Annotated in this window: 212 protein-coding genes, 2 tRNA genes and 1 pseudogene (1 of these 215 cut by a window edge); 100 read left to right on the forward strand and 115 right to left on the reverse strand. The window is 42.0% G+C overall.

What is annotated here, in order from left to right; all coding sequences use genetic code 11:
* Positions 1-221: 221 nt before the first annotated feature.
* Positions 222-1,391, forward strand: a complete 1,170-nt coding sequence (locus tag ABFY09_RS00005) for an MFS transporter (RefSeq protein ID WP_347982240.1) — start codon at positions 222-224, stop codon at positions 1,389-1,391.
* A gap of 120 nt (positions 1,392-1,511) precedes the next feature.
* Here the strand turns inward: ABFY09_RS00005 and ABFY09_RS00010 are convergent, their stop codons facing one another.
* From ABFY09_RS00010 to ABFY09_RS00045, 8 genes are all read right to left on the reverse strand, one after another.
* Positions 1,512-3,479, reverse strand: coding sequence for a methyl-accepting chemotaxis protein (locus tag ABFY09_RS00010; RefSeq protein ID WP_347982241.1), 1,968 nt, complete (start codon positions 3,477-3,479; stop codon positions 1,512-1,514).
* Between the two features lie 121 nt (positions 3,480-3,600).
* Positions 3,601-3,834, reverse strand: a complete 234-nt coding sequence (locus ABFY09_RS00015) for a hypothetical protein (protein WP_347982242.1) — start codon at positions 3,832-3,834, stop codon at positions 3,601-3,603.
* Positions 3,835-3,867: 33 nt separating this feature from the next.
* Positions 3,868-4,650: an electron transfer flavoprotein subunit beta gene (locus ABFY09_RS00020; RefSeq protein ID WP_347982243.1), complete on the reverse strand. Its 783-nt coding sequence runs from the start codon at positions 4,648-4,650 to the stop codon at positions 3,868-3,870.
* Positions 4,640-5,938, reverse strand: a complete 1,299-nt coding sequence (locus ABFY09_RS00025) for an electron transfer flavoprotein subunit alpha/FixB family protein (protein ID WP_347982244.1) — start codon at positions 5,936-5,938, stop codon at positions 4,640-4,642. Before ABFY09_RS00025 ends, ABFY09_RS00020 begins: the two co-directional genes overlap by 11 nt.
* Positions 5,938-7,896, reverse strand: a complete 1,959-nt coding sequence (locus ABFY09_RS00030) for a (Fe-S)-binding protein (protein WP_347982245.1) — start codon at positions 7,894-7,896, stop codon at positions 5,938-5,940. The genes ABFY09_RS00025 and ABFY09_RS00030 overlap by 1 nt, the downstream gene beginning before the upstream one ends.
* A 165-nt stretch (positions 7,897-8,061) precedes the next feature.
* Positions 8,062-10,125, reverse strand: a complete 2,064-nt coding sequence (locus ABFY09_RS00035) for an NADH:flavin oxidoreductase (protein ID WP_347982246.1) — start codon at positions 10,123-10,125, stop codon at positions 8,062-8,064.
* Positions 10,126-10,218: 93 nt separating this feature from the next.
* Complete coding sequence (locus ABFY09_RS00040) at positions 10,219-10,764, reverse strand: DUF5943 domain-containing protein (RefSeq protein ID WP_347982247.1); 546 nt, start codon at positions 10,762-10,764, stop codon at positions 10,219-10,221.
* A gap of 162 nt (positions 10,765-10,926) precedes the next feature.
* Positions 10,927-11,904 carry a dipeptidase gene (locus ABFY09_RS00045; RefSeq protein WP_347982248.1) on the reverse strand — a complete coding sequence of 326 codons (978 nt, stop codon included), beginning with the start codon at positions 11,902-11,904 and terminating at the stop codon, positions 10,927-10,929.
* Positions 11,905-12,136: 232 nt separating this feature from the next.
* Between ABFY09_RS00045 and fabG the strand changes: the two genes are divergently transcribed.
* Positions 12,137-12,901: a 3-oxoacyl-ACP reductase FabG gene (gene fabG / locus ABFY09_RS00050; protein WP_347982249.1), complete on the forward strand. Its 765-nt coding sequence runs from the start codon at positions 12,137-12,139 to the stop codon at positions 12,899-12,901.
* An 82-nt stretch (positions 12,902-12,983) separates the two neighbouring features.
* On the opposite strand, the gene ABFY09_RS00055 is transcribed toward fabG, so the two are convergent.
* Positions 12,984-13,679, reverse strand: a complete 696-nt coding sequence (locus tag ABFY09_RS00055; RefSeq protein WP_347982250.1) for a VC0807 family protein — start codon at positions 13,677-13,679, stop codon at positions 12,984-12,986.
* A 175-nt stretch (positions 13,680-13,854) separates the two neighbouring features.
* A complete protein-coding gene (locus ABFY09_RS00060) occupies positions 13,855-14,127 on the reverse strand; it encodes a hypothetical protein (RefSeq protein ID WP_347982251.1) in 273 nt (90 codons plus the stop codon).
* A 460-nt stretch (positions 14,128-14,587) separates the two neighbouring features.
* Between ABFY09_RS00060 and ABFY09_RS00065 the strand changes: the two genes are divergently transcribed.
* Positions 14,588-15,376: an outer membrane protein OmpK gene (locus ABFY09_RS00065; protein ID WP_347982252.1), complete on the forward strand. Its 789-nt coding sequence runs from the start codon at positions 14,588-14,590 to the stop codon at positions 15,374-15,376.
* Positions 15,377-15,424: 48 nt separating this feature from the next.
* Here the strand turns inward: ABFY09_RS00065 and ABFY09_RS00070 are convergent, their stop codons facing one another.
* Positions 15,425-16,258, reverse strand: a complete 834-nt coding sequence (locus ABFY09_RS00070; RefSeq protein WP_347982253.1) for an AraC family transcriptional regulator — start codon at positions 16,256-16,258, stop codon at positions 15,425-15,427.
* A 120-nt stretch (positions 16,259-16,378) separates the two neighbouring features.
* On the opposite strand from ABFY09_RS00070, the gene ABFY09_RS00075 reads away from it, so the two are divergent.
* On the forward strand, positions 16,379-16,864 hold the full coding sequence (locus ABFY09_RS00075) for a YHS domain-containing (seleno)protein (protein WP_347982254.1): 486 nt from the start codon (positions 16,379-16,381) through the stop codon (positions 16,862-16,864).
* 144 nt (positions 16,865-17,008) lie between these two features.
* Here ABFY09_RS00075 and ABFY09_RS00080 read toward each other — a convergent pair whose 3' ends face one another.
* The 8 genes from ABFY09_RS00080 to ABFY09_RS00115 all read right to left on the reverse strand — a co-directional run bounded on the left by ABFY09_RS00080 (position 17,009) and on the right by ABFY09_RS00115 (position 22,766).
* The gene (locus tag ABFY09_RS00080) at positions 17,009-17,734 is read right to left on the reverse strand and encodes a type 1 glutamine amidotransferase (protein ID WP_347982255.1); all 726 of its coding nucleotides are present in this window, start codon (positions 17,732-17,734) and stop codon (positions 17,009-17,011) included.
* Between the two features lie 151 nt (positions 17,735-17,885).
* Entirely contained in the window at positions 17,886-18,743 is an 858-nt protein-coding gene (locus tag ABFY09_RS00085) for a D-amino acid aminotransferase (RefSeq protein ID WP_347982256.1), read from the reverse strand.
* A 58-nt stretch (positions 18,744-18,801) separates the two neighbouring features.
* Positions 18,802-19,641: a DUF4392 domain-containing protein gene (locus ABFY09_RS00090; protein ID WP_347982257.1), complete on the reverse strand. Its 840-nt coding sequence runs from the start codon at positions 19,639-19,641 to the stop codon at positions 18,802-18,804.
* A gap of 34 nt (positions 19,642-19,675) precedes the next feature.
* Complete coding sequence (locus ABFY09_RS00095) at positions 19,676-20,671, reverse strand: biotin-dependent carboxyltransferase family protein (RefSeq protein WP_347982258.1); 996 nt, start codon at positions 20,669-20,671, stop codon at positions 19,676-19,678.
* Positions 20,668-21,366: a 5-oxoprolinase subunit PxpB gene (gene pxpB / locus ABFY09_RS00100; RefSeq protein ID WP_347982259.1), complete on the reverse strand. Its 699-nt coding sequence runs from the start codon at positions 21,364-21,366 to the stop codon at positions 20,668-20,670. Before pxpB ends, ABFY09_RS00095 begins: the two co-directional genes overlap by 4 nt.
* A 72-nt stretch (positions 21,367-21,438) precedes the next feature.
* On the reverse strand, positions 21,439-21,624 hold the full coding sequence (locus ABFY09_RS00105; RefSeq protein ID WP_347982260.1) for a LamB/YcsF family protein: 186 nt from the start codon (positions 21,622-21,624) through the stop codon (positions 21,439-21,441).
* 67 nt (positions 21,625-21,691) lie between these two features.
* Entirely contained in the window at positions 21,692-21,859 is a 168-nt protein-coding gene (locus tag ABFY09_RS00110) for a LamB/YcsF family protein (RefSeq protein WP_347982261.1), read from the reverse strand.
* A 100-nt stretch (positions 21,860-21,959) separates the two neighbouring features.
* Positions 21,960-22,766: a putative hydro-lyase gene (locus ABFY09_RS00115; RefSeq protein WP_347982262.1), complete on the reverse strand. Its 807-nt coding sequence runs from the start codon at positions 22,764-22,766 to the stop codon at positions 21,960-21,962.
* 550 nt (positions 22,767-23,316) lie between these two features.
* On the opposite strand from ABFY09_RS00115, the gene ABFY09_RS00120 reads away from it, so the two are divergent.
* Positions 23,317-24,192, forward strand: a complete 876-nt coding sequence (locus ABFY09_RS00120; RefSeq protein WP_347982263.1) for an MYG1 family protein — start codon at positions 23,317-23,319, stop codon at positions 24,190-24,192.
* A 122-nt stretch (positions 24,193-24,314) separates the two neighbouring features.
* Here the strand turns inward: ABFY09_RS00120 and ABFY09_RS00125 are convergent, their stop codons facing one another.
* Complete coding sequence (locus ABFY09_RS00125) at positions 24,315-25,235, reverse strand: SDR family oxidoreductase (RefSeq protein WP_347982264.1); 921 nt, start codon at positions 25,233-25,235, stop codon at positions 24,315-24,317.
* 345 nt (positions 25,236-25,580) lie between these two features.
* Between ABFY09_RS00125 and ABFY09_RS00130 the strand changes: the two genes are divergently transcribed.
* From ABFY09_RS00130 to ABFY09_RS00145, 4 genes are all read left to right on the forward strand, one after another.
* Positions 25,581-25,952, forward strand: coding sequence for a MarR family winged helix-turn-helix transcriptional regulator (locus ABFY09_RS00130; RefSeq protein ID WP_347982265.1), 372 nt, complete (start codon positions 25,581-25,583; stop codon positions 25,950-25,952).
* A gap of 246 nt (positions 25,953-26,198) precedes the next feature.
* Positions 26,199-26,753, forward strand: a complete 555-nt coding sequence (locus tag ABFY09_RS00135; RefSeq protein WP_347982266.1) for a ricin-type beta-trefoil lectin domain protein — start codon at positions 26,199-26,201, stop codon at positions 26,751-26,753.
* Positions 26,754-26,986: 233 nt separating this feature from the next.
* Positions 26,987-28,102: an FAD-dependent oxidoreductase gene (locus ABFY09_RS00140; RefSeq protein WP_347982267.1), complete on the forward strand. Its 1,116-nt coding sequence runs from the start codon at positions 26,987-26,989 to the stop codon at positions 28,100-28,102.
* Positions 28,103-28,387: 285 nt separating this feature from the next.
* Positions 28,388-28,864: a nuclear transport factor 2 family protein gene (locus ABFY09_RS00145; protein ID WP_347982268.1), complete on the forward strand. Its 477-nt coding sequence runs from the start codon at positions 28,388-28,390 to the stop codon at positions 28,862-28,864.
* Positions 28,865-28,929: 65 nt separating this feature from the next.
* Here ABFY09_RS00145 and ABFY09_RS00150 read toward each other — a convergent pair whose 3' ends face one another.
* Complete coding sequence (locus tag ABFY09_RS00150; protein WP_347982269.1) at positions 28,930-30,759, reverse strand: methyl-accepting chemotaxis protein; 1,830 nt, start codon at positions 30,757-30,759, stop codon at positions 28,930-28,932.
* A 779-nt stretch (positions 30,760-31,538) separates the two neighbouring features.
* Positions 31,539-33,020: a carboxypeptidase M32 gene (locus ABFY09_RS00155; RefSeq protein WP_347982270.1), complete on the reverse strand. Its 1,482-nt coding sequence runs from the start codon at positions 33,018-33,020 to the stop codon at positions 31,539-31,541.
* A 241-nt stretch (positions 33,021-33,261) separates the two neighbouring features.
* Here ABFY09_RS00155 and trpB point away from each other — a divergent pair, with 241 nt between their 5' ends.
* Both trpB and trpA read left to right on the forward strand, forming a co-directional pair.
* Positions 33,262-34,524: a tryptophan synthase subunit beta gene (trpB, locus tag ABFY09_RS00160; RefSeq protein ID WP_347982271.1), complete on the forward strand. Its 1,263-nt coding sequence runs from the start codon at positions 33,262-33,264 to the stop codon at positions 34,522-34,524.
* 2 nt (positions 34,525-34,526) lie between these two features.
* The gene (gene trpA / locus ABFY09_RS00165; RefSeq protein ID WP_347982272.1) at positions 34,527-35,315 is read left to right on the forward strand and encodes a tryptophan synthase subunit alpha; all 789 of its coding nucleotides are present in this window, start codon (positions 34,527-34,529) and stop codon (positions 35,313-35,315) included.
* A gap of 200 nt (positions 35,316-35,515) precedes the next feature.
* Here the strand turns inward: trpA and ABFY09_RS00170 are convergent, their stop codons facing one another.
* Positions 35,516-35,641, reverse strand: coding sequence for a hypothetical protein (locus ABFY09_RS00170; protein WP_347982273.1), 126 nt, complete (start codon positions 35,639-35,641; stop codon positions 35,516-35,518).
* A 209-nt stretch (positions 35,642-35,850) separates the two neighbouring features.
* Between ABFY09_RS00170 and zntR the strand changes: the two genes are divergently transcribed.
* Together zntR and ABFY09_RS00180 are read left to right on the forward strand one after the other, a co-directional pair.
* On the forward strand, positions 35,851-36,258 hold the full coding sequence (gene zntR, locus ABFY09_RS00175) for a Zn(2+)-responsive transcriptional regulator (protein WP_347982274.1): 408 nt from the start codon (positions 35,851-35,853) through the stop codon (positions 36,256-36,258).
* 14 nt (positions 36,259-36,272) lie between these two features.
* Positions 36,273-37,529: an SO_0444 family Cu/Zn efflux transporter gene (locus ABFY09_RS00180; RefSeq protein WP_347982275.1), complete on the forward strand. Its 1,257-nt coding sequence runs from the start codon at positions 36,273-36,275 to the stop codon at positions 37,527-37,529.
* Between the two features lie 33 nt (positions 37,530-37,562).
* Here the strand turns inward: ABFY09_RS00180 and purU are convergent, their stop codons facing one another.
* The 5 genes from purU to ABFY09_RS00205 form a co-directional block, all read right to left on the reverse strand.
* On the reverse strand, positions 37,563-38,426 hold the full coding sequence (purU, locus tag ABFY09_RS00185) for a formyltetrahydrofolate deformylase (RefSeq protein ID WP_347982276.1): 864 nt from the start codon (positions 38,424-38,426) through the stop codon (positions 37,563-37,565).
* Between the two features lie 104 nt (positions 38,427-38,530).
* Positions 38,531-39,205: a sarcosine oxidase subunit gamma family protein gene (locus ABFY09_RS00190; protein WP_347982277.1), complete on the reverse strand. Its 675-nt coding sequence runs from the start codon at positions 39,203-39,205 to the stop codon at positions 38,531-38,533.
* On the reverse strand, positions 39,198-42,215 hold the full coding sequence (locus tag ABFY09_RS00195) for a sarcosine oxidase subunit alpha family protein (RefSeq protein ID WP_347982278.1): 3,018 nt from the start codon (positions 42,213-42,215) through the stop codon (positions 39,198-39,200). The genes ABFY09_RS00190 and ABFY09_RS00195 overlap by 8 nt, the downstream gene beginning before the upstream one ends.
* Positions 42,212-42,532, reverse strand: coding sequence for a sarcosine oxidase subunit delta (locus tag ABFY09_RS00200; protein WP_347982279.1), 321 nt, complete (start codon positions 42,530-42,532; stop codon positions 42,212-42,214). The genes ABFY09_RS00195 and ABFY09_RS00200 overlap by 4 nt, the downstream gene beginning before the upstream one ends.
* Positions 42,533-42,544: 12 nt before the next feature.
* The gene (locus ABFY09_RS00205; RefSeq protein ID WP_347982280.1) at positions 42,545-43,798 is read right to left on the reverse strand and encodes a sarcosine oxidase subunit beta family protein; all 1,254 of its coding nucleotides are present in this window, start codon (positions 43,796-43,798) and stop codon (positions 42,545-42,547) included.
* Between the two features lie 420 nt (positions 43,799-44,218).
* On the opposite strand from ABFY09_RS00205, the gene ABFY09_RS00210 reads away from it, so the two are divergent.
* Positions 44,219-44,437: a TauD/TfdA family dioxygenase gene (locus ABFY09_RS00210; protein ID WP_347982547.1), complete on the forward strand. Its 219-nt coding sequence runs from the start codon at positions 44,219-44,221 to the stop codon at positions 44,435-44,437.
* A gap of 8 nt (positions 44,438-44,445) precedes the next feature.
* On the opposite strand, the gene ABFY09_RS00215 is transcribed toward ABFY09_RS00210, so the two are convergent.
* Complete coding sequence (locus ABFY09_RS00215) at positions 44,446-45,342, reverse strand: LysR substrate-binding domain-containing protein (protein ID WP_347982281.1); 897 nt, start codon at positions 45,340-45,342, stop codon at positions 44,446-44,448.
* An 81-nt stretch (positions 45,343-45,423) separates the two neighbouring features.
* Between ABFY09_RS00215 and ABFY09_RS00220 the strand changes: the two genes are divergently transcribed.
* Positions 45,424-46,077 (forward strand): LysE family translocator, encoded by a 654-nt coding sequence (locus ABFY09_RS00220; RefSeq protein ID WP_347982282.1) that lies wholly within the window; start codon positions 45,424-45,426, stop codon positions 46,075-46,077.
* A gap of 147 nt (positions 46,078-46,224) precedes the next feature.
* Here ABFY09_RS00220 and ABFY09_RS00225 read toward each other — a convergent pair whose 3' ends face one another.
* A complete protein-coding gene (locus ABFY09_RS00225; RefSeq protein WP_347982283.1) occupies positions 46,225-47,181 on the reverse strand; it encodes an ornithine cyclodeaminase family protein in 957 nt (318 codons plus the stop codon).
* 534 nt (positions 47,182-47,715) lie between these two features.
* On the opposite strand from ABFY09_RS00225, the gene dctP reads away from it, so the two are divergent.
* The 4 genes from dctP (at position 47,716) to ABFY09_RS00245 (ending at position 51,538) form a co-directional block, all read left to right on the forward strand.
* Positions 47,716-48,777, forward strand: a complete 1,062-nt coding sequence (gene dctP / locus ABFY09_RS00230) for a TRAP transporter substrate-binding protein DctP (RefSeq protein ID WP_347982284.1) — start codon at positions 47,716-47,718, stop codon at positions 48,775-48,777.
* A gap of 78 nt (positions 48,778-48,855) precedes the next feature.
* Positions 48,856-49,365 (forward strand): TRAP transporter small permease subunit, encoded by a 510-nt coding sequence (locus ABFY09_RS00235; protein WP_347982285.1) that lies wholly within the window; start codon positions 48,856-48,858, stop codon positions 49,363-49,365.
* Positions 49,362-50,684 carry a TRAP transporter large permease subunit gene (locus ABFY09_RS00240; RefSeq protein ID WP_347982286.1) on the forward strand — a complete coding sequence of 441 codons (1,323 nt, stop codon included), beginning with the start codon at positions 49,362-49,364 and terminating at the stop codon, positions 50,682-50,684. The genes ABFY09_RS00235 and ABFY09_RS00240 overlap by 4 nt, the downstream gene beginning before the upstream one ends.
* A gap of 122 nt (positions 50,685-50,806) precedes the next feature.
* The gene (locus ABFY09_RS00245) at positions 50,807-51,538 is read left to right on the forward strand and encodes an AraC family transcriptional regulator (RefSeq protein ID WP_347982287.1); all 732 of its coding nucleotides are present in this window, start codon (positions 50,807-50,809) and stop codon (positions 51,536-51,538) included.
* 56 nt (positions 51,539-51,594) lie between these two features.
* On the opposite strand, the gene ABFY09_RS00250 is transcribed toward ABFY09_RS00245, so the two are convergent.
* Positions 51,595-52,200, reverse strand: coding sequence for a methylamine utilization protein (locus tag ABFY09_RS00250; protein ID WP_347982288.1), 606 nt, complete (start codon positions 52,198-52,200; stop codon positions 51,595-51,597).
* Positions 52,201-52,345: 145 nt separating this feature from the next.
* Here ABFY09_RS00250 and ABFY09_RS00255 point away from each other — a divergent pair, with 145 nt between their 5' ends.
* Positions 52,346-53,071, forward strand: coding sequence for an AraC family transcriptional regulator (locus tag ABFY09_RS00255; protein WP_347982289.1), 726 nt, complete (start codon positions 52,346-52,348; stop codon positions 53,069-53,071).
* A gap of 6 nt (positions 53,072-53,077) precedes the next feature.
* Here the strand turns inward: ABFY09_RS00255 and ABFY09_RS00260 are convergent, their stop codons facing one another.
* From ABFY09_RS00260 to ABFY09_RS00285, 6 genes are all read right to left on the reverse strand, one after another.
* The gene (locus ABFY09_RS00260) at positions 53,078-54,160 is read right to left on the reverse strand and encodes an ABC transporter substrate-binding protein (RefSeq protein ID WP_347982290.1); all 1,083 of its coding nucleotides are present in this window, start codon (positions 54,158-54,160) and stop codon (positions 53,078-53,080) included.
* Entirely contained in the window at positions 54,157-55,617 is a 1,461-nt protein-coding gene (locus tag ABFY09_RS00265) for a sensor histidine kinase (protein ID WP_347982291.1), read from the reverse strand. The genes ABFY09_RS00260 and ABFY09_RS00265 overlap by 4 nt, the downstream gene beginning before the upstream one ends.
* Positions 55,580-56,263: a response regulator transcription factor gene (locus tag ABFY09_RS00270; protein WP_347982292.1), complete on the reverse strand. Its 684-nt coding sequence runs from the start codon at positions 56,261-56,263 to the stop codon at positions 55,580-55,582. The genes ABFY09_RS00265 and ABFY09_RS00270 overlap by 38 nt, the downstream gene beginning before the upstream one ends.
* Before the next feature lie 111 nt (positions 56,264-56,374).
* Positions 56,375-57,898, reverse strand: coding sequence for a tripartite tricarboxylate transporter permease (locus tag ABFY09_RS00275; protein WP_347982293.1), 1,524 nt, complete (start codon positions 57,896-57,898; stop codon positions 56,375-56,377).
* A gap of 1 nt (position 57,899) precedes the next feature.
* Positions 57,900-58,340 carry a tripartite tricarboxylate transporter TctB family protein gene (locus tag ABFY09_RS00280; RefSeq protein WP_317004454.1) on the reverse strand — a complete coding sequence of 147 codons (441 nt, stop codon included), beginning with the start codon at positions 58,338-58,340 and terminating at the stop codon, positions 57,900-57,902.
* Positions 58,341-58,432: 92 nt separating this feature from the next.
* Positions 58,433-59,425: a tripartite tricarboxylate transporter substrate-binding protein gene (locus tag ABFY09_RS00285; RefSeq protein ID WP_347982294.1), complete on the reverse strand. Its 993-nt coding sequence runs from the start codon at positions 59,423-59,425 to the stop codon at positions 58,433-58,435.
* Positions 59,426-59,776: 351 nt separating this feature from the next.
* Between ABFY09_RS00285 and ABFY09_RS00290 the strand changes: the two genes are divergently transcribed.
* Positions 59,777-60,709, forward strand: a complete 933-nt coding sequence (locus tag ABFY09_RS00290; RefSeq protein ID WP_347982295.1) for an EamA family transporter — start codon at positions 59,777-59,779, stop codon at positions 60,707-60,709.
* Positions 60,710-60,729: 20 nt separating this feature from the next.
* On the opposite strand, the gene ABFY09_RS00295 is transcribed toward ABFY09_RS00290, so the two are convergent.
* Entirely contained in the window at positions 60,730-61,962 is a 1,233-nt protein-coding gene (locus tag ABFY09_RS00295; RefSeq protein ID WP_347982296.1) for an alanine--glyoxylate aminotransferase family protein, read from the reverse strand.
* A gap of 301 nt (positions 61,963-62,263) precedes the next feature.
* Between ABFY09_RS00295 and ABFY09_RS00300 the strand changes: the two genes are divergently transcribed.
* Both ABFY09_RS00300 and ABFY09_RS00305 read left to right on the forward strand, forming a co-directional pair.
* On the forward strand, positions 62,264-62,701 hold the full coding sequence (locus tag ABFY09_RS00300; protein ID WP_347982297.1) for a DUF3010 family protein: 438 nt from the start codon (positions 62,264-62,266) through the stop codon (positions 62,699-62,701).
* A gap of 181 nt (positions 62,702-62,882) precedes the next feature.
* Entirely contained in the window at positions 62,883-63,935 is a 1,053-nt protein-coding gene (locus ABFY09_RS00305; protein ID WP_347982298.1) for a GGDEF domain-containing protein, read from the forward strand.
* A 30-nt stretch (positions 63,936-63,965) separates the two neighbouring features.
* On the opposite strand, the gene ABFY09_RS00310 is transcribed toward ABFY09_RS00305, so the two are convergent.
* Both ABFY09_RS00310 and ABFY09_RS00315 read right to left on the reverse strand, forming a co-directional pair.
* Positions 63,966-65,756 (reverse strand): ABC transporter transmembrane domain-containing protein, encoded by a 1,791-nt coding sequence (locus ABFY09_RS00310; RefSeq protein WP_347982299.1) that lies wholly within the window; start codon positions 65,754-65,756, stop codon positions 63,966-63,968.
* 79 nt (positions 65,757-65,835) lie between these two features.
* Entirely contained in the window at positions 65,836-68,112 is a 2,277-nt protein-coding gene (locus tag ABFY09_RS00315) for an EAL domain-containing protein (RefSeq protein ID WP_347982300.1), read from the reverse strand.
* Positions 68,113-68,601: 489 nt separating this feature from the next.
* On the opposite strand from ABFY09_RS00315, the gene ABFY09_RS00320 reads away from it, so the two are divergent.
* Positions 68,602-69,243, forward strand: a complete 642-nt coding sequence (locus tag ABFY09_RS00320) for a LysE family translocator (RefSeq protein WP_347982301.1) — start codon at positions 68,602-68,604, stop codon at positions 69,241-69,243.
* 7 nt (positions 69,244-69,250) lie between these two features.
* Here ABFY09_RS00320 and ABFY09_RS00325 read toward each other — a convergent pair whose 3' ends face one another.
* Complete coding sequence (locus ABFY09_RS00325; RefSeq protein ID WP_347982302.1) at positions 69,251-69,724, reverse strand: YHS domain-containing (seleno)protein; 474 nt, start codon at positions 69,722-69,724, stop codon at positions 69,251-69,253.
* Between the two features lie 200 nt (positions 69,725-69,924).
* Positions 69,925-70,812 (reverse strand): DMT family transporter, encoded by an 888-nt coding sequence (locus ABFY09_RS00330; RefSeq protein ID WP_347982303.1) that lies wholly within the window; start codon positions 70,810-70,812, stop codon positions 69,925-69,927.
* Between the two features lie 140 nt (positions 70,813-70,952).
* Here ABFY09_RS00330 and ABFY09_RS00335 point away from each other — a divergent pair, with 140 nt between their 5' ends.
* The 3 genes from ABFY09_RS00335 to ABFY09_RS00345 all read left to right on the forward strand — a co-directional run bounded on the left by ABFY09_RS00335 (position 70,953) and on the right by ABFY09_RS00345 (position 74,906).
* Positions 70,953-71,774: an HAD-IIB family hydrolase gene (locus ABFY09_RS00335; protein ID WP_347982304.1), complete on the forward strand. Its 822-nt coding sequence runs from the start codon at positions 70,953-70,955 to the stop codon at positions 71,772-71,774.
* 62 nt (positions 71,775-71,836) lie between these two features.
* A complete protein-coding gene (locus ABFY09_RS00340; RefSeq protein ID WP_347982305.1) occupies positions 71,837-73,063 on the forward strand; it encodes a glycosyl transferase in 1,227 nt (408 codons plus the stop codon).
* An 85-nt stretch (positions 73,064-73,148) separates the two neighbouring features.
* The gene (locus ABFY09_RS00345; RefSeq protein WP_347982306.1) at positions 73,149-74,906 is read left to right on the forward strand and encodes an alpha-amylase family glycosyl hydrolase; all 1,758 of its coding nucleotides are present in this window, start codon (positions 73,149-73,151) and stop codon (positions 74,904-74,906) included.
* A gap of 134 nt (positions 74,907-75,040) precedes the next feature.
* Here the strand turns inward: ABFY09_RS00345 and ABFY09_RS00350 are convergent, their stop codons facing one another.
* Together ABFY09_RS00350 and ABFY09_RS00355 are read right to left on the reverse strand one after the other, a co-directional pair.
* Positions 75,041-75,370: an SMR family transporter gene (locus tag ABFY09_RS00350; protein WP_347982307.1), complete on the reverse strand. Its 330-nt coding sequence runs from the start codon at positions 75,368-75,370 to the stop codon at positions 75,041-75,043.
* Positions 75,371-75,412: 42 nt separating this feature from the next.
* Complete coding sequence (locus ABFY09_RS00355) at positions 75,413-77,275, reverse strand: ABC transporter ATP-binding protein (protein WP_347982308.1); 1,863 nt, start codon at positions 77,273-77,275, stop codon at positions 75,413-75,415.
* Between the two features lie 284 nt (positions 77,276-77,559).
* Between ABFY09_RS00355 and ABFY09_RS00360 the strand changes: the two genes are divergently transcribed.
* From ABFY09_RS00360 to ABFY09_RS00375, 4 genes are all read left to right on the forward strand, one after another.
* Positions 77,560-78,753 carry a Bcr/CflA family multidrug efflux MFS transporter gene (locus tag ABFY09_RS00360; RefSeq protein ID WP_347982309.1) on the forward strand — a complete coding sequence of 398 codons (1,194 nt, stop codon included), beginning with the start codon at positions 77,560-77,562 and terminating at the stop codon, positions 78,751-78,753.
* A 33-nt stretch (positions 78,754-78,786) separates the two neighbouring features.
* Positions 78,787-79,137 (forward strand): HopJ type III effector protein, encoded by a 351-nt coding sequence (locus ABFY09_RS00365; protein ID WP_317004482.1) that lies wholly within the window; start codon positions 78,787-78,789, stop codon positions 79,135-79,137.
* A 106-nt stretch (positions 79,138-79,243) separates the two neighbouring features.
* Entirely contained in the window at positions 79,244-80,065 is an 822-nt protein-coding gene (locus ABFY09_RS00370) for an HAD family hydrolase (RefSeq protein WP_347982310.1), read from the forward strand.
* 139 nt (positions 80,066-80,204) lie between these two features.
* Positions 80,205-80,366, forward strand: a complete 162-nt coding sequence (locus ABFY09_RS00375; RefSeq protein ID WP_317004484.1) for a hypothetical protein — start codon at positions 80,205-80,207, stop codon at positions 80,364-80,366.
* A gap of 73 nt (positions 80,367-80,439) precedes the next feature.
* Here ABFY09_RS00375 and ABFY09_RS00380 read toward each other — a convergent pair whose 3' ends face one another.
* Positions 80,440-81,936, reverse strand: coding sequence for a TyrR/PhhR family helix-turn-helix DNA-binding protein (locus tag ABFY09_RS00380; RefSeq protein WP_347982311.1), 1,497 nt, complete (start codon positions 81,934-81,936; stop codon positions 80,440-80,442).
* 48 nt (positions 81,937-81,984) lie between these two features.
* Complete coding sequence (locus tag ABFY09_RS00385; RefSeq protein ID WP_347982312.1) at positions 81,985-83,184, reverse strand: ROK family protein; 1,200 nt, start codon at positions 83,182-83,184, stop codon at positions 81,985-81,987.
* A 188-nt stretch (positions 83,185-83,372) separates the two neighbouring features.
* Between ABFY09_RS00385 and ABFY09_RS00390 the strand changes: the two genes are divergently transcribed.
* Both ABFY09_RS00390 and ABFY09_RS00395 read left to right on the forward strand, forming a co-directional pair.
* Positions 83,373-84,554, forward strand: coding sequence for an AGE family epimerase/isomerase (locus ABFY09_RS00390; protein ID WP_347982313.1), 1,182 nt, complete (start codon positions 83,373-83,375; stop codon positions 84,552-84,554).
* Between the two features lie 90 nt (positions 84,555-84,644).
* Entirely contained in the window at positions 84,645-85,598 is a 954-nt protein-coding gene (locus ABFY09_RS00395; protein ID WP_347982314.1) for a LysR family transcriptional regulator, read from the forward strand.
* Between the two features lie 109 nt (positions 85,599-85,707).
* Here the strand turns inward: ABFY09_RS00395 and can are convergent, their stop codons facing one another.
* The 5 genes from can to ABFY09_RS00420 all read right to left on the reverse strand — a co-directional run bounded on the left by can (position 85,708) and on the right by ABFY09_RS00420 (position 90,613).
* On the reverse strand, positions 85,708-86,340 hold the full coding sequence (gene can, locus ABFY09_RS00400) for a carbonate dehydratase (protein WP_347982315.1): 633 nt from the start codon (positions 86,338-86,340) through the stop codon (positions 85,708-85,710).
* A 3-nt stretch (positions 86,341-86,343) separates the two neighbouring features.
* Positions 86,344-87,189: a putative RNA methyltransferase gene (locus tag ABFY09_RS00405; RefSeq protein ID WP_347982316.1), complete on the reverse strand. Its 846-nt coding sequence runs from the start codon at positions 87,187-87,189 to the stop codon at positions 86,344-86,346.
* 142 nt (positions 87,190-87,331) lie between these two features.
* Positions 87,332-89,371: an EAL domain-containing protein gene (locus ABFY09_RS00410; RefSeq protein WP_347982317.1), complete on the reverse strand. Its 2,040-nt coding sequence runs from the start codon at positions 89,369-89,371 to the stop codon at positions 87,332-87,334.
* Between the two features lie 52 nt (positions 89,372-89,423).
* Entirely contained in the window at positions 89,424-90,275 is an 852-nt protein-coding gene (locus ABFY09_RS00415) for a DUF1853 family protein (protein WP_347982318.1), read from the reverse strand.
* Complete coding sequence (locus ABFY09_RS00420) at positions 90,272-90,613, reverse strand: YqcC family protein (RefSeq protein WP_347982319.1); 342 nt, start codon at positions 90,611-90,613, stop codon at positions 90,272-90,274. The genes ABFY09_RS00415 and ABFY09_RS00420 overlap by 4 nt, the downstream gene beginning before the upstream one ends.
* Positions 90,614-90,712: 99 nt before the next feature.
* Between ABFY09_RS00420 and ABFY09_RS00425 the strand changes: the two genes are divergently transcribed.
* Positions 90,713-91,783: a DUF3549 family protein gene (locus tag ABFY09_RS00425; RefSeq protein ID WP_347982320.1), complete on the forward strand. Its 1,071-nt coding sequence runs from the start codon at positions 90,713-90,715 to the stop codon at positions 91,781-91,783.
* A gap of 108 nt (positions 91,784-91,891) precedes the next feature.
* Here ABFY09_RS00425 and ABFY09_RS00430 read toward each other — a convergent pair whose 3' ends face one another.
* From ABFY09_RS00430 to ABFY09_RS00445, 4 genes are all read right to left on the reverse strand, one after another.
* The gene (locus ABFY09_RS00430; RefSeq protein ID WP_347982321.1) at positions 91,892-92,143 is read right to left on the reverse strand and encodes a formyltetrahydrofolate deformylase; all 252 of its coding nucleotides are present in this window, start codon (positions 92,141-92,143) and stop codon (positions 91,892-91,894) included.
* A gap of 191 nt (positions 92,144-92,334) precedes the next feature.
* Positions 92,335-94,509: a bifunctional 23S rRNA (guanine(2069)-N(7))-methyltransferase RlmK/23S rRNA (guanine(2445)-N(2))-methyltransferase RlmL gene (gene rlmKL / locus ABFY09_RS00435; protein ID WP_347982322.1), complete on the reverse strand. Its 2,175-nt coding sequence runs from the start codon at positions 94,507-94,509 to the stop codon at positions 92,335-92,337.
* Between the two features lie 121 nt (positions 94,510-94,630).
* Entirely contained in the window at positions 94,631-95,671 is a 1,041-nt protein-coding gene (locus tag ABFY09_RS00440) for a quinone-dependent dihydroorotate dehydrogenase (RefSeq protein ID WP_347982323.1), read from the reverse strand.
* A 30-nt stretch (positions 95,672-95,701) separates the two neighbouring features.
* Positions 95,702-95,923 (reverse strand): DUF2835 domain-containing protein, encoded by a 222-nt coding sequence (locus ABFY09_RS00445; RefSeq protein ID WP_347982324.1) that lies wholly within the window; start codon positions 95,921-95,923, stop codon positions 95,702-95,704.
* A gap of 129 nt (positions 95,924-96,052) precedes the next feature.
* On the opposite strand from ABFY09_RS00445, the gene ABFY09_RS00450 reads away from it, so the two are divergent.
* Genes ABFY09_RS00450 through ABFY09_RS00480 form a run of 7 tightly spaced genes read left to right on the forward strand, consistent with a single transcriptional unit; the run spans position 96,053 to position 103,931 of the window.
* Positions 96,053-97,021: a MoxR family ATPase gene (locus tag ABFY09_RS00450; RefSeq protein WP_347982325.1), complete on the forward strand. Its 969-nt coding sequence runs from the start codon at positions 96,053-96,055 to the stop codon at positions 97,019-97,021.
* Between the two features lie 4 nt (positions 97,022-97,025).
* Positions 97,026-97,937, forward strand: a complete 912-nt coding sequence (locus ABFY09_RS00455; protein ID WP_347982326.1) for a DUF58 domain-containing protein — start codon at positions 97,026-97,028, stop codon at positions 97,935-97,937.
* Positions 97,937-98,419 carry a DUF4381 domain-containing protein gene (locus tag ABFY09_RS00460; protein ID WP_347982327.1) on the forward strand — a complete coding sequence of 161 codons (483 nt, stop codon included), beginning with the start codon at positions 97,937-97,939 and terminating at the stop codon, positions 98,417-98,419. The genes ABFY09_RS00455 and ABFY09_RS00460 overlap by 1 nt, the downstream gene beginning before the upstream one ends.
* Positions 98,412-99,410, forward strand: coding sequence for a VWA domain-containing protein (locus tag ABFY09_RS00465; protein WP_347982328.1), 999 nt, complete (start codon positions 98,412-98,414; stop codon positions 99,408-99,410). The genes ABFY09_RS00460 and ABFY09_RS00465 overlap by 8 nt, the downstream gene beginning before the upstream one ends.
* Positions 99,407-101,164 (forward strand): VWA domain-containing protein, encoded by a 1,758-nt coding sequence (locus tag ABFY09_RS00470; RefSeq protein WP_347982329.1) that lies wholly within the window; start codon positions 99,407-99,409, stop codon positions 101,162-101,164. Before ABFY09_RS00465 ends, ABFY09_RS00470 begins: the two co-directional genes overlap by 4 nt.
* Complete coding sequence (locus tag ABFY09_RS00475) at positions 101,158-102,984, forward strand: BatD family protein (protein ID WP_347982330.1); 1,827 nt, start codon at positions 101,158-101,160, stop codon at positions 102,982-102,984. Before ABFY09_RS00470 ends, ABFY09_RS00475 begins: the two co-directional genes overlap by 7 nt.
* A 29-nt stretch (positions 102,985-103,013) precedes the next feature.
* On the forward strand, positions 103,014-103,931 hold the full coding sequence (locus ABFY09_RS00480) for a Dyp-type peroxidase (RefSeq protein ID WP_347982331.1): 918 nt from the start codon (positions 103,014-103,016) through the stop codon (positions 103,929-103,931).
* 103 nt (positions 103,932-104,034) lie between these two features.
* Here ABFY09_RS00480 and ABFY09_RS00485 read toward each other — a convergent pair whose 3' ends face one another.
* The 8 genes from ABFY09_RS00485 to ABFY09_RS00520 all read right to left on the reverse strand — a co-directional run bounded on the left by ABFY09_RS00485 (position 104,035) and on the right by ABFY09_RS00520 (position 112,555).
* Positions 104,035-105,858 carry a SurA N-terminal domain-containing protein gene (locus tag ABFY09_RS00485; RefSeq protein ID WP_347982332.1) on the reverse strand — a complete coding sequence of 608 codons (1,824 nt, stop codon included), beginning with the start codon at positions 105,856-105,858 and terminating at the stop codon, positions 104,035-104,037.
* A gap of 76 nt (positions 105,859-105,934) precedes the next feature.
* Positions 105,935-106,011: transfer RNA gene (locus tag ABFY09_RS00490), tRNA-Asp, on the reverse strand.
* Between the two features lie 7 nt (positions 106,012-106,018).
* Complete coding sequence (locus ABFY09_RS00495) at positions 106,019-106,291, reverse strand: HU family DNA-binding protein (RefSeq protein WP_036163501.1); 273 nt, start codon at positions 106,289-106,291, stop codon at positions 106,019-106,021.
* Positions 106,292-106,418: 127 nt separating this feature from the next.
* Entirely contained in the window at positions 106,419-108,812 is a 2,394-nt protein-coding gene (lon, locus tag ABFY09_RS00500) for an endopeptidase La (protein WP_347982333.1), read from the reverse strand.
* Between the two features lie 216 nt (positions 108,813-109,028).
* Complete coding sequence (gene clpX, locus ABFY09_RS00505; RefSeq protein WP_347982334.1) at positions 109,029-110,312, reverse strand: ATP-dependent protease ATP-binding subunit ClpX; 1,284 nt, start codon at positions 110,310-110,312, stop codon at positions 109,029-109,031.
* Between the two features lie 14 nt (positions 110,313-110,326).
* Positions 110,327-110,959, reverse strand: a complete 633-nt coding sequence (clpP, locus tag ABFY09_RS00510; RefSeq protein WP_347982335.1) for an ATP-dependent Clp endopeptidase proteolytic subunit ClpP — start codon at positions 110,957-110,959, stop codon at positions 110,327-110,329.
* 75 nt (positions 110,960-111,034) lie between these two features.
* Positions 111,035-112,360, reverse strand: a complete 1,326-nt coding sequence (tig, locus tag ABFY09_RS00515) for a trigger factor (protein ID WP_347982336.1) — start codon at positions 112,358-112,360, stop codon at positions 111,035-111,037.
* Positions 112,361-112,478: 118 nt separating this feature from the next.
* Positions 112,479-112,555 (reverse strand) — tRNA-Arg (locus tag ABFY09_RS00520).
* A 327-nt stretch (positions 112,556-112,882) separates the two neighbouring features.
* Between ABFY09_RS00520 and ABFY09_RS00525 the strand changes: the two genes are divergently transcribed.
* Together ABFY09_RS00525 and ABFY09_RS00530 are read left to right on the forward strand one after the other, a co-directional pair.
* Positions 112,883-113,707 carry a YihY family inner membrane protein gene (locus ABFY09_RS00525; RefSeq protein ID WP_347982337.1) on the forward strand — a complete coding sequence of 275 codons (825 nt, stop codon included), beginning with the start codon at positions 112,883-112,885 and terminating at the stop codon, positions 113,705-113,707.
* 53 nt (positions 113,708-113,760) lie between these two features.
* Positions 113,761-114,312 (forward strand): hypoxanthine-guanine phosphoribosyltransferase, encoded by a 552-nt coding sequence (locus ABFY09_RS00530; RefSeq protein ID WP_347982338.1) that lies wholly within the window; start codon positions 113,761-113,763, stop codon positions 114,310-114,312.
* Positions 114,313-114,397: 85 nt separating this feature from the next.
* Here ABFY09_RS00530 and sthA read toward each other — a convergent pair whose 3' ends face one another.
* The 9 genes from sthA to ABFY09_RS00575 form a co-directional block, all read right to left on the reverse strand.
* Complete coding sequence (gene sthA / locus ABFY09_RS00535) at positions 114,398-115,792, reverse strand: Si-specific NAD(P)(+) transhydrogenase (protein ID WP_347982339.1); 1,395 nt, start codon at positions 115,790-115,792, stop codon at positions 114,398-114,400.
* A 20-nt stretch (positions 115,793-115,812) separates the two neighbouring features.
* The gene (nqrM, locus tag ABFY09_RS00540) at positions 115,813-116,046 is read right to left on the reverse strand and encodes a (Na+)-NQR maturation NqrM (RefSeq protein WP_317004397.1); all 234 of its coding nucleotides are present in this window, start codon (positions 116,044-116,046) and stop codon (positions 115,813-115,815) included.
* Between the two features lie 28 nt (positions 116,047-116,074).
* Positions 116,075-117,088 carry an FAD:protein FMN transferase gene (locus ABFY09_RS00545; RefSeq protein ID WP_347982340.1) on the reverse strand — a complete coding sequence of 338 codons (1,014 nt, stop codon included), beginning with the start codon at positions 117,086-117,088 and terminating at the stop codon, positions 116,075-116,077.
* Positions 117,089-117,152: 64 nt separating this feature from the next.
* Positions 117,153-118,379 carry an NADH:ubiquinone reductase (Na(+)-transporting) subunit F gene (gene nqrF, locus ABFY09_RS00550; protein WP_347982341.1) on the reverse strand — a complete coding sequence of 409 codons (1,227 nt, stop codon included), beginning with the start codon at positions 118,377-118,379 and terminating at the stop codon, positions 117,153-117,155.
* A 42-nt stretch (positions 118,380-118,421) separates the two neighbouring features.
* Positions 118,422-119,030 carry an NADH:ubiquinone reductase (Na(+)-transporting) subunit E gene (nqrE, locus tag ABFY09_RS00555; RefSeq protein WP_191594952.1) on the reverse strand — a complete coding sequence of 203 codons (609 nt, stop codon included), beginning with the start codon at positions 119,028-119,030 and terminating at the stop codon, positions 118,422-118,424.
* A complete protein-coding gene (locus tag ABFY09_RS00560) occupies positions 119,031-119,693 on the reverse strand; it encodes an NADH:ubiquinone reductase (Na(+)-transporting) subunit D (protein ID WP_347982342.1) in 663 nt (220 codons plus the stop codon). It abuts the gene before it with no gap.
* Positions 119,693-120,493, reverse strand: a complete 801-nt coding sequence (locus ABFY09_RS00565; RefSeq protein ID WP_347982343.1) for a Na(+)-translocating NADH-quinone reductase subunit C — start codon at positions 120,491-120,493, stop codon at positions 119,693-119,695. The genes ABFY09_RS00560 and ABFY09_RS00565 overlap by 1 nt, the downstream gene beginning before the upstream one ends.
* On the reverse strand, positions 120,486-121,682 hold the full coding sequence (locus ABFY09_RS00570) for an NADH:ubiquinone reductase (Na(+)-transporting) subunit B (protein ID WP_347982344.1): 1,197 nt from the start codon (positions 121,680-121,682) through the stop codon (positions 120,486-120,488). Before ABFY09_RS00570 ends, ABFY09_RS00565 begins: the two co-directional genes overlap by 8 nt.
* A gap of 3 nt (positions 121,683-121,685) precedes the next feature.
* Entirely contained in the window at positions 121,686-123,023 is a 1,338-nt protein-coding gene (locus ABFY09_RS00575) for a Na(+)-translocating NADH-quinone reductase subunit A (protein WP_347982345.1), read from the reverse strand.
* A 444-nt stretch (positions 123,024-123,467) separates the two neighbouring features.
* On the opposite strand from ABFY09_RS00575, the gene folX reads away from it, so the two are divergent.
* Genes folX through ABFY09_RS00590 form a run of 3 tightly spaced genes read left to right on the forward strand, consistent with a single transcriptional unit; the run spans position 123,468 to position 128,069 of the window.
* Positions 123,468-123,836 (forward strand): dihydroneopterin triphosphate 2'-epimerase, encoded by a 369-nt coding sequence (gene folX, locus ABFY09_RS00580; RefSeq protein ID WP_347982548.1) that lies wholly within the window; start codon positions 123,468-123,470, stop codon positions 123,834-123,836.
* A gap of 1 nt (position 123,837) precedes the next feature.
* Positions 123,838-127,251: a transcription-repair coupling factor gene (mfd, locus tag ABFY09_RS00585; protein ID WP_347982346.1), complete on the forward strand. Its 3,414-nt coding sequence runs from the start codon at positions 123,838-123,840 to the stop codon at positions 127,249-127,251.
* Positions 127,248-128,069 (forward strand): hypothetical protein, encoded by an 822-nt coding sequence (locus tag ABFY09_RS00590; protein WP_347982347.1) that lies wholly within the window; start codon positions 127,248-127,250, stop codon positions 128,067-128,069. The genes mfd and ABFY09_RS00590 overlap by 4 nt, the downstream gene beginning before the upstream one ends.
* Positions 128,070-128,156: 87 nt before the next feature.
* On the opposite strand, the gene sohB is transcribed toward ABFY09_RS00590, so the two are convergent.
* Entirely contained in the window at positions 128,157-129,200 is a 1,044-nt protein-coding gene (gene sohB / locus ABFY09_RS00595; protein ID WP_347982348.1) for a protease SohB, read from the reverse strand.
* A gap of 165 nt (positions 129,201-129,365) precedes the next feature.
* Here sohB and nhaB point away from each other — a divergent pair, with 165 nt between their 5' ends.
* The 4 genes from nhaB (at position 129,366) to ABFY09_RS00615 (ending at position 135,033) form a co-directional block, all read left to right on the forward strand.
* A complete protein-coding gene (gene nhaB, locus ABFY09_RS00600) occupies positions 129,366-130,868 on the forward strand; it encodes a sodium/proton antiporter NhaB (RefSeq protein ID WP_347982349.1) in 1,503 nt (500 codons plus the stop codon).
* Positions 130,869-131,027: 159 nt separating this feature from the next.
* Positions 131,028-132,641, forward strand: coding sequence for an NAD(P)/FAD-dependent oxidoreductase (locus ABFY09_RS00605; RefSeq protein WP_347982350.1), 1,614 nt, complete (start codon positions 131,028-131,030; stop codon positions 132,639-132,641).
* Between the two features lie 196 nt (positions 132,642-132,837).
* Positions 132,838-133,302, forward strand: a complete 465-nt coding sequence (locus ABFY09_RS00610) for an Lrp/AsnC family transcriptional regulator (RefSeq protein WP_347982351.1) — start codon at positions 132,838-132,840, stop codon at positions 133,300-133,302.
* Between the two features lie 48 nt (positions 133,303-133,350).
* On the forward strand, positions 133,351-135,033 hold the full coding sequence (locus tag ABFY09_RS00615; protein WP_347982352.1) for an aminotransferase class V-fold PLP-dependent enzyme: 1,683 nt from the start codon (positions 133,351-133,353) through the stop codon (positions 135,031-135,033).
* Between the two features lie 89 nt (positions 135,034-135,122).
* On the opposite strand, the gene ABFY09_RS00620 is transcribed toward ABFY09_RS00615, so the two are convergent.
* The 3 genes and pseudogenes from ABFY09_RS00620 to ABFY09_RS00630 form a co-directional block, all read right to left on the reverse strand.
* Positions 135,123-135,572: a GNAT family N-acetyltransferase gene (locus ABFY09_RS00620; RefSeq protein ID WP_347982353.1), complete on the reverse strand. Its 450-nt coding sequence runs from the start codon at positions 135,570-135,572 to the stop codon at positions 135,123-135,125.
* On the reverse strand, positions 135,566-136,006 hold the full coding sequence (locus ABFY09_RS00625) for a VOC family protein (RefSeq protein WP_347982549.1): 441 nt from the start codon (positions 136,004-136,006) through the stop codon (positions 135,566-135,568). Before ABFY09_RS00625 ends, ABFY09_RS00620 begins: the two co-directional genes overlap by 7 nt.
* A gap of 6 nt (positions 136,007-136,012) precedes the next feature.
* Positions 136,013-136,204: pseudogene (locus ABFY09_RS00630) on the reverse strand (DUF6500 family protein); the annotation flags it as partial.
* Between the two features lie 156 nt (positions 136,205-136,360).
* On the opposite strand from ABFY09_RS00630, the gene ABFY09_RS00635 reads away from it, so the two are divergent.
* The 4 genes from ABFY09_RS00635 (at position 136,361) to ABFY09_RS00650 (ending at position 139,565) form a co-directional block, all read left to right on the forward strand.
* A complete protein-coding gene (locus ABFY09_RS00635) occupies positions 136,361-136,621 on the forward strand; it encodes a DUF4212 domain-containing protein (RefSeq protein ID WP_347982354.1) in 261 nt (86 codons plus the stop codon).
* Between the two features lie 5 nt (positions 136,622-136,626).
* Positions 136,627-138,393, forward strand: a complete 1,767-nt coding sequence (locus ABFY09_RS00640) for a sodium:solute symporter family protein (protein WP_347982355.1) — start codon at positions 136,627-136,629, stop codon at positions 138,391-138,393.
* 154 nt (positions 138,394-138,547) lie between these two features.
* The gene (locus tag ABFY09_RS00645; protein ID WP_347982356.1) at positions 138,548-139,084 is read left to right on the forward strand and encodes a hypothetical protein; all 537 of its coding nucleotides are present in this window, start codon (positions 138,548-138,550) and stop codon (positions 139,082-139,084) included.
* Positions 139,085-139,361: 277 nt separating this feature from the next.
* Positions 139,362-139,565, forward strand: a complete 204-nt coding sequence (locus ABFY09_RS00650) for a hypothetical protein (RefSeq protein ID WP_347982357.1) — start codon at positions 139,362-139,364, stop codon at positions 139,563-139,565.
* A 112-nt stretch (positions 139,566-139,677) separates the two neighbouring features.
* Here ABFY09_RS00650 and ABFY09_RS00655 read toward each other — a convergent pair whose 3' ends face one another.
* A complete protein-coding gene (locus ABFY09_RS00655) occupies positions 139,678-140,199 on the reverse strand; it encodes an Mpo1-like protein (protein WP_347982358.1) in 522 nt (173 codons plus the stop codon).
* A 141-nt stretch (positions 140,200-140,340) separates the two neighbouring features.
* Here ABFY09_RS00655 and ABFY09_RS00660 point away from each other — a divergent pair, with 141 nt between their 5' ends.
* Entirely contained in the window at positions 140,341-140,814 is a 474-nt protein-coding gene (locus ABFY09_RS00660) for a GNAT family N-acetyltransferase (RefSeq protein ID WP_347982359.1), read from the forward strand.
* Between the two features lie 75 nt (positions 140,815-140,889).
* Here ABFY09_RS00660 and ABFY09_RS00665 read toward each other — a convergent pair whose 3' ends face one another.
* From ABFY09_RS00665 to ABFY09_RS00675, 3 genes are all read right to left on the reverse strand, one after another.
* Positions 140,890-141,780 (reverse strand): polysaccharide lyase family 7 protein, encoded by an 891-nt coding sequence (locus tag ABFY09_RS00665; RefSeq protein ID WP_347982360.1) that lies wholly within the window; start codon positions 141,778-141,780, stop codon positions 140,890-140,892.
* Positions 141,781-141,819: 39 nt separating this feature from the next.
* On the reverse strand, positions 141,820-142,671 hold the full coding sequence (locus ABFY09_RS00670; RefSeq protein WP_347982361.1) for a histone deacetylase: 852 nt from the start codon (positions 142,669-142,671) through the stop codon (positions 141,820-141,822).
* 99 nt (positions 142,672-142,770) lie between these two features.
* Positions 142,771-143,871, reverse strand: coding sequence for an HD domain-containing phosphohydrolase (locus tag ABFY09_RS00675; protein WP_347982362.1), 1,101 nt, complete (start codon positions 143,869-143,871; stop codon positions 142,771-142,773).
* A 301-nt stretch (positions 143,872-144,172) separates the two neighbouring features.
* Between ABFY09_RS00675 and ABFY09_RS00680 the strand changes: the two genes are divergently transcribed.
* A complete protein-coding gene (locus tag ABFY09_RS00680) occupies positions 144,173-144,397 on the forward strand; it encodes a hypothetical protein (protein WP_347982363.1) in 225 nt (74 codons plus the stop codon).
* 4 nt (positions 144,398-144,401) lie between these two features.
* Here ABFY09_RS00680 and ABFY09_RS00685 read toward each other — a convergent pair whose 3' ends face one another.
* Positions 144,402-145,103: a hypothetical protein gene (locus tag ABFY09_RS00685; RefSeq protein ID WP_347982364.1), complete on the reverse strand. Its 702-nt coding sequence runs from the start codon at positions 145,101-145,103 to the stop codon at positions 144,402-144,404.
* Between the two features lie 204 nt (positions 145,104-145,307).
* Here ABFY09_RS00685 and miaB point away from each other — a divergent pair, with 204 nt between their 5' ends.
* From miaB to lnt, 5 genes are read left to right on the forward strand one after another with little or no spacing between them, the layout of a single operon-like run.
* Entirely contained in the window at positions 145,308-146,663 is a 1,356-nt protein-coding gene (miaB, locus tag ABFY09_RS00690) for a tRNA (N6-isopentenyl adenosine(37)-C2)-methylthiotransferase MiaB (RefSeq protein ID WP_347982365.1), read from the forward strand.
* A 45-nt stretch (positions 146,664-146,708) separates the two neighbouring features.
* Positions 146,709-147,770: a PhoH family protein gene (locus tag ABFY09_RS00695; protein WP_347982366.1), complete on the forward strand. Its 1,062-nt coding sequence runs from the start codon at positions 146,709-146,711 to the stop codon at positions 147,768-147,770.
* Complete coding sequence (ybeY, locus tag ABFY09_RS00700) at positions 147,770-148,234, forward strand: rRNA maturation RNase YbeY (RefSeq protein WP_347982367.1); 465 nt, start codon at positions 147,770-147,772, stop codon at positions 148,232-148,234. The genes ABFY09_RS00695 and ybeY overlap by 1 nt, the downstream gene beginning before the upstream one ends.
* Positions 148,235-148,246: 12 nt before the next feature.
* Entirely contained in the window at positions 148,247-149,113 is an 867-nt protein-coding gene (locus ABFY09_RS00705; RefSeq protein WP_347982368.1) for a transporter associated domain-containing protein, read from the forward strand.
* 1 nt (position 149,114) lies between these two features.
* Positions 149,115-150,686 (forward strand): apolipoprotein N-acyltransferase, encoded by a 1,572-nt coding sequence (gene lnt / locus ABFY09_RS00710; RefSeq protein ID WP_347982369.1) that lies wholly within the window; start codon positions 149,115-149,117, stop codon positions 150,684-150,686.
* 43 nt (positions 150,687-150,729) lie between these two features.
* Here the strand turns inward: lnt and ABFY09_RS00715 are convergent, their stop codons facing one another.
* Positions 150,730-151,158, reverse strand: a complete 429-nt coding sequence (locus tag ABFY09_RS00715; RefSeq protein ID WP_347982370.1) for a hypothetical protein — start codon at positions 151,156-151,158, stop codon at positions 150,730-150,732.
* 177 nt (positions 151,159-151,335) lie between these two features.
* Here ABFY09_RS00715 and leuS point away from each other — a divergent pair, with 177 nt between their 5' ends.
* From leuS to ABFY09_RS00745, 6 genes are all read left to right on the forward strand, one after another.
* Positions 151,336-153,783: a leucine--tRNA ligase gene (gene leuS, locus ABFY09_RS00720; RefSeq protein WP_347982371.1), complete on the forward strand. Its 2,448-nt coding sequence runs from the start codon at positions 151,336-151,338 to the stop codon at positions 153,781-153,783.
* A gap of 66 nt (positions 153,784-153,849) precedes the next feature.
* Entirely contained in the window at positions 153,850-154,365 is a 516-nt protein-coding gene (locus ABFY09_RS00725; RefSeq protein ID WP_347982372.1) for a hypothetical protein, read from the forward strand.
* Between the two features lie 24 nt (positions 154,366-154,389).
* Positions 154,390-155,421, forward strand: a complete 1,032-nt coding sequence (gene holA / locus ABFY09_RS00730) for a DNA polymerase III subunit delta (RefSeq protein WP_347982373.1) — start codon at positions 154,390-154,392, stop codon at positions 155,419-155,421.
* Positions 155,422-155,457: 36 nt separating this feature from the next.
* Entirely contained in the window at positions 155,458-156,114 is a 657-nt protein-coding gene (locus ABFY09_RS00735; RefSeq protein ID WP_347982374.1) for a putative 2OG-Fe(II) oxygenase, read from the forward strand.
* A 191-nt stretch (positions 156,115-156,305) separates the two neighbouring features.
* Positions 156,306-156,914: a flavin reductase family protein gene (locus ABFY09_RS00740; protein WP_347982375.1), complete on the forward strand. Its 609-nt coding sequence runs from the start codon at positions 156,306-156,308 to the stop codon at positions 156,912-156,914.
* 27 nt (positions 156,915-156,941) lie between these two features.
* Positions 156,942-159,557, forward strand: a complete 2,616-nt coding sequence (locus ABFY09_RS00745; protein ID WP_347982376.1) for a cyclic nucleotide-binding domain-containing protein — start codon at positions 156,942-156,944, stop codon at positions 159,555-159,557.
* A gap of 87 nt (positions 159,558-159,644) precedes the next feature.
* Here the strand turns inward: ABFY09_RS00745 and ABFY09_RS00750 are convergent, their stop codons facing one another.
* Positions 159,645-160,256 carry a LysE family translocator gene (locus ABFY09_RS00750; protein WP_347982377.1) on the reverse strand — a complete coding sequence of 204 codons (612 nt, stop codon included), beginning with the start codon at positions 160,254-160,256 and terminating at the stop codon, positions 159,645-159,647.
* 166 nt (positions 160,257-160,422) lie between these two features.
* Positions 160,423-162,387, reverse strand: a complete 1,965-nt coding sequence (locus tag ABFY09_RS00755; protein WP_347982378.1) for a polysaccharide lyase family 7 protein — start codon at positions 162,385-162,387, stop codon at positions 160,423-160,425.
* Positions 162,388-162,771: 384 nt separating this feature from the next.
* Between ABFY09_RS00755 and dapA the strand changes: the two genes are divergently transcribed.
* Positions 162,772-163,644 carry a 4-hydroxy-tetrahydrodipicolinate synthase gene (gene dapA / locus ABFY09_RS00760; protein WP_347982379.1) on the forward strand — a complete coding sequence of 291 codons (873 nt, stop codon included), beginning with the start codon at positions 162,772-162,774 and terminating at the stop codon, positions 163,642-163,644.
* A 68-nt stretch (positions 163,645-163,712) separates the two neighbouring features.
* Here the strand turns inward: dapA and ABFY09_RS00765 are convergent, their stop codons facing one another.
* On the reverse strand, positions 163,713-164,369 hold the full coding sequence (locus ABFY09_RS00765) for an SPOR domain-containing protein (protein WP_347982380.1): 657 nt from the start codon (positions 164,367-164,369) through the stop codon (positions 163,713-163,715).
* 72 nt (positions 164,370-164,441) lie between these two features.
* Entirely contained in the window at positions 164,442-164,870 is a 429-nt protein-coding gene (locus ABFY09_RS00770; RefSeq protein ID WP_347982381.1) for a YqaA family protein, read from the reverse strand.
* A 182-nt stretch (positions 164,871-165,052) separates the two neighbouring features.
* Here ABFY09_RS00770 and ABFY09_RS00775 point away from each other — a divergent pair, with 182 nt between their 5' ends.
* Positions 165,053-166,672: a methyl-accepting chemotaxis protein gene (locus tag ABFY09_RS00775; protein ID WP_347982382.1), complete on the forward strand. Its 1,620-nt coding sequence runs from the start codon at positions 165,053-165,055 to the stop codon at positions 166,670-166,672.
* On the opposite strand, the gene ABFY09_RS00780 is transcribed toward ABFY09_RS00775, so the two are convergent.
* The gene (locus ABFY09_RS00780) at positions 166,640-167,158 is read right to left on the reverse strand and encodes a hypothetical protein (protein WP_347982383.1); all 519 of its coding nucleotides are present in this window, start codon (positions 167,156-167,158) and stop codon (positions 166,640-166,642) included. The two genes, ABFY09_RS00775 and ABFY09_RS00780, sit on opposite strands and share 33 nt — an antisense overlap.
* Before the next feature lie 105 nt (positions 167,159-167,263).
* Positions 167,264-167,401 (reverse strand): hypothetical protein, encoded by a 138-nt coding sequence (locus tag ABFY09_RS00785; RefSeq protein WP_347982384.1) that lies wholly within the window; start codon positions 167,399-167,401, stop codon positions 167,264-167,266.
* 488 nt (positions 167,402-167,889) lie between these two features.
* Between ABFY09_RS00785 and ABFY09_RS00790 the strand changes: the two genes are divergently transcribed.
* From ABFY09_RS00790 to ABFY09_RS00800, 3 genes are all read left to right on the forward strand, one after another.
* Positions 167,890-169,158, forward strand: coding sequence for a response regulator (locus ABFY09_RS00790; RefSeq protein ID WP_347982385.1), 1,269 nt, complete (start codon positions 167,890-167,892; stop codon positions 169,156-169,158).
* A 118-nt stretch (positions 169,159-169,276) separates the two neighbouring features.
* Positions 169,277-170,296, forward strand: a complete 1,020-nt coding sequence (locus ABFY09_RS00795; RefSeq protein ID WP_347982386.1) for a serine/threonine protein kinase — start codon at positions 169,277-169,279, stop codon at positions 170,294-170,296.
* A gap of 5 nt (positions 170,297-170,301) precedes the next feature.
* A complete protein-coding gene (locus tag ABFY09_RS00800) occupies positions 170,302-172,287 on the forward strand; it encodes a RecQ family ATP-dependent DNA helicase (protein ID WP_347982387.1) in 1,986 nt (661 codons plus the stop codon).
* Here ABFY09_RS00800 and ABFY09_RS00805 read toward each other — a convergent pair.
* From ABFY09_RS00805 to ABFY09_RS00820, 4 genes are all read right to left on the reverse strand, one after another.
* Complete coding sequence (locus tag ABFY09_RS00805; protein ID WP_347982388.1) at positions 172,265-172,708, reverse strand: VOC family protein; 444 nt, start codon at positions 172,706-172,708, stop codon at positions 172,265-172,267. The genes ABFY09_RS00800 and ABFY09_RS00805 overlap by 23 nt on opposite strands.
* A gap of 89 nt (positions 172,709-172,797) precedes the next feature.
* Positions 172,798-173,094 (reverse strand): GIY-YIG nuclease family protein, encoded by a 297-nt coding sequence (locus tag ABFY09_RS00810; RefSeq protein WP_347982389.1) that lies wholly within the window; start codon positions 173,092-173,094, stop codon positions 172,798-172,800.
* Positions 173,095-173,098: 4 nt separating this feature from the next.
* Positions 173,099-173,710, reverse strand: coding sequence for a LysE family translocator (locus tag ABFY09_RS00815; RefSeq protein WP_347982390.1), 612 nt, complete (start codon positions 173,708-173,710; stop codon positions 173,099-173,101).
* On the reverse strand, positions 173,707-173,913 hold the full coding sequence (locus tag ABFY09_RS00820; RefSeq protein ID WP_347982391.1) for a hypothetical protein: 207 nt from the start codon (positions 173,911-173,913) through the stop codon (positions 173,707-173,709). Before ABFY09_RS00820 ends, ABFY09_RS00815 begins: the two co-directional genes overlap by 4 nt.
* Positions 173,914-174,156: 243 nt before the next feature.
* On the opposite strand from ABFY09_RS00820, the gene ABFY09_RS00825 reads away from it, so the two are divergent.
* On the forward strand, positions 174,157-175,599 hold the full coding sequence (locus ABFY09_RS00825; protein WP_347982392.1) for a PLP-dependent aminotransferase family protein: 1,443 nt from the start codon (positions 174,157-174,159) through the stop codon (positions 175,597-175,599).
* Between the two features lie 41 nt (positions 175,600-175,640).
* Here the strand turns inward: ABFY09_RS00825 and ABFY09_RS00830 are convergent, their stop codons facing one another.
* From ABFY09_RS00830 to ABFY09_RS00860, 7 genes are all read right to left on the reverse strand, one after another.
* Positions 175,641-176,462 (reverse strand): ABC transporter ATP-binding protein, encoded by an 822-nt coding sequence (locus ABFY09_RS00830; RefSeq protein WP_347982393.1) that lies wholly within the window; start codon positions 176,460-176,462, stop codon positions 175,641-175,643.
* A gap of 41 nt (positions 176,463-176,503) precedes the next feature.
* Complete coding sequence (locus ABFY09_RS00835) at positions 176,504-177,568, reverse strand: iron ABC transporter permease (RefSeq protein WP_347982394.1); 1,065 nt, start codon at positions 177,566-177,568, stop codon at positions 176,504-176,506.
* The gene (locus ABFY09_RS00840; protein WP_347982395.1) at positions 177,565-178,584 is read right to left on the reverse strand and encodes an iron ABC transporter permease; all 1,020 of its coding nucleotides are present in this window, start codon (positions 178,582-178,584) and stop codon (positions 177,565-177,567) included. Before ABFY09_RS00840 ends, ABFY09_RS00835 begins: the two co-directional genes overlap by 4 nt.
* 5 nt (positions 178,585-178,589) lie before the next feature.
* Positions 178,590-179,522 (reverse strand): iron-siderophore ABC transporter substrate-binding protein, encoded by a 933-nt coding sequence (locus tag ABFY09_RS00845; RefSeq protein ID WP_347982396.1) that lies wholly within the window; start codon positions 179,520-179,522, stop codon positions 178,590-178,592.
* Positions 179,523-179,842: 320 nt separating this feature from the next.
* Complete coding sequence (locus ABFY09_RS00850) at positions 179,843-182,077, reverse strand: TRAP transporter permease (RefSeq protein WP_347982397.1); 2,235 nt, start codon at positions 182,075-182,077, stop codon at positions 179,843-179,845.
* A 6-nt stretch (positions 182,078-182,083) separates the two neighbouring features.
* The gene (locus ABFY09_RS00855; RefSeq protein ID WP_347982398.1) at positions 182,084-182,584 is read right to left on the reverse strand and encodes a DUF1850 domain-containing protein; all 501 of its coding nucleotides are present in this window, start codon (positions 182,582-182,584) and stop codon (positions 182,084-182,086) included.
* Complete coding sequence (locus ABFY09_RS00860; RefSeq protein WP_347982399.1) at positions 182,562-183,530, reverse strand: TAXI family TRAP transporter solute-binding subunit; 969 nt, start codon at positions 183,528-183,530, stop codon at positions 182,562-182,564. The genes ABFY09_RS00855 and ABFY09_RS00860 overlap by 23 nt, the downstream gene beginning before the upstream one ends.
* 734 nt (positions 183,531-184,264) lie before the next feature.
* On the opposite strand from ABFY09_RS00860, the gene ABFY09_RS00865 reads away from it, so the two are divergent.
* The 3 genes from ABFY09_RS00865 to ABFY09_RS00875 are packed head-to-tail and all read left to right on the forward strand — an operon-like array spanning position 184,265 to position 190,127.
* Positions 184,265-185,656 (forward strand): TolC family protein, encoded by a 1,392-nt coding sequence (locus ABFY09_RS00865; protein WP_347982400.1) that lies wholly within the window; start codon positions 184,265-184,267, stop codon positions 185,654-185,656.
* A complete protein-coding gene (locus ABFY09_RS00870) occupies positions 185,653-186,855 on the forward strand; it encodes an efflux RND transporter periplasmic adaptor subunit (protein ID WP_347982401.1) in 1,203 nt (400 codons plus the stop codon). The genes ABFY09_RS00865 and ABFY09_RS00870 overlap by 4 nt, the downstream gene beginning before the upstream one ends.
* Entirely contained in the window at positions 186,852-190,127 is a 3,276-nt protein-coding gene (locus ABFY09_RS00875; RefSeq protein ID WP_347982402.1) for an efflux RND transporter permease subunit, read from the forward strand. The genes ABFY09_RS00870 and ABFY09_RS00875 overlap by 4 nt, the downstream gene beginning before the upstream one ends.
* Before the next feature lie 119 nt (positions 190,128-190,246).
* Here ABFY09_RS00875 and ABFY09_RS00880 read toward each other — a convergent pair whose 3' ends face one another.
* Complete coding sequence (locus tag ABFY09_RS00880) at positions 190,247-191,110, reverse strand: oxaloacetate decarboxylase (RefSeq protein WP_347982403.1); 864 nt, start codon at positions 191,108-191,110, stop codon at positions 190,247-190,249.
* A 185-nt stretch (positions 191,111-191,295) separates the two neighbouring features.
* On the opposite strand from ABFY09_RS00880, the gene ABFY09_RS00885 reads away from it, so the two are divergent.
* On the forward strand, positions 191,296-191,463 hold the full coding sequence (locus ABFY09_RS00885) for a hypothetical protein (protein ID WP_347982404.1): 168 nt from the start codon (positions 191,296-191,298) through the stop codon (positions 191,461-191,463).
* On the opposite strand, the gene ABFY09_RS00890 is transcribed toward ABFY09_RS00885, so the two are convergent.
* The 5 genes from ABFY09_RS00890 to ABFY09_RS00910 all read right to left on the reverse strand — a co-directional run bounded on the left by ABFY09_RS00890 (position 191,458) and on the right by ABFY09_RS00910 (position 195,176).
* The gene (locus ABFY09_RS00890) at positions 191,458-192,555 is read right to left on the reverse strand and encodes an NAD(P)-dependent oxidoreductase (RefSeq protein WP_347982405.1); all 1,098 of its coding nucleotides are present in this window, start codon (positions 192,553-192,555) and stop codon (positions 191,458-191,460) included. The two genes, ABFY09_RS00885 and ABFY09_RS00890, sit on opposite strands and share 6 nt — an antisense overlap.
* Before the next feature lie 336 nt (positions 192,556-192,891).
* Complete coding sequence (locus tag ABFY09_RS00895; RefSeq protein WP_347982406.1) at positions 192,892-193,713, reverse strand: M23 family metallopeptidase; 822 nt, start codon at positions 193,711-193,713, stop codon at positions 192,892-192,894.
* Between the two features lie 173 nt (positions 193,714-193,886).
* Complete coding sequence (locus ABFY09_RS00900) at positions 193,887-194,411, reverse strand: NUDIX hydrolase (protein WP_347982407.1); 525 nt, start codon at positions 194,409-194,411, stop codon at positions 193,887-193,889.
* An 85-nt stretch (positions 194,412-194,496) separates the two neighbouring features.
* On the reverse strand, positions 194,497-194,895 hold the full coding sequence (locus ABFY09_RS00905) for a hypothetical protein (protein WP_347982408.1): 399 nt from the start codon (positions 194,893-194,895) through the stop codon (positions 194,497-194,499).
* Positions 194,896-195,005: 110 nt separating this feature from the next.
* Complete coding sequence (locus ABFY09_RS00910) at positions 195,006-195,176, reverse strand: DUF2867 domain-containing protein (protein WP_347982409.1); 171 nt, start codon at positions 195,174-195,176, stop codon at positions 195,006-195,008.
* Between the two features lie 338 nt (positions 195,177-195,514).
* Here ABFY09_RS00910 and ABFY09_RS00915 point away from each other — a divergent pair, with 338 nt between their 5' ends.
* Complete coding sequence (locus tag ABFY09_RS00915) at positions 195,515-196,519, forward strand: hypothetical protein (protein WP_347982410.1); 1,005 nt, start codon at positions 195,515-195,517, stop codon at positions 196,517-196,519.
* A gap of 137 nt (positions 196,520-196,656) precedes the next feature.
* On the opposite strand, the gene dcd is transcribed toward ABFY09_RS00915, so the two are convergent.
* Together dcd and apbC are read right to left on the reverse strand one after the other, a co-directional pair.
* Complete coding sequence (gene dcd / locus ABFY09_RS00920; protein ID WP_347982411.1) at positions 196,657-197,244, reverse strand: dCTP deaminase; 588 nt, start codon at positions 197,242-197,244, stop codon at positions 196,657-196,659.
* A gap of 50 nt (positions 197,245-197,294) precedes the next feature.
* The gene (apbC, locus tag ABFY09_RS00925) at positions 197,295-198,389 is read right to left on the reverse strand and encodes an iron-sulfur cluster carrier protein ApbC (protein ID WP_347982412.1); all 1,095 of its coding nucleotides are present in this window, start codon (positions 198,387-198,389) and stop codon (positions 197,295-197,297) included.
* Between the two features lie 245 nt (positions 198,390-198,634).
* Between apbC and metG the strand changes: the two genes are divergently transcribed.
* From metG to ABFY09_RS00975, 10 genes are all read left to right on the forward strand, one after another.
* Entirely contained in the window at positions 198,635-200,686 is a 2,052-nt protein-coding gene (gene metG / locus ABFY09_RS00930) for a methionine--tRNA ligase (RefSeq protein ID WP_347982413.1), read from the forward strand.
* Between the two features lie 297 nt (positions 200,687-200,983).
* Positions 200,984-201,565: an electron transport complex subunit RsxA gene (rsxA, locus tag ABFY09_RS00935; protein WP_347982414.1), complete on the forward strand. Its 582-nt coding sequence runs from the start codon at positions 200,984-200,986 to the stop codon at positions 201,563-201,565.
* Positions 201,566-201,573: 8 nt separating this feature from the next.
* On the forward strand, positions 201,574-202,170 hold the full coding sequence (gene rsxB, locus ABFY09_RS00940) for an electron transport complex subunit RsxB (RefSeq protein WP_347982415.1): 597 nt from the start codon (positions 201,574-201,576) through the stop codon (positions 202,168-202,170).
* Entirely contained in the window at positions 202,170-205,286 is a 3,117-nt protein-coding gene (gene rsxC, locus ABFY09_RS00945) for an electron transport complex subunit RsxC (protein WP_347982416.1), read from the forward strand. Before rsxB ends, rsxC begins: the two co-directional genes overlap by 1 nt.
* Entirely contained in the window at positions 205,287-206,345 is a 1,059-nt protein-coding gene (gene rsxD / locus ABFY09_RS00950; protein WP_347982417.1) for an electron transport complex subunit RsxD, read from the forward strand.
* Positions 206,345-206,962: an electron transport complex subunit RsxG gene (gene rsxG, locus ABFY09_RS00955; RefSeq protein WP_347982418.1), complete on the forward strand. Its 618-nt coding sequence runs from the start codon at positions 206,345-206,347 to the stop codon at positions 206,960-206,962. Before rsxD ends, rsxG begins: the two co-directional genes overlap by 1 nt.
* A 9-nt stretch (positions 206,963-206,971) precedes the next feature.
* Positions 206,972-207,730 (forward strand): electron transport complex subunit E, encoded by a 759-nt coding sequence (locus ABFY09_RS00960; protein WP_347982419.1) that lies wholly within the window; start codon positions 206,972-206,974, stop codon positions 207,728-207,730.
* 29 nt (positions 207,731-207,759) lie between these two features.
* Positions 207,760-208,395 (forward strand): endonuclease III, encoded by a 636-nt coding sequence (gene nth, locus ABFY09_RS00965; protein WP_347982420.1) that lies wholly within the window; start codon positions 207,760-207,762, stop codon positions 208,393-208,395.
* 153 nt (positions 208,396-208,548) lie between these two features.
* The gene (locus ABFY09_RS00970; RefSeq protein WP_347982421.1) at positions 208,549-209,886 is read left to right on the forward strand and encodes an aspartate aminotransferase family protein; all 1,338 of its coding nucleotides are present in this window, start codon (positions 208,549-208,551) and stop codon (positions 209,884-209,886) included.
* 226 nt (positions 209,887-210,112) lie between these two features.
* The gene (locus tag ABFY09_RS00975) at positions 210,113-210,439 is read left to right on the forward strand and encodes a hypothetical protein (protein ID WP_347982422.1); all 327 of its coding nucleotides are present in this window, start codon (positions 210,113-210,115) and stop codon (positions 210,437-210,439) included.
* Positions 210,440-210,519: 80 nt separating this feature from the next.
* Here ABFY09_RS00975 and ABFY09_RS00980 read toward each other — a convergent pair whose 3' ends face one another.
* The 5 genes from ABFY09_RS00980 to ABFY09_RS01000 form a co-directional block, all read right to left on the reverse strand.
* Entirely contained in the window at positions 210,520-210,789 is a 270-nt protein-coding gene (locus tag ABFY09_RS00980; RefSeq protein WP_347982423.1) for an RNA-binding protein, read from the reverse strand.
* A 124-nt stretch (positions 210,790-210,913) separates the two neighbouring features.
* Complete coding sequence (locus tag ABFY09_RS00985; protein ID WP_347982424.1) at positions 210,914-211,855, reverse strand: nucleoside hydrolase; 942 nt, start codon at positions 211,853-211,855, stop codon at positions 210,914-210,916.
* Between the two features lie 55 nt (positions 211,856-211,910).
* Complete coding sequence (locus ABFY09_RS00990; protein WP_347982425.1) at positions 211,911-212,804, reverse strand: ribokinase; 894 nt, start codon at positions 212,802-212,804, stop codon at positions 211,911-211,913.
* 199 nt (positions 212,805-213,003) lie between these two features.
* Entirely contained in the window at positions 213,004-214,236 is a 1,233-nt protein-coding gene (locus ABFY09_RS00995) for an argininosuccinate synthase (protein WP_347982426.1), read from the reverse strand.
* A 191-nt stretch (positions 214,237-214,427) separates the two neighbouring features.
* Positions 214,428-215,315, reverse strand: a complete 888-nt coding sequence (locus ABFY09_RS01000; RefSeq protein ID WP_347982427.1) for an OmpA family protein — start codon at positions 215,313-215,315, stop codon at positions 214,428-214,430.
* Positions 215,316-215,410: 95 nt separating this feature from the next.
* On the opposite strand from ABFY09_RS01000, the gene rnt reads away from it, so the two are divergent.
* From rnt to ABFY09_RS01015, 3 genes are all read left to right on the forward strand, one after another.
* Positions 215,411-216,079: a ribonuclease T gene (gene rnt / locus ABFY09_RS01005; protein WP_347982428.1), complete on the forward strand. Its 669-nt coding sequence runs from the start codon at positions 215,411-215,413 to the stop codon at positions 216,077-216,079.
* 74 nt (positions 216,080-216,153) lie between these two features.
* Positions 216,154-216,564 carry a YbaN family protein gene (locus tag ABFY09_RS01010; protein ID WP_347982429.1) on the forward strand — a complete coding sequence of 137 codons (411 nt, stop codon included), beginning with the start codon at positions 216,154-216,156 and terminating at the stop codon, positions 216,562-216,564.
* An 85-nt stretch (positions 216,565-216,649) separates the two neighbouring features.
* Positions 216,650-219,400, forward strand: a complete 2,751-nt coding sequence (locus ABFY09_RS01015; RefSeq protein ID WP_347982430.1) for a DUF748 domain-containing protein — start codon at positions 216,650-216,652, stop codon at positions 219,398-219,400.
* Positions 219,401-219,802: 402 nt separating this feature from the next.
* On the opposite strand, the gene ABFY09_RS01020 is transcribed toward ABFY09_RS01015, so the two are convergent.
* Positions 219,803-220,054, reverse strand: a complete 252-nt coding sequence (locus ABFY09_RS01020; RefSeq protein WP_347982431.1) for a hypothetical protein — start codon at positions 220,052-220,054, stop codon at positions 219,803-219,805.
* Positions 220,055-220,119: 65 nt separating this feature from the next.
* Here ABFY09_RS01020 and ABFY09_RS01025 point away from each other — a divergent pair, with 65 nt between their 5' ends.
* The 4 genes from ABFY09_RS01025 to pdxH are packed head-to-tail and all read left to right on the forward strand — an operon-like array spanning position 220,120 to position 224,096.
* Entirely contained in the window at positions 220,120-222,417 is a 2,298-nt protein-coding gene (locus tag ABFY09_RS01025; protein ID WP_347982432.1) for a 7TM diverse intracellular signaling domain-containing protein, read from the forward strand.
* 44 nt (positions 222,418-222,461) lie between these two features.
* The gene (locus ABFY09_RS01030) at positions 222,462-222,803 is read left to right on the forward strand and encodes a histidine triad nucleotide-binding protein (protein WP_317004594.1); all 342 of its coding nucleotides are present in this window, start codon (positions 222,462-222,464) and stop codon (positions 222,801-222,803) included.
* Between the two features lie 16 nt (positions 222,804-222,819).
* The gene (gene coq7 / locus ABFY09_RS01035; RefSeq protein ID WP_347982433.1) at positions 222,820-223,452 is read left to right on the forward strand and encodes a 2-polyprenyl-3-methyl-6-methoxy-1,4-benzoquinone monooxygenase; all 633 of its coding nucleotides are present in this window, start codon (positions 222,820-222,822) and stop codon (positions 223,450-223,452) included.
* 2 nt (positions 223,453-223,454) lie between these two features.
* Complete coding sequence (pdxH, locus tag ABFY09_RS01040) at positions 223,455-224,096, forward strand: pyridoxamine 5'-phosphate oxidase (RefSeq protein WP_347982434.1); 642 nt, start codon at positions 223,455-223,457, stop codon at positions 224,094-224,096.
* A gap of 47 nt (positions 224,097-224,143) precedes the next feature.
* On the opposite strand, the gene ABFY09_RS01045 is transcribed toward pdxH, so the two are convergent.
* Entirely contained in the window at positions 224,144-224,701 is a 558-nt protein-coding gene (locus ABFY09_RS01045) for an alpha-ketoglutarate-dependent dioxygenase AlkB (protein WP_347982435.1), read from the reverse strand.
* Here ABFY09_RS01045 and ABFY09_RS01050 point away from each other — a divergent pair.
* From ABFY09_RS01050 to yfaE, 4 genes are all read left to right on the forward strand, one after another.
* Positions 224,683-225,450: a heparan-alpha-glucosaminide N-acetyltransferase gene (locus ABFY09_RS01050; protein WP_347982436.1), complete on the forward strand. Its 768-nt coding sequence runs from the start codon at positions 224,683-224,685 to the stop codon at positions 225,448-225,450. The genes ABFY09_RS01045 and ABFY09_RS01050 overlap by 19 nt on opposite strands.
* A 313-nt stretch (positions 225,451-225,763) precedes the next feature.
* Positions 225,764-228,028: a class 1a ribonucleoside-diphosphate reductase subunit alpha gene (gene nrdA / locus ABFY09_RS01055; protein WP_347982437.1), complete on the forward strand. Its 2,265-nt coding sequence runs from the start codon at positions 225,764-225,766 to the stop codon at positions 228,026-228,028.
* 153 nt (positions 228,029-228,181) lie between these two features.
* Positions 228,182-229,315, forward strand: coding sequence for a class Ia ribonucleoside-diphosphate reductase subunit beta (gene nrdB / locus ABFY09_RS01060; protein WP_347982438.1), 1,134 nt, complete (start codon positions 228,182-228,184; stop codon positions 229,313-229,315).
* On the forward strand, positions 229,299-229,598 hold the full coding sequence (gene yfaE / locus ABFY09_RS01065) for a class I ribonucleotide reductase maintenance protein YfaE (protein WP_347982439.1): 300 nt from the start codon (positions 229,299-229,301) through the stop codon (positions 229,596-229,598). Before nrdB ends, yfaE begins: the two co-directional genes overlap by 17 nt.
* Before the next feature lie 22 nt (positions 229,599-229,620).
* On the opposite strand, the gene ABFY09_RS01070 is transcribed toward yfaE, so the two are convergent.
* Positions 229,621-230,226 (reverse strand): CDP-alcohol phosphatidyltransferase family protein, encoded by a 606-nt coding sequence (locus ABFY09_RS01070; RefSeq protein ID WP_347982440.1) that lies wholly within the window; start codon positions 230,224-230,226, stop codon positions 229,621-229,623.
* Positions 230,227-230,313: 87 nt separating this feature from the next.
* On the opposite strand from ABFY09_RS01070, the gene ABFY09_RS01075 reads away from it, so the two are divergent.
* Positions 230,314-230,686, forward strand: partial view of an alpha/beta fold hydrolase gene (locus ABFY09_RS01075; RefSeq protein ID WP_347982441.1) — the start only. It continues 407 nt past the right edge of the window; only the first 373 of its 780 coding nucleotides appear in the window; it begins with the start codon at positions 230,314-230,316; its stop codon lies beyond the right edge, outside the window.

The following is a 230,686-nucleotide window of genomic DNA, read 5'->3' on the forward strand; positions in this document are numbered from 1 at the left end:
CTTGCTAAAACAACTTATGGGAGCTCCAACAGCAACAAGAACATGGCATCTAACCTGACCGACTTAGCACTAACACTAGACAAATCGGTAGATGTGTTTAAATTGTAAGTTCATGTTAGACAAATAAACATCTCTTAATTAAGACGCTCTAAAGTAATAAAAAGCGCCACGGATATGAAAACGGTGGCGCTTTTTTATCTCAGAAATCAAAGGATCAACCGATGTTAAGTTTCACTGTTTGGGGATTATCTTTAGGACAAGCGCTATTAGTGACAGGCAACATTTTACTGGTTTCTGTGACAGCATTAATCGGCAACAAAATCAGTCCATCGCCAGACTTCGCAACCGTTCCAGTCGCTCTGCAATTTATCGGTTTAATGGGAGCCACCTTACCTGCGGCTTTGTTAGTTCGATTATTAGGCCGTAAAAAAGTCTTTCTAATTGGCAATGTTATTGGTTTATGTGGCGCAGCCCTAGCCTATCACGCCTTAGATAACAGCGACTTTTGGTTGTTCTGCTTTTCTACATTCTTACTTGGTGTCGCCATAGGCATTGGCCAGCAATATCGCTTCGCTGCGGTTGAAAATAGCCCTGAAGGCAAGGGTCCACAAGCCATCAGTTTAATCATGGGAGGTGGCGTTTTAGCCGCTGTACTCGGCCCTAATCTTGCCGTTTGGTCTGAACACATAGTGTCAGGGACTCAATACATTGGCGCTTTTGCCGCTTTATTTATGCTTTATGTGATAACAACTATTTTGATTGTCGCATTGCCATTAAAACCAGCAAGCCTTGAAGAACAAACTGGAACACCACGCTCTTACCGAGAGTTACTAAACCAACCTTTACTTATTGCTTCTATTACATCCGGTGCTATTGGCTATGCTGTGATGGTGTTGATCATGACGGCGACACCACTAGCGATGCATGGACATGGGTTTCATTTTGGACACACAGCAAGCGTCATTCAATGGCATGTGCTGGGTATGTTCGCACCATCATTTTTCACTGGTCATTTGATTAAAAAGTTCGGTACTAGCCATATTATCCAGACAGGTTGCCTGTTACTGATTGCTTGTATTTTATTAAACCAGTTTGGCACTTCTTATTGGTATTTTTGGACCGCATTAGTCTTCTTAGGAATAGGCTGGAACTTTACTTTTATTGGCGCAACTAACCTACTCACGCAAACCTATCAACCAGCTGATAAAGCAAAAACACAAGGTTTAAACGACTTTTTGGTCTTTGGCTCTTCAGCCGTAGCCAGTATTCTTGCAGGTTATTGGCAGAGTTTATTTGGGTGGGAAACACTGAATCTATTAATGCTACCGGCGATTTTCATCGCTATGCTTGCCGTTTACTTCAGTATGAAACAGTCAAGAGAAACAGCTTAATAGGTGTCTAGTAAAGTCTGGGAAGTCCATTTTTCTAATAAACCAATAACATGAAAAAGGCCCTAATAATTATCATTAGGGCCTTTTTTAGAGTACGTTTAAATCCATTATCCGATCAGATTACTCGGTACGAAAACGCACCACCATAGAATGCAGTTCTTTACTAAGGTGATCTTGTTTCTCACAAAGACTGGCAACGTCACCAGAAATAGAAGATACATTGTGAGCTGACTCACTAATATTAATAATATTACTATTAATGTCTTCAGTAACAGCTCGCTGCTCTTCCGCCGATGCGGCTGTTTGCATCGTCATATCTCGCATTTGTTTTACAACATCTTCGATCTGTACAAAAGACTCTAACGCTTGGTTCGACAAACTAATCGCATTCTCAGATTCAGACAAACTCGCCATCATAGAGTCCGATGCTTCTTTTGTTTTATTAGACAACAGTCCTAGGATACTCGTAATTTGTTCTGTCGACTCCTGAGTACGACCAGCTAATGTTCGTACTTCGTCAGCTACGACGGCAAAGCCTCGACCTTGTTCCCCCGCCCTCGCCGCTTCAATGGCCGCGTTTAATGCAAGAAGATTGGTCTGTTCAGCAATGCCTTGGATCGTTGAAAGAATCTGATTAATGTTGTCTGTTTCTTTTTCTAGCTCTTTAATCATTCCATTGGATTCAGCTAAACGCTCGCCGAGACTATTAACACCTTCTGAACTATTCTGAATAAGCTTTTTACCAGCAATGGTTGTCTCTAACCCTTTCTCAGAAAACTCTGCAGACTGCGCACAACTTTCAGCACCTTCGCTTGCGGCAAGCACCATTTGTCGACCGGCTTCCGAAATAAGTTCCAGTGATTTCAATTGCTCTACTGTGGACTCAGCCACTTCATTAGCCTTTGCAGCTGTTTCTGCTGCAATATGATCAATCTCTACACTCGAATTTTTAATACCTAATATTAACTTGCATGTAGATTCGACAAATTGATTAAACCAATTTGCAAGTGTCCCAGTTTCATCATTAGTATTAATTTCGATTTTTGACGTTAAATCCCCTTCACCTTCAGCCAAAACCTGTAAATGAGAAGAGACATTTTCAATAGGGGTAATTAATGCTTTCGCCATGAAATACACAATAATAGAAAAAGCAATAAGCAGTAACACACAAACAATGATTGTCGTTTTAATCAATTCATTTGTGCTGGCATAAATTTCCTCTGCTGGCATTAAGCCCACAAACTTCCATTGTAAATTAGGAGAGGTATAAACATTTGCGTAATAATCTATACCATCAAGATGAAAATGGGCCATACCATCCGATGTATTCGCTATTACTTGGTAAGCTTCGCCTTCGACCTCATTAATCTTCTTAAAGTTATTATCTTCATGTAATGGATCAGCCAGAATAGTACCGGTGTTTTCAATCACCATGACGCTGCCAGTATTACCAAGTTTGGTATTTCTCGCCATCTCGGTTAACGTTTTAATAGACACATCTATCGACACCATACCGCCAATTTCATTACCCTTTTGATAGGTACTTATAACAGACAAATAAGCCGCATCATCAGGTTCCCAATAATAGGCATCATTGACGATAATTTCGCCAGGCTTTTTCAAAGAGTTCATGTACCAACTTTGTGTATTTGTATAAAACTCTGCGTACTCGTATGTTCCTGGCCATTCTAAATAGCCACCATCAAGATCTCCCATATAAACATAGACATAATGGGAATGATTCTTTCCAAGCCCTTCGAACATCTTAAAAATTTCTTCTTCACGGCCGCCGTTTTGTTTTGCAACAACACTTGGTGCCTTACCTTCTTTACTTGTATAAGTTGTCAGAGGGCGTGCATCTATAGCAGTAATCGCATCGCTTTTGGATATGTAACCAACCACATTTTTTATATCTGAAATAAACTGATCATAAGTACTTTCAACAGCACTCAAAGTCTGGCTACTATTTTGGGAAAAATCTTTTAATGCACTTTTTGAAGAAAGAAAAGCGGTTATAGAACTAACCGTTAACACAGGTAATACTATTGCAATAGAGAATCCAATCAGCAATTTTGTTTTAATTTTCATTAAAATACATCCATTATATCAATTACATCATATTTAATTTCTTGTAGCGAAATTACTATCTTACTTTGAACCTAAAATTAGGTATAACGATAATTTAAAATAATAAAACCTCTATATAAATCTATACAGTTATAGCATCTATAACTGAACGAACTTCTGGCAGAATAGGTACTCCTGTACGGGTTATTTCTTTAAATAGTTCAATAACAAAAGAATGCTGCTCGGGAAAATCTTGTAACCAATTCTGTAATACAAGCTGAACTTCGGATATAGGCATTTTCTCTGTGACTGGCACATTAACATTTCTTAACTTCTCAATGAAATCCACTTCATCGATTAAATCTACAATCATCATAAATAATGCTCTCTTGTCTTAATATAAGCGCCTTTATCGAATGACTTTTTCTTCTAATAAAAGATCAAAAATCGCCTGAGCTTTTTCGGCTGGCGTTCCTTCTTTTAAGACTTTACCACCGCCACCTGCTGGCTTTGCTGTGGCCGCTTTAAAACGGTCTGCCGCGGTTTTCGCTTTTACAACCTTCATTCGCTTAGGACGAGGTTTCGCAGGCGTGACTTGCCAATTCAGTACTGAATCATCGACAGTTGATTCATTTGAAATCACTTCAATTTTTGCACGCAACCCAGGCCCATAAGCCGTTTGACGAGGCGCAGACGCCGCATTATCAACCGTGGCAATAAAAGGCAAAGCAACCTGTACAGCACGACGTTGACCACGAGGCAAAGCCAATAATACATCGGCGACACCTTCTTTAATATCAACAATGTCCGCAATACGAGAAACGATCGGCCACCCTAATTTTTCCGCAAGCAAATAAGGCAGCATGCCCGATGACTCACCAGACTCAGCACGCACACCAGTTAACACAACACCAGCTTCATGCTCGTGCAAAAAATTAGCCAAACTAGGCAAAGCATCTACATTTTCTTGCTGCTCTAGAACCGTCAAGGAAGGCAGCCCCATTCCAGCGTATTGGCGTAATACAGAATCATCATTCTGAGCACTGCCAGCGTGCACAAGGTGTAAATCACGCCCCACTAAGGATAATCCTAATTCAACCGCACGAGCATCTTGTTCTGCCCGACGAGCACGCCCCGATTGAGGATGACGACCAATAGACAGAAGGGAAAACACTTTTATATCAGGCAACATGATTCTCCTCCTTCTGCAAAACGTCATCGGCTGAAATGCCATTGCGCTCATTCGTCAGTTTTATTAATTCTTGTAGCACTTCTTCACTGTCTGCAATCACGGCCAAATCGGCTCTTTTAACCATGTCACAACCCGCATCGGTATTAATCGCAACAATCTTGTCGCATTGACCGATGCCTTGCATGTGTTGAATCGCCCCCGAAATGCCCACCGCCAAATACACACGCGCTGTAACCCAAGTACCAGAAGCTCCCACCTGTCGGGCACGAGGCATAAAGCCATCGTCTACTGCCACACGGCTAGCGCCTTCTGTCGCACCCAGCGCCGCTGCGCATTGGTGAAACTGCTCCCAATTATGGATACCATTACCCGCTGATAAAATGAACTCGGCTTCTGCCAAAGGCACCGCATTGGGGTCAACCGCCATCAAGCCATTGTCAATCAATAAACTCGGCCCTTGAGCGTCTTTCGTCATGTCTAGATCAAGCGGTAACACTTCATGGCGAGTTTCGTCTATAGCATTGCCACACTCCTCTAACACCATCAATATACGCGGCGTTTCTCGGGTAATATCCGTACTGGATGACGCACCACGGCACACGGTTTGTGTTGTCGATACTTGCCATGCTTGAGTCGCTGGGCGCTCACCAAGACGTGCGGCCAAGCGTGACGCTAAGTCGGTTCCGCCAGCAATCGAATCAGGGAACAACCAATGTCGCGGCTGATAAGTTTCTTCCACTTTTAATAAAGCAGACAGCCTTTCTTCTGGCGCAAAACCGTCGTAATCAACATCAGATAAATGCAACAAGCGATCCACACCTGCCAAATCAAATTGTGTTTCTTTGCTTTCTCCAAAACACACAACCACAACCGCTGTAGACGCTTGAGAACCTTCCTCTGCAATAAGCTCATGGGCCAAACCAATGATGTCTTTATCATGAGCGGTCAGTCGTCCACCAGTCATATCTGGCACGACAACAATATAAGCGGATGGATCAATAACTTGATGCAAAGGCAGCACGACTTCTTGTGCCGCGCCGGATGAGCGTTTTTGGTTATTTAAAGCACCACTAATAGAACCATTACGAGCAGCACGATCAATGCGCTTAATACCATTCGGGCCAATAAAACCAATGGCATGCGGATTCTTACGAATCAATCCAGACGGGCCACGCACTTCGCCACTGTTCGCCGATACCACAGAATCATGCAAAGGATGTAAACGATTACGCGCAATCCATTCGGCTCTCGGGTCACGACGCATAATCTGAGAAAAAGAATCCGTCATTAATGCACCTCCTCAACCAACTGGCCGACTAAGATTTCGGCAATGTCTTTCACCACTGGACGAGGCTCTACAACACCTTCCAGCATGGCTGTACATTGCTGACAACCAACGGCAACCATTTCTGCACCTGTGCTGACCACATCTTCCATGCGCATATCCGCAATACGTCTTTCGCCAGGAATATCGGTAATAGGTGCACCGCCACCTCCACCGCAACAACGAGAGCGGTAACCCGAACGCTCCATTTCTTCTATTTCAATGCCCAATGACGCCAATAATTCCCGTGGCGCTTCGTATTCGCCGTTGTATCGACCAAGGTAACAAGGGTCGTGATACGTCACTTTCCCCCCTTTGAAACCATCTACTTTCAAGCGACCCGCTTTAATTAACTGATTCAAAAACGTTGTGTGATGAAGTACTTCAACGCCTTCCAACGCATCTGAGCCAAAATCCCCATATTCATTTTTCAAACAATGGAATGCATGAGGGTCGGTTGTCACAATAGTAGTAAATTCGTATTGCGCCAGAGTGGCCAAGTTACGTTTGGCTAAGCTTTGGAAAGTGGCATCGTCACCAAGGCGTCTCGCTACGTCACCACTGTCACGCTCTTCATCCCCAAGAATCGCCACATCCACATTAGCGGCTTTTAATAATGTAACGAAGGAACGTAAAATCCGCTGACTGCGCATATCAAAGGCACCATCAGACACCCAGAAAAGCACCTCGGCCTTTTTCACGTCTTTCATCAGATTCAAATTTTGGTCTGCTGCCCAGTGCGTTCGGCTAGCTGGCGAGTAACCATTTGGGTTGTCTGTGGCAATAATATTGTCGAGTATTTCCGCGCCTTTATTGGGTGTTTTCCCTTTTTCTAAGGTCAGAAAACGACGCATATCGACGATGGCATCCACATGCTCAATCATCATTGGGCATTCTTCCACACAAGCCCGACAAGTCGTACAAGACCACAAGGTTTCTGGGTCGATTAACCCTTCGGTAATAATCTGATCTGGGCCACCACTTGCATTACCGACTTCCACATTCGGATATGGACTACCCGCGTACTTTGCATCCGTTCCACCCGCAAAACCCACCACCATATCTTGAATCAGCTTCTTTGGGTTTAATGGTTGACCTGCCGCAAAAGCCGGACACATGGCTTCACAACGACCACACTGAACACAAGCATCAAAGCCCAATAACTGGTTCCATTTAAAATCAGAAGGTTTCGCCACGCCATGCACTTCGCCTTCTTGTAGCTCTTTACCAAGCTTTGCCGCTTTTAAACCAGTAGAACGACCACCGCCAAAACGTTCAGGTCGGCGGTGAAAAGCCAGATGCAACGCACCAGCAAAAGCGTGCTTCATCGGCCCGCCCCATGTCATGCCAAACAGCATTTCACTCAGGCTCATCAACACCAAGGCAGACAAGATAAGCGTCAAAAACCATTGCCCCATAACACCTAATGTAAAGCTCTCAGGCAGCTCTCCAATAACAGGAAGAACCCCAGCAGCAGGCAAGGTTAAAACAAAAAAGGTAACAGAGAAGATCAGTAGATTTTTTGGCAACCGCATCCACGGGCCTTTTGACAAACGAGAAGGAGGATTTCGTCGGCGCTTAAAGACGAACAAAGCACCACAAAACATCATGCTCAAAGCCCCTAACAGCATCCAAGAAAGCACTTTGCTTTCAACGCCAATTAAATGAACTAAGATCACCAATGCCATAGCCAAAACAAAACCGCCGCCTGTGGCAACGTGAGTACGCGACATGTATTTGTCACGTTCAACCACATGATGCAAATCGTGCAGATAACGCTTCGGCATCGCCAACAAGCCTGCGATCATATCGACTTTTTCAGCTTGTCCCGCGCGCCACATATTCATACGACGTACAGCACCGATTCCCGCCAGCACCAGAAGCGTTAAAATAAGAGTCGGAAGTAACCAATCAAGAATCATTTTTCACCCTCAACATTGGGCATATTTAGCACAAAAAATATCATTAACGATGAGATGAGCGATTTAAAGACAAGGCAAAATGAACGAGAAAGCAGAGTTTATAAGTATAAATGAGCATTTCGAGTTCATTTTTAACACAGTATTTACGAGCTCAACCATCGTTTCCTATAGATCCTTACAGAGGCGAAGAGCATCATACATAGCCGCATGAATATTGCGCTGAGAAACACAATCTCCCAAGCGCCACAAAATCATGCCTTTGCTGTCACCACTCAAAACGGGTTGAGGCTTAATATCAAATAACGCTTCGTTATCAATTTGGCCTTTATTCACTGAGCTTTCTTTCAGTGCGTAATACAGCTCATCATTGGCTTTTGTACCATTCTCGACAACAATCTGATCCACCACACGTTCTTCTTGTTGCGCTGTGTATTCGTTTTCTAACACAGCGACCAACTTGTCCCCTTCGCGATAGACTTTTTCCAGTAGCATATCCGACGTCATGATGACTTCTTTTTCATAAAGTGAACGGTAATAGGTTGGGAAAGTGGTACCGCCAATGCCAACGCCCGGCTTAATGTCGTCTGTCACCAATTCCACTAATGAGCCTTTAGAAGCCAAATAATCCGCTGCCGACATACCAGAAAATTCACAGATAGTGTCGTAGATTAAAACGTTTTTACCCGCTTCCACCTTGTCACTCAGAATATCCCACGTTGATACCACTAAACCTTCTTCCGCACCCCATTCTGGGTTTTGATCTAAGAATGGACGACCGCCTGTGGTCAAAATACATACATCTGGATTCAGTTCTTTTACCAAATCTTCATCCGCTGCGGTGTTCAAACGAACCTCAACACCTAAACGCTCTACTTCCATGATCAACCAACGGGATATACCTGCAATCTGATCTCGTTGTGGCGCTTTTGCTGCCAAGGTAATTTGACCACCAAGCTCTGGCGTTTTTTCAATAAGGGTGACTTTATGGCCGCGCTCCGCCGCCACTCGTGCCGCTTCCAGACCACCAGGCCCACCGCCGACAACTACCACATTGCGAATCACGCCAGTCGTTTTCTCAATGATATGTGGCAAGCCCATGTATTCACGCGATGTTGCTGTATTTTGGACACACAACACGTCTAAACCTTGATACTGACGATCAATACAATAGTTCGCGCCAACACACTGGCGAATCTGATCCACTTGATCCATTTTGATCTTGGCAATAAAGTGCGGATCCGCAATATGCGCTCGGGTCATACCAACAAAATCCACATAACCCGCTTCAATGATGCGTTTCGCTTGATTTGGATCTTTAATGTTTTGCGCGTGTATCACAGGCACATTCACTACTTCTTTAATGCCTGCCGCCAAATGTAAGAAAGGCTCTGGTGGGTAACTCATGTTTGGAATCACGTTCGCCAAGGTATTGTGCGTATCGCAACCAGAACCCACCACACCAAAATAATCCACCATGCCTGTGGCATCGTAATATTGTGCAATTTTTTTCATGTCATCATGGTTCAAACCATCTGGATGAAATTCATCTCCAGTGATACGCATTCCCACAACAAAATCAGGGCCGACCTCTTCTCGCACCGCTTTCAGCACTTCCATGCCGAATTTCATACGACCTTCAAAGGTTCCACCCCATTCGTCAGTACGTTTGTTCACTCGTGGCGACCAAAACTGATCAATCATGTGTTGGTGTACAGCGGACAATTCGACACCATCCAAACCACCTTCTTTAGCACGACGAGCCGCTTGCACGAAATCACCAATCACGCGCCAAATTTCTTCTACTTCGATCACTTTACAAGTCGCGCGATGCACAGGTTCACGAATACCAGAAGGCGACATTAAGTTCGGCCAGTTTTCACCGTCCCAACGGGAACGACGTCCCATGTGTGTAATTTGAATCATGATCTTGCCGCCGTGTTTATGTACCGCGTCAGCAAGATTTTGGAAATGAGGAATAATGCGATCCGTGGATAAATTCACCGAACTCCACCAACTTTGCGGGCTGTCGATAGACACCACACTGGAGCCACCACAAATAGACAAACCACAGCCGCCTTTGGACTTTTCTTCGTAATACTTAATGTAACGGTCGGTCGTCATGCCACCATCAGTTGCATACACTTCAGCGTGAGCCGTACTGACTATTCGATTTCGGATGGTAAGTTTGTTGATTTTAAGAGGCTCGAATAGAACATCATATTGGGACATAAAAAGAACTCCCGCTTAACTGGAAAACGTAAAAATGAAGAAAACGCCCTGCCTTGCCCGCACAGCGTGTATTAACTAGCTAAAAAGTAAAAACTAAAGAGGAAGAACCTCAAAATAACCAACATCATGCCCTTCTTCCGCACCACTTTGTGTTTGCATGGCTTTGGTTCTTAAAGACGACCCTTGGCTTTCCAAGATCTGATCCAACGCACCAGCAAACCAGCCAGTGAACATATAATCGACTTTGCGGTTTACTTTTTTACCGTGGACCTTTTCGTAGTGATAAACAAAGGCGGAATTCTCTAAACGAACTTTGGCTGTACCTTTTTCTACATCCAGTTCTTCTGTGATGAAAAATCCCCAACCACGCTGAGATAAACGTTTCAGATAGTGGTTCCAAATATCCTCGCCATAAATACCATGGCATTCTGACTCTTGTTCACACCAGAAATACGCTGACTTATAACCGGCTTTGTACAAAATTTCGGCATAACGCTCTGCACCAATCTCGTCTTCAATCCCCATGTGATTGTTAACAAAAAAATGACGAGGCACGTACAGCATTGGCAACGCATCGGTATTCCAAACACCGGTTTCATCGTCTACTAGAATTGGCATTTCTGGCGCATGAAAACCCATAAATCATTCCTTAAATTCCAAATTTTTTTAAAGTAAATACAATTCTGAGACGCAATGAGCAAAGACTTCCCGAGGCAAAAGCAAACGAAAGAGCGGAGTTTATAAATCATAAATGAGCATCTTGAGTTTGCTTTTAACAACGGTTAGTCGAGCGCAATCGTCTCAGGCACCCCAAATTTCTTTTAAAAGATTGACCCAGTTTTTCCCCATAATTTTCTCCACCTGACGCTCACTAAAACCATGCTTCAACAAGGCTTCCGTCAAGTTAGGGAAATCCCCTACTGTACGCATACCAAGAGGATTGATGATTTCGCCAAAACGAGTTAAACGACGTGCGTAACCTTTGTCGTGAGTTAGGTATTCAAAGAAATCTTGACCGTGACCTTGAGTAAAGTCTGTGCCAATGCCAATCGCGTCTTCACCGACAATGTTGTAAATGTATTGAATGGCTTCTACATAATCATCAACCGTAGCGTTGATGCCAGCTTTTAGGAAAGGTGCGAACATGGTCACACCAACAAAACCGCCTTTATCAGCAATAAACTTAAGCTCTTCATCGGTACGGTTTCTAGGATGTTCTTTCAGGCCTGCTGGTAAGCAGTGAGAGTAAGCAACAGGTTGTTTAGACGCTAGAATCACTTCTTTTGCGGTATTTGGGCCAACGTGAGATAAGTCACACAACATGCCAACACGGTTCATTTCTGCGACAATTTCATGACCAAACCCAGACAAACCGCCATCGCGTTCATAACAGCCAGTGCCGACAAGATTTTGCGTGTTGTAGCACATTTGTACTATGCCCACGCCCAAGTCTTTAAATACTTGTACATGGCCAATTTGGTCTTCAAACGCATGGGCATTTTGAAAGCCCATCATGACACCCGTTTTGCCTTCATCTTTGGCGCGCTGAATGTCTTTTGTTGTGTAGACTTTTAACAATAGATCACTGTTCGCTTCAATCAGCTGATTCATTTCAATGACATTTTTCACTGTACCTTTAAAGTCTTCCCAAAATGATACAGTGCAATTCGCGGCGGTTAACTTGCCTTTCGCCATGTCTTCAAATAATTCTCTATTCCACTTGGCACAAATTAAACCGTCAATAATAATGGATTTGTCGTGAAGATCTGCTGCGTTCATTGCTCTTCCTTACCAAATAAATCGGTGCTTTAAGTAAATAACGATTGATGAACCCAGTGTAATTTTTCACGAAAGGAGGAAGCAGGCTGTAAACGACGAGACAATTACCAAAAGCGACTCGACTTGAAAACTTATGTCGTATTAATGCAAGATGAACATAGACAGTGTTTTTCACTCTGTTTTCACATCACACTTTGTTAATCGAGTTCTCATTTTATTGGTTTGGAAGAATATGAATAATAAATTAACCGGAAAAAATGTTCTCATCACCGCAGGTGCCCAAGGCATCGGCGAGGCCATCACAAAACACTTTATCGATAGTGGCTCAAACGTCGCTATTCACTATTTTTCAAGTGCTGAAACAGCGAATCAGTTAATCGCATACGCACAAAGCAAAGGGCACAAAGCCATTGCGATCAGTGGAGATTTAACCAATGAAGCCGATGCTAATATCTTGGCCGAAAAAACAGTCGAAGCGCTTGGCAGTCTAGACATACTGATCAACAATGCTGGATCTTTAGTAGCTAGAAAGTCTCTTAATGATATGAAAGCCGAGTTTTGGCATAAAGTGATGGACATCAACATGACATCCATGATGTTTGTAACTCGTGCTGCGTCGCCTTATCTGGCTAAGCAAGAAAACAGCAGCATAGTGAATCTAGCATCACTTGCTGGCCGTAAAGGCGGCCATCCTGGCTCTCTCGCCTACTCAACAAGCAAAGGCGCTATTTTAACCTTCACCAGAGCACTCTCTGCTGAATTAGGCCCTCAAGGCACTCGTGTTAACGCGGTTGCTCCAGGATTAATTCTTGGTACGTCTTTCCACAATATGCATACAACTAAAGAATCTGCGGATGAAACCATTAAAGGTATTCCGATCCAACGAGCAGGCAACGCGGAGGATGTTGCCAGAGCCGTGGCGTACTTGGCTTCTGAATATGATGGTTTTATCACTGGTGCCACACTGGACATCAATGGTGGCGTTTTTAACATGTAGTCTTTTTTTATTCGCTCTGAAAATAAGAAAGCCAAATCCTAAGATTTGGCTTTCTTATTTTACTTTCTCGCTTCAAAGACGATTATTTCTTAACCAGCAAGTCTTCTAATTTCAATCCTGTTGCCTTATGAATGCTGCGCCACAGGTAATAAAAAATCGCCATCATCATGATCATGGAAGGAATGGCAATCATTGGATAACTGTACAACGTCATTTGCCCTAACTCTTCGTTAAAAGCTTCTGTTCCTGCTGGGCTGGTTACAATCCACTTAGCCAACACGTAATTCATAGTCGCCGAGAAAGCAAACGAGCCTGCGATAAAATAAGTCGCATTCATCAATTTCTTCTCGAACATTTTTGTGCTGCCATGTTCCTCTAGCTTTTGCTTGATAGTTTCTGTATCCATAACAGACGCATTAAACAACAAGGCACGAATTAAAGGATAAGGTGTAAAAGTAGACACCAATACAGCAATACCAATGATAGCTGGAACCGCTGCTTCTTTTATCGCTAACCACTGATTATCTAACTCAAACAGACCGATACTGCCCGTCATCAAAACACTCACCAAACCCAGTAAAGCAATAAAGTTAAATTTCTTATACTTCACTAACTCGAAAATCCCCCAACCAAGAGGAAACGCCAACGCGGCAATCAAACCACCACTTACGCCTAACGAATCTTCGCCACTCAACTTCATCAAAATAAGGGATGGCAAAATAACACTGACAATAAGATCCACCATCGGACGTGGCTTATGTGTAGGAGAGCTGCTCATAATTTTAAAATTCCAACTTAAGTTCAAACACGATTCAAAATATTAATGGCGACTATCATAAATGAAAAATCATCACGGCAGTACATAGACACTTTCAAAAAATGAGAAATGCCAAGGAAATTTAGAGAAAATATGGAATAACCAAATGATAAAAATCGTCCTGAGGAAGCAGAGTCTACTCAATGAGAAAGTAACGGATGATTCCATAGATATATAAAACAGAAAAAATAATATTGATGTACTTAAGCTGGCGCTCCGTGTGTAGCCAAGCGCAATAAACCCAGATCAAACAAAAAGGCAAACTGATAAACATGGTGTAAGGATACCAATCTTGCACTGTTGCAATCGTACTCATCACTCCCAATACCAAGGCGAACCACTTCAGATTTTGCTCCTGCTTAGCAAGCATTTTGCCAATATCCTGTGTTAGATAGGATTTCAATCTCACATACATTCCTTTTCCCCTTCTTAGCTTAGTATTTCCCTATAATATTAATCTATCAAAGTCAACTTAAAAATAGATAAAAATTATTAAAAACATGACATCACACTCTAAATTATCTAGCAAATAATCACCACTATTCACCAATAAAAGGTCACATTAGGAATGCTGTGGTTTAAATTCAACCCACCAAAAATCACATTTTTAAGTGCACCAATAACTAGCACTAAAATATCAAACTTTGATATGAAAACTTATTTCTAACCAAAAGGTTATGTTTTAAAAGAGTTTTCTAAAAGTGCCAAATAAACGCACAAAATCATCGAAACACCCATTTTTTGTGCATTAAAATTTAATTTTAGGAATTTAACATTTTCGATTGCTACAAAAAAAAAAGCATGTAATATCAAAAAGCTGACCAAACGGTCATACATAATTTATTACAAATATCAAAGGGGAAATACCAGTGAAAAAGGCTATTTTAGGTCTATCAAGCATGCTGCTAGCTGGCAGCGCATTAGCGGCGGATTATTCGGATGATATCCACAAAAACGATTACTCATGGAGTCAATTTAATTTGATGTACGCTGTTGATGAGCTACCTGGCGAATCAACACACGATTACTTAGAGATGGAATTTGGTGGACGCTCAGGTATTGTTGACTTATACGGCTATGTTGATATTTTCAATCTTGCTTCAAGTGAAGACAGCGACAAAGCGAACAGTGATAAAATCTTCCTTAAATTAGCTCCTCGTTTCTCATTAGACGCTATCACTGGTAGTGACTTGTCTTTCGGTGCGGTTCAAGAGCTTTACATCTCTACTATCTTAAGCTTAGATGGCGGCCAAAATGGCACAAATAACACTTTCGTTGGTTTAGGTGCTGATGTGAACGTGCCTTGGCTAGGTAAAGTAGGCATGAACCTTTATGCTTTGCATGATCAAAGCTTTGGTTCTCGTGATGGCTTAAATGGCTACCAATTCTCTATGAACTGGTTCAAACCATTCACATTCTTTGAAAACGGTTCATTCCTGTCTTACCAAGGTTACATTGATTACCAATTCGGTATGGACAGTGAGTATGTATCAGCAACCTCTGGTGGTGCTACTTTCCAAGGCCTTTACTGGCATTCAGATCAATACTCTGTTGGTTATGGTTTAAAGCTATATCAAGACGTTTACGGTATCGAAGACTCTGAAGGGTTCAAATCTTCTGGTGCATCTCATTACTTTGCTGTGACATACAAGTTCTAAGCACTACATAAAGCATAATAAAAAAGAGCCAAATGGCTCTTTTTTATTTCAAAGATCACCATGAAACTGCTTTACCCATTCCCTTGGTGACAAGCCTGTTTTCTTACGAAATACTCTAGCTAATACTGAACCATGCTCATACCCAACTTGATTCGCCACAAAACCCACGGACTTTTCTTTTACCAATAATTGTTGCGCCAATGAAATGCGTAAATCCGTTAAGAAGTCATTCGGCGTTTGCCCAACGGTATCACGGAAGACTTGAGCAAATTTAGAACGAGACATGGCCGCGCCTTGCGCCATCATACCCAAAGTCCAAGCCTCTTCAGGCATTTCTTGCAACTTTACTAAGACAGGTGCCAAAGCAGGATGACTCAATCCGGCCAACATGCCTTCAATCACCACACCATCTTGAGATAAAGTACGCAGCATTTGGATCAACAAAATATCGCACAGTTTTCCCAACATACTTTTTTGTCCTAAACCACCAGATGACACTTCAGAAAAAATCCATTCAACCGTATTCGCTATAGGCGTGTTATCAAGCGTCAAACACACTAACTTTGGCAAACTAGAAACCAACTGTTGTTGCTCTAATGCTGAAAAGTGAATCGCAGCACACACCAGTTCCGCTTGGTCTGTTTCAGAAGAGATAATGCGATGTGTAGTAGAGAAAGGTAAAAGAATAACAGCTGGACGATCAAACACCACTTTACGGCCTTCTGCGTCGATCACAGTCAATGTCCCAGACCGAAGGTAATGTATGTGTCCACCATTGTGCTCTTGATCATGGCCTAGGTTTTTATCGCCACAAAAGCCACCGCTAAAAATCACTTCAGACTGAAGAGAAAAACGCTCTAATATATTGTCAAATTTGCTCACACATTCACACTTTCATCAGGTTGGACGATTGGTTTCAACTTTTGGACATTTGGATGCCTTATCCCTCAAGAGAAACCCTAAACTGGTTTCATTCTTTCAACATGACATAAGGTTCAAACAATGAAACTGACTAATCTAATCAAAACTCTATTAGCAAGCGCAACCATCTTAGTGAGCGCTTCCTCATTTTCTGCAGATATCGACATGAATGCAGACAAGCACAACGTGTCTATCAAAGGCTACGATACGGTCGCTTACTTCACGGAAGGCAAAGCGGTACGTGGTAATTCCCATTTCACAGCAACCTATAAAAATACCACATTCCATTTTTCATCAGCTGAAAATAGAGACCTATTTAATTCAGATAAAGACAAGTACGCGCCACAATACGGCGGCTTCTGCGCAATGGGTGTTGCGATGAATCAAAAGTTCGATGTGGACCCACAAGCATGGAAAATCGTAGACGATAAGTTGTATTTAAATTACAACAAAGATATTCAGAAAGCATGGTTAAAAGACGTACCAGGCAACTTGAAAACAGCTGAGCAAAACTGGCCTGAACTAAAAGGCCTAACACCTGAAGAAGCACAAGCAAAAAACGGTTAATTCTTCTTAATAAAATGCAAGAGCAATAAAATCCACAAAGCCAGTACTTAGCATGCTGGCTTTTTTGGCAGCGTGTCAAAACAGAATCGAAAATATAAGGTTCTTAGTGAGCTCATGAACACTATCTAGTACTTTTCAAAGAGATCAGAGCGATGTCCAAAAGTTTTTAATAAATTGTCTAAAATCCGCCGTATCATCTTCTTCTAATAAGCTTTCACGCCCAGCCCTGGCAACATCAAAGCCTACAGTTTCTTCAAGCATATGACATAAACCAAGAATATATTGAGGCGACATTTCTGGGTGGCCCTGTGTCGTTAAAATTTGATTCTTATATTGAGTCACAAAATACGGTGTGAAATCGCTTTTCGCGCAAACCTCAAAACCTTCTGGTAACACATCCACCTGATCTTGATGAAAGACTAATAAGTTTAACGCTTGGCCTTTATGCCAACCTATTTTATTGACCGGTGGATGGCACCATTCATTTTGATAATGCCCAATGCCCCAGCCTTTTTCTGATTTAGAGACAGAACCACCTAATGCACAAGCAATCGCTTGATGGCCAAAACATACTCCAAGGAGTTTTTTATTTGCTGCAACTATCTCACGAATACAAGAGAAAAGAGGCTCAATCCAAGGTAAATCTTCATACACACCTGCTTTACTACCAGACACAATAAACCCATCGAACTGTTCCACTTTAGGGAAGCTCTGCTCAATATCTCCATGCTCATTGGTGCTTAAATAAATCGGAAAAACCGTCAGTTCGTCGTTTTCATTAATTACCTCAAGAAACATATTTCGATAACCTCCAAACTCACTTAACAGCTCAGAGTTGGATTCATCACACAGTAGCAATGCTATTTTCATTCTTTTCCTTTAGTTATTGAGCTGTGAAGAATTGCGTTTTTTATCCCAAAAAAATTGGCTAACAAATGTTAGCCAATTTTATGCTCTACAGGTATTAGAAAATACTAAATTTAAAAAGCAAAAACTTTAAACAGCATTTTCTCCTATCAGATTAGTACTCAAATTTATGTGCCGTGTAGAGTTTGAAAGCCGCTTCCCACACTTTACCAACACTGCCGTTACCAACTGTTTTACCATCTATTGTTGTCACTGGTGCTAATTCTTTACTTGAGCTAGTTACCCAAACTTCATCAGCGTTAAATACTTCTTCCATCGTGATATCGCGTACTTCAAATGGAATTGAGCCATCCTTTTCTAAAATATCTAGAATTAACTTACGTGTGATACCAGGCAAGATCTGATTATCTAAAACAGGTGTGATAACAACGCCATCTTTCACGATAAACGCATTAGAAGAGCTGGCTTCCGTTAGAATATTGTCAGCATTATAAAGTAGAATCTCATCATTGCCGCCTTCATAACCTTCTTGGAAATGCATAACATTGCCTAACAAGGCCGTCGATTTTATTTGGCAACGCTTCCAACGCATATCTTGAGTTGTGCCAACAGAGAAACCTTTTGCTTTACTCGCGTCAGCTTCCACAGGTGCTTTGATCGCAGTTGTCATGGCGAAAATCGTTGGTTCAACGTTTTCTGGGTAAGCATGATAACGTTTTACATCAGCACCACGGCTCACTTGCAGGTACACACCAAGGTTGCCATTACCATTTTTAGCAAGCAATGTTTGGATAATCTCTTTCCATTCTTCTAACGTTCTTGTGCTTTTAATACCAATGGCCGCCAAGCCATCAAACATACGCTGCATGTGAGGCTCTAAACCTACCGTTTTACCATCGTAAGATGGAATCACTTCATAAATGCCATCACCAAAAAGAAAACCACGATCAAGTGGTGAAATTTTCGCGTCTTCAATTGGCATGAAAGTGCCATTCAAATAAACAATGCTCATTGTTGTCTCCGTATCAATAATCAAGGCACCTACTTATCGTTGTGTAAGTGCCATAAAGTTAAAAGCCCGACAAGCGGCGCAATTCTAAAATTAAAGCGTCTCCGACTTCGACGTCTTGACCATCTTCTGTTAGTTGGTTAAGGCGAGTAACGCCATCCACACTGCCTAAACTGGACAGATAACGCAGAATATCTAATGGGTTTATTTCAGCTAATAAATCCGTATTAGCTAATCGACCTATCATAGCGATCAAACCATAAGCGCCCCAGTTGGACACATCTGCCACCAATAATTCATCGCACTTTGTCGTGGCTGCAACGATATCTAACGATTTAAGTGCTTCTGTAACATTCCCCATGCCGATTTCATTGCCACCGTCGCCAATAGCGATCGTTGGACAAGTAGCCTGATTCATAAAACTGTCAAAACAGGCAGATCGAGCACTGATATTTTCGCCACGCATATTGTAATAGTGACCATCTTCCGCTTGACCTGGGCGCTCGATAGAAAACACAACCTTAGGTTGCAACTCATCAAGTACAGCTTGCGCTTCCTGATCTTGCTTATCGTGTTTACCAAGCTGAATATCAATCACTCGATACTCATTTTTGATGGCCTTTGACAAAGGTGCACCACAAACAATATAAGGCGTTGAGCCAACTTTCTCTAACGTTTTATAAAGTGCTATCGCACCCAGCGGGCCGTCTGTTTCAAACGTATCTGTGACAGGAAAACCAGTACCAATAAGTACCACGCCCTTTGCGTCAAACAGGGTTTGCGCGGCTCGTAAGCAGTAACCTTCTTCCAAAGCTGGTCGCACATTGGCCATACCGCGTAAATTGCGTGCTACCAAAGCTTCTTCCAAATGAATACTCATTGTCTCAAGTGAGTTCGACATTTCTATTTCCTATTATGGATAAATTGAGCCATTACTAATCAAGACTCGATAACTGTATTTGCGATTCCTTGTATTGCGCTAATAAATTAATAGCGTGTGCGTCTTCAATGCTTACCGCTTCAAAAAGCACTTTATTCCCTTGCGTCATTTGCGCCAATCGAGCCGTATCTCGTGCCATCACAGAACCCAGTTTTGGATAGCCACCAATAGTTTGTCGATCATTCAACAAGATAATAGGTTGGCCATCTGGCGGTAACTGAATGGCTCCATGACAAATTCCTTCCGATAACATATTACTGATCGTTGAGCGACATTCGGGGCCAGTTAAGCGATATCCCATACGATCCATACGCTCACTCACCGTGTATTCGCTGCTAAAGAAATGCGCTTTATCAACCCGACTAAAACTGTCAGCTTGATAACCCAGCACCACTCTTAACGGCATCATATTGTGCGTTTTTTCACTTGTGCTGTTCTGTGGATATAGAGGTCGGCTAGCCATTGGCATCATCAACATTGGCTGAGCTTCAAAAGGTGCTAACTCAAGGCTTGCCCCTTTACTTAATGCTTCACCATTTAGTCCGCCCATTTTTTCTCGAACTACCGTGGCACAGCTGCCAAATTGTGGCTCAACTTGTAAACCACCTTGTACAGCAATATAAATACGGCAACCAGCGCGAGCAAAGCCTAATTTTAATACATCACCAGCTGCCACAGTCAACGTTTGCCATTGCTCAACGGCCTGATTATTGAGCTTTACATCGACCTCGGCACCCGTTATCGCAATTTGAGTCGCTTGAGAAAACTCAGCAACAAAACCACCGATGCTCACCTCAATTGCGCTCGCGTTGTCGTCATTACTACACAACCTATTTGCCCAACGAAAGGCGAATGGGTCCATTGGGCCACCAACCGTTAAACCGATTCGATGTTGACCAAGACGGCCGCCGTCTTGCACTAAAGCTAATACACCAGGCTTGGTAACAATCAAACCCGATTTTGTTTCTGAAGAAAGGTTATCAGTACTCATAAAACACCTCCCATAGAAATAAACTCAGCTTTGGAAATGGCTTCAAACTTCACTTTATTACCTGTCGCTAATGGCATACTCGGCGTTTTCAATGGCTCAAACATAGGCACAGGACATAAACCAATTAAATTCCAGCCTCCCGGTGAAACAGATGGGTACACTGCTGTTTGTCTATCTGCAATAGCTACCGCACCTTTGGGAACAGCTTTGCGAGGTGTTGGTTTTCGAGGGGCTGCAATACGCTCATCCACTTGACCTAAAAAGGCAAAGCCTGGAGCAAACCCAATCGCATACACTTGATAAAGCCCTGCTTGGTGAATGGCAATGACTTCGTCTGTTGTTAATTGCGCATTTCTAGCAAGTTCTTCCAAATCTGGTGCCGCTTCTACACCGTAATAAATAGGCAAAGTAATAATCGGGGCATTGCCCTCTTCTGCAGTATTATTTGCCTGTTGTGCAGCTTCTATATGAGAGATAATTGTCTGCAAATATTGTTTCAGCGAGTAATAGTTGTAACGGTTGTGATCATAAATAATCAACAACGAAGCATAAGATGGAACGAGGTCAATAATACCATCGTCAACCAAAGCTTCTAATGCTTGTGTCATCGCGTAAATTTGCGCACTGGACGCATCGCTAACTTCGTCAGAAAAATACAAAATTAATGCATTTTCGCCGGCTACTTCTATCTTCATTTTTTATCCTGTCACCATTGCTTTGATTACTTCAATCGCATGAATACCAGCTTCGTTATCAGCATAAACACACTAAGTATTAACCTCTACTGCCAGCTTCATACCACTGACAGTAGTTACTGTGCCTTTTACTACTAATTGTTTCACTCGCTCCAGCATTTTCTCTTTCGTATGCACAACGCCTTCTTTGGAACGAGCCAGCAAACGGCCATCGTCGTCATAGCAGCAATCAGCAAAAGCTAGCGTAATACCTAACAACGAGTCCTACCCTCTGAGGCTGACATTTGATATTGGACAAGACTTTGAATTTCTTGCGCTGAGCATTTTATGCTACGACGACCAAATCTGGGCATGCAGGGTGAGTATCGACTTCCACACCATATTGGGCCGCTAATGCTAGAGTTGTTGTCATCCACAACGGATCTCCAGCATGAAAACCACAAGCAATATTCGCCTGATCAATATGAGGCATTGCTTCGATGTCTAAGCCCATTTTCTAAGAGTCAAAGCTGTTCCCGAGATGGCAATTTAGTTTCATTACGACACATCTCGAATTTGTTACAAAATCATTAGCTCTATTGAGTTATAGCAACTTAAAGTACAGCCAATTGGCTATTGCGCAAATCCGTCACTAGCATACAACCTGGACTATGAGTAATACACAAAGGCGGCTTAGCTTGCTCAAGTGCGACTTGAGGTGTAACACCACAAGCCCAAAACACAGGAACCTCACCTTCTTTAATCGTTACTGCATCACCAAAATCTGGCTGATTAATATCGTTAATACCAATGTCAGCAGGATCACCAAAATGCAAAGGTGCACCATGCACAGAAGGGAAACGCGTGCATATTTGAATGGCACGAATTGCGTCTTTCGGCTTCATTGGACGCATACTTACTACCGTTGTACCTGAAAATGGTCCAGCAGAACGACATTCAATATTAGTGCGATACATAGGCACATTCACATTTTCAGTGATATTTCGTATTTCCAATCCATCCGCTACCAAAGCCTCTTCAAAAGAGAAAGAGCAACCTAAAACAAAAGTTACTAAATCATCTTGCCAAACATCGCGAATGTCTGTGACTTCATCAACGACTTCACCATTACGGAAGACTTTATAACTTGGCACATCAGTACGAATATCAACGTCGTGGCCAACAGAAGGCAATAGAAAATCGCCTGGATTGTCAGACATTCCAACAATAGGGCATGGCTTAGGATTCATTTGGCAAAACTTTAAAAAATCGTCTGCCCAGCTTTTTGGCAAAATCACAATATTACCCTGCACAAAACCAGAAGATACACCAGATGTGTTGATTTTCCACTCGCCAGAACGAATCAGCGCTCTGACTTCTTCTGGTGCCATTGCTTGCACTGCTTTTTCATGAACAGACATAAATACCTCTTACAAATACGATTTTTCCGAATTAAACCATCAAAGCCCTAAATCTGCTACAAATAGAACACAGGATAGTTTTAAAAACCTAAAAATAACAATTTTACAAAATAATCATCTTAAAAAGACATACTATTAAGCTATAAAAACTAAAGAAAAAAAATTAAAATAGGATATTCAAAAAGCGATTTTCTGTCGCTCTGCACTTTCACTGCAATACTTCTGCCAAGCCTCTTAATCATCCCTGCTTTTCTCTTAATTCAGCATTGAACATCAAGCACTCTTGGACACCCAAAGACCACAAATAGCGCCACTAACATAAATCAAACGGGCGCTTCATAAGAACAGAAAACGAACAATAAAGGCATAACAGGAAAAAACGACATTCTTTAATTTATATAATGTGCCCTGATACTGGACAAAGCCCCCCTCTCTATCTTGAAAGTTATTGAAATGAACTGTGTTACCTACTGATAAAACCCCGTAAAATCCCTACTATTGGTACATGTGTGCTGTTAAGTAAAATGACAACAAGATAAGAGACTGTAGAATGACTGAGCAAGTTAAAGTAATCGCAACGCACAATGGAAATTTTCACGCAGACGACGTATTTGCTGTCGCGGCCCTTAAACACATTTTACCTTCCATAAAATTAATCCGCACACGTGACTTAAACGTCATCGCCAAAGCAGACATAGTGTTAGACGTAGGTGGAATATACGATCCAGAAACAGACCGTTTCGATCATCACCAAAAAGGTGGCGCAGGCACACGAGAAAACGGCATTCCCTTTTCGTCCTTTGGATTAATCTGGCAAAAATACGGAGTGAAAATTTGCTCAGGCAACAAAGAAATCGCCGACTCATTAGATAAAAACCTGGTATCCGTTATCGATGCGATCGACTGCGGGCACGTAGAAGGTGTTCAAACTGGTATCAGCCTTAGCCAAACTATTTCCATGTTTAACCCAACATGGCAGGAAGAAAACAGCTTTGATGAGTGTTTTAACGAAGCTGTTGACTACGCATCACGCCTATTAACAAGGTTTATTGCAGCGGCCAGCGGAGGCATAAACGCAAAAGAAATCGTCGCTAATGCCATAGAAAAAGCCGCAGACCCAAGAGTGATTGTGTTAGAGCAATACACGCCGTGGAAAACCACCGTGCTTAGATTGTCAAAAAATGCTTTATTCGTCGTTTACCCATCCGAAACAGGACAATGGCGTATTCAAACCGTACCGGTTGAACTAGGCTCATTTGAAGACCGTAAAAAACTACCTGCACCTTGGGCTGGATTGTCAGACAAAGAACTGCAAGATGTCACAGGATTAAGCGACGCCATGTTTTGTCACAACGGCTTATTTATCGCAGGCTGTGCCTCATTTGAAAACACCATAAAAATGGCAAAAATGGCGCTGGAGTATTAGAAGAATTTAAAATAAAAAAGACCGATTTGATCATCATGCGATTAGGAGCACTTGATAGTATAGGTCTTTTTCATTTATTAGAATTAGGAGCCATGCTTGTTCACATAGAAATAAACAAGCATTTACCCTAGACCAGTACACGCCGCAGATACTTGCCAGAACTTCTTTTGTAGATCGGCTTTTTTTGCACGTTTATGTGGATTAATCTGTTTTTTCTTATAAAAATATTTCCCTGACACACCTTCAACTTCAGGAGATGTACAAAGATAAATAGACGTGCTCGCACCCTGCTCTGGTTTTTTTAAGTTTTTAACTATTTTCCTCCTAATCATCCCAATAACCCCTTTCGAATCAGGCCATATATTGCTTGCTACTCCTCCAGGATGTAACGCATTCACGGTCACTTTATGATCCCTTAAACGCTCGGCCAACTCTTGAGTAAAATAAATGTTCGCTAACTTTGAATCTGCGTAAGTGATAAGCCCACGATAAGGTCGTCGCTCTTTAATCGTATTCCCAGAAAATTTAATCTTTCCCTTCATATGAGCTTTAGAAGAAACATTAACAACTCGTGCTCCAGGAGTCTTTATAAGTACATCTAACAAGAGGTTTGTTAACAAGAAAGGTCCCAAATGATTAACACACATTGTCAACTCGAAACCATCAACTGACTTCCGCTTATCAAGACAAACAACTCCCGCATTATTAAGCAAAACATCTAGGCGATTGTGCTTTTGATTAAACTGACTCACAAAGTGTCGAATAGACTCAAAGCTCGATAAATCTAAGGGGATAAAAGACAGTTGAGCATTTGGAACCGATGCTTTAATTTCTTCCATGACATCGAATACTGACTTTTCATTACCGTAGGCGATTTCCCTGCACGCCATGACAACATGCGCCCCCATTCTACACAACTCAATTGCTGAATATTTTCCAATCCCAGAATTTGAACCAGTAACAATGACAGTTTTATTCAACATCAGCATATTAAACTTCTTCCTCAAGAATCCATTTGAATCACCTATTGGGTAATTCAACACCTAATATTCCTCGAGTGATAACGAAGAAGTATTAACAAAAATAACCTAACAATTATCAATGATAATCCATTGATGTCCAACAATGCTTTCAAGATATTTTATTGCTCTAATTGTGCATAAGATTTTAATAACGCTAATCCCAAAAAAACAACGGCCCATACAAACTCTGCCTGTCGAGTTCAACCAGTTAAGCGGTCGTAAAAAGCCACCTCCTTCTAAAATTCACTTCACAATTATTTTTTACAAGTTAAAAAAACACATGTTAGTATGCTAACTATGAATATAGAGAATCACCCATACAAATTTCATCTTTTACTTCATTCCGCAGATTTGGTGGAAACGTACTTGCGTTCTCAATTACAGCCATTTGGCTTACTGCCAAAACAAGCGCGTGTTATTAAAGCCTTGAACAGAATGCACTCGGTATCGCAAATTGATCTTGCTAGAGAATTTGGAATAACAGCCGCTAGCATGAGCACAATGACCGCTCGTTTAATCGCATTAGGCTTTATAGAGTGTGAAAAAGACCCTATAAATACGAAAAGAAATTTACTAAGTCTAACAGCCAAAGGTACGGCAGTACTTGATGATATAAACCATGCTTGGCTAAGTGTTGATACTTATATTGAAGAAATAATTGGTCGTGACCCTCAGCAAGAACTAGCAAAGCTAACCCTATTACTCAGAGATTCCCTAGGCGGAAAATCACCTTGCTGATAATACTAAATGGCTATATGAATCTATAACTACTCAAGGGTTCATTTGAAAGTCATAGGTGATTATTTGCTATACCAATAAGGTGATCAAAAAGAATCTTAGTTTGCCGAAAAAGAGCAAACTTAGTGTGTTAATGAAATGACATTTAAATAAATTCTCTCTTTATTTAAATGTTCCTTAGTGAAATGTTTGTTGAGCTGATTTCATCTCAACAAACGTAAAATTTAATTTGAAATGGAGCATAAAATGAAACACGTATTTCCTTCCGTAACAGTCGCTTTAATGGCTTTCTTAGCAGTATTTGCAATTCAAGCCAACGCTAAAGCACCTGTTTTAAAAGCGGGTTCACCTATTATTTATTTAGCTGACAATCTGGATGAAGACCAACAACTAGGTTGGTGTATTGATACAGTTGGGGCAGGATTTAATGAGAAAATGCACGCACATAGCTGTAAAACAGAAACAGAAAATAAAACAGATCCAAGAGCAAATGACATCAAATTCGCTTACAACGATGTGACAGGTCAAATTGAATCAAAGATATTTGAAAACAAATGTATGGACTTTAGTGAGCCTACAAGTAAAAAAACACCATTCGGATTACTTGATTGCTCATCTAGTGAGACTCAAAAATTCTCATTTGACGAAATGAAAGGTCAAATTAGCTTATCATCTGATCCATTATTGTGTGTTGCTGTTGCACAAACAAGTAAAAAAGCGGGGCCATTCATGTCTCGTGATCTAATTACTGAGAAATGTGATGCTGTAGATAGCGTTTACCTAACTTGGAAAACGAAATAACACTAGGCTACATCATAATAAGAGGCATTATCTTAAGCATAAGAAATGCCTCTTATGCATTCAAATAAAATAGTTTCTCAACCTGCGATTAAATATCTAAATCTCATAACTTTCTAGTAACTCGCCTTACACACTATCTTTAATAACCTTTTTATTCAGACGCATGATTCAGACACAAACTAACAAATGCTTTATAATTTATCCTCATCACACACCTTAGAATGAACATAAATATGAATAACAAAAAAGTCGCCATTATTGGTGGTGGGCTAAGTGGCCTTTACGCTGCTTACTTACTAGAAAAACATGGCATCACTGATTATGTTTTATTGGAAGCTCGCACTCAGTTAGGCGGTCGAATTAATAGCGTGGCGGTCGATCCAAATTCAAATATTGATACGATTGATCTTGGCCCTACTTGGTTCTGGCCAGATTTCCAGAGACAACTAGACCACCTAATAACAGAACTCAATTTAACCCGTTTTACCCAATACGATATTGGTAATATGCTGATAGAACGTTCACAGCATGAAGCACCTATCGCCACAAAAGGTTTTATGGCCTATCCAGAATCGGTCCGTCTATCTGGTGGAATGATGGCTCTTATTAACAAGCTTAAATCACACTTAAAAAACCAGCATATTATGCTAGGTAAAGTTGTACGTAAGATTCAAAATCTAGACGGCGATATCACGATTCACTACCAAGAAAGCCAAGACAAAAATACAACAAAGACAGACTCAGTAACAGTGCAACACGTCTTATTAGCACTGCCTCCACGAGTGATTGAAAACACCATCGAATTTACACCATCACTCCCAACCGTATTAACAAACCAATGGCGTAATACTGCGACATGGATGGCAGCACACGCAAAGTATGTTGCTGTGTACGATAAACCGTTTTGGCGTGATGATGGGCTTTCTGGCAGCGCTCAAAGTAGACTTGGTCCAATGGTAGAAATCCACGATGCGTCTATGCCAAATGGCAGTGCAGCCTTATTTGGCTTTCTCGGTGTGCCAGCAACTGTTCGACAACAAGTTACTCACGATGAATTAAAAAGCCATTGCTTAAATCAATTAACGCGACTGTTTGGTGAGCAAGCAACTAATCCAAAGCTAACGGTATTAAAAGACTGGGCACAAGATCAATATACAGCGACACAACTTGATTTTAATAACATCAATGAACATGGCAGAGCACCTGAAACGACGGCCAATAGCGGCTCATGGGCAGGAAAAATAATCGGTGTGGGAAGTGAATGGTCAGCTCAATTCCCAGGCTATGTTGCTGGAGCAATTGAAGCGGCCAGTGAAGGTGTAAAAGCCTATATCAAACAATCAAGTTAGAAATACTTACACTATAAAGCTGCAATAAGGTATGAGATGCAAGTGCCCAACAATGCAGACCGAAAAGTTATTTTACATTTGCTGCTAACAAGCTAGCTCATTTCCCCTTTTCACCCGATTATTTGAATCCAAGAAACAATCAAAGTACAAACGCTCTTAAAATAAACGCAGAAGTAAAAACAAAAATGAGAACTTTATACATATACATGTGGTCTCTCTATTAGTGTTTCTTTCATAAGCGCACACTAAGTAAAGAAAAATTTGATTAATTATGAGGGTATTTTTATGAGTCAAGAAGCTCCGCGTCACCCACTCCCACCTTTCTCCAAGGAAAGCGCCACAGAAAAAGTACGTCTAGCAGAAGATGGATGGAATGGTCGAAACCCAGCAAAAGTGGCACTGGCTTACACCGCCGACAGTCAATGGCGAAATCGGGCTGAATTCCCCAAAGGCCGTGAAGAAATTGAAGCTTTCTTAACTCGAAAATGGACAAAAGAACTGGATTACAGACTCATTAAAGAACTCTGGGCCTATGACAATAATCGCATCGCTGTTCGCTACGCCTATGAATATCATGATGACAGCGGCAACTGGTTCCGTGCTTATGGTAATGAAAACTGGGAATTCGACGAGAACGGCTATATGGCAAACCGCCACGCCTCAATCAATGAACAACCTATCCGCGAAGAAGATAGAAAGTTTCATTGGCCTCTAGGACGTCGTCCTGATGATCACCCAAGCCTGAGCGACTTTGGTTTTTAATAAATTGTCAGCGATTCAATAATTGGAGAGAGGGCTCTCTCCAATTATTGATACTATTTTATGCTTTAAACAATAAAACGATTCAAAATATTGTTCTGTTCAACTGCTCTTGCACTTTGCTCACTCATCGCATCACGGTTACTCAGTGCATTCTGAGTTACTTCCTCCGAAATATCTCTGATTCTCTGAGTATTTGTATTAATTTCCTCAGAAACCAAACTTTGTTCTTCGGCTGCCGATGCTATTTGCATATTCATGTCTGTAATCTGCTGTATCGCATTTTTAATTTGAGTCAAAGATTGGTCGGCCTCTTGAGCTTTCGATACCGTATCTTTGGCAGCATCTTTACTGCTAGACATTGCTTGAGCAACAGAGTTTGCACCTGCCTGTAACTGCTCAATCATATTCTTGATTTCCGTTGTCGATACTTGAGTACGCTGTGCCAGCATTCTCACCTCATCAGCTACGACAGCAAAGCCTCGACCATGTTCACCCGCTCTTGCCGCTTCAATCGCCGCATTTAAAGCCAATAAATTTGTCTGATCAGCAATGTCGTTAATCACTTGTAGTACAGACTCAATGCTGTCCGTCGAATCTTTTAAAGCTTCAACTTGAGTAACGGCATCATCAATACTAATTGATAAATTATTAATAAACTCTTTTGTATGGTTTACGACAAGAGAACCTTGTTGAGAAGACTCATCCGCTTCCTTAGCCGTTTTCGCCGCACTCTGAGCATTCTTTGCCATATCAACCGATGTCATTGACATTTCATGCATTGCGGTCGCTAACTGTTCAAGTTCTTCTACCTGACTCGATAACGCTTGAGTTGATTGCTCTGTACTTTGTGTCGTTTCAGCGGCGCTGTTAAGAATATCTTCACCAATCTCTCTAAGAGATTTAACCTCACCTTGTAGGTTCCCAGTAAAAGTATTAAAGCCTTTTGCTAATCCAGCAAACTCAGGGTCTGTTTGAGTATTAAGACGCTTAGTTAAGTCGCCTTTACCTGATGCAATATCTTGAATAGCCGTATTAATTAAACCAATTGGTTTCATCAATTTCGTAATTAATACAAGGAATATAGCAATACTTGCTACAAGCGCTACAATTGAATAAATAATGGCATTGTTTTTGGTTTCTGTTATCGCTCCAAACGCAATAGTATGATCCAAAACGGAACTCACATACCAATCTTGATTTGCAATCTTAAAGAAATTAAATCCAAACTCTATCCCATCAATATATTTAATCTGTAATTTCTCTTCGACTTTAATATCCGAATGATAGCTATTGAAATTATGACCATTTTTTTCTGTATCAGGGTGAGCAATGATAATGCCATCTTTTGAAACAAGCTGAATATAACCTGCACCAAACATTTTCACTTTGTTAGTAACAGCAGCAAGCATTTCAAGATCTATATTAAAAAATATTGCCCCTAAAAATTCTCCATTTTTTCTTAGCGGTGCTGCAATCGAAATAATAGTTTTGTTTGATTTAGAATCCAGATATGGCGTTGTAACAAACACGCCCTGATTTTGTTTTGCTTCTTGATACCAAGGAAGGCTTCTAACATCTTCATTAGCAGAAGAAGATTGATTACTAATAAGTTTCCCATCAGCTTCGAGACCGCCACCAGCTAATAAAAATGAATTCTTGACTACTATAGAGTTAACGGCATTTGAAATATTCTCACTGGTAATATCTGACTCTATTTGATCATTAATATATTCAGCAAGTTGCACTTTCCCTCGCATCTCACCTTCAATACTACTAGTCACATTACCTATGATGTCATTAAGACTTTGGTCAATCGTTGAAAAAATATTGGATTTGACCGTTAAGAATTGCTTAATAGAAAGCAAACTGACGGTTAATAGAATTAATACAGCCACTGCTGCCGCTAACTTATATGTGAATTTCATTTCTATTATTCTCCCGAATATAATAAAAAATTATAAGGTTATACTAATCCATCAGTAGAGTACGACCTTATCAAAAATATACAAGAAATTACAGTTTTATATATAGTAAAATTACCCTAGATCAAATCTTCATAATTTACACGTGAATTCAACCCCGAAGTGCACCACTCCCTAAATTGCGCTGCACTTCGTAGTTCATCGAATACGACCGCAGGTTATCTATAGCTAAGATACTTCTTTGGTCTCAGATTTAGCGATCTTTGTACCTTTGCAATATCTTCATCAGTCACTGTCCTAAGATCGGCTCCCTTAGGGATATATTGCATCAGCAAACCGTTAAAATGTTCATTTAAGCCACGCGCTCAAGAAGCGTAGGGATTCGCAAAATACACATCAGCCTTCAGTTTTTGGGTAATGTTTCCATGGGTACAAAACTTTGTTCCATTATCTGCGGTAATCGTATGCACGTAACGGCGGTAGGGCCAACAACTCGACAGACGTCTTCAGTACTTTTCCTGGACACTTTACGGATTAAGTACATCTTACTCTTCTACTCAACTAAGCTAACAATAGCTCATGGTAATACTCTAATTGTTTAGCGACGTTAGAATACCACTTAACAACAAAGATCTTGGAAATTATCAAATGGTACTTCTGAGAAAGCTCGAACCTTCGACTTTCGTATCTGAAGAGTAATATTTTTGGTCAGAACGCAAGCCAAGCGATGAAACCCTCAGAGCCCTATTAAGCTACAAATAACGTGTTTCTAAATGCTTTCTAAAATGTGCAGCATTGAGTGTTTCACCTGTCGCACGTTTTATCAGTTCATCTGTGGTATGAAGTGAGGCTTGTGACCAAATGTTTTCGCTGAGCCATTGAAAGATTGGGCTTAGGTCGCCGCTTTGGATGGCTGCTTCTATGTCCACTGTATTTTTCATGGTGGCTTTGTATTGGGCGGCGTACATGGCACCAAGTGTGTAAGATGGGAAGTAGCCAAAGGCGCCATCTGTCCAATGGATATCTTGCATGCAGCCGTTTTTGTAGTTGTCTTTGGTTGTAATACCAAGAGACGCTTTCATTTTCTCATCCCAGATTTCTGGCACGTCTGTGTGTTCGATAACGCCGTTGATTAGATCACGCTCTATTTCATAACGCAGGATCACGTGAGCCGGATACGTCAGCTCATCGGCATCAACTCGAATAAAGCTTTTATCCACTCGTGTGTAGAGTTTGTAGAGGTTGTCTTCGTCAAACACTGGGTCTTTGTGAGCGTTAAAAGCATCACCTGACAAACGAGATAAATGAGTGATGAATTCTTTGCTGCGGCCAACTTGCATCTCAAAGAATAAGGATTGAGATTCATGGACTCCCATGGAGCGAGCTTCGCCGACAGGCAATCCAGAAAACGCTTTGGGTAAACCTTGCTCGTAACGAGCGTGGCCAGTTTCGTGAACGATGCCCATCAAAGCTTGTACAAAATCGCTTTTATCATAACGAGTTGTGATACGTACATCGGATGGCACACCACCACAAAATGGATGCACACTTTGATCAAGGCGGCCGTGGTTGAAATCAAATTTTAATAATTTCATGATTTCTAAACCCAATGACTTTTGCGCCGCTGTTGGATAAGTACCAGATGGCATTATGATGGATTCTGCTCTTTGTTTTTCCAATGCTTTTTCGATGAGCTCTGGTAACCATGTTTTTACATCTGAAAATAAAACATCAAGCGACGCCGTCGTCGTGCCCGGTTCAAATTTATCGAGCATAGCATCGTAAGAAGTCAGGCCAAGCGCTTCGCCTCGAATAGCCGCTTCTTCACGAGACAAGGCAACCACTTCTTGCCAGTTTTTCGCAAAGCCTGTCCAGTCATTTTCTTGACGTTGTGAGCGCCATGCGTGCTCACATTTTGAGCCTGCTTTAGATTGCGCTTGAACTAAGTCTTCAGGCAAAAGCGTGGCTTGTAACCATTGGCGTTTCATTTCTCGCAAGCTGGCGGTTTGTTCAGTGGTTAGGGTTTCATTTTCCGCTTTATCGAACCATTCACCGAGTTGTGGTTGAGTTGATAAACGGTGTACATGAACAGAGAGCTCCGCCATGGCGTTTGAGCGAGCTTCATTGCCGCCTTTTGGCATGTTCGCAGCAGCGTCCCAACCCAGCATAGCTTGAGCATGATTAAAGTGGTTGATAGTTTGGTAATGGGAAGTAAGTTGTTCGTAATGTGACATAAAATTCGGCTCTACTTGTTCGAGGTTGTTATTTAAAACAATTATCAAGATTTTATTACATCCCTCTTTAATGGAACAGACCAAGCAAGATAAAGGTGGGCTTATAATTACTAAATGCAATGGTAAAGAAATTTAACCCCCTCCTATTGACGCGAGCTTTCATCTCAATTAACTTTACCACACCGTTTAGTTAATAATTTAAACAAAAATGGCACTTCGTCCATTCCAGTAGGAGTCTTTCATGAAAAGCAATAATGGTTATTACGGAGAATTTGGCGGCAGCTACATTCCCGAAATACTCTACCCTAGCCAACAACAAATTCTTCATGCTTTTGAAGAAGCGAGAAATGACCCAGAATTTATTGCAGAACTGAAAGACACTTGGCAGAACTATTCTGGCCGCCCTACGCCGTTAACCTTTTGCAAGAACTTAACGGAGCATTTTGGTGGCGCTCAGATTTACCTAAAACGCGAAGATTTAAACCAGTCTGGCGCGCACAAAATGAACAACGTGATTGGCCAAGCTTTATTGGTTAAACGCATGGGAAAAAAGCGCGTTATTGCAGAAACAGGCGCAGGCCAACACGGTGTTGCAACGGCTTTGATCGCCGCGCGTCTTGGCTTGGAATGTACCATTTACATGGGCGCGAAAGATGTAAAACGCCAATATCCAAACGTTTTCTGGATGAAGCAACTTGGCGCAACCGTTATTTCTGTGGCCGAAGGCTCACAAACACTGCGTGACGCCCTCGACGAAGCCTTACGCGACTGGTCTTCTAGCCATGAGGAAAGCCATTATTTGATCGGTACAACCTGTGGTTGTGCGCCTTTCCCTGAAATGGTGGCCTTCTTTCAATCCGTCATTGGAGAAGAAGTAAAAGAGCAAAGCCAAGCGCAATTTGGACAATACCCAGATCGTTTGTACGCTTGCGTAGGTGGCGGCTCTAATGCTGCAGGAATTTTCCTACCCTTTTTAGATGAAGAAAAAGTGGAAATGGTCGGCGTAGAAGCCGGTGGGAAAGGTTTAGAACTAGGCCAACATTCCATTCGTTTGTCCCACGGTTTAGGCACGAAAGGGATCGCACAGGGTTTTGCGACTATGTTTTTACAAGATGCAAATGGTCAGTTGCAAGACACACATTCCATCGCAGCAGGTTTGGATTATGTGGGTGTTTCGCCAATTATTGCGCACCTTGCACAAGAAGGCCGTATTCAAATGAAGTACGCCATGGACGATGAAGTCGTTGATGCTTGCTCATTATTGTTACGTAAAGAAGGCATTATTCCTGCGCTTGAATCCTCTCATGCATTGGCTGGTGCTTTTAAAGACGCACCAAACTTACCGAAAGAGAGCCGCATTGTTATTAACCTTTCTGGTCGTGGTGACAAAGACATTTTCAATGTGGCAAAAGCCATGAACGATGAAACCTTCCCTGAATTCTTGGAAGATTATTTGGCTGACTACAAAGAACACCTAAACCACTCAGATAAAGGAGAAGCCTAAGCATGAGTCAATTAGCAAACTACATCAGCAAAAAGCGCCAGCAAAAGCCAATCCTATCCATGACACATGTGGTGTATGGTTATCCATCTATTCAAGAAAGCCTTGATTGGATGGCGACCTTATTAGCAGCGGGGGCAGACTTCATCGAAGTTCAGTTTCCATTCTCGGACCCAGTTGCCGATGGCCCAACCATAGTGGCGGCTTGTCACGGTGCACTGCATGAGCAAAATCCAAGCGTCGAGCAATGCCTCACAGACATTGGCAAACTCAGCTGTGATTTTCCAGAAAGTCGCATTGTACTGATGAGCTATCTCAACCCTATGTACCATTTTGGTTTGGAAAAATTAGTCACTCGTTGCGCTGAAGAGAACATTCTAGGTTTGATTTTACCCGATCTGCCTTATGAGCAAGCAGCCGATTTACGTGCTTACTGCGCCAAAAAAGGCATTGATCCAGTTTGGCTTGTCACGCCAGTTACGCCAAAAGATCGACTCGCATTTTTGGCCAGCGAAGCCAGTGGGTTCCTGTATTGTGTAGCGCGTTCTGGCGTGACTGGGAATTCCAACCACAATGGAGAGAAGCAGCAATCATTAGATGAATATCTAGCAGAAATTGCTCAACATGCTAACGCTCCAATGGGCGTCGGTTTTGGTATTCGTGAGCGATCTCATGTTGAAGCCCTTATCGAAAAAGCCGATGTGGCAATCATTGGGTCGGCTTTATTGGATGCCTATAACCAAGGCGGAAAAGAAGCAGGGTTGGAATTATTCAATCGCTTATTCAATGAATAATAAGTCTGTTTAATACCATACTGGAAAAAAGCAGATAAAGACTTTATCTGCTTTTTTTTACGCTAAATAATTGTCTAAGCGTTTCTGCAACGTCCTCCGGCACGAATAACACTTCAACTGCTCATCGAACAAAATGATGCCAAACACAATATAAAGTGGCGCCAAGGTAAATCATCAAGGCGCATAAAGGCAGCAATAGGTTATTCACCTAACAAGGTAATAAGAAGTAGATCAATAATGGTGACAGACTGCATTAAAAGCGCATTGCAAGTCATCGGCCACGCCAAAGGGGCATTCTGAACAAGAGTTTTTCTAGAAAATTTCATAGGTCTACGCGTTATTATTTTTTAGAAAGATACAAAAAATGTTACAAAGCGTAATATAGCCCGAAAGCTTAAAAGCCTAACTTTATTCTTATATATCATGATGATTTCGATTTTTATGCATTAGATGCTTGACCTTGGATATTACTTCAAGGTTTATACTTAACCACATTGATACAAGACAGTTAGAAACTCAAATCACGGGAGTGACTATGTACAAAGTAGGCGAACTCGCAACTCTGTTTAACATCAGCGCAGATACCCTTAGGTTTTATGAGAAGAATGGCATTTTAAAAGCCTCAGACCGCTCAAGCAGCGGCTATCGACTCTACACAGAAGTTGATAAAGACAGACTGGATTTTATTCTAAACGCCAAGGCAGCGGGCTTTACCTTGGCCGAGATTTCCGAACTGCTTGTTATAGAAGTCAACAAAGACCAAAGAACATGTCGTGATACCAAGGTGCTGATTGACCATAAACTCAGTCATGTACAAGAAAAAATACAAGAACTTCAACGCATTGAGAAAGCCTTAAAATCATTGTCTGACTCCTGCATAGGCGATTCTACCAGTGCACTTTATTGCACGATTTTAGAATCTTTAGAAAGTAAGAAAATTTAAGAAAAGGTATTCATATGCTACTCAAAAACTTCATTGAGTTGTTCCTAGACTCCGCTCCTTGGTTGTTAATCGGGTTGGTTTTCGCAGGCGTATTGAAAAGCTTTATCCCGCTGGCATGGATGAACAAGCAACTGGGCAACAACAAAACTTCGTCTGTCTTTAAAGCCGCTTTATTCGGTGCGCCTTTACCATTATGTTCTTGTGGCGTAATTCCTGCCGCTATTGGTCTACGACGGGCTGGTGCATCAAAGTCGGCGACCACTTCATTTTTAGTTTCTACGCCTGAAACAGGAATTGATTCCATCTCTCTTTCTTACGCTATGCTAGGGCCTTTTATGGCGATTATTCGTCCTATTGCCGCTGTCAGCAGTGCGATTTTTGCAGGTTTATTAGTCAGAAAAGAAGACATGCTGGATTCTCCAGTGACTGAGCTGAAGGCGCAATCTAGCTGTTGCTCTACAAAACCCACTACAGAGGAAAAAAAGTCAGAGAAGAAAGAGGAAACAAGTTCCATCTGTTGTTCTTCTCAAGCAAAAGAAACCGTCGAAATGGCTAAAACAAGCTGTTGCGCAACAAAGCAACCTTCTGAAGAAAAAGCACAAGAAAAAACAAATTCAAGCTGTTGCTCTTCAACACAAACAAAAGAGTCAACGACTGAAAAGACACTTAAAAAAGCAAGCATAGCAGAAGCAACACCAAGCTTTATGGAGAAAATTAAATCTGGATTAAGCTTCGCCACCAGTAATCTAGTTAGAGACATCAGCATTTGGTTGATCATTGGTTTGTTCTTCGCCGCTTTAATAGAAACCTATGTGCCTTCTTCCTTCTTGGCTCAATGGGGCAACGGTATTATCGCAATGCTCGTTATGGTGGTGATTTCTATTCCAATGTACATTTGCGCCAGCGCTTCTACACCAATTGCCGCAGCCTTGCTATTAAGCGGTGTTTCACCCGGTGCAGTATTGGTCTTTATGTTGGCAGGACCTGCAACCAACATTGCAACATTGGGTGTGGTCTATAAGGAATTAGGAAAACGTAGCCTAATAGGTTACTTATCCGGTGTCTTGATTGGTGCTCTGTTTTTCGGCTGGTTAACCGATTTACTGGTCAATAAATTCGACATTAATGTTACCCCGCTAATAGGTCATGACCACCAGCTTTTGCCTGAGTTCATAACCATAAGCACTGGGATTTTACTTGCTATATTGATGATAAAAGAAGGCGCGAAATCCATCGTCAAATGGAAACGCGCACAAGTATTAGATAACTAATGAATTCGATCAAAAGTGATCTTTGAGGCAGTATTAACCTTCAAAGATCACAGTCCGTTTACCATTTAAAAACACACGCTTTTCGATATGACATTTCACTGCATTAAACAAAGTCACCCTTTCCACATCTTGGCCTTTTGCCACTAAATCCTCTGGATAATAAGCGTGATTCACCGTCTGGATACCTTGGGAAATAATTGGCCCTTCATCTAAATCATTATTCACGTAATGCGCGGTTGCCCCCACCATTTTCACCCCTTTTTCCCAAGCTTGATGATAAGGACGCGCGCCTTTAAAACCTGGCAACAAAGAGTGATGAATATTAATGGCTCGACCATCTAAATATTCACACATACTAGGAGACAGCACCTGCATATAGCGAGCGAGTACAACCAGCTCCGTGTCGTATTCCTCAATCAGCTCTCGAACTTTCGCTTCTTGTTCAAGCTTGGTTTCTGCTGAAATAGGCAGGTGATAATAAGGAATCCCATGCCATTTGGCTAAAGGCTCTAAATCTGGGTGATTCGAAATAATCACAGTCACTTCAATGTTGAGCTGGCCTGTGCGGAATCGATACAACAAATCATTTAAGCAATGATCATATTTGGACACCATAATCGCGACTTTAGGCTTGTGATCCGGTGCGGTTAGCTGCCAATCCATATCGAATTCTGTAGCACGCTTTTCAAATTGTCGTGCAAATATGGCTTCTTCAAAACCATCATGAGGCAAAAATTCGATACGAATAAAAAACCGCCCCGACGCTCTGTCATCAAATGAGTGGATTGCATCCACATAATGACCAGAACCAGCTAAGTAGCGTGTCACCACATCCACTGTACCGATAATACTTGGGCAGCTCGCGGTAAAAATCCAAGGCGAAGTATTCGATTTCATATATAAGATCTCATAAAGGTAACATTAGTGTGTAAGAGATCGGCCAGTCATTCGTCCTGAACAACCAACCTACATCACTTATTTAAGAAAGGAATAAAAAGAGACTAAGACGCTTCTACGACCAAGCCATATTCTAGGCTGGCATCTTGAATCCAAAGCCAAACATAGTCAGCAAAGCTACGTCGAATCACTAATTCAAAGCGATTTTCGTCCAATCGACGCATGGTGGTTGTGGTTTTCGCAAACAAGGTAGACACTACTTTTCCAATAGGAAAAGCCGTGATATACAAATCCACTGGAGTAGACTTTTGCAACAACTCAACAACATTGTCACCAGACAGCTCTAAAACAGTCGAACCACCGCTGCTATTTACCAATGAATAATGCCCCGGCATTTCGTCACGAAAAGCCGTTTCAATATCAAAGGTTTCCAGTCCTGGCACTAAAATCAGCCATTCATCTGGCGACATCCAACGAATAGAGTAATCACCCTTTTCTACCGACGTCAGTGGTGCGAGTGGCAAAGCCACGCCTAGAACACGCTCAACAGCGGCTAATTGATCAGCACTGCTTGGATTACAGCGTAACGTCAAATGGCCCAATAATTTGTGCTCACGAAGGTGAACACCACCAATTTGAGCACCTTGCTTTGCCAGCGTTTCAAAATCTGCATGGTGAAGTGGCGATTGCCCTTCAACCTCTGAGCCGGGAATTTGATTCATTACCGCGGCTTTTGTCGCAGCACTTTCTGCTGCCGTCATTTGATTCACATCAGACATTTTGACGCTCCCCTTTCGGATCAAAGAAGATCGGGCTGCAAATTTCAGCTTCAATCATGGTGCCATCGGCCATTGGGTAATAAACCGTTTCACCCATTTTTTCCAAGCCTCCTTTTATGAAGCCCATAGCAATGGAATGCCCTAGCGCTTCACTCCAATAACTCGAACTAATATGACCTTCAATCGGTATTGGCATTTTCGCCTTCGGATCTAATATTGCGGCAGATCCTTCGGGAATCACTTGTTTTGGATCTTTGGTTTTCAAGCCTACTAACTGCTTACGGTTTTCTCGAACGCAATCAGAACGATTCATTCCACGCTTACCTATGTAACTAAAAGGCTTCTGATTCGACACACACCAACCCATGCCTAAATCGTATGGCGTAACCGAACCATCTGTATCTTGACCTGCGATAATAAAGCCTTTTTCAGCACGAAGAATATGCATGGTTTCCGTTCCGTATGGCGTTAAGCCGTACTTCTCGCCTGCTTCGATAAGCTTTTCCCAAACCGCCATTCCGTAGTTAGCTTGGACGTTAATCTCGAACGATAACTCGCCTGTAAAGGAAATTCGGAACACTCGTGCAGGCACACCTGCCACAGTGATTTGCTTCCAATCCATATAACGGAAGTTATCATTGCTGACATCAAAATCTGTTAGTTCTTCCAACAATTTACGACTGTTTGGACCAGTGATTGTGGCAGTAGACCAATGATCTGTGACCGTATTGAAGTAAACTTCCAGCTCTGGCCATTCTGTTTGATGGTATAGCTCTAACCACTCATAAACATGGGCTGCGCCACCCGTTGTGGTCGTCATCACAAAGTGATTCTCGCCTAAACACGCGGTAACGCCATCGTCGAATACCATGCCGTCTTCGCCACACATTAATCCGTAACGACATTTTCCAACGGCTAATTTAGCCCACGCATTGGAGTAAACACGGCCTAAAAATTCACGGGCGTCTTTGCCCTGAATGTCGATTTTACCCAAGGTTGAAGCATCCAAAATTCCAACAGCATTACGCACAGCCAAACATTCACGATTCAATGTCTGCTGCATAGTTTCGCCTGCTTTCGGGAAATACCATGGACGCTTCCACTGGCCAACATCTTCAAACAAGGCGCCTTGTTCAACATGCCATTTATGCATCGCCGTATAACGCTTTGGCTCAAATAAAGCCCCACAATGGCGACCAATAACAGCACCAAATGCAATCGGCGTATAATTCGGACGAAATACCGTTGTGCCCGTTTCTGGGATGGATTTATTCAACGCCTTCGCCGCGACGGCCATACCATTGATGTTGCCTAATTTACCTTGGTCTGTACCAAAGCCCATCGCGGTATAACGCTTCACATGCTCAATGGCTTCAAAACCTTCACGGCAAGCGATTTCAATGCCAGCCGCTGTTACATCAGTTTGATAATCCACAAATTGTTTAGGCGCTTGAGACGTTGGCTTCAAATGCGGAATATGGAACAAGCTCATAGGTGGTGTGATGTCTAAGGTTTCCACCTCTGGCAAAGTAACCTCTGCTGCAACTAAACCAAGACTTCCCAAGGCTTGTTTGCCTGCGGACAAACCTTCTTCTAATACCCGAGAGGTTTCATATTGGCCATTCATTCCGCCTGCTGTAAGCTGCTTCTGTATCGTTGGTCCAGGCAAAAAACCCACTACAGAGTCGCTCCAAACAGGACGAGCACCGGTATGACATGACAAATGAATAACTGGGCTCCAGCCACCTGACGTCGCAACCGTATCGGCTTTTAATTTCACAATTGAGCCAACCACTTGGCTGCCATCGTCGCTTAACTTAGCCACAGACACACTGGTAACGCGCTTACTGCCCTGAACTTCAATGACACCAGAGCCAACCATGATAGAAATGCCTCGCTCACGCGCCGCCTGAACCAATGTGCCTTCTGGGTGCTTGCGAGTATCAACAATCGCCACGACATTACGACCAGCATCCGCCCAATCTATAGCCGCTTGATAGCCATAATCATTGGTCGTCATCACCACCAAATCATTGCCCGGAACAACACCATAGCGATTAATATAAGCAGAAACCGCACTGGAAATCATACAACCTGGAACATCATTGTTGGCATAAACCAAAGGACGTTCATGGGCACCGGTTGCCAACACAACCCATTTTGCTCGCACGCGGTGCATACGCTGACGAACATGATTTACAGGCGCGATGTCGGCCAAATGGTCTGTTCGACGTTCGTGAACCGTCAGGAAATTATGATCGTGATAGCCGTTTACCGTAGAGCGCGGCAACATGGTGACGTTGTCATAAGAACTTAGCTCTTTAACCACAGATCCAACCCACTCTGTAGCAGGTTTACCATCTAATGTTTCAGCGCTGTTTAATAGACTGCCACCAAATTCATTTTGTTCATCTGCAATGATGACACGAGCGCCACCGCGAGCCGCCGTTAACGCGGCAGTCAAACCTGCCGGTCCAGCGCCCACTACCATCACGTCACAATGTTGATTCATGGTGTCGTAAGTATCTGGGTCTATTTCCTTTGGCGCCCGCCCCATGCCTGCGGCTTTACGAATCATGGACTCATAGGTTTCCCACAAAGACTCTGGAAACATAAAAGTTTTGTAGTAAAAACCAGGCGGCATCATATTCCCGCCGATTTTGCCAATCATGCCCATGACATCCGTATCCACACTTGGCCAACCATTGGTGGATGTGGATACCAAACCATCGAATAGCTCTTGCTGAGTTGCGCGAACGTTAGGAACTTGCGTGGCTTCCGTAGCGCCTAATTGCAGCACGGCGTTTGGCTCTTCAGCACCCGCAGCAACAATGCCTCTTGGACGGCTGTATTTAAAACTACGAGCGACAACATCAATGCCGTTAGCCAACATGGCAGAGGCTAACGTGTCACCTTGGTAACCTGTGTATTTTTTACCGTTATAGGTAAATGTAAGCGGTTTAGAACGGTCAATTCGACCTACGCTATCGAGGCGATTCTGTTGTGTCATGATTGCACTCCTAACGTATCCTGTGGCGGAACAGCATCAGCAATAACAGAAGGTTGCTCGCCAATTTTATAAACTTCTTTGATTTCGTAACTCTGAGTGTCGCGGGTCATATTAAAGAACTTCCGACAACCAGCCGCGTGAACCCATAATTCATGGTGAAGACCCCGTGGGTTTTTGCGAAAAAACATGTACTCACCCCACTCCTGATCAGAGCAAGCTTCTGGGTCTAATGGGCGAGTAATGTGCGCCTGACCAACGGCGTGAAACTCTTCTTCTTCTCGGTATTCCGCACAATGCGGGCAATAAATATGTAACATTTTGATCCCCTATTAGTGCGCTACGCCGGCGGCGCCGTGCTCGTCAATTAATGCGCCCGTGTAGAAGCGTTTAATGGAGAAAGGCTCTGCAATTGGATGAGGTTTACCATCTGCCAAAGTATGAGCAAACAGGTTTCCAGAACCGGGCGTTCCTTTAAATCCACCGGTTCCCCAGCCACAGTTAAAGAATAAATTCTTCACAGGTGTTTCAGAGATAATTGGGCTGGCGTCTGGGCACGCATCAACAATACCGCCCCACTGACGATTCATACGAACACGACTGGTGCAAGGGAACATTTCTACAATGGCTTGAAGCGTATGCTCAATAATTCCATATGAACCACGCTGTCCATAACCTACCCAACCATCGATGCCTGCACCAATGACCAAATCCCCTTTGTCAGATTGGCTCATGTAACCATGCACATGGTTAGACATTACCACCGTATCCAAGAACGGCTTGATTGGCTCAGACACCAAGGCCTGCAAAGGATGAGATTCTACTGGCAATTCAAAACCTGCCATTTTCGCCAACACACCGCTGTTTCCAGCCACAACACAACCTACGCGATCTGCTTTTAACACACCGTGCTGCTTGGTTTTCACGCCTGTGATCTTGCCATCGTTTATTTCCATATCGATGACTTCACAGTTTTGGATAAGATCCACACCTAAGGCATCTGCTGCTCGAGCATAACCCCAAGCCACCGCATCATGACGAGCGTTACCCGCACGACGCTGAACCGATGCCCCAAGAATTGGGTAACGGGCATTTTTTGAACAATCTAAAGTAGGAATTTCTTTTTGTAGCTGCTCTGCATCCACCATTTCATTGTCGATACCTTGCAAACGGTTTGCCGCCACAAGACGTTCATTGGCGCGCATGTCCTGCAGTGTATGACAAGTGTGATAAACGCCTCGTTGGGAAAACATAACATTGTAATTAAGCTCTTGTGCCAACCCTTCCCAAAGCTGCATGGAATGCTCGTACAAAGCAGCCGATTCATCCCATAAATAATTAGAACGCACAATAGTGGTATTGCGGCACGCATTACCACCGCCCAAATGGCCTTTTTCCAACACAGCAACATTGGTAATGCCATGCTCTTTTGCCAAATAATAAGCCGTCGCCAAACCGTGGCCACCACCGCCAATAATAATGACATCGTATTTCTTTTTCGGCGTTGGGTTGCGCCATACTCGTTGCCAGTTCTCATGATGGCTAAGACTGTGTTTTAACAACCCGAAGCCTGAATAATGCTGCATCAGATCAGCTCCCTTAGATAAACAATCAGCATCGCTAATCGTCATGGTGAAAAATAAAAAATGGGGATGGCTCAAATCAGCCCAGACCACCATAGGCCATGCATTTGGACTGATAATAAAGACAATGATTTAGGTTCTTATGCTTAAGAACGTCCAGTGAATGACAATTAACGACAGAGGACAAAAAACGACTTAGAGGTGAGTGTAATAAGGAATGTTAAGAACTGATTTATGACAATAAATATTGTGGAATATTTAATCACTAGAAGGCGTCAATTCTTTCATTTCTTCATGTAACCAATCTCGAAAAACAATGGCCGATTTTGTAAGTGGTTTATCTTTAGGAAAGGCTAAATAGTAATTATCTTTAGTGTTGATTCTGGTATCGAATGGCGCTCGTAACTTCCCTATAACTATTATCTGGCGTATCGTAATTTAATGGCTCGACTAAGAGATGAACGTTTTGGCATTCAATTCAAACTGCAGGCAGGCCAAACGGTAGTATTTGATAATCGAAAAGTATTACATGGTCGTAATAAATTTGAGGACTCAACAGGTCGCCGGCATTTGCATGGCTGTTATGTGGATCGCACGGAATTCCAAAGCCGCCTACGAGTATTGACTCAGAAATATCAATAACACGGACTTTAAACCTGATTCACCTGCTCTCTTAACCAAACACAAAAAGCTTTTATTCTTGGGTCTTGTTGTGGGTCATTAAATGTCAGAGCGGCGTAGCTATAACCCGTTTCTTCCATACCAAGTGGCGCAATGAGTCTTTGGCTTTCTAAATCATCAGATACCAAAGGCACTGAACCAATTGCGACACCTAACTTATCTTGCGCTGCTTGTAGAGCATAAAAAAAGTGATCAAAATGCTGTTCACTTTTCGGGCTTTCTTTTTCTAAATCAGACGTATTGATCCAGTCATTCCAAGCATTTGGGCGAGTTCGGCTGTGCAGCCAGTTAGCGTTAAAAAGGTCTTCTTGACTGTATCTCCTCCAGTAATCTTGTGTACACACAGGGCCAGCCAATTCTTCGCATAAATGTGTTACATGGTAGTCTTCGGGAATACCAAAATCGGTTCGACGAATCGCGATATCACAGTTTTCCGACAACAAATCAATCGGGCCGCCTGCCATTCTCAGATCAACATTCAAATCGGGATATTTCTCATGAAAACCACCTAAACGAGGCATTAACCAACGCATAGCCAAACTTGGTTCACAAGACACAGTCAAAAATGGCGATGCTTTATCGTGTCTATGTATTTCTTCTACCGTTTGGTTAAGTGTGTTTAAGGTTTCCGTCGCAGTTTTAAAAAGTCGTTGTCCTGCCGTCGTGAGATACACACGCCGATTGCGTCGTACGAATAAATCAACGCCGATACGCTCTTCTATTTGAGCAACCGCTCGGCTGATTGCACCATGTGTTAAATGCAGCTCTTGAGCAGCGCGAGAAAAGCTTTGATGCCGTGCTGCCGCTTCAAATGCAGGCAAAGCAGACAAAGGAGGAAGTCGCCTTTTTATGTGAATATTACTCACAGTATTTACCACTTTTTATCGATTTTATGAGGTTTTAAAATAATTCATACTCTTATTATTCACAAATAAGAGTAACTTACTATGTTAAATATAGATCACTTTGAACTCTACTCCGTCGCCGTTATCACCTTGTTAGCGGTTATCAGCCCTGGGCCCGACTTTGCCATGGTGTCAAAAGTGGCGCTGCTTAAAGGAAGAAGAAATGGTATTGCCTGTGCTTTAGGCATTAGTGCTGCGATTGGTGTGCATTTAGCCTATACCCTTTTTGGGTTAGGCGTCCTGTTTGCCAATAATATTTGGGTGTTAAATACATTACGCTACCTTGGCGCCTTGTATCTTATTTGGTTAGGCGTATCGGCGTTATGGCCGGATATCAAAGGCGTTTTATCTAAGAAAAACTCAGAAACAATGTCAGATAAGACAACACAAGAACTGGCCCCCACCAAAAATATATCGCCATTTTGGACTGGATTTACTTGCAACGCATTAAACCCAAAAACCATGTTGTTCATCGTGGCTTTATTCAGCCAGGTTATTTCAGACAAAACACCATTGGCAATGGAATTGGGGTATGGAATTTATATCGCGCTCGCCCATTTTGCATGGTTTGCTCTGGTGGCGTGTTTGCTTACTTCGGTAAGAATTCAAAAGAAAATATTGGTGTTTAAGATTTGGATTGAGCGCACTACAGGAATTTTACTCGCATCATTTGGGATACGCTTGCTACTTGAATAGCGCTGGGCTTATCGATTGTATCTAAAACCCCGATATGAACTAAAAAGTAAGCTAAAACGATAACTAAATACCTTAGTTATCGTTTTATTTTTGTTTAGAAATGATGACCTTAAATGCAATGAAATTTTAGGAAAAATAGAGGTCTTCTTAAGCTCTATCGTACCAAAGCATTGCTGTGGCCAAATCTTCAACGGAAGAACCAACCGCTTTAAAGACTGATATGTCGTTTTCAGGGTCGTTAAACGCTTTACGTCCAGCATGTTGGCCACGACTCAAGGTGAAAAAGTCGCCAATAATATGATCTTCCGTTATTGCGCCACTTTTAATTGGGCTAATAAAGTCTCCCGTTTCCGTCAAGGCGGCAGCTTTAAAGTCGGCAAAGACTTGCGCTTTTTTCATTAGTTCATCATCTGCTTCACGCATATGAGGAGTAAAGCTACCAATTAGATCAATATGTGTTCCTGGCGTTACCCATTCGCCAAGTACCATTGGTTCTTCACTTAACGTTGCACAACTCACAATATCCGCCCAGGCAACAGCATTAGGTAAATCTTCTTTGCTGACCACACTTGCTTTAATCTTCCACTCTTTTTGAACCTGCTCTGCTAGAGTCGCAGCAGCTTCTTCATGGATGTTATAGATCTTGATTTCTTCTAAATTTCTCACGGTTGCCATTGCCGGTATCACTTGGCTAGCCACTTTACCTGCACCAATAACTAATAAGTTTTTAGACTCTGGTCGAGACAAGTATTTAGCACCCAATGCTGCTGCTGCAGCGGTACGTCTGGCTGTAATCACATTGCCATCAAACTGAGCCAATGGCAGACCTGTTTTTGCACAGCTAAGAATATAAATACTGTTTAAACCAGGTAAGCCTTCCTCACCATTACTAGGAAAAACACTAACCTGCTTCACACCAAAATAAAGGCCTTCTAACCAAGCAGGCATTAACAGTAATGTGGCGTCTTTTTTATTCGGAACGTTTAAATAGTGATGGTGACGAATTGGGCATTTTATATCTAATTTAAAGGCATCATCTAATGCTGAAATTACCTTTTCATAAGGTAAACAACCATCTTCATACTGCACAAAAATATTTTTCATTTGAGGTTCCCTTAGTGCTATTACAAGCCAATTTTCTCAAGAATTTCTTGAAGTAGATAACAACAACCGATTGAGCAGGTAGCAGCAGACTACCCTATTGATACAGATAAGTTTCATAGTCGAGCTCTACTGTTTGCTTTTTCTACGCCCACAAAAATAAACAAAAACAGAGAAAAATCTTACCTATTTTGTGAAAAAGCCATGTTTTCAACAAAAATATCAGGATTTTTGACAAATTGAACTCTGTGAAACCCCATACAATCGATACACACCTTATGAAAAAGGGTTGTTTAATAAGGATTACTCTCAACCCAAATGTATCATTACCTTTCAACGATAAAGGTGAAAGAACACAAAAAAGCTCTAAAAATCTAGTTCAGTAACAAAGAAGAAAACAGGTTTGTAAGTAAACAGCGCTCCGCTATTTGGCGAATACATTAAAATAACAAGTTATTCACGGAAGGCCGCTTTTTTGTAAGGACTCAGATCCAATTGTTATAAACCATTAAAATGACAAAACATATAGGAACGAATATGAAATCAATTAAAAGAATTTTATCAACGACTATTATTGCCTCAGCTGTTATGGCGGCGAGTGTGAATATCAATGCGGCAGACAAAGAATGGCGCATGGCAACACCTTGGTCTGGCGGTCCTTGGCTAGAGCGTGATGCACAAGGTTTTGCTGATCATGTTAATTCAATGAGCGACGGCGGCTTTGAAATCAAAGTATTCCCAGGCGGTACATTAGGTAGCGCATTGAAAGTCACAGAAACCGTAAAGTCAGGCGTAGCGCAGATTAGTCAAAACTACATCAACTATGATTACGGTGTTGACCCAACGGCAGCACTGCTTGCAGGCCACTCAAGCGGTCTAACACCTGAAGAGTTCATGTTATGGATTTATCAAGGTGGCGGTCTTGAATTGTACGAACAGTTCCGCTTAGAAAAATCCAAAGTTGTTGCTCTTCCTTGCTCTATTTTGGGCACAGAAATCTTCCTTCACTCCAATAAAAAAGTGCAAACCTTTGAAGACTTCCAAGGTCTACGCCTTAGAACATCTGGCGCTTGGGCGGAAATCGCATCACGCTTGGGTGCTTCTACTGTCGTAATGGCGGGTAGCGAAATTTACAGCGCACTGGAGCGTGGCGTAATTGATGCCGCAGAATGGGGAAGCCCAGAGCTAAACAAACCGACAGGATTCCAAGAAGTTGCAAAATACGTCATGGTGCCGGGTATCCATCAATCTGGCGGTGTTTTAGAATGTCAGGTTAACAAACGAGAATGGGACAAACTTACTGAGAAAGAGCAAAATGTATTGCGTAACTCAGCTAAATTGTCTGTATTTGATTCTTGGTTGGCCTCTTCTTATGCCGATCTAGCCGCTTATGAAGAACTAAAAAGTGGTAAAAACGAAATCGTTAAACTAGATCCTAGTTTCATTACTAAAGTCCTTGAAGAAACAACTGCGTGGGAAGATGAAAACGCTGCGAAAAACCCTTGGTTTGCCAAAGTATTGAACTCGCAACGGGCATTCAAAGAAGAAATGACAAACTGGTCAGAATATCGCTTAACGATTGGTGAATCTGAACTTTAATAAATAAGAGAAGAGGCGCTGCAGGCGTCTCTTCTGTTTTATTTGTCCACTATTTAGAACAGTACCTTCAGGAAAACAATGATTCTTATAAAACTGTTAGAGGTGACAACGCGTTTCTTTGGAGCCATTGCCGCCCTATTGATCATTCCGCTTGTCGGCGCACTCATCATCGAAGTATTCAGCCGCCACGTTTTAGGGTCGCCAACTGCTTGGGCCTTTGAGATTAGTTACATGGTAATGGGAACACTGTTTGTGCTTGGCATGGCGAATACTCTACGCCTTAAGCAACACGTCAGCGTTGATCTTCTCACCATGAAAATGCCAGTAAAGCTCGCCGCTGGTATTCGAGCCATTTTTTACATCATGCTGTTGCCTATTCTTATTTGGCTAACTTGGGAGCTTGCCCACTACTTTTACGAAGCCTACGAAAGTGGCGAAAGATCAGGACGATCTGCGTGGAACCCAATTATTTGGCCTATTTATTTCACTTGGTTCTTAGGTTTCTTATTACTCGTTTTACAACTTTTCGCCGAACTCCTTAAAGCCATCATTACCGTTTTTAGTAAGAAAGAGGGTGACTTTACATGAGTGATTTCCTACCTATTTTAATGTTTCCTGTGCTCATCCTATTTATTTTTCTAGGAGTGCAAATTGCGTTTGCAATGCTACTCACCGCCGCCATTTTCGGCCTAATGATGTTTGGTGATGTCACAGCTTATCAACTATTAACCAAAATCGAAGAAACCGCGTCGAACTCCATACTCGCCGCCGTGCCTTTATTTATCTTTATGGGGGCTATGCTAGAAAAATCAGGCATTGCAGAGCGTCTTTTCCATGCCATTCATTTATGGACAAAACGCCTTCCAGGTGGGATAGGCGTGGGAACTATTCTATTAGGTGCTATCTTCGCGGCATCCAGTGGTGTCGTCGGTGCAACCGAAGCCGTTATCGGCTTGCTGACCATTCCTATTATGCTTAAACATCAATATGACAAGCGTTTATTGTCTGGGCTCATTTGTGCCAGTGGTTCTTTAGGAACAGCGATTCCGCCTTCTATTACCGTTATTGTACTAGGCCCTGTTGCGGGAATTTCAGTTGGTCAATTGTTCAACGGCCTACTGATTCCGGGGCTATTAATGGCGGCATTATTTGTGATTTATGTAATTGCCTTGGCTTATTTCAAACCTGAGCTTGCACCAAGAGAACAAGGTGAAGTAGGTGTGCCACTTGGAGAAAGATTAAAAGTAACCGCAACTGCCATCTTGCCTGCTGCTGCTTTAATCTTTACGGTGCTCGGTACAATTTTACTGGGTATTGCAACACCAACTGAAGCCTCTGCTTGTGGTGCACTCGGTGCCGTGCTGTTGTCGCTTTGCTATAAAAGCTTTAATGTTAAAGTACTGTGGGACTCTATGTTGCGTACAGTGAACATCACCGCAATGATATTATTGATTGTTATGGCTGGTGGTATGTTCGCAGGAATTTTCTTTGCAACAGGTGGTATGCAAACCGTCCAGTCATTGCTCACCGGATCTGGTTTTAGCCCATACACGGTACTGGCGTTAATCTTGTTTATTGCCTTTATTGCGGGTTTCTTATTAGACATGATGTCGGTTGTGCTCATCGTCATTCCAGTGGCTATTCCAGTAGTACGTTTACTCGGATTTGATGACATCTGGTTCTGTGTTGCCTTCTTAGTAGTATTGCAAACCAGTTACTTAACACCACCTTTAGCGCCATCGATTTTCTACCTAAGAGCGATTTCGCCAGCCAGTATTACGTTAAAGCATATGTACGCTGGGGTGATACCTTTCATTATCATCCAGTTGATCGTCTTGTTCATCATTCTAATCTTCCCTGAAACCGCCCTATGGCTACCAAGAGTGCTTGGTGGACCGAGCTGGTAAAACCTCAAAACACAACTCAACAGAAGCCTTTTTGTTGAGTTGTGTAATCGATAACAATTCCTATTGACTTAACCTAAAAAATATAAGAATGTGTAAAGATTGACAGAATTTTTAGGTTCGAAATGCATGTGAAAAGTGTTGTTTTAGCTAATGAAAGTGACCAACATAACCACAACCACCATCAACTGATTATCGCAGAAAAAGGACATGCACTCTTCGAAATTGGTGGTAAAGGTGGCGTTGTTGATAATCTTCATGGTTGTATAGCGCCCGCCAGTGAAACACACTATTTCGAAGGAATTGGTGAAAACAGTCACATCGTTATAGATATACCGAGCCTACCTCTGCACAGCCGATTAGAAACGCTTTTTGAACAACCTCATTACTTCTCTGCCGACGATAGCCTGAAAATGTTGATATCATATCTAACGAAAGAGTCCAACACGTTTGAGTTATTCCCAGAAGCAGGTCAAGGCTGCACACTCAGTTTAATCGCCTCCCTACACTCTCGAATTCTAGGCGATACACGTCAATATAAAGACCGTAAGAAACTCGATATAGACTCTATCTCACGGTTTATCGACAAGCATATTGATCAAAAGCTCTCCATTGCTCAACTTGCTGAAATGCACCATGTTAGCCCTGGTCATTTTAGTGAACTGTTCACCAACGCTGCGTCAATTACACCTTATCAATTCATCCTGAGAAAACGCCTAGAAAAAGCCTACAATCTCATTGTGACGACGAACAAACCTTTATCCATAGTGGCCGATGAAGCGGGATTCAGCAATCAAAGCGCCATGACACATTTATTCCAACGCCACTACGGGCATACGCCAAAAAGCCTACGTTAATATAAAGAAAGTTAGGAAGACGACTGGCTTTTTTACAAGCAGCAGCCACCTTTGGATTAGTAACTGTGGGATTCGTGGTCGATGACTTCGATTGGCGGAAGCAACTCAATTTTCACTGTTTGCGCTGTGTCACTGGTGATATCAATCATTTCCTCTGAAGTTACACCTTCAATGAGTCTTTCGCTCCAAAATGACACTTTATCACCTAACTTAGCAGGTAAAGTGACTTGACCTTTTTTATCTGTTTTAGCCGTGTATTCGTTGTTAGCCACGTAGATATAACCAATCATGCTGTCATGAATATTACAACCTAAAACAACCATACCTGGCGCATCAAATTGTATTGGTGGAATTTCAGAACCCTTATAAAGTTTGATTTCAAAAGCTTTAGGAATAGAAAAACTGTAAACATGGTGACGAATATCATCACTGTTTGGAAAACTCACATATTGGTCTTTCTGAACAATTAAAACGCGAGGCACGAAAGAAGAATGTATCTGGTTCATCTTCTCTACCGCGTCTGGCGTCGAAACAAAACTGCCCGACAAACTCACGACGGCATTGGAAACAGGCTGATCATTTTGATCATGAATAGTTAAGGTCATATCTGCCCAAATATTTGATAGGCTTAAGCTACAAACTAGAGCGATTAAATAACGCATGATGTTTCCTTTTAATTTTAGTTTTAAACTGTGTACGATTTATAAGCTTAATCAGATTATAATGAATACTTCAAAAAGTCCCACAAAGTAATGTGTTTCTATTACAGAATTAAGAAAGCAGTCACCTTTTTAAGGAGCTAATACGATGCGCAATTCTATCGAGGTTATTTCCTATAAGGGCACAGCTGACGCACATTCTCATTCTCACACTCAAATTGTTCTTCCGCTTTTTGGTAGCCTGCATTTGGAAGTCGAAAAGCACCAACAGCCTATTCACTTTGGTCAAGCTTGCTATATTTCCACCAGCCAAGATCACACTCATTTAGCCGAACAAGACAATCGCTGTTTGGTATTAAATGCCTTACCTATCTGGGACCATAAAATCGAAAGCGAATTCAATTTTATTAACTTAGCACCACAAGCTCAGGCTTATTTACCTTTTCTGTCTAGTCTAACGACAGAAGCCAATAACAGCGTTAAAACACACCAAGCTCTGAATTTACTTGAGCATCTATTGCCGATCCCTCAAGACAAAATCAGTCATTCTGATGTCCGCTTAACAAAAGCAAAACAGCGTTTAGATAAAGACTTTCAAGCCTCTTGGAGCCTAGCGGAACTGGCTGAAGACGTACACTTAAGCCCAAGCCAATTAAGTGTTTTATTCAAACGTCACTTTGGCATAACACCAAAACAATACTTGCTCAACCGCCGCTTAGAAGAAGCCAAAGTATGGTTATCATCCACCAACAAAAGTTTAGACTACATCGCCTATCAAGTTGGATTAAGCAGCGCTAGTGTGTTGGTAAAGCTCTTTTCAAAACATTATCAAATAACACCTGGGCGCTACCGTAGTCAGTCTTTTTCTTCGTAACGCCCGCTATTCTTCCTTGATTTCTAAAGCTGCTTCCCAGTTACGAATAAAGCGCTTTTGCTTCGCAAAATCTCGTCCAACCAAAAGTTGCTGATCAAGCTCTATCACGCCAGTGGGTCCCGGCGCACTGACCACATATAAGTTATTTGGATTATTCGCGTCAGGTTGGATAGGAAATAAAAGATCCTGAGTCTGCATCATTTGTTGAGCCGTATCAGATAATAAGAAATCCAGAAACAGCCCTGCATCTCTAACATTCGGAGCATTATTCGGGATGAATGCCGTCCGCATTAACATAAGAGTGTAATCTTTTGGCAAAATCATCTTCAGCCGATCATCTTCTTGTGCCCTTTGTGACGCATAAGAACCAAGTAAGTTATAGCCAACGGCCAATTTCCCGCTCGCAATATCATCGATAATTTCATGAGTGCAACAGTAGGTTTGAATGTCGTGATTGCCGAACGCTTCCAGCAAACGCCCCCATGTTGCGTCGGCTTGTCGCGCATCCTGACTTGCTAACAAATATCCAACACCACTCTGGCGAATATCATAGGTTCCAATCCGCCGAGTCATCTCTTTGCCATGCTGTCGAATGGTTTGCAATAAAGACTGTCTATCCTCAGGCAAAGCACCGGGGAAAGCCTGTTTATTCACCAACATCACAACAGGCTCTAGCGAAAAGGCAAACAGCTGATCCCGCCATTTAAAGTTGTCTGGCAAGAGTGTAGTGACTTCTGATTGGTAGGTTTGAGCGTACCCGTCGTTAACTAATTTAAGGTGTAAATCCATCGCACTGCTGATGGCTAAACTGGCAACAGATTCCATCTTTTCTTCCATAACGAGAAAGTACAAATCCTGCGTACTTACATCTCGATAAGCCAATCGAATATTCGGATAAAGGGAAACAAATTCATTTAAAATCGGTTCAAAAGAAGCCAAATCCATGGTCGAATTTATGTGCAATATACGTGTCGCATTTTTATTTCCAAACCAAACCGCGTCATTGGCGAATACGCCTAAACTAATCACACTGAAAAGCAACGCGACTAACGCAATAATGACTTTTTTCATCACAAATGATGATTTCATACGGAGCGACTCCCCATTCTAAACTTGGCAAAATCAACCTGAAAAGTGGTGCCCTTCGGTTCCGTATCCGATATCAATATACGTGCGGAGTGGTGATCCACAATGTCCTTCACCATAGCCAAACCAACACCGCTGCCCGCCATGTCATATCGGCCTCGATAAAAGCGTTCAAACACCAGTTCTTTTTCGCCACCTGGAATCCCAACACCGTAATCAATCACATTAATGCGATAGAATTCATCGAACTCCTGAACTTGGACAATGATCTCCGATGCATGTTCCATATCTGCGTCGCTATAACGCACTGCGTTTTCAATGAGGTTTTGCATCATTTGCTGAATCGCAAAGCTATCACCCAATACCAAGGCCGTTTTTATGGTGCAATCAAGAGACAACAAAACACCTTGATGCAACGCCGTCACCGCCTGTTCGCGGCAAGACTCTGTGATCGGCTCCAACAAATCCACAGGCTCTAAACGTTGTGTTTGTAAGCGATGGGAAACAACCGCTTGATTGAGCAACAAGGTCACTGTTTGCCCTAAGGCATCACATTGCTTCACGATGTTTTCAAGCGCTTCGTGTTGTCTTTCTGGGGAGGTGTTGTCTCGTGCATTTTCAGCCAAAGCACGTAGACTGGCCAATGGAGTGCGCAATTGATGCGCTGCGTCGGCAGTATAATTTTCCAGCTGTTCCAAGTTAGTTTGCAGTCTGACCATGAAATGATTAATGGCCACTTTTAAATGGTGTGTTTCTTTTGGCGTATTAATATTAATTGGCGTTAAATCTCCCATAGCACGGTCTTCTAATGCCCGTTCGATACGATGCAACGGCCTTAAAACAAGATGACTCCCTATGGCGATCAACGCAATCGCAACCAAGGCAATTAGCACTACAACCTCTACCGCTCGGCGCGTCACAGCGGAAGCCATTTCTTCTCGTGATAAGCGAGTATGTCCCAATATGATTCGCACAGTCTGCGCCCCTTCGGGGTCAGTAAGGTGGCGTTCAAGCCAAGCAAAGCGCACCATTTCGCCAGAATATTCTTGGTTGTAAAATTGGATTTGATTTAACACTGGAGGATTGGGCGGCAAACTATGAAGGTCTTCATAGCCTGTAATGTAACCTTGCTCTAAGCTTTCTACTTTATAAAAAACGCGGTCTTCATCTGCTTGCGCTAAGGTAGCAAAGGCAGACCAAGGAATATCAATACTGACTTCGTTTCGGATCAAGCCGACATTTTCATCCATCTGCAACAAAGCGCTGCGCAATAGACGATCATAAGATAAATCCGCTAATTTACGGCTGTAATCGAACACCAAATTCACAGCCAATGCCGCAATAATACTGATGACTAAAACACCCGCCAAAATAAAACGGAAACGCAAAGAAGGCGCTTTATTTAATGCGGTAATTTCCTCTTCACTCAGATTTTGATGGTGTAAAGATTTCGGCCACATAACCAATGCCCCTTAGCGTATTGATGGTTAAATCCCCTTTAATCATTTTCTTACGTAAGCGACCAACATACAGCTCTATAGCGTTTGGCCCAGGTGTTTCATTGAAATTAAACAAATGATCGGTGATTTCGTCTTTGCTCAAAACACGCCCTAAATGGCCAAGAAAAATCTCCAACAAACGAAATTCACGGTTGGTAATGGCCGTCAATTCACCATCAATAAACACCTGACGGCTATCTCGATTCACCAGAATATTACCATGCTCAGTTGTATTAGCTGCATAACCTTGCTTTCTGCGTAGCAAAACTCGGCAGCGAGCTTCTAGCTCACCAAAATCAAATGGTTTGGTTAGGTAATCATCAGCGCCTTCATCCAATAATCGAATTCGATCCTCTATCTGATCACGAGCAGTTAAAATTAAAACAGGTGTGCCATCTTCACGCTGACGCAGCTTTTGTAACAATTGCAGGCCAGATAACCCTGGAAGGTTCAAATCCAACAAGATCAAATCGACAGATTGGTACTTCAGCAATTCATCCGCTCGTTTACCATCTCCGATCAAATCGACACCGTGACCTAGGCTTGTTAACCGCTCGCAAATTGCTTGCCCTAGAATTTGAGTGTCTTCAACTACTAAAATCCGCATAAAAACTCAACCATCTTATTATTTTTATATATTGTCTTTTTATTTAAACGAAAAAATTCGAACCGCCAAAAAAACGGTTCGAATTAAAAAATTAACGGCAATTTTTTGACGTTAACTGTCTTCTGATATAGCTTTTGACTTCGCCATTTTCGCTCTAACGATCGGTCCAACAATGATAGGTAAAATCAATCCAAGGATAGCAACCGTCCAAAGACCAATACTTAAGCCACTGTTGAATAATACACTCCAGTCACCGTCGGAAAGAACTAATGCATGGCGTAAACTTTTCTCCATTTCAGGCCCGAGCAACATACCCAAAATAATCGGTACAAGAGGGATATCGACTTTACGGAAAATGTAACCCAACACACCAAAGCCAACCATGAAGTACAAATCTAACGCGCTATGACTCACTGAGTAAATACCAACCGATGCGATTAACGTCACGATTGGCATCAAGTATTTAGGCGGAATACTCAGCAGCTTAACAAAGATACCAACCATTGGAATGTTTAATAACAGCAACACAAGGTTACCCACAAACATCGCCGCGATGACCCCCCAAACTAGGTCAGCATTTTGTTGGAATAACATAGGGCCAGGAGAAATATTCAAAGAAATCAACATCGCCAACAATACAGCCGTTGTACCACTTCCAGGTACACCTAAAGTCAACATAGGCACCAAAGCACCAGACGCGGCGCCATTATTACCAGCTTCTGGCGCTGCAACACCGCGAGAATCACCTTTACCAAATGAGCTATCTTTATCAGATACACGTTTTTCCAATGTGTAACTAATAAAACTTCCCAAAGAAGCACCCGCCCCCGGAAGAACACCTGCAACAAAGCCCAACACAGCACCACGGAAAGAAGCCGGAAGCACTTTCACAATGTCTTTCGGAGACAATTTCAGCTTGTTAATAGCCACTTGTTTCAAGCCATCACCCGCGTGACGCTCTAAGAAAAACAGCAGTTCACTGATCGCAAACAAACCAACAATGGCGATGATGAAATCTACCCCTTCAAATAACTCAAGCGTGTTGAAGGTAAAGCGTTGAACGCCAGTAGAAATATCGATACCAACAGAGGCAATCATCAAACCAATTGCCGCAGCCATTAGCGTTTTAAACTGGTTTTTACCTGTTATACCGCCAAGAGTGGCAAATGCCAGCGCAAACAAAGCAAAGTACTCTGAAGGGCCAAACTTTAAAGCGAATTTAGCTAAGATAGGCGCCAGAATCACCAAGCCAATTGTCGCAATAAAGCTACCGATGAAAGAGGCAATGGCAGAGATAGCTAAGGCTTCTGCGGCTTTGCCTTTCAGCGCCATAGGATAGCCATCTAAACAGGTCATCATCGCAGGCTCATCACCCGGAATATTCAACAGAATAGAAGAAATACGACCACCATACATGGCACCCGCGTAAACAGAGGTTAATAAAATCAAAGAAGAGGTTGGCGATAAACCCAAGCTAAACGCAAGAGGAATCAAGATCGCCACACCGTTCGCAGGGCCAAGACCCGGCAAAGCACCAATCAAGGTACCCAAAATAGCACCAACAATGGCAAACATGATGCTTTCAGGCGTTAATGCAACGGCAAAGCCGTTCATTAATAAGCTCATAGTATCCATATTAAAACTCCAATAGACCCAGAGGCAGTGCTAGTTCAAGCACATTATTGAATAGGAAGAAAATGATTACTGAGCTTGTCACACCTGTGATCAGACTCTTAGCAATACTTGCTCCCATACGCCAACTTAAAAAGCTCACAACCAAGGCCGCGGCAGGCATAAAGCCAATCGGCTCAATTGCCCAAGCAAAAGCCAGCATGGAAAGAACAACAACGCTCAATTCGATGAGCATCGCCACTGGCGCCCACTTCTCATCTGGGTCTGGACGAACAATCATGTAAATCGAACTAATGCCTAAAATGATGGATAGCATAATAGGAAAAGTTTCAGGTCCAACACTTTCGTGTCCACCAAAAGGGACGGGGAACTGAGTCGCTTCCCAACCGTAGGCCACGGCAAGAATCAACATCAGCATGCCAAACACACGATCATTTATGCGCATGTCTCTGCTCCATGTAAGTAAATCGTAGGGATAAAAAGAAAACAGGAGGGGTTACCCCCTCCAAATAGCGGTTCAAAATCACTTGAGAGGTGTTATTTAATTAAACCAATATCTTGAGAAAGTATTCTGATGTCCATCGTTTGGTTCTTCACGAATTGGTCAAATTCAGTACCAGACTTGTGGAATGGGATAAGGCCGTTTTTCTCCATAACATCTTTCCATTCTGGTGTTTCGTACAATTCATCAACTGTATTTACCCACCAGTCATAAGAGTCTGAGCTCGCGTTACCTGGTACGTAAAATCCACGCCAGTTTGGAGCGATAGAATCAATGCCCTGCTCCATTGCAGTAGGAATACTATCGAAAGGGGCTGGCAAGCGAGCTTCAGAAAGCACAGCTAGAACGCGTAAATCGCCAGAATCCATAAAGCCTTTTACTTCTGAAATATCACCAGTGAAGGCATCAACGTGACCACCAACCACTTGCACTAACGCTTCAGAACCACCGCTGAATGCTAAGTAACGAACTTGAGGAAGTTTTCCAACATTGGCTTTTTGCGCTGTCATCAAGACTTTCAAATGATCCCAGCCACCAGAAGCACTACCACCAGCAAATTTCACAGAGCTTGGATCTTTCTTCAACGCTTCCATTACTTGAGTAAGAGAGGTGTATTTTGAATCTTTACCAACGGCGATGATGCCGTAATCTGCACCCAAAGTACCTACCCATTTCACTTGGTCAGCACTCATGCCAGGGAATTGGCCCTGAGCAAGACGGGTTGTTGTCGCTGTACTTGCAGCCACAATTAGGTTGTCATCTTTCGCACGTTTACTGATTGTGTGAGCGAAAGCAACACCGCCACCCGCACCAGACATATTCACCGTTTGAACATTGCCTTTAATGTATTCAAGGTCAACTAAAACCTTACCAACACTACGACAAGTAAAATCCCAACCGCCACCAGGGTTTGCTGGTGCGATACATTCTGCACTGCGAGCGGGTTCGTACGCGTAAGCTTGGCTGGCAACCGTTAAAACGGCAGCACTAGAAATAAGAAGGGATTTCAAAGAAAAGGTATTAAGCATGACAGTCTCCTGCTTGTTATTTTTTTTGTTAGGTAATCATGTCCCGAAAAGTAGACTTTCAGTAAACTAGATTGCGTAAACCTTACTCTCCAAACCTGTCACCATCCTGTCATGGTTTAAGATTTCTCATTAAATTATGGCCACTTAAACTTTTTTGCGGATAACATCATCACTTTTGACAATTCATAATAGGCATTTTTGACAACCGCTCAGCAAGAAAACACGTAACATTAGGTCATCTTTACGCCGACCAAAAAGTCATTCATCTTAGCGTTTGCTGAATCACTTTTTTGAGCGGCTAGACGTTTGAACCAACACATAAATTCCAAGCAAGATGTTTTAGGAAGCACCATGACCAAACACAACCCAAGAGCCACTTTAATCGGCAGCATCGCGATTTTACTTTGGAGCACACTGGCTCTGTTCACGACACAAGCCAATTTAGTGTCGCCGCTTTTATTACTGACTCTCACGTTTGGCGTGGCGACCATGCTCTTCTTTATTGTGTATTTACTAAAAGGCGAGTTGAAACGCTCTTGGCAACTCACACCTAAAAGCGCCATTTTAATGGGCGGTTTAGGCTTCTACTTTTATCACTTCTGTTACTTCTACGCTTTTCAACATGCGCCACCAGTAGAAGCTGGATTAATTGCCTATTTATGGCCGCTTCTGATCGTCTTAATGGCTGGAATGACAAAAGGAAATTCTTTGTCTTGGGCGCATTTAGTGGGTGCTGTTATCGCCTTTATTGGCACAGGAATCATGCTACAAAGCAAAGGGCAAGTGTCTGACTCTCAAATAGACAACGCATATCATTGGACAGGTTATGGCGCTGCTTTTGCCTGCGCTTTAATTTGGTCGAGTTATTCGGTGGCCAATCGACGATTTCACGCGGTTCCTTCAAGCTCAGTACTTTGGTATTGCTTGGTCACGACTTTATTGGCTGGCGGCTCTCATTTGGCCTTAGAAGAACAAAACTGGTCTTTCCCTGCTTCTACATGGATTGCGGTTCTAGGGTTAGGACTTGGTCCTGTAGGAGTAGCGTTTTTCTGCTGGGATATGGGCGTTAAAAAAGGCAATTTATCTTTGCTAGGTGTACTTTCTTATACAGCACCAGCGCTTTCTACGATTTGGCTGGGGCTCTTTACAGAAGCGCAATTAACTACAGGACAAATCACCGCTTGCACGCTGATCACGCTAGGCGCTTTGTTTGCCAGCCTAATGCCGAATAAACAGTCAGACAAAAAAATGCCTTCTGTCTCTCAGGAAACAAAAGGCATTTGACTCATAAAAAGTAATGACAATTAAGCTACTTGATAAAGAGGACGAGGTGTTTTTTGCAAGTAGCTTTCCATTTCTGCCATGCCATTTGGCTGGTCAACTTTAATGCCTAAATCGCGCATTGTGCTACCAAAAGCATGCAGTGTACGGAACAAGTTATGTTCGCGGCATTGCTCGCCCATTTGACCAATACGCACGATAGGCTGTCCAAACGAACCTGCAATTTCCACTCGGTACATTTCTGAAATGTGTTGGCAAATTTGCTTCGCAGTTAAGCTTTCTGGAATGTTAATTCCGATGACAGAGTTCAAGCGAGATTCGTTAGGTATGAAGAGATCCAACCCCATTCCTTGAATCCCAGACTGCAATGCTTTTGAACAACGTAAATGACGAGCAAAGCGGTTTTCTAACGTCTCATCACACACCAGTTTTAACGCTTCATGCAAGGCCATAATGCCAGACACAGGCGCAGTGTAGTGATAGCCGTCTTTGTGCCAAAAATTCTCGGCCAATTGAATATCGAAACACCATTGAGCTGGTGGCTTGCTGCGATTTTTCGCCGCTGCCCAGGCTTCATCAGAAAACGCCAACAAGGATACACCAGGGATAGACGACAAACCTTTCTGACCACCTGTAATCACAACGTCGACTTTCCATTCGTCCATTTTCAGCGGCATGGTACTGAGCGTACAAACCGCATCCACAACCACCAAACAGCCGTAAGATTTAGCGATTTTCGTGATCTCTTCCAAGCTGTGATTGAATACAGTGTTAGAGGTTTCACCTTGCACCATGGTTAATACTTTTGGACGTGCTTCTTCTATGGCTTTTCTCACTCGCTCGGGATCAGCCGCTTCATGAACACCCACATGCAATTCATGTACATCCGCTCCAACACGCAACGCCATTTCCGCCATACGATGACTAAAGAAACCATTGTTGATGCATAAAATGCTTTCGCCCGACTGCATAAGATTCGCCACCGCCATCTCCATCGCAGCAGAAGCAGGGCCTGCAACACCAATCACCCACTTAGATTCAGTCTGGAACACATAACGTGCCATACTCTTAACCTGACCAATAACCTCTGCCATCACATCACCAAGATGGTTTATCACCACTGAGTTGGCTCGGGCGACACGCTCAGGAATGGGTACTGGGCCAGCGCCCATCATAAGTAAAGGTTCACGGGGAAGGATTTCATCTAAAGATTTCACCTGAGGACGAGAAACACCCATTGGCGAGGAAGCAGTCATTTTATGCAGCCTAATTTTCAAGAATTAAAGGAAAACATTTCTACAGTAAAAAACCATTTTCAAAGAATTTTCAGTAGAAAATATCGTGTTTTGTCATTTGACAAAATAATATTTTGAAATACTACAATACTCTTATAAAAAATAAGAGACAGCACAATCAAAAAAGTGCAATAAACCACAACTCGATGCATTCACACTAGATCTGACTCGTTTCCCTTCTCACAGCCAGTATTTTTTACTCTGCGTCAATCGCATGAAGTGTGCGATAATGGCCAAAACCACCCTATTCAGGATCAATACTATGATTACTTGCGGTATCGAGATCAAAGGCAGCGAAGTTATTCTTTGCCTTTTGTCCAAACAAGACGGACTTTTTCAAATAACCGATTGTCGCCAAATACGACACACGCTAAGCAATTCAAACGACAGTGAAGCCGTTCGAAAATTCCAATTCATGCTTAAAAAGCTGTTTGAAGATTACAAAGTAACAAGGGCTGTTATTAAAGAACGCCCAACCAAAGGCAAATTTGCTGGCGGCGCCGTCGGTTTCAAAATCGAAGCAGCAATACAATTGATCGAAACAGTACGAGTTGATCTATTCAACTCTGCGACAATCAAAGACGTTTTGCAAAAGACCCCAATGCCGATTCCATTCAAAGCAACAGGGTTACGTGCCTTTCAAGAAGGCGCATTCACCACGGCTTACGTGGCTTTATCTGAGCAAGCTACTGAGAATTGAGCTTCAAGAAAGAAAAGCAAAACCGGCAGCAATATAATCCATTTTGCATCATAGAGTAATCATCAAGCTGATTCGTTATAATGATACTTTCAGTATAACCATCACGTAACAAAAAATGTCTGACCTCTTCTATTATGCAGTTAATAGAAAATGATAGATGAAATAAAAGTACCTGGAAAACATGATAAAAAAAGACAAAAAAGTAATAGCACAAGAAGATATCATTAATAGTGCAGAATATAAGCGCATCATTTTTAAAGGCTCTTTAATTGGCGCGCTGTTTCTAGCTATTTTCGTCATGATCGATTTTTTCTATACCAAGCTATATCTCGATGCTGCCTTACAAGCAATCGGATGTATCATTCTATTACTAATAGCTTACATGGAGCATAAAAACCGCCTGAACTCTTTAGGTATTATTTTCGGCCTGATTGTCATTGCTACAATAATAGGGTCAGGAGCATTTTCTAATAACATTGAAGACGGCGGTATCGTTTGGGTCGCACTCGTGCCCTTCTTATCATTTTTCCTTTTAGGTGAAAAATTAGGGTTTAAAGCTTCTCTGCTCATTAGCTGTATTTATGTAGCAGTTCTGACAAATATTGTTATCCAGTTTCCAGAAAAAGGATTTACCGTCAATACAATTTTGGGAACAATTGGCGCTCTACTCTGTAGTATTTTCTTTTCGACTATTTATGACAAAAATAGAACGTCAATACTTCTTGATTTAGCAAAACAAACCGAAACAGACCCCTTAACTTCTCTATTAAACCGTAGAGGAATCATTTCTTCTTTTGAAAACCTTTTTAATCTATCTCAAAAAAACCAACAAGACCTGTATTTATTGGTTTTGGATTTAGATAATTTCAAACAAGTAAATGACAATTTTGGTCATGATATTGGTGATTTAATTATTAAAAGCACGGCGGATGCAGTTAAAGCAGAATTAAGAAAGATAGATCGTATTGCCAGAATAGGTGGCGAAGAATTTATGGCTGTACTACCTAATATATCTTTTGACGATGTATTAATGATTACTGAAAATGTAAGACTAGCAATAGAGAACTTAGAGATAACTACCCCTAAGGGAAGCATTATTAAAATAACTGTGAGCATTGGTTTTACAAAAAGCTCTGAAGAGAAAACATCATTTTCTGAGTTCTTTAAAATCGCAGATAAAGCATTATATGAAGCAAAAAAAGGTGGGCGTAACCGTGTCATTTTCAAAGAGTAATGATTTCTAATAGCAACGACTATGAGCCATTCATTTATTCGCTTGATTAAACTGTAGCTCACACAAACGCTGATACAACGGCGATGAGACCAACAAAGATTGATGCGTTCCTGTGTCAACGATTTGTCCTTTATCCATCACTACAATCTTGTCCGCATGAATCACGGTCGCAAGACGATGAGCAATCACAAGCGTCGTTCGATCAGCCATTAACTCATTCAATGCCCCTTGCACATAAAACTCACTTTGTGCATCAAGTGCGCTGGTCGCTTCATCAAGCAATAACACGTCAGGGTCTTTTAAAATAGCGCGGGCAATGGCGATACGCTGCTTTTGTCCGCCAGACAAACGCACACCTTGCTCCCCTAAAAAGCTCTCATAGCTATTAGGTAATTGCTCAATAAAGTCATGGGCATTGGCACGCTTTGCCGCATTAACAACCTCTTCAAATGATGCATCAGTTTTACCATAAGCAATGTTGTGCATAACATCATGGCTAAACAATACCGGATGCTGTGGCACCATGCCCATCACATCACGTAACTCAAATAATGATAGCTGCTCAATAGATACATCATTGATTGTGATATGCCCTTTTTGTGGGTCATAAAAACGTTGCAGCATTTCAAACATGGTGGTTTTACCTGCGCCCGACGACCCAACCAACGCCACCGTTTGCCCATGTTCGATAGTAAGATTGATATTCTTCAGCGCCGCCACATCAGGACGAGAAGGATAGTAAAAATCCAAATCATGAAAACCAATCGCAAGGAAAGCTTGATCCGACTGTTTTTCAGGAAGGTGTTGCGGGTGGCTTGGTGAGGTAATCATGCTCTCAATCTGCAACAACTCCAACAGGCGCGTTGCCGAACCGGCCGCACGCTGTAACTCGCCATACACTTCTGCCACCGTTGCCACAGACATCGCCACCATAATGGAGTAGAAAACAAACGCGCCTAACTCACCACCTGTCATTCTTCCAGCGATCACATCCATGCCACCAACGAGCAACATGACACTGATCGCCGCAAAGGTTAATAAGATCACCGCCGCAAACAAAAACGCCCGCTGCTTGATGCGCTTCTTCGCCACATCAAAGGCTTTTTCAACCTCATGACTGAAGGCTTTCTGCTCAATAGTTTCGTGATTGTAGCTTTGCACCACTTTGATGTTTTGAATCATCTCGCCCGCATAAGTGCCAATATCGGCAATGGCGTCTTGACTACTCGATGCAAGTTTTCTCACACGTCGCCCAAACACCACCATAGGAATCAGCACAAAAGGAACGCAAACCACCACAATCATAGACAGCTTAACATTGGTCACGAACAACATAATCAGACCGCCCAGCAACATAAAAAGCGAGCGTAACGCCATAGAAAAAGACGAACCAATAATAGATTGCAGTAAAGAGGTGTCTGTCGTGAGTCGAGACATCAACTCACCACTGCGGTTTTCTTCGAAGTAACTTGGGTGCAAACGAATGATCTGATTGAACACCGCACTTCTAATGTCAGCACTTACTCGCTCACCAAGCCACGACATCAAGTAAAAACGAAAAAAGGTCCCAAAAGCCAACAGAGAGATCATGCCAATCAGCAACAAAATAGTGCTGGTAAGTTGTTCCACTGAGCCAGAAATAAACCCGCTGTCTATCACCATCTTTACGCCTTGTCCCACAGATAAACTGATCCCCGCCGTGAAAACGAGAAAGAACAAGGCCAAAGCCACCTTAACTTTGTAAGGCTTAATAAAACGAAGAATCGGCAACAAACTTTGATAAGCGCCAGCGGAAGGTTTGGATTCAGAGGAATGCGACAAAAGAAGGCCTTTTAGTAGACTGTATTATGCACTGAGATGTAGGTTTGACATAATAAGAGCCTTAACGATATAGCAAAGCTCAATTTTGCATGCGTATAAAATCGGCAAGTGGTTTGGGTTTTTCATAATGGTAGCCTTGGGCAAAATCGCACCCTAGTGAAAGGAGATAGTCAGATACAGCTTGATTCTCTACTCCTTCTGCAACAACTTTAATCTTAAGGTCTAACGCAAGATTAACAATAGCTTTCACTATGCTTTGTGAATGAGTATCGGTTAATACATCGCTAACAAATGAGCGGTCAATTTTAATAATATCAAAATCAAGAGTCTTAAGATTGTAAAAAGAGGTATAACCTGTCCCAAAATCATCTATAGCGATTAAATAACCTGCCCCACGAATCATATCAATAACTCTGATTGACTGCTCCAAATCTTTAATTATAGCCGTTTCAGTCACTTCAAATATAATATTGTGCTCACCTGCCAATAACGACAATTGAACTAAAAATTTGGCTAGCGAATCAGTATTGGAGAAATGGTTTGGAGATAGGTTTATTGAAAAGTAGCAATTAGCCGGCAATAATTCAATTGCTTCTAAGCTTTTCTCAAATACACAGGCATCAATATCAAACATAAGATTAAGAGATTCAGCCATAGGTATAAAGCTATTTGGCGGTACATCTTTACGATTTTTACTTTGCCATCTCAAAAGTGCTTCATAACCCACAATGACACCTGTCTGCAAATTTATTATAGGCTGAAAAACCTGCCAAAACTCATTATTTTCAAGTCCATACTTAAGGTCTTCTTCAAATGAAAATCGTTCTTTTAAGTGTTGCTCCATATTAGAGTTAAAGAAAGCAAATTGATTTTTCCCTCTTTGTTTGGCTGTATACATTGCAATATCAGAACGTTTAATTAAACCAGTAGAATTATCAGAATCATCGGGAAAAAGGCTGATTCCTATACTTGCTGATATCTGTATGCTTCGTTCAGCATATGACAGAGGATCACGAAGCGATGACAAAATACGCTTTGCCAAAGACTCTATAGCAGAATGATTGTCAAAGTTCTTTGACAATATGATAAACTCATCACCACCTAAACGAGCGACTAAATCTGAGCTATTTACTTGTCGTGTAAGACGATTCGCTACTTCAGTAAGCAATTGGTCACCTACTTCATGACCATAACCATCATTAACTTGCTTAAAACCATCTACATCTATAAATAAGATGGCGAAATTACGATTAGTTAAACAGGAAGACTCACACTCTAGATCAATACTAGTCAAAATATTGGGACGGTTGGCAAGTCCAGTCAATGAATCATATAAAGCTAAATTATGTAATTTAGTTTCTCTTTGCTTTGATTCAGTAATATCTCGTAAAACAGCACCATAGAAATCAACTTCATCATTAACATCGTTTATTCTAATAATACTTACTGATAAACAAGTTTCTCCTTCTTTATTCGTTTTGATTTCCCCTTCCCATTTTCCTCTTATAGTGATTTCATCGATGATTTGAGGTTTAAGCTTACCACCAATGTCTTGATTCCAAAATTGTTTAAAGCTGTCACCATCATTTTTTACAAGAGCTAACGACATAGCAGATTCATTTGCATGTACGATCTGCCAATTAGCATCAAACACCACTAATCCTTCAGAGGCACTATCAAATAAACGTTTAAAGCGCATAATCGCGTGATTTTTAAGATTAGACGCAACCATAGTTCGGTTTAATGGCTTAGCTATAAAAGAAAAGTATAAATAAATCAATAATGCAATAGACAATATACATAAGACAATTCGAACAACCAATAAATCAGCAACCGTTTTATCATTGTGTAACTGTATCTCATTTACAGCAGCATCAAGTATCATCAATATAGCTTCTGAACGAGCACTGACTTCCTCAATATCTATTCCATTATTTATATCATCGTTTTGGTACGAATAGCGCTTAAGAAAATCTACATAATCAACTGTATTCTGAGCAACATTATTATGCTGATAATAATCAACTAAGTCTTTGTCATTAATCGTCTTAGTAATGAAATCCTGATTGTTCAGTAAGCGGTTAAGGGTATCATTTAAAGACTGAGCACTATTCGGAAATCCAGTATCATTGACAGTTTGATGCATGGACACAGCAATAAACGCAGACTTTTGGCTTAACATGCGCTGTTTACCAGCAATATTAATCAGTGATGGATAATTAGAAAGCTGTCCGCCGACTAGATTAAGAGCAGCCGCGACTACCAGCGCCCACAATATAAGGCAGCCAACTGTTATTGGTAATGCTCTATATAATGATTTAATCTCGTCACTACGAGTATCTTGGCTAATCGACATGCTTCTTTATATAACTCTAATCTCTAATTAAGATAGCTTCTTTATTGGTTAATAAATAAGTATTTTTAACCTAAAAATCAAATATCATTTCAAGCAATCAAGCGTATTTATTTAAACATTACGACTGGTTACTTGAACTCCCTGAATTGACGCTCAAAATCCATAGTAGCATAGCACTTATTGTAAAAACACTAAGGGACATGCTATCAAGTAGAGCTGCACATCTTAATTTAGGGAGTTCTTCTCTTCCGTGCCAAATTCCCGTTTTTTTTATCTTGCTGCACTATAAAGTGCGATCTACGTCTAAATACAGAAGGTGGAAACCTTGTAGAAATATCAGATTGCAGTAGCTCCTCCCTTATCATGACCTACACTTTTCTGTTCAGTGAATATAAAGCTTTGAAAAGCCATCCAGAAAAAGCTCGACAATAACTCTGCTATTTCATATAAAAATAGATCAAAAGATGCGCATTATGTGGAGATAAGAGTATGGATTTACTGTCTTTGTTAAGTATTGGGATTGCCTTTTTTATTGTTGCGGCTTCGCCGGGGCCAGCCAATATTTCGAACGCTGCCATTGCCATGAGCAAAGGACGTAAAACCAGTCTAATTTATGCCATGGGATTATCTTTCGGTCTTATTTTTTGGGGAGTTATTGCCGCCAGCGGAATAGGTGCCGTTCTACAAAGTTCAGTGTATGTTTTAATGACATTAAAGGTATTCGGAGGTCTTTATTTACTGAGGTTGGCTTATGTTTCCGCTAAGGCCAGCTTTTCATCCGAACAAGATACATTCGAATCCAATGACAATGTATCAACAGGGAAGGCGTGGTTTATACGTGGGTTACTTTTGAACTTATCTAACCCTAAATCTGTCATTGCTTGGATGGCTGCTCTTTCAGTCGGAATGGGTAACGATGGCAACCTCTTCACATTATTAGCGGCGTTTGCTCTTTGTGTGGTGCTTGGATTTGTGGTCAACTCCCTTTATTCCATTTGTTTTTCATTTTCAGGTGTTATGAGCGCCTATAAGAAAGCCAAACACTGGGTAAATGGGGTTTCTTCTGTACTGTTTTCTGTCGCTGGTTTTGGTTTGCTTCGTTCGGCGTTTCAACGAAATCCAGCAGGTTAATACCATCTTAATTAAGAGAAGCTTGCCAAGCTCTATCCGCTTTCGCTTGGTAAGTTTTCCAATCGCCATTTAACCATCTTTGGCGTCCGCGTTCTGCAAAAAACAAATGCAGTTCTTCTCCGAAGAATTCCCAAACCTGACCGCTAGTAGGAATTAAGCCCTCGCCTAACGCCAATGCATTAGCACAAAAACCGTTGTAACGAGGAACGTATTTATCAGGATCGGCGGCAAATTTATCCGCCGATGTTTGGCTTTCAAAATGCCACTCTGCGCCGTTCCATATCACCACAAATTGCTCAGAGCCTTTTGTCACTGAGCTGCTACCTTCAACATCTTCACGATAATAATCTAATACATCGAGCCCACCGATGGCCGAGTTGCTCCAATATCCGGTACTCACTGGTTCATTCGCCATAGCAGAGCTAGATAGAATACACACTACAAAGGAAAACCATTGAATTAACATTCTACTTTTCACCATTCTTTCTCTTATTTTTGCCGAGTTTTATTAAGAGCGCTTATCTCTCTATAAAGTTCCTTTCATTTTATTTAGGCAGAAAAAAGCCAAACATAAGCTTGGCTTTTTGAGTTCATTTTAATGCCTTTTTAAGCATCCTGTTTTGATTCACAGGTTTGTCTATTTTGATGCAAGGAAGGTTTATCGCACCAAAACAAGGCAAATTAAGCTTTTTTCTTTTTCCCTAAGATGACCAATAAAACCCCACCTAATACACCTGCGGTTGCAATAATGAGATGCAAAGTAACAGCCTCACTGGCAAAAATAACGCCGCCAATCGTTGCGATAATTGGCACTAACAATTGCAAAACAGCTGCTAAAGAAGCACTAAGCGAAGGCAATACAGCGTACCAAAGTGCATAACCAACACCTGACATTAAAGCCCCTGAAACAATGGCGAATATTATCCCCTCTGAACTGCCGGTTGTTAAGCTGTAGCCTTCCAAAAAACCAATACATATCAAAGCAATAATTAGAATAGGTACAGTGCGTATGAAGTTGGATGCAGTCGCGAATAATGGCAGTGAAGAAATCTTTCCACGCCAAGTGTAAAGTCCCCAAGCAATGCCTGCGAATGTCATTAAGATAAAGCCAATCAATGAAGGCGAAGACAAGGTCGGAAAGACCAAATACACAAAGCTCGCAAAGGCAACAATTAAGCCGATCCACTCAAGGGATTTAAGCTTCTGCCCTGCCCAAACTGCCATCAGAATCAGTGTTAGTTGAACAGCACCAAAAAGTATCAGCGCACCAATCCCTGTCTCTAATGTGACGTAAGCGTAAGAGAAGCCAATCGCATAAATAAACAGCGAAAACGCAGATAACCAACTACCCTCTAACCACACCTTTTTTAGAGAGATGCTGTTTTGCTTCATGCTTTGCAAAACACAAAGCAATGCCAAGGTAATAGCACCGCTGACTAAGCGCCACATGGTGAAGTTAGCTGGGTCAATTAATCCGCCATCTAACGCTAATCGACAGAGTATAGAGTTGGCCGCAAAGGCTAATAAGGAGAGAGCAATTAAGACATATAACCGTAGTGAAGCTGTCATTTATTTGTTTAAAAGTTCAGTTAACCTGAACCAGTACCTTAGTTGGAGAAATTCGGCCAGTTTTAATCACTGGCACCAGTTTTGCAAGCCTAACAGTAACGCTGACCAGTTATTTTTGGTCACCTAAATATGGAATCTACATGACGAGTCTTCTAGTATTTTCGGATTTAGATGGTACTTTACTTGACCATCACACATACAGTTTTGTTCCCGCACAAACGGCATTACAGTCGTTAAAAACCTTTTCTATTCCTTGTGTTATCAATACCAGCAAGACATTTCATGAATTACTTTCTTTGCGAGAGGCGTTGGATCACCAAGATCCTTTCATCGTAGAGAACGGTTCTGCTGTTTATATTCCTAAGCATTTGTCCCTCTTTATCGATGAAGAATTAGAAGATTGTGGCGACTATTGGGTAAAAGCCTTTGGCCCCAAGCGCAGCACTTTGATTGAGCTAACAGACAGCCAGAAAGACAACTACACTTTCAAGCGTTTCAGCGATATTTCCTGCCAAGAGCTGATGACATTAACCGGCTTGAATGAAGAGAACGCCACATTAGCCATGCAACGAGAGTTCACTGAACCTATGGTCTGGACAGATTCAAATGTGGCATTAAACCAGTTAAGAGAATACCTAGCGCCTTTTGGTGTGCAAATTCAAAAAGGCGGTCGTTTCTCCCATTTAATGGGCAAACACTGCGATAAAGCCAATGCCATGCTTTGGCTAACCGATTTGTACGCCAGCCAAAGTGACGAGGAAATTACCACTATGGCGTTGGGCGACGGTGAAAATGACATTGGCATGTTAAGCGAAGCCGATATTCCGGTTGTTATACGCTCGCCAGTGCATGCGCCACCAGAAGTCCCTAATCGTATCGACGCTTGGTTGACCGATGGTTATGGACCAGAAGGTTGGGCGCAAGCCATAGATTTAGTATTAAGCAAACAAGGTATTATTTAGCTTTGTGGTTTTTAGATTTACTCAAACAAAAATTATTATTTGTATTTTATTAGGAGATTTTCATGGGCGATTTTCATCAGAACGGCATCATTACGACACTCCATAACTTGGCGAACCGCCCGTTAGAAGAAATGGAAAAAGAGCTGTGCGAGTTTGCAAAAACACGTCCTATGTCTCTTATTTTGCCTTGCCTGTATTCTGAACTAGAAACAGATGCAATGCCGAATATCATTAAGCATTTGCAACAGGTTCCTTACCTTTCTGAAATCATCATCGGCTTAGACAGAGCAACAGAAGAGCAATACCGCCATGCTCTAGAATTCTTTAGTGTGTTACCACAGAACTACAAGGTACTTTGGAATGATGGCCCTCGTTTAAGAGAAATCGACAGTGTTTTGAAAGGCGAGCACCTTTCGCCTTCCGATCCAGGTAAAGGTCGAAATGTTTGGTTCTGCATGGGCTACAACTTAGCGGCGGGTAAAGCAGAATCTATTGCCATGCACGACTGTGACATTGTGACTTATGACAGAGAATTACTCGCTCGACTCATTTATCCAGTAGCGAACCCAAATTTCAACTACGAGTTCAGTAAAGGCTTCTATGCTCGTGCTGCTAACGGCAAAATGAATGGCCGAGTGAGCCGTTTATTGGTTACACCTTTACTTCATTCCTTGAAAAAAGTATTCGGCCATCTAGACTATTTAGAATATCTAGATAGCTACAAATACCCGCTTGCTGGCGAGTTCTCCTTCCGCCGCGATGTTATGACAGATTTACGCATTCCAAGTGATTGGGGTTTAGAGATTGGCGTGCTAAGTGAAATGTACCGTAACTATTCACCAAATCGCTTGTGTCAGGTAGATATTGCAGATATTTACGACCACAAACACCAAGACTTATCCGCCGATAATGACGATGGTGGTTTGTCTAAAATGTCGATTGATATCACTAAAGCCATTTTCAGAAAATTGGCAACCAACGGCACGATCTTCAATCAAGAGACTTTCCGTACAATTAAAGCAACTTACTATCGTGTTGCTTTGGACTTTATCGAAACCTATCGAAATGATGCCGAAATCAACGGTCTAAAACTTGATGTTCACAGTGAAGAACAAGCTGTTGAATTGTTCGCCAGCAATATCATGAAAGCCGGCAACCAGTATTTAGAAAACCCTATGGAAACACCGTTTATCCCAAGCTGGAACCGCGTAGTCAGCGCATTCCCAGGTGTTATGTCTCAACTTGCTAAAGCGGTTGAACAAGACATGGCCGAATACGGTAAAAAATAATTCGCTTGTATCCGAAAAAGACTGCAGCCTTTTTCGGATACCTAAGTGTTGCTTCATCCACTTATTGAAAGACAGGTAAGTAACTATGGAAAATGTATCTCTGTCGCATCTAGAACAAAAGCTCATTGTTCATTTGCAGGTGCTTTACCCAAACTTGGACACGGCGGAGTTGGCGCGAAAATGCTTAGCTACCTTTCATCTTGATCCAAATACAGAGTCACCTCGCCCCCATAATAATATATGGGATCAATCCGATATCATGCTGATTACTTATGCTGACACCTTGCGATGCGAAGGTGAAGCACCACTTGAGACATTACACAAATTTGTAAAAAGCAAATTAGCCGACAGCATTTCTGCTGTGCATCTTTTGCCGTTTTTTCCGTACAGCTCAGATGATGGCTTTAGTGTGATGGATTACACCACGGTTAATCCGTCGAGCGGTAAATGGGATCACGTCGAGAATCTCGCCAAAGACTTCAAAGTCATGGGTGATTTGGTTATTAACCATTGCTCGAGCCGTAGTATGTGGTTTGAAAACTACAAGGCGGGCGTGCATCCGGGTGCAGATTTCTTTTATGAAGCTGACCCAAATTCTGATTTAAGTGCAGTGGTTCGTCCAAGAACATCACCGCTGCTACGAGAAGTACAAACCAAAAATGGGACAAAACACGTTTGGTGTACTTTCAGTCATGACCAAGTGGATTTGAACTTTGAAAACCCAGCAGTTTTATTAGAGTTCTTAGGCATTATCCGCTTATACCTTGAAAAAGGTATTCGCTGGTTCCGCCTTGATGCTGTGGCGTTCCTTTGGAAAATACCCGGCACGAGCAGTATTAACCTTCCTCAAACGCATGAAATGATTCGCTTATTGCGCTTGATGATTGAGCATTATGCACCTGAGTCTGTAATCATCACGGAAACCAATATTCCGAACCAAGAAAACTTAACTTACTTTGGTAACGCCAATGAAGCGCACTTAATCTATAACTTCTCTTTGCCACCATTGCTGATTAACAGTCTTGTCACGGGTAATTTCAGTCACTTAAAAAAGTGGTTAATGAGTATGCCGCCAGCACAACAAGGCACAACCTATTTGAACTTTTTGGCTTCTCACGATGGTATTGGTTTACGCCCGACAGAAGGCTTGTTGTCTGAATGGGAGCTGGAAACCTTGATCAACACAATGAAGCGTTTTGGGGGAAAACTCAGCGCTCGAACAACACCACAAGGTGAATCCAAGCCTTACGAGATAAACATCAGCCTTTGGAACGCTTTATCTGGCTCAGCTCAGCAAGGCCCAGACCAATGGCAGTTTGCGCGTTTCTTATGTGCCGCCGGTGTAATGATGGCATTAGAAGGTGTTCCAGCCTTTTACATTCACAGCTTGTTCGGCACAGAAAACGACTTAGAGCGAGTTGATAATACAGGACATTTTCGATCCATTAATCGACATATTTGGGACATGGGTGAATTGGATCATGCGCTAAATACACCGACTCACCATCAAAAGGTGTTCCAAAGTATTTCGCAGCTAACGAAAATTCGTCGTGCTCAACCTGCGTTCCACCCGAATGCAACCCAATACGTTTTGCATATGGGTGACAATCTGTTCGCGTTTTGGAGGCAGAGCATAGACAGACGACAAAGCCTATTTGCGGTTTATAACATGACGGATCAGCCTCAGAGCTTTAACTTGTCTGAGCTAAACTTGATTGCCACAGACGAATGGACAGACCTAGTTTCTGATGCTGTGTACGAAGATCACTTAGGCAAGATTATCCTAATGCCTTACCAATTCGTATGGTTGGCGAATAAAAAAGGCAAAATCAAAACGAGTTAGTTTTACTTTGATCAAACCATAAAAAACGCGACTCACTGAGTCGCATTTTTTACTTTTCTTTTCATTTCTGTTTTTCTTTCATTCTCATTCATAGGTCAGTAATGCATAACAAATAAGCCTTTCTTAAATACGAGTTAATGACTCACCGTTTTAGAAAATACGTTAATGATCACCACACCAGCCACAATCAGAGAAATGCCAACACAGGCTGCGGCATCAAGCTTTTCATTGGTAAACAAATAGCCAAAGATAGAGATTAAAACTACCCCTAAACCAGACCAAATTGCGTAAGTCACACCTGTTGGCAAAGTACGCATCACGATACTTAACAGGTAAAAAGACACCGCATAACCCATCACCAAAATAATACTTGGCCCTAGCTTAGTAAAAGAGTCCGACGCTTTTAATGCTGTGGTCGCGACCACTTCAGCCAAGATAGCTAAAAACAAAAGCAGGTAAATCATAGTGCTTCTCCTAAACAGTGCAATGCGTATGAGTAACGCTCTTTACTGTGCCATATCGTCTTTTTCTAACTCAACATCTTCCGCTAAAAAACCGCCAGTTTGATGTGCCCACAAAGAAGCATAAATGCCTTTACCTCGAATCAACTCTTCATGGCTGCCCTGCTCAACGATCACACCTTTATCTAACACGACTAAGCGATCCATTGCGGCAATGGTAGAAAGTCGATGTGCAATCGCGATTACAGTTTTACCTTGCATGAGTTTGTACAAGCTGTCTTGAATTGCCGATTCTACTTCTGAATCCAAAGCGGACGTAGCTTCGTCCAGAACCAGTAAAGGTGCGTCTTTTAATAGTACTCGAGCAATGGCAATCCGCTGACGCTGTCCGCCAGACAATTTGATCCCGCGCTCACCCACCATAGCATCGTAGCCAGAATTACCGTATGGGTCAGTCAATGTTTGAATAAACTCATGGGCTTCGGCTTTTTTCGCGGCGGCAACCATCTCTTCTTCTGTCGCTTCTGGGCGACCGTAAAGTAAGTTCTCTCGCACCGTTCTATGCAGCAAAGACGTGTCTTGTGTCACCATGCCAATTTTAGATCGCAATGACGCTTGCTGAACTTGGCTAATATCTTGCCCATCAATTTTAATTTGCCCAGACTCAATATCATAAAAGCGCATCAACAAGTTCACTATGGTGGATTTTCCGGCACCAGAACGACCAACAAGCCCGACTTTTTCTCCCGCTTTGATCGACAAAACAAGATTCTCGATTACTTTTCTGTCCTGCTTTCCATAATGGAAATTCACCGCTTCGTAATCAATTGAACCATTAGAAACCACTAATTCTGGCGCATCGGCTTTGTCTTCAATTTCAATCGGGCGAGACAGTGTTTTCATACCGTCGTTTACCATGCCGATATTTTCAAACAAGGCGCTGACTTCCCACATAATCCATTGAGACATACCGTTCATTCGTAGCGCTAAACTCACAGCAATGGCAATGGCACCAACGCTGATAACACTGTCCGTCCACAACCAAATAGACAGTGCCGCAATGGAAAAAGTTAAAAGGTAATTACAACCCTGCACACCAACATTCAGCATGGTAACAAGACGCATTTGTCGATAAACGGTTTGCAAAAAGCCATCCATGCCTTCTTTTGCGTATTCAGCTTCACGTTGATGATGGGAAAAAAGCTTCACCGTAGACACATTGCTGTAGCTGTCTACCACTCGCCCTGTCATTGTCGAGCGCGCATCAGCCTGTTCTGCTGAAATCTTCTTAAGCTTAGGAATAAAATAAAACTGCAAAGAAATATACAACACAAGCCACGCGAGCATTGGCAACATGAGTCGGTAATCGGCGTTAGCGATTAAAACCACCATAGAAACAAAGTACACGGCAATGTACATCAATACATCCAGTAACTTCATCACGGTTTCACGCACTGCAAGAGATGTTTGCATCACCTTAGTGGAAATACGCCCTGCAAATTCATCCTGAAAGAAGGACATACTTTGGCGCAAAATATAATGGTGCGATAACCAACGAATTCGCATAGGGTAATTGCCCAGCAAAGTTTGATGGATAATCGCAGAATGTACAAAGGTTACCAATGGCATCACGACCAACACCATCAATGACATTAGTAATAAATGCATACCCTCTTCAGCAAAAAATGTACCTGGATCTTTGTTTACTAGCCAATCCACCAGCTTTCCCATGAAGCTAAACAAGGTTACTTCTAAAATCGCCATGGTAGCGGTTAAAAGAGACATAAGGATGAGTGGAATTTCAACGCCTTTCGAATAGTAACGACAAAATGCGAACAGTGTTTTAGGCGCCTGCACTGCTTCCACTTCAGGATAAGCCTGCACCCACTTTTCGAAAAAACGTAACATAAAATTCCTTATCAAATTTGAAGAGTGGCTCTAACTTTTAAGAGCAGAATGAATTATAAATCCACCGCAGGGCATTTAATACGTTTTTGCGGTTTCGTAGGCATAAACCCTACCTAAAAATAAGTGCGAAATTGAAACACGTTAGTAAATTGAAAACCAGACAATATAAAAACAGGCTCTATTTCCTGTACGCTTTACTTACTGTTTGTATAATTAAATCAGCCAAGAAAAGCAAAAAGATATTATAATTCGTGCCTATTTATTCACTCAACGTAAGCGATTATATGAAACTGACTCTGCCGATCATTCTAGTACTTGGGTTGCTTGCGGGATTGACTCCTATGGCAATCGACGCATACCTTCCTAGTATTCCGACGATTTCACAAGATTTGGATACCAATATCGATTTAGTACAAATGACGGTCAGCATGTATTTGCTGGTTTTCGCTTTTTTGCAAATCCTCTTTGGACCAATTTCAGACGCTATTGGCCGTCGAAAAGTCGTGGTGGGAGGCCTAAGTATTTACGCAATCGGCAGTATAATCTGCGCCTTGTCACAGAATTACGAAATGCTCTTAGTCGGTCGAGCGGTTCAAGCGCTTGGCGGCGCAGCGGTTGCTGTTTGTGTTCCTGCCTTGGTTAAGGATGGACTCTCCATTAACCAATTCGCCAAAGCCATGTCGATGGTTATGCTGGTAATGGCATTGGCGCCTTTGGCCGCACCGATTATTGGTGGTGCGATTTTAACCGTATTGAGCTGGCACTATATTTTCGGCTTTCTGTGCATTTTATCACTCATTGGAATGACGCTGTTTTTATTAACCATTCCAGAAACACTGCCAGTAGAAAAACGCACACCTTTTTCTTTTTCTAATGCCATAGGTAATTATGGAAGATTATTAAGTAATCGTACTGTTTTGGGTTACCTTGCCGCTTCTGCTTTTTTCTTCGGCGGGATGATGAGTTTTATTACCGGATCTTCTTTTGTTTATATTGAGCTTTATGGTGTAGACCCAGCACATTTTGGTTTCTTCGTTGGCTTGAACGTTATTACCATGATGTCGGCATCTACCATAAACAGCCGTTTCGTAGAAAAATTGGGCACAGAGTTTTTATCGAAATACGCCATTATTGTGGTGTTATCTTCGTCCATTGCGATGATCATTTTGACCTTCTTCAAACATCCACCTTTGGCTCTTATCATCATTTCGAGCATGCTGTTTATGGGGCCAATGGGAATTCTAGGAAGTGGCTTCATGGCAGGTGCACTAAGACACGCTGGCAATCATAATGGCAGTGTTACAGCGTTGGCTGGTACGTCACGTTTCGCCTTTGGTGCCCTTGGCGGTGCTGTGGTGAGTCTGCTGCACAATGGTACTTTTATCCCAATGCTTGCTACTATGGCGAGCTGCGGCATTATCTCATTCGTTATTTTTAAAGTTACAACTCGGTATGCCGCGCCGACAGACACAGTATAATTAGAAAAATTTACTCAGTTTTATGGAGCTTGAATGTTAAATACTCAAACGCTAATCGAAAAAATCAAACAATCACCTGATCAGGTTCAATTCAAAGAAGTCATTGGAGTAATCGAACAAGAATACGATTTCACACCAACTTCATTTGTAAATGGTGAGCAAAACAATGCCATCAATGAAAACAATGGCTCTTGTAAGATTTTTTCTTTTGCTGCTATTCACCAATTAGCAGAAGCAGACACATTGCATTTGTTCGGTGATTTCTACCGTGTTGATGTACTTCAAAATCCAGAAGGCAGTGACCATCAAAACATCCGTCAATTCATTCAAAATGGCTGGAGCGGCATTACTTTCAACGCAATTGCCCTAACACCAAAAAGCTAACAAAGTTGACCGCAGCAATGAACTTGCTACGGTCTTTTCATGATGAATAATTGAGTTCAGCACCTAAAAAAGCCATAGTTTCGAACACTTAATATATGAGGTGGTTATGGAATTAGTCGCATTTGATTTAGATGGTACGCTACTGAATCGGCACCAACGTCTTTCTGAATACACAATAGACACTCTTGAGCGTTTAAAGTCTGCTGGCATCTTTTACACTGTCGCGACAGGACGAACTCACCTTGCCGCCATGCCTTGTATCCAAGGTCATGATTTTCCTCATTGGCAGATTTTTAAAAATGGCGTGGAATGGTGGAATCCTTCACAAAGCCAATATCGCCACCGCAACTTATTATCTCAAGGTCACATCACAGATTTGCTGTCTTCTTTTGAAGAACACCAAGTCACACCTTTTATCTTTTGTTTAGAAGATGACGGCTCACATCGTGTTTATCATGCGCCTTTAAATGGCCACATGAGTGATCACATTGCCAATGAGCTTGGTAATCATAAAAGCATGAGCCTTCACCCTTTAACGGAATTATCCAGCGAAGCGAAAATCACCAATATCAGCGCTATGGGCAGCCCGACGCTCATCAATCATATTGTTGAAGCAAGTAACAAACACGATCACTTAACGGCTTATTCTGGTGGTGGCATCTATAATCCAGACGCTTACTGGCTAGACATACATCACAGCAATGTCTGTAAAGGCTCGGCTTTAATGGAACTTAAAGAAGAAATTGGTGCCGAACGATTAACGGTGTTTGGCGACGGCGATAATGATTTGTCTATGTTCTCCGTTTCCAATGAAGCCTTTGCGACAGAGAATGCTCACAACCACATCAAAGATGCGGCGACCGATGTCATCGATCATCACGATAAAGATGGTGTAGCAAAGCTTTTAAGAAAAAGATACGACTTGTGACCGTTTTTTAGAAAACGTTTGTGAAGGGTTGATTTTTAAACAATCCCCTACATTAACTAAAAGACAACATAATGGACTATACTAAATCATCAAAATGAAACATGATGGTAAACAAGAATAATTAGTTTGGAGAAATGCCATGTTTGAATTTTTACTTTTCGTAGCGGCTTGTGCCGTGATTGCTTTCTTGGCAAAGAACATTCAAAAAAGCGTAGCTCAGCCAAAATCAAAGCTGCAACCGATCAAAATTGAGCGTGAAGAAGTTCGTCGCCCGACGCCCCGTCATAGACGCCCATACTAATTCCCTTCTATTCCATTAGTCTCTTTTTAAGATGAATAGAAAAATAGCCGCATTGGAAAGCTTTCCGATGCGGCTATTTTGTTCCTATCCCATATTCTTTTAGCTTGTTTGCAATGGTGCTGTGACTCATTCCCACCGCTTTGGCCAAACGTCTGGAACTAGGAAACTCTGGGTACAATCGTCTTAATAATTCAGCTTCCCAATGCTTCACCGTTTGATCCAATGAGTTGTTGATCAAACTCAAATTCGACATCAAATCCATTTCAGGCAGAGCCACATCTTCAGCCTGCCAGTTTTTTCCTTTCATCGTCAAAAAGGTTTGCAAGCAACGGTTTTGCAATTCTTTTAGGTTGCCCGGCCAGTCATATAAAGCTAACTTCGTCATGGCTTCTTTGGAAATATTCGGCACGGTGACTTTGTGTCTTTCCGCTAACGCCAATACCAATTGTTGTACCAAACCTTCTATGTCTTCCTTGCGTTCCCGTAACGGCGGCATGGTTAACACCAAAGTGGCGAGAGAGAAATACAAAGCCTTATTCAGCACCTTGCTTCCAAGCAACTCCTGCTCGCTAAGCGACGACAAACTGATCACTCTTAATCTTTTATCAAAACTGATGCCAGCGCCCTGCTGACGATTTAACCAAGCCATCAGCGCCGCTTGAGCTGTGTTGTCCAAATGCTCAATATCCTCTAAAACCAGCCAGCCTGAAACACCCTCTAATGCTGATATATCTTCTTGATTTAAGCTGTTGGCGGGGCGAATAATTAATTGCGCGTCTGGGTCAGCTTGATGCTTTTGCCAATATTGAAATAAGGCTTCTACAAAGTGTCGCTTTCCAGAGCCCATTTCGCCCATGACAAATAAAGGTTCATTGCCGCTACTAAAGGCTTCTGCTTTCGCTAGGGTTTCTTGCATAGCAAAGCTTTTTACAACAGAAGGTTGGAAATAGGCTTCCAAAAGGTTTTCAGCATTTGGAGCTTGTTTTAAACGCGCGGCTTGTTTGTCCAAGCGCAATTCTGATTTCAAATAAATCACACTTCCGGCGAGGTTTTCAGTGCCTTCTTCGTCGGAGACAAAGATCGGCTTCATTTCCAATAAAAAAGTCTTATTACGAATACGAATACGCTTACTAATGCTTTGTTGCTTTCCTAACACGTCTTTTGAAAGGCTGACGCCTTTCAACACCTGCGACAACGGTTGATATAAACACTCCACCACTGTGACATTTAAGTCTTCGGCAGCTTGTTCCGTCATCATGGTAATTCGACCTTTTAGATCAATAGAAATCACACCATCCGGTAAAGATTCCAGCAAAAGGTGAAGAGAATGATGCTCTCTTTCAAATGGCGTGAACATGACGGTCTTGACGTCTTCTACACTGTCTAATCGACGAATTTCTGCCAAAAGGGTTTGTAGCTGAGAAAAGGGAATATCAGAGAAACCACAGTAAATACAACGCTGCTTGGTGTCCACTTCAATCAAGCGAATATCAATTTCATGCGGCACAAAAAGATCTAGAATCTCGCGTATCATGCCAATTCTGTCTTCACACTGTATTTCTAATCTCATGTAGATTGCTTGCCTCTATAGGTAATTGTCATTGGTTAAGGTAAAGCATTATTTTTCTTTAGCATTCACCAATAATATATCCTTTTGCGGCGCAAACATCTCATAAAGCGGTAATACCGCAGCACCTAAAACCCCTGCACTGTAACTGGTTTGCGCCACTCGAATGACTGGCAGAGGCAACAGACTATGGGATTTTTGCGTTTCTTCAATATGACGAATAAGAGAAACCAAGACAGGTTCTGGCAAACGTCCACCGATCAAAATCGCTTCTGGATCATACAAGGCAATAACAGACGCCAAAGCAGGCTGAACTTCCAATGCCACTTCTTGCGACCATTGTTCAGTCAGACGAGCAACAGGAGCTGTAAGCCAGACTTCTCCTGTCTCAGGCCAATCCTGAAGATGCTCTGCAAAAAAACGTTTTAATGAAGACAAAGACAAGGCTTCCAAAATCCACTTACCATGTTTGCCTGTTGCTGCTGAAATCAAGCCAAAGCTGCCCGCTTTGCCAGTTGCGCCTGCGTAACATTCACCATTTGCAACAAAGCTACCACCGCACGCCGTACTCACAAAAAGATAAAAGAAATGCTGCGGTGAATCCGGGCTTAATAAGAGTTCGCTGGTGGCGGCTGCGCCGGAATCCAATTCCACAAAACAGGTTAATCCTGTCACTTCAGCTAACCACGCTTCAAAAGCATCCGATTGCCAATAGGCCAATGCAACTTTCAGACTAATTAAATCCGCTCTTTGATGAGAATCCGTTACCAATGTATCAAGCCAAGCATCCATATAATCTGGTCTTGCCAAGCCAATTCCCTGGACCTTACTCCAATCTGCTCCTAAAGTGATCTTCACTTCTTCGATTAAGTCTTGAGCAATGTCTTTCGCTAGCGCCTCTGTTGGAAAAGAAACCGAGCGTTCCAACAGCAAAACACAAGCGCCACTGAAATCTAGCAGTGCAGCACTAATGTGGTCACGGTCAACATTGATACCCAACCCATAAGCGCCCTTTTCATTGACACTTAACTTAATAGAAGGCTGCCCTCGACGACCTTTCACCTTACCCGTTACATTCAGCAGTTGCCTCTCAAGTAAAGAAGAAGTGATTACAGAAATCGTCTGAGCGCTCAACCCCGTACGTTCGGCAATGCTGACACGAGAAATTTCAGGGTACTGCCTTACTAGGTGAAGAATGATTCGTTCATTGTAGATGCGACTTTGCTCAGAGGTACTGCCGGATGATTTCATATAATTTACTCTAGTTTTCGTGCCTGTAAATTAATCAATTAGATTTAATAAATCTAATTGATTAAAAACTATAACCTCATTAGTATGAAATAACGATCAAAAAAGTATTAATAAAAATAACAAGGCTCACCTCATTTTCCATGCAAAAGCAGAAAACGAAGGAAACGCCAAAACTAAAGGATTGCATCATGTCAGACTTCCAGTCTCCTGAGTTTTTAAAACGTCACATTCAAACAACGATGGATTTTTATCATCCACATTGTCTCGATCCAAACGGCGGCTACTTTCAGTTCTTCAAAGACAATGGCGATATTTACGACACAGACACACGCCATTTGGTCAGCAGCACACGTTTTGTTTTCAACTATGCCAAAGCCTATGAAGCAGAAGGAAAACCAGAATATTTAGAAGCAACTAGACATGGTTTGAACTACTTGAGAACTCGACATCGTCGAGACAACGGCGGCTATGTTTGGCTTCTCAATAAAGACCAAAATATTGATGAGACCAACCATTGTTATGGCTTGGCTTTTGTTCTTCTTGTTTACGCCACAGCCTGTAAAGCAGGTGCCGAAGAGGCAAAACCTTGGATCAAAGAAACCTTTGATTTAATGGAGCAACACTTCTGGGACTCAGGGTTTAGTCTCTATAAGGATGAGATTTCTAGCGATTGGCAACAAACCTCCACCTATCGCGGCCAGAATGCCAATATGCACACCTGTGAAGCTCTTCTTGCTGCCTACGATGCCACACAAGAAACCTATTATTTAGAGCGTGCAAAGTTATTGGCAAAGCATATTTGCCTTCGCCAAGCAGAACTCGCGAATGGTGAAATTTGGGAGCATTACACCGAAACTTGGCAGGTTGATTGGGACTATAATAAACAGGATCCAAAGCATTTATTCAGACCTTGGGGATTTCAATCTGGTCATCAGACTGAATGGGCAAAGTTATTACTATTGATTCATCAAAGATCACCTCAAGACTGGCTGATACCAAAAGCAAAAGCACTCTTTGATCATGCTTGGACAAAAGCGTGGGACAAACGACACGGCGGCCTTTGCTACGGTTACGACATCAAGGGAAAAGTTTGCGACGGCGATAAATACTTCTGGGTTCAAGCGGAATCTTTCGCCGCTGCAGCCTTATTAGCAGAGGCCACTCAAGAGGAAGAATACTGGGATAAATACAACGCATTATGGGATTACAGTTGGTCGCACATGGTAGATCATCAATACGGCGCTTGGTTTCGAATCCTGACTCAAGACAACAAAGCTTTCGATGATAATAAAAGCCCGGCGGGTAAAACCGATTATCACACCATGGGAGCTTGCTATGAGGTGATCAGCTTGCTCACCAAGTTACGCTAAACTATTACGGAATTTAGGAGCATCATTCTATTTGTATGCGAAATACAGTATGATGCAGCCCCTACGGTTAGTGGATGAGCCCTTTCATATATGCAGTTAGATAAAATAGATCTTAATTTACTTCGTTATTTAGATTCCTTATTGAGAGAGCAAAACGTTACCCATGCAGCCAATCAGCTTGGCATCACACAACCTGCCATGAGTAACGGATTACGACGTTTAAGAGATTTATTTCATGACCCTTTGTTGGTAAGAACCAGCGATGGCATGATGCCAACGGCACTGGCCATTCAACTGCAACCTCGCGTACGAAGCATTCTTCAATCAGTCGATGAAGTATTGCATTTAGGGCAAAGCTTCGAAGCCGAGTCCAGCTCTCGTGTTTTCCGCATTATGGCGAGTGATTACGCAGAAGCAACCTTAATTCCCCCTTTGATGGAAAAACTGCAAGAAGAAGCACCAAATGTCATTCTAGATGTGATGAATCCAAGTGATGTTAGCTTTCACGATGTAGAAAAAGGCAAAGTGGATTTGGTCATTAACCGCTTTGAAACACTGCCTCAGTCTTTCCACCAAAAATCCGTCTGGGTTGACCATTTCTCTTGCTTAGTGCCAGCTAATTCCGATATCGCCCAAGACTTTAGTCTAGAAACCTACCTTGCTTCTCCTCATGTCTGGGTGAGTAAAACAGGCTTCGGTGTGGGTGTTGGCATTCAACCAGAAGAAGTGCAAAAGCTTGGTTGGGTAGATGGTTCCTTGGCAGATTTAGGGTTCAAACGTAATATCCGTTTGTTTACTCGTAACTATAATGTCGCCATGCGAGCAACAGAGCAGTTAGGTTTAATCGCGACTTTGCCATCACTGGCAACACGCTTAATGAAAGACAACGAAAATGTTGTCGTGCTACCGCCACCATTTGAGATTCCGCCAGTAGAATTAAAAATGCTTTGGAGTCCTTTACTACAACATGATCCGGGACATATTTGGATTCGCTCCACTATTGCTGGTTGTGCAAGAACCATTGCAGAGAACAATAATTTATAAAATCCGTTCTTACCTTTAGGTACTTCAAAAACTTTCAATCAAAGAATAAAAAAGAACGAGCACTTAGCTCGTTCTTTTTTATTCTTTATTAAGAGATACGTCATCTAAATTACATATTATTCAGTTGTGCCCTTGATTCTCCAGCACTAGAAACCGTCACTTCTAAATCTTTAATGTGACCATTTCCTAAGCTGTAACACCAACCATGTATATGAAGCTCTTGGCCAATGCGCCATGCGTTTTGAACAATACTACTTTGACAAACGTTCGCAACTTGCTCCACTACGTTTAATTCACACATACGATCGAAGCGAGCATGCTCATCTTCGATGCTGTCAATTTCTTGCTTATGCAGGCGATACACATCTTTAATGTGACGTAGCCAGTTATCTATCATGCCATGTTCTTCTGTTCCCATTGCGGCTTTGATACCACCACAGCCATAATGACCAACCACCATAATGTGCTTCACTTTTAACACATCAACAGCAAATTGAATCACGGACAAACAATTCAAGTCTGTGTGAACAACAACATTGGCGATATTGCGGTGCACAAAAACTTCACCCGGTAATAGATCAACAATTTGGTTTGCTGGAACACGGCTATCAGCACAACCAATCCAGAGGTATTCAGGCATTTGTTGCTTTGACAAAGTTTCAAAAAATGCAGGGTCTTCTTCCGTAACTTTGGCCGCCCATTCCCTGTTTTTATCGAACAATTCCGTCAACTTATTGGACATAACCTACTCCGGCAGTTTTTTACGATACCAACGGAGTTTTATATCCGCAGTTAAATTAATAGACTCAAGCTTTTTCACCGCCTCTTTTCCATCATAAGACGCTTTATGGATATGAGGTGTCATACTTAATAGATCTTGAATTGCAGCTTGAGAACTCAATGTAAATTCAAAGTTTCTCGCCTCTTCAGACACAAGTTCAAACCCATTAACACCTTCGCTGTGAGTTGGTTTGTGCTCATGAATGGAGGGATACAATATCTGACGCAGTTCAATCAAATGATTGGCACCAGACTCAACCAGAAGCAATAAACCGGAATCAGTCAATGCTCTTGAAAACTCATTAAAGATAGGAAAACCAAACAAGCATAAAATAGCGTCAAATCGTTCGGCTGGCGTCGGCAAACTTGCATTACTGCCAACTAACCAGCTGATGCTTTTATTTCGTTTGCTGGCCGCGGTTATCGCCCATTTTGAAATATCCAAACCAGTTAGTTCGGCTTCAATTTGTTGTGCCAGCAAGAGCTTATTTATTTCATTCAGGTAATAACCTTCACCACAGCCAGCATCTAATATTCTGACACCACTGGCTAAATGCTCTTTTGGCCAAGTGTCTAAGACAGCTTCTACAATCGGATAATAAAAATCTTGGTTCAAAAAGGCTTGGCGAGCCGCCACCATAGCTTTGCTGTCGCCTGGGTCTTTAGAACGTTTATTTTGTACAGGTAGAAGATTCACATAGCCAGTTTTGGCTAAATCATAAGTGTGTCCGTTGTCACACTTTAGACTGTTACCATCACAACTGAGTGACAGCGAGTCTATCGGACAAGAAAGATTTTCAAGCGTTCTCACGAGGCATCCATTTTTTGTTAATTGACGTTCTCACAATGCGGCACTTTTAAAAAGCACACTGAACACCAAATGTTGAGAGTATAAAGAAGCGAGCTACTCTTCGCTATGAAAACAAAGTCTAAAAGTCATAAATAAACGTGATTTACGCTAAGACAGCACAAGCATTATTTATACTATTGCTTTGCATATACGCCAAAAAATCCACACTGTCTAACGGCTTAGAGAACAAGTAGCCTTGCACTTCTAAACAATCATAATGATTGAGTTTGTCCACTTGAGAACGGTTTTCTACGCCTTCCGCAATGATTTTCAAATTCAAACTGTTTGCCATGGCAATGGTCGCTTTCACAATCGCATCATTGTCATGGTTAATACCCAAATCATTAATGAATGATCTGTCTATTTTAAGGGTTTGAATTGGGAACTTCTTCAAATAAGCGAGTGAAGAATAGCCAGTACCAAAATCATCAATAGAGAGTGTTAAACCCAGTTCACGGAAGCCATGTAGCTTTTCAATAGACTGCTGTGCGTCTGTCATCAGCATGCTTTCAGTCAGCTCAAGTTCTAGGTATTCAGGATCAACGCCTGCCTCTTCCAACACACGCTTAACCATTTCCACCAAGTCTGCCTGCATAAACTGACGCCCCGATAAATTCACCGAAAGCTTAATGGGAGGATGACCAGACTCACGCCATTCTTGTAGCTGACGACACGCTCTTCGAATCACCCACTCCCCTAACGGAAGAATCAAACCACTCTCTTCTGCCAAAGGAATAAATTTATCTGGGCTGATCATACCTAATTCTGGATGCACCCAACGAATAAGCGCTTCTGCACCCACAACAGTTTCATCTGGAAGGCGGATTTTAGGTTGGTAATGAAGTACAAACTCTTCTTCCTCAATGGCTTTTCGCAAGCCACTACCTAAGGTCAAATGAGCATTGATATTTTCAGCCATGAGACCTTCATAAATACAATACATGTTGTGACCCATTGCCTTTGCTCGATACATAGCAGCGTCGGCATTTTTTAACAAGTTATCAATATCGTCAGCGTGGCTTGGATAACTTGCAATGCCAATACTAGCCGTAATCATCATTTCCATATCGGCCACAAGGTAGGTATTACTGGCGCTCTGCTTGATGTTATTAGCAATGTTTTCTAATTCTTGTGTGTTGTTCGTCATCTCTAAAACAACAACAAATTCGTCACCACCTAATCGATACAAACAAGCTGTTGGCGGTATACTACCTTTAATACGTTCAGCAACCCTCTGAACCAGCTCATCACCAACACGATGGCCAAAGTTATCATTAATTACCTTGAAGCCATCTAAATCTAGATATAAAAGACCAAATTCTCGCTGCCGCTTTTTTGCATTAGCTAAGGCACTTTCTAGCTGCTGATAAAGTAGGTTTCGGTTAGGTAATTGAGTCAAAATATCGTAGTTTTTTAAACGATAAAGCTCGACTTCGTGATCTCTTTTTTCTTGGATATCGCGAACCAACAAATAAACGTGACCGTTTTCTGCATTGTGGGTCACTTCAATCTGATGCCAACGAACCCCATATTTCGTAGACAATCGAATTTCTTGGGAAATATTTTCTTGCTTTTCGATTCGACGAACAAAGCTGTTCGCTGCACTGGATACCGCGAATAAGTCACGAATGCCCGATAGATCACCAAATAGCTGAGAAAAGCATTCACTTGAGCCTATGTACTGACCGCTTTTATCAAACACACCAAAGGACAAGGTTTTAAACTGGGACAACAAGCCAACGTGGCTACTCAATTTTGAAGGAAGCAAGCCAGAAATGTGATGTTTTTCAGAAACATCTGAAGCAAGAGATGAAACACAAGGACGAGCTTCTACGGAAAGCCCTTTGCGGCTTTTTCCGATTGAAATAACAGAACCTGTTACTTGGTAGTGAGAACCATCTTTGGCGATGAACGGCCATTTAAAGGGTAATTCAGCCCCTTCTTCGAGCTCTCTTAAGTGAATCGCAAGGCGGTTCTGCAAAGCGTCATAAATGACTCGTCGGCCAGATTTTATATCGTCCAAAGAATCAGCTAACAAGGCTTCTGCCGCTTCGTTAAACCAAGGAATAGTCGCGTTTTCTATGTCTATAATCCAAGCAGCCAACGGCATCTTAGATTGAAGTAAAATTGATAAGTCGGTCATTTATATAAAATACTGCCAATTAAGATCTTAACATTAGATCCTGTTTAACCTCTTACCATGAGTCAGGAACAACAAACACACTTCGCTTTATGTCCTTTCCTACTTCCCATAAAAGTATATGTTGAGGGCGCTCATCCTGTAGGAAACGACCTACAAGATTGTAGGCAGATTGTAGAGAAAATAAAGTAAAATTCTCATTTATATTTGAAAAAGCCATCCAATGTGGCTTCTTTAATATAAGAAAGTGGGAAAAGTACGACATTAGCAGTATGAATTCCGAAGCACGAATCCAGCCACCTCTACCTTGCTCAAGCCATCGCTCAATGTCGTCGTTATCTTTTAACCCATAATACAATCGACCGAAGACCAATAAACTTGAGTTTATTTTTCGATTATTTGCGATTTTATTGATAACCGACAAGCCTTCGGGTGTTTCAAGGATAGATAACTGGTGCTCTCGCGCCCGAGTCACCTTCTTTAATAAGCTGTCATTTTTGTTTGGACCAATCCAAGAATGTGGTGCAAGATCAGACCGCTCTAAGTAAAACTTAATCGTTATTTCAAACTGATGAAGCTGACCGCAAGATGTTTCCACCAACATATCCACTTCTCCCAATGTGCCACTCTCTCCCTGAACCTGAAAATGCTCCAACACAACTGCGAGAGAAGACAAATGCTTGATGGCATAAGAAAACAAGGTCTCAAAATAACTGCCCAGAAAATGAGATTTGCAAGCATTCACTGCATTGATTAAATCGTCAGGGTTACGGTCTAATTCAATCAACCTTAATGACACATCATCTAACCAATAAGGTTCAAGGTCGAAATCCTTCTCAATGTAATGACCTTCCACCAGCCAAGCAAGATCTCTCACAAAAGGATGATGGAGCTCAGAAATTATCATGAAGAGCTACTTAGATGCTGGTCGATAAGGTCTAAACAACGAACCAAAATCGCGACACTTTCTTGAGGTTTATCTTTAAAAGCCTCTTCAGCCATTGGTGAAATATGACAGCGAGTCGGTAATACTTCGCCAGTTTCTAACAAGACTCTAAAGCGCTCAATCATCACAAATTTAAGCCATTGCTCGAACGACATTGTGTCTATACAAAATGGCTCTTGGCTCTGTAAGGCTTGTGGCGTTGGTATCTCACAATCCCAAACACCAGTGGTTTGCATCGCCATTTGCAGGTCGATTAGCAAATCAGCCAATGTGTGATGGGCAGAAAAAGCCTTTTTCAACCTGATTTCTCCCTAGAAAAACGGTAAGATGTGTGATCTTTTTTCACTGATTAACGGCGTTTTTATGCTCTTATCAGCAACTTGAGTCTATATTTTATCATGAACAAAATTGAATCTCTTTCTGACTTATTTGATATGGTCGGATGTGACGTTACCTATTACGACCTTGGACGAAACATCACAAAAATCACGCCTCAGCAAGCCACCCAATTCGACCGAAAGCAGCAAGTTTACCCTTTTCCATTTCGCCAACACGCTTGGCTCGCTTGCCTTTTAAAAGCCAAAGACAGCAATAAGAAAAATGCCATTGATGAAAGTGTGATTTGGTTTCTAAAGTTGCCACTGGATGAAGCAGGCTGTTTGAATTTAGGAACCCGCGACCACTTCATAAAAAGCATTGTCGATAAAATTCTTCACAAAGGTGAAGAAGCAGGCTTGTCTGAAGCTTTGGAAGATAACCCTTATGTCTTTAAACCAGACCAAGAGCGTATGGCGAGCCTCCACGCCATTTTAGGAAAAGATTTAAAAACCGATCCATCCCATTATTTCCATGCTGTCGTTGAATACCTTTCTTCCGATCAAATAGAAGAAAATGACCAATGGCAGACGCTTGGACTTCAAGGTATTGCCGAACTCGCAGCAAGGACCAACGAAACACAATACGAAGCACTGATTGATAACGCGATAAAACGTGCCGTTCCTCAAGTCGTGAGTGCACTTTGTCACGCGTTAGAACATCAAACTCTACCTGCAAGACTAAAAACTGAAATCATTGCTCAATTGCAAACAGAACAAGACCCGTTAATTCAAGCCAGCTACCTTCGTGCATTATCCAGATCCCGGTTGGATGACATACTTCTCTTGCCTTTATTCGGCTTACTTGGCAGTTTAACCGAATGCAACGATGGCGACATCCACACCATTGCGGCATTGGCTGCGAAATGCCCGAACTGGCTGAGCCAAAACCCTCAACTGCTTAGAATCATCATGGAAAAGCTGGCTCACAGAGAAGATGGTTACATTGCCTTCAAACAAGTGGCAGCAGAACTAAGCCAACACCCAGAAACCAAACAACCTCTTTGGGCTTTATTACGCGGTAACCACATCAGCCCTAAACTCGCTCAAGCGGTGAGTTATTTGTTCACAGAAACACCAAAGTCGTTGCATTAGTACTGATTTAACGACTACATAGGCAACATAAAAAAACCATTAGATTGCAAAGAAAAATAATGGGGCAAAGTAGCCTCAGCTAACATTATAACAACACCAGAAACACAGTTAATGATGAACTGGTTTCACGCCTTCGCGCAGTTTTTTACGATGAGCTACAAATTCTTGAGTAAGCTTGTAATTGCCTTGTTCGGTGCAAAGCGCACCTCTATCAATAAGAGCATCTAATGTTTTCGGCAATACTTTCTGCCGACGCCTCCCTTTAACAAAGTAAAATTGCTCACCTAACTGGATAAGTTCAAAACCTGATTCTAGATAGCCAACACATAAATTTTGAGTTGGCGTTAATTTGAGTTTCATAATTTCCCTCACTTTGCCGTCTCTTACTTAAATTATTTTATTAACTATAGTCTCTTTTTCTCACAAGATAGAGTTTGCACACCCAAGATTACAAAAAGATAAAAAAAGGAGGCGGTTTACAAACTGCCTCCTTTTTCATGACACATCCAAGAAGATGCGATGGCTATTTAAATATATGATATCACTAAGTTTTAAGCAGTAGGCTTATGCTTAATGATGTAACACTGGTGGATTTTACCATTACGATCAAAGTCAGGGTCTAACGTTTCACGAGTGATGTTTTTCACTTCAAACTCTTCTTCTAAGTCTGCATCCAGCACAAAACGACGGTAGTTATTAGAGAAAATCAGCTCCCCTTCTTGCTCTAATCTTGCCATTGCCAGGCGAACTAATTCCCCATGATCACGCTGAATATCTAAGACATCCGCCATTTTCTTCGAATTAGAAAACGTCGGAGGATCCATAAAGATCAAATCAAACTCATCACGGCTTTGTTTAAGCCATTCAATGCAATCTGCTCGCTCAACTTGATGGTAAAGCTCAGAGAACTCATTCAATTCTATATTACGACGAGCCCATTCGGTATAAGTGTTCGACATATCAACACTTAAAGAACTTCGTGCACCACCTTGTCCAGCATGAACAGAAGCACTTGCGGTATAGCAGAAGAGATTCAAGAAACGCTTACCATCTGATTTATCTTGAATCATTTTACGTACAGGTCGGTGATCCAAAAATAAGCCTGTGTCCAAATAGTCCTTCAAGTTTACGATGAAATCACAACCGTATTCTTCGACAATCATTTCATGTTTGGATTGATCAAGCTTTTCATATTGTTCTTTACCTGACTGTCTTTGGCGCTGCTTCAAAACCACTTGAGACTCTGAGATATTCAACGCTGTTGGAATGGCTGACATAACTTCAAACAAACGCTGCTTAGCTTTTTCTGGATCAACACTTTTCGGCGCTTGATACTCTTGAACGTGAGCCCAATCACTGTAAACATCAATCGCAACAGCGTATTCCGGCATGTCTGCATCATAAACGCGATAACATTGGATCTTGTTTTTCTCGACCCACTTTTTCATTTTCTTGGCATTTTTCTGCAAGCGATTAGCAAACATTTGAGCACCAGGCGTCATCACGGATTGCGCGACAACGTCTTCTTTAATACTGCCTTGCAACAATGGGAAAATATAAGCTCGACACTCAATACCACCGTTAATAACACGAGTACTTTTTTCTGGTCGAACCGGAATTTGACGTGCCAAATGATCATTACTAGTTAGCATCATAAATTGCCAACCGCGCACATGGCTGACAACCCATTCGCCCAATTGGCGATACAAGGCGATCAATGCCATTTCGTCGCCAATACGCTCACCGTAGGGCGGGTTACAAATCACTAACCCCGGTTTCTCTTGGTTAATATCAAACTCATGCTCTTGAAAAGGCGTCATGGACACATCGATGATTCCGACCATGCCTGCACGTTTAATGCTTTCGCGGGAAGCGGCAATCGCTCGTTGATCTCGATCCGTACCTTGAAAGCGCAAACCCAGTTCGTCTGCATTTCTTTTACGATTTTTGGCAAAATCCATTAACTGCTGCCACATACGGTGATCATGCTGCTTCCAGCCTTTAAACCCCCAGTAATGACGACCTAAACCTGGAGCGATATCCAACGACATCATGGCCGCTTCTACTAAGAAAGTACCAGAACCACACATAGGGTCAATCAGCTGAGTTAAGCCACAATCTTTTCCCCAGCCTGCGCGTAACAATAAACCAGCCGCTAAGTTTTCTTTCAACGGCGCCATGCTACCCTGCTGACGATAGCCACGGCGATGCATACTTTCGCCGGACAAATCAATGCTCACAGTGACCACTTCACGCTTAATCCGCAAAGCGATACGCACGTCTGGCTGATTCTTTTCAACGCTTGGGCGTTCTCCAGATAAGGCAACAAAATAATCTGCAATCGCATCTTTGGCACGAACAGCACCAAATTGAGTATTACGAATGTGATGGTTGGTACCGTGACAATCAATCGCAATCGTGTTGGTTGCTGACATATGATCAGACCAAGGAATGGCTTTTATTGCGTTGTATAAGTCATCGGCAGAATCAATTTTAAAGTTCGCGATCGGCAACATGACTCGAGTGGCTACACGCGACCAAAGACATGCCTTGTACATACCTTCTAAATCAGTCGTCAGCTTAACTTGCCCCTCACCAAAACGAGTGTTCGTTAAACCTTCGCTGTGGAGCTCTTTTTCTAAGACATTCTCCAATCCTAAAGGGCAGGTTATTTCTAATGCGTAAACCTGATTTTCAGAATCAGTTGTCTGTAATATTGTGCTCATTTTTAAATTACTTTTTTAAATTCAATGAATATTCAACAAATAAAGAAGGCGAGATCATGTCTCGCCTTCTTTACAGCTCACTAAACACTTTCAGTCAGATGGCTGCTTTATAAGTTCATTTTTAAATGCCTAAATCACGCTCTCGGTAATAAGCATCTGTCGTGGCAATCGCCTCTTTTACCATCTCTGGCCCTTGATAAATAAACCCAGAGTAAATCTGTACTAAGCTCGCACCAGCTTGCAATTTTTCAACCGCATCGGCACCACTTGAAATACCGCCGACACCAATAATTGGCAAGGTGCCTTTCAAATGCTCAGCCAGTACCTTAACAACATGAGTAGATGCATCTCGCACTGGCGCACCACTTAAGCCGCCCGCTTCTTCTTCAAACTGATGACCTGCAACCGCATCGCGAGACAAGGTCGTGTTGGTTGCAATGATACCATCAACACCTTGTTTCACTAACGTATCTGACACCAGTTTAATTTCGTCATCAGTCATGTCGGGAGCAATTTTCACAGCCAATGGAACGCGTTTTCCATGCTCCGCTTCATAGCGATCACGGGCTTCTGTCAATGGTGCAATTAACTCGGCCAAGCTTTCACCAAATTGCAAACTACGTAGCCCTGGTGTGTTTGGCGAGCTGATGTTCGCTGTGATGTAATCAGCGTAAGGAATAACAGCGGTTAAACAAGCTAAATAATCCGCAGCGGCGTCTTCAACAGAAGTGGTCAAATTCTTGCCGATATTAACTCCTAAAACACCCGGATAACGATGAGATTTAATACGTGAAACAAGGTGATCAACACCCTTATTGTTAAATCCCATGCGATTAATAATGGCTTCATGTTCTGGCAAACGAAATAGACGTGGCTTCGGGTTACCAGCTTGACCTTTTGGCGTCACAGTACCCACTTCAACAAAACCAAAACCAAGTGCGCCTAAAGCTTCAAATGCGTCGGCATTTTTGTCTAAACCTGCCGCTAAACCAACCGCATTAGGAAAACGTAACCCCATGACCTCAACTGGTTTAGTTGATGGCAATCCACCTAGAAACTTATTCAAACCCAATCGACTGCTTGCAGCCAGAAGATCTAATGACAATTCATGAGAAACTTCAGGGTCCAATTTAAAAAGTAACGAGCGAGCAAGGTTGTACATAAAATAAGGCTCCTAGGTGTTTACGTTGCACTATCTAAGTTGAGTAATGCCAATTAATTTATTCGATTCATCAAATTCTACTTCAAACACACCATTAATACCTTGGTGTGTTACAAAACATTGAAAAGCCGCCAAAGGAAGTTGTACTTTGCGCCCATCCAAACTGTTCGCCACTAAATTTTTTGCAGCGCCCGCATACATAGCTTCATATTTGAATGCGGGCAACGCCACACTCAATACAAGTTTTGCCATTTTTTATTCCTATGCTTACGTTACTCTTACAGACGTTACTCTGTGCGTAAAGATTTGAATCCGATAAGATGGGGGTTATTATATTGTGTTGACACTTTTTTTGACAGAAGTATAAGGAAGCTAGGTTCGATGGCAGCTGTAATTGAACAATTAAAAAACCACCTCAATCGTGCCATTATTGGCCAACCTGATTTAACCCATGAATTACTTGTCGCTTTAATTGCTAATGGTCATGTACTTTTAGAAGGCCCACCTGGTATTGCAAAAACCACGGCAGCCAAGGCGCTGGCCAACGCAATAGACAGCCGCTTCCAACGCATTCAGTTCACGCCCGACTTACTACCGGGCGATGTTACTGGCTCAGATATTTACCAACAAGAAACCGGTCAATTTAGCTTCATTCCTGGCCCAATCATGAACGAAATTGTATTAGCTGACGAAATCAACCGCGCACCTGCAAAAGTACAATCTGCGTTACTCGAAGCCATGGGCGAAAACCAAGTGACTGTTGGCAATAATAGCTATACTTTACCACCTTTGTTTTTTGTCATCGCAACGCAGAATCCCATTGAGCAAGAAGGTACTTATCCTTTACCAGAAGCTCAGCTTGACCGCTTTATGTTGAAAATCAACCTTGGCTATCCAAGTGCTGCCAGTGAATTAGAAGTACTCAGATTGGTCAGACAACAAGATCTGCATAAAACCGCTACCAGTACTACTCAACCGCTTTGCAAGCCAAGTGATATTCTAGAGCTACAACAAAAATCACTGTCTTTGTATATGTCGGAAAGTGTCGAGCAATATATAGTGCAATTGGTCATGGCAACAAGAGAACCTGCTCTTTACCTTGGTGAAGCAAGCAAAAGCGAAAACCTCATTGAATTTGGTGCAAGTCCGCGCGCCACACTTGCTTTAGATCGCTGTGCTCGCGCCAACGCTCTACTTAACGGTAGAGACTTTGTAACACCAGATGATGTACGCCAAGTAGCTTTGCCTGTTTTACGTCATCGCATTATTACAACCTTTGAGGCGCAAGCAGCAGGTTTATCTGTCGATGATTTATTAAAACGTTTAATCAGTCACGTTCCGGCACTGTAACATTATGAGCCCATTATTATCTCCAGAATCACCGGAGTTAGATGAAGCGCATTTTGCCCTTCTCGCCCATTATGCAAAGCATCTAGGCCGAGCACCAAAAGCCATTCGTTTTGCAACGAAAACAGGCGAACGTCGGTCTCGCCAGAAAGGTCATGGCATGGAAATGCTAGAGCTACGCGCTTATCAAGCAAGTGATGATTTAAGACACATAGATTGGCGCGTCACAGCACGTACAGGTCAAGCGCACACTCGCCTTTATGCCCAAGAAAACGACCATCAGAGATTGTTGTTGGTTGATTTGTCCAATCACGCTTACTTTGGCACTCGCCATACTTTTATTTCCACTCGCTTAATTCAACTTGCGGGAATCATTGTATGGCGCTCAAAACAGCAAGGCGACACCTTATCTTATCGTTTGAATTATGGCGAACAAGCATACGCCAGCAACAAACAAAATATGTTTCCTGCTTTGCTTCATCAATTACAAGGTGCTTCTCGATTAGACAATAGAAACGCAAAGTCGAAGCAAAATAGTGTGTGGTCTCGCTCTCTATGGACGTCTAAAGCACACAACAAAGATGTGATTATTTTGACAGATAAGCAAAGTTGGAGTGATGAGGAAGAAAGTTCGCTTATGCAGCTTGCCAAGCATAATACCGTTCACTGGATTCAAATTATCGATAGCAACGCCTACAATTTGCCAACAGGTCAATATCAAATGGTCGGCCAGCATGGCATTCAACGGGTGAATATCAACCCAAAAACCATGCAACAGGCAAAATCCGCTTTCTTTGAGCAAAACGCTGTTATGCGTAAAAAGCTTTCCTCTATAGGCATTCGCCATCAATTATTCGACCTAACGGAGTCTCCTGAAAAAATCGCTCGCTATTTACTTTCTCAAGGAGCCTTACGCTAATGCCTGACAGTCAAACACAGGCGACCATGAGTTTGCCCAATGAAGCTTATTTGCTACCCGAATCCATTGCAATGTGGCCGCCCGCGTGGTGGGCATGGTTGATTTTTGCATTGCTGATTTTGCTTATCTGTGCTTTTGTTTTTTATCGTTATCGACGCTATAAAGAACGTACCTATCGACGAGAAGCGCTTAATGCCGTCATTAAAGCATCGAGCGATTTACCAGACAAAGAATGCATATTGCTTTGCCATGAAATGATTCGTCGTTGCTTGATCAGTGAAAACAAAATAGAAATGGCCGCACTACCTAGTTCAGCTTTATTGGAAAAAATAGATCTCACTATGCCTAAAAAATACCAATTTTCATTACTTGGAAACACATTTTTTGATGGCCCTTATCGCAGTAAGGTTGAACTAACGCCAGAACAACGAAGCGCCATGATCAAAACGACACGTTATTGGATAGGGAAACATCATGCTTGAATTAACTTGGCCTTGGTTTCTGATGCTTCTTCCTATTCCTTTAATAAGATTCTTTGCACCTAAAGCGAAGCCAAAAGGAAATGGTATTTGGTGGGTAAATACAGATGAATTGGTTCATCACCAAGACACCAAGCTGACATCAAATCGCTTCCAGTTAGGGCCTTTGTGTCTGACAATCGCATGGATTTTACTCCTCCTAGCCATGACCAAACCCGTTTGGTTGGGCGAACCAACCAAAGTCGTTCCATCAGGTCGAGATTTGTTAATCGCATTGGATTTGTCCGGCAGTATGCAGGTGTCTGATATGACACTCAACAATCAATCTGCAAACCGACTAGAAGCTGCTAAATCTGTATTATCAGATTTCATTGAAGCCCGTCGCGGTGACCGCATTGGGATCATCGTTTTTGGCTCTAAAGCCTATTTACAAGCGCCTCTCAGCTTTGACACAACCACTATTAACCAGCTTGTTCAAGAGGCACAAATAGGCTTTGCTGGTGAACAAACCGCCATTGGTGATGCTATTGGCTTGAGCATTAAAAGGCTTGAAGAGAAACCATCAGACAAAAAAGTCTTAATCCTTATGACGGATGGCGCCAATACCGCTGGCCGAGTACAACCTGAGCAAGCAGCAGAGTTTGCCGCCTCACAGAATGTTCGTATTCACACCATAGGCATTGGTGCGGACAGCATGTTAGTACAAAGCTTTTTTGGTTCAAAAGTCGTCAATCCATCGAGTGACCTAGACGAAACTCTGCTTAAAAACATTGCCGCTCAAACGGGCGGCGAATATTTTCGCGCTAAAAGCACAGAAGATTTAAGAGCAATTTATCAGACATTAGATGAACTAGAACCCACGCCAGCGGAAGACATTTGGCAACGTCCTCTAACCAGTCTTTTCCATTGGTTAGGTCTAGGCGCCATCGCTTTTCTAAGCTTGGCCTTGCTGTCTAACAGGGAAATTGTTTGGCGCAAAAGGAATCACTCATGATGTTGTTTGACATGATTCATTTCGAGCGACCTTACTGGCTGCTGTTTATTCCCATGACGTTGCTCATTGCTTTTTTATTCAATGCCGTAGCATCACAAAAAAGTGCTCTGGAAAGCACGGTAGACGCTAATCTACTTAAACATTTAGAATACAAAAACCATTCAAGCAACAAAAACAAATGGCTTGGCGTCATTAGTCTGATGCTATGTTGGATTGGATTAGCGGGTATTAGTTGGACACAGATGCCAACTGAAATGTTTGAAAGCACCCATAAAAACGTTTTGGTTGTTGATCAATCTTTGTCTATGTATGCGACAGATATTTTGCCCAACCGCCAAACACAGCTAAAGCAAACCATTCGCGATATTCTGGAACAAATAAAAGAAGGCGACATCGCCCTAGTAGCTTTTGCTGGAGAAGGTTTTGTTATCAGTCCTTTCAGTCAAGACAGAGAAACCATCACTCATTTCTTGTTGGCTCTCGAACCCATTATTATGCCTGTGTATGGGAGTAATTTAAGCAGCGGCATTGAGACAGCATTATCACTCAACCAAGACACAAGCACACCTTTGCACATCATTGCATTAACAGATGATCTGAGTGAAGAAGATGAAGAGCAAATCCCGGCGCTACTGAAAGGGACTAACACACAACTGGATTTGATCGCTGTTGGCACAACTAACACTTCTCCAATTAAGCTTCCTGACGGTCAAATCATGAGAAAAAATGGAAGAAATGTTATCGCAGCCACTCCTATCGACAAATTAGAAGCCTTTACTCAATCATTAGGCGGGCAATTTTATGAAGGACGCTTGACGCCAAATCAGCTGGCTCAAGTCACCCATACTTCATTGGACAATCAGCAAACTCAGAAGTCCGAAAACAAGAGTATTTATTGGCAAGAACAAGGCCATTGGTTTGCCTTGCCTTTGTTGCTTTGGCTCGCATTCCAATTCCGGAAAGGCATGCTGTTCATCTTACTTATTGGCGTTTTCTCTCTTCCTTCAGAAAAGTCCTTTGCCTCCCCTTTGGATTGGTTTTTAACGTCAGATCAAAAAGGCCAACAAGCCGCTGATCAAGGCGACTGGCAAACAGCTGATCAATATTTTACTCAACCTGATTGGAAGGCTGCGTCATCTTACGCCCTGAAAAACTACCAAGAAACCATAGAGTCTCTTGAGAGTATAGAAAGAAGCGCCTCTGAAAACTATAATTTAGGCAATGCTTTCGCATTATCTGGTGACATATCAAAAGCCATAGAAGCGTATGAAAAAGCCTTAGAGCAAGACCCGACTCTTGTGGTTGCCAAAGAGAACCTCGACTACCTCAAACAACAAGAGCAAAAAAAGAACGAACAAAACGACGAGTCTCAGAATCAAAACTCTCAGGACCAAAATCAAAGTAACGACCAGAGCGAGAATCAAGAGAATCAACAACCGTCATCAAACTCCGATGAAAAAAATGAACAAAATGACTCTTCAGAGTCAAAAAATGACAATAAAAAGAACGAAACAGAAGACAAAGAGAAATCACCTAAGGATAATAAGCAAGAAGGTGACTCACAGAGCGAAGCTGAAAAAAAAGAAGCTACTAACAGCACTCTCGACAAAGAGCAAACTCAAGCTCTGAATCAATGGTTAAGACAGATTCAAGATGATCCTGGGTTATTACTGCAGCGTAAACTCTGGTATCTGCATCAAGAAAAACGTAACGAAAATCGATTTACACAAAAGGATGGGCAAAACCCATGGTAATTAAGCAAACTTTCTTTTCATTCAATCTGAAACGCAGCATGCGATGTTTGCTTTCCATTTTGGTGACGATATTGCTTACAGCCTCATTCTCCAACAATCTTTATGCGGACACAGTAACCTCATCGCTTAATAAAAGCACCGTGACCGAAAACGAGATTGTCCAGCTCACAATCAGAGCCGATTTCAGCGACACAGGAAATGGCCCAGAGCTAGCCCCCTTACAACGTGACTTTGATGTTTTAGGCAAAAGTCAAAACAGTCAGTTCAGCTTCAATTTAGGCACCAGCCGTGCGATGAATTATTGGGTTATCTCCTTGATGCCAAAATCGGTTGGCACCTTTGAGATCCCTCCTATCAAAGTCGGAGAACACGAATCTCAAGCGATTAAATTGGTCGTGCAGAACTCACCTCAATTACTCGACGAAAATGGCAATCCTCCAGTTATTGTAAAAACCGAAGTCTCTGAAATTGAGCCGTACTTACAACAGGAAGTTATCTTAAGCGTTCAACTTTATACTTCTGTTGCTCTACAAAACGCCAACCGCTCCGTACCATCACATCCCGATCTTGTTATTGAGCGCTTAATCGATGACCAAATGAGTTATCAGACGATTAATGGCACACAGTATCAGGTAATTACACGAGAATACCTTGCCTTTCCTCAGCGCAGTGGCTTGCTCACCATTCCACCACAAACGCTGCAAGCCATGATTAACACGTCAACTGGCAGAAGAATGATTAAGGTACAAAGTGAGCCGTTGAATGTGCAAGTACTGCCTATTCCTGCCAGCTATTCTAGCGACACATGGTTACCAAGCTCTAATGTGACCGTGTCAACAAAACTGGAAAAAACCAACGAGTCACCACGAGTAGGAGACACATTAATCTGGACGATTGATATCAAGGCAAAAGGTGCTCTTCCTGAGCAAATCCCTACCTTGGATTTCAACAGCACACGCGATTACAAGATGTATCCAAAACCGTCTAAATTCAATACGCAAAAAACAAGTAATGGCGCCACTGGAAACCAAACAATCACAGTGGAGGTTGTGCCTACCGCAGACGGAACACTTCAATTACCCGACGTAAGCATTACTTACTGGGATACGGAAGCAAGAGCCATCAAAACAGCCTCAGCCACCACCGAAGAAATCGTGGTTGCACCTTTACCAAGCAGTGCAACACAAAGTCAAACTGATTCAAATACATCAAAAATCAGTGAACCTCTTCCTGCTCAACCACGCTCTGTTGCGCCCATATCCTTAGCAAAAACACCAACAAAAAAGACTGACACTGCAAATGAACCAGCTTCAATGGAAGTTGCTATCACAGCCCCCCCTTCTAGTCGGTCATTACGAGATTATTTAATTTTTGGGCTGCTATTGCTCTCTTTATTGATGATCGCAGGCTGGTTAGCTATATGGCTTAAAAAACGACAAAAGAGCGACTCAAAAAGTGCAACTCAAGTTCCAACATTACAAGATTTTGCTCCATTGAGCACTGTAGATGAAAACTCGGCCTATAAGGCCTTGATTGAATGCTGTCACAACAATAACCTTTCGGAGCTAAGATCTTGCCTATTAGAATGGGCTAGACACCGTTGGGGAGATCACGAAATTCATAGTGTTGATGACATCAAACGACTCACCTCTGTTGAAGTAACTCAACTACTCATGGAATCCGAGCTTCTTATGTATTCCAACAACCCGCTTCATGAGTGGTACGGTGAGTCTCTCGCAGATGCTTTAGAAGAATTTACTAGCGGCCAACCTAAGCCTTCTCAGGCTGGACAGTTAAAAACACTTTACCCAAACTTTTAAGAGAAACCGATTACAAAAGGACTATCTGAATGAATTCATTCCAATCCGGCATTATTGCTGAAGCGTCGAGTGACGCCCTTTTTATTACTCTTAACGTTGAACGCTCAGATATTAGCAAAGCTAAGCAAGTCCTTGCTTCTGTCCCTTCTATCGTGAACGAAATACAAGAACAGTTCCCTGGTGGGCAACTGTATGCTTCAGTTGGATTAAGCAGTCAAGTTTGGAATGAGTTCGATCAAAAGCAACCAAAAGAGTTGGCACCCTTCCCTTACATAAAGGGTCAAGAAATAGACGTTGTTCCGACTGATGTGGATTTAGTATTGCACATTCGTTCGTCACGACACGATGCAAGCTACGAGCTTGGAAATAAGATCTTTTCTGCGTTTGGATCCAGCGTTGAACTCGTTGAAGAAGTCAGCTGTTTTAAATACTTAGATAACCGAGACCTAACTGGCTTTGTTGATGGAACAGAAAACCCTGAAGGCGAAAACCGTAAAAAAGTGGCTCTTGTTGGAGAGGAAGACCCTGATTTCAAAAACGGTTCTTACTTGAATTTAATGTGCTTTGTTCACGACCTAGACAAATGGGAAAAAGAACCCATCAAAACACAAGAAGACACCTATGGTCGAACTAAGTATGATAATGAAGAATACGCTTCTGCGGAGAAATCTGTTCATGCACACACCAAACGCACATCACTTAAAGATGACAATGGAGACTCAATAGAGATTTTACGTCACAGCATGCCATTCGCTTCATTAACTGAAAAAGGCTTGATGTTTGCGAGCTATGGAAAAACACCAACAGCATTTAACCTTATGCTAGAAAGCATGGTGAAAGGTGATGAACACGGCAACACGGATCACTTAATGAAATACACTAGAATTAAGACTAGCCAAGCCTTCTTTGTTCCTGCCGTTGAGTGGTTTACCTCTCTGAAAGATTAACCTTATCAGCTTATATTTAGACAATAAAAATAAAGAAAAGACTTGCAATAACACATAAAAAAGCCACTCAACAGAGTGGCTTTTTTATAGCAATAGCGACCAATTAACGCTCTATCGTCGCTTTACTTTGTAGATAATTTTGCTGACCCTGTGTGCTCAAGCTCGCTTGAATTTGATTCAAATATTGCTCATAAGCAAGTTTCTGCTCACCTGCAACTGAGTCTGTACCGACTGTTACGGCATTCAACCGAATCAAGACTAGATCACCATTGACAAGACCTTTCACCTGCAACTCAGGGCCTACGGTTGGATGAGGCAGAGAGAAAGCTAATGAGGCAATTTCATCTTGACCGCGCTTAGCATTAGCAACAGACGTCCATTCCGTATCAGAGGCTTCTTTCGCAGCTTCTGCTTTCGCTTGAAGTGATTCTAGCGCCTTGTTTTGAATGACGATAGAAGCAACCTGATCTTTAGTCTCTTCAAAAGTCTGGAATGCTTCAGTCTTATGATCATTCAAATGTATCACAGCAACTTGATCATCACTTAATTCAAGTAGATCACTATTTTGGCTATCTTCCAAAACAGAAACACCAAAAGCAGAAGCAACCACAACAGCATTACTGGTAATTTCATCATCACCGCCGTCACGACCAAAATACGTACTTTGTAGCACATCTACGCCATATTCATTAGCTATATTATTCAGGTTGTCACTTGCGTAGGCCAAATCCGCAATATCTTCGTGAGCGCTTAGCAAAGCGTCTCTGGCTTTAATTTCGATCAACTGCTGCTTAAGTTCAGCTTCTTGTGAAGCAAAGCTTGGTACATCAGCATCAACGATATTGTTTAACTTAATTAAATGATAACCAAATGGGCTCTTAGCAGATTTAACTCCATCTTTTTCCATTGAAAACAATGCATCATCAAATGCTTCATCAATAGAACCTTTCTCAATGTAGCCAAGATTACCTCCATCATTTTTCGATCCAATATCATCAGAATATTCCGCAGCTAAATCTGCAAAATTTACACCAGAATCCAGTTTGGCCTGCACTTCATCAAGACGAGCTTTTGCTTCTTCATCACTTCTTTCTGAAGTATCAATCAAGATATGAGAAGCGAATCGCTCTTCTTTCGCTAAACCAGAAATAGACGCTTCATAAGCACTCTGCAACTCTGCATCTGTTACTTGAACTTTTTCATAGAAGTCAAAACTAGAAATAACAACGTAATTTACTTTTACTTGTTCTGGTGTTTTAAAACTTTCTTTATTCTCTTCGTAATAAGCTTGTAGCTCGTCATCGCTAACATTCGTCACTTCTGATTCATCTGCTAGAGAATACGTAGCGTAATCGTATGAGCGCTCTTGTGACTGTAAAGCAGAGACACTGTCTACTTGATAAGGTAGAACGAATTCTGAGCCGGCTATTGCATTTCGTGGCTGCTGAATAAGAACGTCTTGTTTAATGCGTTCTTTAAAAGCCAAAGGTGTAAAGCTCAAAGACTGAATGAAGCTAAGATATTTATTCTGATCAAATTGACCATTTGTTTGAAACTGTTCAGCTTGCAATAAATAGGAATCTACTTGAGCATCTGATACACCTAGCCCAAGAGCCATTGCTTGATTTGTTAATACAGCACGTTGAATTAATTCATCCAAAGCACGGCGTTGCAGCAAACTATCTTCTAATAACTCAGGGCGAATCTGCCCACCCATCACGGAAATTAATTGACGACGTTGAGTTTCGGCACTTTGTAACAATTCTGTACGTGTAATTTCAACACCATCAACTTCGGCAACCGTTTCCGAAGAGTTAAAACTTGTAACTAAAGCGTCTACGCCAAATAGAGCAAAAGTCACAACGATAAAGCCAACAATGATCTTTACCATAATGCCTTGCGACTTATCTCTGATATCTTGGAGCATTACTGCCTCCGAATGAATAAATTAAATAACTAATAAAAAAGGTGTATTCCGCTCGGAATACACCTTTTGTGTCTAATGGCGGAACAGACGGGATTCGAACCCGCGACCCCCTGCGTGACAGGCAGGTATTCTAACCAACTGAACTACTGCTCCAAAAACATTAGTTTACAGCGTCTTTAAGACCTTTACCGGCTTTGAAACCAGGTACTTTCGCTGCTTTAATTTGGATTTCCTCACCGGTTTGAGGATTACGACCTGTACGCGCCGCACGTTCTTTAACTGCAAAAGTACCAAAACCAACTAGTGTAACCTGGTCACCTTTTGCTAACGCTGCTTCAATTGTTTTCAAAGTAGCATCAAGCGCATTGCTTGCAGAAGCTTTAGATAAATCAGCAGACGCCGCAATAGCATCAATCAATTCAGATTTGTTCACGTTGTACCCCTTCAGTATTTTCGTGGTTCCTTAGAATTATTTTCGGCGCAATATAAATGCCTACTCACAAGGCCGAGCGAGAAGTTATACAAGCCCGACCTACTTCCTGTCAACACAGGATATGACTTTAATGATGACTGACAGTTTCTTGTTCATCAACAGTTTTTTCACTCGAAGGCAAGGTTTCTACCTTTTTTGGCGATGGAATATACTCCAAGGCAATATCAAGTACCTCATCAATCCATTTTACAGGAACGACCTCAATGTCAGCTTTGATATTATCAGGAATTTCTTTCAAGTCACGAGCATTTTCTTTAGGAATTATCACCGTTTTAATCCCTCCCCTGTGAGCCGCCAGAAGCTTCTCTTTTAAACCACCTATAGGTAGCACCTCTCCTCGCAGAGTAATCTCACCAGTCATCGCCACAGACGCCTTAACAGGGACCTTTGCCAATACAGAAACAATTGCTGTACACATGGCAACACCGGCACTTGGACCATCCTTTGGAGTCGCCCCTTCTGGAACATGCAAATGAAGGTCGGTTTTTTCATGAAAGTCATCATCAATTCCCAAGCCAGCAGCACGGCTTCGAACAACTGTCAAAGCAGCTTGAATGGATTCTTGCATCACATCACCAAGGGAGCCTGTTTTAACATGGCGACCTTTACCTGCAACACCTGCCGCTTCAATGGTCAATAATTCACCACCAACAGAGGTCCAAGCCAAACCAGTTACCTGGCCAATTTGGTTTTTTTCTTCCGCTTTTCCATAACTAAATTTATGAACACCAGAGAAATTTTCTAAATTAGCGGCACTTACTTCAACCGCTTTCGCCGCTTTGCCTTTGCTTAAAGCTTGTTTTTTAACCACTCGGCGACAAATTTTACTCAACTCTCGCTCTAATCCACGAACACCTGCTTCTTTTGTGTAATAACGGATAACATCCATTAAAGCATCGTCAGCGACTTGAATTTCATTCTCTTTTAAACCAGCCAACTTAACTTGTTTTGGTAACAAATAACGCTTAGCAATGTTCAGTTTTTCATCTTCTGTGTAACCCGGAATACGAATAACTTCCATACGATCAAGCAAAGGACCAGGAATATTCATACTGTTAGAAGTACAAATAAACATAACATCAGATAGGTCATAATCGACCTCAAGATAATGATCATTAAAGGTATGGTTTTGCTCTGGATCAAGTACTTCTAATAATGCAGAAGCAGGATCCCCACGCTGATCCATGCCCATTTTGTCGATTTCGTCCAATAGGAAAAGTGGGTTCTTAACTTTCACCTTGGCCAATTTCTGTATTAATTTACCTGGCATAGAACCAATATACGTACGACGATGCCCTCGGATTTCCGCTTCATCTCGAACACCACCAAGCGCCATACGTACATATTGACGGTTTACCGCTTTCGCAATTGATTGGCCCAATGAAGTTTTACCTACACCCGGAGGCCCAACCAAACACAAAACAGGGCCTTTTACTTTTTTAACTCGCTGCTGAACAGCCAAAAACTCAAGGATTCGTTCTTTTACATCTTGAAGGCCGTAGTGATCTTGATTCAACACTTTTTCTGCGTAAGCTAAATCATTACGAACTTTGCTTCGTTTCTTCCATGGTAAAGAGATCAACCAATCAATATAACCACGAACAACTGTTGCTTCCGCAGACATAGGAGACATCATGCGAAGCTTTTTCAATTCAGCTTCCGCTTTATCTTTTGCCTCATCGGTCATTCCAGCTTCAAGAATTTTTTCTTGTAGCAAGTCGAGCTCATTACCACCATCTTCCATATCACCAAGCTCTTTTTGAATGGCTTTCATCTGCTCATTCAAATAGTACTCGCGCTGGCTTTTTTCCATTTGCTTCTTCACACGGCTACGGATGCTTTTCTCAAGGTGAGCAATATCCAACTCACCATCCATTAAGCCAATTAAATACTCACCACGCCCGACCAAGGAGTCAATTTCCAAGACTTTCTGCTTATCTTCAAGCTTCAAGCTCATATGGCCTGTAATGTTATCAATCAGCTTAGATAGATCATCAATGGACTTTAAAGAAGCAACAACCTCTGCCGGGATACGCTTACTACCAGCAACATATTCATCCAATTGCTTTAATAATGCATTACGGATAACACCATACTCACTTTGATCTTCTTCTTTTAGGTCTAGCTCAACGACGCCACCCAAAACAAAGCCGTCAGCCTCTTCCATTTTTTCAAGACGAGCACGATTACCACCTTCAACCAACACCTTTACAGTGCCATCTGGTAGTCGCAACAATTGCATTACTTTTGCAGTGGTACCAATAGAGTAAAGATCGTCTAACGTAGGATCGTCTTTGGATGCATCCTGTTGAGCAACAAGAAAGACATACTTATCATTTTCCATCGCAGACTCTAGTGCTGCTATAGATTTAGCTCGGCCAACAAACAATGGCAAAACCATATGTGGATAAACCACCACATCACGAAGTGGCAGCATTGGCAGGAGTAAGGAATCCGTCATATTAATTTCCAATCTGGGCGCATAAACAAAAGCGCACTTTATATTTCAACATTGATTAGGAAAGAGATAAGGGCAAAGCCTTAAATTACAAGAGTAATACCTATTTGATTTTAGCCTATAGAAAAACTTTAAAGGTAAAGGAGTATAAAAAAACCGAAATGAAGCTAAATATTCATTTCGGTTTTTAGTCATGCGTTTAAGATCAGACCATTGCGGCTAAGCGTTTTTTGCTAAATCTTCTTTCTCGACCACCATCAAAGGCGCTGATTCGCCGCGAATAGATGATCCATCCATAACCACCTTAGAAACATCATTTCGTGTTGGAAGTTCATACATGCAATCCAACAAAGCAGATTCTAAAATACTACGCAAACCACGAGCACCTGTTTTACGCTCTAGCGCTAACTTTGCAGCTTCACGTAAAGATTCAGGGGTAAACTCTAATTCAACACCCTCAAGCTCAAACAAATGCTGATATTGCTTAACAAGCGCATTTTTTGGTTGACTCAAGATAGTCATTAAAGCTTCTTCATCAAGTTCAGATAAAGTCGCAACTACTGGTAAACGACCAACAAACTCAGGAATCAAACCAAACTTAACCAAGTCTTCTGTTTCTACACGGTGAACCGCCTCTGAAAAAGATTTCCCTTCTTCTTTACTCTTCACCATAGCTGAGAAACCAATACTACTTTTTTCTGTTCGGTCACTGATCACACGCTCTAAACCTGCAAACGCACCACCACAAATAAACAGGATATTGGAAGTATCAACTTGCAAAAATTCTTGCTGAGGATGCTTACGGCCACCCTGAGGAGGAACAGAAGCAACGGTTCCTTCGATCAGCTTAAGCAATGCTTGCTGCACACCTTCACCGGAAACATCACGTGTAATAGATGGGTTATCAGATTTTCTAGAAATTTTATCAATCTCATCTATGTAAACAATCCCACGCTGCGCCTTCTCAACATCGTAGTCGCAACTCTGTAATAACTTCTGAATGATGTTTTCAACATCTTCACCAACATAACCCGCTTCTGTCAGGGTTGTTGCATCAGCAATAGTGAAAGGCACATCAAGAACACGAGCAAGCGTTTGCGCTAGCAAAGTCTTACCACTACCTGTTGGACCTATCAGCAAGATATTACTCTTACCCAATTCAATGTTAGTCTCTGACTTACCTTGGTGACGCAAGCGTTTATAGTGATTATAAACCGCCACCGCCAATACTTTTTTCGCCTTGTCTTGACCGATAACATAATCATCTAAAGACGCGCTTAGTTTCGCTGGCGTTGGTAATTCATCTTCTGTCTCTCCACCTTCTACTGAAGCTTGAGACAATTCTTGAATGATGATGTTGTTACACAAATCCACACACTCATTGCAGATATAAACCGATGGGCCTGCAATAAGCTTTTTGACTTCGTCCTGACTCTTTCCACAAAAAGAGCAATACAATAGTCGATCCGAGTGGTCACCACGGCTAAAATTATCGTCCGACATTTATTCCACCCTTTTTAAACTGTACGTTTCTGTAAAATATCATCAATTAAGCCGTACTCTTTTGCCGTTTCCGGATTCATAAAGTTATCACGGTCAGTATCAATAGCGACTTGCTCTATATCTTTACCGGTATGGAAAGAAATAATTTCATTAAGCTTATGTTTAATACTTAGAATCTCACGAGTGTGTATCTCAATATCTGATGCTTGCCCTTGATACCCACCTAAAGGTTGGTGAATCATCACACGTGAATTTGGTAGGCAGTAACGCTTACCTTCCGCACCTGCAGTCAGTAACAAAGCCCCCATACTTGCTGCTTGACCAATACACATAGTGCTTACATCAGGTTTAATAAATTGCATTGTGTCATAAATAGACATGCCCGCCGTTACAGAGCCACCTGGTGAGTTAATGTATAAATGAATGTCTTTATCTGGGTTCTCAGACTCCAAAAACAAAAGCTGAGCAACAACCAAATTAGCCATGTGGTCCTCGACTTGACCAACCAAGAAAATCACTCGCTCCTTCAACAAACGCGAATAAATATCAAAAGATCGCTCGCCTCGGGCTGTTTGCTCAATAACCATAGGAACAAGGCCATTACTTGTAATTGCAACAGGGCCTGTAGTTGGGTTCGTCAAATTCATATTGCATTCCTTAAAAGCAAAAAAGCCGACATAACATGAGCTATGTCGGCCTTTATTAAAAAGATAAGCTAATGCTTATGCTTCTTCCCCAGCTTCTTCAGCTTGGGCATTTGGCTTGATAGCATCTTCATAACCCAAAGTTACTTCTGTAACTTGAGCAGATTCTAACAGTTTATCAACAACTTGCTCTTCAAGTACAGCGGATTGCACTTGCGCTAGTTGCTCTTTATTCTTCAAGTAAAACTCAACAACTTGCTGTGGTTCTTGGTAGGCTTGAGCCATATCCTCAAGGAAAGCACGAACACGTTCGTCATCTACTTTCAATTCGTTTTGCTTGATTACTTCAGAAATCAAAAGACCAAGTTTAGCACGTTTCGTTGCTTCTTCTTGGAACAATTCTGCAGGTAATTGGGAAGCATCAAAGCCTTCACCACCAAACTGGCTAGCAGCTTGTTTACGCAAAGCATCAACTTCTTGATCAACCAATCCAGAAGGAACTTCTACTTCATTGATAGAAAGCAAACCATCAAACAAAGCATTTTTCAGCTTAGCTTTAACGGCTTGGTTAAGTTCACGCTCCATGTTTTTACGCACTTCTGCACGCAAACCCTCAATTGTAGCGTTTTCTAAACCAAATTTTTCAACGAATGCCTCATCCAATTCAGGAAGCACTTGCTCAGCTACTTCAGATACTGTGATCTTAAAGCTAGCTTCTTGTCCTTTTAAGTTTTCTGCTTGGTAGTCTTCTGGGAAAGTCACAGAGATCGTACGCTCTTCACCTGCTTTAGCGCCAACGATGCCAGATTCAAAACCAGGAATCATAGTGTTAGAACCAAGAACAAGCTTATGACCTTGAGCAGCACCACCTTCAAACGCTTCATCACCTAAGTAACCAACAAAGTCGATTGTTACTTGGTCGCTGTCAGCAGATTCACGCTCAACCGCATTCCATTCAGCATTTTGCTTACGCAAAGTTTCTAGCATCACATCAAGATCAGCGTCAGTTACTTCTGAAACAACACGATCAACTTTGATTGCCGAGTTATCAGCTAAGGTGACTTCTGGGTAAACTTCTACTTTAACAACAAACTCAAGATCTGCGCCTTCAGCAAAGTTTTTAGGTTCAATAGAAGGCATACCTGCTGGTTGAATAGACTCTTTTTGAATCGCTTCAACATAAGCATCACGCATAATCTGCTCAACAGCATCCATACGGATACCTTGACCGTAGCGCTTTTTAACCAGGCTAACAGGAACTTTACCTTTACGAAAACCATCGATGCGAACTGTTTTCGCAGTCTTAGCCACTTCAGCACTTACTTTTTCTTCGATACGAGCAGCAGGAACACTAATTGTTAAAACGCGCTCAATTGGAGACGTTGTCTCTACAGAAACTTGCATAAAACTTCCTCACGGGAACTTGCTTTAATTTGTTGGTCATCTATCAATCAATAAGACATAGATTTAATTGCAACCAACAAAACCTAAATAAAAACTTAATTAAAGTAATCGACTGAAATGGTGCTCCGTACTGGATTCGAACCAGTGACCTACCGCTTAGAAGGCGGTTGCTCTATCCAGCTGAGCTAACGGAACTAATGTCATTACATTTCATTTGGTGGGCTATTATAGGGATGGAATAGCAATCGTCAACAGATAGACATAAAAAAGCCCAGTAAACTGGGCTAAAATGACTATTTGCAACTAAGGAACCGAGAATAGCTTTAGAAGCTACCTCTTCAGCACAAATATCACAAAAGGAACAAGATAAATAATACAAGCCTATTCAAACAAAAACAAGCCGAGTGCGCCAAATAAATGCACCTTGCACTCTATTTGTGCAATTTGATTATAGAGAAGTGTTTATAATCTATTTGTAAGCTGTGTTATCTTGATAGCATCACTCTCAAAGCGATATAAATCATGCAAGATCACACATCTCATTCACTATTAACACTCAAACAATACGCATTACTAACAGCAAACCGATTTAAGCGCAGTCAACTCCCTCAAAAGGCAGCTCAACTTACACTATCAAGCTTACTTGCTGCAGTTCCAATTATCACAATCATTCTTGGAATACTAAGTTTTACTCCTGCTTTAGAGGCCATGCAGACACAGCTTTTTCAATTGCTTGAACAACATCTAGCGCCTGGCTCTAGTGATATAGTACTCCCTCATTTAATGAAGTTTGCCTCCCAAACCAAGAACCTACCAATCGCCGGCCTTGTCGCCCTTTTCTTAACGGCTTTACTGTTACTAAACAGCTTTGAAAGCAGCGTCCAATCTATCTGGCAAATTGAGAAAGCCAGAAAACTAAGAGAACGGCTGCTAACTTATTGGGCAATCCTAACCTTGGGGCCTATTATCTTCGCAACATCCCTGAGCCTTTATGGAACTCTTATTTCAATCCAAATAAGAAATGTCGATGAGAATGCCTGGCTTAGTAGCCTGCTAGAAGCAGGTAGTATCATCCTGTATTTTCTAATGCTACTAACATTAAACTTCCTAACACCAAATGCAGATGTTTCAATTAAGTGGGCTGCGGTATCCGCACTAGTTGGAAGCATAGGCTTATATATCTTGAACACTATATTCGGCTCATTCGCACAGTTTTTCACAAATTACCAAGTGGTTTATGGCGCCTTTGCCGCCATTCCTATTTTCCTCATCTGGTTACAAAGCTCTTGGCTGATTGTACTGGCCTCTATTTGTCTTTGCGCCACATTACACAGCATAAAGACTTAGCATCAGGTCAGGATTAATGTAAAATCGCGAAAATTTTCTATAATAGGCTCATCATGACCAACACTATTACCGACTTAAACAAAATACTAGATGAAGCAGATTGCTTAGTTGATGAAGTAGAACTAAACACAGCGCTAGATAAAATGGCGGCTCAAATCACCACAGACCTTTCTGATAAGCTACCTCTTGTTCTGTGCGTTATGAATGGCGGATTAGTCCCAACAGCGGCTTTAATAGAAAGACTCAATTTCCCACTTGAACTAGACTACATTCATGCAACTCGCTATGGAATGGATACAGAAGGTGCAACCTTAAACTGGTTGAGCTACCCACAAACCAGTTTAAAAGACAGAATCATCCTTGTTATTGACGATATTTTTGACCAAGGTCATACATTGCAAGCCATCCAAAAATGGCTAGAACAACAAGAAGCCAATAGTGTTTATACCGCTACCGTCATCAATAAATTACACGACAGAAAAACAAACATGACTCCCGATTATATCGGCACAGATGTAGCTGACCGCTTCTTGTTTGGTTACGGCATGGATTACAAAGGATTTTTTAGAAACCTTAAAGGTATCTATGCTATAAAAGACAGCTAATCTATCCTTTTATTTCTAAATTAATAGCCATAAAAAAACGCCTTACTTTCGCAAGTCAGGCGTTTTTTGTTTTTACAAAGCTTAATTAGAAAACTCGGTTGAAACCATTTAGTGCAGCAACACGATATGCTTCAGCCATTGTTGGATAATTAAATGTTGTATTCAAGAAATACTTCAAAGTATTCTGCCCACCCGGCTGTTTCATAATAGCTTGGCCGATGTGAACGATCTCAGAAGCTTGGTCACCAAAACAGTGAATACCTAGCAACTCTAAAGACTCACGGTGAAAAAGGATTTTCAGCATCCCAACTGCTTCCCCTGTAATCTGAGCGCGCGCTGTGTTCTTAAAGAATGCACGCCCTACTTCATAAGGCACTTTTTCGGCAGTTAGCTCTGCTTCCGTTTTACCAATGGAACTAATCTCAGGAATAGTGTAAATACCAGTAGGTACTTCACTAATAAATTCACCACCTTCCAAGCCAAACATATTCGCAGCAACAGATCGCCCCTGGTCATAAGCAGCACTTGCCAAACTAGGCCAACCAATGACATCACCAGCGGCATAGACATTTTCAACTTGAGTTTGATAATTATCGTTCACGGCAAGCTGACCACGGCTATTTACTTCCAAACCGATTGATTCTAGCCCTAAATTATCTGTATTTCCGGATCGGCCATTACAAAATAGTAAAGCATCAGCTCGTAGTTTTTTACCTGAAGCCATATGCATAACAACACCGCGATCTGTAGCTTCAACTGACTCATAAGTTTCATTATGACGGATCAGAACACCACTATCGCGAAGGTGGTAACTTAATGCATCTGTAATCTCATCATCCAAGAAACTCAACAGTTTCTTAGCAGGGTTTATAAGTTCTACACGAACACCCAACCCACAAAAGATTGAAGCGTATTCAGATCCAATTACACCCGCACCATAAATGATCAAGGAACGAGGAGTATGATTCAAACTCAAGATAGTATCCGAGCAGTAAACACGAGGGTGGGAGAAATCAATATTGGTCGGTTTATATGGACGAGAGCCAGTAGCAATAACAACTTTCTCAGCAACAAGAAGTTCAGGGCCCTTCTCGTAAGTATTCACTTCTACCGTATTGGCATCTTTAAACTTGCCTCGACCAAAGTAAATATCAATACGGTTACGAGCATAATATTCTGTGCGACCTAAAACTTGCTTATCGATCACTTTATTTGCTCGATCCAACACTTTAGGAAAAGAAAACCAACGAGGCTCACCAATATCACGGAACATTGGATTCGTATTGAAGACAATGATTTCTTTTACAGCATGACGCAAAGCTTTCGACGGAATGGTCCCCAAATGCGTACAGCTCCCGCCAACTTGCGAGCTTGCCTCAATAACAGCAACTTTCTTACCCGCTTTAGCCGCACTCATAGCAGCACCTTCACCCGCAGGACCCGTACCTAAAACCACAACATCATAATGCCTTGTTGTCATAATATTCTCTTCCCGTTAAATTATTTCGATGCATCGTAAAACGTATCATCTGAAGTTTGTTCAGCAATGCCTTTTTTCGTTTCTTTCTCGCATTTACCTTTATCGCCACCACAAATATCGCAAGCGACTTCCATACCTAAAGAGCTCATTCCACCGCACGATCCTGAGATAGGCTTACGCCCCATCAAAACACCAACAGCCATAGCTGCAACCAATAAAAGCATTAGAGAAAATGCCAAAACAATTGTTAACATAAAATCTCTCCTAAAATCTAAATTTACTTTATTTCAAATAAGACTTAAACGCATCCGAATAAAGCTCTTCAAAACCAAAATCTGTCTTTACCAATAGGTAGGCAGAAATACCATTATCCTGAGCAAACGCCAAACCTCTTTCTGGACCAAGTACAGTAATCGCCGTTGCCAGACCATCAGCCATCGTTGTCGTTTTATCAATTACAGTAACAGAAACCAAACGATGTGTTATTGGTTTTCCCGTCACAGGGTTGATCGTATGAGAATAACGCACACCGTTTTTCTCAAAATAGTTTCTGTAATCACCCGATGTGGCAACCGCCACATCATCAAGCGATAAAATACGTTCAGCCATTGAATGACCACCTGCAGGGCTCTCAATCGCTATTTTCCAAGGGGAACCGTCAGGCTTCACACCTTGAGATGAAATTTCTCCGCCAACTTCAACCAAGTAGCTTTCTATACCTTTATTACGCAGCACTCTTGCAACTTCATCAACACCATAACCTTTTGCGATAGAAGACAAATCAACATAAATATCTTTTTCTTTTGCTAAGCGCTGGTCGCTAAGTGTTAAGTATTCATATCCAACACGCTCTTTCGCTTCATCTATTGAAGCTTGGCTTGGCACTTTATCTTCTCGTTTACCTGGGCCAAAACCCCAAAGATTAACTAAAGGACCAACAGTCACATCATACTCGCCCGATGTCATTTCACTTATCAACAAAGCTCTATCAACAACGTATGCCATATCCTTGCTAATGTCTGCAGATTGGCCAGCAGGAAGCTTGTTAAATTCAGAAAGCTCTGATGTCGGATCATAAGTCGACATCAACTTATTAACCTTAATCAAAACATCATCAACATCCTCTTTCAAATCCCAAGGATTACTCACTTGCTCTGTAGTATAGAACTTAACTGTGTATGTTGTACCCATTGTAGGGCCAGAGAAGCTTACCAATTCAGGAGAAAAGGAGGAAAGGCGATAAACGATAGCTGCTGCTATAAGAAAAAAAGCTGGGAACAGTATTTTTTTGCGCATATAAAATCTTTTTCAATCATCAACAAAATAAAGACCCACCAATTGGTGGGTCTTTATTTAGATACTAGCCGCCGAAATCATCAAGCAAGATGTTTTCTTTTTCTACACCTAGATCCTCTAGCATTTGAATCACCGAAGCGTTCATCATTGGAGGTCCACACATGTAGAACTCACAATCTTCTGGTGCTGGGTGATCTTTCAAGTAATTCTCATATAGAACATTATGAATAAAGCCCGTCTTACCTTCCCAATTATCTTCAGGTTGTGGGTCAGATAAAGCTAAATGCCACTCAAAGTTATCATTCTCTTCTTGTAGCTTGTCATACTCTTCCATATAGAATGCTTCACGCATACTACGAGCACCGTACCAGAAAGACATCTTACGCTTAGAGTTAAGACGTTTAAGTTGGTCAAAAATGTGCGAGCGCATTGGCGCCATACCCGCACCACCGCCAACAAAAACCATTTCTGCTTCAGTGTCTTTAGCGAAGAACTCACCAAATGGACCGTACACTTTGATCTTGTCGCCTGGTTTCAAGCTGAAGACGTAAGAAGACATCTGACCTGGAGGTAAATCATCTTTACCAGGTGGTGGCGAAGCAATACGAATATTAAACTTCACAAGACCTTTTTCTTCAGGGTAGTTTGCCATTGAATAAGCACGGATAACAGTTTCATCAACTTTAGAAGTAAACTTCCATAGGTTGAATTTATCCCAATCACCTCTGTACTCTTCTTCAATATCAAAGTCTTTGTAATGCACTGTATGAGCTGGCGCTTCAAGCTGAACATAACCACCTGCACGGAAGTCTACGTTCTCACCTTCAGGAAGCTTCAACGTTAACTCTTTAATAAAAGTAGCTACGTTCGGGTTTGACTCAACCGTACATTCCCACGCTTTAACACCGAATACTTCTTCAGGAACCTCTACATCCATATCTTGCTTAACAGCAACCTGACAGGATAGACGGTAACCTTCTTTTTCATCTCGGCGAGTAAAGTGAGACTGCTCTGTCGATAGCATAGAGCCTCCACCACTTGTCACTTTACATTTACATTGGGCACAAGTACCACCCCCGCCGCAAGCAGATGATAGAAAAATCCCACTGTTTGCCAAAGTTTGAAGTAATTTACCGCCCGCTGGAGCAGTAACTTCTTTTTCACCATTGATGCGAATTGTAACGTCACCAGTACTTACCAAACGAGCACGAGCAGCAAGGATAATTGCCACTAGCGCAAGTACGATAGCTGTGAACATCACCACACCTAGAATAATCTCTAAGTTGACCATGTTAGTTAAACCTTATTCTTGGTTGTCCCACTGTGCAGCAAGTTAAAGCTGCACACCAGAAAATGACATGAAACCTAAACTCATTAGACCAACAGTAATGAACGTAATACCAAGACCACGTAAACCTGCAGGAACATCTGAATACTTAAGTTTCTCCCGAATACCAGCAAGCGCTGCAATAGCAAGCGCCCAACCAACACCAGCACCTACACCGTACACAAGACTTTCACTGAAGTTGTAATCACGCTCTACCATGAACAACGAAGCACCCATGATTGCGCAGTTTACAGTGATAAGAGGCAAAAACACGCCCAATGCGTTGTACAACGCAGGCATATATTTATCTAATGTCATTTCTAAAATCTGAACTACTGCAGCAATAACACCAATGTAGCTCAACAAACCTAGGAAGCTAAGATCAACACCCGGCAAGCCTGCCCAATCAAGTGCACCATCTACCAAAAGGTTCTGATACAACAAGTTGTTCAAAGGAACTGTGATCGCCAAAACAACTACAACGGCAATACCCAAACCAATTGCTGTTTCTACTTTCTTAGACAACGCCAAAAAAGTACACATACCTAGAAAAAAGGCCAAAGCCATGTTCTCTACGAAAACAGCCTTAATAAATAGACTTATATAATGTTCCATTTATAGCGCCTCCTGAGCACGTGAGTTGGCAGCAATCTTATATTCTGGCTCTTCAACTTGCTCAGTTTTGTAGGCACGTAACGCCCAAATAACCAAACCAATAACGAAGAAAGCACTTGGTGGCAACAACATTAGGCCATTAGGCTGATACCAACCACCATTCTGAATAGTCGTAAAGATTTCAACTCCAAACAGCTTACCTGCACCCAACAACTCACGAAAAATAGCCACGATGATCAACATTGCGCTATAACCCAAGCCATTACCGATACCGTCAAGGAAACTCATCACTGGACCGTTTTTCATAGCGAAGGCTTCAGCACGCCCCATTACGATACAGTTGGTGATAATCAAACCCACGAAAACGGAAAGCTGCTTACTGATTTCAAAAGCAAAAGCCTTCAATACCTGATCAACCACAATTACCAAAGAAGCAATAATGATCATTTGAACAATGATACGAATACTGTTTGGAATATGATTACGAATAATAGCAATGAAGAAACTAGAAAAAGCCGTTACCAAGGTAAGGGCAATCGCCATTACCAAACTAACACTTAAACTACTCGTTACCGCCAAAGCAGAACAAATACCCAAAATTTGCAAAGCAATTGGGTTGTTCGCAAGAATTGGCCCAAAAAGGACTTCTTTCACATTAGACATTATTGAACTCCTTCGCTACGTAGCACTGACAAGAAAGGGCCAAAGCCTTCTTCGCCTAACCAGTATTGAACAAGGTTTGTAACACCACGACTTGTTAATGTGGCGCCAGACAACCCGTCTACTTTATGAATTGCTTGTGGATCAGCACTGTCTACACCACCTTTAGCAAGCTGAATAACAGCTTCACCTTGGTCATTATAAACTTTTTTACCTTCCCACAAAGCTTTCCAGTTAGGGTTATCAACTTCACCACCTAACCCAGGCGTTTCACCTTGGTCATAGAAGCCAAAACCGATAACAGTATCAAAGTCATTTTCTAGTGCGATAAAACCGTACATAGTTGACCACAACCCGTAACCATGAACAGGTAGGATTACACGGTCAATGTCAGCATCAGATTTCACCAAATAAACAGAAGCAAACTTAGCACGACGCTTAATACTTGCAGGATCATCTGCACCAGCGAGAGCAACAGACAAGGCTGGATCTTTAGCTGCAGCTTGCTGATCATAAGTATCTGGAGAAACACCTGCAGCATCAAGCTCTGCTTGAGTTGCAAAAACACCTGTTTCAAGGTTTACAAGGCGCGTTTCAATTCTCTCGAACACTTCATCAACAGACGTTGAAGCATCCAACATATTTGCCGCAGACAAGATATTACGCTTACGGTCTAAGTCTTTGTTCGCGCTCTGTATTGGCTTTAAACCTACCGCTGCTGCTGCAACAAATATAGAACATACTAGACATAGAGCCAAAGCGACCGTAATGGTTTTTTGAATACTATCGTTATTGCTAGCCATTGCGTGCAATCCTCCGTTTAATGTTCGCCTGAACAATAAAGTGATCTATGAAGGGCGCAAATAAGTTCGCAAACAAAATCGCCAACATCATACCTTCTGGATACGCTGGGTTTACTACGCGAATCAGAACAACCATGACACCAATCAAAGCTCCATAGAACCATTTGCCACGGCTTGTCATAGAAGCTGAAACTGGATCCGTTGCCATGTACATCATACCGAATGCAAAGCCACCTAAAACAAGGTGCCAGTACCAAGGCGTAGAGAACATAGGATTCGTTTCGGAACCAATCATATTGAATAATGAAGAGGTAACAACCATACCCAAGAACACACCAGCAACGATACGCCAAGCGGCAATACGCATTACTAACAGAGCACCACCACCGATCAAGATTGCAAGAGTCGATGTTTCACCCATGGATCCTTGAATAAAACCAAAGAAGGCATCTTGCCAAGCAACGGTTAAACCAGCAACACCATCAGCAGCCAATTGGCTTAATGCTGTTGCACCAGAGAAGCCGTCGATTGCAGTCCAAACCGCATCGCCAGACATAGACGCTGGGTAAGCGAAGAACAAGAAAGCACGGCCTGCAAGTGCTGGATTAAGGAAATTTTTACCTGTACCACCAAACACCTCTTTCGCTAAGACAACACCAAAAGTGATACCTAAAGCGACTTGCCATAAAGGGACAGTTGCAGGCAATGAAAGCGAGAACAGAATAGAGGTAACAAAGAAACCTTCATTCACCTCATGCTTACGAACAGAAGCAAATAAAACTTCCCAGAAGCCACCAACAGCAAAAGTAACAAGGTATACAGGCAAAAAGTACATTGCACCATAAACCATATTATCCCAGAGGCTAGACACATCGTAGTTGGTTAAACTTCCAATAATAGCGTGACGCCAAGAATCAGGCGCAGAAACACCCATTGCATCAATAGCACTGTTCGCTTGAAAACCAATATTGTACATACCAAAAAACATAGCAGGGAATGTACACATCCAAACCAAAATCATGATGCGTTTCATATCAACAGCATCACGAACGTGAGAACCATTTTTAGTAACAGAACTTGGACGGTAAAAAATAGTATCTACTGCTTCAAAAAGCGCGTACCAGTTTTCGTATTTTCCACCTTTGTGAAACTCAGGTTCTATTTTATCGAGTACTTTTCTAAGACCCATGAATTAACCCTCTTTCTCTATTAGAGTTAGACAATCCCGAAGGATCGGGCCGTATTCGAACTTACCTGAACAACTGTAAGTACACAAAGCCAAATCTTCATCATCTAGTTCAAGCGCACCAAGTTTCTGTGCTTGCTCAGTATCATTTACAACCAACGCACGCAGTAACTGAGTTGGTAAGATATCTAACGGCATCAGACGCTCAAAGTTACCAAGTGGCAACATGGTACGATCACTGCCATTTGTCGTTGTTGACATATCAAACGCTTTTTTACCTGTAAGCTTAGATAAGAAAACATTCATAATAGAATGCTTCTCCACACCCGCACGTAGGTAATGCATCATTTGACGCTCACGACCTTCAAGCAATACAGACACTTGAGTGTGATAACGACCTAGGAAAGCAAAAGGGCCAAACGCATTACGACCAGAAAGTACAGAACCAGAAATCACACGATTGTCACCGTCTAACAACTCGTTCACAACTAAACCTTCTAAGCTTGCACCAACTTGAGTGCGAACTAAGCGAGGCTTTTTAACTTGAGGGCCAGCGAGAGCAACAATACGCTCAGAGCTTAATTCACCAGACACAAACAATTTGCCAACGGCAACAACGTCTTGATAATTGATCGACCAAACTGTTTTCTTATCGCTTACTGGATCAAGAAAATGAATGTGTGTACCAGCAAGACCTGCTGGGTGAACACCAGCAAACTCCTCAACAGTCACATCAGCAGTTGTTGGAATTTTTGCACCTGGAGCTTTACAAAGAAACACCTTGCCTTCAGTCAAACGTGTTAACACTGTCAGACCATCAGCAAATGCTTCTGCTTGATCCGCAAGAACCGCTTCAGGGGAGGCTGCTAATGGACTAGTATCAATAGCGGTAACAAAAATAGAGTTTGGCACTGAAGCAACTTCAGGAACCTTAGAGAAAGGACGCGTACGAAATGCAGTCCACATACCTGATTCGACTAGGTTCTCAACTACTTTTTCGCGCTCCAATGATTTTAATTCAGAGCTAGAATAAGCAGCAAACGTTTCAGATTCATCGCCTTCAACATTAATCACAATCGATTGAAAAACGCGACGTTCGCCACGGTTAATGGCAGCTACCGTTCCAGAAGCAGGCGCGGTGTATTTAACACCTGCCGTCTTTTTATCTGTAAAGATAACTTGCCCTTTTTTGACCTTATCTCCTTCCTGTACCAGCATAGTAGGTTTCATACCATGGTAGTCAGGACCGATAACAGCGACTGCTGTTGCAGCGACCGCACTCTCAATCACTTGATTGGGAGCACCGGATATCGGTAGATCTAGGCCTTTTGTAATTTTAAACATATGTTCTGCCCAACAATAAATTGAACACAAAAAGCGTAATGTGCAGCGCTTACACCCCCCTCCGGGAAAACATGCATAAGCAAACAACTAACGTAAAGTTAATTGTAAAGCACAAACTCACTTCACCAAAAAACCGAAGTATTATAAAGATCATTGATCGCCTTGACTAGCGCAGGACACCGTCTTTGAGCGCCAACTTTTACTTAAAAATGAAACTTTATCCTTATCTGATGGTATATCGAACAAAAAAAGATCACTTCTTAATCATTTAATTGCACTTATTTAAAGGTAAATAAACAGTAAGTATTAAGAATTAAGAAAATCCAATACAGAGACTGGTAACGCATTCATCCTCATTACCTTGTTAAGTTGCCTTACAAGACCGAAAACAGCACAATATCCTCTCATTAAATGAGCCAATTAAGTGGAACCACTGACATGATCATGCCAGAAGCTCAAATACACATTAAAAATCTACGTTTGCGAACGTATATTGGATCCAACGAATCTGAAAAGAACAACAAGCAAGATGTTGTGATCAATGCTTGGATTCAATATCCTGCCAATCACACCTACAATACAGATAATATAGAACACGCGGTAAACTACCGCACTATTTGTAAAGCGATAATAGCCCACACAGAAAATAATCGTTTTCTTTTGCTTGAAAAACTAACAGCGGAATTACTCGACCTCTGCATGCAACAAGAGTGCGTTACTTTTGCAAAAGTCGAAGTCGAAAAACCTCATGCTTTACGCTTTGCCGACTCCGTATCTCTCACACTTTCCGCCATAAGAGAACCACAAAACTAAGATGTCCGATTCTGTATCAATTACGTCAAAACCAGGCTTTAAAAATTTAATCAACGGATTGAATGGCAGCCAGAAGGCCCTACAACTATTAGCCATTGCTGATCAGTACAAACAGCCTATTCTTTTTATGGTAGATACGGTTGCTGAACTGAACGAACTTGAAGATGAAATACAGTTCCTTAATCAAGGAAAAAAAGAGCTACTAAGATTCAGCGATTGGGAAACCCTTCCTTACGACGCTTTCTCGCCACATCAAGACATTATTTCTCAGCGATTAGAAACACTCGCAAAGATATCAGAAGCAAAGAACTCTATTATTCTCACAACCGTTGCTTCTTGTCTAACTAGACTTTGCCCAAAGCAGCACATTAATGCCCAGCACTTTCATCTACAAGAAGGGCAAGAACTGCCTCTCGAAAAACTATCGAAAAAACTTACTAGCGCCGGATATTTAAATGTCGAAAATGTTCATGGGCATGGAGAATACGCCATACGCGGCGCTTTGATGGACATTTACCCAATGGGCGCCGACAACCCAATAAGGGTAGATTGGTTCGATAATGAAATTGAATCAATTCGCTGGTTTGACCCAGAAACACAGCGCAGTATAAATAAAGTCTCAGAAATAAAAATGCTTCCGGCAAAAGAGTTTCCTACGACATCACAAGGCACTCAACAGTTCCGCCAAGCCTTTCGCGAGCGTTTTAATACCGCACCGCTTTCAAGCCCAATTTATCAAGACATCTCAAACGGTCTGATTCCAGCGGGCATTGAATATTACTTACCTTTATTTTTTGAGCAAACCTCAAGTATTTTCGACTACTTGTCAGATAATACGTTTATTATTCGCTCAGACAATTTCAACGAACAAGTCGCTAGCATCCAGCTGGACTTTCGCAGCCGCCACGAATCGCTTAACTACAACATCGAGCAACCTATTTTAGAGCCAAATGAAATTTGCTTAAAAGAAGACGAACTGTTTGCTCAATTAAACTTATTCACTAATGTAATTTTTTCAGCCGAAGGACAGCACCCGACTTATCAAGCACTTAAAAGTGTCAAAATTGATTCAAAAGCGCCTTCTCCGTTAGGAAGATTACAGAGCTTTTTAGATCAAACCAGTGCGCGGGCTCTGATCGTTGCGGAATCCGCAGGTCGCCGAGAAGTACTTTTAGAACTTCTTAAAAAACACAAGATAGTCCCAAAACAAGTCAAAGACTGGCAAGATTTTAAAAAGTCGAAGCACGCCGTCGCTATTACTGAAGGTAATATTGGCCGTGGCTTTATCATCAATGATGAGCTAGCTTTAATCGCTGAAAGTGAAATTCTGGGTGAACGCGTCTCTCAGCATCGCAGACGAAACAAGCAAAACAACATCAGTGAAGACGCTATTATTCGTAACCTCACTGAATTGCGTATGAATGCTCCCGTCGTTCATATTGATCATGGTGTCGGGCGCTATCTTGGACTCACCAATTTAAGCATTGATGGACAGGAAACCGAGCTATTAACTCTAGGCTACGCCAATGATGCTAAACTCTACGTTCCTGTTTCGTCGTTACAACTTATTTCTCGTTACACGGGTGCAGATGAAGACACAGCCCCACTTCACAAATTGGGCACAGATAAATGGAGTGCCGCAAAACAAAAAGCTGCTGAAAAAGCCCGTGATACCGCAGCTGAGCTTTTAGAAATCTACGCAAAACGCGAAGCGCGCGTGGGTTATGCTTTTGCGAAGCCGGATGATCAATACGAGTTGTTTGCAGCCGGATTTCCATTTGAAGAAACCCCAGACCAACAAATGGCCATCGATGCCGTCATGAAAGATATGTCAGCGAAAAAGCCGATGGACAGATTGGTTTGTGGTGATGTTGGTTTCGGTAAAACAGAAGTCGCCATGCGTGCTGCATTCTTAGCGGTTCAAGATGGCAAACAAGTTGCTGTACTTGTGCCAACCACCCTACTCGCTCAACAGCACTATGAAAATTTCTGCGACCGCTTTGCTGATTGGCCAGTTGAAGTTGAGCTACTCTCACGTTTCCGTTCGGGCAAACAATCTAACGCCGCCATTGATCGACTCGAACAAGGCAAAGCAGACATTGTTGTCGGCACTCACAAATTAATTCAAAGTGATATTAAATTTGCCAATCTTGGACTAGTTATCATAGATGAAGAGCACCGTTTTGGGGTGAAGCAAAAGGAGCAATTCAAAGCTCTACGAGCGGAAGTGGACATACTGACACTGACAGCTACGCCGATTCCTCGAACCCTTAACATGTCTCTTTCTGGCATACGCGATTTATCCATTATCGCTACACCACCAGCTAAACGCCTGTCGGTTAAAACTTTTGTGAAGCAAAAGGATGACCACCAAATAAAAGAAGCCATCTTGCGAGAACTCCATCGTGGCGGGCAAGTTTACTTCCTTCACAATGAAGTGCAGACAATTCAAAAAGCCGCGAAGGAATTAGAAGAACTGATTCCAGAAGCTCGTGTCATTGTTGGTCATGGCCAAATGCGTGAACGTGAACTAGAACAAGTGATGTCCGACTTTTATCACAAAAGAGCCAACGTACTGGTGTGTTCAACCATTATTGAAACAGGCATAGACATACCTAACGCTAACACCATTATCATAGAAAGAGCAGACAAGTTTGGCTTAGCGCAACTACACCAACTGCGTGGTCGCGTTGGGCGCTCACACCACCAAGCTTACGCATACTTACTAACGCCAAGCGACAGAAAAGTCACCAGTGACGCAGAGAAACGCTTAGAAGCCATTACCTTAGCGGACACTCTTGGCGCTGGCTTTACTTTGGCCACACATGACTTAGAAATACGCGGCACAGGTGAATTATTGGGCGACGGACAAAGTGGCCATATCGAACACGTCGGCTTCTCACTTTTTATGGAAATGCTTGATCGAGCTGTCGCTTCTTTGAAAAATGGCGAATCACCTGATGTCGATATATCTTCACCGGCACAAACAGACATTAACCTTCGTGTGCCAGCGCTTATTCCTGAAGACTACCTAGGTGATGTACACTCTCGATTAATACTTTATAAACGCATTGCCAGTGCGAAAACAAATGGCGAACTTAAAGATTTACAGGTAGAAATGATTGATCGATTTGGATTATTGCCTGATGCCACTAAAAACCTCTTTCGCCAAACAGAGCTAAAGCTGAAAGCAGAAAGCCTTGGTATCAACAAAATCGAGGCAAATGCGAAAGAAGGAAAAGTATTCTTCAACAGTAAAACACCTGTAGACCCAATGAAACTAATTCGGTTAATTCAAACCAAACCGGATACATACAAGCTTTCAGGGTCTGACACTTTAAGATTTATAGCAACAATGAACAGTGCCGAAGAGCGCTTCCAACAAACCACTAAAACATTGGAACTATTACATTGAAAGCCTTAACGCCGATACTTTTATCTCTTAGCCTATTAAGTACACCGCTATTTTCCGACGGCGGGGACATCAACCCAGACACCGCAAGAGCATACCAAGGCTACATGTTGTCTTTTTTATGGCCAGAGGGACAATCTAGCGAGCATATTGATTATAAAAATGTATTCACAGTAGACAATTTAATCCGTCTTCCAAAAGAAAGCATCTCAGTCACACACAATAAAGCATCAGCATCTTTTGAAAGTACACCATTTGACAACATGGAACAGAAATTAAATCGCCGAGTGACCATTCTCGCCAATAAAAAATGGACTCTTATTTTTAAAGCGCCCGGCGACACAATCAAAAAACAATTCACCAGCAAACAAGTAAAAGACGGTTATCCTGAACTGACAGGATACATCGCTATCAAACTTGGTCGTTATTTAGAATCCGACATCCACTATAAACACTACCTATTTGATAGCTTTACTCAGCCAGAGATTGACCTAGAAGCTACAAATAACAACGAGAGCAACTTATTCTCTCAAGAGACAGATAATACGAACTCTGGCGTAAAAGCGTTTGAACCCGCTCTCGTCCTTCAGCTTCACCTGTCCAATAGAACCGCGAGTAAGAAAGTGAATTACTTGGATCATCCGGCTATCGGCACGCTTCTATATTTTCAGCCTATTGAGTTGGAAGACGCCATGGCTACTATTGCTCTAGAAACCATGCCTCTTGAAACAGGAGCCAGCCTAGATTACGACGAACTACAGAGCACAAATGAGCTGTTTGAATCCAGCCCAAAAGTCGATCCTCCTTTTATTCCTCAATAAAAACAAAAAGGGCAACATCAAAAATGTTGCCCTTTTATTTTGTCCACTCGCTTTATGCCATCAACGGAACGGATGAACAAGCAGAGTTTAATAGCCTTTCGATTGAGTCAATTTACCAACCCAAGAAACCGCCTTTTGTTCAAAAGCAGAAAAAACAGATAAACCAAAACGCTCCGCCATGCCTTTTGGTTGCTTATAAGTAACCTGTATGACATCTGCGTTGTCATAATGAGAAACAAGGTAAGCATCGCTTGTCATTATCACATCAACTAGCTTATTTTCTCGGGCTTCAGAGCCATACCAAGTATCGCCCGTTGCAATATCTTCTATTTCTAACTGAGGACGCTGACTAGAAACAAAACGCTTGAACAATCCATGAGTATCTTCCAAATCTTGTTTAAATTTCTCACGACCTTCATCGGTATTTTTGCCCAACATAGTCAGAGTTCGCTTATAGCGACCAGCCGTATGAAGCTCAACATCGATCAAGCTTTTATCAAGCAATCTATGTACGTTAGGAACCTGCGCAACCACACCAATAGAACCTAGAATCGCAAATGGTGCAGCAATAATTTTGTCGGCCACACAAGCCATCATGTAACCACCACTGGCCGCCACTTTATCTACACAAACAGTAAGAGGAATATTAGCCTCGCGAATACGTTGCAATTGAGACGCAGCCAAACCATAACCATGAACAACCCCACCACCACTTTCTAAACGCACAACCACTTCGTCTTGAGGTTTAGCAACACTTAATACAGCCGTGATCTCTTCACGCATAGAAGTCACAGCAGACGCTTTAATATCACCGTCAAAATCCAAGACATATAGGCGTTTCTTTTCTTCCGCTATAACCTCTTCTTTCGCTGCTTTCTTATGTGCTTTCTTTTCTAACTTTGCTGCTTTTTTCTTTTCTTTTTCTTTGTTTTTAAGGTCTTTTTTATCTAATAACTGGCAGTCTAACTCCGCCTTCATGGCATCGTAGCTTTCATTTAACTTGGTAACAGATAAACTACCTGGTTGAGTTTTACGTTTTCCGCTGGCAATCATGGCCAAGATAACGACAATAAAAATGCCAATACTGATGAGCTTTAACAAAAAGCCCACATAGTCAGTTAAAAATTCCAATCTTATATTCCTCTAAATAATTCTAAGTTACTGAGATAATGGGGCTATTCGCGCAAATAACAACATCTATTGCTCATTAATCGTTATAGATAGTCCCTTACTTATCACTTATTATCTGCGCACTTTCAAAATAGATAGAAATAATGCTTTTAAAAGGAGCAAGAAATGAAGACCTCTTTGTCACAGGCGCTTGGCAATAACTTTTTGGGAAGTTCTCCCTTATGGTACAAACAAGCTGTGATCGCTTTTCTTATTATCAACCCTATCGCAGTAATCACGCTCGGCCCTTTCGTCACTGGCTGGCTGCTCATTATTGAGTTTATATTCACTCTTGGTATGGCACTTAAATGCTATCCTCTTCAACCTGGTGGATTAATTGCCATTCAAGCTGTTTTATTAGGATTAACCACATCCGACGGCGTATACCATGAAGTTGTTAAAAACTTCGATGTAGTCTTGCTATTAATGTTCATGGTAGCTGGCATCTACTTCATGCAAGACATGCTGTTGTTTATCTTCAACAAATTACTTATTAAGATACGCTCTAAGGTCTTTATTTCTCTAGTATTTAGTTTTACTGCTGCTTTGTTATCAGCTTTTCTTGATGCTCTTACCGTTACTGCGGTACTCATCAGTGTCAGTGTCGGGTTTTATTCTGTTTACCATAAAGTTGCATCTGACCAGCCACCAAACAGTAAACATAATCCAAACAGCGATGACAACATCTTGCCTGTTAATCAAAAAGATTTAGCTGAATTTCGCTCTTTCTTACGCAGCTTGCTCATGCATGGCGCAATAGGAACTGCCTTAGGTGGTGTTTCAACTCTGGTTGGCGAACCTCAAAACCTGCTTATTGCAAAAGTAGCAGGCTGGGACTTTGTGGACTTCTTTTTGCGCGTAGCTCCTATTTCTATGCCTGTATTGGCCTGTGGCTTGCTTACGGTCATTGCTTTGGAAAAAACAAAATGGTTTGACTATGGTGCGCACCTGCCTGAAAACGTACGCAACATACTGAAAAATTTCGAAGAAGAAGAGTCTAAAAAAAGCACGAACAAGCATAAGGCTCAGTTAATTATTCAAGGTATTGTCGCCATCGTTCTGATACTTTCACTGGCCTTTCACGTTGCGGAAGTTGGCCTAGTCGGATTGATGATTATCGTCTTATTAACAGCATTTAATGGCGTCATCGAAGAACATCAAATCGGCCACGCTTTTGAAGAAGCTCTGCCGTTTACTGCATTGTTGGTTGTCTTCTTCACCATTGTTTCGGTTATTCATGAGCAGCATTTATTTCAACCTATTATTGATGTTGTATTGAATATGCCAACCCACTCGCAGCCCATCATGTTCTTTATTGCGAACGGCATTTTGTCCGCGATCAGTGATAATGTCTTTGTAGCGACCGTTTATATTGGAGAAGTCAAAGCAGCTCTGGATGCAGGCACTATTAGTCGTGAGCATTTTGAAACATTGGCTGTCGCCATTAACACAGGAACCAACTTACCAAGTGTAGCGACACCAAATGGTCAAGCGGCTTTCCTATTCTTGCTGACCTCTGCCATTGCACCGTTACTAAGGTTATCCTACGGTAAAATGGTTTGGATGGCTTTACCGTACACCATAGTACTTAGCTTGGTTGGCGGCTTTTGTGTTGTCTATTTTCTATAACTAAACCAAGTCATCAATAAAAGAGGCTGCTAATTTCTATTCGATATCAGCGGCCTCTTTTATTTCACCTCATAAAAATATCGACAACAGCTTTTTCATTAAAAATGTCGTATTATCCCCCGTTATTACCCATTGACTCAGCATTCTAAATTGACTCCTATGATACGACTTTCCAATATTCAGCTTCCTCTTGATCACAATGACACGGCACTAAAAGACAGCATTTTATCCATACTAAAAATTTCAGCAGATCAATTACTGAGCTTTAATGTATTTCGCCGTGGTTATGATGCTCGAAAAAAGACCAACATCATGCTGATCTACACCTTGGATATTGATACTACTTGCAACCAAGAACTACTTGAAAATTTTGCAGATCACCAACAGGTGAAAAAAACACCTGACTTGGACTATCACCCTGTAGCGCAAGCGCCGAAGGGTTTGACCGAACGCCCTATTGTTATTGGCTTTGGGCCATGTGGTTTATTGGCTGGATTGGTACTCGCTCAAATGGGTTACAAACCTATTATTTTGGAACGCGGCAAAGAAGTTCGAGAACGCACCAAAGATACTTTCGGCTTTTGGCGTAAAAAAATATTGAACACTGAATCTAACGTGCAGTTTGGTGAAGGTGGCGCAGGGACTTTTTCTGACGGCAAGCTTTATAGCCAAGTCAAAGATCCAAAACAATACAGTCGAAAAGTGTTGAACGAGTTTGTCATCGCTGGCGCACCAGACGAGATTCTTTACGTCAGTAAACCTCACATAGGCACCTTCAAATTGGTTGCTATGGTGGAAAAAATGCGTGCGCAAATCATCGAGCTAGGCGGTGAAATTCGCTTCAGTGCCCGGGTTGATGATTTGCATATTGAGAATGGTCAAATCACTGGCGTTAGCCTTGCCGACGGAGAGCAGTTACATTCAAGCCATATTGCCATCGCCATTGGTCATAGCGCTCGCGATACTTTCGAAATGATTCATAACAAAGGTGTTTACATTGAAGCTAAGCCGTTTTCTGTTGGCTTTCGAATCGAGCACGAACAATCTGTCATCGATAAAGCCCGCTTTGGCCCAAATGCAGGTAATGAAATTCTCGGTGCAGCGGATTACAAACTGGTTCATCATTGCAAAAATGGCCGCTCTGTTTACAGTTTCTGTATGTGTCCAGGTGGAACCGTAGTTGCCGCCACATCAGAAGAGAATCGTGTTGTGACCAACGGCATGAGCCAATACTCACGTAACGAGCGCAACGCCAACAGCGCCATTGTAGTGGGCATTGACCCGAATGATTATCCAGGTGGACCATTAGCTGGCATTGAATTCCAACGTAAATTAGAAAGTCATGCTTATGTTATGGGCGGGAGTAATTATGATGCTCCAGCACAAACCGTTGGCGCCTTTTTAAGAAACGAAACACCGGAAGAACTTGGAAGCGTTACACCTTCTTTTAAACCAGGCATCAAACTCACAAATCTGGCAGACGCTTTACCTGACTTCTGCATCGAAGCCATTCGCGAAGCCATTCCAGCGTTCAATAAAAAGATTCGCGGATTTGCCTTCGATGATGCGTTGTTAACCGGCGTAGAAACACGAACATCCGCACCAATTAACATCAAACGCGACCCAGAACGCTTAGAAAGTATCAATACTAAAGGCTTATACCCAGCTGGTGAAGGCGCAGGCTACGCTGGAGGAATTATGTCTGCTGCTATAGACGGAATTAAAATCGCAGAAGCCATGGCGCTGAGTATTAACGCCAAGTACGCACATTAAAAAGCAAAATATCCTCAATAAAGCGCATCTGATTTTCAGAATGCGCTTTTTTTTGACTTTTTTCACCTTTTTTTCGACAGAATTGAAAATCAACATTCCCTTTTTTTAACTCTCTAAGGAATTAAGTTCCCAGTCATTCCATAAAACCAAATGATATGAAAAAATATACTCAAAATACAAACATAAAGAGAACAAAATGGACATAGATAACGTAGATTTGCAACTACTTGCCTTAATTCAAAGCGATGATAGTATTTCAACCGAAGCCATGGCCAAGCAAGTTGGTTTGTCGAAAACACCTTGTTGGAGACGCATTCAAAAACTCGAAAAAGCCGGATTTATCAAACGCCGCGTCGCTTTGTTGGACGCAGACAAATTAGGGTTGGGCGTTTCTGTTTTTGTACAAGTTAAAACCAATCAACACGATGCCAATTGGGCCATTGAATTTGCACATGTCGTGGCCGAGTTTCCAGAAGTCGTGGAGTTTTATCGAATGGCAGGAGACTACGATTACTTACTTCGAGTCTTGGTAAAAGACATTCCGTCTTATGACAAATTTTATAAACGATTAATCAGTGCAACCGCTTTAACAGACGTGACATCTAACTTCGCCATGGAACAAATTAAATGGACAACGGAGTTACCTTTACCCAGCGAGTAAAGGCTAAGACATCTTGTTTGCTAAGGCTATCGCTAAAAAGGACAAAACATGCCGACAGCAACATTAGTCAAAACAGAAGCTCACAGTGAAAACCAGAACTCTCTATTGGCCCGTATTTACGAGGGTGTTATCGGCAAAAACAGCCAAATCACTACTCCATTTGGTCTGAGACAACTGACTTATGCTGACTACACCGCTTCTGGTCGCAGCTTAGACTTTATTGAAGATGCCATTCAGCAGCATGTTCTACCTTTTTACGCGAATACACATACAGAAGCGAATGCAACAGGCCAACAAACCACGGCTTTTCGCGAGCAAGCTCGAGACCAAATCCGCGCCGCCGTCAATGCCAGCAGTAAAGATCTCGTTATGTTTTGTGGTAGTGGCGCAACCAGCGCGGTCAATACACTTATCACTCAATTAGGTCTACGTAGTTTATCACCAGAAGAAAAATCCAACGTCTGTATTTTCATTGGCCCATATGAACATCACTCCAATGAGTTACCTTGGCGCGAACTGGGTATCAATTTGATTCGAATTTCTGAAGCCAAAGAAGGCGATGTTTGCCTTAATGATTTAGAACGACAACTACAAGCCAATCAAGGAAAACGTCTCATTGGCAGTTTCAGTGCTGCTTCAAACGTCACAGGCATACTTTGTAAGCAAGACAATATTACTGCGCTTTTACATCGTTACAATGCGGTTTCTTTTTGGGACTTTGCTGCAGCGGCACCTTATGTTGAATTAGATATGAACCCGCAAGCAGATCCCAAAATAGCGAAAGACGCGATGTTCTTTTCCACTCATAAATTCATTGGAGGACCTGGCACACCTGGCATTTTGGTTGTTAAAAGAGCCATTATCGAAAACCAAAAACCAAGCCTTGTTGGTGGTGGAACCGTCTCTTTTGTCACGCCCAATGATCATACTTTTTTACCTATTGGAGAACGTCGAGAAGAAGGTGGAACACCTGGTATTGTTGAATCCATTCGTGCAGGCTTGGTCTTCCAACTTAAACAAGCGGTTGGAGCAAAAACAATAGAAACGCGCGAGCATGAATTGGTTGAAATGATAAACAATAGATGGCGTAAGAATCCACTAATTGAACGATTAGGTCATCAAGAAGCCGCTCGTTTATCTATTACCGCATTTCGCATCAAAACAGATCATGGCTATTTGCACCATGGTTTTGTTACCGCCCTACTTAATGATCTATTTGGCGTACAAGTTCGTGGTGGCTGCTCCTGCGCTGGTCCATACGGACATCAGTTATTAAACATTAATGAGCAAGAATCAAAACGCATTCAAGAAGCCATAAAGCAAGGCGAGAAACTAGTAAAACCAGGCTGGGTTCGTTTCAACCTAAATTACTTTTTAGATAATGCTGAAGCCAGTTTCATTTTAGATTGCATTGATTTTGTGGCGAAATATGGCTTAACCATTTTGCCTTATTATGCTTACGACCAAGGCGCTGATTTATGGCATTTTCAAGGAGAAACCACCTATCCAAAAGCGCTATCAGATTTGCTCTGTCAATCTCTAAAGCAATCTGAAAACACCCTACATAACCAAGCAGAAAACAAAAAAGAAAGTAACAGAAGCCTCTACTTTAAAGAAGCATTAAAAACTGTTCAACAATGCAAATCTGGCCACTTCAGCATTCAAGAACAGCCTTTTAATACAAGTTTTAGCGACCTAAAGCGTTTTGTATTGGCTCAAGATCTTCTATAAAAAGCGAGATACGATGCAATAATGGAAAACGCCAGAGAGGTAAAGCCACTCTGGCGTTCTTAGTTAGTACTTGTTTCTTTTTGGAATACCTAAGAAGACAAACCTGATAAAGTGACCTGCATTTTTCGATAAGGAATATCGCTTTTATAAAATCGTTCTCCCTGTGGCTGCATCCCAAATCGACGATAGAGTGACATGGCATTTTCTCTGGCATCACACCAAAACGTCTCGACTGAATACTGCTCAAGAAACGGCATAATATGCTGTAATAGAGCACTGCCAATCCCTTGTCCTTGATAGGCATCCAACGTCGCAAACTTTCGTAGACGAGCCGTCTTTCCATTAATAAAAATCGACGCTACGCACACTAAGTTTTGTCCAATAAACACACCAAAGTGATGACCTGTTTCATCATCATCTACTCGGCATTCATCCAGAGTTTTGCTTGGCCATAATACTTGATGACGAATCGGCAAGGCCTGCTCAACAGAAATAGGTAAAACCAGAATTTTTACTCGTGTTGTAGACATATTCACCATAACCACTCTACTCCGTCATAAGGATACTGTTTTAAAGACTCAAGGCGTGTCGCTAAAGAACCTGCATGGAGCTCCAATTTATGCCCATCAGGGTCTTCGATATACAATGAATCTCCTTCACTAGTATTTTCTTGCCAAATATTAACACTCTGAAACGCATCTTTCCGCGAAATCAATTGCATCGCTTTAGGTTCATAGGTAAAGGCAACATGGCTGTAATCTTGACTTGGTGATGGAGTACCAATAGTCAAGCACAACCAACAGTCACCATAAGATAAATAAGCGCCTCGGTTCCAACGCACTTCTCCCTTAAACCCCAGTAAGTCTCGATAAAAACGTAAAGAGACATCTAAATCCAAAACACTCAAAGTCAAGTGATTAAAACCAATCGCTTTAGCTTCTTGGTATTCAACACCTTCTAGAGCCTTCACCATTGCATAGATTTTTGTGGCTTTTTCAAAGTGATTCAATTGATGTTTTTCAATCCACCAGCGAGCCACTTCCATCAACGCAACAGGATCGTCATTTTTATTCGCAAAAAAAGCATAAAAGGAAACCTGAACGCCCTCGCCTTTTTGCTTTATTTTGTCTGCACATACCGACAAAATCTTGTCTCTCATCCTTATATTCATAATTCTTATCTCTTTTATTCCCAAGCTTTACGCGCGAATCATGTGCAGTACAAACATGATAAAGAATACCTTTATGAGACTAAAGTCTGACTTCTTATTAAACGGACGCCTGCTAAATTAACCAGGCGTATAAAAATAATTATAAGGAGATCGACAATGTCAGATCATAACAATAATGCAGAAAAATACTGGCAAGCAAACTTACGGCTGATCTTGGGTAGCTTAGTGGTTTGGGCTCTCGCCTCTTATGGCTGTGCCATCATACTTCGTCCTATGCTTTCGGGCATTATTATTGGAGGTGCTGATTTAGGCTTCTGGTTTGCTCAGCAAGGTTCCATCCTCGTATTCATCATTTTGACCTTCTTCTACGCTTGGAGAATGAACAAACTTGATGAAGAATTTGGCCTTCAGGAGTAAGTCGTATGGATCAGTTTACTATTAATCTAATTTTCGTCGGTGGCTCTTTTGCGCTTTATTTCGGCATTGCGATTTGGGCAAGAGCTGGATCAACAAAAGAATTCTATGTCGCTGGTGGCGGCGTTCACCCTGTCCTAAATGGTATGGCGACTGCCGCAGACTGGATGTCTGCCGCCTCCTTTATATCCATGGCCGGGCTCATTGCTGCAGGCGGTTACGCTAACTCAACCTATCTAATGGGTTGGACTGGCGGTTATGTTTTGCTTGCTATGCTATTAGCACCTTATTTGCGCAAGTTTGGCAAATTTACTGTGCCAGATTTCATTGGTGATCGTTTCTACAGCAGCACTGCTCGCTTAGTTGCCGTAGCATGTTTGATCATTGCTTCAGTAACATACGTTATCGGTCAAATGACTGGTGCTGGCGTGGCTTTCTCTCGCTTCTTAGAAGTAGACAATAATACCGGTTTAATCATCGCTGCTGTTGTGGTGTTCTTCTACGCAGTATTGGGCGGTATGAAAGGTATTACCTATACTCAGGTTGCTCAGTATGTCGTATTGATCATCGCTTACACAATTCCAGCGGTTTTCATCTCTCTACAATTAACAGACACTTTCATTCCTGCTATTGGTCTGTTCTCGACTCATGCGGAGTCTGGCGTGCCTTTATTGCAGAAATTGGATGAAGTGGTGCGTGAACTTGGTTTCCAAGATTACACCGCCGATGTGGATAACAAGCTAAACATGATTCTGTTTACTCTATCCTTGATGATAGGTACTGCAGGTCTGCCGCACGTTATCATTCGATTCTTCACAGTACCTAAAGTTGCCGACGCTCGTTGGTCTGCTGGTTGGGCGTTAGTATTCATCGCATTGTTGTACCTAACAGCACCTGCTGTTGCATCTATGGCTCGTTTAAATCTATTAACAACTATTTACCCATCTGGCCCAACAGAACAACCAATTGAATACGCTGAACGTCCTGATTGGGTTCAAACTTGGGAAACAACAGGTTTAATCAAGTTTGAAGACAAAAACGGTGACGGCCTAGTTCAATTTTACAATGACGTTCCTGCTTTCCAAGAAGAAGCAACAGCTCGTGGTTGGGAAGGTAATGAATTGGTTGTTAACCGTGACATTCTAGTATTGGCTAACCCAGAAATTGCGAACTTGCCAAGTTGGGTTATTGGTCTGATTGCTGCAGGTGGTCTTGCGGCAGCGCTATCAACCGCAGCGGGTTTATTGCTCGCGATTTCCTCCGCAATCAGTCATGACTTAATAAAAGGTTCGATAAACCCTAATATCAGTGATAAAGGTGAGCTTAGGGTAGCAAGGGTCTCCATGTTCGTCGCCATCGCCGTCGCAACCTACTTGGGAATGAACCCTCCAGGCTTTGCAGCTCAGGTAGTTGCTTTGGCATTCGGTATCGCAGCGGCTTCTATCTTCCCTGCTTTGATGATGGGTATCTTCTCCAAACGTGTGAATAGTACAGGGGCCGTTGCCGGTATGCTGGCAGGTTTGATCTCTACCTTGGTTTATATCTTCCTATTCCTTGGTTGGTTCTTTATTCCTGGAACAGCGTCTTTCGCCAACACGCCAGATAACTGGTTGTTCGGTGTATCACCATTGTCATTCGGTGCCATTGGTGCAGTGATTAACTTTACGGTTGCGTTCATTGTTTCTTCTATGACTGCGCCACCACCAAAAGAGATCCAAGACCTTGTTGAAAGCGTTCGTTACCCACAAGGTGCTGGCGGTGCGGTTGATCATTAATCAATGTTGATATTCACTAGCGTGAAAAAGCGCTAGTGCAACAACGCACTATCTGTAATGATCGAGCCTTCTACTCTTAGAATCAGAATGTAGAAGGCTCGATTCCTTAACACCTTTTCTAATAAACAACCCTTAATTAAAAAAGAGAAGATTTATGATTTGGGAACTCATTGCGACGATTTTTGCCGGCGTCGGCGGCGCGGGTATTGCCCTACTCATCAGAAAACTATCTAAACAAATGACGCCAAAATGGCTAGTTCCTGCATTTGCAGGTATGGCTATGCTGGGGTTTCAAATACAAGGTGAATACGACTGGTACGATCATCAAACAAGCTTATTACCTGATGGCGTGGTGGTTGTAAAAGCCGTTGAGGAAGAAGCACCATGGCGACCTTGGAGCTATGTATTTCCTCAAACAATGCGATTTATTGCAGCGGATGTGTCGAATTCTGCGAAGAATAAAGTTGATCCAAGCTTAGTTCTTGTAGATTTATACTTTTTTGAGCGTCGCAGCCTAGCAAAACGAGTCCCTCAAATCATTGACTGCGTAAACGAAGCAAGAACAGATTTCACACAAAACTTCAGCGCTTCTACACATAATTCAGCGACTTCAGACAACCCTGTTAACTCATCAACTAGTTGGTTTCCTCTTGAAAGCAACGATCCTTTAATTACAGCCCTTTGCAGTTAATTATTTATAACTATTGTTTTGTATTCTTATCGCCCTAAAGCCAACCCTTCTAGGGCGGTTTTATTTTAAGCTGACACAAAGAAAGCAGACTTTCAAAGTTGTTTATTACCTCAATGAACTTTGACCGTTTCGAGTCTAAGAAATAGTACTTCTGAACAAAGGGTTAGTTTTTTTCATCTATAACGGTATTTTTTATCGTTTGTCATCATTCCTAGTGGCGCCTATTATTTAACCATCAAAAGCAAAAATTTTTAACCAAAACCACTAGGGGCACATTATGAAAAACACTCAATCAATCATTTTACTACTTGAGGCAGTTGATACTTCACACATGACTGAAGCAGAGAAATATGCAATGTTCGCTAATGCAGAACGTGCTGAATATCTATCATCTGGTATCGTTTCTTTAGCAAAATCAATCAAGAAAGTTTTCGCTAATCTTAAAACTAACTTGAACCCACGCACTCTTAAGCACGCATAATATTATCAGCAATTCTAAGTATCTGTTGGTTTAGATCAACAAACTAGCTCACTCCAATGGAATGGTCGCGAGAATAAAAATATCAGCGCACCACCCATTCATTTTTTCCTTTCTACTTTTCTAATCCTTCATATTTATTCTTCTGCTTACAAAAAGCATGGATTTCCTGTTTCCAATATCTCTTGACCCCCAGCAAAAACAAAACCTCAACCACAACAAATAACGACCCAATGACCAAGCCAATAATGCCATCAATAAATGCCGGTTTCTTACCTTCGAGGTAATGAACAATGAGCTGGATTATCCACCCGGTAACAAACAAACCAATGCCTATACTTAACCAGACGACTATTTCTTGTGATGTAATATAGCTTGAAAGATATAAAGACAGCCCTATAAGAAACACCATCAGCAAGCCAACAACTTCATCTAAAAATAAGTAAAACATTTCAGATATCATAGCGGTAATTAAAACGGGGGTAAGTTCTATGCCAAAGACAGAAAATTTCGGATGAGATAACAAAACCGTAATCGCCACCAAAATCATTGGACTTCCTATAAAATGGGTCACGATATTTTTACGATGTTGATGATAGAAAGCGTATGGTGATAGATATTCAAGTATGGTTTTCATATGAATCTTTTTATTAAAATTATTTTGGACATAATTAAAACGCATTTCTAACGGGAATAATGAATCACTTTAAGCATATGAATATGAATATGAATATGAATATTTTTAAATTAACAACACAAGCTAGTTAGGAAGTGCATAATGCTGAAATGGCGCTGTAAATTATTTGACGAACTCTCTCTACATGAACTCTACGATTTACTGAAAATTCGTACTGATGTATTCGTTGTAGAGCAAAATTGCCCTTATCCAGAGCTAGACAATATCGATAAACATTCTGAAACTAAGCATTTATTCACCTTAGACAAAGACAAGCCTGTCGCTTACGCCAGAATAATCGCGCCTGAAATCAGCTACCCGTCACACTCAAGTATTGGTCGAGTGCTTGTTGTTGAAGAACACAGACAATATAAAATTGGTCATGAGCTTATCGATCAAGCTATAGGCGTTTGCCGTAATACATGGCCAACTACCTCAATCAAAATAGGAGCGCAATCACGTCTTGAAAACTTTTATCAATCTCATGGTTTTATGACGTCATCTATACCTTACATGGAAGATGGGATAGAACACATATCTATGATACTAACTGTTCCAAGTGAGAAAGGTGATTAAATAGAAGGCAGTCTTTGATATGTAGAAGCCCTGCTTACTGAAAACCAAGGCTTCTACATATAAAGATCATTTTAATTAGTGCATTACTTTAAGATCATAAAAGGTAGCCTGAGCATAATCGTCCGGCTCACCTGATTTGTTTTGATTGTACACACCAGCTTTGAAATACATGTACTGACCACCTTCATCGTAACCGCTGGCGCTCATATCAGTCACTTTCACAATATCAGCTTTGCTTGGACGCATGATGGTCACTGTTAGCTTGTTACCAACAACATCAATTCGGTAACTGAATTTCTCATCTAGAGCAACGCCATCTTTTGGGTTTTCTGCTCTATCACTTCGACTGCCAATCAACTCAACATACACTTCTTCGTTCACTCTAGGCTCATGGGCATAATAAATAGAGCCAAGTGCGTTGCCAGGCAGCTTACGATAATAAATACGTACAGGTTCATCATCATTCGCGTGGATTTGACCGATGATAACTCGACCAATTTGATATGCTTTACCCGTTGTTGTGACATGGTTAATAGCAAGTGTGGCTTCCATGGAACCATCTACGGCACCAGCATTCTCTAAGTCTTTCTCTGGCGCAGTTGAAAACACCCAATTGTTACCACCAACGCCTTTTGTTTTATAACTTGTATCTCCGCGACGAATCATTTCACGCAATTCTGAGCGTGTATAAGTTGTATTTTTTGAGGTTTTAGCCCCCTCCACAGGTGACTTAAATACCATACCACCGTCGTCATTGAGGTAAAAAAACTCAGATGATACATAGCCCGCATCCAACTGTTTTTCTTTAATTTGATCAGACTTACCATCCCCATCCTCGTCTACTGGAACACTAAGTGTCCAACCCAATAAATCAAACTTGGTTGATGGTGCTTCTGCAGCGATCACAGCATTACTGGATACAACAGACACCAATAGCAAGCTCTTAATTAAAAGACCTCTTTTCATGTTTGCCTCAAATTTTACATTTTCTAATCAAATCCCTGACTATTTCAGGTGCTCATTCCAAACCTGATTGGCAGCTTGATGAAGTAAACTGTGTCGCCAAGCTACTTTCTCCTCCTGCCTGTCGTACCCTCCACCGATAACGCAAGCGGTTGGAATATTAAGGGTCATGCAAGCATTAATAACATACTTATCTCTTTCTAAAATACCGTTATCCGTTAAATTCACATACCCAAGTCGATCGTCTTGATGAACATCGACACCTGCATCATAGAAAATAAAATCCGGTTGGTACTCTTGCAAAATATTAGGGAGCGTCTCTTTAAGAATATCTAGATAATCCGAATCACCTGTTCCTTTTGGAATCGGTATGTTTATTCCCGCTGTTTTTTTAATGGCTGGGTAGTTTTCCTCACAATGCCAAGACACAGGAATAATGTCCTCTCGCCCTTCAAAAAAAGCAATTGTTCCATCTCCTTGATGAACATCACAATCAAGTATCAGCACTTTCTTAGCTTTATCTGTAGCAACCAAATTAAAGGCTGCGACAGCAAGATCATTAAAGATACAAAAGCCTGAACCTGAGGCCGGATGAGCATGATGCGTTCCTCCAGCAAGGTGACACGCAAGACCATGTTGAAATGCAAGTTCACTTGTAAGCAAGGTTCCAGAAACAGCGCGCAAAGTACGCTCAACCAACCATTCAGACCAAGGTAAACCAATTTCCTTGACCTCCAACGCCGTAAGCTCTCCTCGAATGAAACGCTGCACATAACCAGGGTCGTGAGCTTGCATCAAGGTCGTAAGTGAAAGTGGCTCTGGGTTATATTCATTTTCATTGGTTAAAATGCCTTGCTCACGCAAGATTTCAGCCAGAAAACGAAACTTAGACATAGGAAATCTATGTCTAGCTGGAAAAGGGATACTGTAGTGAGGATGAAAAACAAGAGGCAATAATCGGTTATTCATATTGAAAGAAGGGCCAACAGCATATTATCGGCTTTTCGCCACTAGGGCTTTACGCATTGCAGAGTTAAAAGACTGAATTAGATGAGGTGGAAATGCCTTTCCACTTTCTAAATTCACCATTTGAATGGCTCGCATGGCACTTTTATTGTATTCCTTGCCGGATTTCCCCCAAACGATATCAAGAAACATAACCGCCATAGAGATAATAAATGCGCCTTGTGGAATTAAAGAGCCAATTAAACCGTCTGGTAAACCAGTGCCATCAAATCGTTCTTTATGATGCTTTACCATTAAAGCGGCGTTTTCCCAACCTTCATGTTTAGCTAATAATTGAGCACCAACCATAGGATGATTCAACTGGGCATGCTTTTTCGCTTCTTCATTATCACTACAATTCAGAATTTGGGCCTTTCCCATATTATGCATGTAAGCAGCAGCGCTCAATTGCACAGGATCGACAGGCCCATCGCACTCAGAATTAATCAACTGACATAGTTTAAGAATCCTCTCGCTTCTTTCATTAGAAAAGCCAAGCAACCGATTCAATTTTTGACTGAAACCTGAAAATAAATCAATGTCTGCCTGCTGGCTGTCAGAATACTCAACCTTGATAATGAGTGACTGTGATTCTGTCTCTTCCTCCTCTTCATAAAGCTCTTGATCACATTTTTTTAATAAGCTCACGGTCAATACCAAACGTTTAGCTTCGTCTTCTTCTTTGTAAATAGAGTCTAGGCTATTCTTTAGAATGTCTCGCATCTCACTTTCAGCAACGTGAAACTGGTAGATCTCTTTTAAAAGGATAAAAGTTTTTTCAATCACACATTTGATCAATTCACCTAAATGTAGGTGATATTGAATATAACCACCTCTCATACCGTCAACGATTTCTTCTAATCTATGTAAAATATCGACCAAAGGATCCAAAAAACAAACAGAGCAGTTTCCCTTCATACTGTGAAGGGAACGAAATAATTGATCTAACTTTTCAAATGAAAAGCCATCTTTGTCGATCGAAATAAGGATATTCTCTATTTCTTCTTGCGCCTCTACATAGCATTCCAACAAATCATCTTTTAGCTCTTTTTCTAACCCTGAAAACTCTTTACACGCAAAGTGACTCATATCTATATTCCATTAGAATAACGAATATTTCCTCAAACATTGAGACTATTTTTCAAAACATCTGGTAACTTTAAGACAATCAGTAAAAATTTAACACCTAATTTATACTAGTCGATAAAATTCTCACAATCGTGAATATATTGTATGTTTTCAATCAAATTAGCCCATTATGACAAACTATTGGATCATAAAATCTGGGGCAGATGCTTTTTCCATTGATGACTTGAAGTACTTGCAGAGCTCATCATGAGAAGTACAAGGAGCCCAAGCATAAACCTCGCATTATCCAAGATGAAAGCAAGTGTCCGATGTACTCACTGATCAACTTTCTATTCTAGACGAGAGAATAAAAGTCATTGGATATGGGGACTCCAAACCACTTCAATCAAACCGTACGTTGGAAAGTAGAAAGAGTAATCGTCGCGTAGAAATCATAATTGGGGAGTGTTTACCACTTACTAAAGAAACGCCCTTACCGAAATGGACTATTCAAAGTCTAGACACAGAAACAACACCAGATGACTAAAAACTTAATGAAACTTTTTTTCTCGTTGCTGCAAAGAGACATTATGGTCAAAGTAATATTGAAAGATAACACCTAAGTAATCATAGCCTTCGCCTGTTCTGAATATGACTCCAACGCTTCCCTTCTGCTCATATTTCTTGGGTTGGAAGTAGGTCTCGAGACGCCAACCTATATTCCCTTCACCGTATTCTTCTCTATATAAGGAGATCCGCTGATCTTCATTGATATAATAGCCAGCCCCAAAACGAGAGCTTGTCACATTGCTTAATGTCAATTCGTTTGAAATATAATGAGCCGACAAAGAGAAGCTATCGATAAATAGTTCTCCAATAACCTGCCCCATTAATTCTCGCTCAACATCTAAGCTTTCATCCATGGGCTCTAACTCGCTAAAACCTAAGCCAAAACCTATTCGCCCATAACGATTACTCAAAAACCAGTTGGAAGACAATTCAGATTGAGCAAAATTTTCTTCAGTTGAACCTGTGACCAAATAGTTACTATTTAACAACACCTGAGTGGATATATGTTCCGCCACAGGCATATTAATAGCGAAATCTATGTTCACCAGCGAGTCATTATCTAATACGCCATAACCTAGACCAAACACAAAGTTAGGGTGTTCTACTTCTGCATAAAGAGGGTGAGGAATAGCACCAACACAGATTAAAAACATCAACACAGAAGCAGGAAAATAAGTTTTCAAAACGTCTCCAAAACCAATCCATTAGCTCAACCATTCTGACCTCTCTTGATTAAAAGCTCTAGTCAGAAAAAGTATGACTCTCTCACGTTACTTTTTTTAATTAAAAGCACAGGGAATTCATAACAGCTCTGGGCTTCCAGAGCAAAGCCCAATATAATAACCTCAAAGTCGATTAGACGAACTCTTTTTAGGTTTATAGGTTACATGGCAAAGAAACTTTTTATCCAAACTCATGGCTGTCAAATGAACGAATACGATTCTTCTCGTATGGCAGATTTACTTGGCGAAAGCCATGAAATGGAACTAACAGACAACGCAGACGAAGCAGACGTACTACTTCTAAACACTTGTTCTATTCGTGAAAAAGCACAGGACAAGGTATATCACCAACTTGGACGCTGGAAAAAGCTAAAGCAGAAAAATCCAGACCTTGTGATTGGTGTTGGGGGTTGTGTTGCAAGCCAAGAAGGCGACGCAATACGCAAGCGAGCTAAACACGTAGACATGATTTTTGGGCCTCAAACACTGCATAAGCTGCCGGAAATGGTCAATGCAGCAGGTAGCCAAATCCCAATTACCGACGTCACTTTCCCTGAGATTGAGAAATTCGACCACCTTCCTGCGCCTCGCGTAGAAGGCGCAGAAGCTTTTGTTTCTATTATGGAAGGTTGTAGCAAATACTGTACTTTCTGTGTCGTACCTTACACTCGCGGTGAAGAAGTTAGCCGACCATTTGATAGCATTCTTGTCGAAGTGGCTCAATTAGCGGAACAAGGTGTGCGCGAAATCCATTTATTAGGTCAAAACGTCAACGCATATCGTGGTGAATCACCTGAAGGTGATGAAACAGATCTTGCCGATATTATTCACGCGGTGGCGCAAATTGATGGTATTGAACGTATTCGCTTTACGACGTCTCACCCAGTTGAATTTACGGACAGCCTCATTGAAGCTTTCCGAACTGAACCTAAACTGGTAAGCCACTTACACTTGCCAGTGCAAAGTGGTGCTGACAACATTTTAAGTGCGATGAAACGTGGACACGATCGTCAATACTACATTGATAAGATCAACCGCATCAAAGAAGCTCGCCCTGGTATCAGCCTATCTTCTGACTTCATTATCGGCTTCCCTGGCGAAACTGATGACGACTTCATTGATACTATGAATCTAATTCAAGAAATTGGCTTTGATCACTCTTTCAGCTTTGTTTATAGCCAACGCCCTGGTACTCCAGCGTCTGATTTAGAAGACGATACGCCAGAAGACGTGAAGAAAGAACGTCTTTCTATTCTACAACGTCGTATCAGCCAGCAAGCCTATGACATTAGTTTAGCTATGGTTGGTGAAGTGAAACGTATTCTGGTCAGTGGTTATTCACCTCGTGATCCAGGACAACTTCAAGGCCGAACAGAGAATAATCGAATTGTGAACTTCCGAGCATTCGACCCGCAACTGATTGGCAAATTTGCGGATGTCGTTATCACAGATGCTTACCCTAATTCTCTGCTTGGTGAATTAGTTGGTTCTGAACTCGACACTGACTTTGTACTTCAATAAGCTTTATACTGAAAAGCTTTTTACCTAAATAGACAAAGGCAAACCTTGGAAATTACACAGACAACTCAACAAACTCGTCTAACTCCAGCTAATGCTGATGCTTTGGCTGGCCTTTGTGGTCAGCTCGATGAAAATATCAAACTAATAGAAAAACGCTTGGGTATTTCTATTCAGTATCGAGCAGACCTCTTTAGTATTTCTGGCGATGATTCAGAGCACGTAGCAGCAGCTAAGATGCTTCTTGAAAACCTTTACCGAGAAGCTCTTGCCAGTAAACAAGTTTCACCTGAAACCATTCACTTGTACCTTCAAGAATCGGCTATTGAATCTCTTACTAACAGCAAAAGAGAGAGAAATGATCAGGTTGTGATTAAAACTCGAAAAGCCTACATCAAACCAAAAGGTGCAAACCAACAAGGCTATGTAAAGCAAATTCGCCAACACGATATTAACTTTGGTATCGGTCCTGCTGGAACAGGAAAAACCTACTTGGCCGTTGCTTGTGCCGTTGAAGCCTTAGAAGCGGATCGAGTCGAGCGTATTATGTTGGTTCGACCTGCCGTTGAAGCTGGCGAAAAGCTGGGGTTTTTACCAGGCGATTTGTCACAAAAAATCGACCCTTACCTACGCCCTCTTTACGATGCTTTATATGAAATGCTTGGCTTTGAGCTAGTCGATAAGCTGATTGAGAAAAATGTCATCGAAATTGCTCCTCTTGCTTTTATGCGCGGACGTACACTCAATAACGCTTTCATTATTCTCGACGAAAGCCAGAACACCACACGAGAGCAGATGAAGATGTTCCTCACTCGTATCGGCTTCGGTTCAACTGCTGTGATTACAGGTGATACGACACAGGTTGATTTACCTCGTGGTACGTCTTCTGGTTTGGCTCACGCCATGCATGTTTTGAAAGGCGTGAATGGCATTAGCATGGCTATGTTCAATTCTTCCGATGTGGTTCGTCACCCAATTGTCCAACGCATTGTTGAAGCTTATGATCGTTTTGATATCGAAGAAGAAGCCGAAAAGAAAGCACTTAATGAAGCACGCCGCGCAGCCCAAGCTGAGCTGGTATCCAGCGACAAAACTGCAGGTAAAGAGTAATGCCACACTTGGACTTAGACCTACAAATAGCTACTGATGCTGTAGACAACTTGCCAAGTGAAGCTGATTTCAGACTCTGGGTAGAAAAAGCACTGCCAACATCTGGTGATGAATTTGAAATAACCATTCGAATCGTAGATGAAGAAGAAAGTCACGCTCTCAATCATGAATATAGAGGCAAAGACAAGCCAACAAATGTACTTTCTTTTCCATTTGAAGCACCACCTGGGCTAGAACTACCATTATTAGGAGACCTAGTCATTTGCACTCAAGTTGTCGAAAAAGAAGCAAAAGAACAACAAAAACCCTTACTTCATCATTGGGCACATATGACTGTTCATGGTATCTTGCATTTACGTGGTTATGACCATATAAATGATGATGAAGCAGAAGAAATGGAATCAATAGAGACCGAGCTCTTAGCCTCTCTGTCCATTTCCGACCCATATTTGATAAAAGAGTGAGTTAACACCCTAATGAGCGATGACCGATCGAGTTTACCTAACGATCAACAAAAATCTTGGTTTGAGCGTTTAACGCAAGCCTTCAATGATGAACCACGCAGCCGAGGCGATATCGTTAAATTGCTAGAAGCCGCTGTAAAATCCGACATTATAGACAAAGATGCTTTCACTATTGTTGAAGGCGCTCTAGAAGTATCGGAAGTGCAAGCACGTGACATCATGATTCCACCATCACAAATGGTCGTCATTAAGTCTGAGGATGATCCAAAAACATCGATTCGAAAAGTAATCGATTCCTCCCATTCTCGCTTCCCTGTTGTCGGGGAAGATTCAGACGAAATACTCGGCGTATTATTAGCAAAAGACTTACTTCCTTTATTATTCAAAGAAGAAGGCATTTCAAACGAGGACATTCTTGCTCGTTTGCGCCCTGCCAATTTCATTCCTGAAAGTAAACGCCTTAATGTTTTGCTTAACGACTTCAGAACCAAACGCAATCATATGGCATTAGTGCTAGATGAATATGGTAGTGTATCTGGTTTGGTTACCATTGAAGACGTACTTGAACAGATCGTCGGTGAAATTGAAGATGAAACCGATAAGCACGAAGATGAAAGTATTCAGATCACAGGCGAGCCAGGTGTGTATTTGGTTCCTGCTCTTTGCAGCATAGAAGATTTCAATGAGTTCTTTAAAGTCGAGCTTAACGAAGAAGAGTTCGATACTGTTGGTGGTATTTTGGTTCAACAATTTGGTCATGTACCATTGCGAGATGAAGAGCTGATTTTCAACGGCTTCCATTTCCGTATCGTTAAATCCGATGGACGACGAATCAAAACGATTCAAGTTTCAAAACCAACACAAGAAACCTCAGAATAATATGTCAGCTTCCCACCCCGACTTAACAAACCACAAGACGGGGCGGGAGCCTCGCCTTCTTAAATTACTCAACCAAGCGTCTCTTAAAGTAACCACTCTAATCGGCCTTATTGCAGGTGCATTAGGTGTCACCAGTTTCGCGCCTTTTCATTTTTGGCCTGGTTACTTTATTAGCCTAATCACCTTTACGCTATTCATCTTAAGCAGTCCGACGGCCAAAACAGCCAGTCAACGCGGCACATCTGTTGCCTTAGGTTTCTTTGGTGCTGGGGTTTCATGGGTTTACGTCAGCATTGCAGAATATGGTCAAGTGGGCGTTATTATTGCCGCTTTGATCACACTGGCTTTTATTGCGGTACTTTGCCTATTTTGGGCTTTTTCAGCGTGGCTATCTTGGCGCTTAATGAACAAATTCTCTCAACTACCAACCAGTATTTGGGCCACTCTTGCCCTACTCTTAGGTGAATTTGCTAGAAGCACTCTCTTCACTGGCTTCCCTTGGCTACTGCCAGGTTATGCGATTGAAAATACTTGGTTGTTTGAGTTGCTGCCAATTGGTGGTATCTGGCTATCAAGCACTATTGTAATTTTAACAGCCAGTACTATTGCCAGTTTATTGTTAAAAAAGTCCAATCATATAGCCCCAGCGCTAACAGTTCTTGCTATTTGGGCTGGTGCAGCACTTTTAAGTTATTTTCCTGTTTCATGGGTTGAAGAAACAGGCTCATTAAAAGCTACTTTGATTCAAGGAAATGTGAAACAAGATGAGAAGTGGCTTGCACACATGGCAGGTAAATCTCTTGCTGAGTACCAGCAAACCACAATGGAACACTTAGACAGTGATTTTGTAGTTTGGCCAGAAACAGCCATTACTTATGCTTATTCACAAATAAGACCTCACTTGTCTTCGTTCAGCCAAGAACTTGCTAACAGTAACACTACTTTAATTACAGGTGTTCCTGATATCAGCGACGATGGAAAAGATTACTACAATGCTATTTGGGCAACAGGTAATGGCTTTGGGCTTTATTACAAACAAAGACTCGTTCCCTTTGGCGAATACATACCGCTTGGTGATTACATTGGTCCTTTGCTTGATATTTTCCAAATGCCAATTTCCAACTTCAAATCAGGTGACGATAATCAACCTGTTTTGCAAGTTGGAGAATGGGGCATTGCGCCTTTTATCTGCTATGAAATTGTTTATGCCGAGCAAGTACGGCGCATGGTAAGAGACAGCGACTTTTTAATCACCATCAGTAATGATGGCTGGTTCGGCACTTCTTTTGGTCCTTGGCAACACTTACAAATCGCGCAATTTAGAGCCAAAGAAGCAGGTCGCTATTTGATTCGAGCAACCAATACAGGTGTCACTGCGTTTATTAACGAGAAAGGGGAAATTGTTGCTCAAGCACCACAATTTGAGCAAACCACACTCACCGCTGAAGCAAAAGCTTTTACAGGTATAACGCCTTATGTCAGCTTTGGTTATTGGCCGACCTTGATCTTATTGACATTCTGCGTTGTGTTTTCCTATTTGGGTGGCTTGTTCATTAAACGAAAAAATAACTAATCATGTAAAAAAGAGTGAGCCACTCGACCAGCTCGCTCTTTTTTTATTGATTATGTGTCGACATCAACCCGTAATGACATATTTCACAAGGCGTTAGCACCTGTTTGCTTTCTAATACACTGTCATGACCACAAAACATACAATGATACATTCCGGACTCGACAACACTACCAGCAACATGGCATTGCTCTAGCGGCACAGGATTATTATTAACATGATTGATAAGCCACAATAGTGCAGCGTCTTCTTTTTCATCCAGCTTCCCAATCCATTCATATCCTTCGCCCAAAACAAGATGCCAATTTGCATCGACCCAGGCTTCGGTGTAGCCCATTTTGTCGTGCCAATAAGCGCTCATCAAAGCAACGTCTTCCAACAACCAATCTTTCGCACCTTGCAATGTTTTACGCGCTTCTTCTACTAAATTAGAGCTCTTAATGGATTTTGGTGAATCTTTTTTCATTGATTTCATAACTCCTCCTCCATGCACCTTCTAATTAAGGCTTCATCTCTATAAAATAGCGTATATTTTTTAACTCTGTTGGCCATTTCCGCATTATCTTGCGCTATGTCGTTATAATGCTCCAGCTTTATCAAAAGAGAATATGGGTCTGCCAACCTCACGTCGATCATGGGATACGATTACATCATGCAAGAACAATATAATCCGCAGCAAATTGAACAAATTGCACAATCTTTTTGGGACGAAAACAAAGTCTTCAAAGCCGTCGCTGATTCTAGTAAAGAAAAGTTCTACTGCCTTTCTATGTTCCCTTACCCAAGTGGCCGACTTCACATGGGGCATGTCCGCAACTACACAATTGGCGATGTGATCTCTCGCTATCAGCGTATGCAAGGTAAAAACGTTCTACAACCAATGGGTTGGGATGCGTTTGGTCTGCCAGCAGAAAACGCAGCCATTAAGAACAAAACCGCACCAGCCAAATGGACAATGGAAAACGTTGCCTACATGAAAGGCCAATTGAAAGAACTTGGCTTTGGTTACGACTGGGACCGTGAAATTGCCACTTGTACACCTGAATACTACAAATGGGAACAATGGTTCTTCACTCAATTAGTTGAAAAAGGCTTAGCTTACAAAAAAACTGCGGCGGTAAACTGGGACCCAATCGATCAGACAGTATTAGCCAATGAGCAAGTTATTGATGGTCGCGGCTGGCGTTCTGGTGCTTTGGTCGAACGTAAAGAAATTTCTCAGTGGTTTATCCGCATCACAGATTACGCAGAAGAGCTATTAAACGATCTTGATCAGTTAGATGGTTGGCCTGAAAATGTTAAAGCCATGCAGCGTAACTGGATTGGACGTTCTGAGGGTCTAGAATTCAGCTTTGAAGTAGAAGGCAAAGAAGATCGTTTGTCTGTTTATACGACTCGCCCAGATACCATCATGGGCGTGACTTATGTAGCTGTTGCGACTCAGCATCCATTGTCTTTAGAAGCCGCTGAAAAGAATCCTGAATTGGCTACTTTTGTCGAAGAATGCAAACTAATCTCCACAACAGAAGCCGATTTGGCCACTGTTGAAAAGAAAGGTATGGACACAGGCTTTAAAGCCGTTCACCCAATTACAGGTGATGTAGTGCCAGTTTATGCAGCCAACTTTGTCTTGATGGATTACGGTTCTGGAGCTGTAATGTCTGTCCCTGCTCACGACCAACGAGATTTCGAATTCGCTAAAAAATACGGTTTGGAAATAAAACAAGTTATTCAGCCCGCAGGCGAAGAAGTAATTGATTTAGACAAAGCCGCATTCACTGAAAAAGGCATCTTATGTAACTCTGGTGAATTCGATGGTTTGGCTTTTAAAGAAGCATTTGATGCTATCTCAGCTTGGATGACAGAGCGTAAAATTGGTGAAGTTAAAGTCAACTACCGCCTTCGTGATTGGGGGGTCAGCCGCCAACGCTACTGGGGAACACCAATCCCAACCATCAACCTAAAAGATGGTTCTGTGGTTCCTGTTCCAGCCGATCAACTACCTGTTGAACTACCAACAGACGTTGTTATGGATGGTGTTAATTCACCTATCAAAAACAACCCTGATTTCTCTAACATCATGTTCAACGGTGAAGAAGCCGAACGCGAAACCGATACCTTTGATACCTTTATGGAATCTTCTTGGTACTTCGCGCGTTACTGCTGCCCAGACTCAACGGATGCGATGTTAACCGAAGAAGCAAACTACTGGCTTCCAGTAGACCAATATGTTGGTGGTGTAGAGCACGCTATTCTTCACCTTTTGTACTCACGTTTCTTCCATAAACTGCTTCGCGATGCGGGATTGGTGAACTCTGACGAGCCATTCAAACGCTTGTTAACTCAAGGCATGGTAAACAAAGACGGCACTAAGATGTCGAAGTCGAAAGGCAACACGGTTGACCCTCAAGAAATGATCGAGCAATATGGTGCAGACACAGTTCGTTTGTTCATCATGTTTACCGCGCCACCAGAGCAATCCCTTGAGTGGAATGATGCTGGTGTTGACGGCGCTTCTCGCTTCTTGCGTCGCTTATGGACGCTTTCATACCGCCACGTCAATGCAGGTAAAGCTGGCAAACTGGACATTGAAGCTCTTAATGGCGCACAAAAAGCATTGCGCCGTAAAACACACGAAACCATCCAAAAAGTGACTGATGATATTGAACGCCGCCAAACGTTTAATACGGCCATTGCCGCTGTCATGGAGCTTTGTAACGAGATCAGTAAGTTTGAAGATCAATCTGAACTTGGCCTTGCAGTAGAACGTGAAGCATTAGAAGCAGCAACCTTGCTGTTGTCACCTATTGTTCCTCATATTGCTCACCAACTTTGGACAGACCTTGGCCATACTGACAATGTGGTTAATACTCCATGGCCGACATTGGACGAAGCCGCGTTAGTTAAAGATGAGCTAACTATTGTGGTTCAAGTACTTGGTAAAAAACGTGCTGAGTTAACCGTTTCAGCAAGTGCCGATGCGAAAACCATCGAAGCTGAAGCACTTGCTCACCCGAATGTTGCCAAGTTCCTTGAAGGCAAAACGGTTCGCAAAGTCATTGTTGTTCCTGGTCGTCTGGTAAATATTGTTGCCAACTAATAGGAAATAAAACAAGGGGGAACTTAAGTTACCCCTTCTTTCATACCACACAATACAGAAGGGAATATGAAAGCCATATTCATACACACTACTCGCTACTTCTTATTCGCGATATTAGCGATGGGCCTTACTGCTTGCGGTTTCCATTTACGCGGCCAAGTAGACCTTACAAGCTCCCTCAAAACATTAACTTTAACATCAGAAAGTGGCTCTGATGAATTTGATCGAGCTTTGCGTATTGCGTTGGTGAAGGCTGGCGTTGTCATCTTTGAAGAAAGTAATGCAAACGAAAATACATTTAATCTGAAAGTGAACAAAATCACCTCCTCAGATATAGACTTAGCTTACGACTCATCAAATGATGCGACACAAGTACAACGACGTTTAAATAGCTATTATTTTATCCGTCAGGCCGATGGAAAATCTCTCTATGGCCCAAGACAAATAACCACTAGCAGAGTATTAGAAAACCAAAATAGCTCAGCAAGTACCGCTTTGTCTTATAACACGTCGCAAATGAAAGCCATGTACACTGACCTGGCTGCACAATTAGTCAGTGATTTGAATTACGCTCCGCTGTAAGCAAATCGCTTTTAGGCCAACAAAATGAAAGTACGAGTTGATCAATTAGAGCAGCAGCTAAAAAAAAGCCTCGCACCCATTTATATTATTTCTGGGGACGAGGTTTTGTTGTGCCAAGAAGCCACAGATACTATTCGCAAAGCAGCCCTTGCTCATAACATTGATGAACGCTTACGTTTTGTCGCCGACGCACAATTTGATTGGCAAGACGTCATCAACGAAAACAACAGCTTATCGCTTTTCTCATCCCGTCGCGTCTTTGATATTCAAATCGATAAAATGGCAGAAAAACACAGCAAAGCACTGGCTCAACTTAGTCAGTCCCTTAACGAAGATAATGTCGTTTTGCTCACGCTTCCGAAAGTAGACGCTCGCACGCAAAAAGCCAAATGGTTCACTCAATTAGAATCAAAAGGTATATTCGTTCAAATTTGGCCCATTGATAGCAACCGCTTAGGGGCTTGGGTTCAACAAAGAGCCCAAGCGCTTGATTTGTCTTTAAGCCGTGACGCCGCCAGCATCATTTGCGAACGTGGTGAAGGAAACCTTCTCGCCCTATCACAAGAGCTCGAAAAGCTGGTATTAATACATGGCTCCGGCGCGAAAATTGACGCCGAAAAAGTTGTTGAGTCCGTTGCGGATAGCAGCCGCTATTCCATTTATGATTTGAGCGATCGCTTGCTCATGGGTAAAGTAAAAGAAGCCATGCACTGCCTTAGCCAACTTATCAGCGAAGGTGTTGAAGCAAACATTATTCTCTGGTTGTTTAATCGCGAAATACAAACGTTGACGAACCTACTTCAAGCGATGAAATCCTCTAGCTTACGACAAGCCTGCCAAGGAGAAAGAATCTGGGATAAACGCATCCCGTTTTATGAAAACGCCATGTCTCGTCACAACCAAGCAACGCTTCCTTATATGCAGAACTACCTTGCCCTTATGGACAAAACCGTTAAAGGCTTAGAAGGACCAGATATCCATACAGGATTTCGTAATCTGGTTATGATGTTTTGTGGCTTCAAACCAGTCTCCACAGAGTTAGATTTACCTTATTAATCTAACTCTGTCCGCATTTTTATTTAGACTCAAATTATGATCGACACTCCTATTATCGAAGAAATTAACGCATGGACAACGCCTTTGTTTGTCACAACTATGCCTGATCATGATTTTTTAAAAGAGGCTTTACTAGCAGCGGTTTATCAGCAAAAATCCTTACAAACGACAGCAATTGATAGCCGCATAGCACCAAAAGCCAAACATGCCCTTCATGAAAGTACATTGGATTTTTTAGAGATTGCAGATGCCAATATCATGGAAGCAAAGCGAGTCTTTGAGGAGTTAATCCTTGAAGTGGCAGCCTCAGTTAACCAAGCATTCTGGCCTGAAGATATGGAAGCAGACGCGCATATTATAGAATCTTGGTATCACGTTACTCAAAGTGGTGGCTACCATGATGTTCACTCTCACCCTAATTGTTCTTGGTGTGGTATTTATTATCTTGAACCTGGTGATGCTAAAAACGAAGGCCACGGTGGTTTAAACCGTTTTTACGACCCAAGAGCCAATGCGGAACATTATGCTGATCCTGGTACCGCTTATTTAGGAGGACAAGGCGTTTGGGACTTTACACCGACAGAAGGCCAAATTATTCTTTTCCCATCGTATCTTAAACATTCTGCGTTACCCTATTTTGGTAAAAAAGATCGAGTGGTTATTGCTTTCAACAGCATCATAGAAGCCTACTAGAACGTCAAAATAGATTAGATCAAAGCACATCGAGTTTGCGATGTTCTCATTATTTTGCACTGGCTCGCATCAAACTAACATTCATTTCATTGTTTTTTTTACAATAAATTTCATAAGTTTCCACTCAAACATTCACAATCAATTGCTATCTGTAGTAATTTAATAAGTCATGTTTAACGGTGAGGAAATTTATGCGTTTCCAATTTGATCAAATTTCAGGCAATCAGCGTTATCACTTAATCACTCAAACGATCACACCGCGCCCAATTGCATGGATTTTAACGAAAAACGAAAACACAAAGTTCAATCTAGCACCCTTCTCTTACTTTGCCGCTCTTTCTTCTGATCCTGCACTATTAGTTGTTTCAATTGGCAACAAAACAGACGATATTGCAAAAGACACAAAACAAAATCTTCTCCGTGAAAAGGAATGTGTTTTGCATATTCCTAGTGGAGAGTTAATGCATGCAGTGAACGAGAGCGCAATGAATCTGCCAACAGGAGAATCTGAACTTTCCCAAATAGGCTTATCTCTCATTGAATTCACGAAAACATTGCCAAGAATTGAAAAGGCGAAAGTTGCACTGCATTGCCGGTTATTTGATGTACACAAACTAGGCAATAGCACTTTTGATAGTCTTTACCTAGAAATATTGGATTTATATGTGGATGATGAATTAATCACCCAAGAGAACGACCGAGTCATTATTGACAATAAAAAGCTCAACCCGCTCGCTCGATTAGGCGGTAATGATTATGGCCTTTTAGGCGAGACAGTGACGATTAAACGCCGCAACTAGTGCAATACAGATTTTGAGGTATAAAAGATGGACGTAGTAAAACAAATACAAGCTTTCCCCTTTATAGAAAAAGCCGATGCAGATTTAATCTCCGCTCTGACGGATCTCGCCAGCGTCAAAACCTTGAAACCAGAAGAAGTATTAGCAAAGCAATTTGAAATTGGGCAGCATATTTACTTTCTAGTAAAAGGTGAAATTGCTATTTCTGTTCCTCTACAAGAAGCAGGAAAATCCTATAACGTTGGCCTTATCAATGACCCTTTTTCTCCCATTGGTTGGTCTGCATTTCGCCACCCATCTCGCTATGCAACCACCTTTACTGCCACAAAATCCTCGACATTATTAATGTGGCCTATTTTAGAGCTGCAAAAGATCTTAGAAAGTAACCCTGAATTTTCGGAACAGTTTCTACAATTTATCTACCAAGAATCTTTACCTGTTCTCACAAGCATTCAAAACCAAACACGCCCCTTCTTCTCAAATGAGTCTTTGGCTTTTGAGGAAACTCGCCCCTTCTCAGGCAGCGAGACACAAACTCATTCTTTGAAAGACGCCATTAGTTTGCTGAACTATGCTCCCTTCTGTGAAACTTTCACTCAAGCGGAAATACACACCTTAGCCAAAAAATCCTCCATTTTGTTAGCGCACCAAGGCGACATACTTTGCCAACAAGACCAACCTTCTGATGGCTTATATTTACTGATAAAAGGCAAAGTGGTTGTCAACTATCAAACAGATTCTGGCGACATTATTACCACACGTTCGATTTCCCGTGCAGGTACGGTTTTATCTTGGACAACCAAAAACGCCACACTTAAAAACCGTTCTTCTATCATCTCGTCAAGAGACAGCAGCATCTTATTTATCAAACGTGATGATCTGCTCACCATACTTGAAGATAACCCGAAACTGTCTGTTAAATACTTATATCGACTCATTTGGCTTGTAGGCACTCACTTATTGGCCGCTCGTATGCGCTATTTGTCTCAAAGTGCTAACGATGAAACGCTTGCCGTGACAAACGTCATTGAACAAAATGCCGCTCTTTTACCGGTGAGTTCACCGCTTTACAAAGTAGGCGAATTACTAAAAAGTGCCATAACTACAGATGAAGCCTTCGGTGTACTCTATAAATGCTTACATTTCGGCAGCGTCTTAGAACGTACTATTTCGGGAATGTGTCTCGATATTCTGAAAGACTTACAACGTGAAAACGCCTTTTATCGTCACCTTCAAAATGTCTACGACAGCATTAACAGTCTGCCAAAAGACACTCCAAGTCTAGATGCAAGACGATTAGGGACTGAGCTTTTTAAACAAGCTTTTCAGCAAGTACCTTATGTCATCAAAGGCCTCGAAAACCTACCGAAAAAAGCCGGCTCCCTGTTCATTTATAATCACCTATTAGGATCACCTACAAACCGCTTACCAAATGGCTTCCGTTTCTCTATGGACGCTCAATTTATTGGTTCCATGGTTATTGATAATGAATACGGTATTTCTGGCCAGCGTGTTGTTCGTCGCAGTAAAGAGAGTGAGTTTTGGCGTGACGATTTTTACGAAAAGTTCGGCAACCTTTTTATCAATAGCTGGGAAAACTTGACTCGAGGCACACCTGAATACGATCAGTTTATTCAACAGTCTCAAGAAACCTTACGCCAGAATTTTCCTTTGATAATTTCTCCAGAAGGCCAGAGTTTCAACACTCATCAGTCGCCTGGAAGGTTCTTACCACATGCCTTTGAAATCGCAGGTTCCTTGGGAAGTGAAGAACCTTGGATCGTTCCTATTGCCGTTGCTAACTTTGATAAACGCGCTGACCATAATATCTATACTGTTATTATCAAACCCGCTTTCAAGCTGTCTGATAAAGTAGATTACACGAATAAAGCGGCTTTGAATCAATTCTTAGCGGCTTATCAAGAGGAATACAAAGGCTATGTGAATGAAGCGGTAGAACTATCCAAAGAAATTCGCCAATACCCTATTTTTAGTGGCAAAAATGGCTACCGCTCAAATGTCATGAGCTTGAACCAAATTGACGTTGAGTTTGAATCTGATGTAAGAGAGTTAGAATTCCACTTAGCTCACCAAGAGTACAAAGATCAGCCTGTGGCTTTTTATGGCTCTTCCACCATGCGTTTATGGCATGATTTTGATAGTAATTTCCGAGAAAAAGATGGCATTAACCTAGGCTTTGGTGGCGCAACATTAGAAGCCTGCGTTTATTACTTTGAGCGCATTATTCTGCCTCATAAACCTCGGTCTTTGGTTATTTATGCGGGTGACAATGACATCGGCAATCATTATGACAGCAACAAAGTTGTTGAGCTGTACATTGAATTACTGCAGAAAATAGATCGTCACTTACCAGGCATTCCTGTGACTTTGATCAGCATTAAATGCAGCCCTGCCCGCCTTAAAATGCGAAAGACAATTGAAACCACAAACGTACAATTAGAACGCTTAGCAAAAACACGCCCTAATACACAATACATTGATTTGTTCTTAACCTTGCTCGACCAAAAAGGCGAAGTAAAAGAAAATCTGTTTGATAGTGATAAGCTTCATTTAACCAAAAAGGCTTATGAACTTTGGACAAAACGTCTGATGAAATCTGAAGACTTTATTTTTAATAAATAAGTTTGATGAAGAGATTGAGTGAATAAAAATCCTCGTCAGTTTTTGCGAGGATTTTTTTATCTCTTGAAAACATAACTCGATGGCGATTCAACCAAGAATCACTTTTAAACCAATCATAATAAGCAAGCATCCCATAGTTCGATCGACCCAAACCATGTTTTTACGTAGCCAAGGCAAAACAGGACCGCTAGCCAAAAGCAACGCCACTAAGACATACCAACCACCGTCAATCACAACCACAGTTGTCCAGAATTGAAGCTTCATCATAGCCGTCATTTCAACGTCAATCATCTGGCTAAATAAAGCTAAAAAGAAAAGCGCAATCTTTGGATTCATTAAAGAAATCATAAGCCCGTCACGCATGACTTCCCAATAGGATGATTTGACGGTTTCCACTTCGTCTACCTGACTTTTACCAGCGTAACGCCATGCCTTGATGCCTAACCACGCTAAATAAAGCCCGCCCAAAATCGTCAAGACAGAGAATACTTGCTGATGCTGTTCTATAAGAACAGCCAAACCTTGAAGGGTAATAAACACCCAAAAACCAACACCTAAACCGTGTGCAACAGAGGCAAGCACGCCATGCAGAGCTGTCTGAGAAATGGACAGACGTAAAATAACCGCGAGACTTGGCCCAGGTGAAATGGCTCCCATCACACACACTGCAACCAAAGAAAGCCAGGTTGTCAGTTCCATACACTCTCATCCTTCTTAACAGATAACGTTATACTTATCATTAGAAATCAATTATTTATGACGGGTGCTATAGTATCGAACAGACACTTGAAAATCGAGGGTATAAAAAAATCCCCGTTAGAGTTAACGAGGATTTTTAGGATCAAGCAAAAGCGCTATATAACAATTAATGTTTCGTTGTTAACTTATAGAAAGTCGCTTGTACATAATCTTCTGGATCGCCAGAATGGTTTTGATTATACACACCTGCCTTGAAGTACATGTATTGACCACCAGCGTCATAGCCACTGTTGCTCATGTCTACTTTTTGCACAGCATCAGGCTTATTATCACGAGAAACGGTTACCGTCATGTCATTGTCTTTTACTTCAATACGATAGCTAAACACGTCTCCCAACGCGATACCGTCAACAGGATCCGCAGCGGCACCAGAATGACTACCAATTAGATCATAGTAAACATCAGAACCTTCATTTCTGTTTTCATGGGCGAAGTACACAGAGCCCTTTTTATGGCCTGGTAACTGACGGAAATAAAGGCGGATAGGCTCATCATCATTAGCATGGATCTGACCAATAATGAAACGACCTACTTGCTCAGGTTCACCTGTTGTCGTTGTGTGATCTATTTTCAATGTTGCTTCTAATACACCGTCAACTGCGCCAGCATTTTTTCTGTCTTCTTCAGGAGCAGAACCAAACACCCAGTTGTTTTTCGTCACACCTTTTAAAGGAATACTTTCATCACCACGGCGCAACATTTGACGTAGTTCAGTACGAACATATTTTGTGTTTTTAGAAGTACGAACACCCTTGATAAAGCTCTTGAAGACTAAGCCGCCATCTTTCGCCGTATAGAAGAAATCAGGATTCTCATAACCTTGGGCAAGGTACTGTTCAGGCACATCATCAGGCTTACCATTTGCGTCATGATCTGTAGCAATTGATAAGTACCAACCACCTAAATCAAAGTTTTGACCTGGTTTAAAGTCAGGACGAACTTGTGCGGGAACCTCTACAACTGGTAGAGGAGCTTCCCACCACTGACAAGTAGGATTTGTTTTCAAACAAGTACAGTCAGATACTTTCGCATCACATATTAAAGGTACATGTGTACCGAAATCACCTGGACGCACTTTTGTTTTTTTGCTTTCAGCCAGTTTTTTCGCTTCTGCTTTTGCTTTTTCAATGGCGGCCATTTTTTCAAGCTCAGGCGCTGTTTCACTGATAGGACAAGCATCTACAGCACAGTTAGCGGCCAAAAATTCTGTTACGCTGTTCCATGTATTGGATGTGTTACCGTAACCAACATACTTAATGTAGCGTGCTTTTGTTCGCTCTAACTCGAAACGCTCTAGGCTATTAGAAAAACCTGAACTGTTTGTTTTTGGCAGAATAGTATTCCAAGTTTTGCCATCTTCACTGCCTTCTAACAAGAAAGACGTCGCTCGAGCATTACCTTTATGGAAAGCCAATTTCACAGCGTCTAATTCAATGATTTTACCGTAATCGAACTCAACCCATGCGCCGTCGCCATTTGCCGACCAACGTGTTTTCAAGTCATGGTCTAACAGTCTATCAGGACCATTACCATCATGATCACTTGCTGTCACATGAACAGGAACAGAGGCAACCGCCATTGGGTTTAATTCAGATGTAGAGCAGCTATCTACTTCACAATTTGCCGCCATGAATTCCGTAAGGCTGTTCCACGTATTAGAAGTGTTACCGAAACCGATATATTTAACATAACGAGCTTGTGTCGCTTCTAGGCCGAATCGTTCTAATCCTAAACTCGTACCTGAGCTTTGTGTTTTTGGAAGGAGAGTTGTCCATGTTACACCATCATTACTACCTTCAATCATGAATGATGAGGCTCTGGCGTCGCCTTTATGGAATGCCATCTTAACAGCGTTGATGTCTATATTTTTACCGTAGTCTAATACCGCCCAGGCACCATCGCCATTGGCAGACCAGCGAGTTTTTAGATCGCCATCAATAAGTCTTTCAGGAGCATTACCGTCGTGATCACTAGCAGTAGCAGTCACTGGAGGAGGGGTTGGGATCACTGCACAGCCAACAGCTAGTACAGACAGGCAAGCACCCATCGTCCCTTTGAATAAGTTAGTCATATCAACACCCTTTTATTATTGTTGGTGTAATTAATGTTTGCTTGTAGTGAGAATCACTACCAGCAAACAAAATATATGAAGCCATATTATAATACAAATAAAAAATTCACTTTTTTGCATCAACGCCGTAAAGATAAATTTCCTACATGTATTGACCTTTGATAGAGAACACGGCAGCATAGAAAAAACTCAATAAGTACATGTAACGAACTTTATGAATCACTCTTTCTTAAACAAACGCAACGGCGATAAACGTAAGGCTAAGAAGCTTTGCGGTGCTGACGTGCGGATTTAAGATTCAAAACTCCCCGGCAGCACTCTTGCTGGCGGACGAACTCTCTCTTTTCAGCAAAATGCTCCGGCTAAAATATATAAGGTAACTGTATGTTTCACGGTGCAATCACAGCGTTAATTACTCCCTTTAGAAATGGTCAGCTTGACGAAGAAGCTTTACGCCACATAGTGCGCTGGCAAATAGATCAAGGGATCAATGGTCTAGTTCCTGTTGGCACAACAGGCGAATCACCTACTTTGAGTGAAGAAGAGCACAAGCGAGTTATTGAAATTACAGTTCAAGAAACAAACAAAGCTATACCTGTTCTAGCCGGTGCTGGATCAAACAATCCTATTGAAGCAGTAAATTACTCTGAGTTTGCTTACCAAGCTGGCGCAGATGCGACTTTACATGTTGCCGGATATTACAACCGACCAAATCAAACTGGCTTGTATGAACATTTCAAATATGTACATGACAACAGCAAGCTCCCTATGATTATTTATAACATCCCACCTCGTGCTATTGTTGGTGTGGAAGTGGCAACATTGGCGCGTCTTGCTGAGTTGCCGCGAGTCATCGGTGTAAAAGATGCTACAGGAGATCTAACTCGCCCAATTCGTGAACGAACTCTCATCACCAAACCTTTTGACTACCTAAGCGGTGATGACATAACGGCGATTGCTTATAATGTTGGAGGCGGTCAAGGCTGTATCTCTGTCACTTCTAACATTGTGCCAAAGCAAGTCGCAGAATTGCATAGATTATGTAATCAAGGCTTATTTCGTGAAGCGGCTGATTTACAAGACAAATTATTTGCGTTACATAACGCCCTATTCATCGAGCCTAACCCTTCAGGGCCAAAATACGCGCTGTCCCTGCTTGGATTGTGTTCAGAGGAGTGCCGTTTACCTATTGTGCCTTTACAAGAAAGCACAAAGGCCACGATTCGAACAATTATGGAAGAGTTAAAGCTTATTTAGCTGATTTTTCAAAAAGAATCGATATAAAATGCCAGAACACATGTTCTGGCATTTTATAGAAAGTATAGTTAGTTATAAAAACTATCACCATTATATTGAGTCACAAAGCAATCTTTTCCTTTCTTTCTCAATACATTACAAAAGCGTTCCGCATCAGATTTAATTGGAAAACCTCCCACTTTCAATTGATACATATCTCGCTTATTAATTGTTTTTTGGTAAACACGAGGTTCAAGACCTTTAAAAGACGCTGAATCATTCCTTTTTAATTGATTCCAGGCATGAATAACTTCGAGCCTAGTTCTATAAGCTGCAAGCTGAACACCATACTCTTTTAGAGAGAGAGCCTCTGTCTCCATTTTTAATGGTTTTAGAGGTGTTACTTCTACTTTATCGGCATCAGTCTTAATCACTCCCTTACTAGCTGAAACTGACGTTTCTGGCTCCATCTTTTTGGCATTATGCATATTACTTTGAGCCATATGCTCTATTTCTTCGATCTTATTAGCCAGAGTAGCTCTTTCTTCTTTTAAGTCTGCGATTTCAGCTTCTAAAACATCGATTCTTGTTAATGTAGGTTGTACATTTTTCAATTTTTCATCATGCTCACGGACTTTCATCTGTACATCATTGAAGCTCAAGAACTCTTCTCTCTCTCCTACAGACGAACAAGCACCTAATGATAATCCAGCAATAACAAGGACCAATTTTTTTGCTATTCCCATTGTTCAACTCTCCTATTAAATCATTAAGGCACTGCATTCTTTACTGATGCTCTAGGGTAAAAAAGCATCATCTTAACTAAAGAACAGGTTTTGTCCCCATAAAATTAAAGCGTAACGTATTGCTTTACCTGCAAATACTAAAGGTAAAAAATACCAGATAGAGGTTCGTAATACACCTGATATTAAAGCAATCCCATCACCAACAACAGGTAACCAAGTGAATAATAAGCTAAAAATGCCATAACGATTAAAAACTTTTTCTGCTTTAACTCGCGTAGTATGACTGATTGGAAACCATTTTTTATCTTGATATCTCAGTAAATACAAACCAATCCACCAATTCACAGCACCGCCTAATGTGTTCCCTAAACTGGCAACAAGCCAAAGAGAAAATACGGGTAACGAGCCATCAGAAGCGTAAAAAAGCAAGGCGCTTTCTGAGCCTAAAGGTAAAATAGTCGCCGATAAAAAAGCAATAAAAAATACGAAACAATAATCCAAAAATTTCCTCTTACTGCTTTTCCAAATGAAATGAATCAATAAATAACAAAACAATGACTTAGAGCAATCTTTTCACCTAGGCAGTTTTTTCTAAACCCTTTAACCTAGCTTCAATGTAGGGCTATTTCTCTGCTTCCATTAAATCACGACCAAACAACAACCTCATACGCGGTGGAGAGAAAATGCAGGATCGCATTAATAACATTAAAATTCGTTACAAATTATGGGCTATTATTGGGCTCATGTCAGTCGGAACCACAGCGCTTATTATTGTTTCCCTCACTACTTTATTTAACAGCCATGTGGACGCCAGAAAAGACCGAACCAAGGATATTTTAGACATAGTCCATACAGCTATTTTACCCATCTTTGAGCAACAAGAAGCCAATCATCTAACAGAAAAAGACACCAAACAAAAAGCAATTCAATTGCTCGCGAATTTTAACTATGGCGATAACCAAGGCCTTTGGGTAATAGAGAAAAGTAATCATACTTTGCTTTCTGCTCCAAACAGCTACCAAGGAACAAAAGCACCAAGCTCTCTCGTTAATGCATTACAATCAAGCACTTCTAGTACGCCTTCAAAGAAAAACAAGGAGAGTATTGAGTTCTCCTTTAAAGATACGAACGGCTCACTCCATCGATTTATTGCCAGCAGCTTTTACTTTTCGCCATGGAATATCACAATTGTTGCCACTTCTTCCATGGACGCCGTGATTGATTTCTTCCTAACAGCTTTAGTGGATTACAGTATTTTAGTCGGTGTATTAACTATCTTGGTTGGAGGCACAGCACTTTACATCATTCAATTAGTCACAAGCCGAGTAACATCTTTATGCGAAACAATGACTTCCGTTCAGCATTCTGGTGATTTAACTCAACGTGTCGAGTTCAGTGGCCACGATGAAATGGGAGAAATGTCTCATGCGTTTAACAGCATGATGAATGATTTTCAGACCATTGTGCGTAATGTCAGTCATTCTAGTGAAACGCTAGACATCATAGTTGACCAAACAAATCTATCGACAAACAAAACAGCCCAAGGCGTCACTCAGCAGTTATTCAATATCGAAAAGGCTTCCACTCTGATGCAAAGCGTCATGGCCTCGGTACATGAAACATTAACTATTGCGGAACAAGCCAACAGCACCACTCAAGAATTAGGTAAGCACTCCAAACAAGGATTGGGAGTGATGGATAAAGCAAACCAAGACATTCAGCAGCTTTCAAATGAAGTTGGTGACGCAGCAGTGCAAATTCAAAAATTGCGCGAAGCAGTTACCCATATCAACGATAGATTAGGGGTTATTAGCGAGGTTGCAGATCAAACCAATTTATTGGCATTAAACGCAGCAATTGAAGCCGCTAGGGCCGGAGAACAAGGTCGAGGCTTTGCCGTTGTTGCCGACGAAGTTCGGCAATTAGCGCAGCGTTCCCAGTTAGCCGCAACGGAAATTGGAGGATTAATCGAACAGCTAACTCAACAAACTATGAAAACAGTGGATGTCATGTCATTGGCAAAAGACACTGCAAGCCAAGGTGCAGAGCAAACATCACAAGCAGGACAGGCTTTTACTGACATCGCAAATGGTGTGTTATCGATTTCACAAATCAACAGCGATATCAGTGAAGCGGCGAACCGTCAGCATGAATCGTCTCAAACAGTTCACCAAACATTAGAAAGCATCGCCGATATCAGTGGAGAAACAAGTCACAATTCAAACGACATTCAAACATCGGTTAACAACCTACAAGATTGCGCATCTCAATTACGACAATTGGTCACGCAATTTACCGTATAAACCCAACTTAACTCTACACCTTAGGTTTGAAACCCATACGAAAGCCACCCCAGTGTTCACCGTTGACAAAAATAGGAACCGATAAATCATGAAGAATCTCACCACCGGTATCGCGCTTATAAATTTGCAATAAAAAGTATCCGTATGTGCGCCGCATCGGGATCCAGTTGGATCATTGAAGATCCGCTTAGTACGATTATTGACTAGGTCTTTTTCGAAATCGCCACTTAAAGGTTGGCTTAACTTTTTATTATGTGTCGGAAAATAGCCATTAACATCTACAGCACCAGCAAACATCACTTCTTCATATTTATCTAAAACTGCTTCCTGAATCGCTGGGAAAGTCTGGTCACTAAAAACGTCATACGCAGTACTGTATTTTTGAGGATTGGTTTGTTCCGAAACACCAATAATCACAGCGGTGATGCTATCTATGTCATCGGCACGTTTCGTCAATAATGCCAATTGCTTGCTGGCTCTTTGCACTTTTTAGTAAGTTCATTTATTTGCTCAGCACTGTGAGTCAATGCCGCTTGTGCTGTTTAACTCGACTGAGCGGTATGAGAAATCATTTCTGATAGTTGCCCTAGATTATGAGACAACGTCAGACCAGTATTGGACAATACTTTCAACGGCTTGAGCGATTTGTTCACTGTCCGTATGAGTATAATGAATATCTTTAGTCAGCGTATCGACAAAGTGAGACACTTCCGCCGCGCCTATTGCCATTTTGATGTTTCAGCCGTGACTTTTTTACTCATATCTAAAAAAAGAAATCTTGCTCCTGCTTGATAGTGATATCATTTCTATGTGATTTCTGAGCTTTATTTGGTAAGTTTAAGAGGATTGAAAAGAGACTAAGCAAGGAGCCTACAATCACATAAGGTAATGACATAGCTTCAAAAAAATAGCTACAAACAGTACGAAGACACCTAGAGCACTGAAAAATTGAAAATACGACATCATACTTCCCTTCTCTTTTAATTATTATTTTTCTAGTGTTTAACGCAGATTATAGAAGGTCAATATAAAACAAGGGCAGTAAGACTAAACTAGTACTTATCATCGAAGCATTAAAACCTACATAAAAGGTTAATTTTTTCATAACATTATTTAATTTTTAGTAAAGTAAGTAATGTATCTAGTATTCTTTCAATCTCATTGCTATAAGTGGATGAAGATAGGATTTATTAAAGGCTTAATTATCAGGTAATATTGTGACTAATGTAACACTTAGCAACACGGACAATAGCAATTTAAGTCAACAAAAACTCACTGACTTATCAAAAAAACGTGTTTTGATTATCGAAGACATTGGCGAAATGCGTATCATGCTGAAGTCCTTCATGATGTCTTTGGGTTACTCTAATATTGATGTTGAGTCGTCCGGCCAATTCGCCATTAAACGCATTTTAGAAAAGCACTATGATATCGTATTGTCAGATTACAACCTAAATGGCAGCATTGATGGACAGCAAATATTAGAAACCGCCCGCAAAAACTACTCTCAAGATCACTCCACTATTTTCATTATGATTACTGCAGATACAGCTTACGAAAGTGTTGTAAATGTATTGGAATACCAACCTGACAGCTATATAGTTAAGCCTTTCCCGCCAGCCGCTTTTTATCGTCGATTCGAACGAGTACAGAAACAGAAGAAAATACTCGAAGACATCAATATAGCGCGAAAAATGAAAAACTACGAGTTAATGGAAACACTCGCAAAAGACGTTATGGCGCAACATCCAAACTTTACAAGCCAATGCCTTAAAATCATCGGTGAATCACTCCATGCACGCGGACATTATAAAGACGCTAAACGGCATTACATGTTAATTATTCAAAAGAATAAGAACCTAGCCTGGGCTCACTTTGGTGTGGCGTTATGTGAATTGAAGCTTGGTAACTCCCTTGCAACAATTAAAAAGCTAGAAGATACCATTCAGCTAAGTCGTTACTTCTTATCTGCCTATGACTTACTTGCCGACGTTCAAGAGGGTTTAGGTAATTTGGAAGCAGCACAAACTGCCATGGTAAAAGTAATTGAAGTATCGCCTCGAGCCATTGATCGATCTGTACGCTTGGCTCAAATCAGTATGGCTATGGAAGATTGGACGACAGCTGAACAAGCCTATTCTCGTGTCATTCGTTTAACTCGAGAAACCGCATTTGAAAAAGTAGAATATCATTACGATATTTTGAAATGCATTACCCATTTGATGGAGTCCGCTGAAGATAATCTTAAATTGGCAGACAAATTTAAGCGCATATTAATAAGACTACGCACTTTTGGAAAAACAAACCCTGCCGTGGTTTCTAACTCATTTCGGCTTGAAATACAGCAGCATTTGGCTCGAAACCATCAAGAAGCCGCAGTCAAATCTTGGATGCAATGGAACCATCTGATTAACTCAAAGCAAGCCTCTCCATTAACAGACGCCCAAACTTATACGCTAGAAAAACGCCTTGGCTTAAAACAGTAGCTCTTCTTTATCTTTACCTTTGCTTGCTATAATGCCCCGTCCTCGTTATCGTCACCGTTTGATTTTCTGCCTCTAGTGCTAACACTATGAGCTAAAGGTAAATTTAAGAGATTAAACCATGTCTGCAAACGATAACACTTCAGTCAATCAAACTGACAAAGCCAGAACACCGGCTAGCCTAGCTCTTTCCTCTCTTATTCCTGATGTTATCTTGGATGCCGTTGAATCCACAGGACTTTGGAGTGACTCTCGGATTTACCCTTTAAACAGTTATGAAAACAGAGTTTATCAAGTGGGAATTGAAGACAGCTCTCCTGTCATTGCCAAATTTTATCGACCAGAACGCTGGACTGAAGCACAAATCCTTGAAGAGCATACGACATTACTAAAGCTAAAAGCAGACGATGTCCCAGTTGTTGCACCATTAGAATTTGAAGGTAAAAGCCTTTTTAACCATAAAGGGCTTTTTTTCTGCTTGTCGCCAAGATTAGTTGGGCAACACCCTGAGGCCGATAACTTAGATGAGCTCTATCAGTTAGGCGAACTCATGGGTCAAGTACATCAAAAAATGTCAGACCAACCTTTCTCGCAACGAATCAGCGTGTCACCTTTGACGCAAATTGATCAAGCTGCAAAGCAAATCCTATCGAAAAATTTTTTACCTAAGAAGCTGGCACCGATTTATCAGCAGCAAATCAACAAGTTACGAGAAATGTGTGAAAAGCGCATACAAACTTATTGGCCAGCTCAGCTGCGCCCAGTGCATGGGGACAGCCACCGTAGTAACCTCATGCTGTATCAAGGTCAGTTTCATTTATTGGACTTTGATGACTGTCAAAATGGTGTCGCCGTACAAGATTTATGGCTGCATTTAACCCAGACAGAAAGCCCAAGACAGCAGCTCAGCGAAATTATTGAAGGCTACGAAAGCTATTTGCCCTTTGAAACAAGAGAACTAGACTTAATCGATGTATTCAAAAGTGTACGTGTGATCAATTACGCCGCTTGGTTGCAGAGTCGATGGAACGACCCTGCGTTTGTAAAAGCATTTCCTTGGTTTGGCTCAGAAGAGTATTGGCTAAATCACTTAAATGAATTAAAAAATTGCGAACTAGAATGGGGAAATATTTCCCGATGATACGAATGGATTCGACAGAAACTATGGAAAACTCACTACTCTCTTTGTTTGGCTTTGACCAATTCCGTGAAGGGCAAAGGCAAACCATTGAACAACTTTTATCTGGGCACTCTTCTCTTGCGGTTTTTCCAACTGGCTCAGGTAAATCCTTATGCTATCAATTCACAGCAACGCAACTTCCTCATTTAACTTTAGTAATTTCGCCGCTCATTGCCTTAATGCATGACCAGCTCGAATTCTTACGTTCTAAAAACATTGCTGCAGCAAGCTTAGACTCAAGCCAAACAAAAGAAGAAAGCCAAGCTGTTATGAGTGGCGTTCAAAGCGGCTCAATTAAAGTCTTAATGATCTCAGTAGAACGCTTTAAAAATGAACGTTTTCGACGCTTTATCAAACAGATTCCAATATCTATGCTAGTCGTTGACGAAGCCCACTGTATCTCGGAATGGGGGCACAACTTTCGACCAGATTATCTAAAGCTCCCCCATTACCAGCAAGAATTAGCCATTCCCTTAGTCTTATTGCTTACCGCAACCGCGACACGTCGAGTACAAAAAGACATGGCACAAAAGTTTTCTATCCACCCAGAACACATAGTGCAAACAGGATTCTATCGAAGTAATTTAGACATCGATCTGATTCAGCCCCCCAGTCACGAGAAACTTAACCAATTAAAAACAGTACTAAATGACTCTCAAAATCCCCCACAAGGTGCGAGCATTGTTTACGTCACTCAACAAAAAACAGCAGAAGACCTTGCCAACGCATTACGCGCTGATGGCTATTCAGCAACGGCTTACCATGCTGGCTTAGGAAATGAGATTCGAAGTCAAATCCAAGCTGACTTTATGATTGGGAAAACTCGCATCATAGTGGCGACCATTGCCTTTGGAATGGGCATTGATAAATCCGATATTCGTTTAGTTGTGCATTATGACTTACCTAAATCCATTGAAAATTACAGTCAAGAAATTGGTCGCGCAGGGCGAGACAACCAAGCTAGTCGATGTGTTTTACTAGCAAATCTAGAAGGCCTACATACACTCGAAAACTTTGTTTATGGCGACACACCAGAACCACAAAATATCGATTCATTACTCACCATCATTGCAGAACAAACCAATGATTTAGAGTGGGAAACTCAGCTTTATGGATTGTCTAACCAAACCAACATCCGCTCTTTACCCTTAAAGACCTTACTCGTTCAATTAGAGCTGCTTGGCGCAATAACGCCAAAGTACAGTTACTACGCTGATGTTCGACTCAAATGGGAAGGAGACAGAATCGCTTTTGCAAGCCAGATTCCACCAGAATGGCAAAGCGCCTATCAAGCCATTTTAAAAGGCATTCTATACAAAAAAATCTGGGGGACGCCTAACTTCGAGCAGCTATTTAACCAAACAGGCTTATCGAGAGGCGAAGTTTTACAAGTCCTAGAGTTTGCAGCTGACAAAAACGTCCTCACTCTAGAAAGCAAAGGTCTAACAGAGGTTTATCAAATTAACCCAGACGCTTTTCATCACCAGATTCTCGCCAGTCAATTACATGAATACGTTGAAGAAAAGCAAACTGCAGAAATTTCTCGCATTGCAACAATGATTCGCTTTTTCCAACTCGACAGCTGCTTAAACCATAATCTCGCCCGTTATTTTGGGGATCAAAACTCGCCTGAGAAATGTGGTCATTGTTCAGTGTGCCGAAAAAACGTCTTGGTTTTCTTGGATAAACCAAAGACAACAGAAGAAAATTCGTTTGAAATGGAAGCATGGCAAGAGCACCTTACCATGCACGTAGAAGAGTTCATTCAGCATGTTCACCATAAAAGCCCAAACACACTGATTACGGCTGTTTTGATTACTCGCTTCTTAACAGGCCTAACACAGCCTATTTTCACCAAAATCAAAGCTCGCCAACTAAAAGGTTTTGGAATATATGAAGAACAAGCTTATCAGGCGGTGCTAGAAGCCGTTACTCCGCTTCTTCATCATTAGTGTTTGTCTCATTAGAATCGGATGAAGACTCCACTGATTCATTCTCTGTTGAGTCTAAATACACACTCATTTCAATAAGATTATTGTCTGGGTCATTAAAGTACACAGACTCAATTGGGCCTTGAGCACCGGATTTAGCAACAGGGCCTTCTAGAATAGACACATCACATTCTTTTAAGTGAGCAATTACATCATCCATCGTCCAATCCGTAATCAAGCACAAATCCCCTGAACCTTCCATTGCATGATTCCGAAGCTCTTCACCTGGCAACTGCAAATTAATTTTTTGCTGACCAAACTTCACGGCTTTTCGCCCGTCACCAAAAGTGATCGCTTTCATATGCAGTACGGTTTCATAAAAAGACACCGCTCTGTCTATATTTGCCACAGTCAATACAATGTGGTCAAAATGACTAATCATAGCGCCTTATCTCCATCTTATAAGCCATTAAGGAATACATATCATGCTACGAATGATTGCCTAAAAAAACAAGCTTATCCAGATGTCTATTACTTCAATAAACGGATGTCGATTGCGCCATTAATCAATTGTAATTTCTGACGTTTATTTAATTTTTTAATTTGGTACTCCAGCTTCAAAGCATCACTCTTAGAACCAACTTCTTGCTGCCAAACTAATTCTAATGGCCCTTTACCTTTTAAGTAACGAGCGGCGCGCTTACTGTCTCCAGAATGCTCTTTAAAGCGACGCATCACATCAAGACTGATTCCTGTATAAAGAGTATTCATACGAGTTTTAATCATATAAATACTCCACTGTTGTGCCATTGCATGTTCTTCAGTCATGTCATTAGTCTTGAATAATCATTAATAAGGTTAATCCTGTTGCTACACCCATCATAATATTAAACGCTCTTTGACGAGTAGTATCCGTTAACCAACCACGAATGCTCACACCCAATCCGGCCCAAAGTGAAATCGTTGGAAGATTCACACAGGAAAAAATAACCAGAATAAGAAGCCCCGATTGCACATACAAATCCCCAGGAACAGCAAAGGCTCCTACACAGCTGATCGCCATCATCCAAGCCTTTGGATTAATAAACTGAAACAAAGCAGCTTGCCACCAGTGCATAGGTGCCGATTTTTCACCAGAGTCTGTCGATAAACCACTCACAGGCGCGTTGGCAATTTTCCAGGCCAACCACAACAAATAACCGCCTCCCAGCCATTTGAGCAAACTATACAAAGGTGGATATAAGGAAAACAAAGCGCCCAGCCCCAGTAAAGCAGATGAAATCAATATCGCCATACCTATGCTAATTCCGAACATGTGAGTCAAGGTTCGTCTAAAACCAAACTGAGCACCAGACGCTAACAGCATAATATTATTTGGACCAGGTGTTGCAGACATCACAAAGGAAAAAGTCGCTAACGCCAAGAAAAAAGACAATTCCATCATAATAATGCCCTGCCTTTTTTGATTCTATTAATCAGGTCTCGTGTAAAACCTTTCACAGAGGCTTGAGAAAGTTCCGCTTGCTGACGTTCTTGTGTCATTCCAATATCTGTCATCTGTGTAGCCGTTAATGTCACCAAAGCCTTACGGGTTTTATAACGCACAACGCAATGCTGAATATGAACAAAAAAACTGATGATTAGCATAACTTTTTCCCCTTATGTCACACTACTTAAACCGTTTAAGCAGATATCATGTGTATGATTAGCTACTTTATAATAAGACCATAAGGCAATACAGATTCAAAAAAACATTAAAATAATCATACAGAACTTCATTTTTTGATCTGTATGGCAGAATAAATTGAAATCTGTATGGTTATCCAACAAGACTTAACGTTTTACAATGTATGACAAGAGGTAAAAGATAGATTTAAAAAAGGAGAAGCCATGACACTTTATCAAAAACTCGCTAAACGCTTACGAGAACACATACAACATGGCTTCTATAAAGCAGGCGACAAACTACCTTCTGTGCGCCAATTGGCACAGGAGCACAATGTCAGTATTTCAACCGTACAAGAAGCTTATCGTCAGCTAGAACAAGATCAGCTTGTCGAAGCAAAGCCAAAGTCTGGCTATTTTGTTTGCCTGCCCAAAAAAGACAATTTACCCAGTACATCGCGGCCACCACAGCGCCCTCTTGAGGTTTCCCAATGGGAAGAAGTCCTCAATATGCTGATGATTCGTGGCAGTCTCAAAGGCGTGCAATTACAACATGCTATGCCAGATATGAAAGCCCCTACACTAAAGCCGCTGCTCAAAACCCTCTCGGATTTATCTAAACAAAAACCAGAGTTAGGTTTATCTTATGCGGACATTCGAGGGGCCGAAGAATTACGCTCACAACTGTGTCGATTGGCTGTTGCATCAGGCTGCCAACTACACCCTGATGATTTAGTGGTCACATCCGGTTGCCAGGAAGCCATTTCAGTTTGCTTAAGGGCCGTCACAGAACCGGGCGATATCATTGCTATTGAATCTCCAAGTTTTTACGGTTCCATGCAAGCCATAAAAGCAGCCAATTTAAAAGCGATGGAAATCCCCACGCATCCAGAAACTGGCATGAGCATAGAAGCCCTTGAATTAGCATTAGATCAATGGCCAATCAAAGCTATTTTTGTGACACCGACGTGTAATAATCCAATGGGCTACACCATGCCCGAAGAGCGCAAAGAACAACTTTATAAACTAGCGCAGAACTATGACATCGCCATAATAGAAGACGACATTTACGGAGATATTTCGTACCAATTCCCTCGACCAAAAACCATTAAATCCTTCGATACCGATGGTCGAGTCCTTTTATGTTCGTCTTTCTCTAAATCCATTGCACCAGGTATTCGAGTAGGATGGATTGCTCCGGGGCGTTATCGCGACAAAGTCACTCATGTGAAGTACGTGAGCAGCTCTATGTGCCCTGTTTTCCCACAGCTCGCCATTGCCAAATTTATTCGCCAAGGTGGCTACAATAAGCATATACGCCAAATGCGACACAACTACGAGCCACAAAGAGACCATTTGCTAAAAGTCATTAAAACGCATTTTCCAAGCGACACACGCGTCAGTTTTCCAGATGGCAGCTTCATTTTATGGGTCGAGCTGACTCCTAAGATTGATAGCATGGAATTAGTAGAAAGGTGTCGTAAGGAAGGGGTTGGATTTGCGCCAGGTCCGTTGTTTTCTGCAACAGGCAAATACAGAAACTGTTTTCGTTTGAACTTCAGTGAACAAGATACAGAGCGACGGGAAGTAGCAATCAAGACATTAGCCAAAATCATTAAAGAAACGCTTGCCGAAAAGACCAATGAAAAAATTGAGAGCTTAGCCTAAGTAGTGAGAGAACTCGCCTCTCTCTATTCTCTACTTAATCACTACTTGGCTTTCACCCTTTTAATATTGATCAAGATTGGACTGCCCGTCATAGGATCAGGAATTAAATCGCATTCAATGCCATAAAGCTCTAAAACAAGCTTTTTCGTCATAATGGTTTTAGGGCAACCTTGGGTAATAATCTTGCCATCTTTCATTGCGATTACATGATCAGCATAACGGCATGCGCTCGCCAAATCATGTACAACCATTGCAATGGTTTTACCTTCTTCAGACAACTCTTTTATGAGCTCAAACACTTCGATTTGATGCCCTAAATCCAATGCAGAAGTTGGTTCATCCAATAGCAGCAATGGCGTTTCTTGAGCTATCGACATGGCAATCCAAGCCCTTTGACGCTGACCTCCAGACAAGGTGTCCAAAAGGCGGTTTCCTAAGTCACTTAAGTCCGCTGCATTCAATGCATAATCAATGGCTTCTTGATCCCCCATCGCCCATTGCTTCATCGCACTTTGATGAGGGTGACGACCAAATCGAATCAATTCTTTCACTGTGATGCCATCCGGCGCTATAGTATCTTGCGGCAGCAAAGCCAAACGTCGGGCCACTTCTTTTGATGGTAATTTATGAATGTCTTTACCATCTAATAAAACCGAACCATTACTTGGCAGATGGATACGCGACAAGCCGTTTAACAAGGTGGACTTACCACAACCATTTGGACCAACAATGGCTGTTACTTTCCCACTTGGTAAAACAACATCTAAATTTTCAATGATGGTGGTTTTAGCGTGCTTTAAGGTCAAATTTTCTGCGCTTAAAGGGACTATTTTAACATCGTCCGACAATAATGACTGAGTCACGAAATACCTATCCTTTTTATAAAACCTAGGGCGAATATCATTTACAAAGTGTACTTGGAGCCTTGGCGAACCAATATCCAAATTAAGTAAGGTCCGCCGACAATAGAAGTCACTATTCCCACAGGTAATTCAATAGGCGATAAAATAGTCCGACCAACCAAATCAGCAACCACCATAATTAAACCACCCGCTAATGCAGAGCCAATAAGCGGAATACCACGATAACGAGCAAAGACTCTGGCCATTTCAGGGCCAATCAATGCAATCAAGCCAACAGGGCCAGCGACCGCAACAGCAAGCCCTGTTAATAAAACCGACAGACTCAAGGCCACAACACGAAGTGTTTTCATGTTGCTACCTAAGCCTGTTACCATCGCGTCGGAAAATGACATAAGCGAAAAAAAGTGTGTGAGCAATAAGCAGCTGATCAGGCTTGCTAATAACCCAACGCCCAAAATACTGACCATCAAACCAGAGCGAGCACTTAAACTCCCCACTGTCCAAGGATAAGCTGCATTTGCAGTGTCTACCGCCACTTGGCTTAATAATAACTGCGTCACAGCTCCAGCGATGGCGCCAATGCCAACACCAGCAACAATAAAACGATAACCTCTTGTTCCACTACTGCCAGCCAAACCAAAAGCCAATGCCGTCGCGGTGGCCGCACCAACTAGCGCCATCGCTGACGGTGCGAGTGAAATCCCCACTCCAACGATAGATGAAACCGCAAATGCCATCGCAGCATTGTCGATACCAATAATGCCTGGTGTCGCCAATCTATTACGCGCCAAAGTTTGCATTAAGCAACCAGCCAAGCTAAATGCCGCTCCGGTATACACGCCCGCCAGTAATCGCGGTAAGCGCAAATCCTGAACAACAAACTGACTCATCACATCGCCTTTCCCAAATAAGGCTTTCACTACCTCAAAAGGCGCTAAAACCACGGTTCCAATCGCCAACGAAGCCACACAAGCTATGATCAGAAAACCACACAGAAGCAGATTTCGGGCAACGGCTGCTCGGTCAACCAAGCAAGCATAGTTAGCCACAGAAAGACACCAATAACCTTCAGGTGCGGATGTTGTTAGATCGTAAGGCTTTATCATAATATTGGTAACCGTTGAGAGCGAACAATGACCAATAAAACAGGTGCGCCCACAATTGCAGTTAGCACTCCTAAAGGCATTTCAGCAGGTTGTGCAATCAACCTTGAAAAGACATCAGCACTAATGATCATCACAGGTCCTAAAGGTAAACAAAGCCACAAGGTTCGGCGAATATCTGCACCAACTAAAGCTCGTGCTGCAAATGGCACGACCAAACCGACGAAAATCACTGGCCCAGCAATGGCGGTTGCCGCGCCAACCAATAAAGCAACGGCAAACACAACAATCAGACGAATCCGACTCGGTTTATAACCCAAGCCAATAGCCACTCTTTCACCCAATGCGAGAGACGCCAAAGGTCTCGCGACATAGAGTACACAGCACAAAGCAATCAATAAGGAAGGCAGTAAGGTTACGAGTTGATCAAGATGACGGCCAGCCACACTGCCCGTTACCCAGAAGCGGATTTCATCAGCGGCTTTTTCATTGTAAAGCAAGAGGATAGAAGTCATGGCGGTTAGCAAGCTGGTTAAAGCCGCACCAGCTAACACTAAACGAATAGGGTCATTTCTCTGACCTTGCATTTGCGCCACACCAATGACACAAAAGCAGCCTATTAAGGCTCCAAGTTGTGCAAGCTCAACTGGTAAAGTTGCGATACTCATTCCGAGTGATAAAGCAACTGCCACAGAAAATGCACTGCCCGCACTGACTCCAAGCAAGCCCGGCTCAGCTAATGGGTTACGAGCCACCGCCTGCATCAAGGCGCCAGCCACACCTAAACAAAGCCCTGCAACCAATCCCACTAAAGTACGAGGAAGTCGTAATTCATAAATAACAAAATGTGCGTCATCACTGCCGTTTCCAAGCAAGGCTTGAATTGCCATCCGAGGGCCAATTTCCCCAGCACCAAACAACAAGCTACAGACACAGCAAAGTGCCAGCAGTAAAACGGCTGGCACTAACACACTCACTGTAGATCTTTGCGCGGGCGCTAAATTAAACCAAAGTGTCATTATTATTAATGCAATTTATGGTCAAGCACGCTTTGAATGTCATCTAGAATCGCTTGTGCTGCAATTGGACCAGTCGCACTTGTCCAAAGCTGTCCATGAACTGGAATCACATGATCTTTTTTTGCCACTTCTAAGCGAGCAAAAGCAGGTGATTTTTCAGCCGCAGCCAATGCATCTCTTGCTTCATCGTCTAATGTCGCCATAAAGATCCATTCGTTATCAATGCTAGGAAGGTTTTCTAGGCTTAAAGGACTGCTGTGTGGACGACCCTTTTTCACTAAACCTGCGTCAGTCACATCAAAGCCGGTTTGAGCAAGAATTGCATTTGAGAAGAATTTTGGCGTTAAAATAACCGCGCCTTGAGGCATCCAACGCAACAAAGAAGCGCCGCGTTGATCCGCAGAAATCTTCGCTTCAACCATTTTCTTCATGTTGGCAATACGGTCATTGATTTTATCAATAATGTCTTCGGCTAATTGTTCACGGTTTAACGCTTTTGCGTAAAAACGAAACTCGTTAATCCAAACGTCTGGCTCAATACCACCTTCTAAAGGCACTAGAGTAGGTGCAATTCTAGACAACAAATCATACTGTTCTTTTGGCAAGTAATATGGCGCTAAAATCACATCAGGACGCTGAGCAACAACGGCTTCAATGTTCAATTCTCGCATGCTACCCACTAGCGGAACATCTTTTGCGATCTCTTGGATGTAGCTTGCAACACCTTCACCACCACGAGTTGAAATAGCGCCAACAGGCTTAAAACCCAAAGCAAAAGCGCCATCTAAACCGCCTTCGTATACAGTCACAATACGTTTAGGCTCATCTTTAACAACCACATCACCGAACTTTGTCGTTACCGTAATATCTGCAGCATACAAGTTAAGAGCACACAACAAACCAAGAGCAACACAACCTAATTTTCGAGATAAAGACATAAAAGTCCCTTATTTTCAGCGTCAATGATTAATATATGGGGGAGTCATCGTAGTGAAAAATAACCTGTATAAAGGCCATTCTTATGCACAAAGAAAATATCAAATGTAAGAATCTGCTGGTTACATCCTTGACGTATGTGCCTACATGACATCATTCCGGCCGACATTTTAGGTAAATCAAATGCAAATGTTAATAGTTATTAACAGTAATTATGGATATTGAAATATGACATATGTGATAAAGCGCATAATATTTTCTGGATCTCAGAAAACGTTATGCGCTTATATACGACAAAGTAACTTATTATCTGAATTTAGATTTAAGAAGTTAAAAGAGTGGAACGATTTCCAACAACATAATTACGATAAAGTATCGTTAGGACTACAGCAGAAGCCCCAGCAATAAACCAAGGATTGTTCCCCACTAAAATTAAACCAGCAATAGTCAGTAGGCGCTTTTGCATCGTACTTAATTCTGCATTAAAAAATCCTATATAAGCCGCAGACAAAGCAACAATACAAAGAATACCACTGAACATAGCCAACGCAAATTCAATCGTATCGAAGTCGAGGAAAAGTAGACTTGGCGCATAAATAAACATAAAAGGGACTAACGCTTTACCCATAGATAGTCTAAATGCTGTTACTCCTGTTTTCATCGGTTCAGAACCCGCGATACCAGCACCAGCATAAGCGGCGAGCGCAACAGGTGGTGTAACATCCGCCAAAACACCGTAATAAAAGATGAAGAAATGAGAGGCCAATATGGCTACACCAAAGTCATCTAAAGCAGGCGCCACGATCGATGCCAAAATAATATAAGTAGGTGTAGTCGGTATACCCGCGCCCATTAAAATACAAGCAAGCGCCACCAAAATTAACGCAAAGAACAATATAACTCCAGATTGATCAAGAAGACCAAAAGGAATTAATGCCGTAAACCAAGTCCCAATGTCTGTCGCCAAACCAACGATCGCACCAGAAAACTTAAAGCCCAACCCTGTTAATGTGGTGACACCTAACAAGAAACCGACACAAGCACAGGCGGCAGTAATCGCAATAGATTGCTTTGCACCTTCCTCTAATCCTTCGACTAACTTTTTAGGAGTTAATACACTATCAGCATCTAATCGGCTAAACCCAAGTGGCTTTAATACTAGTGGGATATAAGAACAAGCAACCGTCAAAATAATCCCCCAAAAGGCCGCTAAAAAGGGTGTAAATTGCATCAACAACATGGTGATCATCACAATAAGTGGAATCATTTGATGCCAATGCTTAGCGATAACATTAGACAACCGAGGGATATCCTCAGGAGGCATTCCCTTCAAGCCTAAGCGTCTTGCTTCAAAATGCACCATGCACAAAGCTGCTAGATAATGAAATGCCGCAGGGATAATGGCAACAAGAATTAGCTCATTATAAGGAACGCCCAACATCTCAGACATCACAAAAGCAGAAGCGCCCATAATCGGAGGTGTAATTTGGCCACCACAAGAAGAAGCGGCTTCAGTTGCGGCTGCAAATCGGCCACTAAATCCATACTTTTTCATCATAGGTATAGTGAAAGCGCCTGTCGTTACCGTGTTTGCAACAGGAGAACCAGAAATCATCCCAAAGAAACCTGAAGAAACAACCGAAACTTTCGCAGGACCACCGACATAACGCCCAGACAAGACAGAAGCAAGATCAATAAATAGTCGCCCAAGACCTGAAGCTTGAGCAAGAACACCAAACAATACAAAGTGAAATACATATGTCGCAACAACACCAAGAGCAATACCGTAAATACCCTCAGTTCCTAAATAAAGGTGCTCCACTAAACGAATAATGTCGTAACCTCTGTGTGCCATCATCCCTGGTAAAGATTGCCCAAACATGGCATACAACAATGATACAACACCAATAATAGACAGCGACTCTCCCATTGTCCTTCTAGCGCCTTCGAGCACTAACAAGATCGCCATACCACCCATGATGTATTCTTGTGGCTGAGGAAAGCCAATATTAGTGACAAAAATATCTTGGAAAAAGAAGACTAGATACCCAGAAAAACTGGCTCCCATTATTGCCAATAACCAATCCAATACACCCACTTTGTCGCCTTTTCCTGCTAAAAAGGAAAAAGGCAACGCAGAAATAGAAATCACAAGAGTAAATAAATAAATAGCATACACTTGCCAAGTCGGAATCTGCCCTGACAAAGATGAGGCAAGTTGATTACCGATAAATAGATAAAACGCACCATAAGCAAAACCTAATACCGCGCTAAGTGGTTTGTTTTTAGGCTCTTTCCTAGGAAAAACAAGAAATAGCAACCCCATGATAAACGTAAGGTGAGTTGCCCTATGTGAAATTTCATTTAATAAACCAAAACCTGATGTATAAATATGAAATAAACTCAGTACAACACAGGTCAATGTTATAAATATTTTCAATAAACCTCTCGAATTACGAAAGTTACTTTCACTATCGTATTTTTTAACGAGATTATCGAGCTCTTCTTGACTCAATGTTGCTTCATTCGTGTTCATTTTCTCACGAGATTTATTCATTTTTCATCACCGTTTCACGTCTGATTCACAAGATACTATTGGAACAATATGAAGCCCAATATCAGACCATTTATTAAGATTCACCGTAACGTCCGCTGTATGAAGTTTATTTTTAAATCGAACATCCGTCCGAACAATCAGATCAGGAATAGCGCGATTTAGCTTCAAAATAAATTCACCATTATTGGACTCAAAAGTATAAGCATCAGGTTCATTTACCAATGATGGTAAACCCTGTCCATGAGCATAAAAACGTTCCGCTGTCTGTAAAATAGACAACTTTCCTTCTTCTTTAATAACAACATATTGATCAGTAACAGGTGTAAGGGAGACAGAATGAATAAATGTTAAATCAAAGCGATTATCATACAGTTCAACACACTCTAAAAACTTATCTGTCCTTGTTTGACTAATACCTAATGCGGTAGCAAATGAAGGAAAAGAGGTCGCATACACTGCGACCCCCAAACCAAATAAAGGAATATTACTTAATAATGCCTTTTTCACGGTAATAGCGCTCAGCTCCAGGGTGTAGAGGAATAGAAACAGACTCCAAAGCAGACTGAATAGTAATCTCTTTACCTTTCACATGAACTTTCGCCAATGTATCTGTATTTTCATACAAAGCTTTGGTAACTGCATAAGCAACATCGTCTGATAATTCCGCATGAGTTGCCCAAATAGCACGAACCGCAATCGTTTCAACGTCTTTATCAATGCCTTTATATGTACCAGCTGGCAGAATTGCTTTAGCGTAATAAGGTTGAGTTTTACGCAATTCTTCAATTGGTGCCCCCGTTAAAGGAATGATATTCACCTTATGGCTATTAGACAGCTCTACAATAGAAGACGTCGGTGAACCTGCTGTGATTAAAGACGCATTTAAATTGCCATCTTTTAGTTTTTCAGCTGATTGAGAGAAAGAAGAATAATCTTCTTTTACATCACTACGTTCCATACCATAAGCAGCAAGAAGGTCACCCAATAACTGCCATTGACCAGAACCTGGTGATCCAGAGCTAACAGACTTACCTTTTAAATCTGCAAAACTTGTAATATCAGGTTGTGATACTAGTTGAACCGTCTCTGGGTATAATGCACCCAAAGCGCGTAAGTTTTTAATCGCTTTTCCATCAAATTGATTTTTACCATTATAAGCCGCATCCAAAACATCCGCCGCAACAAAAGCAGATTCAATCGCACCACGCCCCAACAAACTTGCATTTGCAACAGAAGCATTACCTGTTTCAGCCGTTGCTGAAATTTTCTTGTCACCTAAATCAGAGTTATTCGAAATAACCTGAGCAAGCATACCGCCTAGAGGATAATATGTTCCGCCAGTACCACCTGTTGCGATACCAAAAAATACGCGATCTTGAGCTATAACACTACCAGAAGCTAAGCCAAGGCCTAACCCTACAGACACTAATAAAGTACCTAATTTATTTTTCATTATTACGTTCCTTTTTCTATTTAACATTATAAAGAAGGTACAATGTAGACCTTCAGTTGTTCACAATCTATGTAAAAAATTCAAACACTTAGTAATCTATTCGATTTTTTTCGATAAGAATATAAAATCAATCAAATTCACACAACATGCTACACATACAAAAAAAAAGTACTCATACGAAGAAAAGAAAATGCAGTCGATGCTTTTCAACCATCATCATAAAATAAGCATAACTGCGTTGGCTGAATAAGCGATAAAGGTCACTGACTCCTTATGTAGCCAATTCCACTGCCTCTATCTTGTTATGATGAATATTGTGAGTATCTAACAACTCAAACTCGGTATTACCAAGACGCAACATCATGATTCCCTCTTTATTTAGAAGTGATTGATTCAGCTGTCCCGGAATAGGAAACCTTGAGATATTAAAAATATTTCCCGCACCCAGCCCACAAAAAACCAACACGAGAATTGACAGTATAATCTTGCATTTTGAAACAGCAAAAGAGCAATTACTGAATACTGTAAAAGCGATTTCACACATAGCTTCGTTGCAACAACAGATTAAAAAAAGATAAATAAAACACGGCTTTGTAAAGAAATGAAAATTCCATTTAAAAAACCAGTCAAAAAAAACGATACTCTGTTGTAATTCCAATATGATGGAACAACGCCCCAGAACGAAGCCGTCAACTGGGTTCTTATTAGAATGTTTTTTTATTAGGACTCATTGAATGATGAACAGGCCGTTACGCAATACTGGAGTACTTTGCCTTAGTTTATTTTTGGCAGCGTGTAGCAGCACAGGTAGCAACTCAGAAAACCGCCAAGACTATGCCGAATTAGCACAAAGTGAGTTCGATACAGTAAGCGAGCAAAAATCCGCTCAATGGCAAAATCTCGATAAAGTGGCTCAAGTGAGTTACTTAACTGATTTAATTCAAGACTCTCAACTAAACACTCTCATTCAACAGGCTCTTGAGGCGAATCCTAGCCTTCAACAAACTCAACTCACTTTACAAGCCAGCTTGTGGGACATTAAAAGCCAGCATGGTGATTCCTTACCAAGTGTTGAAGCAGGGTTTTCCGCAGGTAAAAACGAGGGTGACAGCATCAGTTATGATGCAGATCTAAAAATCAGCTGGGAACTGGATCTATGGCAAAAACTCGCCAATTCAGAAGAAGCGTCGACCAAGACTCTAGCCAGCAACGAAGCGCTTTATCAGGCAAGTCGCGACACATTAGTAGCAAATGTCATTAAGTCCTGGCTTGCTATCACGGCCAAACAACACGCCATAGACATTGAAAAAAAACGTTTAACGCTATTAGAAGCAAACGAATTACTGATTCAAAGGCGTTTCAAAAATGGTCTTGGTGATTTAGAGGAACTGGATGCTGCTCGCACATCCACCTCACAATCAAGATCAGACTTGGTGGAATATCAAGAAGAACTCGCCATTGAAATACGTACTTTACAACTGTATCTAGGAAGCGCGGATTCACTCCATTTTGTCGCCAATGCAGAGTATCCTGACGTCAATCTATCTTTCAGCAATTTACCAGAGCAAGCTCTACAACGTCGCCCTGATTTAAAAGCCGCTTATTTAGACATTGAAGCCGCAGACTTAAATACCTCTGTGGCCTACAAAGATATGCTACCTAGCATTAGCCTCAGCGCGACATTAAGCGAAACAGCAGCCTCGCCAACGGGTGCCCTGTTCGGTTCATCTATTTGGTCTTTATTAGCGCAATTGACTCAACCGCTGTATCAAGGTGGTCAATTAAAAGCCGCAGCAGAAGTGGCGAAATTAGAAACGGCGCAAGCCTTTCAAGCCTACCGTGAAACCTTGTTAACTGCCGTAAACGAAGTTGAAAACACATTGGGGCAGGAAAAAGTCTTGTCACTGCAAACACAACACATTCGTGATGCTTTAAACAGTTCAAAGAAAAACCTCAGTCAGTATGAGAAAAAATACCGCTCAGGCCTTATAGAAATAAGTGACCTGATTGATGTGCAAACCACTACCTTTGATCTAGAAGCACAATTAGACAACATCATTTATCAACATTTATCAAATCGAGTCGATTTAGGGCTCGCATTAGGGCTTGGAGTAAACGAACAATGAAACGCCTTTCACTATGGATCACCTTAATATTAGCCCTAATCTCGATAGTTGGGGTGTATTTCTACATCACCAGCGCGGTTGAAGCTCAGAACAACAAGGTACGAAAAGCTCGTCCTGAAGCGCCAGCACAAGCCGTACAAATAACTGTCATGGATGCCGCAATAGGCACTTATGCCTCTTCAATCAGTACATCTGGTTTGGTTGAGCCAAGATATTCCCTAACATTAACCAACCAAGTGAGCGGTGAAGTAACACAAATATCGAACCAATTTGAGCCAGGCCAAGTCATCAAAAAAGGCCTCATTTTGGCAACCCTTAAAAACACCGAGCTAAACAGTGATGTGGCTAGCGCAAAAAACACTTTAGCCAGCGCGGAGCTTGCACTAAAAGAAGAAATACGCCAAGGCGAGCAAGCCAGAGCAGAATGGGAAGCGTCTGGTTTTGATGAAGTTCCAGATTCTGATCTTGTATTACGGGAGCCACAACTTGCCGCAGCCCAAGCAGAATACGAGGCTGCCAAAGCCGAATTAGAAAACGCACAAAACGATTTGAAGAACACCAAGCTTATTGCCCCTTTTGATGCTCTGGTTGTAGAACGTTCGATCTCGCCTGGCTCTTATCTCAGCAGCGGAGCCGAAGTAGGCACACTTTACAGTATTGATCGTGCTGAAATTCAAGTCGATCTATCGAGCAGTGATTGGCTCAAACTACCAGACACCCAAACGCTGCTTACCTCCAATTGGCCAGTGACCATCAGCAGCGTCGATGGCAACGCCACTTGGCAAGGGAAAATACTCAGTGTTGGGCTACACATTGATGAATCAACGCGCATGCGCAGCCTCACTATTAGCTTAGACAAGCCATTGGATCAGACACCTCAGTTGATTCCTGGTTCTTTTGTTGGCATTACTCTGCAAGGCAAACAGCTTGAAAACTTATGGCGTTTGCCAAACACAGCATTAAGCCAGAAAAGCGAAATATGGTATCTGGACGAAAACAAACGTTTGAGCGCCTTTGAAACAACACCTCGTTTTGTGGATTCAAACTACGTTTATATTCAAGTTCCAGAAAGCATGAGAGAAGGCACTTACCAAGTACTTGTACAGCCTTACAACAGCTACATCAAAGGCACATTAGTTGATCCAGTTAAAGTATCAACAAAAACCACTAACGCAGCACCAAAGGGCAATAATCCATGAGCCCTATCGACCAACATAAAGGCATCATTCCTTGGTTTGCGAACAATCCAGTGGCTGCGAACTTATTGCTAATCCTGATGATCACATTAGGTGTGATCAATATGGGCTCCATCAACAAAGAAGCGTTTCCTAGCTTATCGCCTAACAGAGTCTCGATTTCCGTCAGTAATGACAGTGGTTCCGCCAAAGAAAACGAGGAAGGCATTGCCATTCCTATCGAGCAAGCGTTACAAGGCACTTCTGGCATTAAGAACATCACCACCTCATCAACCGCAAGCTCAACCGGTGTGAGCATTGAAATGATCGATGGTTATGACATCGATGTTTTAAAAGTAGATATTGAAGACGAAATCAATCAAATTACCTCTTTCCCAGACGACGCTGACCCAGCGGTTGTCAGCAAAGCGGTGCGTGAAGAACACTCCATCTGGATTCAACTTTATGGGGACGCCGATCGACGTACTTTGCAAAAGCTAACCGACGAATTGGAATCAGACCTGCTCGCCAGTGAAGATATCAGCGCTACTTCTATTTCTGGTTGGTTAGACCCAACCATGATGGTTGAAGTGGATAGAAATAAGCTCGAAGCCTACGACCTAACACTAACAGACATAACCACCGCGATTAATGCAGAATCGTCTACGGCGAAAGTTGCAACACTACGTAACGAAGATATTTACCTGAGTATCAGTGCGTCTGAGCAAGCCTATATCAAAAGCCAATTCTTGCAAATCCCAATCAGAACCAACGAAAATGGCGGCAAGCTTTTACTCAGTGATATTGCCAATATTCGAGACGTTTTTGACGAAGACGAGTTTGTCTTGTCTCGCTTTAACCGTCAGAACAGTTTGGCTATTCAAGTACTCACCAAAGGCACCAGCGACATATCCAATTCGGTTATTGCTGCAAAAGCCATCCTTCAAGATTGGCAAGACAGCGGCCGCTTGCCTCCAAATGTGAGTTTAGATACTTGGTACGATCGCAGTGAATCCATTAACCAGCGTTTAGAGCTCATGGTCGAAAACGCGGTGACAGGCGTGTTCTTAGTCTTTGTACTGCTAGCTATTTTCCTAAACATCACTGTGGCATTTTGGGTTGCCATGGGCTTACCGTTTATCTTTTTCGGTACCCTCTTTTTTATGGGAACGGAAAGCATAGGCTTAACCTTAAACATGTTCACCACCTTCGGTTTCATCATGGCCTTAGGGATAGTGGTGGATGACGCCGTAGTGGTCGGAGAAAGTATTTATACAGTACGGTCCAAAGAAGGCGATACGCTCGGCAGCACCATCAAAGGCACCATGATTGTGGCGGTGCCGACTCTGTTCGGTGTATTTACGACGGTGGCGGCTTTTTGGGCGTTATCCAATATTGAAGGACGTTTGGGGCAACTGTATTCACAATTCGCCATTGTCGTGGCCATTTGTCTTGTATTGTCTGTAATTGAATCAAAAGTCATTCTACCAGCTCACTTGGCTCACATTAATACGCGCAAATCCACTCGCACTAACCCAATAGCAAAAGGTTGGGCCTTAGTTCAACGAGGTGCAGATAATGGCTTACAATGGTTCAGTGACCGCATTTATAAACCAAGCATCGACATAGCACTAAACCACAGATATGCGATCTGCATTTTCTTCTTTGCGGTTTTTCTATTGGTTATGTCCATGCCTTTCACTGGCGCTCTTCGCATTAGTTTCTTCCCTCAAGTTCCAGGCGATACGGTGCGAGGCAGTCTCACTATGTACAACGACGTGAGTTACGGTCAAACCAGCCGTGTCTTATTAACCCTAGAAGAAGCGGCTTACAAAGCGGACATTGCCTTGCGAAGCGATACTGGCGAACGTCGCCGTCCACCGAGACCAGATGCCGAAGGTGGCAAAAACACGGCTAAAACCAAAGTGGAAGCTGGCAATCGCCCGGCAATGAAGAAGCCACCAGAACCAAAAGGTGATGTGGCGATTCAAAACATTCAGGTAACGTCCAGCAATGAGCAATCCGGCAATATTCGGATCGAACTCGTCACTGATCGACCTTACACTTCCGCGCAGTTTGCGGCTAAATGGCAAAAGCTGTCTGGCATGCCTGAAGGCGTGAAAAATCTAAGAATTCGAAGCGCACGAGAAACCGTTGACGCATTAAGAATAGAACTAAGAGGCAATGATTCCAGCGTGTTAAACGGCGCTATGGAAGAATTATTAAAGCAGCTCGAAACCTTACCCGCTGTTACAGGTATTGAACAAAATACAGAACTAACTGAATCTCGAATGGTATTAAGGCTCACCGAACAGGGTCGATTGTTAGGCTTATCCACCAGTGATCTTGCCTCTCAAGTTTCGACCAACTTTGATGGTCAAGTGGTGCAGGAATATCAACGAGATAATGCCGAAGTGGAAGTGCGTTTAGGTTATCCTAACGACCAACAAGAATCCCCTTCTGCTGTTATGAATACTAAAATTACACTGGGCGATGGCACTCGCATTCCTTTGTCTTCTGTGGCGACATTATTCCAAGAAGCAGCAGAAACGACGATTGTTCGCATTGATGGCAAACGCTCTTTGTATTTATCTGCCGAGGTAGATAAAGACGAAATGTCATCAACTGAGATTGTCGAGTATTTAGAGAAAGCTGTCGTACCACAAATGGAGCGCCAGTTCTCAGGTGTATCTGTGTATTTCTCTGGTGAAGCGGAACAAAGAGCCGAAACTCAGTCGTCCATGTCTGAAATGTTCCTTATTGCCCTGTTAATCATTTATGGATTACTGGCGATTCCATTGAAGTCTTACAGTCAGCCTCTGATCATCATGATGGCGATTCCATTCGGTATTATCGGCGCTTTGCTTGGCCATTGGATGAACGACTTAACGCTGGGCATTTTCTCTCTGAACGGCATTCTTGCCCTCAGCGGTGTGGTGGTAAACGACAGCTTATTGCTTGTGTCACGCTTTAACGATCTGCGCCATGAAACCGATCATGTTAAAAAAGCCATTAGCTTGGCTTGTCGTAGTCGATTACGAGCCGTTCTATTGACCTCTTTCACCACTTTCGCTGGTTTGATTCCCATTCTTTGGGAAACCTCAAGACAAGCGCAAATGTTGATTCCAGCTGCAGTGTCCTTAGCATACGGCATCATGTTCGCAACCGTCATTACCTTGGTGCTGATTCCTGTGCTTCTCATGATCAAAGAAGACATACATAACCTGATTGCTAAGATCAAAAAAAAATCTAGCAATGATTCTGATATCAGTAATCAACAAGCTAAAACACTTTAGGTTAGTTCAGGTTAAATCAACACATCATAAAAAAGGCCCTTCCAACATGAGTTGAAAGGGCCTTTCTATTTATCGATTAACAAGAGCCAAACGAAGTAGTCCAATAATGAAAAATCGAATTATTCTTGAACATCCATGTATTTAGATGCCCAAACACGGTTATCTTCCAAAGTAGAATAACGCGTTGAAAGTTCAGAAGCGTTCAAAGTACCTTCCGCGATGCCGCGTTGTTCACGCAAGCAATCGTAAGTCGCTTTGATCGCAGCAAAGTACGCCGCATGACCATTAACAACAATACGAACACCGTTCGCAGCAAGACGTGCACGGTCACGCAATTCTGGGTTATCGTACGCAACCAGCATAATCGGAATCGAAATATGCTCAGCAATTTCTTCTAAGTGAGCAAAATCTCGAATACCTACCATGCAAATACCGTCCACACCAACAGCTTGGTAAGCTTTTACACGTTGGATGGTTTCTTCTGTGCTCAATTGACCTGCGTTCGTACGTGCGATGATGCTCATCACAGGGTCAATACGCGCTTCAATTGCTGCTTTTAATTTACCAACCGCCTCTTCAACAGGAATCAAATCTGTCGATTTATGACCGTATTTTGCTGGCAACAAAGTATCTTCAATTGTTAACGCCGCAACACCCGCTCTTTCCAACTCAGTAATAGTACGCATCACATTTAATGCGTTACCATAACCATGATCGGCATCAGCAATAATAGGCAAACGTGCAACTCGACCAATACGTGTTGCTTGCTCAGTGAATTCACTCAATGTAATCAATGCGAAATCCGGTGCCGCTAAAACCTGAAGCGAAGCGACAGAGCCACCTAAAATGCCTACTTCAAAGCCAAGGTCTGCTGCAATACGAGCAGACATAGGATCAAAAGTAGATGCCGTGTAATAACATTGCTCACTCGCCAAGAGTGCTCGAAAGTCATTACGTAAATCATGTTGAGATGGTGTCGCCATAAAGAAACCTCTAATAAATCTATAAAATTAAATTCTGTAAATATACGCAGATTATACTCGTCTTGGTATTTTGCGTCTTTACACTTTGACCCTTTATTTAGATTTACTCTGTAAATAATATTTTTAATTGTAACAATTCATTTCTATTAAAATTTTTACAATAAATTTAAAAATCGCAAAAAACAATGAATCACGATGTATTAACAGGCGCGAGTTATGACTTAGTATTCAACCCTCTAAAAATCATGACACCAGCAGTTGAAACCTTCATTGACGTATTAACCAGTAATAAAAAACGCCTTCTTTTCCCGTCTCAGAAAAAAGAAGGCGTCATAATAAAACTCATTTTATAGGAAAGGTTTCCAAGCTTGATCTGGCAAGATATGCATGCCATTTTCAAACTGGTCGCTTTGTTCAAACATGTGTTTTACGCCAGCGGCCATCAACGCCAAAGACACATCAAATGCGTTCAAGCTGTCACCATAACCCGCGGTCAGATTAAACATAGCGCCATTCGATAACGCATAAAAATAATGCTCGTCTTTACGGTATTCGTATATTTCCGGCATAACTTCTTCTACTTGATAGTCTGTCATGGCATCAAGGCGAATCTCGTGGCTCACGTGTCCCACATTCATCACAAACGCGCCCACTTTCAATTGACCCAACATGCTTTCACTCAACACACCAGCCACGCCCGTTGCCGTCACAACCACATCGGCTTGTGCAATCACATCATTCAAAGACGCCGTATGCCAGCCATCATAAGCCGCTTGTAAAAGACGAGAAGGATCATTCTCTGCCACGATGACTTGTCCACCAAATGACTTCGCGGACGCCGCACAACCTTGTCCAACCAAACCATACCCAATGATCACGACTTTCTTTTCATGCAATGACAAATGCGTGCGCTCCATAAAGGCTTGCCAAGCACTCAATCCCACCATGTGGCGATTATGCAAACCTTCTTTGGCATCCAAATCATCCCAGTTAAACACAGGGTGCTTTAATGGCATTTTGTCCAACACAGACACACCAGAACCTGTGCCTTCTAAGCTGGCTGTCACACCAGAGAATTGTGACGAGCCATGATACAAACCACCTAACTGCGCGCCAAACTCACACAAATGGGTTGGTTGCCACTCTAAGGCTTTATGTAAAGACGCCTGCCAATCAGACTCGCTCATGTTTTTCCACGCACTGGCTTCCGCGCCCAAAGACACCAAATACTCAACCACTTCATCTCGGACTGTTGTTGGGTTACAAGTGGTTAAAAAAAGCTCGCCGCCATGCTTCAAATAACCTTCATAAAACGACACCATCTTGATGTCTAAATGGGTGCTCACCGCCAATCTTTTTCCTTTGCAGTTTTGAAGCTGTGAGACAACATTGGCTGTACGTAACATATGGCGCGCATTCCACGCTAAATCTTGTGTAAAACTCATTTTTTTATTCCTAAATTGGTATCACTAAGTTAGTAAAGCGTAATAAAAAGAAGAGAAAAACTGGCCGTTTGGGGGAAGACAAGCAATAAAAAGCCACATTTATTCACTATAAACAGCTGAAAACATGAATCTTTTTTAAGGCTATGTATGCCGACAATATTCGCAAGTATCTCTTTGTATCAATACAAAAACACAGTGAGCATTTACCGTCGTTTTTTTGACTGTATTGATAGTCATCAGATTCCTTGCTGAACATTCCCGACAGAGAAACTGAGGGAGGCATCATCCTGATAATGCAGATAGTGATTTAACCCAATCTGGAACAATAGGTCAAGATCACTCTTTGATCCACAAAGCTGCATCAATTCGTACATCACGAATATTCATACGCCAATCAAGATGTGGCCCTGTAGAGCGACCAGTGGAGCCAACAGCGGCAATGGGCTCACCTTTTTTCACCAACTGCCCCACTTTCACATCCACACTGGATAAGTGTAAAAAAGCACTACTGACGCCCGCGCCATGATCCAGAATAATCGTTCCACCACTGTAATATAAATCGTCCTCGGCCAAGACTACCTTACCGCCTGCTGGCGCATAAACAGGCTCGCCTTTAGGTGCTGCGAGATCAATTCCCCAATGAGGGCTGCCCGATGCGATGCCGTTATAAAATCGTTCACTGCCATATACGCCAGTAATACGACCTTCAATTGGCCATTGGAAGGTATCGGTTCGCCAAAAATCATAATCACTCATATTTGCGCGTGCTTCTCGAACCTGAGCCGCTTCCGCCGCAATACGCTTTGCCACATCATCTGGTGGTGTCACACGAGAAGGCGGAACACCATTTACGCGTTGCACTCTATATTGCCGTGACGCAATGTTAAGCGCACTGCTTTTCACTTCACCAGAAGGCGATGTAATAGTAATGCGATGCTTACCCGACACATCACGAGCTAACCCGATGGCAAGAAAACCTTTTGCACCTAACGAATAAGACCTACCAAGAAACTCAACAGAAGAACGCGGCGCAGCCTGAACAATAATATAACCACCACTTTGATACTGCTTTTCAGTAAGAGTGATGAATTGCGCGCTCAGCGGTAAACAAATGAGCAGACAGCATAGAACGACTGCACGTTTTAAGTAATTCAACATAGTTCCCCTTTCACCCACATTGTTTGCCACAGCTTCCGAAAGAAAATTATTAAACACAATGAGCCTGAATCCAAACCCAAAGACCTAGCCTATGATCAAACCACATAGTTGTTTAGAAAGACCACAAGTAAAAATCACGCTAAGAGGATTTTCACTGCGATGAAAAAAAGCGATTAAGAAGTCACCAGAAATTCATCTCTCACCAAGGATAACAAAAAGGTTTCCCGTTCAATGGACATACCTTTCTTGTCGCTGTTTTTGATCGTATTCATATTATGTTCAATCGCATCATGAACATTGATCCACACGGCTTTCATGCCGTTTTTCACTTCGTAATCTTCAAAGCGTGTTTCACCTAACTCGTCATCAATCTCACAAGTGAAGCAATAAGACTTCATTTGCATTATATCGGCATCGTCCTTATACCAAGGTCGAAATTCTTCATACAAACCAAACGCCTCGATGTTACGAATATTCCGCGCGCCGGTTTCTTCTGTTAGCTCACGAATCAAACCTTCTATCTGACTCTCATCGTCATCAATACCGCCGCCCGGCAAGGTGTAATCATCGTAGCGCTCGGTATACATCATTAAGATTTCCTCGCCTTTTAACACAATTCCCCGTGCAGCAAGACGTAGAAAAGAAGACTGATCAAGCGAATCAAGGCTTGGGTGAACAGTGGATTTTAGTAAGCGCATAAAGAAACACTCAATAACAACATAAAAGGAAAGAACAAACGTACTAACAAAAAAGCAAAAAACTCACATCAAGAAAAGAGTGAGGTTAGGATTCACGCTCTTTTCTGGACGTATAGAAAACCCAAAGGAAAAACACCATAAAGACAAAATCGTTCAATCCGTAAATACTGTAAAACACACCAGCGAACAGATCTTTTTCAAACACCGCACCAAGTTGTTGACCATTTATCCAAAGTAGCCAAGCTACAACATACACACATTTTTCAACCGCAAATGCCCCAGCCAACCATTTCACACTGGATGTAATAAAAGACGCACCAAGATACGCCAACCCCCACACCATAATCATCAGCAAACCAAAGTTTGACATCACAATAGGGTCAAATTCATTAATCACTGAATTCGTAAACCCGCGTGAAAATAACAAAACACCGCCAATATTCATTACCGCTGCGGCAATAAAACCTAACTTAACTAACGTCATCACTTACCTACTTACCAAAAAATTATTAACGATTTCACGCGTCATACTGACTTTGTCACCGTCGCACAGTGATTGTCATAAGCTCAAAGCGCGTCAGTTTGATGGATGTATTATGCTTGAGGCAAGGTTTTTAACGAGGATGGCACGATTAACTTGTGCACTGGCGCAACGAAAAACATATACACCTTGCCAAACGTATTATTAACATGAACAACCGTACTAGCGTGAACACAAGCCGTGCTGCCGTTTGGCTCGATGTAGAACGACACCTTTACACTCAAATGGTAGTTACACAGAGTCTGTTATAGAGTCCAACAAGACGGAAGAATACCTATTCCTCAGCCTCTCCTTGCCCCTGCCCCTGCCCCTGCCCAGAGTGATAACTAAGATTACTAAAAAAGCTTTGCCCCTGAATTCTAACCTTGGTAAATGAAGGTTTATTGGAAATCTTCATTTTGTTAAGTTAGCTTTCATCTTAATGAATTAAAAATCAGAGACGAGGGATATTCCTCCTCTGTTCTGAATTTAATTGTCTTTATGTTGCATTCGACACTGAATTATTTGTAGTGTCACATCTATTGTCTAAATTTGGAATTTCAATATTTATAAGGATATAAAAATGTGTTTGATGACTGGAGCGTTTTCTAGAAGATTCTTTGTTCTTTTTTTGAGTACTTTAGTTTGTGTGACGACTGCTCATTCTGTTGGTTTTCGTGAAATGTCGACTAATGATGGTACTTTTAGTGTTTGGTATCCAAGCGATACTCCTTCGAAACTTCAGCGTTTAGGACCATTTAATTTAGAAATTTCTAAAAATTCACCCATTAAGAAGGGAAGGTATGAAATAGTACTTTTTTCACATGGTAATAGTGGGTTTTATAGAAACCATTACTTAACCATTCAGGCTCTTGTTAATGTCGGTTTTGTTGTTATTGCACCTCAGCATGAGGCGGACTATTTAGTTGGAGGCAATAAAACATCAGCAGCGTTAAACCACAGATATTTTGAAATTTCTAAAGCGCTTGATGCAGTGGAAAACTCCATAGAGTTTGGTGATTATGTGGACATAAAAAAAGTTCATGGTATAGGCTATTCTTTAGGAAGCGTGTCGACTCTATTAGCTGCTGGGGCAATATTTTCTCTGCAACACTCTGATGATTATTGCCGTCGGAATGAGTTGTTAGATCCAAACTTTTGCGAGGACCCTGGTTGGATTTATCGTTTAATTCAGTCCTTTCGTCATGATGTCGTATTGCCTCCAACAAATGATTCATTTAGTCAGAAGCCATTAATTTCTGGAAAAGTTGTATTAGTAGCACCAATTTTTCAAGGAATTAGACCTAGCGCAAAACTTTCTATGAGTAGTTTAACTGTATTTGCATTTAATTCAGATGTTATTGCGATACCGGCATACCACGCCCTTCCATTGCATGACGAGTTTTCACTTTATATTCCTAGTGAATATCTAGAAGTGGAAGGACATCATTATGCATTTATATCGCCTTTCCCAAAATGGTTAACAGAAGAAGAGGACATTCCTGTTGCTAAAGATCCAGAAGGATTTGATCGTGCTATGTTTTTGAATGATTTGAATGAAAAAATTGTTAAACAAATTACTCACTAAAAATAGTAGGAGAAAAGATAGTCAATCTTAGAACTCACCTAATCTCTTCATACCAGAAAACCTGTTTTTAAAAAAAGGTAAAGAGACAGACACAAAAAAAGAGACCGAAGCCTCTTTCTTATCAATCCAATAAACCACTAAGATTTATCGCTGGAGATTCGACTACCAACGGCGGATGTCTGTTCTTTGTATTTCGCGTCGGGGCGTTTGTTGTAAGGACGTTCTGCGGAGCCCGACATGGTTTCGAAGTTGATGGCGCCGATGGTCATTCCTGGGCTGAGGGCGATTGGCAGTTTACCGCCATTGAGGAATTCAAGAACAATGCCGCCGCTCCAACCTGGGTCGATTCGGTGTGCGGTGAAGTGAACCATTAAACCAAGGCGAGCCAAGGAAGAGCGGCCGTCTAGCCAGCCAACCAAATCATCGGGAATGGAAACGGATTCTTTGGTTACGCCAAGTACCAATTCACCGGGATGGATGAAGAAAGGTTTTCCGTCGTCGACGAGTATTTCGTCACTCATGACGGATTCGATGACTTTGTTTAAGTCTTCTTTTGAGCTACTTAAATCCAAATATGGCGCTGGGTGACCTTGAAACACGCGGAAGGAATTCCCCAATCGCAAATCCACAGACACGCCACTGATGACGCTGTTGTCTGGGCGTGGGTCAATGGTAATCATGCCGTCATCTAGGGCTTTGATAATGTCTCGGTCACACAAACGCATGGCTTTTCCTTAGTTGTCTTTGTAAAGGTTCTTCTGTGGCGTTTTGCTGTTTAGTCGTCGCTCATGCCGATGGTTGGCATGACAAACTGCGCCCCTTCTGAAGAATCAGATTGAGACGCTAGAGTAGCACCAAGCTTGCGAGCAATCGACTGATAAATGTTTGCCACGTCACTTTCTGGCGCATTCACGACAACGGGTTTGCCAGCGTCACTTTGTTCTCGAATGGACAAGCTCAATGGCAATTTCCCTAACACATCAACATGGTATTCTTTGGCGAGGCTCACGCCGCCTGCGTCGCCAAAAATCGCTTCATGGTGTCCACAGTTAGAACAGATGTGTGTAGACATGTTTTCCACAATCCCAAGCACAGGAATTTTCACCTTGTTAAACATTTCGATGCCACGGCGCGCATCCAGCAAGGCGATGTCTTGTGGTGTCGTGACAACCACAGAGCCAGCCACGGGCACTTTTTGCGATAAGGTCAACTGAATGTCGCCCGTTCCCGGTGGCATGTCGATAAACAAGTAGTCTAAATCGTTCCAGTCGGTTTGCGTTAAGATCTGCATCAAAGCGCCTGTGACCATTGGCCCGCGCCATGCTACTGGCGTGTCTTTTGTTGTAAGAAACGCCATCGACATCACTTGCACACCAAACGTGCTTGGTGGAACGAAAAACTTGTCTTCACGTACTTCTGGTCGTGTGCCTTCAGCAAAACCTAACATCATGCCTTGGCTTGGACCGTAAATGTCGGCGTCTAATATGCCAACGCGCGCACCCTCTTTCGCCATGGCCAATGCAAGGTTCACCGTAGTAGTGGATTTGCCCACTCCGCCTTTACCCGACGCAACAGCAATGATGTTTTTCACGCCCTTTAGTCCAGCGATATTGCCTTGAGTTGGTTGGTTTTCGACGGAGTGTTGAATATCTAATGTTAAGTCACGGTCATCATTCAATAGGTCTTTGATTCGAGCTTCGAGGGCTGCGTATTCTTGTTCTGCTGGGTAACCCAAATTAAGCGTTAGATGAATACGCTCTGCGTCGTCCATGACTTGCCATACAGTGCCATAAGTTTGGCCGCTGTTTTCGTCAATAAGCGCTTCCAACGTCGCCAAAATGTCCGCTGTGCTGTTTGTCGCGTTTGCCATGTTCGCTCCTAATGAGGGTATTTTTCCAAAAACCGTCGAAAAATAACCAATATAAATTCAGATTATGTCCAAGTGTGGGGGCAAATTGCGGAAAAGCAAGTCTAGCCCTTGCACACTAGAGTCGTGGACTTATAATTACGCACTCTAAATGCGGTCCCAAATGTTGGCTTTTTATGGCGTCATCAAAAATGCTAACGATGAATGGGACAATCGACCTTTTTTACACTCTGCAGGCTTAATTCAAAATGGCACAAACGCAACGCAAAATATTAGTTACCAGCGCGCTTCCTTATGCAAATGGCTCCATTCACTTGGGACACATGCTAGAGCATATCCAAACGGATATCTGGGTACGCTTTCAGAAAATGCGTGGTCATCTTTGTACAGCAGTGTGTGCGGACGATGCTCACGGCACGGCCATCATGATTAAAGCCGCACAAAACGGCATCACACCTGAAGAATTGATCGAAGGCGTTCGCCAAGAACACATGGCGGATTTTAACGATTTCTTGATCGGTTACGACAATTATCATTCCACTCATTCGGATGAAAACAGCGAGATTTCTTCAAGCATTTACAAGGCGTTGCGCGACAACGGTAAAATTTCCGTTCGCTCCATTAAACAAGCGTTTGACCCTGAAAAAGAAATGTTCCTTGCCGATCGTTTCATCAAAGGCACTTGCCCTAAATGTAAAGCGGAAGACCAATACGGCGACAACTGTGAAGTGTGTTCAGCTACTTACTCGCCAATGGAAATGATCAACCCTCGCTCTGTTTATTCTGACGCAACGCCAATCGAGAAAGAGTCTGAGCATTACTTTTTCAAACTGCCAGATTTCCAAGACTTCTTAGCAAAGTGGACTCGCAGCGGCACATTGCAAGATCAAGTCGCCAATAAACTAGCGGAATGGTTGGATTCTGGTTTGCAAGAATGGGACATCAGCCGTGACGCACCTTACTTTGGTTTTGAAATCCCAGACGCGCCGGGCAAATATTTCTACGTTTGGCTAGACGCACCAATCGGTTACATGGCGAGTTTCCAAAATCTTTGTGATCGTACTGAAGGTTTGAACTTCGACGATTACTGGGCGAAGGATTCTGACGCAGAGCTTTACCATTTCATCGGTAAAGACATCATTAACTTCCACGCCTTGTTCTGGCCTGCCATGCTTGATTGCGCTGGCTACCGCACACCAACCAAAGTCAATGCGCACGGTTATGTGACGGTGGATGGTAAGAAGATGTCGAAATCTCGCGGCACTTTCATTAAGGCTCGTACGTATTTGAACCATTTAGACCCGCAATACTTACGCTATTACTTTGCGGCGAAATTGAATGCCAGCGTAGACGACATCGATTTAAACCTACAAGACTTCCAGCAACGTGTGAATTCAGACGTAGTTGGTAAAGTGGTGAACATTGCGAGCCGCACCGCCAGCTTCATTGGTAAAAAATTCGATGGCCAATTAGCCAGCGACGTAAGCGAAGGTGAGATGATTCAATCTTTCATCGACGCAGGCGACGCCATTGCGGAGCATTTTGAAAGCCGCGAATACGGCAAAGCGATTCGTGAAATCATGCGTTTGGCAGATGTGGCGAACACTTACATCGCAGACCAAGCGCCTTGGGTCTTAGCAAAAGACGAAGCGACTCTGCCGAAGGTTCAAGAAGTTTGTACTGTGGCGCTTAACTTGTTCAGTATTTTATCGACTTACTTGAAGCCGGTTATGCCGCATCTTGTGGCCGATGCCGAAGCCTTCCTTGGCAAAGAGTTAACGTGGGACAACCGTAGCGAGCTGTTGTTCGGTCAGTCTGTGAATACCTTCAAGCCTTTGATGGGCCGAATCGAACAGAAACAAATCGATGCGATGATTGAGGAAGGCAAGCTAGAAGCCGAAGCGGAAGCAGCCGCACAAGAAGCGACTCAGCCAAAAGCGGCTGAAACAGAACTGACTAAAGAGCCTATCGAAGCGGAAATCAATTTTGATGACTTTGCCAAAGTCGACCTTCGTGTGGCGTTAATCGCCAAAGCCGAGCACGTTGAAAAAGCCAATAAACTTTTGAAACTGACATTGGACCTTGGTGGCGAAACTCGCACCGTCTTTTCTGGTATTAAGTCGGCTTATAAGCCAGAAGACTTAGAAGGCAAGCTTACTGTTATGGTGGCAAACCTTGCACCACGTAAAATGAAATTCGGCTTGTCCGAAGGCATGGTGTTAGCAGCAGGCCCAGGCGGAGAAGACATTTATCTTCTGGAGCCACATTCCGGTGCGAAACCTGGCCAACGCGTGATGTAATTCGAAAGAATGGGTCAGCATGGCAACAAGCGGATGCTGACCCAACTCACTATAAGTCTTTAAATGAGAAAGATTCTTAATAAGTAAGGCAATAGAATAAACATAAATACATAATTTCAACTTATATAATCATAACCTATTATCTATATACTAAATCGGACTAATTTTGCATACGTTTTAGTCTTGTTAGTTATAAGCAGATTGGTATAGTTGTCACCCACAGATAGGTTGGGAAAAGTCAGGTTCTATACCGTGGCCTCATTCATATATTTAACTTAATAACTTTTTGGACGTGAGATGGCTGAATACCTCTTAATATTGGTTAGCACCATATTAGTGAATAACTTTGTGCTGGTTCAGTTTTTGGGACTTTGCCCTTTTATGGGCGTGTCTGGAAAGCTGGAAACCTCTATTGGTATGGCGATGGCAACGACCTTCGTTCTGACATTATCCAGTTTGTGTAGCTATCTTACTTTCACTTATATTCTTCAGCCATTTGGTCTTGAATATCTACAAACTATTTCTTTCATTTTGGTGATTGCTGTAGTGGTGCAATTTACCGAAATGGTGGTCCGCAAAACCAGCCCTCTTCTATATCGCGTATTGGGTATTTTCCTACCATTGATTACCACAAACTGTGCGGTTTTGGGTGTGGCGCTACAAAACATCAGCAAACAAAACGGTTTCGTCGAATCCATTCTTTATGGTTTCGGTGCGGCAGTTGGTTTTTCATTCGTCTTGATTCTATTCTCTGCCATGCGCGAACGCATCAATGTGGCGGACGTTCCGACAGTTTTCCGTGGATCTGCCATTGGCATGATCACCGCTGGTCTTATGGCGCTGGCGTTTATGGGCTTCACCGCTCTCGTGCAGATATAGGAGCCAGCATGTTAACTGTTTTACTTGCCATTGGTGTGTTGGTTCTTTTATCGCTTATTTTCGGTGCGATTCTAGGTTATGCCAATGTGCGCTTTCATGTAGAAGGCGACCCAATTGTTGATCAGATCGATGCGCTTTTACCACAAACTCAATGTGGCCAGTGCGGTCATCCGGGTTGTCGTCCATACGCCGAAGCCATTGCCAATGGTGAAGCCATTAACCACTGCCCTCCTGGCGGACAAGCCACGATCCAAGCCTTGGCAGATCTTTTAGACGTAGAAGCCATTCCTTTAGACGGAGACCACGGAGAAGAAACAGCAACCAAAGTCGCTGTGATTCGTGAAGACGAATGCATAGGTTGTACTAAATGTATTCAAGCTTGCCCAGTAGACGCTATTTTAGGTGCAGCAAAGCAAATGCATACCGTCATTTCGGACGAATGTACGGGTTGTGACCTCTGTGTTGAACCTTGCCCAGTAGATTGTATTGATATGGTAGAAGTTGGCGTGACAGCAAAAACATGGTCTTGGGATAAACCTCAAGGTATTGCAGCAAACTCATTAAGCATTATTGCAACTGACCGTCAGTCGGAGGCTGTTCACTAATGGCTACAGCAAGCACAACGACTGCAAACATTTTTTCGTTTCATGGCGGCATTCACCCAGCCGAAAACAAAGTTCAATCTTTGCAACTTCCTTTGGGTCACCCAAGCCTGCCAAATGAGCTGATTCTCCCTTTAGGCCAGCATATTGGTCAGTCATCACGCCCTATTGTAGCGATTGGGGATTATGTTCTAAAAGGCCAGACGATTGCCGTTAACAATGGTTTTTTAAGTAGCCATCTACATGCGCCGACTTCTGGCACCATTGCAGATATTGAAGAACGTGCGATTGCTCACCCTTCTGGTTTACGCGACCTGTGCATGGTTATTTTCCCAGATCATAAAGATCAATGGATAGAACGCACTCCATTGGAAGCTTGGCGAGCAAAATCTGCAATAGAAATCCTTGAATACCTAGCCAACATGGGCATTGTAGGGATGGGCGGCGCAGGCTTCCCAACGCAAGTAAAACTACAAGGCGCACATAAAAATGCACTCAAATATTTCATTATTAATGCGGCAGAGTGCGAGCCTTACATCACAGCCGATGACATGCTGATCAGAGAAAAGACTCAAGAGCTTATTTCTGGCATCGAAGTTTTGCAGCATATTGTGAACGCAGAACAAGTCATTATCGGTATTGAAGACAATAAGCCAACCGCCATTGCAGCACTTAATACCTTATTGAGTGAACAAAACAGCAGCATCCAAGTGGCTGTTGTGCCAACAAAATACCCTTCTGGCGGCGAAAAACAGCTTATCCAACTATTAACTGGTCAAGAAGTCCCAAGTGGACAATACCCTGCTGATATTGGTGTTTTATGTCAGAACGTCGGCACATGTGTCGCCGTTCATGACGCTATTTTCCATGGCCAACCCTTGATTTCACGATTCACCACACTAACAGGTGACGCGCTAAAAGCACCTCAGAACGTTGAAGTATTATTGGGAACACCTGTAACTCATTTATTAGATTACGCTGATTCTGACGAAAAAAAGTTACACCGTTTGGTTATGGGCGGCCCAATGATGGGTTACACCTTAGACTCTGCGGCTGTGCCTATTGTTAAAACCAGTAACTGTATTTTAGCGGCAACCAAAAAAGAACTACCAACACCGAATCCAGAACAAGCCTGTATTCGTTGTGGCATGTGTGAACAAGCCTGCCCTGCAAGCTTATTACCACAACAATTACTTTGGTTCAGTAAAAGCCAAGAGCATGAAAAAGCCGAACACTACAATCTGTTTGATTGCATCGAATGTGGCGCTTGCTCTTACGTTTGTCCAAGTAGCATTCCTTTAGTCCAGTACTACCGACACACGAAGAGCGCCATTCGTGAAGCACGCGAAGCCAATGTGAAATCTGATTTGGCGAAGCAGCGTTTTGAAGCTCGTAAAGCGCGCCAAGAAGCAGAAGCCGCTGAGAAAGAAGCGAAGCGCCTTGCTCGTCAAAAAGCATCGCCAGCGAAACCTGCGGCGAAAACCGCTGCACCTAAGGCAGCTCCAAGCCCGTCTTCTACAACACCTGGTATTAGTGACGAAGCTAAAAAGCTAAAAGTAGACATTGCTATTGGCAAAACAAAACTGAAGAAAGCACAGAAGTTACTGCTTGAAGCTCAAGAAAGTGAGCATCTTGAAGACATCAAGTCACTACAACTGAAGGTGGCAGAGCAAGAAACACAGCTTGCGTCTTTAGAAGATAAGCTGAGCAAACTGACACCTGCTACTGCCCCAGCGAAAGCCGAAGCAAAGCCAACCGTTAGTGATGAATTGAAAAAAGCAAAAGTAGACGTTGCTCTTATTGGTGTGAAATTGAAAAAGCTGAATAAGCAATTAGAAGAAACGCCTGATGATCAAGAGCTAAAAGAGAAAGTAGCTGGCTTAGAAACAGACCTAAAAACCGCACAAGCGACAGTTGAAAAACTAAGTACTGACTCAGCAGCATCCCCTTCTCCTACGGCCGCACCAAAAGCAACCATCAATGACGAACTGAAAAAGTTAAAAATTGATGCGGCTATAGCCAAAGCAGCAGTTAAAAAAGTCGAAAAGGCACTGAAAAAAGCGGAAGAAATTCAGGCACCAGAAGTGGATGCCATTCGTCAACAACTGAAAGAAGCTCAACAAAGAGCAGATGAATTAGAAAAGGCGCTAGCAAATCCGCAAGTGACCAACACTAACTCTGCACCTGCGCCAAGCAGCCCAAATGCTGACGCAGAAAAGAAACGTAAGATTGATTTAGCCATCGCCAAAGCGGGTATCAAGAAAGCTGAAAAGAATATCGCTCTCTTGAAAGAACAAGGTAAAGACGAGACTGAAATAGATGCATCAGAATGGCCTAAGAAACTAGCGGAAGCACAAGGAAAACTGGCAGCGCTTGAAAATGAATCTGCACCAGCGCCAGCTGTGGAAGCGAAAGCAGAAGTCGCGGCACCTGCAAACGCGGATGCCGACAAGAAACGCAAGATTGACTTAGCCATTGCCAAAGCGGGTATCAAGAAAGCTGAAAAGAATATCGCTCTCTTAAAAGAGCAAGGCAAAGACGACGTTGAAATAGATGCATCGGAGTGGCCTAAGAAACTAGCGGAAGCACAAGGAAAACTGGCAGCGCTTGAACATGAATCTGCACCAGCACCAGCTTTGGAAGCGAAAACAGAAGTCGCGGCACCTGCAAACGCGGATGCCGACAAGAAACGCAAGATCGACTTGGCCATTGCCAAAGCGAGTATCAAGAAAGCTGAAAAGAACATCGTGCTTTTGAAAGAACAAGGCAAAGACGACGCTGAAATAGACGTATCAGAATGGCCGAAAAAACTAGCAGAAGCACAAGAAAAACTTACTGCATTGGAGTCAAACAGCAATAACTCGGCGACAGAGAAAAGCGCTGAGAAATCTCCAGAGCCAAAAGTAGCCGAAAGCCCTGCTGATTTAGCAGGTCAAATTAAACAACAAAAAATTGCGGCTGCATTAGCAAAAGCACAAATAAATAAGCTAACTAAGCGTCTAAACAGTGAGCCAGAAGCAGCTGACAGTATTCAGCAAGAAATCGCGGCCACACGTCAAAAACAACAAGACGCAGAAGCCTTGCTAGCAAAACTTACTCATTCGCAAGAGAGTCTATAAATGGCATTATTGAGGATTTCATCACCCCACACTCAACGTGCAGGACATCGCACTTCTTGGGTTATGCAGATGGTGATCTTAGCGACCATTCCTGGTATCGCAGTACAAACTTGGCTGTTCGGTTGGGGAACGTTAATCAACCTAATGATTGCAAGTATCGCAGCATTAGCTTGTGAAGCGGCTATTTTGTCGATCCGTCGCCGTTCTGTTGCTTTCTTTCTAAAAGATTACAGCGCCCTACTCACTGCCGTTTTACTGGGTGTCGCTTTACCACCAACCGTGCCTTGGTGGGTAACGATAACCGCTGTCGGCTTTGCGATTATTTTTGCGAAACAACTTTATGGCGGCTTGGGCAACAATCCGTTTAACCCAGCTATGGTGGGTTATGCCATCGTACTTGTGTCCTTTCCTGTGCCGATGAGCCAATGGTTGGGCACTCAATCCATTGTCGCATCAGGTGAAAGCCTGTCTTTCCTACAGAGTCTACAAGCTATTTTCCATCACTTACCCAATGTAGATGGTTACACAATGGCGACGCCGCTAGACGGCTTCAAGAACAAAGATTTGCTTGATAGTGCAACAGCATTCCAAACTATTGAAGCGCTACAGAGCGCCAATCTTAATAGTTGGTTGTGGGTCAATATGGCTTATCTAGTTGGCGGACTTGGCTTGCTTTGGTTGCGCATTATTACTTGGCACACACCTGTCGCCGTTTTAAGTGCTTTGCTTGTCATGGCTGGCATATTCCACTTGTTTGACATGAGCAACACGGCAACACCACTGTTCCACCTGACAACAGGTGCCGCTATGTTTGGTGCCTTTTTTATCGCTACAGACCCTGTTTCTTCTTGCACCAGTAATCGTGGTAAATTGATTTATGGCGCTGGCATTGGCATCTTAATTTACATTATCCGTACTTGGGGCGGTTACCCAGATGGTGTGGCCTTTGCTGTACTGCTAATGAACTTCTCTGCACCGCTTATTGATTATTACACTCAACCTCGTACTTATGGTCATAAAAAGGCCAAAAAAGGCTTGAAGATAGGAGAAGATAACTAATGGAATTATTAGCCTCTATCCGTCGTAATAGTCTTGGCTTGGGCATCTTCGCGGTGTTAACTGCTGGACTTATTGCTCTGACTCATCAGTACACTAAAAGCACTATTAAAGACAATATATTGAATGCGCAAATCTCAGCCTTCAACGAGATTTTGCCAGCTGAATTATACGATAACGACTTAACAACAGACGTTACGACCTTGCCTGCTGACCCCTTACTCGGAAGCCCAGAAGGCATCAAAATCCACATAGCCCGTAAAGATGGCGATGTTACTGGAATCATCTTTGAAACCATTGCTCCAAGTGGTTACAACGGCAATTTGGATTTGCTTGTTGCCATCGATAAAAACGGCGTAGTAACTGGCAGCCGCGTAATTAGTCATAAAGAAACACCTGGCTTAGGCGACAAGGTGGATTTGAAAAAATCGAATTGGATCTTAAGCTTTGCGAACACTTCCTTATCCAATCCAACAATTGAAGGTTGGGCAGTGAAAAAAGATGGCGGTGACTTCGATCAATTTACAGGTGCGACAATCACTCCTCGCGCTGTCGTTCGTGCCGTGAAGAATACTCTCGTATATTTTGAACAACATAAAGATGCGCTGCTAGCGCGTTAGGATAAAAAAATGAGCGCTGAAACAGACACAAGTGACGCGGTTAATAACAGTAAACCGAGCACAAACTACGCTGAAATCGTTTACAACGGCATCTGGAAAAACAACCCAGCCTTAGTGCAGTTATTGGGGTTGTGTCCAATGCTAGCAGTGACCAGTACAGTGGTTAACGCTTTAGGTTTAGGGCTGGCGACTTTAGTGGTATTGGTTGGCTCTAACGTTGCGGTTTCTTTGATTCGAAACTATGTTGCCGATGCGGTTCGCTTACCTGCTTTCGTGATGATTATTGCTTCTTTCACAACCTGCATCGAATTAATCATGCAAGCTTACACATATGAGCTGTATCAGATTCTGGGGATTTTCATCCCTTTGATCGTAACGAATTGTGCGATTCTTGGCCGCGCAGACGCTTTCGCAAGTCGTAACCCAATAATACCTTCGGCATTAGATGGCTTAATGATGGGATTAGGTTTCGGTGTGATTCTTGTTGCGCTTGGTGCAATGCGTGAACTGATCGGACAAGGTACGTTATTCGCTGACATGCAGTTGCTATTTGGTGATATCGCTGTCAATTGGAAATGGGTGGTTTTTGATGACTACCCGAATGTTTTATTCGTAATTTTACCGCCAGGTGCATTCATTGGTTTGGGGTTACTTATCGCCTTTAAGAATTACCTTGATGAGAGAGAAAAACAACGCCTTGCCGCACAAAAAGCCAAAGATGGCCCAAGTGAATCCAAACGTGTTCGTGTGACTGGGCAAGTTAGCTAAAATCTGGACAGAACGAAAGGCAATTTCAGGTGAACAAAGAAAAGCGCTACGAAATTTTTTCCCGCTTACGAGCAGAAAATCCAAACCCTGTGACCGAGCTAGAATACAGCTCGCCTTTTGAACTTTTGATTGCCGTTTTGTTTTCTGCCCAAGCCACAGACGTAAGCGTTAATAAAGCGACCAGAAAACTTTTTCCTGTCGCAAATACCCCAGAAAAAATGCTCGCATTAGGTGTAGAAGGTTTAAAAATCTACATTAAAACCATCGGGCTTTTTAATGCCAAAGCAGAAAACGCCATCAAAACCTGCAAAATTCTCATTGAAAAGCATAACAGTGTTGTTCCTGAAACCCGTGAAGAGTTGGAAGCCTTACCCGGTGTTGGCCGTAAAACCGCCAATGTCGTATTGAATACCGCTTTTCGACAAATAGCTATGGCGGTCGATACGCACATCTTTCGCTTTGGTAACCGCACAAAAGTGGCACCGGGAAAAAACGTCTTAGAAGTAGAAATGAAGCTGCTGAAATTCGTCCCTAAAGAGTTTCTTTTAGACGCGCATCATTGGATGATTTTGCACGGTCGTTACATTTGTGTAGCACGTAAACCCAAATGTGACGCCTGCATTATTGAAGATCTTTGCGAGTTTAAAGAAAAAACCTCGACGTAATTCTTCATTAGTATCACTGACGTCACAGTTATGTAGTTTGCCCTCACTTAGTTAACTAAAAACCAATCTAAATTTAAATAACAACAAATTTAATAAACCTTTCCAGCTCGGCATTCTCTGTCTATAGATTTCGACTTTAGAGAGAATAACGCCATGAGCCATATTGCTAAACCAAACCTTACTCAAGCTCAATTAGACGCCCACTGGATGTCTTATTCTGGGAACCGTCAATTCAAAAAAGACCCTCGTATTCTTGTTGCTGCTGAAGGTAATTATTATACCGACCTTGACGGACGAAAAATATTTGATGGTTTGTCTGGCTTATGGACATGCGGTTTAGGCCACAGTGTTCCTACTATCAATGAAGCGGTTGCTGAGCAAGTAAAAACATTGGATTACTCTCCTGCATTTCAATTCGGTCATGAGAAGTCTTTTCTGCTGGCTGAGCAAATCACACAATTTATGCCGGACGGTCTGAACCGTATATTTTTTACAGGGTCTGGCTCTGAATCTGTCGATACCGCTTTAAAAGTCGCTCGAGCTTATTGGCGCAAGAAAGGTATGGGCACGAAAACTAAGTTCATCGGTCGTGCAAAAGGCTATCACGGTGCTGGCATTTCTGGCTTCAGTGTTGGCGGCATTCCAGCGAACCGTACTTTATACGGCCAAGGGTTAGAATCTTATCACCTGCCTCACACTCAAGTTCCAGGTACAGAATTCACTAAAGGCATGTCTGAGTTTGGCAAAGAGCGTGCTGAAGATTTGGTGAACCTTATTACTTTGCATGACGCTTCCAACATTGCGGCAGTCATTGTTGAGCCTATGTCCGGTTCTGGCGGTGTTATTATCCCACCACAAGGTTATTTAAAGCGCTTACGAGAAATCTGTGACCAACACAATATCCTGTTGATATTCGATGAAGTCATCACAGCTTTTGGGCGAATGGGAGCAAAAACAGGCTCTGAAGCATTTGGCGTCACGCCAGATGTTATCACCATGGCGAAACAGGTAACAAATGGTGTTATCCCAATGGGAGCCGTGGCATTTAAGCAAGAAATTTACGACACCTTCATGGACACTGGCGGCCCAGATTACATGTTAGAAATCCCTCACGGCTACACTTATGCCGCTCACCCAATTGCTTGTGCTGCAGGTCTCGCATCTTTAGGGGAACTCAAAAAACAGGGGCTAATAGAGCGTGTAAAAAACATGAGTGGATTTTGGGAAGACAGTGTTCATCAACTAAAAGACACAAGCCCTATTATCACGGATATTCGTAACTATGGCTTCGCAGCAGGCATCACGATTGCGCCGGTTGATAATGAAGCTGGTAAGCGCCCTTTCCAAATCGCCATGGACATGTGGGACAAAGGTTATTACGTCCGTTATGGTGCTGATACGATTCAATTAGCACCACCTTTTACAACAGAAAAGTCTGAAATAGACAGCATGATCAATGCCCTTGGAGATTCCATTCAAAAGCTAGGTTAAGGCCAATTATTCCGACAGAAAAGTAAGCCCACCTATCCATGGGCTTACTTTTAAATAGAGCATTTTCTCTTTCTATAACAAAGTCTTATATCAAGTCAAAGCTTCTTCATTTCCTTTGTTTAAATTGAATTTAACTTCATTACACTCAGTATTTTTTGCTCTATAATAATCCTCTGGAATACACCATATGGTGTTAGATCTTCATCTAGGAAAGGATAAATAATCAGTGTCGATAACTCACTCTCCTTACGTTCGTTGCTTCTGGACTGGCTCTCTGTATTTAACGAATGGCATTGTTATGCCAATTCATTGCACTCATATTTCAACAAAGAAAATAGAGATAGAAGCACTGAATGGGCTACAAGGTTCTAAAATAGTGAAGTTGGAGTTAAACGCCATCCATGAAGAAAAGATGACAAAAATTAAAATATTGTGTGATCCACTGGCTGACATACTTAATGAGCACGACAAGCACTATATTAAATTGGCATTTCACACGATTTCAGACAAAGATATGAGCTTTATTAAAGAGTTTGCAGACGCACACTCTTAGAAAAATCTAACAATAAAACGACAGGCGCAAGAAATGAAAAAGGACTATATGAATAGCCCTTTATTTATATAAACTTCGCTTTATTCTTCAGTATCGCTTTTCGCTGCAGAGGCATCTTCCGCTTTTTTCACACGGATCTTAGCGCCATCTACTTCTTTACCATTTAGCGTTTTAATAGCCGCTTTTGCTTCACCCACTTTTGGCATTTCAACGAAAGCAAATCCTTTGGATTCACCTGTTTCTTTATCCATGACTAAGCTGCAAGACTGCAAAATACCATGCTCTGAGAACAAAGCAACAAGCTCTTCTTCTGTTGTATTACGAGCCAAATTTCTTACTAATAATTTCATATTTAGGTTTCTCTATGGGAAATGCGTTGGGGATCAGATAATAAAAAAGGCATGAGAACACGCTCTCATGCCTTTTACTAGTTACTTTTAAAAAGTTCGACGATATGTAGTGTCTAAAGCAAAATTACGACAAGGTTGTTTCAAACAACTTCAATAATCTATCGCTGTCGACTTCCATACACACTTGCGTCATAGGAACATCATTCCAATGTGGTGTTGGGAAATCCATGCCTTCTGGTGCAAAAATGGTTTGGCCGATACCGATGCCTTCGCAAGCAACACGCACCGCACCTAACTCAACACCAAAAATGCTTGGGTCCATCACATAAGCAATCGTCGATGCATCATGGAAATAACAGCCATTCATATCAAAACGGCTGCTGTAGAAGTTAATGTAATGCTGTGCGCAGTCGTATAAGAAACCACCTTCGGTTGGGTTTGCTTCTCGGATACGCTCAAGAATTGGGTTGTCCAATAGAACCTGATGAGTAACATCTAGACCAATCATGGTCACTTGCCAAGACGCCGTAAAGACAGCATCGGCAGCATGTGGGTCATTCATAATATTGGCTTCTGCAACAGGCGAAACGTTTCCGTATTCAATCGCTGTGCCGCCCATAAGAACCACTTCATCAACAAGATTTTCGACTTCTGGGTCGAGTTTCAAAGCTTCCGCCAAGTTGCCTAACGGCCCAAGCGCAATAATGGTCACTTCACCCGGAAACTCACGAACCGTGTCGACGATAAATTGCGCAGCGCTTTTCTCAACGGCTTTGCCTTTTGGTGCTGGCCAGTCAATATTACCGAAACCGTCTTTACCATGAACAAAATCAGGATGCGGGCGCGGAGCAATGACAGAAGGCACAGCAACCCCTTTTGCAACCGGCACGGTCACTTTTGCAATTTCTGTTAGTGTAATGGCGTTCTGTGTGGCCAAATCAACCGATACGTTACCAAAGGTTGTGGTTAATCCTAATACTTCTAGTTGCGGCGCTTGAAAAGCAAAAAAGATCGCCATTGCATCATCGATGCCCGGATCCGTATCAATAATAATTTTACGAGCCATATTAAAAATCCTCGATCATTGTCTGTCATAAACGACTGAGTCGTTTGAGTCTGTGTTAGTTATGAGTAGACAGAAAGCCATCTACTTCACTGGAATCTGGGATCGCAACCATAGCGCCAATACGAGTCACGCACAAAGCCGAAGCGGCACAGCCTCGTTGCATAGCTTTTTCTGTCTCAGTACCAGATAAAATGGCGGACAGTGTAAAACCAATAAAGGTATCACCTGCCGCGGTTGTGTCTTGCGCGTCGACTTTAAACGCTGGCACATAAAGGTTTTCACCACGGTCAAAATAGCGTACGCCATCACTGCCTAACGTCATCAAAACCGTTAATTCTGGGTATTGTTCTGGCAAGGCTTTCGTTGCAGCGTCTATTGAGTCCACACCTGCTAAATCCATGGCTTCCACTTCGTTTACAATCAATAAAGTCACATAAGGCAAAACGACTTTGGTTAATTCAGCGTCCATTGGCGCGGGATTAAACGCCACTTTCAAACCTTTGCTGTGCGCTTGCTTAATAATGTAATCAACAAGGTTGGTTTCGTTTTGCAATAACACCCAATCGTCTTGCAAAGCCTGATCTAAAATACGGTCAATACACGCTTTTTCAAAACAATGATTCGCGCCTTGGTACAAAATAATCGAGTTTTCAGCCGCTTTGGTTAACTGAATAATCGCGTGCCCCGTTGGCGTATCAATAGACTCAACCAACTCAACATTCACACCGTATTCTTGTAATTGGCTCAAAATAAACTGGTCAGCAGAATGAATAGCACCAACATGCTTCACCTCTGCGCCCGCTTTTGCTAATGCTACGGATTGGTTCGCACCCTTACCACCCAATAGACACTGATAACTATCTGACGCCATGGTTTCACCTGGGCGCACAAAATGGTCCAGTTGGTAAAGATGATCTAAATTAATAGAACCAAAGTTATAAATTGTCATATTTCCCTCAGGGATTACTTAAGAGTGAACCTATTATCTACCGTACTGGATAGCATGCCATCAACATAGCGCGCTTCGATTGTATAAATTTCTGACCGATTGAACAAACATTTATTTCTCTCCAGAAATCAACCAGACAACGCCAATAAAAAAACGCCCCATTCTGAAGAATGGAGCGTTTTTAAAGAAGCGTGTTTGCTTATTTATCGCTGTCTAAAAAGCCACGGCCTTTTTGAGCGGCAATACGCATACGCAATGCATTTAGTTTAATGAAGCCTGCTGCGTCTTTTTGGTCATAAGCGCCCGCGTCGTCTTCAAACGTTGCAATAGAGCTATCAAACAAGCTGTTGTCAGATTGGCGACCAACAACGGTTACGTTACCTTTATATAGCTTAAGGCGGACAGTACCGTTTACGTAAGTTTGAGATGCGTCAATCAAGGCTTGCATCATGCGGCGCTCTTCAGACCACCAGAAGCCGTTGTAAATGATTTTTGCGTAACGCGGCATCATTTCATCTTTCAGATGCATTGCTTCACGATCCAACGTGATGGATTCAATCGCGCGGTGCGCTTTCATCATGATAGTGCCGCCCGGTGTTTCGTAACAACCACGCGCTTTCATACCAACAAAACGGTTTTCTACAATGTCTACACGGCCAATACCGTTCGCACCACCAATTTTGTTCAATGTTTCTAGCATAGTTGCTGGCGATAAAGCTTCACCATTCAAAGAAACTGGATCACCTTTTTCGTAGCCAATCTCAATATAAGTCGCTTCATTTGGTGCCTCTTCTGGAGACACAGACCAACGCCACATGTCATCTTCTGGCTCAGTCCAAGGGTCTTCTAATTGATCACCTTCAAAAGAGATATGCAGTAAGTTTGCGTCCATGGAGTAAGGCGACTTTTTCTTCTTCGTCGAGAAATCGACTGGGATTTTATGCTCTTCACAGTACGCCATTAAAGTCTCACGAGAGGTAAGATCCCATTCGCGCCAAGGAGCAATCACTTGCACGCCTGGTTTCAATGCGTAAGCACCAAGTTCAAAGCGTACTTGGTCGTTACCTTTACCTGTCGCGCCATGAGAAATAGCATCTGCGCCCGTTTCGTTCGCAATTTCAATCAAACGCTTAGCGATTAATGGACGAGCAATAGAAGTACCAAGTAAGTATTCACCTTCGTAAATTGTGTTGGCGCGGAACATAGGAAAAACGAAATCGCGGACAAATTCTTCACGCAAATCTTCGATGTAGATTTCCTTAATACCCAACGCTTGAGCTTTAGCGCGAGCTGGTTCAACCTCTTCACCCTGACCCAAATCAGCGGTAAAAGTAACCACTTCACAGTTATACTCTTCTTGAAGCCACTTCACGATTACGGAAGTATCCAGGCCGCCTGAATAGGCAAGCACTACCTTCTTCACGTCAGACATTATCTCTATTCTCCTAAACGGGCTTGCGCTCCCACACCAATGCTTTAAAACCAGTTCATGGCGGCGCAAATGATTTATAAAATGGGCTGTAAGTGTAAGATTTCGGTTCTTGCTTAGCAAGTAAAAAGCCTTGCTTCCCTCATAAAATTGAGTCAAACAAGGCCTTTTGATTATTTGTTGATATAACGGAATCAGTTACTTTCAGATTTTTCCAAACGAATCGTTACTCGTCGATTTCGCTCTCTGCCCTGAGCCGTATTATTCGAAGCAGATGGATAACGCTCACCATGATAACGAGAAACTATTTTTGCCGCTGGAACGCCTTTATCGAGCAAATAAGCCGTTACTTTTTCCGCTCTCAATTTGGATAGTTCACGGTTATCTCGGCGAGAACCGATTAAATCCGTATGACCATCAATATAGATGTATTCCACACTAGAGTCAGAAGACACATACAAAGCAACTAAATCTAAACGGGCTTTTATTCGCTCCGTTAGATCCACACCATTAACAGGAAATAATGCCGCTGTTCTTGCGATTTGGTCATAGTTAACAGGCAGTAAACCAGACAAGCAACGACGAAATTCATTGTAGGCTGGAGCAAAGTTGATATTCGACAACCCTACCTCAACAGTTTCTCGGTTATTTTCCCATGCGGTTCCAGCCACAATAGGATGACGACCTCGATCCAAACTGGTGAGCATTCTTTCCGCTACTTTACCACCCACCTCAACCGTTAGACCATAACCTGGATAAGGTAGAATTTCTAAGGTTTCAGGCTTCACTCCAGGAGACCAACTCGGTGCTTGAGAGATAATGTACACTTGGCCTGGGCCTAACTTCTCATTTTGCGGCTGCAGGATAAATTTCATCGGCTCTCCAGCTTCTTTTATAAAGTGCCCTTCACCATAATGAGGTACGGGATGCGTTAAACTGCAAGAAAATATATCCCCTGATAACAGCCACTCAGAATCCGTAATGCCAGATTGATAATGTGTTAATGCGCTCACTTGCCCAAACGGCAAACAAGCTGTTAGCGTAAATACAGTACGAATTAGAAGTTGTTGGGTAATTCCCATTGAGACGTCTCGTTCAAGCATTATCAAATGTGTTATGATTCGATCCTATTATATACCGTCATTGTTCATCAAGCGGCAGAATTAAGGACCTTCTTTTGTCAAACCACGAAATTAAAGATCGATTCCGAGGTTATCTACCTATTGTTATCGACGTAGAAACCGCAGGCTTTAATCAAAAAACTGATGCTTTATTAGAAATGGCTGCCAGTATCCTAAGAATGGATGAAAATGGCGATTTTTATATCCATGAAACCTTAGAGTATATTATTAAACCTTTTGAAGGTGCCAACTTAGAAAAGTCAGCCTTAGATTTTACGGGCATCGACCCTTTTGCACCAGGAAGAGAAGACATTACCGAGCAGGAAGCATTATCACAAATGTTTTCTAAAGTTCGTAAGGAGCTCAAATCTTCAGGTTGCAAACGTGCCATTTTAGTAGGTCACAATGCTGCTTTTGATCACGGTTTTTTAAATGCAGCCATTGAACGTGCTGAAATAAAGCGCAATCCTTTTCATCCGTTTTCTAGCTTTGACACAGCCAGTTTGGCAGGCTTAGTATTTGGACAAACTGTCTTGGCAAAAGCCTGTGAAGTTGCATCAATTCCATTTAGCAACTCCGAAGCACACTCGGCTAAATACGATACAGAAAAAACAGCTGAATTATTTTGTGACATGGTTAACCGCTGGAAGCAACTTGGTGGATGGCCATTGATTGCCAATGAAACAGAAGATGATATGGCGTCTATTTTCCACTCAGGAAAATAAGACACACTGAAAACGAACTTTATTCCTTTCATCAAGCTAGGGTTCGTTTTTTATTCAGATGATGAGTTAACAATATGACAGGAAAGCGAATTTTATATTTGATGTTAGGGTGGCTTTCCTTAATCACTGGTATTATTGGTATTTTCTTGCCACTACTGCCAACAACCCCTTTGGTGTTACTCGCCGCTTGGTGTTTTTCAAAATCCTCCGACCGATTCCATGCTTGGTTACTCAACCATAAGTTTTTTGGCCCAATCGTAAAAGATTGGCAATCCTCTGATGGCATTCCGAAACGCTCCAGAAACCGTGCGATTATTTTTATGTGGGCAGGCATGGCGATTTCTATCACTCTTGTTTGGCGCTTTTGGGCTACGATGGGGCTTATCTTTATCGGCATCTGTGTCAGTATTTATTTGCTAAGAATGCCTTTACGTACAGAATCTTTACCATCTAATTCAGTAGAAGATAAAGAAGAAAACCTTTAATCTATTAAGCTGTTTTTTTAATCTTCAGTGACTAGAAAATACGCCTATACTGAACCATATTTTTTTATCTAAAGGCCACGAAATAATGACTCGCCGACACTTTCGGAACTTTATCTTTTTTCCTTTTTCAGTCTTAGTTATCATCGTCATCCTAATCTGGATTGCGACTCCTTTTATAGCAAAACACTACCTAACAACCTTCTTCCAAGAACAAGGTGAAGAAGCGTCTGTCGATACGATCTCTGTCGATTTTTTCCCTCCAAAAATTGATATAAAGAACCTTGTTGTGACAAAGCAACAGCAGGAAACCTTATCTTTAAAACACGCAACATTTGAAGTGAGAATTTGGCCTCTACTCGCTCGTACTGTTCGCATATCAGAAGCCAGTATTGATGGTTTCCAGGTTACACTGGCTCAGCAAGAAAAAGACTGGATCGTAGCGGGTATCAATACATCTCAATACTTTGCAGAGGAAGCAGAAGAAAAAGAGCCTGCCGTTAAAGAAACTCCTTCCGAAAACAGCGCTCCATGGTCTATTAACTTACCTACTTTCTCTTTCACAGACAGCCAACTCTATCTTTCACGTCAACTCAATCCGAAGACACCAGCTCAATTAGATAGCTTTACTTTGAAGAAGCTGACTGTAAAAGACCTTTCTGGACAAGGAAAAAGCTGGAATGGAGAAATCAGCCTATCTGCATTAGTCAATCAAGCTCGCTTTTCAGTAAGCAGCTTATTTGATTATTCTCCTGAGGAAACAAGCCTAGATGTAAAAATTGAAGACACTCTTTTACCTATCGATAGTTTCCAAAACTTTATTCCAGAGCCTTACAATAAAACGATAGGGAAGCTGAGCCTAGATGGGCAACTCCAGTTAGAGCAAACCCAAGTAAACAATGAACCCTTCATTGAAATAAAGCAGCTTGTATTGAACTCAGTTATAGAAGACCTAGACCTCAGCCTGAATAACGGAGAAAGGGTTCAAACAAAATCGACTGCGCTGTCTATCAGCCAATCCACTATTCAATTTTCGTCTGCTGAGAAATTAAAAGCCACAGCGAATATTACCCTTAAGTCACAAAACACTTCTTTTAATCAAGAAGATATCATCGCCAGTTATGAGTCATTTGATTTCGAAAACGCTCTGTCTGTTGAAATGAATGACGGCTTACTTACCGCCCAAAACAATCAACTCAGTATTAATATTCAAGGATTAAAAGGCTCCTTTGAAGAAGATAAGAAAGTGTCCATTGAGACAGTTTCATTAACCGCAGAACAAATCAATGCTGATATAGACAGCCAACAAGCGCCTTCTATTATTGGCACCAACCTGCAGTTTGAAAGTACATCTTTCGATAGTTTCTTAACAGATGACAAGCGTATCGCTTCATTTGACAAAACGGGCTTCAATGGATTGTCTTTCACTCAAAAGGGTGAAGTATTTGACGTCGCATTAGATTTATTCGGTGTGGATAATTTAACATTTTCTGAGGCATTAACAGCATCAGGAGAAAGCCAAAAAGCGCTACCAGCCTTAACTTATGTGGGCAAAATTCAAGTACAAAATATCAAAGCAGATTCCAAAGGTGTGAGCATCGATTCCATTATCTCAGACACCGTGAAAGTAAATACGATTATCAGCTCAAATAAGGCATTGGCAAACCTCGTTTTCCAAGAAGAGCAAGACTCAGAGACAGCATCAAACACCATACCTCAGGCATCTTTGCAGGGTTCTGGATCACCAAAAGCCTCAGACGCTCAACACGCCATAGAAAACACACCAAACGCCGAACAAGAACCGGCATTCAAAGCCCCCTATTATGTCGCTCTAAAGTCATTTGACATCACGGGTGAGTCAGCTGTTCATGTGCAAGATCAAAGTATTAAACCAGCGTTACAACGCACTCTGAATATAGACACTCTCTCTTTACGTGATCTAAATACACAAGATAAAGAGCAAGCAACGGTGTTGTCTTTAAAAGCGCGTAATGGGAAGTACTCAACACTCGACAGTAACATTACGATTTGGCCACTTGCAGATGCGCTCACTATGCAAAGTACATTGGTAGTTAAAGAAGCTGAATTACCACCTTACTCGTCCTATATCGCCAATGCACTTGGCTATCAGATTGACTCAGGGCAGTTGAATTTAGATTTAAAACTAGATGCAGACAATGGCGTATTAGATGGCAACTCTCATGTTTTACTCAGACAGTTTAACCTTGGTGGACGCCAAGAAAGCAATTCCGTTATCAAGGCAGGTGCTGTGCCTCTCAATATCGCAGTGGGCATATTAAAAGACAGCGATGACAACATTGACTTAGACATACCGCTTTCTGGCAATGTTAATAATCCAGAGTTCGGCTGGAAAAGCTTTCTCGTTCAACCAGTGCGCGCCGCTCTTTATAAAGTATCAAGCAACTACCTAATGCAAACCTTCATTCCTTATGCAAACGTCATCACCATTGCACAGTTTGCCGGAGAACAATTGCTTAAAGTACGTGTAGAACCTCTTATTTTCACAGCTGAAGAGATTCAATTAAATAGCTCGCAAGATACATTTTTAGAACAGTTAGTTGCATTAATGAAAGACAAACAAGAGAGCCAATTAAAAGCCTGTGGCGTTACAAGTTATCTAGACTTAGGGTTCGAGAAGCCACCAGCAGAATTAAACGATAAAATGAAAGCACTAGCACTTAATTTGGCTCAGGAACGTGCGGATAACTTAAAAGGTTTTTTGGTGGAGAAAGGCATTAGTTCTTCTCGTATTTTAATCTGCTCCCCAGAAGTTGATCTATCAAAAAGCAGTCAACCTCGTGTAGAACTTAACTTCTAAAATTCTATCTTCATACATTGTGCAGTATCAATTTTTTAAAGGATTGAGGCTGCACAATGCCATTCCCTTACACTATCAACGCAAGATAAATAAAAGACCATCAAGTTTTATTTTCGCCCTGGACAGCACTTTTTGTCACCATAGTAATTATCTCCATAATTACAGCTGACCTCTTGAGAGGTACGATGTCTACGCAGCAAACCTGAAAATCGTTGTCCCATGATAGTGATTAAGTCTCGCATTTCATTACTCCTACTAAGTTTGTAGCTAGAATATTAATCAAACCCAAAAAAACAGTAAAAGCTATATTTTTTATAAAATCGATACAATAAAACTATCAACTATTTATAATACGAAGCACTATCGCTTAATAAGAATTACTACCCCTATATCTTTCTTTTATTACTTTTTTAATTGCGCTTCTTTCTTATTCAACCAAGCGCGAAGTAAACGCCCAAGCTCAAGCACAATCAGACCAAAAACAATTCCAGCGACCCAATCAAACGCCAACACGAAGCCAAGTACTGCGACCATTCCATAACCATATATGAGGTTCGTTCGGGTTTTAGGTTTTGATTGTCGTGTAAACCAAGTAACCGCTAACAACAGTAAACTAAACCAAACGTAATATTCCACCAAAATTGGATATAGCATTCGATCCCCTATCTAGTTAATAATGATAACTTACACCTTCTTTTTGACGGGCATAGGCTATCGTTTTGTTTTCTCGGTTAATTTTACTCTTTTTAATTGTCGTCTCCAACTTTACTTGGGGAGCAAGTGACGTTGCCATCATTGATGACGACAACAACACTTTCAATATCGCGGAAAGCGGTTTCTTCTTCATCGACAAAAACAAAACGATTTCCTTTGATGAAATACAATCAAGCGAATACGCCAAACAATTTCGCCCCATCAATCGCAGCTTTCTCCAGCTTGGCATAGTTGAAGGTAATATTTGGATTCGCTCCGATATAGCCATTCGAACAACAACCAACATTCCTATTGTTTTAGAAGTGAATTCCCCAAGAATCCAAAATTTAGAAATCTTTTTGCCAACACTATATGACAATCAAATACAGGCAGAATTCGGCAGCGCTCACACCTACAACAGTAAAGCTATCAAATCGGCGAAGTACTTATTCACCTTGCCAATCAACACACCAGCGGTTTTTACCGTCTATTTCAAACTGTCTTCTCACCTTCCTGTGAATGCCCAAATAGAGCTTAAAACCTTATCGAAATTAAGCTCAGACTCTCAAAAAGACTTTATATTCACAGGTGTACTGATTGGTGTTTTGTTAGCGTTGTTTATTTGCAATATCTTTTTCTACATCCAATCTCGCAATCTGATGTATTTAATTTATGCGGGGTTACTTGTCTCTATCATCATCTTACACTTGGCTCTCCACGGCCAAATATCTCAGTTCTTTCCTAATAAAACTGGGATGCAAGAACGCATATACAATCTATCTTCTTTCCTTTGCCTTAGTACGATTGTATTCTTTTCTCGACTCTATCTTGATACCAAACAGCACCTTCCGATGTTAGACAAAGTCTTACTCGTAATAGGTTCGTTAAATGCTTTCTTCGCTATTATTTTCTCTACGGCCCCAGAGTCGATGAACATTGTTATTCTGTCGATCATGGCTGTCGTGACAATTTCAACATTAACATGTCACGCGATTGTCTCTTGCATCAAGAAAATTCCATTTTCTGGCTACTACCTTGCTGCTCGCTCCATTCTATTAATCGGTCATTTATCTTGGATCATGTCAGTTTATGGACTTATTCCCAGTGCAAAATTATTAGAGTGGGGGTTATCCATCACCATTATCATCGAGACATTGATCCACTTTACAGGAATAATTTCTCAGAAATCATCCTTATTCCAACCTCATATTTATAAAGCCAAACACTCTCAAGATGAAATATTTGATCTTTTATCGGATCTTTCTAGCCGTTTACGTCGCCAAATCAATATTATCGGTGGCGGAATTACGCATCTAGAACAAGCTGCAGTCTCTCCAGACACAAAATTACTCATCGCAAGTACCCAGACAGCAAACAACAATTTGAAAAGTTTGATTACCCGTATCGATTACCTAAGTGATCTTGAAGACAAAACTGCCTTTGAGCAAACGACGCCTGTATCACTCAACCAGCTTATTGATAACGCTCATCACAATTTCCAACGCATTGACCAAGACAGTGCGCTCATTGAAATAAACACCAACAAAACAGACAGGGTTGAAATCTTAAACAATGCACAAGTACTGCAGCACCTTATTGAAGTGTTGGCCGAAGAGTTTAAGCATTTCACCAACCAAACGCTGACCATTAGCATCACTCATCATGATGTAAACCGAGAAGGCATTACTTTACTGGAAATTGAGTGTTCTCCATTGCCGACTAGAGCCAGTACTCAAACCGCCAGTTTCGATTTTGGCTCAGGCTATATCGAGCTATTAGTGCAATATCTAAATGGAGAATGCCACTTATCTGACAACGACCAAACCAATCGCATTAATATCCAAATTCCAACTCAATCCCATATTCGCAGTTTGGCTCATAGAAGCGAGCAACAAAGCCATTTTGATATTATTTTACTTGGGCAAGAAGACAATGATCTGCAAAAAACACTCACGCTATTACAAAACTATCAAAACAAAATAGAGCATTTTGCCACGCTAGAATCTCTGCTGGATCACCTAAACCAATCAAAACAAAGAACATCTGGCCTGATTATTTTGGTGTTTGATAATGGTGGACACATCCCTCACATCACACAGCAAAGGTTATTGCCTTTGATGAACATAGAAGATCAATGCCTACTCATCAGCAACAATATTAAAATGTCACCTGATTATGCCAAAAAGCTTGGCTTTGATGAGATACTTCCTTGTTCGGAATTAGACAGCCAATTTAAAGCAATGCTCTCTCGTTTAATTCAAAAAGGCGACAGATTAAAGAACACCTCTTTGTCACGCATCAAGACTTTGAACAAAACGCCTTGATGCCAGTAAATGAACTCTGAATAATACAGATGAAAGGAAATGGTATGGATTGTTTATTTTGTAAAATAGTGAACGGGGATATTCCAGCAACCGTATTATATGAAGACGATGACGTCATTGCATTTGAAGACATTATGCCGCAGGCGCCTACTCATTTTCTTGTTATACCTAAACGCCACATCAGCACCCTAAATGATTTAACGGATGACGATGCCGCCGTTGTAGGTAAGCTGCAAATAACCGCAGCCAAAGTAGCAAAACAAAAGGGTATCAGTGAAGAAGGCTATCGTGTTGCCATGAACTGCAATGAGATGGGCGGACAAACTGTTTACCATATACACATGCATGTACTGGGCGGCCGCCAAATGACATGGCCTCCAGGCTAATTAAGAGGAAATCAAAGTGATCTCTTTTCTAGACAAAGCCGTATTACAATTTGATCGAGCACTACAAACACTGGTTCCTCATGCTGCGAAAGCTTCTCGTGTTTCTCCTGCTAGCCAAATTGCCGAAGCAGAATTGACTTCTGATGAACGCAAACATGCTTCGGGGTTAATGCGCATAAACCATACTGGTGAAGTATGTGCTCAAGCGCTCTACGCTGGGCAAGCGACTACAGCCAAGCTAGAGGCGGTTCGTAAAGAAATGGAACACGCAGCGGATGAAGAAATCGATCATCTTGTGTGGTGCGAGCAACGCCTTTATGACTTACAGAGCAGACCAAGTTTGTTAAACCCTTTATTCTACAGTGCGTCCTTTATGATTGGCGCAGGCGCAGGACTTATCAGTGATAAATTAAGTTTGGGGTTTGTCGCTGCAACGGAAGACCAAGTGTGCGTGCATCTACAAAAGCACATGCAAGCATTGCCCGCGCAAGATGAAAAAAGCAAGGCAGTTTTAACACAAATGCACATAGATGAAGCCAAACACAAAGAAGCAGCATTAGATGCTGGCGGTTATGAATTTCCACAACCTGTTATGGCTATTATGACGCAAGTATCCAAAGTCATGACAACCTCTACTTACCGGATTTAATTATGAACAGAGATCTCCACTCTATTCGACGAGACTATCAATTCGAAGACCTCTTAGAAGATCAAGCAGGCAGTGATCCTTTAACGCTTTTTGATACTTGGCTAGAAAAAGCCATTGAAGCTTGTCCAGATGACCCAACCGCCATGACGTTAAGTACAGTAGATAAAGACGGTTGGCCACACTCTCGCATTGTTCTTTTAAAACAACGTAATGAATCAGGCTTTTCCTTCTTTACTAATTACAGCAGTGAAAAAGGTCAACAGCTTGATCAGAGCAACAAAGCCAACATGACTTTTTTCTGGCCTGCTCTGTCTCGCCAAATACGCATTGAAGGGACAATTGAAAAAGTGTCTCGTGATGTATCTGAAACCTACTTTGCAAGTCGCCCTCGCGGCAGCCAGCTTGCCGCAAGAACATCACAACAAAGTACTGTAATCCCTAACAGATCAACCCTGCAAAATGCTTTTAATGAAGAGGAACAAACCTTTGATGGTCAAGATGTGCCTTGCCCAGATAATTGGGGCGGTTATGTTTTAAAGCCAAGGTTCATTGAGTTCTGGCAAGGCCGCCCAAGTCGCTTACATGACCGCATTTGCTATACATCTAAAGACGATAACTGGATACGAACACGCAAGGCTCCTTAATCAAAGCTCTTTCCTTAAGGTTCGTATTTCCACTAGCGCCACAACAATCAAAGTAAGAGCCGGAAAGTTAAACTTATCCGCTCTTCTTTGATTCTTTTTCTAACAGGCAATGAGTGTTGCCACAATACTTGCGTTGACGTTCCCATAATTAGCCAACTGCTATGCTCTAGCTCCATACTATGTTTGGTTTTATGATCGGCTTTCAGTCGAAACAAAAAGTCCCGCGTCGCTCCAAGACTCAACATAGCAACAATAGGTGCTGGTCCTAATACCTTTTCACTATCAGAATGCCACCCCATATATTCCTCGCCGTCCCGATACCAGTTCAGCAATACAGAGTTAAAGGGTTGCTGGGACAAAGCCTCAGCTTCTGCTTTTATTGGCAATAACCATGCAGGCCAACCAGCTCCGTGATGATCTTTTCCAGAGTAACGATAACAAATACCTTTATTCGCAACAAAAGCCACCAGCCTTGGGACAGGTACATCTCGTCCAAACATAGACAAAACCTCTCTTTGCCAAGGCAGGTGCAATTTAAGCTCAGACATCAGGTTTGGTAAGCTTGAGCTAGAAAATGAGTATCGGTATGATGGCTTGGCTTCCATTTAACTCATTACCTTGGATTTCAATGCAACCTTCCCCAGCGAACGCGTTAGTAAAACGCAGTGATTTTTTAGATGCTTATCGTGGTTTAGCCGTTCTGTTAATGATGGTATTTCACTTTTGTTGGGATTTACGGCATTTTGGCTTCCTAGAATATTCAATTTATGACCCTTTCTGGGTGTATTTTAGAAGTCTAATTCTTACCCTATTTCTGACAGCGGTTGGTTGGTCAAGCTACCTAACCTTTAAAAAAGACAATTATTGGTTATTCTGGAAACGAGACATTAAGCTGTTCATTGCAGCTTCCGCTATTTCTCTAGCAACCTATCTTGCAGCCCCAGATCAATGGATCTATTTTGGCATACTGCATTTCATTTTCATTGCCTCATTATTAACTCGGCCATTGGTAAAGTGGCCTATTGCATCTGCAGCAACTGGCACCATTATTCTACTAATTTATCACACCACACATTATTTAACCTTTCCAAATGCTTTCAGCACTATAACGAATTTTCTAGACCTTCCACAAAGAACACTTGATATCGTCTTTCCTTTCCCATGGATTGGCGTTGTCCTTCTTGGCCCCTTATTCGCCTATCTAAAGCTTCATAAATGCCAGCCCCCTAAAATAATACTCACTAGAATATTGGCACTTTTAGGCCGTTATGCATTACCAATTTACCTTGGTCACCAGGTGTTTTTATTTGCCTTAGTTGCTGGATTCAAAATGGTGCTTTTGCAGTTTTCTTGATCGTTTTTTGTGCGCATTAAAGGTTCATTTATTTAGCAAAAAAATACATAAAAAAATAGATAAAAACTCTTTTATGATCTTGCCAATCGCCAACTTTATACTTTTTGTGGCAGGGCAAGTGAGTGAGCACTTAGCCTTTATTTAATTCTCATTTTTACTGGGTTTTCAAGTCTTGATTTTACATTCATTGCACACTATTGTTCATCACAGACTTGAAGAAAAACACTACATATAGTGCTTCACTTCGAAAAGACACACTAGATAGAGTAAAGCACCTCTTTTTTCAACAATGCACTAAATGGGAAGTTAAGGCATGAGCACTCTCACAGTTACTAAGCGTAACGGAAAGACCGAAAGTATCGATCTCGAAAAGATTCATAAAGTCATCATGTGGGCCGCTGAAGGTTTAGATAATGTCTCTGTTTCTCAAGTGGAATTAAAAGCACAAATCCAATTCTTCGAAGGCATTCGAACCACAGATATACATGAAACTTTAATCAAATCCGCTGCCGACTTAATCTCTGAAAACACACCAGATTATCAGTATCTTGCAGCTCGCTTAGCCATCTTCCATTTACGCAAAAAAGCATTCGGTGATTTTGAACCACCACATCTTTATGAGCATGTAGCAAACTTAGTTAAACAAAACCGCTACGACGCTCATTTACTTGAAGATTACACTGAAGAAGACTTCAACCAGTTAAACGATATCATTGATCATTCTCGTGATATGAACTTCTCTTACGCTGCAGTTAAGCAATTAGAAGGTAAATATTTAGTACAAAACCGAGTCACTGGCGAAATCTATGAAAGCCCACAGTTTATTTATATTCTTGTTGCTGCTTGTCTATTTGCAAAATATGACAAAGCACAGCGTTTGGACTTGATTCGTCGTTTTTATGACGCAGTTTCTCAATTTAAGATTTCTTTACCGACACCAATCATGTCCGGCATTCGCACACCGACTCGTCAATTCAGTAGTTGTGTATTGATTGAATGTGGTGACTCTCTAGATTCGATCAACGCCACTTCCAGTGCCATCGTTAAATATGTGAGTCAGCGTGCGGGTATCGGTGTAAACGCCGGTGCGATTCGTGCTCTTGGTAGTACCATTCGCGGTGGCGAAGCTTTCCACACAGGTTGTATTCCATTTTACAAGCATTTCCAAACAGCGGTTAAAAGCTGTTCTCAAGGTGGTGTTCGTGGTGGTGCAGCGACTGTCTTCTATCCAATCTGGCACTTGGAAGTGGAAAGCTTATTAGTGCTTAAAAACAACCGAGGTGTTGAGGAGAACCGTGTTCGTCACCTTGATTACGGTGTGCAATTTAACCGTTTAATGTATCAGCGTTTGATCAAAGGCGGCAACATTACCTTGTTTAGTCCTTCTGACGTGCCTGGTCTTTACGACGCTTTCTTTGCGGACCAAGAAGAGTTTGATCGTCTATACACCATGTATGAACAAGATGATTCTATTCGCAAGCAAACCATCAAAGCCACTGAGCTATTTACTTTGTTCGCTTCTGAGCGTGCTAGTACAGGTCGTATTTACCTTCAAAACGTCGACCACTGTAATACTCACAGCCCATTCGATCCGGCGGTGGCACCAGTTAAGCAAAGTAACCTATGTTTAGAAATTGCATTGCCGACGAAACCTCTAGATAGCATCAATGATCCTGAAGGCGAGATTGCACTTTGTACTCTTTCTGCTTTCAATCTAGGCGCATTGGAAAACCTAGACGAATTAGAAGAATTAGCTGAATTAATCGTTCGCGCACTAGACAGCCTATTGGATTATCAAAACTACCCAATTCCTGCGGCGCAACGTGCCACTGAATTGCGCCGTACCTTAGGTGTTGGTGTTATCAACTATGCTTACTACCTCGCGAAAAATGGCGTTAAATATTCAGACGGTAGCGCAAACGAGTTAACTCACAAAACGTTCGAGGCCATTCAATATTTCTTATTGAAAGCGTCTAACAAGCTATCAAAAGAGTTTGGCCCTTGCTTAGCGTTTAATGAAACAACCTATGCGAAAGGCATTTTGCCAATCGATAGCTACAAAAAAGAAATCGACAACATTTGCCCTTCTGAGCTTTATTACGACTGGGAAACTTTGCGCAGTGAGATCGTTGAACATGGTCTACGTAACTCAACCTTAACAGCCTTAATGCCATCAGAAACGTCTTCGCAAATCAGTAATGCGACAAATGGTATTGAACCACCACGCGGATTCGTTTCTGTTAAAGCCAGTAAAGACGGCATTTTGAAGCAAGTTGTCCCTGAGTTTGAAAAGCTGAAAGACAACTACGAGCTGTTGTGGACTATTCCATCAAACGACGGCTACTTACAGCTTGTTGGCATCATGCAAAAATTCGTCGACCAAGCAATTTCTGCGAACACAAACTATGATCCTCAGAAGTTTGAATCACAAAAGGTCCCAATGAAAGTGATCTTAAAAGACCTTCTCACCGCCTATAAACTCGGTGTGAAAACGCTTTACTATCACAACACAAGGGATGGTGCGGAAGACAAGCAAGAAGACATCGATGATTGTGCAGGCGGCGCTTGTAAAATTTAGTCCAAATAAAAAATATAAGCTTCGTATGACATACGGAGCTTATTTGATTTTGGCACCAACAATCACACCCTTATCCAATTTATTACACACTATTAATAACTGAAATCGATTCAATTTTATTTCGATTTTACGAATTAGAGGACATATCCAGCAATGAGTTACTCGACGTTCAACCGTAAACATTTCGATAGCATGAAAGAACCAATGTTCTTTGGTGAAAATGTCAACGTGGCTCGTTACGACCAACAAAAACACCCTATTTTTGAAAAGCTAATTGAAAAGCAATTGTCTTTCTTTTGGCGCCCAGAAGAAGTGGATCTCTCTAATGATCGTAAGGATTTTCAGAATCTAGAAGAGCATGAAAAGCACATTTTCTTAAGCAACTTAAAATATCAAACGCTACTAGACAGTGTTCAAGGTCGCTCTCCAAATGTTGCCTTATTGCCTATCGTTTCTCTTCCTGAGTTAGAAACTTGGATTGAAACTTGGTCATTCAGTGAAACCATTCACAGTCGCTCTTACACGCACATCATTCGTAATATAGTGAATGATCCAACGCTGATTTTTGATGACATCGTCACCAATGAAGAAATCACCAAGCGTGCAGACAGTGTATCGAAATACTATGACAACCTAATTGAAATGGTGAATCTATATAACACCATGGGATTTGGTACTTTTAACGTACCGGGCAAAGGCGATGTTGAAATCACCATGCCGAAATTGAAGAAAGCCCTTTATCTCACTGTGGCCTCTGTCAATGTATTGGAAGCAATTCGTTTCTATGTGAGCTTCGCTTGCAGCTTCGCTTTTGCAGAACGCACCTTAATGGAAGGCAACGCGAAAATCATCAAGCTCATTGCTCGTGATGAGGCCTTACACCTTACAGGCACGCAACACATGATGAACTTAATGGCATCAGGTAAAGATGATCCAGAAATGGCTATCATTGCCGAAGAATGCAAAGACGAAATGCGTGACATCTTTATCGAAGCCGCGGAACAAGAAAAAGAATGGGCGACTTACCTGTTCCAAAGCGGCTCTATGATTGGCCTTAACGCGCAAATTTTGGGGCAATACGTGGAATACATCACGAACGTTCGTATGCAAGCCGTCGGCCTTGATGCGCACTTTGAGACGAAGCACAACCCAATCCCTTGGATTAACGCTTGGTTGGTGAGTGACAACGTTCAAGTCGCACCACAAGAAGCTGAAATCAGCTCTTACTTGGTTGGCCAAACAGATAACAACTTGGATGATTCAGACTTCGATGACTTCGATCTCTAAGCAAGAATCAGCAACAAAGAAAGAGCAAGTAGTACATCGTGTACTGATAGGTAAAAAACAGATTCTAGTAACAGAAGAAGAGCCTTTAATGGTTCAACTGGAACGAGCCGGAATACATGTGGAATACCAATGCCGCGAAGGCTACTGCTCTTCTTGCTCAGTGAAGCTTTTATGGGGAAATGTTATTTACCCTTTTGAACCCTTAGCTTGGGTACAAAGTGGTTATTTATTGGCTTGCTGCGCCATCGTCAAAAGCGATATAGAAATCGCCTTTTTTGATTAGTTAATTTTCTTTTCGACTTAAATCAACGAAGTGTTCGATAACCTGCATAAATTCGTGTGGCTGTTGTAATCCAACAAATCGTTCCAAAGACGTAAGCCAACACAACAAAGTGCGCCGGCAACAAACAAATCAACACAAGAAAAGCGATGGTCTCTGCGCCTTCTGCTAAACCGCCAATAAAGTGTAACGACTTACCGCCATAATCCAGATTTTCAATATGGCGCTTTTCCGCCATGATGGCAAAGGCCAAAAAGCTGCTTCCCGTCCCCATAAAAGAGAAAATAACAAAGCTGGCCGCTAATGCATTCTCTGCTGGATTTGCCAATGCAAAGCCAAAAATAACCGCAGAGTAAAAAATAAAGTCCAATGTAATATCAAGATAACCACCTAAATCCGTAGGCTCTTGCACTCGCGCTACGGCGCCATCTAACCCATCCATCAAGCGATTAAGAATAATAAGAATCAAAGCAAGCCAGTAATACTCTTGACTCAAGGATGGCACAGACAAGATCCCCATCACAAAGCCAAATACGGTGATGTGATTTGCTTTAATTCCTATTGCATCGAGCTTTAACGCGATATTTCGCAAAGGTGCTTTCAATTGTTTAATAAAAAATGGATCTAACATAAATAAAACAACTCTCACTTATCAAGAATGACTCAGCCGCTATAGACTTGGTACAATGACTTAAAACTTATCGAATGTAAGGCTCTTATGATACACGCAAAGCAATATAGTTCCTCAGGACCAAACCTTATTATTATTCACGGTTTATTCGGTAACGCAGATAACTGGCATTCCATTGCACAAGGCTTATCTGAACACTTTAATCTGTTTTGCATTGATTTACCCAATCATGGTCAATCATCTTCTATGCCAGACGCGACTTACCCAAAAATGGCTCAGGCAGTTTTAGATTGGACAACGTCTCAAAACATCAAATCTTTCCATTTACTCGGCCACTCTATGGGCGGGAAAGTGGCTATGCAAATGGCTTCGCTGGCGGAGCAGTCAAGCAATATTAAAATAGAAAAGCTCATCGTCGCCGATATTGCTCCTGTAGACTACAAACCAAGCCATACCGACA

It is taken from the genome of Marinomonas sp. 5E14-1, assembly GCF_039939215.1.
Classification (GTDB): domain Bacteria; phylum Pseudomonadota; class Gammaproteobacteria; order Pseudomonadales; family Marinomonadaceae; genus Marinomonas.

Coding starts and splice junctions, on each gene's coding strand:
- ABFY09_RS00005 (WP_347982240.1), top strand. CDS start 222: ATGTTAAGTTTCACTGTTTGGGGATTATCTTTAGGACAAGCGCTATTA.
- ABFY09_RS00010 (WP_347982241.1), bottom strand. CDS start 3,479: ATGAAAATTAAAACAAAATTGCTGATTGGATTCTCTATTGCAATAGTA.
- ABFY09_RS00015 (WP_347982242.1), bottom strand. CDS start 3,834: ATGATGATTGTAGATTTAATCGATGAAGTGGATTTCATTGAGAAGTTA.
- ABFY09_RS00020 (WP_347982243.1), bottom strand. CDS start 4,650: ATGTTGCCTGATATAAAAGTGTTTTCCCTTCTGTCTATTGGTCGTCAT.
- ABFY09_RS00025 (WP_347982244.1), bottom strand. CDS start 5,938: ATGACGGATTCTTTTTCTCAGATTATGCGTCGTGACCCGAGAGCCGAA.
- ABFY09_RS00030 (WP_347982245.1), bottom strand. CDS start 7,896: ATGATTCTTGATTGGTTACTTCCGACTCTTATTTTAACGCTTCTGGTG.
- ABFY09_RS00035 (WP_347982246.1), bottom strand. CDS start 10,125: ATGTCCCAATATGATGTTCTATTCGAGCCTCTTAAAATCAACAAACTT.
- ABFY09_RS00040 (WP_347982247.1), bottom strand. CDS start 10,764: ATGGGTTTTCATGCGCCAGAAATGCCAATTCTAGTAGACGATGAAACC.
- ABFY09_RS00045 (WP_347982248.1), bottom strand. CDS start 11,904: ATGAACGCAGCAGATCTTCACGACAAATCCATTATTATTGACGGTTTA.
- fabG (WP_347982249.1), top strand. CDS start 12,137: ATGAATAATAAATTAACCGGAAAAAATGTTCTCATCACCGCAGGTGCC.
- ABFY09_RS00055 (WP_347982250.1), bottom strand. CDS start 13,679: ATGAGCAGCTCTCCTACACATAAGCCACGTCCGATGGTGGATCTTATT.
- ABFY09_RS00075 (WP_347982254.1), top strand. CDS start 16,379: ATGAAACTGACTAATCTAATCAAAACTCTATTAGCAAGCGCAACCATC.
- ABFY09_RS00080 (WP_347982255.1), bottom strand. CDS start 17,734: ATGAAAATAGCATTGCTACTGTGTGATGAATCCAACTCTGAGCTGTTA.
- ABFY09_RS00085 (WP_347982256.1), bottom strand. CDS start 18,743: ATGAGCATTGTTTATTTGAATGGCACTTTCATGCCAATTGAAGACGCG.
- ABFY09_RS00090 (WP_347982257.1), bottom strand. CDS start 19,641: ATGTCGAACTCACTTGAGACAATGAGTATTCATTTGGAAGAAGCTTTG.
- ABFY09_RS00095 (WP_347982258.1), bottom strand. CDS start 20,671: ATGAGTACTGATAACCTTTCTTCAGAAACAAAATCGGGTTTGATTGTT.
- pxpB (WP_347982259.1), bottom strand. CDS start 21,366: ATGAAGATAGAAGTAGCCGGCGAAAATGCATTAATTTTGTATTTTTCT.
- ABFY09_RS00110 (WP_347982261.1), bottom strand. CDS start 21,859: ATGGGCTTAGACATCGAAGCAATGCCTCATATTGATCAGGCGAATATT.
- ABFY09_RS00115 (WP_347982262.1), bottom strand. CDS start 22,766: ATGTCTGTTCATGAAAAAGCAGTGCAAGCAATGGCACCAGAAGAAGTC.
- ABFY09_RS00120 (WP_347982263.1), top strand. CDS start 23,317: ATGACTGAGCAAGTTAAAGTAATCGCAACGCACAATGGAAATTTTCAC.
- ABFY09_RS00135 (WP_347982266.1), top strand. CDS start 26,199: ATGAAACACGTATTTCCTTCCGTAACAGTCGCTTTAATGGCTTTCTTA.
- ABFY09_RS00140 (WP_347982267.1), top strand. CDS start 26,987: ATGAATAACAAAAAAGTCGCCATTATTGGTGGTGGGCTAAGTGGCCTT.
- ABFY09_RS00145 (WP_347982268.1), top strand. CDS start 28,388: ATGAGTCAAGAAGCTCCGCGTCACCCACTCCCACCTTTCTCCAAGGAA.
- ABFY09_RS00155 (WP_347982270.1), bottom strand. CDS start 33,020: ATGTCACATTACGAACAACTTACTTCCCATTACCAAACTATCAACCAC.
- trpB (WP_347982271.1), top strand. CDS start 33,262: ATGAAAAGCAATAATGGTTATTACGGAGAATTTGGCGGCAGCTACATT.
- trpA (WP_347982272.1), top strand. CDS start 34,527: ATGAGTCAATTAGCAAACTACATCAGCAAAAAGCGCCAGCAAAAGCCA.
- ABFY09_RS00170 (WP_347982273.1), bottom strand. CDS start 35,641: ATGAAATTTTCTAGAAAAACTCTTGTTCAGAATGCCCCTTTGGCGTGG.
- zntR (WP_347982274.1), top strand. CDS start 35,851: ATGTACAAAGTAGGCGAACTCGCAACTCTGTTTAACATCAGCGCAGAT.
- ABFY09_RS00180 (WP_347982275.1), top strand. CDS start 36,273: ATGCTACTCAAAAACTTCATTGAGTTGTTCCTAGACTCCGCTCCTTGG.
- purU (WP_347982276.1), bottom strand. CDS start 38,426: ATGAAATCGAATACTTCGCCTTGGATTTTTACCGCGAGCTGCCCAAGT.
- ABFY09_RS00190 (WP_347982277.1), bottom strand. CDS start 39,205: ATGTCTGATGTGAATCAAATGACGGCAGCAGAAAGTGCTGCGACAAAA.
- ABFY09_RS00195 (WP_347982278.1), bottom strand. CDS start 42,215: ATGACACAACAGAATCGCCTCGATAGCGTAGGTCGAATTGACCGTTCT.
- ABFY09_RS00200 (WP_347982279.1), bottom strand. CDS start 42,532: ATGTTACATATTTATTGCCCGCATTGTGCGGAATACCGAGAAGAAGAA.
- ABFY09_RS00205 (WP_347982280.1), bottom strand. CDS start 43,798: ATGCAGCATTATTCAGGCTTCGGGTTGTTAAAACACAGTCTTAGCCAT.
- ABFY09_RS00220 (WP_347982282.1), top strand. CDS start 45,424: ATGTTAAATATAGATCACTTTGAACTCTACTCCGTCGCCGTTATCACC.
- ABFY09_RS00225 (WP_347982283.1), bottom strand. CDS start 47,181: ATGAAAAATATTTTTGTGCAGTATGAAGATGGTTGTTTACCTTATGAA.
- dctP (WP_347982284.1), top strand. CDS start 47,716: ATGAAATCAATTAAAAGAATTTTATCAACGACTATTATTGCCTCAGCT.
- ABFY09_RS00235 (WP_347982285.1), top strand. CDS start 48,856: ATGATTCTTATAAAACTGTTAGAGGTGACAACGCGTTTCTTTGGAGCC.
- ABFY09_RS00240 (WP_347982286.1), top strand. CDS start 49,362: ATGAGTGATTTCCTACCTATTTTAATGTTTCCTGTGCTCATCCTATTT.
- ABFY09_RS00245 (WP_347982287.1), top strand. CDS start 50,807: ATGCATGTGAAAAGTGTTGTTTTAGCTAATGAAAGTGACCAACATAAC.
- ABFY09_RS00250 (WP_347982288.1), bottom strand. CDS start 52,200: ATGCGTTATTTAATCGCTCTAGTTTGTAGCTTAAGCCTATCAAATATT.
- ABFY09_RS00255 (WP_347982289.1), top strand. CDS start 52,346: ATGCGCAATTCTATCGAGGTTATTTCCTATAAGGGCACAGCTGACGCA.
- ABFY09_RS00260 (WP_347982290.1), bottom strand. CDS start 54,160: ATGAAATCATCATTTGTGATGAAAAAAGTCATTATTGCGTTAGTCGCG.
- ABFY09_RS00265 (WP_347982291.1), bottom strand. CDS start 55,617: ATGTGGCCGAAATCTTTACACCATCAAAATCTGAGTGAAGAGGAAATT.
- ABFY09_RS00270 (WP_347982292.1), bottom strand. CDS start 56,263: ATGCGGATTTTAGTAGTTGAAGACACTCAAATTCTAGGGCAAGCAATT.
- ABFY09_RS00275 (WP_347982293.1), bottom strand. CDS start 57,898: ATGGATACTATGAGCTTATTAATGAACGGCTTTGCCGTTGCATTAACG.
- ABFY09_RS00280 (WP_317004454.1), bottom strand. CDS start 58,340: ATGCGCATAAATGATCGTGTGTTTGGCATGCTGATGTTGATTCTTGCC.
- ABFY09_RS00285 (WP_347982294.1), bottom strand. CDS start 59,425: ATGCTTAATACCTTTTCTTTGAAATCCCTTCTTATTTCTAGTGCTGCC.
- ABFY09_RS00290 (WP_347982295.1), top strand. CDS start 59,777: ATGACCAAACACAACCCAAGAGCCACTTTAATCGGCAGCATCGCGATT.
- ABFY09_RS00295 (WP_347982296.1), bottom strand. CDS start 61,962: ATGACTGCTTCCTCGCCAATGGGTGTTTCTCGTCCTCAGGTGAAATCT.
- ABFY09_RS00300 (WP_347982297.1), top strand. CDS start 62,264: ATGATTACTTGCGGTATCGAGATCAAAGGCAGCGAAGTTATTCTTTGC.
- ABFY09_RS00305 (WP_347982298.1), top strand. CDS start 62,883: ATGATAAAAAAAGACAAAAAAGTAATAGCACAAGAAGATATCATTAAT.
- ABFY09_RS00315 (WP_347982300.1), bottom strand. CDS start 68,112: ATGTCGATTAGCCAAGATACTCGTAGTGACGAGATTAAATCATTATAT.
- ABFY09_RS00320 (WP_347982301.1), top strand. CDS start 68,602: ATGGATTTACTGTCTTTGTTAAGTATTGGGATTGCCTTTTTTATTGTT.
- ABFY09_RS00325 (WP_347982302.1), bottom strand. CDS start 69,724: ATGGTGAAAAGTAGAATGTTAATTCAATGGTTTTCCTTTGTAGTGTGT.
- ABFY09_RS00330 (WP_347982303.1), bottom strand. CDS start 70,812: ATGACAGCTTCACTACGGTTATATGTCTTAATTGCTCTCTCCTTATTA.
- ABFY09_RS00335 (WP_347982304.1), top strand. CDS start 70,953: ATGACGAGTCTTCTAGTATTTTCGGATTTAGATGGTACTTTACTTGAC.
- ABFY09_RS00340 (WP_347982305.1), top strand. CDS start 71,837: ATGGGCGATTTTCATCAGAACGGCATCATTACGACACTCCATAACTTG.
- ABFY09_RS00345 (WP_347982306.1), top strand. CDS start 73,149: ATGGAAAATGTATCTCTGTCGCATCTAGAACAAAAGCTCATTGTTCAT.
- ABFY09_RS00350 (WP_347982307.1), bottom strand. CDS start 75,370: ATGATTTACCTGCTTTTGTTTTTAGCTATCTTGGCTGAAGTGGTCGCG.
- ABFY09_RS00355 (WP_347982308.1), bottom strand. CDS start 77,275: ATGTTACGTTTTTTCGAAAAGTGGGTGCAGGCTTATCCTGAAGTGGAA.
- ABFY09_RS00360 (WP_347982309.1), top strand. CDS start 77,560: ATGAAACTGACTCTGCCGATCATTCTAGTACTTGGGTTGCTTGCGGGA.
- ABFY09_RS00365 (WP_317004482.1), top strand. CDS start 78,787: ATGTTAAATACTCAAACGCTAATCGAAAAAATCAAACAATCACCTGAT.
- ABFY09_RS00370 (WP_347982310.1), top strand. CDS start 79,244: ATGGAATTAGTCGCATTTGATTTAGATGGTACGCTACTGAATCGGCAC.
- ABFY09_RS00375 (WP_317004484.1), top strand. CDS start 80,205: ATGTTTGAATTTTTACTTTTCGTAGCGGCTTGTGCCGTGATTGCTTTC.
- ABFY09_RS00380 (WP_347982311.1), bottom strand. CDS start 81,936: ATGAGATTAGAAATACAGTGTGAAGACAGAATTGGCATGATACGCGAG.
- ABFY09_RS00385 (WP_347982312.1), bottom strand. CDS start 83,184: ATGAAATCATCCGGCAGTACCTCTGAGCAAAGTCGCATCTACAATGAA.
- ABFY09_RS00390 (WP_347982313.1), top strand. CDS start 83,373: ATGTCAGACTTCCAGTCTCCTGAGTTTTTAAAACGTCACATTCAAACA.
- ABFY09_RS00395 (WP_347982314.1), top strand. CDS start 84,645: ATGCAGTTAGATAAAATAGATCTTAATTTACTTCGTTATTTAGATTCC.
- can (WP_347982315.1), bottom strand. CDS start 86,340: ATGTCCAATAAGTTGACGGAATTGTTCGATAAAAACAGGGAATGGGCG.
- ABFY09_RS00410 (WP_347982317.1), bottom strand. CDS start 89,371: ATGACCGACTTATCAATTTTACTTCAATCTAAGATGCCGTTGGCTGCT.
- ABFY09_RS00415 (WP_347982318.1), bottom strand. CDS start 90,275: ATGATAATTTCTGAGCTCCATCATCCTTTTGTGAGAGATCTTGCTTGG.
- ABFY09_RS00425 (WP_347982320.1), top strand. CDS start 90,713: ATGAACAAAATTGAATCTCTTTCTGACTTATTTGATATGGTCGGATGT.
- ABFY09_RS00430 (WP_347982321.1), bottom strand. CDS start 92,143: ATGAAACTCAAATTAACGCCAACTCAAAATTTATGTGTTGGCTATCTA.
- rlmKL (WP_347982322.1), bottom strand. CDS start 94,509: ATGAGCACAATATTACAGACAACTGATTCTGAAAATCAGGTTTACGCA.
- ABFY09_RS00440 (WP_347982323.1), bottom strand. CDS start 95,671: ATGTACAACCTTGCTCGCTCGTTACTTTTTAAATTGGACCCTGAAGTT.
- ABFY09_RS00445 (WP_347982324.1), bottom strand. CDS start 95,923: ATGGCAAAACTTGTATTGAGTGTGGCGTTGCCCGCATTCAAATATGAA.
- ABFY09_RS00450 (WP_347982325.1), top strand. CDS start 96,053: ATGGCAGCTGTAATTGAACAATTAAAAAACCACCTCAATCGTGCCATT.
- ABFY09_RS00455 (WP_347982326.1), top strand. CDS start 97,026: ATGAGCCCATTATTATCTCCAGAATCACCGGAGTTAGATGAAGCGCAT.
- ABFY09_RS00460 (WP_347982327.1), top strand. CDS start 97,937: ATGCCTGACAGTCAAACACAGGCGACCATGAGTTTGCCCAATGAAGCT.
- ABFY09_RS00465 (WP_347982328.1), top strand. CDS start 98,412: ATGCTTGAATTAACTTGGCCTTGGTTTCTGATGCTTCTTCCTATTCCT.
- ABFY09_RS00470 (WP_347982329.1), top strand. CDS start 99,407: ATGATGTTGTTTGACATGATTCATTTCGAGCGACCTTACTGGCTGCTG.
- ABFY09_RS00475 (WP_347982330.1), top strand. CDS start 101,158: ATGGTAATTAAGCAAACTTTCTTTTCATTCAATCTGAAACGCAGCATG.
- ABFY09_RS00480 (WP_347982331.1), top strand. CDS start 103,014: ATGAATTCATTCCAATCCGGCATTATTGCTGAAGCGTCGAGTGACGCC.
- ABFY09_RS00485 (WP_347982332.1), bottom strand. CDS start 105,858: ATGCTCCAAGATATCAGAGATAAGTCGCAAGGCATTATGGTAAAGATC.
- lon (WP_347982333.1), bottom strand. CDS start 108,812: ATGACGGATTCCTTACTCCTGCCAATGCTGCCACTTCGTGATGTGGTG.
- clpX (WP_347982334.1), bottom strand. CDS start 110,312: ATGTCGGACGATAATTTTAGCCGTGGTGACCACTCGGATCGACTATTG.
- clpP (WP_347982335.1), bottom strand. CDS start 110,959: ATGAATTTGACGAACCCAACTACAGGCCCTGTTGCAATTACAAGTAAT.
- tig (WP_347982336.1), bottom strand. CDS start 112,360: ATGCAAGTTTCTGTAGAGACAACGTCTCCAATTGAGCGCGTTTTAACA.
- ABFY09_RS00525 (WP_347982337.1), top strand. CDS start 112,883: ATGCAAGATCACACATCTCATTCACTATTAACACTCAAACAATACGCA.
- ABFY09_RS00530 (WP_347982338.1), top strand. CDS start 113,761: ATGACCAACACTATTACCGACTTAAACAAAATACTAGATGAAGCAGAT.
- sthA (WP_347982339.1), bottom strand. CDS start 115,792: ATGACAACAAGGCATTATGATGTTGTGGTTTTAGGTACGGGTCCTGCG.
- nqrM (WP_317004397.1), bottom strand. CDS start 116,046: ATGTTAACAATTGTTTTGGCATTTTCTCTAATGCTTTTATTGGTTGCA.
- ABFY09_RS00545 (WP_347982340.1), bottom strand. CDS start 117,088: ATGCGCAAAAAAATACTGTTCCCAGCTTTTTTTCTTATAGCAGCAGCT.
- nqrF (WP_347982341.1), bottom strand. CDS start 118,379: ATGGTCAACTTAGAGATTATTCTAGGTGTGGTGATGTTCACAGCTATC.
- nqrE (WP_191594952.1), bottom strand. CDS start 119,030: ATGGAACATTATATAAGTCTATTTATTAAGGCTGTTTTCGTAGAGAAC.
- ABFY09_RS00560 (WP_347982342.1), bottom strand. CDS start 119,693: ATGTCTAATGTGAAAGAAGTCCTTTTTGGGCCAATTCTTGCGAACAAC.
- ABFY09_RS00565 (WP_347982343.1), bottom strand. CDS start 120,493: ATGGCTAGCAATAACGATAGTATTCAAAAAACCATTACGGTCGCTTTG.
- ABFY09_RS00570 (WP_347982344.1), bottom strand. CDS start 121,682: ATGGGTCTTAGAAAAGTACTCGATAAAATAGAACCTGAGTTTCACAAA.
- ABFY09_RS00575 (WP_347982345.1), bottom strand. CDS start 123,023: ATGTTTAAAATTACAAAAGGCCTAGATCTACCGATATCCGGTGCTCCC.
- folX (WP_347982548.1), top strand. CDS start 123,468: ATGCCAGAAGCTCAAATACACATTAAAAATCTACGTTTGCGAACGTAT.
- mfd (WP_347982346.1), top strand. CDS start 123,838: ATGTCCGATTCTGTATCAATTACGTCAAAACCAGGCTTTAAAAATTTA.
- nhaB (WP_347982349.1), top strand. CDS start 129,366: ATGAAGACCTCTTTGTCACAGGCGCTTGGCAATAACTTTTTGGGAAGT.
- ABFY09_RS00605 (WP_347982350.1), top strand. CDS start 131,028: ATGATACGACTTTCCAATATTCAGCTTCCTCTTGATCACAATGACACG.
- ABFY09_RS00610 (WP_347982351.1), top strand. CDS start 132,838: ATGGACATAGATAACGTAGATTTGCAACTACTTGCCTTAATTCAAAGC.
- ABFY09_RS00615 (WP_347982352.1), top strand. CDS start 133,351: ATGCCGACAGCAACATTAGTCAAAACAGAAGCTCACAGTGAAAACCAG.
- ABFY09_RS00620 (WP_347982353.1), bottom strand. CDS start 135,572: ATGGTGAATATGTCTACAACACGAGTAAAAATTCTGGTTTTACCTATT.
- ABFY09_RS00625 (WP_347982549.1), bottom strand. CDS start 136,006: ATGGTGAAGGCTCTAGAAGGTGTTGAATACCAAGAAGCTAAAGCGATT.
- ABFY09_RS00635 (WP_347982354.1), top strand. CDS start 136,361: ATGTCAGATCATAACAATAATGCAGAAAAATACTGGCAAGCAAACTTA.
- ABFY09_RS00640 (WP_347982355.1), top strand. CDS start 136,627: ATGGATCAGTTTACTATTAATCTAATTTTCGTCGGTGGCTCTTTTGCG.
- ABFY09_RS00645 (WP_347982356.1), top strand. CDS start 138,548: ATGATTTGGGAACTCATTGCGACGATTTTTGCCGGCGTCGGCGGCGCG.
- ABFY09_RS00650 (WP_347982357.1), top strand. CDS start 139,362: ATGAAAAACACTCAATCAATCATTTTACTACTTGAGGCAGTTGATACT.
- ABFY09_RS00655 (WP_347982358.1), bottom strand. CDS start 140,199: ATGAAAACCATACTTGAATATCTATCACCATACGCTTTCTATCATCAA.
- ABFY09_RS00660 (WP_347982359.1), top strand. CDS start 140,341: ATGCTGAAATGGCGCTGTAAATTATTTGACGAACTCTCTCTACATGAA.
- ABFY09_RS00665 (WP_347982360.1), bottom strand. CDS start 141,780: ATGAAAAGAGGTCTTTTAATTAAGAGCTTGCTATTGGTGTCTGTTGTA.
- ABFY09_RS00670 (WP_347982361.1), bottom strand. CDS start 142,671: ATGTCTAAGTTTCGTTTTCTGGCTGAAATCTTGCGTGAGCAAGGCATT.
- ABFY09_RS00675 (WP_347982362.1), bottom strand. CDS start 143,871: ATGAGTCACTTTGCGTGTAAAGAGTTTTCAGGGTTAGAAAAAGAGCTA.
- miaB (WP_347982365.1), top strand. CDS start 145,308: ATGGCAAAGAAACTTTTTATCCAAACTCATGGCTGTCAAATGAACGAA.
- ybeY (WP_347982367.1), top strand. CDS start 147,770: ATGCCACACTTGGACTTAGACCTACAAATAGCTACTGATGCTGTAGAC.
- ABFY09_RS00705 (WP_347982368.1), top strand. CDS start 148,247: ATGAGCGATGACCGATCGAGTTTACCTAACGATCAACAAAAATCTTGG.
- lnt (WP_347982369.1), top strand. CDS start 149,115: ATGTCAGCTTCCCACCCCGACTTAACAAACCACAAGACGGGGCGGGAG.
- ABFY09_RS00715 (WP_347982370.1), bottom strand. CDS start 151,158: ATGAAATCAATGAAAAAAGATTCACCAAAATCCATTAAGAGCTCTAAT.
- leuS (WP_347982371.1), top strand. CDS start 151,336: ATGCAAGAACAATATAATCCGCAGCAAATTGAACAAATTGCACAATCT.
- ABFY09_RS00725 (WP_347982372.1), top strand. CDS start 153,850: ATGAAAGCCATATTCATACACACTACTCGCTACTTCTTATTCGCGATA.
- holA (WP_347982373.1), top strand. CDS start 154,390: ATGAAAGTACGAGTTGATCAATTAGAGCAGCAGCTAAAAAAAAGCCTC.
- ABFY09_RS00735 (WP_347982374.1), top strand. CDS start 155,458: ATGATCGACACTCCTATTATCGAAGAAATTAACGCATGGACAACGCCT.
- ABFY09_RS00740 (WP_347982375.1), top strand. CDS start 156,306: ATGCGTTTCCAATTTGATCAAATTTCAGGCAATCAGCGTTATCACTTA.
- ABFY09_RS00745 (WP_347982376.1), top strand. CDS start 156,942: ATGGACGTAGTAAAACAAATACAAGCTTTCCCCTTTATAGAAAAAGCC.
- ABFY09_RS00750 (WP_347982377.1), bottom strand. CDS start 160,256: ATGGAACTGACAACCTGGCTTTCTTTGGTTGCAGTGTGTGTGATGGGA.
- ABFY09_RS00755 (WP_347982378.1), bottom strand. CDS start 162,387: ATGACTAACTTATTCAAAGGGACGATGGGTGCTTGCCTGTCTGTACTA.
- dapA (WP_347982379.1), top strand. CDS start 162,772: ATGTTTCACGGTGCAATCACAGCGTTAATTACTCCCTTTAGAAATGGT.
- ABFY09_RS00765 (WP_347982380.1), bottom strand. CDS start 164,369: ATGGGAATAGCAAAAAAATTGGTCCTTGTTATTGCTGGATTATCATTA.
- ABFY09_RS00775 (WP_347982382.1), top strand. CDS start 165,053: ATGCAGGATCGCATTAATAACATTAAAATTCGTTACAAATTATGGGCT.
- ABFY09_RS00785 (WP_347982384.1), bottom strand. CDS start 167,401: ATGGCAATAGGCGCGGCGGAAGTGTCTCACTTTGTCGATACGCTGACT.
- ABFY09_RS00795 (WP_347982386.1), top strand. CDS start 169,277: ATGTCTGCAAACGATAACACTTCAGTCAATCAAACTGACAAAGCCAGA.
- ABFY09_RS00800 (WP_347982387.1), top strand. CDS start 170,302: ATGGATTCGACAGAAACTATGGAAAACTCACTACTCTCTTTGTTTGGC.
- ABFY09_RS00805 (WP_347982388.1), bottom strand. CDS start 172,708: ATGATTAGTCATTTTGACCACATTGTATTGACTGTGGCAAATATAGAC.
- ABFY09_RS00810 (WP_347982389.1), bottom strand. CDS start 173,094: ATGACTGAAGAACATGCAATGGCACAACAGTGGAGTATTTATATGATT.
- ABFY09_RS00815 (WP_347982390.1), bottom strand. CDS start 173,710: ATGATGGAATTGTCTTTTTTCTTGGCGTTAGCGACTTTTTCCTTTGTG.
- ABFY09_RS00820 (WP_347982391.1), bottom strand. CDS start 173,913: ATGCTAATCATCAGTTTTTTTGTTCATATTCAGCATTGCGTTGTGCGT.
- ABFY09_RS00825 (WP_347982392.1), top strand. CDS start 174,157: ATGACACTTTATCAAAAACTCGCTAAACGCTTACGAGAACACATACAA.
- ABFY09_RS00835 (WP_347982394.1), bottom strand. CDS start 177,568: ATGATAAAGCCTTACGATCTAACAACATCCGCACCTGAAGGTTATTGG.
- ABFY09_RS00840 (WP_347982395.1), bottom strand. CDS start 178,584: ATGACACTTTGGTTTAATTTAGCGCCCGCGCAAAGATCTACAGTGAGT.
- ABFY09_RS00845 (WP_347982396.1), bottom strand. CDS start 179,522: ATGTCTTTATCTCGAAAATTAGGTTGTGTTGCTCTTGGTTTGTTGTGT.
- ABFY09_RS00850 (WP_347982397.1), bottom strand. CDS start 182,077: ATGAATAAATCTCGTGAGAAAATGAACACGAATGAAGCAACATTGAGT.
- ABFY09_RS00860 (WP_347982399.1), bottom strand. CDS start 183,530: ATGAAAAATAAATTAGGTACTTTATTAGTGTCTGTAGGGTTAGGCCTT.
- ABFY09_RS00865 (WP_347982400.1), top strand. CDS start 184,265: ATGATGAACAGGCCGTTACGCAATACTGGAGTACTTTGCCTTAGTTTA.
- ABFY09_RS00870 (WP_347982401.1), top strand. CDS start 185,653: ATGAAACGCCTTTCACTATGGATCACCTTAATATTAGCCCTAATCTCG.
- ABFY09_RS00875 (WP_347982402.1), top strand. CDS start 186,852: ATGAGCCCTATCGACCAACATAAAGGCATCATTCCTTGGTTTGCGAAC.
- ABFY09_RS00880 (WP_347982403.1), bottom strand. CDS start 191,110: ATGGCGACACCATCTCAACATGATTTACGTAATGACTTTCGAGCACTC.
- ABFY09_RS00885 (WP_347982404.1), top strand. CDS start 191,296: ATGAATCACGATGTATTAACAGGCGCGAGTTATGACTTAGTATTCAAC.
- ABFY09_RS00890 (WP_347982405.1), bottom strand. CDS start 192,555: ATGAGTTTTACACAAGATTTAGCGTGGAATGCGCGCCATATGTTACGT.
- ABFY09_RS00895 (WP_347982406.1), bottom strand. CDS start 193,713: ATGTTGAATTACTTAAAACGTGCAGTCGTTCTATGCTGTCTGCTCATT.
- ABFY09_RS00900 (WP_347982407.1), bottom strand. CDS start 194,411: ATGCGCTTACTAAAATCCACTGTTCACCCAAGCCTTGATTCGCTTGAT.
- ABFY09_RS00905 (WP_347982408.1), bottom strand. CDS start 194,895: ATGACGTTAGTTAAGTTAGGTTTTATTGCCGCAGCGGTAATGAATATT.
- ABFY09_RS00915 (WP_347982410.1), top strand. CDS start 195,515: ATGTGTTTGATGACTGGAGCGTTTTCTAGAAGATTCTTTGTTCTTTTT.
- dcd (WP_347982411.1), bottom strand. CDS start 197,244: ATGCGTTTGTGTGACCGAGACATTATCAAAGCCCTAGATGACGGCATG.
- apbC (WP_347982412.1), bottom strand. CDS start 198,389: ATGGCAAACGCGACAAACAGCACAGCGGACATTTTGGCGACGTTGGAA.
- metG (WP_347982413.1), top strand. CDS start 198,635: ATGGCACAAACGCAACGCAAAATATTAGTTACCAGCGCGCTTCCTTAT.
- rsxA (WP_347982414.1), top strand. CDS start 200,984: ATGGCTGAATACCTCTTAATATTGGTTAGCACCATATTAGTGAATAAC.
- rsxB (WP_347982415.1), top strand. CDS start 201,574: ATGTTAACTGTTTTACTTGCCATTGGTGTGTTGGTTCTTTTATCGCTT.
- rsxC (WP_347982416.1), top strand. CDS start 202,170: ATGGCTACAGCAAGCACAACGACTGCAAACATTTTTTCGTTTCATGGC.
- rsxD (WP_347982417.1), top strand. CDS start 205,287: ATGGCATTATTGAGGATTTCATCACCCCACACTCAACGTGCAGGACAT.
- rsxG (WP_347982418.1), top strand. CDS start 206,345: ATGGAATTATTAGCCTCTATCCGTCGTAATAGTCTTGGCTTGGGCATC.
- ABFY09_RS00960 (WP_347982419.1), top strand. CDS start 206,972: ATGAGCGCTGAAACAGACACAAGTGACGCGGTTAATAACAGTAAACCG.
- ABFY09_RS00970 (WP_347982421.1), top strand. CDS start 208,549: ATGAGCCATATTGCTAAACCAAACCTTACTCAAGCTCAATTAGACGCC.
- ABFY09_RS00980 (WP_347982423.1), bottom strand. CDS start 210,789: ATGAAATTATTAGTAAGAAATTTGGCTCGTAATACAACAGAAGAAGAG.
- ABFY09_RS00985 (WP_347982424.1), bottom strand. CDS start 211,855: ATGGCTCGTAAAATTATTATTGATACGGATCCGGGCATCGATGATGCA.
- ABFY09_RS00990 (WP_347982425.1), bottom strand. CDS start 212,804: ATGACAATTTATAACTTTGGTTCTATTAATTTAGATCATCTTTACCAA.
- ABFY09_RS00995 (WP_347982426.1), bottom strand. CDS start 214,236: ATGTCTGACGTGAAGAAGGTAGTGCTTGCCTATTCAGGCGGCCTGGAT.
- ABFY09_RS01000 (WP_347982427.1), bottom strand. CDS start 215,315: ATGGGAATTACCCAACAACTTCTAATTCGTACTGTATTTACGCTAACA.
- ABFY09_RS01010 (WP_347982429.1), top strand. CDS start 216,154: ATGACAGGAAAGCGAATTTTATATTTGATGTTAGGGTGGCTTTCCTTA.
- ABFY09_RS01015 (WP_347982430.1), top strand. CDS start 216,650: ATGACTCGCCGACACTTTCGGAACTTTATCTTTTTTCCTTTTTCAGTC.
- ABFY09_RS01020 (WP_347982431.1), bottom strand. CDS start 220,054: ATGCTATATCCAATTTTGGTGGAATATTACGTTTGGTTTAGTTTACTG.
- ABFY09_RS01030 (WP_317004594.1), top strand. CDS start 222,462: ATGGATTGTTTATTTTGTAAAATAGTGAACGGGGATATTCCAGCAACC.
- pdxH (WP_347982434.1), top strand. CDS start 223,455: ATGAACAGAGATCTCCACTCTATTCGACGAGACTATCAATTCGAAGAC.
- ABFY09_RS01050 (WP_347982436.1), top strand. CDS start 224,683: ATGATGGCTTGGCTTCCATTTAACTCATTACCTTGGATTTCAATGCAA.
- ABFY09_RS01045 (WP_347982435.1), bottom strand. CDS start 224,701: ATGGAAGCCAAGCCATCATACCGATACTCATTTTCTAGCTCAAGCTTA.
- nrdA (WP_347982437.1), top strand. CDS start 225,764: ATGAGCACTCTCACAGTTACTAAGCGTAACGGAAAGACCGAAAGTATC.
- nrdB (WP_347982438.1), top strand. CDS start 228,182: ATGAGTTACTCGACGTTCAACCGTAAACATTTCGATAGCATGAAAGAA.
- yfaE (WP_347982439.1), top strand. CDS start 229,299: ATGACTTCGATCTCTAAGCAAGAATCAGCAACAAAGAAAGAGCAAGTA.
- ABFY09_RS01070 (WP_347982440.1), bottom strand. CDS start 230,226: ATGTTAGATCCATTTTTTATTAAACAATTGAAAGCACCTTTGCGAAAT.